The organism is Granulicella aggregans (genome assembly GCF_014203275.1).
Lineage (GTDB): Bacteria > Acidobacteriota > Terriglobia > Terriglobales > Acidobacteriaceae > Edaphobacter.
The window spans coordinates 1-230,686 of the sequence record NZ_JACHIP010000004.1 but is presented as its reverse complement, the minus strand read 5'-3'; the positions used below and the strand labels follow the sequence as shown (position 1 = coordinate 230,686).

Annotated in this window: 180 protein-coding genes (1 of these 180 cut by a window edge); 72 read left to right on the top strand and 108 right to left on the bottom strand. The window is 60.5% G+C overall.

The features are described from left to right. The 3 genes in view from HDF16_RS14690 to HDF16_RS14680 are tightly spaced (at most 58 nt apart) and all read right to left on the bottom strand, a layout consistent with a single transcriptional unit that may run on beyond the window. Nucleotides 1-1,101, bottom strand: the 5' portion of a protein-coding gene (locus tag HDF16_RS14690) for a D-alanine--D-alanine ligase family protein (protein ID WP_184217902.1). Its footprint begins 129 nt before the window's first position; the window shows 1,101 of its 1,230 coding nt (coding positions 1-1,101); the start codon lies at nt 1,099-1,101; its stop codon lies beyond the left edge, outside the window. Further along, the gene (asnS, locus tag HDF16_RS14685; RefSeq protein WP_184217900.1) at nt 1,101-2,447 is read right to left on the bottom strand and encodes an asparagine--tRNA ligase; all 1,347 of its coding nucleotides are present in this window, start codon (nt 2,445-2,447) and stop codon (nt 1,101-1,103) included. The genes HDF16_RS14690 and asnS overlap by 1 nt, the downstream gene beginning before the upstream one ends. A gap of 58 nt (nt 2,448-2,505) precedes the next feature. Next, nucleotides 2,506-3,357, bottom strand: a complete 852-nt coding sequence (locus tag HDF16_RS14680; protein ID WP_184217898.1) for a sugar phosphate isomerase/epimerase family protein — start codon at nt 3,355-3,357, stop codon at nt 2,506-2,508. 228 nt (nt 3,358-3,585) lie between these two features. Between HDF16_RS14680 and HDF16_RS14675 the strand changes: the two genes are divergently transcribed. Beyond that, the gene (locus tag HDF16_RS14675) at nt 3,586-5,508 is read left to right on the top strand and encodes a PP2C family protein-serine/threonine phosphatase (RefSeq protein ID WP_184217896.1); all 1,923 of its coding nucleotides are present in this window, start codon (nt 3,586-3,588) and stop codon (nt 5,506-5,508) included. A gap of 270 nt (nt 5,509-5,778) precedes the next feature. Here HDF16_RS14675 and HDF16_RS14670 read toward each other — a convergent pair whose 3' ends face one another. Continuing rightward, the gene (locus tag HDF16_RS14670) at nt 5,779-6,159 is read right to left on the bottom strand and encodes a VOC family protein (RefSeq protein ID WP_184217894.1); all 381 of its coding nucleotides are present in this window, start codon (nt 6,157-6,159) and stop codon (nt 5,779-5,781) included. A gap of 17 nt (nt 6,160-6,176) precedes the next feature. Continuing rightward, entirely contained in the window at nt 6,177-7,940 is a 1,764-nt protein-coding gene (ggt, locus tag HDF16_RS14665; protein WP_246409119.1) for a gamma-glutamyltransferase, read from the bottom strand. A gap of 124 nt (nt 7,941-8,064) precedes the next feature. Between ggt and purL the strand changes: the two genes are divergently transcribed. Both purL and purF read left to right on the top strand, forming a co-directional pair. Then, on the top strand, nt 8,065-10,533 hold the full coding sequence (gene purL, locus HDF16_RS14660) for a phosphoribosylformylglycinamidine synthase subunit PurL (RefSeq protein WP_184217892.1): 2,469 nt from the start codon (nt 8,065-8,067) through the stop codon (nt 10,531-10,533). Nucleotides 10,534-10,589: 56 nt separating this feature from the next. After that, entirely contained in the window at nt 10,590-12,071 is a 1,482-nt protein-coding gene (gene purF / locus HDF16_RS14655) for an amidophosphoribosyltransferase (RefSeq protein WP_184217890.1), read from the top strand. A gap of 124 nt (nt 12,072-12,195) precedes the next feature. Here purF and HDF16_RS14650 read toward each other — a convergent pair whose 3' ends face one another. The 6 genes from HDF16_RS14650 to HDF16_RS14625 all read right to left on the bottom strand — a co-directional run bounded on the left by HDF16_RS14650 (nt 12,196) and on the right by HDF16_RS14625 (nt 18,182). Next, nucleotides 12,196-13,074 carry a sugar phosphate isomerase/epimerase family protein gene (locus tag HDF16_RS14650; protein ID WP_184217888.1) on the bottom strand — a complete coding sequence of 293 codons (879 nt, stop codon included), beginning with the start codon at nt 13,072-13,074 and terminating at the stop codon, nt 12,196-12,198. Between the two features lie 255 nt (nt 13,075-13,329). After that, nucleotides 13,330-14,574 (bottom strand): GGDEF domain-containing protein, encoded by a 1,245-nt coding sequence (locus HDF16_RS14645; RefSeq protein ID WP_184217887.1) that lies wholly within the window; start codon nt 14,572-14,574, stop codon nt 13,330-13,332. A gap of 180 nt (nt 14,575-14,754) precedes the next feature. Further along, nucleotides 14,755-15,051 carry an HU family DNA-binding protein gene (locus HDF16_RS14640; RefSeq protein ID WP_184217885.1) on the bottom strand — a complete coding sequence of 99 codons (297 nt, stop codon included), beginning with the start codon at nt 15,049-15,051 and terminating at the stop codon, nt 14,755-14,757. Nucleotides 15,052-15,313: 262 nt separating this feature from the next. Beyond that, the gene (locus tag HDF16_RS14635) at nt 15,314-16,096 is read right to left on the bottom strand and encodes a DUF2461 domain-containing protein (RefSeq protein ID WP_184217883.1); all 783 of its coding nucleotides are present in this window, start codon (nt 16,094-16,096) and stop codon (nt 15,314-15,316) included. Between the two features lie 18 nt (nt 16,097-16,114). After that, a complete protein-coding gene (locus tag HDF16_RS14630; RefSeq protein ID WP_246409117.1) occupies nt 16,115-17,071 on the bottom strand; it encodes a VOC family protein in 957 nt (318 codons plus the stop codon). Nucleotides 17,072-17,357: 286 nt separating this feature from the next. Continuing rightward, complete coding sequence (locus HDF16_RS14625; protein ID WP_184217881.1) at nt 17,358-18,182, bottom strand: rhomboid family intramembrane serine protease; 825 nt, start codon at nt 18,180-18,182, stop codon at nt 17,358-17,360. 325 nt (nt 18,183-18,507) lie between these two features. Between HDF16_RS14625 and HDF16_RS14620 the strand changes: the two genes are divergently transcribed. Then, entirely contained in the window at nt 18,508-19,590 is a 1,083-nt protein-coding gene (locus HDF16_RS14620) for an aromatic ring-hydroxylating oxygenase subunit alpha (protein WP_184217879.1), read from the top strand. Nucleotides 19,591-19,702: 112 nt separating this feature from the next. Further along, nucleotides 19,703-20,194: a protein-tyrosine phosphatase family protein gene (locus HDF16_RS14615; protein ID WP_184217877.1), complete on the top strand. Its 492-nt coding sequence runs from the start codon at nt 19,703-19,705 to the stop codon at nt 20,192-20,194. 74 nt (nt 20,195-20,268) lie between these two features. Here the strand turns inward: HDF16_RS14615 and HDF16_RS14610 are convergent, their stop codons facing one another. Both HDF16_RS14610 and HDF16_RS14605 read right to left on the bottom strand, forming a co-directional pair. After that, nucleotides 20,269-20,727, bottom strand: coding sequence for an antibiotic biosynthesis monooxygenase (locus tag HDF16_RS14610; RefSeq protein WP_221312772.1), 459 nt, complete (start codon nt 20,725-20,727; stop codon nt 20,269-20,271). Between the two features lie 3 nt (nt 20,728-20,730). Then, complete coding sequence (locus tag HDF16_RS14605; protein ID WP_184217875.1) at nt 20,731-22,227, bottom strand: M20/M25/M40 family metallo-hydrolase; 1,497 nt, start codon at nt 22,225-22,227, stop codon at nt 20,731-20,733. A 200-nt stretch (nt 22,228-22,427) separates the two neighbouring features. On the opposite strand from HDF16_RS14605, the gene HDF16_RS14600 reads away from it, so the two are divergent. Further along, nucleotides 22,428-22,628, top strand: coding sequence for a hypothetical protein (locus HDF16_RS14600; protein WP_184217873.1), 201 nt, complete (start codon nt 22,428-22,430; stop codon nt 22,626-22,628). After that, nucleotides 22,588-23,121: a carboxypeptidase-like regulatory domain-containing protein gene (locus tag HDF16_RS14595; RefSeq protein WP_246409115.1), complete on the top strand. Its 534-nt coding sequence runs from the start codon at nt 22,588-22,590 to the stop codon at nt 23,119-23,121. Before HDF16_RS14600 ends, HDF16_RS14595 begins: the two co-directional genes overlap by 41 nt. 231 nt (nt 23,122-23,352) lie before the next feature. Here HDF16_RS14595 and HDF16_RS14590 read toward each other — a convergent pair whose 3' ends face one another. Next, complete coding sequence (locus HDF16_RS14590) at nt 23,353-24,507, bottom strand: cystathionine beta-lyase (protein ID WP_184217870.1); 1,155 nt, start codon at nt 24,505-24,507, stop codon at nt 23,353-23,355. Nucleotides 24,508-25,056: 549 nt separating this feature from the next. Then, nucleotides 25,057-25,323, bottom strand: coding sequence for a UPF0175 family protein (locus HDF16_RS14585; protein ID WP_184217868.1), 267 nt, complete (start codon nt 25,321-25,323; stop codon nt 25,057-25,059). A 72-nt stretch (nt 25,324-25,395) separates the two neighbouring features. Between HDF16_RS14585 and HDF16_RS14580 the strand changes: the two genes are divergently transcribed. The 7 genes from HDF16_RS14580 (at nt 25,396) to HDF16_RS14550 (ending at nt 32,753) form a co-directional block, all read left to right on the top strand. Then, a complete protein-coding gene (locus HDF16_RS14580; protein WP_184217866.1) occupies nt 25,396-26,715 on the top strand; it encodes a Y-family DNA polymerase in 1,320 nt (439 codons plus the stop codon). A 61-nt stretch (nt 26,716-26,776) separates the two neighbouring features. Next, nucleotides 26,777-28,057 (top strand): glycoside hydrolase family 99-like domain-containing protein, encoded by a 1,281-nt coding sequence (locus tag HDF16_RS14575; protein ID WP_184217864.1) that lies wholly within the window; start codon nt 26,777-26,779, stop codon nt 28,055-28,057. 131 nt (nt 28,058-28,188) lie between these two features. After that, nucleotides 28,189-29,139, top strand: coding sequence for an ABC transporter ATP-binding protein (locus HDF16_RS14570; protein ID WP_184217862.1), 951 nt, complete (start codon nt 28,189-28,191; stop codon nt 29,137-29,139). 122 nt (nt 29,140-29,261) lie between these two features. After that, nucleotides 29,262-30,074, top strand: coding sequence for an ABC transporter permease (locus HDF16_RS14565; RefSeq protein ID WP_184217860.1), 813 nt, complete (start codon nt 29,262-29,264; stop codon nt 30,072-30,074). A gap of 111 nt (nt 30,075-30,185) precedes the next feature. Further along, nucleotides 30,186-31,340 (top strand): sensor histidine kinase, encoded by a 1,155-nt coding sequence (locus tag HDF16_RS14560; RefSeq protein ID WP_184217858.1) that lies wholly within the window; start codon nt 30,186-30,188, stop codon nt 31,338-31,340. Next, entirely contained in the window at nt 31,337-31,957 is a 621-nt protein-coding gene (locus tag HDF16_RS14555) for a response regulator transcription factor (RefSeq protein WP_184219141.1), read from the top strand. Before HDF16_RS14560 ends, HDF16_RS14555 begins: the two co-directional genes overlap by 4 nt. 142 nt (nt 31,958-32,099) lie before the next feature. Continuing rightward, nucleotides 32,100-32,753, top strand: coding sequence for a hypothetical protein (locus tag HDF16_RS14550; protein WP_184217856.1), 654 nt, complete (start codon nt 32,100-32,102; stop codon nt 32,751-32,753). Nucleotides 32,754-32,944: 191 nt separating this feature from the next. Here HDF16_RS14550 and HDF16_RS14545 read toward each other — a convergent pair whose 3' ends face one another. From HDF16_RS14545 to HDF16_RS14535, 3 genes are all read right to left on the bottom strand, one after another. Continuing rightward, nucleotides 32,945-35,047: a DPP IV N-terminal domain-containing protein gene (locus HDF16_RS14545; protein WP_432432250.1), complete on the bottom strand. Its 2,103-nt coding sequence runs from the start codon at nt 35,045-35,047 to the stop codon at nt 32,945-32,947. Nucleotides 35,048-35,522: 475 nt separating this feature from the next. Beyond that, nucleotides 35,523-36,281, bottom strand: coding sequence for an RNA methyltransferase (locus HDF16_RS14540; protein ID WP_184217854.1), 759 nt, complete (start codon nt 36,279-36,281; stop codon nt 35,523-35,525). Between the two features lie 191 nt (nt 36,282-36,472). Further along, nucleotides 36,473-37,501, bottom strand: coding sequence for a YXWGXW repeat-containing protein (locus HDF16_RS14535; RefSeq protein WP_184217852.1), 1,029 nt, complete (start codon nt 37,499-37,501; stop codon nt 36,473-36,475). A gap of 187 nt (nt 37,502-37,688) precedes the next feature. On the opposite strand from HDF16_RS14535, the gene dnaG reads away from it, so the two are divergent. The 6 genes from dnaG (at nt 37,689) to HDF16_RS14505 (ending at nt 45,704) form a co-directional block, all read left to right on the top strand. Next, nucleotides 37,689-39,470, top strand: a complete 1,782-nt coding sequence (gene dnaG / locus HDF16_RS14530; protein WP_184217850.1) for a DNA primase — start codon at nt 37,689-37,691, stop codon at nt 39,468-39,470. Nucleotides 39,471-39,769: 299 nt separating this feature from the next. Then, nucleotides 39,770-41,164, top strand: a complete 1,395-nt coding sequence (locus tag HDF16_RS14525; protein ID WP_184217848.1) for a lipopolysaccharide biosynthesis protein — start codon at nt 39,770-39,772, stop codon at nt 41,162-41,164. 284 nt (nt 41,165-41,448) lie between these two features. Next, nucleotides 41,449-41,592 carry an AbrB/MazE/SpoVT family DNA-binding domain-containing protein gene (locus HDF16_RS14520; RefSeq protein WP_184217846.1) on the top strand — a complete coding sequence of 48 codons (144 nt, stop codon included), beginning with the start codon at nt 41,449-41,451 and terminating at the stop codon, nt 41,590-41,592. 589 nt (nt 41,593-42,181) lie between these two features. After that, entirely contained in the window at nt 42,182-43,030 is an 849-nt protein-coding gene (locus HDF16_RS14515) for an energy transducer TonB (protein ID WP_184217844.1), read from the top strand. A gap of 276 nt (nt 43,031-43,306) precedes the next feature. Continuing rightward, complete coding sequence (gene rpoD / locus HDF16_RS14510) at nt 43,307-45,013, top strand: RNA polymerase sigma factor RpoD (RefSeq protein WP_184217841.1); 1,707 nt, start codon at nt 43,307-43,309, stop codon at nt 45,011-45,013. Between the two features lie 247 nt (nt 45,014-45,260). After that, a complete protein-coding gene (locus HDF16_RS14505; RefSeq protein WP_184217840.1) occupies nt 45,261-45,704 on the top strand; it encodes an NINE protein in 444 nt (147 codons plus the stop codon). Nucleotides 45,705-45,832: 128 nt separating this feature from the next. On the opposite strand, the gene HDF16_RS14500 is transcribed toward HDF16_RS14505, so the two are convergent. Beyond that, nucleotides 45,833-46,765, bottom strand: coding sequence for a hypothetical protein (locus HDF16_RS14500; protein ID WP_184217838.1), 933 nt, complete (start codon nt 46,763-46,765; stop codon nt 45,833-45,835). A 374-nt stretch (nt 46,766-47,139) separates the two neighbouring features. After that, the gene (locus HDF16_RS14495; protein WP_184217836.1) at nt 47,140-47,466 is read right to left on the bottom strand and encodes an L-rhamnose mutarotase; all 327 of its coding nucleotides are present in this window, start codon (nt 47,464-47,466) and stop codon (nt 47,140-47,142) included. A gap of 120 nt (nt 47,467-47,586) precedes the next feature. Here HDF16_RS14495 and murQ point away from each other — a divergent pair, with 120 nt between their 5' ends. The 3 genes from murQ (at nt 47,587) to HDF16_RS14480 (ending at nt 50,385) form a co-directional block, all read left to right on the top strand. Continuing rightward, nucleotides 47,587-48,516 (top strand): N-acetylmuramic acid 6-phosphate etherase, encoded by a 930-nt coding sequence (gene murQ, locus HDF16_RS14490; protein WP_184217834.1) that lies wholly within the window; start codon nt 47,587-47,589, stop codon nt 48,514-48,516. A gap of 343 nt (nt 48,517-48,859) precedes the next feature. After that, complete coding sequence (locus HDF16_RS14485) at nt 48,860-49,363, top strand: DUF3592 domain-containing protein (RefSeq protein ID WP_184217832.1); 504 nt, start codon at nt 48,860-48,862, stop codon at nt 49,361-49,363. Between the two features lie 74 nt (nt 49,364-49,437). Then, nucleotides 49,438-50,385, top strand: coding sequence for a cation diffusion facilitator family transporter (locus tag HDF16_RS14480; protein WP_184217831.1), 948 nt, complete (start codon nt 49,438-49,440; stop codon nt 50,383-50,385). Nucleotides 50,386-50,465: 80 nt separating this feature from the next. On the opposite strand, the gene HDF16_RS14475 is transcribed toward HDF16_RS14480, so the two are convergent. Beyond that, nucleotides 50,466-50,891, bottom strand: a complete 426-nt coding sequence (locus HDF16_RS14475; protein ID WP_184217829.1) for an OsmC family protein — start codon at nt 50,889-50,891, stop codon at nt 50,466-50,468. A gap of 225 nt (nt 50,892-51,116) precedes the next feature. Between HDF16_RS14475 and HDF16_RS14470 the strand changes: the two genes are divergently transcribed. The 5 genes from HDF16_RS14470 (at nt 51,117) to lepA (ending at nt 58,056) form a co-directional block, all read left to right on the top strand. Beyond that, entirely contained in the window at nt 51,117-52,217 is a 1,101-nt protein-coding gene (locus HDF16_RS14470; protein ID WP_184217827.1) for a GntR family transcriptional regulator, read from the top strand. Further along, on the top strand, nt 52,141-52,785 hold the full coding sequence (locus HDF16_RS14465) for a hypothetical protein (protein WP_184217825.1): 645 nt from the start codon (nt 52,141-52,143) through the stop codon (nt 52,783-52,785). The genes HDF16_RS14470 and HDF16_RS14465 overlap by 77 nt, the downstream gene beginning before the upstream one ends. Nucleotides 52,786-52,948: 163 nt before the next feature. Continuing rightward, nucleotides 52,949-53,512: a biliverdin-producing heme oxygenase gene (locus tag HDF16_RS14460; protein WP_184217823.1), complete on the top strand. Its 564-nt coding sequence runs from the start codon at nt 52,949-52,951 to the stop codon at nt 53,510-53,512. After that, nucleotides 53,502-56,132, top strand: a complete 2,631-nt coding sequence (locus HDF16_RS14455; RefSeq protein WP_184217821.1) for an ATP-binding protein — start codon at nt 53,502-53,504, stop codon at nt 56,130-56,132. The genes HDF16_RS14460 and HDF16_RS14455 overlap by 11 nt, the downstream gene beginning before the upstream one ends. Before the next feature lie 121 nt (nt 56,133-56,253). Beyond that, nucleotides 56,254-58,056: a translation elongation factor 4 gene (gene lepA, locus HDF16_RS14450; RefSeq protein WP_184217819.1), complete on the top strand. Its 1,803-nt coding sequence runs from the start codon at nt 56,254-56,256 to the stop codon at nt 58,054-58,056. A gap of 518 nt (nt 58,057-58,574) precedes the next feature. On the opposite strand, the gene HDF16_RS14445 is transcribed toward lepA, so the two are convergent. After that, a complete protein-coding gene (locus tag HDF16_RS14445; RefSeq protein WP_184217817.1) occupies nt 58,575-59,255 on the bottom strand; it encodes an OmpH family outer membrane protein in 681 nt (226 codons plus the stop codon). Between the two features lie 1,390 nt (nt 59,256-60,645). Between HDF16_RS14445 and HDF16_RS14440 the strand changes: the two genes are divergently transcribed. Further along, complete coding sequence (locus tag HDF16_RS14440) at nt 60,646-61,818, top strand: response regulator (protein WP_184217815.1); 1,173 nt, start codon at nt 60,646-60,648, stop codon at nt 61,816-61,818. Nucleotides 61,819-62,203: 385 nt separating this feature from the next. On the opposite strand, the gene HDF16_RS14435 is transcribed toward HDF16_RS14440, so the two are convergent. After that, nucleotides 62,204-63,502 (bottom strand): class I SAM-dependent rRNA methyltransferase, encoded by a 1,299-nt coding sequence (locus HDF16_RS14435; RefSeq protein ID WP_184217813.1) that lies wholly within the window; start codon nt 63,500-63,502, stop codon nt 62,204-62,206. Between the two features lie 205 nt (nt 63,503-63,707). Between HDF16_RS14435 and HDF16_RS14430 the strand changes: the two genes are divergently transcribed. Continuing rightward, on the top strand, nt 63,708-64,898 hold the full coding sequence (locus HDF16_RS14430; RefSeq protein WP_184217811.1) for an NAD(P)/FAD-dependent oxidoreductase: 1,191 nt from the start codon (nt 63,708-63,710) through the stop codon (nt 64,896-64,898). A gap of 31 nt (nt 64,899-64,929) precedes the next feature. Here HDF16_RS14430 and HDF16_RS14425 read toward each other — a convergent pair whose 3' ends face one another. The 6 genes from HDF16_RS14425 to HDF16_RS14400 form a co-directional block, all read right to left on the bottom strand. After that, nucleotides 64,930-66,894: a GGDEF domain-containing protein gene (locus HDF16_RS14425; protein ID WP_184217809.1), complete on the bottom strand. Its 1,965-nt coding sequence runs from the start codon at nt 66,892-66,894 to the stop codon at nt 64,930-64,932. A 222-nt stretch (nt 66,895-67,116) separates the two neighbouring features. Then, a complete protein-coding gene (locus HDF16_RS14420) occupies nt 67,117-69,489 on the bottom strand; it encodes a GH92 family glycosyl hydrolase (protein ID WP_184217807.1) in 2,373 nt (790 codons plus the stop codon). A 105-nt stretch (nt 69,490-69,594) separates the two neighbouring features. Then, nucleotides 69,595-70,008 (bottom strand): cupin domain-containing protein, encoded by a 414-nt coding sequence (locus HDF16_RS14415; protein WP_184217804.1) that lies wholly within the window; start codon nt 70,006-70,008, stop codon nt 69,595-69,597. Between the two features lie 138 nt (nt 70,009-70,146). Further along, the gene (locus HDF16_RS14410) at nt 70,147-77,568 is read right to left on the bottom strand and encodes a choice-of-anchor D domain-containing protein (RefSeq protein ID WP_184217803.1); all 7,422 of its coding nucleotides are present in this window, start codon (nt 77,566-77,568) and stop codon (nt 70,147-70,149) included. A gap of 297 nt (nt 77,569-77,865) precedes the next feature. Next, nucleotides 77,866-79,260, bottom strand: a complete 1,395-nt coding sequence (locus HDF16_RS14405) for a nucleotide sugar dehydrogenase (protein WP_221312862.1) — start codon at nt 79,258-79,260, stop codon at nt 77,866-77,868. A 13-nt stretch (nt 79,261-79,273) separates the two neighbouring features. Then, entirely contained in the window at nt 79,274-80,221 is a 948-nt protein-coding gene (locus tag HDF16_RS14400; RefSeq protein ID WP_184217801.1) for an SDR family oxidoreductase, read from the bottom strand. A 293-nt stretch (nt 80,222-80,514) separates the two neighbouring features. Between HDF16_RS14400 and HDF16_RS14395 the strand changes: the two genes are divergently transcribed. After that, the gene (locus HDF16_RS14395) at nt 80,515-81,261 is read left to right on the top strand and encodes a YcbK family protein (RefSeq protein ID WP_246409113.1); all 747 of its coding nucleotides are present in this window, start codon (nt 80,515-80,517) and stop codon (nt 81,259-81,261) included. Nucleotides 81,262-81,372: 111 nt separating this feature from the next. Here HDF16_RS14395 and HDF16_RS14390 read toward each other — a convergent pair whose 3' ends face one another. The 3 genes from HDF16_RS14390 to HDF16_RS14380 all read right to left on the bottom strand — a co-directional run bounded on the left by HDF16_RS14390 (nt 81,373) and on the right by HDF16_RS14380 (nt 82,517). Then, nucleotides 81,373-81,510 (bottom strand): hypothetical protein, encoded by a 138-nt coding sequence (locus HDF16_RS14390; protein WP_184217799.1) that lies wholly within the window; start codon nt 81,508-81,510, stop codon nt 81,373-81,375. A 132-nt stretch (nt 81,511-81,642) separates the two neighbouring features. Continuing rightward, nucleotides 81,643-82,020, bottom strand: coding sequence for a hypothetical protein (locus tag HDF16_RS14385; protein ID WP_184217797.1), 378 nt, complete (start codon nt 82,018-82,020; stop codon nt 81,643-81,645). 140 nt (nt 82,021-82,160) lie between these two features. Continuing rightward, on the bottom strand, nt 82,161-82,517 hold the full coding sequence (locus tag HDF16_RS14380) for a nuclear transport factor 2 family protein (RefSeq protein ID WP_184217795.1): 357 nt from the start codon (nt 82,515-82,517) through the stop codon (nt 82,161-82,163). Nucleotides 82,518-82,617: 100 nt separating this feature from the next. Here HDF16_RS14380 and HDF16_RS14375 point away from each other — a divergent pair, with 100 nt between their 5' ends. The 3 genes from HDF16_RS14375 to HDF16_RS14365 all read left to right on the top strand — a co-directional run bounded on the left by HDF16_RS14375 (nt 82,618) and on the right by HDF16_RS14365 (nt 86,727). Further along, on the top strand, nt 82,618-83,529 hold the full coding sequence (locus tag HDF16_RS14375; RefSeq protein WP_184217793.1) for a cupin domain-containing protein: 912 nt from the start codon (nt 82,618-82,620) through the stop codon (nt 83,527-83,529). A gap of 211 nt (nt 83,530-83,740) precedes the next feature. Then, nucleotides 83,741-84,085, top strand: a complete 345-nt coding sequence (locus HDF16_RS14370; protein WP_184217791.1) for a PadR family transcriptional regulator — start codon at nt 83,741-83,743, stop codon at nt 84,083-84,085. Beyond that, on the top strand, nt 84,082-86,727 hold the full coding sequence (locus HDF16_RS14365) for an ABC transporter permease (protein ID WP_184217788.1): 2,646 nt from the start codon (nt 84,082-84,084) through the stop codon (nt 86,725-86,727). Before HDF16_RS14370 ends, HDF16_RS14365 begins: the two co-directional genes overlap by 4 nt. 473 nt (nt 86,728-87,200) lie before the next feature. Here HDF16_RS14365 and HDF16_RS14360 read toward each other — a convergent pair whose 3' ends face one another. The 4 genes from HDF16_RS14360 to HDF16_RS14345 form a co-directional block, all read right to left on the bottom strand. Beyond that, the gene (locus HDF16_RS14360) at nt 87,201-89,213 is read right to left on the bottom strand and encodes a glycosyltransferase family 39 protein (RefSeq protein ID WP_184217786.1); all 2,013 of its coding nucleotides are present in this window, start codon (nt 89,211-89,213) and stop codon (nt 87,201-87,203) included. A 39-nt stretch (nt 89,214-89,252) separates the two neighbouring features. After that, nucleotides 89,253-91,289, bottom strand: a complete 2,037-nt coding sequence (locus tag HDF16_RS14355) for a PP2C family protein-serine/threonine phosphatase (RefSeq protein WP_184217784.1) — start codon at nt 91,287-91,289, stop codon at nt 89,253-89,255. 233 nt (nt 91,290-91,522) lie between these two features. Continuing rightward, complete coding sequence (locus tag HDF16_RS14350) at nt 91,523-93,844, bottom strand: protein kinase domain-containing protein (RefSeq protein ID WP_184217782.1); 2,322 nt, start codon at nt 93,842-93,844, stop codon at nt 91,523-91,525. 465 nt (nt 93,845-94,309) lie between these two features. Beyond that, nucleotides 94,310-95,731 carry a deoxyribodipyrimidine photo-lyase gene (locus HDF16_RS14345; RefSeq protein ID WP_184217780.1) on the bottom strand — a complete coding sequence of 474 codons (1,422 nt, stop codon included), beginning with the start codon at nt 95,729-95,731 and terminating at the stop codon, nt 94,310-94,312. A gap of 289 nt (nt 95,732-96,020) precedes the next feature. Here HDF16_RS14345 and HDF16_RS14340 point away from each other — a divergent pair, with 289 nt between their 5' ends. Continuing rightward, entirely contained in the window at nt 96,021-96,551 is a 531-nt protein-coding gene (locus HDF16_RS14340; protein ID WP_184217778.1) for a GNAT family N-acetyltransferase, read from the top strand. Nucleotides 96,552-96,703: 152 nt separating this feature from the next. On the opposite strand, the gene HDF16_RS14335 is transcribed toward HDF16_RS14340, so the two are convergent. The 12 genes from HDF16_RS14335 to HDF16_RS14280 all read right to left on the bottom strand — a co-directional run bounded on the left by HDF16_RS14335 (nt 96,704) and on the right by HDF16_RS14280 (nt 110,601). Next, nucleotides 96,704-97,048: a cytochrome C oxidase subunit IV family protein gene (locus tag HDF16_RS14335; protein WP_184217776.1), complete on the bottom strand. Its 345-nt coding sequence runs from the start codon at nt 97,046-97,048 to the stop codon at nt 96,704-96,706. 27 nt (nt 97,049-97,075) lie between these two features. Then, on the bottom strand, nt 97,076-97,837 hold the full coding sequence (locus tag HDF16_RS14330) for a cytochrome c oxidase subunit 3 family protein (RefSeq protein ID WP_184217773.1): 762 nt from the start codon (nt 97,835-97,837) through the stop codon (nt 97,076-97,078). Further along, entirely contained in the window at nt 97,830-99,506 is a 1,677-nt protein-coding gene (gene ctaD, locus HDF16_RS14325; protein WP_184217771.1) for a cytochrome c oxidase subunit I, read from the bottom strand. Before ctaD ends, HDF16_RS14330 begins: the two co-directional genes overlap by 8 nt. Further along, nucleotides 99,503-100,585 (bottom strand): cytochrome c oxidase subunit II, encoded by a 1,083-nt coding sequence (coxB, locus tag HDF16_RS14320; protein WP_184217769.1) that lies wholly within the window; start codon nt 100,583-100,585, stop codon nt 99,503-99,505. The genes ctaD and coxB overlap by 4 nt, the downstream gene beginning before the upstream one ends. Nucleotides 100,586-100,587: 2 nt before the next feature. Further along, entirely contained in the window at nt 100,588-101,517 is a 930-nt protein-coding gene (locus HDF16_RS14315) for an SCO family protein (RefSeq protein WP_246409111.1), read from the bottom strand. A gap of 106 nt (nt 101,518-101,623) precedes the next feature. Next, the gene (locus HDF16_RS14310; protein ID WP_184217767.1) at nt 101,624-102,271 is read right to left on the bottom strand and encodes a hypothetical protein; all 648 of its coding nucleotides are present in this window, start codon (nt 102,269-102,271) and stop codon (nt 101,624-101,626) included. Further along, entirely contained in the window at nt 102,261-103,601 is a 1,341-nt protein-coding gene (locus HDF16_RS14305; RefSeq protein ID WP_184217765.1) for a hypothetical protein, read from the bottom strand. The genes HDF16_RS14310 and HDF16_RS14305 overlap by 11 nt, the downstream gene beginning before the upstream one ends. Nucleotides 103,602-103,678: 77 nt before the next feature. Then, nucleotides 103,679-104,371: a c-type cytochrome gene (locus tag HDF16_RS14300; RefSeq protein ID WP_246409109.1), complete on the bottom strand. Its 693-nt coding sequence runs from the start codon at nt 104,369-104,371 to the stop codon at nt 103,679-103,681. A gap of 94 nt (nt 104,372-104,465) precedes the next feature. Next, the gene (locus HDF16_RS14295) at nt 104,466-105,008 is read right to left on the bottom strand and encodes a DUF3341 domain-containing protein (protein ID WP_184217761.1); all 543 of its coding nucleotides are present in this window, start codon (nt 105,006-105,008) and stop codon (nt 104,466-104,468) included. Continuing rightward, nucleotides 105,008-106,438, bottom strand: coding sequence for an NrfD/PsrC family molybdoenzyme membrane anchor subunit (gene nrfD, locus HDF16_RS14290; RefSeq protein WP_184217759.1), 1,431 nt, complete (start codon nt 106,436-106,438; stop codon nt 105,008-105,010). The genes HDF16_RS14295 and nrfD overlap by 1 nt, the downstream gene beginning before the upstream one ends. Further along, on the bottom strand, nt 106,439-109,705 hold the full coding sequence (locus HDF16_RS14285) for a TAT-variant-translocated molybdopterin oxidoreductase (RefSeq protein WP_432432249.1): 3,267 nt from the start codon (nt 109,703-109,705) through the stop codon (nt 106,439-106,441). Then, nucleotides 109,702-110,601, bottom strand: a complete 900-nt coding sequence (locus HDF16_RS14280) for a cytochrome c3 family protein (protein ID WP_184217757.1) — start codon at nt 110,599-110,601, stop codon at nt 109,702-109,704. Before HDF16_RS14280 ends, HDF16_RS14285 begins: the two co-directional genes overlap by 4 nt. A gap of 756 nt (nt 110,602-111,357) precedes the next feature. Between HDF16_RS14280 and HDF16_RS14275 the strand changes: the two genes are divergently transcribed. From HDF16_RS14275 to HDF16_RS14260, 4 genes are all read left to right on the top strand, one after another. Then, on the top strand, nt 111,358-112,431 hold the full coding sequence (locus HDF16_RS14275) for an acyltransferase family protein (protein ID WP_184217755.1): 1,074 nt from the start codon (nt 111,358-111,360) through the stop codon (nt 112,429-112,431). Nucleotides 112,432-112,521: 90 nt separating this feature from the next. Next, a complete protein-coding gene (locus HDF16_RS14270) occupies nt 112,522-113,229 on the top strand; it encodes a DNA-3-methyladenine glycosylase family protein (RefSeq protein WP_184217753.1) in 708 nt (235 codons plus the stop codon). 458 nt (nt 113,230-113,687) lie between these two features. Next, nucleotides 113,688-116,435, top strand: a complete 2,748-nt coding sequence (locus HDF16_RS14265; protein ID WP_184217751.1) for a DUF3536 domain-containing protein — start codon at nt 113,688-113,690, stop codon at nt 116,433-116,435. Nucleotides 116,436-116,834: 399 nt separating this feature from the next. Continuing rightward, a complete protein-coding gene (locus HDF16_RS14260; protein ID WP_184217749.1) occupies nt 116,835-117,281 on the top strand; it encodes a hypothetical protein in 447 nt (148 codons plus the stop codon). Between the two features lie 191 nt (nt 117,282-117,472). Here the strand turns inward: HDF16_RS14260 and HDF16_RS14255 are convergent, their stop codons facing one another. The 9 genes from HDF16_RS14255 to yajC all read right to left on the bottom strand — a co-directional run bounded on the left by HDF16_RS14255 (nt 117,473) and on the right by yajC (nt 126,369). Continuing rightward, nucleotides 117,473-118,222: a YIP1 family protein gene (locus HDF16_RS14255; RefSeq protein WP_184217747.1), complete on the bottom strand. Its 750-nt coding sequence runs from the start codon at nt 118,220-118,222 to the stop codon at nt 117,473-117,475. A 473-nt stretch (nt 118,223-118,695) separates the two neighbouring features. Then, nucleotides 118,696-119,517: a hypothetical protein gene (locus tag HDF16_RS14250; protein ID WP_184217745.1), complete on the bottom strand. Its 822-nt coding sequence runs from the start codon at nt 119,515-119,517 to the stop codon at nt 118,696-118,698. 503 nt (nt 119,518-120,020) lie between these two features. Further along, nucleotides 120,021-120,455, bottom strand: a complete 435-nt coding sequence (locus tag HDF16_RS14245) for an ExbD/TolR family protein (RefSeq protein ID WP_184217743.1) — start codon at nt 120,453-120,455, stop codon at nt 120,021-120,023. Between the two features lie 82 nt (nt 120,456-120,537). Further along, entirely contained in the window at nt 120,538-120,966 is a 429-nt protein-coding gene (locus HDF16_RS14240) for an ExbD/TolR family protein (protein WP_184217741.1), read from the bottom strand. 113 nt (nt 120,967-121,079) lie between these two features. After that, nucleotides 121,080-121,823 (bottom strand): MotA/TolQ/ExbB proton channel family protein, encoded by a 744-nt coding sequence (locus HDF16_RS14235; RefSeq protein ID WP_184217739.1) that lies wholly within the window; start codon nt 121,821-121,823, stop codon nt 121,080-121,082. A gap of 131 nt (nt 121,824-121,954) precedes the next feature. Beyond that, nucleotides 121,955-122,686: an energy transducer TonB gene (locus tag HDF16_RS14230; RefSeq protein WP_184217737.1), complete on the bottom strand. Its 732-nt coding sequence runs from the start codon at nt 122,684-122,686 to the stop codon at nt 121,955-121,957. Nucleotides 122,687-123,045: 359 nt separating this feature from the next. Further along, nucleotides 123,046-124,005: a protein translocase subunit SecF gene (gene secF, locus HDF16_RS14225; protein ID WP_184217735.1), complete on the bottom strand. Its 960-nt coding sequence runs from the start codon at nt 124,003-124,005 to the stop codon at nt 123,046-123,048. A 228-nt stretch (nt 124,006-124,233) separates the two neighbouring features. Then, nucleotides 124,234-125,829, bottom strand: a complete 1,596-nt coding sequence (gene secD, locus HDF16_RS14220; RefSeq protein WP_184219131.1) for a protein translocase subunit SecD — start codon at nt 125,827-125,829, stop codon at nt 124,234-124,236. A 228-nt stretch (nt 125,830-126,057) separates the two neighbouring features. Further along, a complete protein-coding gene (gene yajC / locus HDF16_RS14215; protein WP_184217733.1) occupies nt 126,058-126,369 on the bottom strand; it encodes a preprotein translocase subunit YajC in 312 nt (103 codons plus the stop codon). Between the two features lie 319 nt (nt 126,370-126,688). On the opposite strand from yajC, the gene HDF16_RS14210 reads away from it, so the two are divergent. After that, nucleotides 126,689-127,189, top strand: coding sequence for a heme-degrading domain-containing protein (locus HDF16_RS14210; protein ID WP_184217731.1), 501 nt, complete (start codon nt 126,689-126,691; stop codon nt 127,187-127,189). A 272-nt stretch (nt 127,190-127,461) separates the two neighbouring features. Here the strand turns inward: HDF16_RS14210 and tgt are convergent, their stop codons facing one another. From tgt to HDF16_RS14180, 6 genes are all read right to left on the bottom strand, one after another. Further along, nucleotides 127,462-128,592, bottom strand: a complete 1,131-nt coding sequence (gene tgt, locus HDF16_RS14205; RefSeq protein WP_184217729.1) for a tRNA guanosine(34) transglycosylase Tgt — start codon at nt 128,590-128,592, stop codon at nt 127,462-127,464. A gap of 36 nt (nt 128,593-128,628) precedes the next feature. Then, on the bottom strand, nt 128,629-129,567 hold the full coding sequence (locus HDF16_RS14200; RefSeq protein ID WP_184217727.1) for a GlxA family transcriptional regulator: 939 nt from the start codon (nt 129,565-129,567) through the stop codon (nt 128,629-128,631). A 61-nt stretch (nt 129,568-129,628) separates the two neighbouring features. Continuing rightward, complete coding sequence (locus HDF16_RS14195) at nt 129,629-130,297, bottom strand: HD domain-containing protein (RefSeq protein ID WP_184217725.1); 669 nt, start codon at nt 130,295-130,297, stop codon at nt 129,629-129,631. A gap of 209 nt (nt 130,298-130,506) precedes the next feature. Continuing rightward, nucleotides 130,507-130,890, bottom strand: coding sequence for a nuclear transport factor 2 family protein (locus tag HDF16_RS14190; RefSeq protein ID WP_184217723.1), 384 nt, complete (start codon nt 130,888-130,890; stop codon nt 130,507-130,509). 3 nt (nt 130,891-130,893) lie between these two features. After that, nucleotides 130,894-131,301 carry a hypothetical protein gene (locus tag HDF16_RS14185; protein WP_184217721.1) on the bottom strand — a complete coding sequence of 136 codons (408 nt, stop codon included), beginning with the start codon at nt 131,299-131,301 and terminating at the stop codon, nt 130,894-130,896. Between the two features lie 295 nt (nt 131,302-131,596). Further along, complete coding sequence (locus HDF16_RS14180; protein ID WP_184217719.1) at nt 131,597-133,201, bottom strand: methyl-accepting chemotaxis protein; 1,605 nt, start codon at nt 133,199-133,201, stop codon at nt 131,597-131,599. A 373-nt stretch (nt 133,202-133,574) separates the two neighbouring features. On the opposite strand from HDF16_RS14180, the gene mltG reads away from it, so the two are divergent. From mltG to HDF16_RS14165, 3 genes are all read left to right on the top strand, one after another. Next, complete coding sequence (gene mltG, locus HDF16_RS14175; RefSeq protein ID WP_184217717.1) at nt 133,575-134,546, top strand: endolytic transglycosylase MltG; 972 nt, start codon at nt 133,575-133,577, stop codon at nt 134,544-134,546. 596 nt (nt 134,547-135,142) lie between these two features. Next, entirely contained in the window at nt 135,143-135,847 is a 705-nt protein-coding gene (locus HDF16_RS14170; RefSeq protein WP_184217715.1) for a hypothetical protein, read from the top strand. A gap of 5 nt (nt 135,848-135,852) precedes the next feature. Further along, complete coding sequence (locus tag HDF16_RS14165) at nt 135,853-137,829, top strand: putative bifunctional diguanylate cyclase/phosphodiesterase (RefSeq protein ID WP_184219128.1); 1,977 nt, start codon at nt 135,853-135,855, stop codon at nt 137,827-137,829. 310 nt (nt 137,830-138,139) lie between these two features. On the opposite strand, the gene HDF16_RS14160 is transcribed toward HDF16_RS14165, so the two are convergent. Further along, nucleotides 138,140-138,619 carry a DinB family protein gene (locus HDF16_RS14160; RefSeq protein ID WP_184217714.1) on the bottom strand — a complete coding sequence of 160 codons (480 nt, stop codon included), beginning with the start codon at nt 138,617-138,619 and terminating at the stop codon, nt 138,140-138,142. A 156-nt stretch (nt 138,620-138,775) separates the two neighbouring features. On the opposite strand from HDF16_RS14160, the gene HDF16_RS14155 reads away from it, so the two are divergent. Continuing rightward, on the top strand, nt 138,776-139,741 hold the full coding sequence (locus HDF16_RS14155; protein WP_184217712.1) for a helix-turn-helix transcriptional regulator: 966 nt from the start codon (nt 138,776-138,778) through the stop codon (nt 139,739-139,741). A gap of 226 nt (nt 139,742-139,967) precedes the next feature. Here HDF16_RS14155 and HDF16_RS14150 read toward each other — a convergent pair whose 3' ends face one another. From HDF16_RS14150 to HDF16_RS14135, 4 genes are all read right to left on the bottom strand, one after another. Then, nucleotides 139,968-141,707 carry a coagulation factor 5/8 type domain-containing protein gene (locus HDF16_RS14150; protein WP_184217710.1) on the bottom strand — a complete coding sequence of 580 codons (1,740 nt, stop codon included), beginning with the start codon at nt 141,705-141,707 and terminating at the stop codon, nt 139,968-139,970. A gap of 229 nt (nt 141,708-141,936) precedes the next feature. After that, complete coding sequence (locus HDF16_RS14145; RefSeq protein WP_246409107.1) at nt 141,937-143,628, bottom strand: CRTAC1 family protein; 1,692 nt, start codon at nt 143,626-143,628, stop codon at nt 141,937-141,939. Next, nucleotides 143,612-144,859 carry a tetratricopeptide repeat protein gene (locus HDF16_RS14140; protein WP_184217708.1) on the bottom strand — a complete coding sequence of 416 codons (1,248 nt, stop codon included), beginning with the start codon at nt 144,857-144,859 and terminating at the stop codon, nt 143,612-143,614. Before HDF16_RS14140 ends, HDF16_RS14145 begins: the two co-directional genes overlap by 17 nt. Nucleotides 144,860-144,970: 111 nt before the next feature. After that, a complete protein-coding gene (locus HDF16_RS14135) occupies nt 144,971-148,414 on the bottom strand; it encodes a TonB-dependent receptor (protein WP_184219122.1) in 3,444 nt (1,147 codons plus the stop codon). Between the two features lie 324 nt (nt 148,415-148,738). On the opposite strand from HDF16_RS14135, the gene HDF16_RS14130 reads away from it, so the two are divergent. Both HDF16_RS14130 and HDF16_RS14125 read left to right on the top strand, forming a co-directional pair. After that, a complete protein-coding gene (locus HDF16_RS14130) occupies nt 148,739-150,154 on the top strand; it encodes a glycoside hydrolase family 30 protein (RefSeq protein ID WP_184217706.1) in 1,416 nt (471 codons plus the stop codon). Between the two features lie 245 nt (nt 150,155-150,399). Beyond that, nucleotides 150,400-151,455, top strand: coding sequence for a LacI family DNA-binding transcriptional regulator (locus HDF16_RS14125; protein WP_246409106.1), 1,056 nt, complete (start codon nt 150,400-150,402; stop codon nt 151,453-151,455). A 182-nt stretch (nt 151,456-151,637) separates the two neighbouring features. Here HDF16_RS14125 and bglX read toward each other — a convergent pair whose 3' ends face one another. Next, entirely contained in the window at nt 151,638-153,935 is a 2,298-nt protein-coding gene (bglX, locus tag HDF16_RS14120) for a beta-glucosidase BglX (RefSeq protein WP_184217704.1), read from the bottom strand. Nucleotides 153,936-154,020: 85 nt separating this feature from the next. Between bglX and HDF16_RS14115 the strand changes: the two genes are divergently transcribed. Beyond that, nucleotides 154,021-155,913 carry a CRTAC1 family protein gene (locus HDF16_RS14115; protein ID WP_246409105.1) on the top strand — a complete coding sequence of 631 codons (1,893 nt, stop codon included), beginning with the start codon at nt 154,021-154,023 and terminating at the stop codon, nt 155,911-155,913. Nucleotides 155,914-156,362: 449 nt separating this feature from the next. On the opposite strand, the gene HDF16_RS14110 is transcribed toward HDF16_RS14115, so the two are convergent. The 5 genes from HDF16_RS14110 to dnaN all read right to left on the bottom strand — a co-directional run bounded on the left by HDF16_RS14110 (nt 156,363) and on the right by dnaN (nt 161,995). After that, nucleotides 156,363-158,066 carry a tetratricopeptide repeat protein gene (locus HDF16_RS14110; RefSeq protein WP_221312769.1) on the bottom strand — a complete coding sequence of 568 codons (1,704 nt, stop codon included), beginning with the start codon at nt 158,064-158,066 and terminating at the stop codon, nt 156,363-156,365. A 139-nt stretch (nt 158,067-158,205) separates the two neighbouring features. Then, on the bottom strand, nt 158,206-159,195 hold the full coding sequence (hemB, locus tag HDF16_RS14105) for a porphobilinogen synthase (protein ID WP_184217700.1): 990 nt from the start codon (nt 159,193-159,195) through the stop codon (nt 158,206-158,208). A 101-nt stretch (nt 159,196-159,296) separates the two neighbouring features. Beyond that, entirely contained in the window at nt 159,297-159,485 is a 189-nt protein-coding gene (locus tag HDF16_RS14100; RefSeq protein WP_184217698.1) for a hypothetical protein, read from the bottom strand. A 98-nt stretch (nt 159,486-159,583) separates the two neighbouring features. Continuing rightward, complete coding sequence (locus tag HDF16_RS14095; RefSeq protein WP_221312767.1) at nt 159,584-160,570, bottom strand: hypothetical protein; 987 nt, start codon at nt 160,568-160,570, stop codon at nt 159,584-159,586. 255 nt (nt 160,571-160,825) lie between these two features. After that, entirely contained in the window at nt 160,826-161,995 is a 1,170-nt protein-coding gene (gene dnaN / locus HDF16_RS14090; RefSeq protein ID WP_184217694.1) for a DNA polymerase III subunit beta, read from the bottom strand. A gap of 774 nt (nt 161,996-162,769) precedes the next feature. Here dnaN and HDF16_RS14085 point away from each other — a divergent pair. Beyond that, complete coding sequence (locus tag HDF16_RS14085) at nt 162,770-163,411, top strand: NAD(P)-dependent oxidoreductase (RefSeq protein WP_184217692.1); 642 nt, start codon at nt 162,770-162,772, stop codon at nt 163,409-163,411. Nucleotides 163,412-163,626: 215 nt separating this feature from the next. On the opposite strand, the gene HDF16_RS30670 is transcribed toward HDF16_RS14085, so the two are convergent. Next, the gene (locus HDF16_RS30670; protein WP_246409104.1) at nt 163,627-163,791 is read right to left on the bottom strand and encodes a hypothetical protein; all 165 of its coding nucleotides are present in this window, start codon (nt 163,789-163,791) and stop codon (nt 163,627-163,629) included. A 20-nt stretch (nt 163,792-163,811) separates the two neighbouring features. Continuing rightward, entirely contained in the window at nt 163,812-164,663 is an 852-nt protein-coding gene (locus tag HDF16_RS14080) for an LLM class flavin-dependent oxidoreductase (RefSeq protein WP_246409103.1), read from the bottom strand. 231 nt (nt 164,664-164,894) lie between these two features. Between HDF16_RS14080 and HDF16_RS14075 the strand changes: the two genes are divergently transcribed. Next, nucleotides 164,895-166,490: an amidase gene (locus HDF16_RS14075; protein WP_184217690.1), complete on the top strand. Its 1,596-nt coding sequence runs from the start codon at nt 164,895-164,897 to the stop codon at nt 166,488-166,490. Nucleotides 166,491-166,661: 171 nt separating this feature from the next. Here HDF16_RS14075 and HDF16_RS14070 read toward each other — a convergent pair whose 3' ends face one another. From HDF16_RS14070 to HDF16_RS14055, 4 genes are all read right to left on the bottom strand, one after another. Beyond that, a complete protein-coding gene (locus HDF16_RS14070; RefSeq protein ID WP_184217688.1) occupies nt 166,662-168,962 on the bottom strand; it encodes an Ig-like domain repeat protein in 2,301 nt (766 codons plus the stop codon). Nucleotides 168,963-169,020: 58 nt separating this feature from the next. Then, the gene (locus HDF16_RS14065; protein ID WP_184217687.1) at nt 169,021-169,590 is read right to left on the bottom strand and encodes a hypothetical protein; all 570 of its coding nucleotides are present in this window, start codon (nt 169,588-169,590) and stop codon (nt 169,021-169,023) included. Nucleotides 169,591-169,834: 244 nt separating this feature from the next. After that, nucleotides 169,835-170,617 (bottom strand): methyltransferase family protein, encoded by a 783-nt coding sequence (locus tag HDF16_RS14060; RefSeq protein WP_184217685.1) that lies wholly within the window; start codon nt 170,615-170,617, stop codon nt 169,835-169,837. A gap of 159 nt (nt 170,618-170,776) precedes the next feature. Then, nucleotides 170,777-171,376, bottom strand: coding sequence for a TetR/AcrR family transcriptional regulator (locus tag HDF16_RS14055; RefSeq protein ID WP_246409102.1), 600 nt, complete (start codon nt 171,374-171,376; stop codon nt 170,777-170,779). A 100-nt stretch (nt 171,377-171,476) separates the two neighbouring features. On the opposite strand from HDF16_RS14055, the gene HDF16_RS14050 reads away from it, so the two are divergent. Then, entirely contained in the window at nt 171,477-172,115 is a 639-nt protein-coding gene (locus HDF16_RS14050) for an FMN-dependent NADH-azoreductase (protein WP_184217681.1), read from the top strand. 23 nt (nt 172,116-172,138) lie between these two features. Continuing rightward, nucleotides 172,139-172,516, top strand: a complete 378-nt coding sequence (locus tag HDF16_RS14045; RefSeq protein ID WP_184217679.1) for a DoxX family membrane protein — start codon at nt 172,139-172,141, stop codon at nt 172,514-172,516. Nucleotides 172,517-172,902: 386 nt separating this feature from the next. Here the strand turns inward: HDF16_RS14045 and HDF16_RS14040 are convergent, their stop codons facing one another. From HDF16_RS14040 to HDF16_RS14005, 8 genes are all read right to left on the bottom strand, one after another. Continuing rightward, nucleotides 172,903-173,988: a hypothetical protein gene (locus HDF16_RS14040; protein ID WP_184217677.1), complete on the bottom strand. Its 1,086-nt coding sequence runs from the start codon at nt 173,986-173,988 to the stop codon at nt 172,903-172,905. 250 nt (nt 173,989-174,238) lie between these two features. Then, the gene (locus HDF16_RS14035) at nt 174,239-175,549 is read right to left on the bottom strand and encodes a metal-dependent hydrolase family protein (RefSeq protein WP_184217675.1); all 1,311 of its coding nucleotides are present in this window, start codon (nt 175,547-175,549) and stop codon (nt 174,239-174,241) included. Between the two features lie 163 nt (nt 175,550-175,712). Further along, nucleotides 175,713-176,645 carry a ParB/RepB/Spo0J family partition protein gene (locus HDF16_RS14030; protein ID WP_184217673.1) on the bottom strand — a complete coding sequence of 311 codons (933 nt, stop codon included), beginning with the start codon at nt 176,643-176,645 and terminating at the stop codon, nt 175,713-175,715. 78 nt (nt 176,646-176,723) lie between these two features. Further along, nucleotides 176,724-177,650: a ParA family protein gene (locus HDF16_RS14025; RefSeq protein WP_184217671.1), complete on the bottom strand. Its 927-nt coding sequence runs from the start codon at nt 177,648-177,650 to the stop codon at nt 176,724-176,726. A 739-nt stretch (nt 177,651-178,389) separates the two neighbouring features. Then, nucleotides 178,390-179,019 (bottom strand): 16S rRNA (guanine(527)-N(7))-methyltransferase RsmG, encoded by a 630-nt coding sequence (gene rsmG, locus HDF16_RS14020; RefSeq protein WP_184217669.1) that lies wholly within the window; start codon nt 179,017-179,019, stop codon nt 178,390-178,392. Between the two features lie 608 nt (nt 179,020-179,627). Beyond that, on the bottom strand, nt 179,628-180,410 hold the full coding sequence (locus HDF16_RS14015; RefSeq protein WP_184217667.1) for a gamma-glutamyl-gamma-aminobutyrate hydrolase family protein: 783 nt from the start codon (nt 180,408-180,410) through the stop codon (nt 179,628-179,630). A gap of 95 nt (nt 180,411-180,505) precedes the next feature. After that, nucleotides 180,506-181,258 carry a 1-acyl-sn-glycerol-3-phosphate acyltransferase gene (locus HDF16_RS14010; protein WP_184217665.1) on the bottom strand — a complete coding sequence of 251 codons (753 nt, stop codon included), beginning with the start codon at nt 181,256-181,258 and terminating at the stop codon, nt 180,506-180,508. After that, complete coding sequence (locus HDF16_RS14005; protein ID WP_184217663.1) at nt 181,255-182,967, bottom strand: bifunctional folylpolyglutamate synthase/dihydrofolate synthase; 1,713 nt, start codon at nt 182,965-182,967, stop codon at nt 181,255-181,257. Before HDF16_RS14005 ends, HDF16_RS14010 begins: the two co-directional genes overlap by 4 nt. A 260-nt stretch (nt 182,968-183,227) precedes the next feature. On the opposite strand from HDF16_RS14005, the gene HDF16_RS14000 reads away from it, so the two are divergent. Further along, a complete protein-coding gene (locus HDF16_RS14000; RefSeq protein ID WP_184217662.1) occupies nt 183,228-183,449 on the top strand; it encodes a DUF3185 domain-containing protein in 222 nt (73 codons plus the stop codon). A 98-nt stretch (nt 183,450-183,547) separates the two neighbouring features. Continuing rightward, a complete protein-coding gene (locus tag HDF16_RS13995; RefSeq protein WP_184217660.1) occupies nt 183,548-184,750 on the top strand; it encodes a DUF2252 family protein in 1,203 nt (400 codons plus the stop codon). A 111-nt stretch (nt 184,751-184,861) separates the two neighbouring features. Here HDF16_RS13995 and HDF16_RS13990 read toward each other — a convergent pair whose 3' ends face one another. From HDF16_RS13990 to HDF16_RS31855, 3 genes are all read right to left on the bottom strand, one after another. Continuing rightward, complete coding sequence (locus HDF16_RS13990) at nt 184,862-186,322, bottom strand: AAA family ATPase (protein WP_184217658.1); 1,461 nt, start codon at nt 186,320-186,322, stop codon at nt 184,862-184,864. Nucleotides 186,323-186,614: 292 nt separating this feature from the next. After that, nucleotides 186,615-189,170, bottom strand: coding sequence for an ABC transporter permease (locus HDF16_RS13985; RefSeq protein WP_184217656.1), 2,556 nt, complete (start codon nt 189,168-189,170; stop codon nt 186,615-186,617). 275 nt (nt 189,171-189,445) lie between these two features. Then, complete coding sequence (locus HDF16_RS31855; RefSeq protein ID WP_432432247.1) at nt 189,446-190,084, bottom strand: CGNR zinc finger domain-containing protein; 639 nt, start codon at nt 190,082-190,084, stop codon at nt 189,446-189,448. A gap of 241 nt (nt 190,085-190,325) precedes the next feature. Between HDF16_RS31855 and HDF16_RS13975 the strand changes: the two genes are divergently transcribed. Continuing rightward, nucleotides 190,326-191,225, top strand: a complete 900-nt coding sequence (locus HDF16_RS13975; RefSeq protein WP_184217652.1) for an alpha/beta fold hydrolase — start codon at nt 190,326-190,328, stop codon at nt 191,223-191,225. A gap of 123 nt (nt 191,226-191,348) precedes the next feature. Next, the gene (locus HDF16_RS13970; RefSeq protein WP_184217650.1) at nt 191,349-191,780 is read left to right on the top strand and encodes a DUF4437 domain-containing protein; all 432 of its coding nucleotides are present in this window, start codon (nt 191,349-191,351) and stop codon (nt 191,778-191,780) included. A 362-nt stretch (nt 191,781-192,142) separates the two neighbouring features. Here the strand turns inward: HDF16_RS13970 and HDF16_RS13965 are convergent, their stop codons facing one another. The 3 genes from HDF16_RS13965 to HDF16_RS13955 form a co-directional block, all read right to left on the bottom strand. Next, the gene (locus tag HDF16_RS13965; protein WP_184217649.1) at nt 192,143-193,342 is read right to left on the bottom strand and encodes an acyltransferase family protein; all 1,200 of its coding nucleotides are present in this window, start codon (nt 193,340-193,342) and stop codon (nt 192,143-192,145) included. Nucleotides 193,343-193,593: 251 nt separating this feature from the next. Next, nucleotides 193,594-194,259 carry a hypothetical protein gene (locus HDF16_RS13960; RefSeq protein ID WP_184217647.1) on the bottom strand — a complete coding sequence of 222 codons (666 nt, stop codon included), beginning with the start codon at nt 194,257-194,259 and terminating at the stop codon, nt 193,594-193,596. Between the two features lie 174 nt (nt 194,260-194,433). Further along, nucleotides 194,434-195,306 carry an alpha/beta fold hydrolase gene (locus tag HDF16_RS13955; RefSeq protein ID WP_184217645.1) on the bottom strand — a complete coding sequence of 291 codons (873 nt, stop codon included), beginning with the start codon at nt 195,304-195,306 and terminating at the stop codon, nt 194,434-194,436. A gap of 316 nt (nt 195,307-195,622) precedes the next feature. Here HDF16_RS13955 and HDF16_RS13950 point away from each other — a divergent pair, with 316 nt between their 5' ends. Continuing rightward, complete coding sequence (locus HDF16_RS13950) at nt 195,623-196,051, top strand: pyridoxamine 5'-phosphate oxidase family protein (RefSeq protein ID WP_221312765.1); 429 nt, start codon at nt 195,623-195,625, stop codon at nt 196,049-196,051. Nucleotides 196,052-196,156: 105 nt separating this feature from the next. Here HDF16_RS13950 and HDF16_RS13945 read toward each other — a convergent pair whose 3' ends face one another. Beyond that, complete coding sequence (locus tag HDF16_RS13945; RefSeq protein ID WP_184217643.1) at nt 196,157-197,317, bottom strand: SGNH/GDSL hydrolase family protein; 1,161 nt, start codon at nt 197,315-197,317, stop codon at nt 196,157-196,159. A gap of 94 nt (nt 197,318-197,411) precedes the next feature. Between HDF16_RS13945 and HDF16_RS13940 the strand changes: the two genes are divergently transcribed. Next, a complete protein-coding gene (locus HDF16_RS13940; protein ID WP_184217641.1) occupies nt 197,412-198,788 on the top strand; it encodes a M24 family metallopeptidase in 1,377 nt (458 codons plus the stop codon). Nucleotides 198,789-198,843: 55 nt separating this feature from the next. Here the strand turns inward: HDF16_RS13940 and HDF16_RS13935 are convergent, their stop codons facing one another. Then, on the bottom strand, nt 198,844-199,179 hold the full coding sequence (locus HDF16_RS13935) for a cupin domain-containing protein (RefSeq protein ID WP_184217639.1): 336 nt from the start codon (nt 199,177-199,179) through the stop codon (nt 198,844-198,846). Between the two features lie 294 nt (nt 199,180-199,473). On the opposite strand from HDF16_RS13935, the gene HDF16_RS13930 reads away from it, so the two are divergent. The 9 genes from HDF16_RS13930 to HDF16_RS13890 all read left to right on the top strand — a co-directional run bounded on the left by HDF16_RS13930 (nt 199,474) and on the right by HDF16_RS13890 (nt 210,071). Then, nucleotides 199,474-199,821 (top strand): PadR family transcriptional regulator, encoded by a 348-nt coding sequence (locus tag HDF16_RS13930; protein WP_184217637.1) that lies wholly within the window; start codon nt 199,474-199,476, stop codon nt 199,819-199,821. Between the two features lie 256 nt (nt 199,822-200,077). Next, complete coding sequence (locus HDF16_RS13925) at nt 200,078-202,726, top strand: ABC transporter permease (protein WP_184217635.1); 2,649 nt, start codon at nt 200,078-200,080, stop codon at nt 202,724-202,726. A 408-nt stretch (nt 202,727-203,134) separates the two neighbouring features. Beyond that, complete coding sequence (locus HDF16_RS13920; RefSeq protein ID WP_221312763.1) at nt 203,135-203,731, top strand: helix-turn-helix domain-containing protein; 597 nt, start codon at nt 203,135-203,137, stop codon at nt 203,729-203,731. Beyond that, nucleotides 203,728-204,282, top strand: coding sequence for a hypothetical protein (locus tag HDF16_RS13915; RefSeq protein WP_184217633.1), 555 nt, complete (start codon nt 203,728-203,730; stop codon nt 204,280-204,282). The genes HDF16_RS13920 and HDF16_RS13915 overlap by 4 nt, the downstream gene beginning before the upstream one ends. A gap of 75 nt (nt 204,283-204,357) precedes the next feature. Next, the gene (locus HDF16_RS13910; RefSeq protein ID WP_184217631.1) at nt 204,358-204,558 is read left to right on the top strand and encodes a hypothetical protein; all 201 of its coding nucleotides are present in this window, start codon (nt 204,358-204,360) and stop codon (nt 204,556-204,558) included. A 221-nt stretch (nt 204,559-204,779) separates the two neighbouring features. Then, on the top strand, nt 204,780-206,216 hold the full coding sequence (locus HDF16_RS13905) for a flotillin family protein (protein WP_184217629.1): 1,437 nt from the start codon (nt 204,780-204,782) through the stop codon (nt 206,214-206,216). A gap of 295 nt (nt 206,217-206,511) precedes the next feature. Continuing rightward, the gene (locus tag HDF16_RS13900) at nt 206,512-207,183 is read left to right on the top strand and encodes a PspA/IM30 family protein (protein ID WP_184217627.1); all 672 of its coding nucleotides are present in this window, start codon (nt 206,512-206,514) and stop codon (nt 207,181-207,183) included. Nucleotides 207,184-207,500: 317 nt separating this feature from the next. Next, a complete protein-coding gene (locus HDF16_RS13895; protein WP_184217625.1) occupies nt 207,501-208,751 on the top strand; it encodes a PP2C family protein-serine/threonine phosphatase in 1,251 nt (416 codons plus the stop codon). 372 nt (nt 208,752-209,123) lie between these two features. Next, complete coding sequence (locus HDF16_RS13890) at nt 209,124-210,071, top strand: DUF4292 domain-containing protein (protein WP_221312762.1); 948 nt, start codon at nt 209,124-209,126, stop codon at nt 210,069-210,071. Between the two features lie 85 nt (nt 210,072-210,156). Here the strand turns inward: HDF16_RS13890 and HDF16_RS13885 are convergent, their stop codons facing one another. From HDF16_RS13885 to HDF16_RS13875, 3 genes are all read right to left on the bottom strand, one after another. Continuing rightward, on the bottom strand, nt 210,157-211,140 hold the full coding sequence (locus HDF16_RS13885; RefSeq protein WP_184217620.1) for an NADPH:quinone reductase: 984 nt from the start codon (nt 211,138-211,140) through the stop codon (nt 210,157-210,159). A gap of 206 nt (nt 211,141-211,346) precedes the next feature. Next, nucleotides 211,347-212,402 (bottom strand): Gfo/Idh/MocA family oxidoreductase, encoded by a 1,056-nt coding sequence (locus HDF16_RS13880; protein WP_184217618.1) that lies wholly within the window; start codon nt 212,400-212,402, stop codon nt 211,347-211,349. A 186-nt stretch (nt 212,403-212,588) separates the two neighbouring features. Beyond that, nucleotides 212,589-212,801, bottom strand: coding sequence for a hypothetical protein (locus HDF16_RS13875; RefSeq protein ID WP_184217616.1), 213 nt, complete (start codon nt 212,799-212,801; stop codon nt 212,589-212,591). Nucleotides 212,802-213,064: 263 nt separating this feature from the next. Here HDF16_RS13875 and HDF16_RS13870 point away from each other — a divergent pair, with 263 nt between their 5' ends. Then, nucleotides 213,065-214,618: a two-component system sensor histidine kinase NtrB gene (locus HDF16_RS13870; RefSeq protein WP_246409100.1), complete on the top strand. Its 1,554-nt coding sequence runs from the start codon at nt 213,065-213,067 to the stop codon at nt 214,616-214,618. A 120-nt stretch (nt 214,619-214,738) separates the two neighbouring features. On the opposite strand, the gene HDF16_RS31580 is transcribed toward HDF16_RS13870, so the two are convergent. Next, complete coding sequence (locus HDF16_RS31580; RefSeq protein ID WP_184217614.1) at nt 214,739-215,959, bottom strand: alanine racemase; 1,221 nt, start codon at nt 215,957-215,959, stop codon at nt 214,739-214,741. 752 nt (nt 215,960-216,711) lie between these two features. Between HDF16_RS31580 and HDF16_RS13860 the strand changes: the two genes are divergently transcribed. Continuing rightward, a complete protein-coding gene (locus HDF16_RS13860; RefSeq protein ID WP_184217612.1) occupies nt 216,712-217,926 on the top strand; it encodes an SGNH/GDSL hydrolase family protein in 1,215 nt (404 codons plus the stop codon). Between the two features lie 283 nt (nt 217,927-218,209). Here HDF16_RS13860 and HDF16_RS13855 read toward each other — a convergent pair whose 3' ends face one another. From HDF16_RS13855 to dnaA, 3 genes are all read right to left on the bottom strand, one after another. Then, a complete protein-coding gene (locus HDF16_RS13855; RefSeq protein ID WP_221312760.1) occupies nt 218,210-219,325 on the bottom strand; it encodes a carboxypeptidase-like regulatory domain-containing protein in 1,116 nt (371 codons plus the stop codon). Between the two features lie 118 nt (nt 219,326-219,443). Continuing rightward, nucleotides 219,444-219,644, bottom strand: a complete 201-nt coding sequence (locus HDF16_RS30215; protein WP_221312758.1) for a hypothetical protein — start codon at nt 219,642-219,644, stop codon at nt 219,444-219,446. A 142-nt stretch (nt 219,645-219,786) separates the two neighbouring features. Continuing rightward, the gene (gene dnaA, locus HDF16_RS13845) at nt 219,787-221,241 is read right to left on the bottom strand and encodes a chromosomal replication initiator protein DnaA (protein ID WP_184217606.1); all 1,455 of its coding nucleotides are present in this window, start codon (nt 221,239-221,241) and stop codon (nt 219,787-219,789) included. A gap of 548 nt (nt 221,242-221,789) precedes the next feature. Between dnaA and HDF16_RS13840 the strand changes: the two genes are divergently transcribed. From HDF16_RS13840 to HDF16_RS13830, 3 genes are all read left to right on the top strand, one after another. Further along, the gene (locus HDF16_RS13840) at nt 221,790-222,182 is read left to right on the top strand and encodes a VOC family protein (protein WP_184217603.1); all 393 of its coding nucleotides are present in this window, start codon (nt 221,790-221,792) and stop codon (nt 222,180-222,182) included. A 250-nt stretch (nt 222,183-222,432) separates the two neighbouring features. After that, the gene (gene rpmH, locus HDF16_RS13835) at nt 222,433-222,588 is read left to right on the top strand and encodes a 50S ribosomal protein L34 (protein ID WP_089836647.1); all 156 of its coding nucleotides are present in this window, start codon (nt 222,433-222,435) and stop codon (nt 222,586-222,588) included. A 212-nt stretch (nt 222,589-222,800) separates the two neighbouring features. Further along, nucleotides 222,801-223,709, top strand: coding sequence for an NADP-dependent oxidoreductase (locus HDF16_RS13830; protein WP_184217602.1), 909 nt, complete (start codon nt 222,801-222,803; stop codon nt 223,707-223,709). A gap of 339 nt (nt 223,710-224,048) precedes the next feature. Here the strand turns inward: HDF16_RS13830 and HDF16_RS13825 are convergent, their stop codons facing one another. The 4 genes from HDF16_RS13825 to HDF16_RS13810 form a co-directional block, all read right to left on the bottom strand. Next, on the bottom strand, nt 224,049-225,617 hold the full coding sequence (locus tag HDF16_RS13825; RefSeq protein WP_184217600.1) for a phosphatase PAP2 family protein: 1,569 nt from the start codon (nt 225,615-225,617) through the stop codon (nt 224,049-224,051). After that, nucleotides 225,614-226,579: a hypothetical protein gene (locus HDF16_RS13820; RefSeq protein ID WP_184217598.1), complete on the bottom strand. Its 966-nt coding sequence runs from the start codon at nt 226,577-226,579 to the stop codon at nt 225,614-225,616. The genes HDF16_RS13825 and HDF16_RS13820 overlap by 4 nt, the downstream gene beginning before the upstream one ends. 449 nt (nt 226,580-227,028) lie before the next feature. Beyond that, nucleotides 227,029-227,589: a DUF1697 domain-containing protein gene (locus HDF16_RS13815; RefSeq protein ID WP_184217596.1), complete on the bottom strand. Its 561-nt coding sequence runs from the start codon at nt 227,587-227,589 to the stop codon at nt 227,029-227,031. Then, the gene (locus HDF16_RS13810; protein WP_184217594.1) at nt 227,586-228,833 is read right to left on the bottom strand and encodes a cation:proton antiporter; all 1,248 of its coding nucleotides are present in this window, start codon (nt 228,831-228,833) and stop codon (nt 227,586-227,588) included. The genes HDF16_RS13815 and HDF16_RS13810 overlap by 4 nt, the downstream gene beginning before the upstream one ends. Before the next feature lie 470 nt (nt 228,834-229,303). Here HDF16_RS13810 and HDF16_RS13805 point away from each other — a divergent pair, with 470 nt between their 5' ends. Further along, complete coding sequence (locus tag HDF16_RS13805; RefSeq protein WP_184217592.1) at nt 229,304-229,735, top strand: hypothetical protein; 432 nt, start codon at nt 229,304-229,306, stop codon at nt 229,733-229,735. A gap of 7 nt (nt 229,736-229,742) precedes the next feature. On the opposite strand, the gene HDF16_RS13800 is transcribed toward HDF16_RS13805, so the two are convergent. Further along, the gene (locus tag HDF16_RS13800; RefSeq protein WP_184219104.1) at nt 229,743-230,303 is read right to left on the bottom strand and encodes an RNA polymerase sigma factor; all 561 of its coding nucleotides are present in this window, start codon (nt 230,301-230,303) and stop codon (nt 229,743-229,745) included. Between the last annotated feature and the right edge of the window lie 383 nt (nt 230,304-230,686).

Here is a 230,686-nt window from a genome sequence, read left to right as displayed (position 1 = left end):
CGTGAAGCCCGGCATGGTGTTGATCTCATTCAGGAAGATCCGCGCCGGCTGTCCCTTGCGCTTCGGCTCCATCAGGAAATCAACACGAGCGAGCCCAGCGCAGTCGCACGCGCGGAAGGCCGCAATAGCCATCTCACGAATCTGCTTCACTTCAGCTTTGGAGAGTTCAGCCGGAATAATCGGCACCGAAGCATCCGAGTGGTACTTCGCGTTGTAATCGTAAAACTCCGCCCCCGGCACGATCTCGCCCACCACCGAAGCCTCCGGCGCATCGTTGCCCAGCACCGCCACCTCAAGCTCCCGAGGCTTCGCTCCCGGCCCACCCACGCCCTGCTCGATCACCAGCTTGCGGTCGAAGCTGGCAGCCAAATCCATCGCTGCCGCAAGCTCGCTGCGATCATGCACCTTGCTGATTCCGACCGAAGAGCCAAGGTTCGCCGGCTTCACAAACACCGGATACTCGAGAGACTTCTCAATCAACTTCGTACAGCGCTTCGCATCAGCTTTCCACTCGCTGCGAAGGAGAGCGATATGCGGCGTCTGCGGCAGGCCGGCAGCCACGAACAGCCGCTTCATCACATCCTTGTCCATCCCAGCGGACGAACCAAGCACGCCCGACCCAACGTAAGCCACATCGGCAAGCTCCAGCAATCCCTGGATGGTGCCGTCCTCGCCAAACGTCCCATGAAGCACGGGAAAGATCAGGTCCACACCGAGAGCATTCGTCTCTGCCGGTGAGGTCGCAAGGGCAGCATCCGCACTGGCTACAAGATCGATGGTCTGGAAGCTCGTCGCGACATGCGGCTTAGGCTCAGGAATACTCAATGCCTCCCCGCTGCGAATGACCGCCTTCACGCTGGCGAACTCAGGATCGTCCGCAGTAGGCAGATTGAGAGCAGGTGCCGCAGGCCCGCCAGTCAGCAGATGCTGCGCCTCAAGGTCGCGCACCCATTGCCCTTGCTTCGTTATGCCAAGCGGAACGATCTCGTACTTCTTGCGATCGATCGCCTTGAGTATGGACGCAGCGGAGAGCAGCGATACCTCGTGCTCGCCGGAGCGCCCACCAAAGAGAATGCCGATGCGGAGTTTTTTCTTTGCCATTAGGGATAAATCCTATTCAACGTCCGCGCAAACGGAATGGTCTCCCGCACATGATCCAACCCACAGATCCAAGCCACCGCTCGCTCGATCCCCATACCAAAACCGGCATGAGGAACCGACCCGTATCGCCGCAGATCGAGATACCACTGAAACGCATCGAGCGGCAGATGATGCTCCTCAATGCGACTCTTCAGCAGGTCATAGCTGTCGATGCGCTGGCTGCCACCGATGATCTCCCCGTAGCCCTCCGGCGCAAGCACGTCCACGCAAAGCGCCTTGGTCGGATCGAGAGGATCAGGCTGCATGTAGAACGCTTTGAACGCCGCCGGATAGCGATGCACCATCACCGGCCGGTCGAACTGGCTGGAGATGTAGGTCTCATCAGGCGATCCAAAATCGTTGCCGTAAACAAACTCGTTCTCGATCTTGCCTTCCTTGAAGGCCTCGGCAAGCATCGCCGCCGCCTCGTCGTAGCTGATCTTCGGGAACGGCGCCTTGATCGTCTCAAGCTTCGTCACGTCGCGGCCAATCACCTTCAGGTCGGCCCGATGCCCTTCAAGCACGCGAGCAACAATGTGCGAGATGAAGTTCTCCGCCAGCTCCATCAAACCATCGAGCTCGATGTAAGCGACCTCCGGCTCAATCATCCAGAACTCCGTCAGGTGCCGCCGCGTCTTCGACTTCTCCGCGCGGAAGGTCGGCCCGAAGCTATAGACCTTACCCAGCGCCAACGCCGTCGCCTCGATGTAGAGCTGGCCGGACTGCGTCAGGTAAGCCTTGCCGTCATCGAAGTAGTCCATCTCGAAGAGTTCGCTCGTGCCTTCACAAGCGTTCGGCGTCAGGATCGGCGGATCGGTGCGCGTGAAGCCGTTCGTATCGAAGTACTCCGCCGCAGCCCGCATAATGGTCGCGCGAACCCGCAGAATCGCCGACTGCCTTGGCGTACGCACCCAAAGGTGCCGATGCTCCATCAAGAAATCAACGCCGTGCTCCTTCAGCGAGATCGGGAAAGGCGTCTCGGCGGAGACCTGCTGGACGATCTCGAGATCCTGCACATCAAGCTCGAAGCCGCTGGGAGCGCGACTATCAGCGCGCACTTTCCCCGTCACGATGACGCTCGACTCCAGCGTAAGCCCCTTGATGCGGTCGAAGACCTCCGGCGCTACAGCAGCCTTGGGCACGATCCCCTGGATCGTCCCCGTACCGTCACGGAAGATGGGGAAGAGCAGCTTGCCACTTTCGCGCAGGTTATATAGCCAGCCGCGAAGGATGATCGTCTCGCCTTCATGCTCGGACAGCGTGGCGATTGTCGGATATGTTACTTTTTCGGTTACAGATTCTGACATGTGCATCTCTTTCAGTTACAAATTGCGGTTGCTCTTTGTTTGGCCCATTTTTTGTTTGTCATTCCCGAAGGGAATCTGCTTCTGCATTTTTCTCAAACAGATCGTACGCCGTCCGCGCCTTTGCGGACACCGATTCAGCAGTCTCTTCAAGCTCGTGGGAGATTTCAAGAATGCCGGGAACACCGGCTGGTAGTTCCGCAGCGATACGTGAAAACGCAGCCCAGTCAATCCCGCCAGCACCGGGCCAAAGGTGCTCATCGCGCACACCGTTGTTGTCATGCACATGAAGCTCGCCAATGCGGTGCTTCAGCAGCGCAAACGAGCCCTCAAGCCCGATCTCCGAAAGCTGCGCGTGTCCCGTATCGAAGCAGACGCCGACGTTGTCGAAGTGCCCCACCTTCAGCACCTCGAGAATGTGTTCCGGCGTAGCCACTTCGTTGTGCAGGTTCTCCACAAGGCACTTCACTCCCAGCGGATGCGCAAACGCCTTTAGGTGCTCAATCGCCGTAAGCGAGTTCTCCAGCGACCGCGCGCTCCAGTGGTCCTCGCGTACGCCGAGATGCAGCACCACCGCACCGAACGGTATCTGTTCCGCCGACTCAATCGCCCGCTTCACCTCGTCCATTGCATCGATCCGTCGCGACTTCTCCACATCGATCAGGTTCAGCGTGGGCGCAACATGCCGGCTCCACTGCGCATCCGCATACAACGGCTGGTGAAGCGTAGCCGTGACCTCGTTTGACCGGAACCACTGCGCAATCTCGCGCACCACGGAGCGATCGGCGTAATCGAAGTGGTGGCGCGCGGCGAAGATCTCAATCGTCCTCGCCCCGCCGCGAACCATGGCGTCCAGCAAGCCCGGGTGCAGGCGCTGCTGTAGAAATACGTGGGTAGAGATTCCAGGCTGCATCACCTTCTAGGCTAACAGCCTGCTCTTTCAACGGCACGATCCCGCAACGCTCGGATAAGGCCTTTCTGCATAAACCGCTACACCACGAACCCGTCCCAGACCACAGTGGGGCACCCCATATACTTCAGCTTCACCGAGATGAGCTGGAACGCCCTAACGCTCCGCGCTAGACTGGAGCATTCCAGCAGCATCCCCACCGGCCCCTTTCAAAGCAATCGCGGAGCAGCCTTGCGAAACGTTCTCCTGATCCTCCTTGCCCTGACAGTGGTCGCCGTCCCCGCAAGAGCCCAGTCCGAGTCCCAGTCCGAGTCCCAGTCCGAACTCAACACCCAAATCCTCGTCCCCGAAGACGACGGTTGGCGCGTACACCTTGGCGATGACCCTGCCTACGCCGCTCCGAACTTCGACGACTCGACCTGGCAGCAGATTACCTTCGGCAACGATCCACCCGAGTACCTCTTAAGGGGGCACTCCCGTTGGTTTCGCAAGCGCATCGCACTCCCCGCACAAGCTGGTCCCATCGATCTCCTTCTGATCGGCACGCAAGGGTCCTTCGAGATCTACATCGACGGCGAACGAATCGGCGGTCCCATCCTCTCCTCACTTCGCTGGCGCAAGGGTCAGGAACTCATCTTTCCGCTTCGCACAGCAAGCGGCTCCGGCCGGAACAGTGTTGAAGTGGCTGTCCGCTCTCATAACTATGATTCGGAGTTCAGCGACATCCTTGATTTCAAGGCCACCATCGGCAGTCCCGCAGCCATTGAAGTTGCGGCCCGCGCTCATGAGGGAATCCGCGTTGGGAAGATGGTTGTTCTCATTGGCATTCTCGTCGCGATGAGCGTTGCGGCGCTCCTTGTCCTCGCTCTCTTCTATCAGCAGCCCGCGCACCGGGAGTATCTCTGGCTTGGGCTTACGCTCCTGTTCTTTGCCCTGACGACTGGTATACCGGCAGTCGACATCTATGGTGGCGCACCGTTTTCATGGAACGTCTTCCTTGGAGATCCCTGCACCTACTTCTTTATTGCGAGCCAACTCGAGTTCATCTACAGCTTTATCGGACGTAGGCCAGGCCGGCTTGTTCGCCTCTACCAAGCCGTTCTCGTCCTGCTTCCTCTTCCCTTCAACACCCTCCTATTTCTGGGCATGTTTCCGAGCGGCACGCTTGAATGGGTCGAGAACACGCTCACGCTGCCTGCCATGGTCCTCGTTTTGGTGATCCTGGTTCGCGCTTATCGCAACGGTAACCGGGAAGCTGGGCTGCTTGTAATCCCTACCATCTTCGCCAACGCGTCTGGATTCTTTTTCGGGGTTGAGATCATCGCGCAAACGCACGATCCCAGCTTTGCATTTCCATCGTTGAACCTCGGTCTGGTCCGGTTCAGCTTCGTAGCGGTCTTCACCGTGCCGTACCTGCTCTCGATTGGTCTGCTCATCTTTCTCCGCTACAACCAGGTCTCGCGCGACCAGGCGCAGACCCAGGCGGAACTTGAATCTGCCCGCACCGTTCAGCAGATCCTCATCCCTGATGAACTGCCGAATATACCCGGGTTTCGCATTGAATCCGTCTACCACCCCGCCCAGCAGGTCGGCGGAGATTTCTTCCAGATCCTGCCCATCGAAAGCGGCGGCGTTCTCGCGGTGCTCGGCGACGTCTCCGGCAAGGGCCTTCCCGCCGCCATGAACGTGGCGCTGCTCGTCGGAACCCTCTGCACCCTCGCCGAAACCACCACCGACCCAGCGGAGATCCTCACCGGCCTCAATCGCCGCCTGCTTGGACGCTCGAAAGGTTTCACCACAGCGATCGCCGTCCACATCGGGTCCAATGGAGAAGCCGACATCGCCATCGCCGGCCATCTCAATCCCTATCTCAACGGCCGTGAACTTGTGCTCGAAGCAGCGTTGCCGCTCGGCCTGACCGCCGAAGCCGTGTATGAAAAGACCGCGCTAACGCTTGCACCCGACGACACCCTCACCCTCCTCACGGACGGCGTCCTCGAAGCCCGCGACGCGACGACTCAGGAGCTCTTCGGTTTCGACCGGACCCTCGCCATCAGCGCTCTACCCGCTGCGGAGATCGCCGCCACCGCCCAGCGCTTCGGTCAGGACGACGACATCGCCGTCCTCACGCTCACTCGCGTGGTGGGCGTCTGAGATCCTGACCGGCCATAACAGGTCGGGTGCCCCAGCAGCTAACCCGTCCCTGGATCGACCACCGGGTGCCGAAATCCGGGTGCCCCATCCATGCAGTCCCATCGCATGGGTGGGACGTAGGACGCTCAAAGAACGGTTGCGACCGGTTCGAAATCTATTTCGCGAATCCGGTGTTGCTCCTACCCTCTAGAATCGGCGTCCTGAACGGCGCGATTCACGGGCTCATAGTGACCGTAAAGTCGAAGAGTCCTACATCTCACCCAGGGCCATTTACTCGGGACGAAGATAGAACTCAACCCGCAGGCCATCTGGATCATCGAGCCATATGAATTCCTTCAGTCCATACTCATCAATTTTGATACCGCTGTTCTCTATCCCGGAGCTATCCCGTTGAGCCTGCATTGCTTCAAGCTCTGCGAGGCTCCGGACACCGAAGGCTATGTGGTTTAGCCCGATGCTCTCTTTGTCGTATGTTCCAAGCTCCGACTCAACGGCAAGCGTAAAGAAGATGCGAGTTCCACCGACGATGTACATGAGACTCTCTTCATCACGGTATGTGGGTGGCCCAAGAAGCGCGTTGTAGAAACGCTCGGTCTTATCGAACGACGAGATTCGAAAGACCAGGTGATCGATAGATACAGGGCCAATCATGCAGGTTTCCTCATACCTTAGTACCCAGCCGCCTTACCAAAGTGATGCCGCTGGTCATCCGCCCCCAGCAACTCTCCCGTCTTCGGGTCGACCGCGATCATCTCGCTATCTCCCCACACGCCGGGGTTCTTCTCGTCGAACTGGCCGGCGCGGTTCACTGTGTAGCCTATCTTCGTCAGCTCATCGATCAGCGGAAGCGGAAAGTTCTTCTCCACGTCGATCCTGTCCGGCAGAAACTGGTTATGGAAGCGCGGAGCATCCGCAGCCTGCTGAATATTCAATCCGTTATCCACCACGCTCACAATGTCGCTAATAACCGTGGTGATGATCGTCGACCCACCCGGCGAGCCCAGCACCAGCGCGATCTTTCCCTTCTTCAACAGCATCGTCGGCGTCATGCTGCTCAGCGGCCGCTTGCCCGGAACAATCCCGTTCGCCACGCCCTGCACCAGCCCCATCATGTTCGGCGTACCCGGCTTCGAAGCGAAGTCGTCCATCTCGTTATTCATCACAAACCCGAGCCCCGGCACCACCACGCCCGACCCAAAGAGCCCATTCAGCGTGTAGGTACTCGAGACCGCATTCCCATCCTTGTCGACAACAGAAAAATGCGTCGTCTCCGTCGACTCATGCCCGGTAGCAACCGTCGGCACCGGCGGCAGGAAACCCGCAGGCCGCACCAGTTCCTTCGACGGCGTAGGCTTCAGCGGATCGATCGTCTTCCGCCACGCCTCCGCGTAAGCCGGGTCGGCCATCTGCTTCAGCGGCATCGAGACATACGCTGGATCGCCCAGATAATCGTTGCGGTCCATGTACGTCCGCCGAAACGCCTCGATGAGCAGATGGACCTGCTGCGGCGACCGGTCGCCCATCTTCGAAAGGTCATAGCCCGAAAGAATATTCAGCGTCTCCAGCAGCACGATTCCGCCCGAAGAAGGCGGCGGCGCGGTCACAATGTCGTATCCGCGATAGCTTCCCGTCAACGGCTTGCGGTCCTCCACCTTGTAGGCGGCAAGATCCTTCCGCGTGATCAGGCCGCCATTCTGCTGAAAGTAATCGGCGAGCTTCCCCGCGATCTCTCCCTTATAAAAATCGTCAGGATCAGCCACGATCCGCGCCAGCGTCTTCGCAAGCTCCGGCTGAACGAACCGGTCGCCCTCCTTGTACAGGTTGCCATCGCGCTGAAAGATCCGCTTCGCCTCCGGAAGCCGCCCCGCCGCCTTGTTCACAACGAAGTTGTTCGCCTCTTCCGCAGTCAGAACATATCCCTCGCTCGCCAGCGTGATCGCCGGAGCCATCACCTGCTTGAGCGTCAGCTTGCCATAGGTCTTCTCCGCATACACCAGCCCAGCCACCGAGCCCGGAACCCCACTAGCCTTGATCCCCTGCGTCGACAGCCCCGGCACAACGTTCTTCTGCGCGTCGAGATACATGTCCGCAGTCGCCGCCTCCGGAGCCCGCTCCCGGTAATCGAGAAAGTGCGCCTGCCCCGACTTATCGCGGATCAGCATGAACCCTCCGCCGCCCAGATTTCCAGCCTGCGGAAACGTCACAGCCAGCGCGAATCCGACGGCTACCGCCGCGTCCACAGCATTGCCACCAGCCTTCAGCATCGCCACCCCGGCGTCAGCAGCATCATGCTGAATGCTGACCACCATGGCATGTTTCGCGCGCACCGGCTCCTCGGCCTTCTGCGCAACGGCAGCCGAAGCGCAGATCGTCATCATCGGCACAAGAAACAATGCGGTCGGTCTCTGAAAACGGTGCCGTGGCTGGGACATGCGCCCTCCGGAGCGAAAATTGTCTGGTATCCGATCAGCATATCCTCTCCACCCGGAGAAGGAAGGTTCCTATCTTCTGATCACCGCGGTTTATTACAGCCATGCGACAATCTATTAGCGACCCATGGCCAATCTGGACGTTCAGCAAGCAATCGCACTCCCCTCGCCCGCCACCATCACCCCGGCGCTGCTAAAGACTCACAGCATCACCCCGGACGAGTACGCCCGCATCGAAAAAGCGCTGGGCCGCACGCCCTCGCTCACCGAGCTCGGCATCTTCTCCGTCATGTGGTCGGAGCACTGCTCCTACAAGTCCTCCCGCGTCCACCTGAAGCGCCTCCCGACCAAGGGAACCCGCACCAGCGGCCCCGGCAGCGTCGTCCAGGGCCCCGGCGAGAACGCCGGCATCATCGACGTCGGCGACGGCTGGGCCTGCGCCTTCAAGATCGAGAGCCACAACCACCCCAGCTACATCGAGCCCTACCAGGGCGCGGCCACCGGTGTCGGCGGCATCCTCCGCGACATCTTCACCATGAACGCCCGCCCGCTCGCCGTCATGGACTCACTCCGCTTCGGCCCGCTCGAAGGAAAGACCGAAGGCATCGACTACGCCCGCAACCGCCAGACCATGTCCGGCGTCGTCCACGGCGTGGGCGGATACGGCAACTGCTTCGGCGTCCCCAACCTCGGCGGCGAAACGCGCTTCGAGGAGTGTTACTCCGGCAACCCGCTCCTGAACGCCTTCGCTCTCGGCCTGGTCAAGATCGACGAGATCTTCTACGCCAAGGCCACCGGCGTCGGCAACCCGGTCATCTACGTCGGGGCTAAAACGGGTAGAGACGGAATTCATGGCGCGACGATGGCCTCCGAAGAATTCACCGAAGGCTCCGAACAGAAGCGCCCCAACGTCCAGATGGGCGACCCGTTCCTCGAGAAGCTGCTGCTCGAGGCCTGCCTCGAAGCGATGGCGACGGGTGCGGTTCTAGGAATTCAGGACATGGGCGCAGCCGGCCTCACCTGCTCCACCTGCGAGATGGGCGCGCGCGGCGAACTCGGCCTCACCATCGAGCTCGATCTCGTCCCCCAGCGCGAGACCGGCATGTCCAGCTACGAAATCATGCTGTCGGAGTCGCAGGAGCGCATGCTCCTCGTCGCCGACAAGGGCCGCGAAGGCGAAGTCCTGCGCGTCTTCGAAAAGTGGGGCCTCGACGCTTCCATCGTCGGCATCGTCACCGCCGACGACACCATGCGCGTCACCCACCATGGCGAACTGGTCTGCGAGATCCCCAACAAGGCACTCACCGACGACGCCCCGGTCTACCACCGGCCTGTAGGCGCCTGGAAGGCCCCCGTTCCCCTCGACCCTCCGGCATGGGTACTCGAAGAGCTGAAGAAACCCCGCGACTACACCGCCGACCTGAAGAAGCTCCTCGCCAGCGCGAACATCTGCAGCAAGCATTGGATCTTCGAGCAGTACGACTCCATGGTCCAGACCAACACCGTGCAGGGCCCCGGCGGCGAAGCCGGCGTGATGCGCATCAAGGGTACCGGCGGTGCGCAGAAGCACAGCTTCCTCGAGAAGGTAGCCGAGCTCATCGCAGAGTCCACCCCAGAAGGCGAAGCCGCCATGGAAGCCGACCCCGCAGGCGCTTCTGAGGCGTGGGCAGCCAAGCCGGAGCGCGGCCTGGCAATGGCCCTAGCAGGCAACGGCCGCTGGACCTACCTCGACCCCAAACTCGGCGCGATGCACGCCGTCGCCGAAGCCGCACGCAAGGTCGCCTGCACCGGAGCAACTCCGGTCGCCGCCACGAACTGCCTGAACTTCGGCAATCCCGAAAAGCCGGAGATTATGGCGCAGCTCTCCGCCGCCATCGACGGTATCGCCGAAGCTTGCACAGCGCTTGGTACGCCGATCACCGGCGGCAACGTCTCCCTCTACAACGAGACCAAGGGCGAAGGAATCTATCCCACCCCAGTCCTAGGCGTAGTCGGCATTCTGGACGACGTGACCAAGGCTGTGCCGAGCGGGTTTCAGAACGTCGGCGATCGCATCATCGTCGCTCAATTCAATCAGCAGAGCGATTTGTGGCGTCGGGAATTTGGAAGCTCCGAATTTGCAAAAGAAGTTCTCGGAGTGATGTACGGCACTCCTCCCTTGCTCAATGTGAATGCAGCCGCTTACTGCAACCAACTCCTACAGGACCTTTCGCAGAGTGGCCTAGTCCACTCGCTGGCTGACATCGGCAGTGGCGGACTTGCAACAGCCATTGCGAAAGCAGCCTTCGATAACCAAATCGGTGCGGAAGTTTGGCTTCACTCAGATGGAGGAGACGAGAGCGCCACCGAAGCTCTCTTCATCGAACACGCAGGTTCGATTCTCATCACGTGCTCGCCAGAGAATGCTGATGAGGTTACCAAGCGCATCGAGCAAAACTCTTCCTTCTATGTGGCGCTCCCGATCGGGGAGACAGTTTCAGGTCGTGTTGAGATTCGCTGGGAACGCGAGACCGCCATCAGTACGGCTCTTTCGGATTTGGGCGAAAGCTTTTCGAATGCGCTTGAATCCCAGCTTGCAGCGGAGGTGCTCGCTTGAGCGAACTTATAGAATTAGCACTGCAAGAAAAGATCAGATCCTCCGCAACACAAAGCATGACAAGTCCAGACCTCGATCTCGACGACGACGAAACCCCTTTCGACAAATTAAAAGAAGAGTGCGGCGTTATGGCCGTCTACAACCATCCCGACGCCGCCCGCCTCACCTACTGGGGCCTCTACGCCCTCCAGCATCGCGGCCAGGAGTCCGCCGGCATCGCCAGCGCCGACGGCCAGAACGTCAACGACATCAAGGGCATGGGCCTCGTCTCCGAGATCTTCAAGGACGACGTCCTCCTCCAGCTCCCCGGCCACATGGCCATCGGCCACTCGCGCTATTCGACAACTGGCGATTCAGCGCTGCTCAACGCCCAGCCCATCTCCGTCGAGTCCACCAAGGGCCTCATCGCCATCGCCCACAACGGCAACCTGACCAACCTCGGCAACTCGAAGGAACGTCTCGAGCGCGACGGCGCAATCTTCCAGACCACCTCGGACTCCGAGATCATCATCCAGCTCATCGCTCACTCGAAAGAGACCACGCTGGTCGACTGCATCGCCGACTCTCTCTCGCAGGTCGATGGCGCCTTCTCCATCGTCATGATGACCCGCAATCGCATCTTTGCCGCACGCGATCCCCACGGCTTCCGCCCGCTCTCCATGGGTCGCATCGCCGGCGTCGATGGGGCTCCCGACACCTTCGTCTTCGCCTCCGAGACCTGCGCCTTCGATCTGCTCCACGCCAAGTACGAGCGCGACGTAAAGCCCGGCGAGCTCGTCATGGTCTCCGAAGACGGCGTCACCAGCCGCTACTTCAACACCGACGAGAAGCAGGCAAGCTGCGTCTTCGAGCACGTATACTTCGCCCGCCCCGACAGCCGCATCTACGGCCGCTGGGTGCAGCAGAGCCGCGAAGAGATGGGCCGGACCTTGTCACGTGAGTCAGGCGTCCCCGCCGACCTCATCGTCCCCGTCCCCGACTCCGGCGTGACCGCCGCCATCGGCTATGCCAGCGAGTCCGGCATCCCCTTCAACCTCGGCCTCATCCGCAACCACTACGTCGGCCGCACCTTCATCCAGCCCGAACAGCGCGTCCGCGACTTCGGCGTCCGCATGAAGCTGAACCCGGTCCGCAGCCTGCTCGAAGGCAAGCGCGTCATCCTGGTCGACGACTCCATCATCCGCGGGACGACAAGTCGCAAAATCGTCCGTATGGTGCGCGCCGCAGGAGCGACCGAGGTGCACATGCGCATCTCTTGTCCGCCCACCATCTCACCCTGCTTTTACGGTGTCGACACCCCGAGCACGAAAGACCTCATCGCCGCCAACAATACGGTCGCCCAGATCTGCGCTTTCATCGAAGCCGACTCGCTAGCTTACCTCTCCCACGATGGCCTCTTGCACAGCTGTACATTAGGCGAAAAAGAGGGTGGCCTCACAAAGGACAGCTTCTGCACCGCCTGCTACACCGGCATCTATCCTAGCCAGGTAGTCGATGTCACAGAGATTCTGCCAGCCCCCCAGGCCGTCGCCGTCTAGGAGACGTTCGCACCCAGAACGCAACAAGACGAGCAAACGAAGCAGGAGCAAGCTTTAGCCCCGGAACCGGCTGGGTGCACCACCCATGGCTCGCACTTGGCCATGGGTGGGTGTCACCAGACCCTCAAACATTCAGCTTCTTCAAATAGTCAAAACTCTCCTTCATGCTCTCGAACACCGGCGGCTTCGTCTTATCCTGATCCAGAAACGCATACTTCACTCCCTGCCGCTTGGCCTGCTTCAGCAGCTCCGGCCAGGCGATGGAGCCGGTCCCAAGTTCCGTGAAGTGCTCCGCCACAGCACCCATGGCAAAGCCAGTCGGCGCTCCAACGGTCCGGTCTTTCATATGGAAGAGGACCAACCGATCCGCATACCGCTTCAGCATCGCAGCGGGGTCCTGTCCTGCCTGAGTCAGCCAGTAAACATCGAACTCCAACTTCACCAGATGCGGGTCAGTCTTCGACATCAGCGTGTTCCAGCCCGTCACGCCACCATCCAGCGGCTTGAACTCATAGCAGTGGTTGTGGAAGGCGAAGGTCATGCCAGCGTCCTTCGCAAGCTTGCCCCAGCGGTTGAAGTCCCCAGCAGCTTTGGTAAACCCGGCAGTGGAACTCCACTGCTCCTGCGGAATCATGGGGCAGACCATGTACTCGATGCCGAGGTCGTGCGCATAGGCTATCTTTTCTTCCAACCCCGCGTAGTCGAAGTGGGCCGAGACCAGCCCGAGGCCTGAGTCCGCAACGATCTTCTTCAGCTCACCTGCCGGTTGGTTATAGACGACCGGATAGAGCTCGATCTGCGTGAAACCCACTTGGTGAATCGTCTTCAGGACGCCCGCAAGGTCCTTCGGTGCCTGTTCGCGCACCATGAAGAGTTGGACGCCATAGGTCAAATGCTCAACTGGGGCAGCAAGGGCAAAGCGGGGCAGGCTGACCGTACATCCGGCAGCAGCAGCAAGAGCGGAGAGGCGGAGCAGTTCACGACGGGAAGGATTGGGCTGCATCACTTGCTGGAGGCTCCTGTTTGGGAAGTGTCTGGCTCGTCAAAGCCGAGTGCAAATCACGATACTCCTCGACCATGAAGACAAGCCAGCAACGAGACTCATCCCAAAACGAAAAAATGCCCCGGACATCTTGGTCCGGGGCACTTCCTTGGAGCATCCGCTTGTTTGGTCGGAGCGCTCCGGGTCGTTTCTGGGGAGAGAAACCAGGTCTCGAGTTTTTTTGAGGAGACCTGGACATCCGCGAGTTCTGCACTGTTAGCGGATGAGCTTGGCGACTCGGCTCCTGTTAGCGATCCGGTCAGGATGTGGGATCACGACGTCTTCGTGATTTGGGAGCTTCAGATACGCGCCATTGCGCCCCTGGCGGCGAGCCTCCAGCAGGGCAAGCTCGGCACGCGCAAAGACCTCGCCAGCGGGCTCCTTGAACGCGCACTGCGTGACTCCGATGCTCAGCGTAATGGCCGGCTGATCGTGCGGCAGGCTCGGGCTCTTCAGCGCCTCACGGAAGCGCCCCGCGATTACCATCGCATGTTCGGCGGCGTTCTCCGGAAGCAGCAGAAAGAACCTGTCTTCAGCAACGCGGCCACACTTGTCGTAGAAGCGCAGGATCGACGAAACCGTCTTAACGACCGTCTTCAGCGCCTCGACACTGCGGGCGGCACCGTGCGTATCCGCGATCGACTTGAAGTGGTCCACCTCAATCAGCATCACTGAGACCGGGCTATGTGTCCGGCTGCTACGCGCTACCTCTGAGTCCAGCGCGTCTTCAATGCCGTAGCGGTTCAGCGTACCCGTAACTGGATCGAGCTGCCCTTGCTGCTTGATAGCCTGTGCGACCTCAGCCAGGAACATCAGCACTGCGAACAGTCCCGAGGAGCAGAGAAAGGCAAGATCGCCCAGCGCGGAGAGGGTCTCCAGCGCCATATGTACGGAGGCAATCTGGTCTGCTCCATCCTGCATCAAGATCACCGGCCAAGTCACTCCCACAGCGAAGCACAGCGGCACCAGGGCGGAGAAGCACAGCACGCCTGCCAGGACCTGCAACAGGAAACTACGGTTCGACCGGCGGTAGAACTCGACGGCCATCATCCCCCGTATGAGAGAGACAAAGGCCGCCATCGCGACCAGGCGCGGAACAGCAAGATCGTAGACAGCCGTGAAGTAGAGCACGACTGCAGCCGTGACCGCAGCGGCATCATAGACCAGCGAAAGTGCTCCCTTGCTCTCAAAGAAGCTGATCGTGCCCCGGTACATCATGATGTACGCGCAGATGTAGATCAGGCTCGGAATCACCACCGACGCAAACGGGCGAAGCCCTCCCTGTCCCAACAGCAACATCGTCGCCGGAACCCAGAGCAGGAAGCCATACGCATGCGCGTTCGAACCGCGAGGGTTCGGATACGTCCGGCGAATCGCAAGCAGCACCAGGGCAAACGCCGCGGCCAGCGGCAGTTGCGATGCGAGCAGCGTTCGCGGGTCCAACCAGGAAAGGATATGCATAAACCTGCCTTCTCGAAAAAAGTCTATCGAGTGAGCATGTTGCCGCGTATCCCCCAATCATGGGAGTAAGTGTGAGTTTCGGGTGGTTGGATCAGAGGGAAGGTGAGAAGGTGGCAACGCCCACCCTCGCCTGAGACCTTGTCTCAAGCCAGGATGGGCCTCGCCGATCGTTCGATTTAGTTACTTCTTGACAGGAGCGATCGTGTCCTTCGCGACCTTCGCGATGCGGAACTTGACCACGGTCTTGGCCTTGATCTTCAGCGGCTCGCCGGTCTGAGGGTTGCGGCCGAGGCGGGCCTTGCGGTCTGCCTTGACGAGCTTGCCGATACCGGGGATGGTGAACTCGCCGTTCTTCTTGGTCTCTTTGACGGCGGTCTCGGCCAGCAGCTCGAGGAAGCCTGCGGTCTGCTTGTTGGTGAGTTCGAGCTTCTCCGCGAGGTGGCGGACGAGTGCTGTCTTGGTCATTCCCTTTGCCATGTTTTCGTGCTCCTTAAAAATGAATTGAAACGATGTGTCTGACCGGCCCGAACAGCCTTCGCAAGGCTTATGCCGCCGGGCGGCGCGTGAGGCAAAATTCTCGATCTGTCGCTGAAATCCCCAATGTTTACAAGGGTTCCGAGAACTGTACCGGTATTCACCTTCGGCCTTTGCAGGCTATTTGTCAACCATCTTTGTTGGGTTTCCACAGGAATTTGCGGGTTTTTTAGGTATTTGTGCTCTTTAAGCCTACTTTTACCGCTTATCTGACACTTGGGAGACCAAATAATGCCTTATTCACTGACGATTGTGACCCCGTCTGTGGACCCTTCGCAGAATCGCTCAATGTGCCCACCAGGGGCGCATTCAGCAGCTCCACCAAAGGCGTCGCACGCTCAAACCGCGATACGATCTGCTTCAACAGTGTAGGCTTCAGCGCCTCTTCAGCCGGAAGCGTCGCCGACACACCCCACTGCCGATGCAGCAGCAGATCGACCGCCGCATCATCAGGAGAGAATCCCTTCGGCGCACGCGTCAGCTTCAGCCCATCGAACGGAGTCAGCACGGAGGTAAGCTTCTTGTCGGCCAGCATCGCGCGGAGCTTAGCGTGATGATTCCCACCCTCCGCGGAAAGATACTGCCGAATCGCAAAGAGCTGTTCGCGCTCCGGCATATAAACACCTGCAGCGATCGTGATCGAGGTCGGGTTTAACTCAAAGTAGTACCCTCCACCCGATGTCTTCTCAAGCCCCGCCCGCGCCCACCACGCCGCGACGTTGGTCTTATAAGGCATCTTATTCGCGCTGAAGCGAATGTCGCGATAGATACGCATCATCGCTTTCTGCGGAGGCCTGACATGGTGCGGCGCGAAGCCCTCAAACGCATGGTTGATCGCTTCGATCAGAGCCAGCATCGGCGCTTTCAACTCACGCTCATAGATCGGCTTGCGTGCGTCGAACCAGACGCGATCGTTGTTGCGCTTCAGGCTGCGAAGAAACTTGATGGATTCAGAACGGAACACAGGGGAAGGAGACCGGCTAGGCATACTTCATTTTAGAAGCCGCTACTTCGTAGGACTCGTCGCCGTAAACTCCGAGCAACACGGCTTCATCACTGGCTGAAACTCCATCAACTCCACCCGCGTGCCGTCGGGGTCATACCAGTTTGCCTGCCACTTCCCATCACGCCCCATCTGCGGCCCGTCATGCCGCGGACTAAGACGGTCTTCCGCATAGAGCGTAGTCACCGCCTTCTCCATGTTCGGAACGCCAATCGAGAAGTGGTTGAGCACACCCAGCTCGCGAGCATCGACGTGATCGACCGGCGTAGTCGAGCCATCGCCCACCATCATGTACTCGATCCAGTCCTTGCCATCTGGCACCTGCATCGAGATCCAGTCAGTATGCTCCGGCTTCATCGCCCCGAACCAGTAAGGCTTGAAGCCAAGCAGTTCAATGTAGAACTTGTCTTCTGCAGCCTTGCTGTGGACCATGTAACCGACGTGAATGATCCGTGTCCCAATAGGCTTCGCCGAGGCTGGAACAGCGTGCGGATGGCCGCCCTGCACGAACTCCACAAGATTGCCCTCAGGATCATGCGACTTGAACCACACGGTCCCGTCTTTCGCGGTCTCTACCGCGCCGAGAGCTTCAGTGTGGTGCGCCTCCATGTAGCTATGCAGCCCCTTCGCATCCACCGTGCTGAAGGCCACGCAGCTGATGCGGCTCAGCGTGTGCTCCGCCGGCAACGGCAGCACCTCAACAAACTGCTCCGGGCCGAAGTAATACCGGACTCCCGAACCATCCTGAGGGTCAGCTCCCTTGGCCGCGCCAAGGATGTGCCCATAGAAGTTATCGCTAGCCTCCGCATCGCTCGCGTAGACGCACATATGCGAGATGCCCGTAATGGCAGGACGGGTCTGAGCTTGTGAGTAGAATGGCATCGCCAGCAGAGCGATCATCGCAAGAAAGAGTGAAGCGACACGAACATAGGAGGGCGAAGGAAGGCGGCTGGGAACCATGGCTAACCAAGATACGGTTGTCACCGCAAGAAAGTCTAGCTGTCCAAGATTTCGGGATGCATCAGTTTGAAATCCTTGGCCTGATTTGCTTCGCCCAGGCAAATGACGCAAGGGCCAAACAGCCAAAGATAATTCGTGTCGTCATCGGCAATTTCGAATAGATCGCGAAGCCTAAACACCACAGCGCAAGGATCACAAGAAGAATTCTCACACTCCATGCTCTCAATGCCCTCGACGAAGGGCAATAGGAAAGCTATCCGAAGAGACGTGAATCAAGCTCAGACTTCTAATTCATCCAGCTCTTGTCCTTCGGATTGCGCTTGTCATCCGGATCGACATACCGCCCGTCCTTATCGAAATGGACCTCGCGGTTCTGCCCGCGCATGTACACCTCGAACTTCCGCGCCGCCCGCCGCCGCTTCCACCGGTAGTACCCGTTCCGCATCCCGAAGTACCGCTCCGTAACTCCAAACGCCAAGCCCCGCGTCGGAGCGAACCGGACGAACAGATACCCGCACAGCGCGCCCGAAAGCTGTAGAAGCGCCCCAAACTTGTCGCCACCCTTCAGCAGCACAGCAACGGCGATCAAGATGTAGATCGTCACCATGTACTTCGCCTTCAGCCGCAGCACGAAGAACAGCAAAAACTCCTGCTCCCCGAAGATCATCCCAATCGCAACCAGCAGCCCAAAGACACCCGCCCACGCGCCAACTGCAGGGTACCGAGGATCGAGCCCGAAGACATGCGTCAGCGTAATCGCCGAGGCAAGCACCGCTCCTCCAATCGACGAGGAGAAGAACAGCTCGTACAGCCAGCGGCTACCGTACGCTCCCTCAAGCAGCGACCCGGTAAACCACAGCGTCAGCATCCCGAACAGAATATCCGTGATGCCCATGTGGACGAAAGCGTAGGTCACTGGCTGCCAAAGCATCCCGGTTAGAAACCGGGCCGGTTCCAGCGCCAGTCCCGCCGTCAAAAGCTGCCCCAGTCCTGGAGCGATCCATGCCAGCAAAGCGAGTGTGAAGAAGACAGCGACGTTCACCAGCACCAGCTTGCGCGTGGCTCCGGCGAAGGGAGGGAAGGTCATCGTGATGGGGCCGGAGCGGGGCATGGCACCTCTTATTCCATCATAGGCCGTCGCTCTTCGGGTGAACGCGTCAGCCACGCACGACCGGAACGGAACTGTGTACGTAATAGGTTGTAGGTCCCTAAGTTCCCGAATAGAAATTCCGTCATCCTGAGCGAAGGCGCTTGCAGCTCCATCCCAAGCGCCGCAGTCGAAGGACCCCGAGCGATAGAACACCACCCATACCGCTCGAACCTTTCACTCCATCTCCTACTTCCTGTAATCAATCGACTGAATTACCTGATAAATCCAGCACTTCGCGCAAAATTTGCCGATTGCCTTGACCTCCCAGCTCGGCTCATAATTATTCATGGCGACATCTTCTGCGTTCGTTCCGAGCTCGACGCTCCTGTCTCCGGCTGCGCCCGCGCCGATGGAACTCCCCCGCGACTGCACCTTCTCCGAGCCCGACTGGCGCGCCCTCGCCCCGTTCTGGTATCCCGTCGCCTTCTCGCACGAGGTCACCAACAAGCCCCACGCCGCCCGCCTGCTCGACGAACGCGTCGTCGTCTACCGCATCGCCGACGGAACCATCCACGCCGCCCGCGACATCTGCTTCCACCGCGGCGTTCCCTTGAGCATGGGCCACGTCGAAGGCGACGAGATCATCTGCCGCTACCACGGCCTCCGCTACGCGCCCGACGGCCGCTGCGTCTGCATCCCGGCCCACCCCAAGGGAGCGATCTCGCCCCGCCTCCACCTGCAGGTCTTCCAGGCCCAGGAACGTTACGGCCTCGTCTGGGTACGCATGGTCGACGACGGCCCCAGAGACCTGCCCGAGATGGCCGAATGGGAAGACCCCGACTACATCCAGGTCCTGCCCGAAAGCGTCGACATCGCCGCCGCCGCAGGCCGCCAGATCGAAGGCTTCCTCGACGTCAGCCACTTCGCCTTCGTCCACAAAGACAGCTTCGGCGAACCCGACAACCCCGTCGTCCCCGACTACGCCGTCACCAAAACCAACTCCGGCTTCATCGCCGACTACATCAGCTCCGTCAGCAACTACGCCCACGGCTTCAAGCACCTCGGCCCGGCCGACTTCATGTGGCATCGCCGCTTCGAGACCTTCCTGCCCTTCACCGCCAAGCTCACGGTCACCTTTCCCGGCGGCGGCAAGCTGCACATCATGAACGCCGCATCTCCGGTCTCGGCACGCAAGACCCGCCTCTTCGTGCCTATCTGCCGCAACTTCGACAAGGACGCCGACCTGCAACCCACGCTCGACTTCAACTATCAGGTCTTCGCCGAAGACATCGCCATCGTCGAACGCCAGTTCCCCGAAGATCTCCCACTCGATCTCCACGCCGAAGCCCACTTCCCCGCCGACCGCAGCTCCATCACCTACCGCAAGGGCCTGGCCGGGCTGGGGTTGGGGCGGAGTTATACGGCGTAAGTTGGGTGACGTACATCTCACACTTAAGATTTGGGATAATCGGCACTGATTGAGCGAAGTTGGCCATAACACCGTTTTTCGCCAACAACCCAGTAACGACTAGCATTACAGCATGAATCCCTTTTGGGTTGAGACAGGTACCGCCATCCGGCTGGCCATCGTTCCGCGTCCTCGCGGTAATGATTGGTTGGAGGATGAAGTGACCCAGATGAAGCGGGCGGGAGTAGATGTCCTCGTCTCGATGCTCCAGCCTGATGAGGCTGCTGAACTCGGCCTCTCAGAAGAGGCAGCGTTGTGTGCAGCAGGAGGCATCCAGTTCCGGTCCTTCCCTATTCCAGATCGAGAGACGCCGCCGTCCATTGCGGCCTTCGCGAAGTTCGTGGAGGAGTTGCGGGTCGAAGCCCATGCCGGGAGAAGTGTCGCTGTCCACTGTAGGGCTTCAATCGGGCGCTCATCTTTACTCTTAGCGGCCTTGCTGACTGCCGAAGGGTATACACCCGATGACGCTTTCAGGCGGCTCACGACGGCGAGAGGTCTACAGGTTCCAGATACTCCCGATCAGATTCGCTGGGTCGAACGCTTCGCAACCCTTCAGACTCCCTAGAAGTCGGTGTTATCGGCAACGTCGGCTCCGATAAAGTGCCGTCCCTGAGTCCAGCGAACCGGCGGCCGAACCGCCTAAGGGTGCTGACGATCGAAGAATCGTAAGCTGCGAATCTGCACGCCGAGCCGCTCCACGCCCGCCGCAAACTCCTTGTAGTGAGGCATCAACTTGTGGGCCTCGAAAGCCGCTGCGTCGTCATACACCTCGTACAGCACGACCTGGTCGGGTGATTCGCCCGTGGTGTTCACGTCGAACTGCCGACACCCCGGTTCATCCGCCACGGAACGGGTTCCATCGAAACGGCAGAGCTCCAGAAATTCGTCCCGGTGCGCCAGTGGGTACTCGAATTCCGCGATAACAACGAAGGCGGTCTTGGTCGTATTCATCTGCTTCCATTGTCGCAGAGGCGGAACATAACGCAGCCTGTGCGCCTGAATCTCGGCATGGCCGAGCCCTGCCCCAAAGTCACTTTTATAGAAGAACCTGAATGGAGCGATGTACGTCCCCCATCTCGGAATCGAGATGGGTGGCACCCGTTACTTTCTAGCGGGGATAGGCAGGACGGCGAAGCTGCGGTGCCCTGCCGGGTCGACCGAACGCACGCCGAAGATGACATTGTCCTTGGAGATGGGCAACTTGATCGTCGTCGCGGAACCGGCCGAAGCGGCGGTCGTCCAATTGGGAAGTTCCGTTGCCCGCCACACCACTTCATAAGACGTAGAAGCTGGAGCGCCCACGGGAGCATCCCAGGCCAACTCCGTGTTGTTATCCAACGCCGCCGTAAGAATGTGTACGTTCTGCGGAACCCCCGGAGCCGAAGCAAGCGTTGCAAGAGTAGCCGCGTTCAATCGCGCCACGTTCGCCACATAGTTGAAGTCCACATACTTCAGCAGATCGCCATACTGCGTACCGTTCTCGAGGCGAATGTTCTGGTGCTGATGGTCGAAGTTCTCACGCCACTCCGTAATGCGAACAGCCGTAAACCCTTCAAGATTGAAGCTCGTATGATCGCCGCCGCGCAGATAGCGGTCCGCACGAAAGATCATCACCGGATGAAACGGCTCCTTCGTCGTGACGGTCGCCGTAAAGTGCTTCGTGTGGATGCCAGACTCCGGAAAGTAACTGTGATCCACGTCCACCATCGCCCGCGCAAGCTCCCGCGAAGGCGCATCCGAGTCCGACCCAAGCCCATGAATCAGCCGCAGCGTATCGGCCGACTTATCCGCTGAGCCCTCGAAGATCCCCGGACTAGGCACGCCCTCCGAAAACACGCGCACAGCGGACTTGTCCTCAACCTCCGCCTGCCCCGGCGTCGTGTCCCCGCCCACAATATCGTTGTTCAACACCGCCTCAAGCTGCCATCCCTCTGCCTTCGCGAGCTTCGCAAGATGTCGGCTGCCGTTCAGCCCCTGCTCCTCGCCAGCCACAGCCACAAAGACGATCGTCGAAGGAAACTTCAGCTTCGAAAGCACCCGCGCGCACTCAATCGACACCGCCACGCCGCTGGCGTCATCATTCGCTCCCGGAGCCGCATCATGTGTATTGAAGTTGTCGGAGTTCCGCGAGTCATAGTGCCCCGTCACCAGCATCCGCCGCGCCGCCTGCGCCGGGTCCGTCCCTTTCAACACCGCATACACATTCGTCAACGTCGTAGGTTTGCGAATCCGCGAGTTCGGCGCATCGCTCCCAGCCTCTGTGAACGTATCCCGCTTCACCTCCAGGCACCCCCCGCAATCAGAGGAGATGCGGCCAAACTCCGCCGCAATCCACTCTGCCGCAGCGGTCACGCCCGTCCCCGGCGCCAGATCAGTTTCCATGCTCGAAAGCGTGCTGCGATTGTTGAAGGATACGAGCTTTTCGATGGTCGCGTGAACATGCTCGGCCGAGACCTGCTTCAACGCACCCGCAATCGCGGGATCAACCGCCGCAGGCCGGATCGGCGCACCGTAACTTCCCGTCTGCGCCTGGGTTTGCTGAAGTGAGAGAGTGAGAGCAGCCGAGACGAGGGCGATGCGACGAAGAGAAGAGGCCATGGACCGAGGCTCCTGTGGAAACCGGAAATGGAAGTTGCGCGTACTCTGACTTCTGAGTCTGTCGCCACCGGGCTTGACGTGGCGGCAGGGTATCGCTAGAAAGAAGTACGGGGTGCGGGGCGATGGGTGATTCTAAACCTTCATCCTAACGGGCCTGGCGTGGTTGCGGGCCGGAGCAGCAAAAATTCTGGAGGTTCGACATGGCCGTAGTTTGCCCTGAGTGCGATAACCCGTTGACCATCGACGCGGAAGAAGTTGAAGAAGGCGAGACTGTACAGTGCGACGAGTGTGGGGCGGATCTTGAAGTCGTCTCCGTCGATCCTCTGGAGATTGCAGTAGTGGACGAGGCGGGATACGACGATGAAGATGCAACCCATCACGACGATGAAGACGACGAATAGGCCCGGCCCGGATTCTGGACCGGCACAGGCGAGCCGTATACTTGGAAGCATGACGCAGCCTGCCCCCGGTACTCCTTCCCCTCTGTCTTGCCGTCTCGTGTCCAGCCGTCGTTTCACTCGCAGCTTCCGTATCTCGGCACTTTCGCTCGCCCTCGTCTTCAGCGCGGCGGCAGGCGTTTTCGTAAGCGGCGCGGCGACTCCTCTGGTGGCGCAAAAGCCGGGAGTCCTGCGTGTCGTCTCCGGCAAGGTGACCGACAAGGGCGACAAACCCCTCAAAGGCTGCGTCGTCTACCTCAAGGATGACAAATCCCTCTCGGTAAAGAGCTTCATCGCCGACGATTCGGGCGGCTTCCGCTTCGGCCAGCTCTCTCAGAACTCCGACTACGAACTCTGGGCCGAGCTCGACGGAAAGAAGAGCAACACCCGGACCATCAGCTCCTTCGATAACAAGAACGAGTTCGTGATGAACCTGAAGATCGATACCGGCAAGTAGCTCCTCTCCAAGTGAAACGTCATCTCGACCGGAGCCGTGCGGCTGTATCGCGCGGCGTAGTGGAGAGACCCCCGCATTGCGCCTTGGCTCTTGCCATTGCCTTTCGCTTTTGCCGTCATCCTGAGCGTAGGCGTGTGCGGCTTCATCGCACGCGCCGGAGCCGAAGGACCCCGAGCGATTCGACCCATCCAAAACCGCTCGCACCTCTCGGCCACGATCCAAACCATCCACCTACACGAGCGCGAGGACCATTGCTGCACGAAGGTCCTCAATCAAATCCACCGGCTCTTCCAGCCCCACATTCAAACGCACGATCCTCCCGGCGTAGTCGCCAGTCGGCCGTTCCAACCCCGGATACGCCATCGCCAGCGAATGCGTCCCGCCCCAGCTCCAGCCAATCCCAAACATCTTCAACGAATCCACAAACCTGTTCACCTGCTCCGGCGAATACCGTCGATCGAAGACCATCGAGAAGATGCTCGACGACCCCGTGAAATCTCTCTTCCAGAACTCATGCCCAGGGCACGATTCCATTGCCGGATGCAGCACCGTCTCGATCTCCGCCTGCTCCGCGCACCACCGCGCAATCTCAAGCGTCGAAGCCTCCAGCTTCTCCAGCCTTACCGCAAGCGTCTGCAGCCCGCGCAACGCCAGACTGCAGTCGTCAGGCGAGACCGCCATGCCAATCTGCTGATGCGTCGAACCCACCGCCCTGTAAGCCGCTTCCGTGTTCACCGAGACGCTCCCAAGCAGCAGATCGCTGTGCCCGCCAATGTACTTCGTCAGAGCCTGCATGCTGACGTCCACACCCATCGCAAACGCATCGAGCAGAACCCCCGCCGCATACGTGTTATCGAGTGCCACAGTCACGCCCCGCTCATGGGCAGCGACCACAATGGCCGTCACATCCTGGATCTCCATCGTCACCGACCCCGGACTCTCACACCAGATCAGCGAAGTATTCGGCCGGACCAGCGACGCAATCTCAGACCCAATCATGGGATCGTAAGCTTCCACCTCAATCCCCAACCCACGCAGCAAATCGCCCGCAAGATGCCGGTTCGGCCCATAGGCATTGAACGGCACCAGCGCATGGCTCCCGCTCTTGCAGAACGAAAGATAGATCAGCGAGATCGCCGCCTGTCCTCCCGGCGCAAGAAACGTATGCCGCGCGCCCTCCATCGCCGCAATCCGTGCGCCAAGCTCCAGCGCGGTAGGCGTGCCATAAAGCCCATAGTTCCAGCCACGTTCCATGTGCCACTCATCATGAGCGTTCGCCATGCTGCCCAGCAGAATGGTTGAGCCGCGATACACCGGCGTTGCAAACGAATTAAAGCCTGTCGGAACAGTCGGAGTGGAGTGAAGGATGCGGGATTTCCAGTGCAATCGAGGAGGCTCCTGAGAAATGCTCATTCAATACCTGTCTTATTCTTACGCCCTACCCTTTTTACCTACCGACCATCTCCGTCGAGAGTGTTTAGGGTTTCCAAGAAGTTTTGTCGCAGCGCAGATGTTGAGCGGAACGTTGTAACTCTTATAAGGCGATCAAACATGTCACGCGCATTGATAAGACCCGCTTTGTGACCAGCAATCAGCACGCCGATTGTTCCGGTGGTAGTGAGTCCTCTCGAGGAGGCTTCATGCCTTCCCTTCTGTTCGTCGATCAAGATTGTAAGAATGCCTAATTCCAGAGCAAGTTGAACGCATCACGCTCTCCCAAACCCAGGAATGAAAGTTTGGCGTCTGGCGCACTCATGGGAGGTAGAACTTCTATCCAAGGCGGCAGCGCTGCAACCCATTGGGAGACGAGCGGAGGTGCCCCGCTATGACTAAGCTCTGCTACGACTGTGGGTGGGATAATCACTCGTCTGTAAAGCAGCGGGATTAGGAATTCGCAGTTGATCTGTACGAGATAGTTGAGAGGGGAGGTATCTGCTACGACGATTTTCGTTGAAATGGTGGCATCGCGGAAATGCTCATCAGGTCGCATGCCAAATCATCTACCCCGTATGCAAATTCCTCCACTTCATGTTTCTTTAAAAACCCATCCGTTTCAAAACGGGAAAGGCCCAGCAACTTGCTTAGCTGGAAGTGGGAAAGAGCGCCAGACCGATAGCTCTCAATGGCAAGAGCCTCAAGGGCGGTACGTTCCGCGTTTGGTTGAAGCATTAGGTCATCAGGCAATTGGACCGTAATTTCCATGTCAAAAGGCTATCATGTAGACGAAACACGCGGGCGAATAAAAAGCGAATATTATCGAGTGAGGATTTCAATTTGGCATTCCCGACCCTCCCAGACCGCTTCGGCTTCCTCCACATCGACCTAAACAGCTTCTTCGCCTCGGTCGAGCAGCAGCTCCACCCGGAGTACCGAAACCGCCCCCTCGCCGTCGTCCCCACGCTCGGCGACACCACCTGCTGCATAGCCGCCAGCTACGAGGCCAAAGCCCTCGGCATCAAGACCGGCACCCAGGTCGGCGAAGCCAAAAAGCTCTGCCCCGAGATCATCCTCATCGCCGGCAACCACGATCACTACGCCGAATACTCCCACAACATCGCCAAAGCCGTAGAACGCTGCTGCCCCGTCGCCCACACCCCCTCCATCGACGAGATGGTCTGCCAGCTCATCGGCCGCGAGCAGGAGCCGCCCACCGCCCGCAAGATCTCTCTCGCCATCAAGCAGGCCATCAAAGATGACGTCGGCGAAACCCTCCGCTGCTCCATCGGCATGGCGCCCAACCGCTACCTCGCCAAGATCGCCAGCGACATGCAGAAGCCCGACGGCCTCATCGGATTACTGCCCTCGCAATTGCCTCGGGCGATAGCACATCTAGAACTCCGCGACCTTCCCGGCGTCGGCGCCAAGACCGAGATCCGCCTCAACGCAAAGGGCATCACCACCATGGAGCAGCTCCTCGCCCTCGACCGCAACGGCATGCATGGGCTTTGGGACAGCGTCTGGGGCGACCGCCTCTTCCACTGGCTGCGCGGCACGGACAGCGGCGACGACGGCGCTCCCGTCCCCACCGACATCCAGAAGTCCCTTGGCCACTCGCACGTCCTCGGCCCCGACTTCCGCTCCGCCGAAGGCGCATGGTCCGTCGCCCACAAGCTCCTGCACAAGGCCGCCATGCGCCTGCGCATGGAGAAGTTCTACACCAGCTCCATGGCCGTCACCATCCGCTATCAACTCACCCGCGAGCAGGCCGAGCGCATGAAGTCGAAGAAGCACTTCAGCGGCATCAAGCACACCGGCTGGGGCATGGAAGCGAAGTTCGCCGACTGCCAGGACACCCTCACCCTCCTCGAAGTCCTGCGCGGCATCTGGCAGCACGCACCGCAGGGGCCGGATTTCGCCCGCCCCTTCTTCGTCGGCGTTACCCTCAAGAACCTCATCCCCGAGAGCGAGCATCAGGAGACCCTCTTCGGCGACGTCGACCATCGCAACGAGCTCTCCGTAACCATGGACAAACTCAACCTCAAGTACGGCCATACCACCCTACACTTCGCCGGGATGCTCAAGGCACGCGAGGCCGCGCCCACCCGCATCGCCTTCACCCAGATCCCCGTGCAATACGGCGTCGATTACATGTAAGCGAGCGACTCGCGATGCCCGTCTTTCGTGCTGTAGAGTCGTTCTGAGTTTTGAGAGGCCTATGAAGCGACGTTCCTTTATCACCTCCGCCTTGGGCGCGGGTCTTGCCAGCGGAATTCCCGATTCTCTCGCTGCACAGACCTTAGCCAGCAACCACATCGCAAAGCCAGTCTTCGCAAGCCTTCCAAATGCGCTCGTAGGCGAGGCCGCTGTCGACGGATACTTCACCGATCAGAAGCTGCATGAAGCTCTCGGCACCTCCACGCTCGCCAAGCCAAAGGACGTCCAGGTCGTCGTCTACAACTTCCCAAGCTGGCACCCATCGCCGTTCATGGAAGCGCGCTTCGGCAAGGGCTGGACGGAGTTCGACGCCCTGCGCAACGCGCGTCCGCTCTTCCCCGGCCACACCATGCCGCACTATCCCCTGTGGGGCTACTACGACGAGTCCGACCCCGTATGGGCAGCGAAAGAAGTGGACCTCGCCGCCGATCACGGAGTCGATGCCTGGCTCATCGACTGGTACTGGCACGAAGGCACCCAGTTCTACGAGGAGCAGCTAGAGCAAGGCCTACTGAAGGCCCCCAATCGCGACCGCCTTAAGTTCGCCGTCATGTGGGCCAATCACGACTGGAAGAACGTCTACCCCGCTCGCTCGCCCGACCTCGCCGCTCCGCTGCTGCCGCAGGTGCATACACTGGCCGACTTCGAACGCGTCGCCGATTACTGCGCCGAACACTACTTCAGCCAATCGAACTATCTCCACATCGACGGCGCTCCGCTCTTCGCCATCTTCGATGCCGGCAAGGTGATCCAGCAACTCGGCAAAGACGGCCTTAAGCGCGCCCTCGAAACCATGCGTCAACGCGGAGCAGCCCTCGGCTTCCCCAGGCTTCACCTGCAGCTATGCAGCGGCTACGACTCCATCGCCGGCGACCTTGCCGCATTTGGCGTCGACAGCGCAACCCAGTACGGCACCTTCGGATGGACCTACGGAGCGAAGCCGCCAGGCTCGCGCATCCCTTACGGAGTAGGCGCGTCCGAAGGCATCGCATCCTGGAAAGCGATGCGCGAGAAAGTTAGCGTGCCGTTCTATCCCTGCTGTCAGGTCGGTTGGGACGACAGTCCACGCTTCGAGGAGTTCGCCTCCATCGCCATCAACCGCTCGCCCGACCAGTTTGAGCGCGTAGTCCGAGCCGCCCGCCACATCGTCGCATCCGACAAGCACTCGAAATTCATCTACGTCGCCGCCTGGAATGAGTGGACCGAGGACCATGTCCTCCTTCCTGACACGACCTGGGGATACAGCTACCTCGAAGCCCTGAAACGAGCCATAAAGGACTAGCCGCAGCGCGTATGACAACTGTCACTTCGCCCTCGTGACGTTCCGCACTGTGGCCATCGCCCATTCAGGCGCATTCTTGTCTTCGTAGTCGAGAAATTCTTCGACAGAGATCCAGACAAGGAGAGCACACGATGAGCGCCACCGCACCCACATATGACAAGACTGAAACAGCGACTTCCGCATCCACACATCGCGCCTTACCCGGACAAAAGATCGCGACGCTGCAAGCTGTCGCGAAGAAGTACGGCGCGACGACAGCGCTCGACGGCCTCAACCTCTCGCTCCAAGCCGGCGAGGTCGTCGCGCTATTAGGCCCAAACGGCGCGGGCAAATCCACCGCCGTCCGCTTGATGCTCGGCCTCGCGTCACCCACCAGCGGCACAGTCCGCATCTTCGGTGCCGACCCGCGAGACGCCGCCTCAAGAACCCGCGTAGGCGCGATGCTCCAGGTAGCCCGCGTCACTGACACCATCAAGGTCCGCGAGCACATTGACCTCTTTCGCAGCTACTACCCAAAGCCGTTGCCTGTCGCCGAAGTAGTTCGGATCGCGCAGCTCGAAGGCATCGAGAATAAGTTCTTCGGAGAGCTCAGCGGAGGCCAGAAGCAGCGCCTCCTCTTCGCCCTCGCAGTCTGCGGCGACCCCGACCTCGTCTTTCTCGACGAGCCCACTGTCGGCATGGACATCGAAGCCCGTCGCGGTCTCTGGCAGCAGATCCGCTCCTTGAAGGAGCAGGGCAAGACCGTGCTGCTCACAACGCACTATCTCGAAGAAGCCGACGCGCTCGCCGACCGCGTCATCGTGATCAACAAGGGACACGTCGTCAGCGAAGGCACCCCAGCAGAGATCAAGAACTTCAGCGGCGGCCGCAAAATCAAGTGCTCAACCATCCTTACGGTGGACTATCTCAAAGCTCTCAGCGGCGTGACCGGTGTCGAGCGCAGCGGTAAATTTATAACCGTAACCGCTACAAATGCAGAGACAGTCGTCCGCATCATGCTGCTGAACGATGAAGCTCTCAGTGGCCTCGAAATAGCCAGCCCCGCGCTCGAAGACGCATTCCTCGAACTAACCAAAAAGTAGACCGGGTGCCCCACATCTCGATTCTGAGATGTGGGACGTAAACCGCCCACCTCGTTCTTCCGCGTCATTCGCGCAAGTCCGCTCACACCTTCCTCAAGAGAATCAAAGAACAGGAGACAGCCATGTCGACCACATCCACCGCCCTCAACGTTGGCGCAAGCTCCACCATCAACTCCGCGCAGTCGTTCAAGACCTATCGTCTTGAGACGAAGTACGAGTTCCTGCATCTACTGCGGGCGAAGTCCTTTTCGCTCGCGGTCATCGGCTTCCCCTTGATGTTCTATGTACTCTTCGGGCTCCCGAACAAGCACGTAGTTGAGGGAGGCGTGAACATCACCAAGTACATGTTGGGCGGATACGCATGCTTCGGCCTGATTGGCGCGGCACTCTTCGGCATTGGCGTCGGCCTGGCGTCGGAGCTGAACTCCGGTTGGCTGGAGTTGAAGCGCGCAAGCCCCATGCCCGTAATGGCCTATCTCTTCGCGAAGTGCGCTTCGGCCATGGCCTTCGGCGTCATCATCGTCAGCATACTTACCGGAATCGGCGTGGCCTTTGGCGGAGTCTCCATCACCGCCATCGAGCTGGCGAAGATGCTCGGCGTCACCCTCGCGGGCTCGGTCAGCTTCGCCAGCATGGGCTTACTGCTGGCCTTGCTGATGCCGGCGAACGCGGCCCCTGGGCTCGTGAATCTGATCTATCTGCCCATGTCTTACCTCAGCGGACTCTGGATGCCGATCAAGTACATGCCGCACTGGCTCCAGCATCTCGCCCCGGTCATGCCCATGTATCATCTCGCCCAGTTGATGCTCAGCGTCTATGGATACCAGCAGCCAGGAAGCTCTTTGATGACTCACTGGAACTCACTGGCCGGGTTTACGCTGGTGATGCTGGGCCTCTTCTGGCTGGTCTTCCAACGCAAGGAACGCAACGCATAAGAGCTTGTCGAACAACCCTGGTCTCGCTTTCTGGCAGTAACTTGGGGCTTTAGCCCCGGACCCTCTGGACACTTAGAGCACCACCGCACGCTACACTTTTGGGACAAGAAGATGAGCTGGACAGGATGCAAGATCGAACCCGCGAAACGCCAGGGCTGGCGCAGATTCCTTCCGCCACTCTCCCGCCCTTCGCCCGGCATTTACATCTGGCTCGCCTACTCCATCTTCTTCTTCTTCGAGCCCGTCTTTCGCCACAACCTGCGCTACTGGCTTCAGAACCTCGCGATCTACGCGTTCTTTCTCTTCCTCTACGTCTGCCTCGACGTCATCGAAGTCACCTCCATCAGTCTCGGCATCCTCGGCATCTTCGTCCTTCTCGGCATGGCCACTCTGCCCTTCAATAGCGGCGGATCGACCTTCTTCCTTTACGCCTCCTGCATACTTCCCTTTGTCCTTCCGAATAGCCGCCTCGTGGGCGCGCTCATCGCCCTCGACTTTGCGCTGCTCGTGGGCGAAGGATACCTGCTCGAAAATAACGTCCTGAACTACGCCATCCCGGCGCTCTTCCTCGTCGTCGGCGGCGTCTCGAATATGTGGATGGCGCGACAGAAGTTCATGAACGTCAAGCTCGCCATGGCGCAGGAAGAGATTCAGCAGCTCGCCGCAGTCGCCGAACGCGAACGCATCGCACGCGACCTGCATGATGTCCTCGGCCACACGCTGTCCGTAATCGTGTTGAAGGCAGAGCTTGCAGGGAGGCTTATAGAACGTGACCCGGAGCGAGCCGCACGAGAGATCGCCGACGTCGAGAGCACCGCGCGCACAGCACTCGCCGAGGTCCGCGAGACCATCGGCGGCTACCGCGCCCGTGGCCTCGCCGCCGAGCTCGCAGCCGCCAAGCGCACCCTCGAATCAGCCGGCGTCGCTCTCGCCTGCGAAGCCGTGCCAGACGCGGAGAGCAACCTCCGCGCCACCGAAGAGACCGTGCTCTCACTCGCCATCCGCGAAGCCGTAACCAACATCGTGCGCCATGCCGAAGCCACCAAGTGCCTCATGCGCTTCGAACAGACCACCGACGGCTTTCACGCCCTGCTCGTCGAAGACGATGGAGCCCATAGCGTAAGGCACGAAGGCAACGGCCTGCGCGGAATGCGAGAGCGAGTGCAAGCACTCGGCGGCAGGTTCAGCATCCAAAGCGAGCACGGCACGCGCCTCCTGATCGAGCTGCCCATCACCGTTCCCACCGCCGTTGTGAAGGAGGCCTGACCTTGGCAAACGCAATTCGAGTAGTCCTGGCCGAAGACCAGGCGATGGTCCTCGGCGCGCTCGCCGCTCTGCTCGAGATGGAAGAAGATCTCCGCGTCATGGCCTGCGCCGCCAATGGTCGCGAAGCCCTCGACGCCGTCATCAAACTCAAGCCCGACATCCTCGTCACCGACATCGAGATGCCCATCATGACCGGCCTCGAGCTCGCGAAAGAGCTTCAGTCTAATCACCCGGCCACGAAGACGGTCATCCTCACCACCTTCGCTCGACCCGGCTACCTTCGCCGCGCTCTCGACTCCGGTGCCCGCGCCTATCTACTCAAAGATCGCCCCGCCAAAGAGCTCGCCGAGGCCGTACGCAAGGTTCATCGCGGTCAGCGCGTCGTCGACCCGGCCCTCGCCACCGAAGCCTGGGGAGCGGAGATGGACCCACTCTCCGAACGCGAACGCCAGATCCTTCAACGCGCCGGCGACGGCAAGACCAGCACCGAGATCGCCGGCGAACTCCATCTCTCCGACGGCACCGTGAGGAACTACCTCTCCGAAGCAATCGCCAAGCTGGGCGCGGCCAATCGCGTCGACGCCGCAAGAATCGCAAGAGCCAAAGGCTGGCTTTAACCGGGTGCCCCACATCACGACTCTGAGATGTGGACGTAAAACGCCAACCCTATTCCGCAACTTTCAACATCAATTTCAGGCAGACGATCATACCCTTCTGCCTTCCGCTGCATCCGAGAGGAGTGACAGGAGAAGCCTCACCATGAACTCTCGCACTCTCACCTCCCTACGCACCGCCGCACTCTGCGGCGCAACCCTGGCCATCGCCATCGGGTGCAACAAGAAGGCCGACAACTCGATCAACTACACCAGCGCCATCAACACTTACTACAGCGCCCATCCATCCTGCCTCTTCTCACAGTCGCAGCAGTTTCCCACCCAGGTCACCACCTCCGACACCAGCAAGACCGCGCCCTTCGACGCGCTCGTCGACCAGGGCCTGCTGGCACGCACCACCGCCGAGAAGAAGGTCCTCATCATTGCCTCGAAGCAGGTCACGAACTATGACCTCTCAGACAAAGGCCGCTCCTCCTGGACCGCAGACACCACGCAGCCCGGCTTCGGAAACTTCTGCTATGGCCAGCGCAAGGTTAGCACGATCGATAGCTCATCCCCGACCACATCGGACGTAGGCGCAACCACCCAGATCGCCTATCACTACACCTTCTCGGATGCCCCCACATGGGCCAGCGCCGCGGAGACCAAGACCGCGTTCCCCCAGGTCGCGACTGATCTCTCAGGCCCGCAAGCCGCCACCGCAACCCTTACCAACACCGCCAACGGATGGCAGGTAACCAGCACGCCCGACGCAAAGGCTGCGCCCGTAAAAGCCGCCGACGGAAAGATCGTAGAGTAACAATCGTTCCACCGACAAAAATGTACGTCAGGTATAGAAGTACGTCGGGTGCCCCACCCATGGCTCGCCTTTGGCCATGGGTGGGATCAAGCCGCCAACGAAGCGTCGTCTCGACCAAATCATTGCAGCCTCATCGCAATGCGCTGTGAAAAGCCCCCGCATTAGCATTTGCTCTTGAATTCCCTTACAAACTACTCCGTCGCTTCCTCATCCTCTGAAGGCCCCGAGTTCAGCGAAGACATGGCCGCCGCATACGGCTTCAACTCGTACTCCTTCGGCGGAACATCCCCCGCCAGATACCGCACAAAATAGTCCCACCGCCGCCGCGTCATGTACTGCGAAGCCGCGCCATATCCATGCGCAGCATTCGGAATCATCAGCAGATCGAAGTCCTTATTCGCCTTGATCAGCGCATCCACCAGCACCAGCGTGTTGTTCGGCGGAACGTTGTCGTCCATCGTTCCATGCGCCAGCAGCAGATGTCCCTTCAGGTTCTTCGCAATGTACTGGTTCGCCTGCGAGTCATAATTGGTCGTGCCATCGGCGTTCTTCACCAGCAGTCCGGCCCACTTCTCCGCCCAGTCATCTTCATAATCCCGCTGGTCGTGATTGCCGCTCTCCGCAATCCCCACCTTGAAGAAGTCGGGATAGTTGAACATCGCCGCCGCCGTCGCATTCCCTCCGCCCGAGTGCCCATACATCCCCGCGCGATCAAGATCGATCCACGGATACTTCGCCGCCAACTCTTTCATCCCCGCAACCTGGTCAGGAATCGTATTGTCGCCAAGGTTCCCGTAGTAGGCCTCGTGAAAGCTCTTCGACCGTAGATTCGTCCCCATGCCATCGATGCAGACAACGATGAACCCAAGCTCCGCAAGCGCCTGGTTATCACGATGCGCAGCCGCAAACGCGCGTGATCCGCAAGATCCCGTCTGCGGCCCCGGATATACATTGTTCACGATGGGATACTTCTTCGTCGCATCGAAGCTGGTCGGCTTGAACATAAAGCCATAAAGGTCCGTTTTGCCATCCCGAGCCTTCACCGTAATCGGCACGGGAGGCACCCATCCCGCAGCCGTCAACGCAGAGATGTCCTGCTTCGCAACCTCCATCTCGACCGCACCAGTCAACGTCCGCACCACCGTAGTCGCAGGCGTCACAGGCGTCGAAGCAATGTCCGTAAAGAAGTCGAACTTCGGCGAGAACGCGATCTCGTGGTTCGCATCCTCCGGCGTCAGAAGCTTCTGATCGCTCCCATCAAATCGAACGCTGTACAGATGTACGAAGTACGGATCGCGCCCTGCCTCCTTACCCACGCCGAGGAAATAAATCACGCGATTCTTCTCGTCCACATGCAGCACCTGCGTCACGTTGCCATCGCCATGCGTGATCTGATTCTTCAGCTTGCCCGTGCTCAGGTCATAGAGATAAAGCTGGCCCCAGTTGTCGCGTTCGCTGAACCACAACACCTCGTTCGACCCCGGCAGATAATGCCAGTTCACCATCCCGTCGCCGCTCTCGTAGAACTTCGGCGCAGTCTCCTGCATCACCTCGCGAACCTCTCCGTTCGTTGCGTCCGCGACGCGAAGCCACTCCTGCTTATGGTCCCGCGACGTCGACACAAACGCCATGTGCTTCGCGTCCGGCGACCACTCGACATCCTCCCAGGTGCTGTTGCCTCCCCTGCACGTGACGTCGTCACAGATCGTACCGCGATGCTGATCCGGCGGCATCTTCAGCCGCACGATCTTCCTCGTATCCAGGCTGATGATGACGCGCTCGATCATCGTCACATTCACATCGCCCACCAGCGGAGACTTCCACGTCTTCAACACCGGATGCCCGTTGGTCACAGAGACCAGGTACATCTCGCCATCCCTGCGCTGGTCCTGCTGAAACGTCGCGATCTTCTTCGAATCCGGTGACCATAGCAGGATCGCAGCATCACTCTGCTTCCATCCCGCGTTGTCCGTCGCGTACCCAAAGTCCTTCACGCCATCGGTCGTAAGCTGGGTCTCCGTTCCGCTCGCAATGTCCCGCACCCACAAGTTCCAGTCGCGAATAAACGCTCCCTTCGTCTTATCGGGAGAAAGATTCATGGACGGCTGCTTCGCCGTCGAAGGCTTATCAAGCCCCGTGCAGGTGTAGCTCGCGGCAAGAGAACAATCGAAGTTGCTCGAGCCGACTGTGACGCGAAGCTTCCGCCCAGCATCCGAGAACGCAAGCTCCGTAGGCTTTAGCCGAACAGCATCAGTCTTGAGCTTCGGCGAAGCCGCGTTGAGAGCATCGACCAACTTAGAGCTATCGAAGGCAACGCCATTCGTCTTCTTCGCAGGATCGACGATACGGAAGGTCGTCTCGTGCCCATCAACGGCGCGGTACCAAAACCGCCCATCGGCCATCCAGTGCGGCGCAACCACGCCCTTCCACGCCAGCGGATTCACGTTGTACGAGAGAAACTTCTCCGCCTGCGCGTAGTCCGCCGCGGTGTAGACACGCGGCTGCTGCGCCACTCCCGATGCAGTCACAAGCCCGGCAACGATAAGCGCGGAACCAATCTTCAAAGACAGATTCACAGTATGTTCTCCTGAAAGTTACAAATCGAAACTCTTGGGCAGCCTGTAAGAGATACTGACCGGCCTCGACAGCTCGGGTGCCCCATCCATACTCGCGTCTTTTGCGAGGATGGGTGGGATGTATACGGCTCTGCATGATTCACCCTGGCAAGACTTCGAGTCCGGATCAGTCATGGACGCTACAGCGCCACGATCAGTTTCTCAGCTTCCAAAGTATCTGCCGCAGCATCCCCATCCACACCGGCGCATCGACGCGACTCATCTTCATCCGCAGGATCAGCCGCCGAAGGTCCGCAGGCGCGCTCCGTGCCGGATGATGCCGCAGATAATCCGCCGCCTCAAGCACCTCGGAGAGAAGTCCCAGCACCCGCTCCTGCTCCGCGCTCGAAGCGGCATCAGCAGCCTCCGGTGCCCGCGTCAACGGACGCTCCCGCACCAACTCATACAGGCACACCGCCACCGCCTGCCCAAGGTTCATCGAGAGATGCCTTTGCTCCGCATGTTGAAACATCGGAATCGTTGTCAGCCAGTTGCAGTGGCTCAACTCTTCGTTCGATAGTCCCGTCTTCTCCGACCCAAACAGAATCGCCACCTTAGATTCGGAACCCTCAACCGGGACCTGCTCAAGAGCCTCGATCATCCGTGGCGGAGCATCGTTGATCGCAAACAGCGGATGCTCCAACACGCGCTCGCCCACCGCCGTCGTCCCCGCAACCAGCACGCAGTCGGCGACCGCTTCAGCCACCGTCGCATAGGTCGTCGCCGCATGCAGCACCGACGACGCATCGACCGCCGACCTTGCTCCCTCAAGCGGCATCACAAACTCATTCACAATCCGCAGATCGGAGAATCCAAAGTCGTGCATCGCCCGAGCGACCGCACCAATATTCTTTGGGTTCCGTGCCCGCACCAGCACCACGGCTACCCGCGCAAGATGTTCGCTACTCAGCATGAGTCTTTTATTCTATTGCGCGAGCCCAAAGAAGCCCGGGTCCCGGGTGCCCCATCCATGGCTCGCCTTTGGCCATGGGTGGGACGTAAACCGCTCGCATCATCCCATCTACGCGAGCCCCAGACACCCAGACAAGAGAAAAGCCGGCGCGCTGTGCACCGGCCTTTCTACTTATCAGGTTCTGGGGAGCATTACCGGTGAGGCTTCTCCGCCGGACGCGCCTGTTGCCGAGGCGCCGCCTTAGGCTGGGTAGCCGCATTGTGCTTGTCCTGGTTGATCGACCGGCTCACGTTGTTCTGCCGCTGGTTGACCTGCTGGTGCTCCTGCGGAGTCAGCCGACCGCCATTGGCCGCGCGATCATTAGCCGTCTGGCGATTAATGCTCGCCTCGCGGCCTTCCACGTTACGCGTCTCACGAGCGTTCATCTGGCCCGACTGCAACCCCTGGCCAACCCGTTGCTGCTGATTCGCAGCCCGCTGGTTGACGGTAGCTCCACGCGCCGGAACCGCAGTATTCATCGCTCCCGGCCGCTGGATTGCCGCCATCTGCGGGTGGCCGCCGTTGGCCTTCGCAAAGTTCCCGGGCTCAGCATGCGCCGCCTGCACATGGCTCATCTGCGCCGAGGTCGGAGCCACATGGTTCTCGTGCTCAAACTGTGCCTCCTGCGCCGTAGGGCGCGCCGAGATACCACCGTTTCCACCATTGAAGCTGGTGTGCGAGTTGTTGATCGTCGTGTTATTGATCGTCGTCCGGTTGATATAGGTGTTGTGGATAACGGTCGTATTCACATTGGTGTAGGCCGTGTTGTAGGCGAAGCGTCCGCCGCGCCACTCCCCGCCTGAGAAGCCAACGCCGCCGAATCCGAAGCCATAGCTAATGCCGCCATAGAAGCCGACGTGCGGTCCCCAATAGCCTTCATGAAAGATGAATGCGCTGCCGCCCCATCCCCAGTAGCCGGGGGTCCAAAGAACACCGACCGAAGGTGGCTGCACCCACACTCCGGGAACCCAGTAGTAGCCCTCCGGCCCGTAAGCCCAGTAGCCCGGATTCCACAGATAGCCGTCTCCGGGGCAAATCGGCTGCGTATAAACAGGAAGCGCAGGCGGCGCGAAGCCTACAGAGATAAAGACTCCAGCGTTTGCAGCAACCGGCGCGACGGCGACAGCGAGGCCGAGTGCTGCGCCCAATGCAAATTTACGAATGAGATTCATGGACTTCATAGCTTTCTCCTGAAAACTTCGATGCGACTACAGGCAACGGTGCCGGCCACCGGCTGCACTTACTGTCTGCCTCTGTGTGAACACAGATAGACCGGGATAGTTTTGCTGCTCAGGGAGAGCAATCAAAGGAGCGAATCGGTGGGCTCGTGGAATGAGAGAGTTGCAGGAGGTCTTAGACTGGTAAGGAGTGGCCGATAACTTCGCACAGACCGTAAAGCAACAGGCAGACATCGTAAAGATCGTCGGCGACTACGTGAAGCTCCGCAAGACCGGCGCACAGAACTACACCGGCCTCTGCCCCTTCCACAAAGAAAAGACCGGCTCCTTCTCCGTCAACGCCGCCCACAACTACTTCTACTGCTTCGGCTGCCACGAAAAGGGTGATGTCTTCACCTTCGTCATGAAGCTCGAAAACGTCAGCTTCCCCGAGGCCGTTCGCGCCGTCGCGACCAAGTGCGGCATCCCTCTTCCCAAGCGCGAGTTCAACTCCCCCGAAGAGGCCCGCGACGCCGGCATCCGCCGCCAGTTGATCGACCTCCACGAAGCCGCCACCCAGTACTTCGAGGCCCAGCTCAAATCCCCCGAAGCCGCCCGCGCCCGCGAGTACCTCACCGGCCGCGGCGTCACCCCGGAGACCATCGCCAAGTTCCGCATCGGCTACGCCCCCGACGACTTCAACCACATGCGCGAGACCATGCGAAAGCACTTCGCCGAAGACGCGTTACGGGCCAGTGGGTTGTTTTCGGCAAAGGAGCAGGAGGACGGCAGCCAGGGCACGATGTACGCCCGTTTCCGCAAACGCATCACCTTCCCCATCGCCAACGAGCAGGGCAAGACCATCGCCTTCACCGCCCGCGCCCTCGAAGACGTCGACGACAAGGGCCGCCCCATCGCCAAGTACATGAACTCCCCCGAGACGCCGCTCTATACGAAGGGCCAGGTCCTCTTCAACCTCGACAAGGCGAAGGCTCCCATCCGCGAGCTCGATTTCGCCCTCCTCGTAGAAGGCCAGATGGACTGCATCTCCGTCTACATGGCCGGCGTAAAGAACGTCCTTGCCACCTCCGGCACCGCCTTCACCGAGATGCAGATCCGCCTCCTCAGCCGCTTTACGAAACGGGTGGTGGTGAACTTCGACCCCGACGCCGCCGGCTCGAACGCCGCCGAAAAATCCATCGCCATGCTCACCGAAGAGGAGTTCGACGTCCGCGTCGTCACCCTCGAAGGCGGCCTCGACCCCGACCGCTACGTCCGCGAGCACGGCGTCCAGGAGTACATGGCCGCCCTGCGCGGAGCCAAGCGCCACTCCGAATACCTCATCGACCGTGCCCGCCTCCAGTTCCCCGCCCGCACCGCCGACGCCAAGGTGAAGGCGATGAATTTTCTCCTCCCCCACATCCGCCGGATGCCCAACCGCATCCAGCGCGACGAGTTCGCCGCCGACGCCGCCCAGAAGCTAGGCATCGACTCCGCCCTCCTTCGCCAGGAGTTGAAACAAGCAGCCGCCGCACGCCTTGAGAGCGTCCCCCAGTTCCGCCAGGAGCCCATCAGCGAGAACGAAAAGATCCTCCTCCGCGCCCTAGTCCTATCTGAAGATGACCCCGCCCGCCAGCTCGCCGCCGACCAACTCTCCATGCATCCCGAGTGGTTCGCCGAGCTCCCCATGGCCGACATCCTCGAATCGCTCTCGCAAGCCCCGGCACCCGAAAATCCCCTCGACGCCGCTCCCACAAACGAATCGCGCGCGCAGTTAGCCGTAGCCCTTCAACACTCTACGGGCGATAAGGAAGCACCTCTGTTGGAACAGGTTCGCGACGCCCTCGAAGCCCTCGACACCCGCCGCATGCAGCGCCGCCAACGCGAACTCCGCTCCCAGATAGCCGAAGCCGACCGCCGCGGCGACAGTGCGATGCTGGACCAGTTCATGATGGAAAAGATGGCCATCGACAAAGCCCTGCGGGAGCGCTAGCGTGAACCCAGACGCCCACATCTCAGACCGCGAACAAATCCGTCATCCTGAGCGAAGGCGCGCAGCGCGGAAGTCGAAGGACCCCGAGCGATCTCACCTCACCCAAACCGCTCGGACCTTTCAGCCAATATCCGCCCACAAGCCGGGTGCCCCACCCATGGCTCGCCTTTGGCCATGGGTGGGATCTCAACCATCCCTCACCCAAAGCACCCCCATGAAAGACGCGTCATCTCGACCGAGCAACGCGAGCGGAGAGACTCCCGCATTTCGCCGTTGCCTCCGCCCTCACGAGGCGCTCTATGGATAGCAACACCACCAAGCGCCTGGCTCTCGGCTTCCTCTCGAACTGGGTCAGCAAACTAGCGTCCACCGTCATCCAGCTCATCCAGGTGCCGGTCTTCCTGCACTTCTGGTCCGTCCCGCTCTACGGCGAGTGGATGATCGTCACCTCCATCCCCGCCTATCTCAGCTTCAGCAACATCGGCTTCGGCAACGTCGCCGGCAACGAGATGACCATGCTCGTCGCTGCTGATGACCGCAGCGCCGCCCTGCGCGTCTTCCAAAGCTGCTGGTGGCTCATCGCCATCGTCTGCGGAGCCACCATCCTCCTGCTCAGCGGAGCCCTCTATCTCTTTCCCGTAGCCCACCTGCTGAAGCTCTCCGCCATGTCCGAGTCCGACACCAAGTGGATCATCTTCTACCTCGGCGTCTCCGTCCTCCTCGGCCAGCTCGAACAGCTCCTCCAGTCCGCCTACCGCTGCATCGGCCGCTACCCCTACGGCTCCTTCATCAAGAGCGTCTTCTCGCTCATCGCCTTCCTCGCCATGATCGTCCCCGTAGCGATGGGTGGCGGAGCCCGAACGACCGCCCTGGTCTTCGCCGCCGCCAACATCGCCGGAACGATCCTCCTCGCCATCATGGTCCGCCGCGACATCCCCTGGATCCGCTACGGCTGGTCCCACGCCCGCCTCTCCGAGATTAAACGCCTCACCCGCCCCGCCTTCGCCTTCATGGGTTTCCCCATCGGCAACGCGCTGAACCTGCAGGGGACGCTCATGGCGGTCGGCTACGCGCTCGGCCCCACCGACGTCGTCATCTTCGGCACCGCCCGCACCGTCTCCCGCGTCGCCCTCCAGATGATCCAGATGGTCAACAACACCTTCTGGCCCGAGATGTCGATCGCCTTCGGCCAGAAGAACGCCGCCCTCACCCGCACCCTCCACCGCCGAGCCTGCCAGATGGCCCTCATCCTCGCCGCCACAGTAGTCCTCGGCATGCTGACGGTCGGCCCCTGGTTCCTCAGCCACTGGACCGGCGGCCACGTCCCCCCCAGCCGAGGCCTCCTCAGCATTCTTCTCCTCGTCGTCGTCTTCTACTCTCTCTGGTCGACCAGCTCCACCCTCCTCCAAGCCATCAACCAGCACGAACGCCTCGCCGCCATCTACACCTTCGCCACCGCCATCACTTGCGGAATCTGCTACTTAGCCGCCCGCCGCTTCGGCCTTTACGGAGCCGCCGCGTCCCTCCTCGTCTCCGAAGCCGTAATGAACCTCTACGTCCTACCCGCCTCCCTGAAAATCGCCGACGACACATTTGGCCCATTTCTGGCCAGCATGGCGCACTGGCCAAAGTCGCTCAACTGGGAAGCAATGGCAAGCAGGCTCCGCCGTTCCAAGCCGGAACTGGAGAGCTAGCCGCCTAAGCTCCTTGTCCCATCAACTTGCCGATCAAACAATAAAATCCGTCATCCTGAGCGAAGGTTGGCGCGCTCTTACGCCAACCGGAGTCGAAGGACCCCGAGTGAACTCACGCCGCCCAGAAAGCCCGCCCCCTTCGGCCAACGAGTTCTCAAGCGAACTCCATTTCGGGAAGAATCGACGGGGACAAGCGAACCGGCTCAATTACCGCCCCTCAGCTCGGTAAACTGAATTCAGAGGCAGCATCATGTCATTTACCGCGAAAGTCGAACAGCACGGCGATGACCTCTTTAATCAGCCTTCCAGAAGAAGCTCTCGCACACCTGAAAGCGAAGATCGGCGATTCGGTGGAGCTTGTCAGAACGCCAGATGGTCTTTTACTGAAGCCCTATGACACCTATTTCGAGGAGAAGATGGCGGCATGAGGCACGTCATGGACGAACACAGCGATGTGTTACGCAGACTGGCTGAGTAGTCGGCGAAGTCACCTAAGCGCAGAAGACCGATTGGTTTGAACGATGTATCGCCCCCACTCAGCCCACGATAAAATCAGCAGCCATGAAGAAAATCTTTGCCGTTTTGGCTCTATGCGTCTTTATATGCGTAATTTCCTCTGCTCAGGCTCCGGCATGGCACACGGGTAATCCTGGTTTCCACCCTCTTGCAATTACTTCCAGGGGTGACTCGTTTTGGATATGCGGCCCGAACGAATCGATTGCTTCGTCCCTAAATGGGAGCGAGTGGACGATCCATCACCGCGCGCCAAGTGCGGGTGCAATGCTCTTTGGCATTGAGTTCTTCTCCGCGAGTTTTGGCTATGCCTACGGCACCGGAGGAACGGTTCTCTTCACGAATGACGGGGGAGACTCCTGGGAGACAAAGCACTTTGGATCGGACACCATTCTGCTTGCCTCGTTCTCTGATCCGACCCACGGCTTAGTCCGTACCGCAGCAGCTCTGTCTTACCTGGATGGCGGCAATGAGCTGCATCCAATCGCACAGCCGGAAGACACGTTGAAACGTTTTCCGTTCACGCCATTTCTTGTTGCACTTTCACCCTCCAAAATGACGGTGGTTCTGAGTGAAGGCCCATACTCCGAGAGCGGATTCCTCGCCACAGTCGACGGCGGTAAGTCCTGGAGCTTTTACGACCCGCCAAGCACTGGGATCAAGGACTTACTGCGCGTTGATGGCAAGTACTGGGCTACAGGCCATGAGGTCGTCGGAAAAGACAAGCCCGGCGGCGGTTATGGTGTGCCGATGGCGACTTTTTCAGAAGATGGAGCGCACTGGACGCGCACAACCAACGAGATTCATCCCTGCCATTGGGAAAATTGTGGGATTTGCAACACTGAGGGCTGCTTAGCATCCGGAACCTTGCTCATCGATTTCTTCCATCAAGCGACAAAATACTCTGCCATCCCAGAAGGCGCCCTGACCGCGAAATGGGCTTCTATTGGACAAACCATCTGCACGCTAAATCAGAGCATTACTTGTGCCTCGCTCGGAACTGCGGCCAATGTCGAAGCATCGCCGGATGTCTCTATGCCCAAAGTACAAACATCTCCTCCAATGGGAACGAAACCCGCAACGGGCACTTTACGTTGCGTCTCGTGTTCTCTTGAGCCAGTCTTTGTCGACCAAAAAGCGCAAGGCCGTGTAACTGTACACATCACTCTTCAGGTAGGAACAGATGGAACGGTCGAAGCGGCAACCGTAGAAAAGTCTCCAAGCGATACCCTCACGAAGACCATTCACGATCAAATGGTGTCTTGGCTTTTCGAACCGCCGTCGAAGGACGGTCATCCGATCCGCGTCAAGAACGAGTCGGACATCACGGTCAACGTTATTCGGTCGAAGTAGACCCTCCGATTGAGAAAGGGCGCACTCGTCTCCCCCCGAATCCTTTTCTCCCCCACTCACGTCTAACAAATGTGGTATTCTGTGATTCGCTGGGGACGTGCGCCTTTGAATGCCCTGACCTTCCTAAAGGTCCTCGGGTTTGCCACCGCGGTCTACACCGCAATAAAAATCCCCGCCCATTACGAAACAAACGAGATCTTCGTTCGTTCAGGTGCGCCTATTTGCCTGCGAACGAGCCTCTAATCTGAAATTATTTTCGCAGGAGTGCGTGTGCCCGTGGCCGAAGACATAGATAAGTACGAAGACGATATCGATAAGCTGATCGATACAGGTAAAGAAAAGGGATATCTCACCTACGGCGAGGTCAATGACCTCCTGCCCGGAGACATCACCTCCCCCGATGAGCTCGACGACCTGATGACCACCATCAACACTCAGGGCATCGATGTGTTGTCTGGCGAAGGCCGTGGCGATCGCGACAAGTACGAGCCCGAGGCAGGCGAGGAGTCCGACGATGTCGAACTCGACCTCTCCCCCGGCATGCTCGAGAAGACCAACGACCCCGTCCGCATGTACCTCCGCGAGATGGGTACCGTCCCACTGCTCACGCGCGAAGGCGAAGTCGAAATCGCCAAGCGCATCGAGCGTGGACAGATCCGCGTCATGAAGGCGATCTCGCGTTCGCCCATCGTGATCCGCGAGATCGTCGGCCTGGGTGAAGACCTCCGCCGCGGCGTCCGCAACATCAAGGAAGTCGTCACCTTCGACGAAGAAGAGCTCACCGAAGAGATCCTGCAGGCCCGCGTCCGCGCCACCGTCGGTCGCATCGACGTCATCGTCAAGCACCAGAAGAAGATCGTCGTTCTCGAAGAGAAGATCGCCGCTCCCGTTGGCAAGGACGCGAAAGCGAAAGCAAAAGACACGCGCAAGACCCAGTGGCTCATCGGTCGCGAGCACGTCTACATCAACCGCGTCGTCCGCGAGTTGAAGTACACCAACGGCGAAAAGAAGCGCCTGCTCGACAAGGTCAACAAGACCGTCGACTCCATGCGCACCCTCGAGCGCCAGATCAAGTCGCTCGACGCCAAGTACGAAGCCTCCCGCTCGGAAGAGCTGAAGAAGGAGTACAAGCGCCAGCAGAAGAACTGCCGCACCGACCTCGAGCGCGTGGAAGTCGATGCCGGCATCTCGCTCGTCGACCTCAAGCGCACCCAGCGCGAGATGGTCCAGGGCGACATGGACGCCGAGCGCGCCAAGCGCGAACTCATCGAGGCCAACCTTCGCCTCGTCGTCTCCATCGCGAAGAAGTACACCAACCGCGGTCTCCAGTTCCTCGACCTCATCCAGGAAGGCAACATCGGCCTGATGAAGGCCGTCGACAAGTTCGAGTACCGTCGCGGCTACAAGTTCTCGACCTACGCAACGTGGTGGATTCGTCAGGCCATCACCCGCGCCATCGCGGACCAGGCACGTACCATCCGTATCCCGGTCCACATGATCGAGACCATCAACAAGCTCATCCGCACCAGCCGTCAGCTTGTGCAGGAATTGGGTCGCGAAGCGTCTTCAGAGGAAATAGCTCGCCGCATGGACATCCCTGTCGCGAAGGTCCGCAAGGTCCTCAAGATCGCGCAGGAGCCCATCTCGCTCGAGACCCCCATCGGAGAAGAGGAAGACTCGCACCTTGGCGACTTCATCGAAGACCGCATGGCCGTCAGCCCGTCCGACGCCGTGATCTCGGTCAACCTGAAGGAGTACACCTCCCAAGTCCTCCGCACCCTGACACCGCGTGAAGAACGCGTCATCAAGATGCGCTTCGGCCTCGAAGACGGCTCCGAGCACACCCTCGAAGAAGTCGGCCAGAGCTTCCAGGTCACCCGCGAGCGCATCCGCCAGATAGAGGCGAAGGCACTCCGCAAGCTCCGTCACCCCAGCCGCAGCCGCAAGCTGAAGGCCTTCGTCGACGGCGTCAAGGACATGTAATCCGCACCAGAATCAAAGGGAAAGGCCGCGAGCGATCGCGGCCTTTTCATTTGCCCAGCTAAACTTCGTGGAGTGGGCAAACTCTGTGCCCCATTCATCGCAGTCTTATCGCGATGAGTGGGTCCGCCACAGCTCTATCCACTCACCCAGGTAATTCGCAAGGGCCGCGACATCCCAGCCCGTCGTTTCTTCTGAACGAATCAAGCCCGTCTGCCGTATTCTTCTTGGAAACCTAACGGAGACATCCATGATCGTCAACCCCATGTACAACGCCAGCCTGACCGAGCAGCAACGCACCTGGTTCTTCGCCGAGTACCAGGCAGCCGCGAAGGACGAAGTAGTCGGCGTCCTACTCGCGCTCTTCCTCGGCAGCTTTGGCATCCACAAGTTCTACATGGGCGAAACCGGCTGGGGCGTCCTCTACATCGTCTTCTCGTGGACCGGCATTCCGGCCTTCCTCGGCTTCATTGAGTGCTTCCTCATGCCCGGCCGCGTCCGCGCCTACAACGCCGTGCAAGCGCAGATCATCACCAACGGCATCCTCGCCACAAACATTCCCGCCTACGCCGCCAGTGCCCCGCCACCCCAGGCGAACCTCACGCCTGCGATGTGCCCATCCTGCGGCGGATCGGTAGCCTCCGGCGCAGCCTTCTGCGCCAAGTGCGGGTCAGGCATGGCCGCGACGGCTTAGCGAAGGAACGAACGGGTGCCCCACCCATGGCAAGCCTTTGGCCATGGGTGGGTGAAGCGCCGACCCTTAAACAGAAAGGCCCATGCCACTAATCCGGCACAGGCCTTTTCAATTCGTAACCAAACCAATTACATATTCGTATGTCCGCCGCGCATGTCTTCATTGAAGCTCGGCTTGATGAACGTAAGCGCCTGCTGCACTTCGAGATCGTACTCCGCCTTATGCCCCATCAGCGCATCAGTCGGCGTAGCAAACTCCATGTCCGCGCTCAGCAGAATCAGCCCATCGGCAGCAAGATCTTCGGCAGTCTTCTTCAACTCATCGACCGTCGTGTTCAGATACTGTGCATCCCGAGGATCGGTCAACCAAACCGGCTTCCGCTCACCCAGAACACCCGATAGCCAGTAAGCCTTCGCCGCCAGGTAGTTATGCCGCTGCTCAGAGCTCGTGTCGTTGAACGTGAACTTCTTCTGCCAGCGGCTGTAGTAACGCGTCGTCACCGGCACCGGCTGGCGGTTGCCGCTCTTCACCAGCTCAAGCTGCCCCTGGTCCATCGTCTTACGCACGGCGTTGTAGATAAACGCTTCGGCAAACGGCTGCTCAGGCGCGGGAACGATCTCCGCAAACGTAACCGTCATCGAAGCAGAGATCTTCGCATGCAGCACGCTGTCCGTACCGTCTTCAAGCTTGATCTCGCCATGCACCAGCAAGGTATCGGCACCCGATGTCGACGAGTGGAAAGGCCAGTTGAACTTGCCGAACGTAAGCGGCAGTCCATGCAGCGTCACATAAACGTCGGGGCGCGGATTGCGCAACCGCTTCGCCGTCTCCGCAAGATAAACCTGCAGGTCGCTGATCAGATCAGCGCGGCTCAGGTCGAGGTTCTCCGACAGCTCCAGCAGCTCGGTCTTGCTCGGATCAGAGGCAAGCGCGAGGATGAACTTCGTAGTGGCTGCGCCGGAGGAGGCAAGCGCGGATTCGGAAGACGCGATGGTAAGGCCGGCCACTGCGGCGGCGTCGGCAACCTGGCCTGAAAGTGCTGTCTGAAGCGTTGTGCTCATGCGGAGATCAATTCCCTTCGATGTCCCTCTATTCTACCGGGACGAAGGACGATTTTGGCGCAATTCGGCCGCGATTCTAAGAGCACCACACACGCATACCTTGTCATCCTTCGCCGCACAAACGCTTGTCATCCTTCGACGAAGTCGGAGGATCTGCTTCTGCCTTTGCTGTTGCCGGGTGCCCCATCCATGGCTCGCACTTGGCCATGGATGGGTCCGCCATGAAACCTGAACCCGGAGTAACAGCCGGAGTCGGGTGCCGGGTGCCCCACATCTGGCGGCTTCATCGCCAGATGTGGGAATGCCTCCACAAACCCCGCCCTCAACCGGAGTAGAAGCCAGCTTCAGCCCGGGCCGCATTCACCCTTCCACACCTACCCCTCAAAATGAAACATCTCCTCCATCGGCATCCACCACTCACCCTCCGGCGTTCCCGGGATCCGCTGCTGAAACGGCATCATGATCGCCCACCACCGCTGCGTATCTGGGTCAGCCGCCATCAGAGCCATATCGGCCCTGAAGTCCACACCGTGGTACTCAAAGCTCGCGAACAAAATCCCGTCGTGGTGGAAGATGGTGTAGTTGCGTATGTTGCAGCGGGCAATGGTGTCGAGCACCTCGGGCCATACCGCCGCGTGATAACGCTTGTACTCGTCGTAGGCTTCAGGCCGAAGGCCGACCTGCATTCCGTATCGTTTCAAAATGGGCCTCCTGATGTTTTGCGACCGTGACCATGCTACCGCGCGCATGCTACGTTGGCGTTGGAATGGCTAACCGCGCCGATGTACCGGTGTAACAGAGATTTAGCAGGAGTCAGGAAGATGATCGACGGAATCATGAAAGCTGAAGACAAGGAAGTACTCGCAACCGCCCCCACAGAGGCCCGCAACCCGAACTCATTGCAGATCGACAAGGTCTCCACCCTGGAGATGCTGTCCATCATCAACCGCGAAGACCAGACGGTCGCCGCAGCGGTCGAACGAGTCATCCCCCACATCGCCCAGGCCGTCGACGCCATCGCCGAACGCCTCTCCCAGGGTGGACGACTCTTCTACGTCGGCGCAGGCACCAGCGGCCGCCTCGGCGTCCTCGATGCCTCCGAGTGCCCACCAACCTTCTCCATCGATCCCGAGATCGTCCAGGGCCTCATCGCCGGTGGTGATGGCGCTCTCCGCCGCTCCAGCGAAGTCTCCGAAGACTCCCCCGAACTCGGCGCAGCCGACCTCCGCGCCCGCAACTTCGCCTCTGGCCACCCCGATGTCCTCGTAGGCATCGCCGCCAGCGGCCGCACACCTTACGTCCTCGGCGCAATGGCCTACGCCAAGAGCCTCGGAGCCCTGACCATCGCCGTCACCTGCGTCCCCGTCTCTGCCATGACGCGCTTCGCGGAGATCTCCATCGCCGTCCAGACCGGCGCGGAGGTCATCACCGGTTCCACCCGCATGAAAGCCGGCACCGCCACCAAGCTCGTCCTCAACATGCTCAGCACCGGCGTCATGGTCCGCACCGGAGCGGTCTACGGCAACCTGATGGTGAACCTCAAACCCACCAACTCCAAGCTGGTCGACCGCGCCCAGCGCATCATCATGACCGCAACCGGCTGCACCCACGACCGCGCCGTAGAACTTCTGCTCGAAGGCGGCACCGTAAAGACCGCCATCGTTATCGAAAAGCTCGAAGTTGACCGCACCACAGCCGAAGCCAGACTCTCAGCAGCCAATGGTCGCCTCTCCGCCGCTCTAGGCGAGTAGGTGTCAAAGCCAAGATCCACTCTTTGCCATCACTCTGTGCCCCATTCATCGCGGCATTATCGCGATGAGTGGGACCGCCACCGAGCCGGGTGCCCCACCCATGGCTCGCACTTGGCCATGGGTGGGATTGCTAACTCAAATCCGTCGTCCTGAGCGAAGTCTCTCGCAGCCTTATCGCGAGAGACGGAGTCGAAGGACCCGACACCGCTTACATCACCGAAACCGTTCGACCCTTTCAGCCACGAACCGGCGTGCCCACCGATCAGCCCTCAATCCCCCACCCCACCCCAAACAACTTCTTGCTCCATTTCGGAAGCGATCGACTATCCTGATCTTCAGAACCGTGCCCCACCTTCCCTCAGCGCTGCACATACGTCCCGACCAGATTGGCGCGGTCGCCTTTGGCGTGGTCGCCACCGTCGGCGTCGTCACCTACATCTTCTGGAACCGCCGCCCCAGCGCCGAAGAGGTCGAACGCCAGCGCCGCGAGTTCCTAGCCACCCGCGGCCGCATCACCGACGCCATGTTGATCGACACCGGCCTAGACCGCCGCGTCGAGACCGAACCCACCGGCCTCAACCTCGAAGACTCCACCCCGGATGTCCTTCGCTATCAGTACAAAGTCGGCGGCGTAGGCTACGAGAGTCTTCAGGACGTAGCCCGCCTCCCCGAGCACGTCCGCCATCTCCGCGTCGACCTCCCCATCCAGGTCCGCTACGACCCCAAAAACCCCGGCAACAGCATCGTCGTAGCCGAATCGTGGAGTGGCCTGCGAGTCGGCCTAGGCTCCGGGGTCAGCGCCACCAAAGGCAAAGGCCTCCAGGAACGCCTTCACCCCCGCGATTAGTTTCGGGAATCCTGCCCCATTCGTCACATGGCAGGAATAGGTCGAAATACCCCCCAGAGGTATAGAATCTCCCTATGCACATGGTCGCAAAGCCGTCGGGCGGAATGCAGCAAGTCCTCAAGCTCTCGCTCGCCGCGACCTTCTGCTACGTCGTCGCCACGTTCTACTTCGGCCTTCGCGCCCACTCACTCGCGCTCATCTCGGAAGCCGGTCACAACGTCTCCGACATGCTCGCTATCGTGCTCTCTTACGTGGCCGTCTACTTCCAGACCCGCCCCGCGACCGAAGAAAAGACCTTCGGCTACCAGCGCGCGGGAGTCCTCGCCGCCTTCGTCAACGCCCTCACCCTGATCGTCCTCGCCGGATGGATCGCCTTCGCCGCCCTACACCGCCTCGCCACGCCCGAACCCGTCCAGCCGAAGCTGATGATGTACGTAGCCGCCGCCGGCGTCATCATGAACGGCGTCATCGCCGGCCTGCTCTGGCGCTTCTCCGGCGACGTCAACATCCGCAGCGTCTTCCTCCACATGCTCGGCGACACCCTATCCACCGCCGCCGTCATCCTCGGTGGCCTCGCCATCCTGTTCACCGGTATGACCTGGATCGACCCGGTACTCTCGATGATCATCGCCGGCATGATCCTCTACAGCTCCTACGGCATCGTCCGCGAGACCCTGCACATCCTTCTCGAAGGCACCCCGAAGAACTTGCAACTGCACGAGATCCGCGCCTCCATGCAGTCGGTCGAAGGTGTCCTGAACGTCCACGACCTCCACGTCTGGAGCCTCGGCTCAAGCAGCCACGCGCTCGCCAGCCACGTCACTATCGCCGAGATGCCCTTATCGGACTGCAGCGCGATCCTCGAAGGCATCAACTGTGCCCTCCGCGATCGCTTCCACATCCACCACACCACCCTGCAGTTCGAGACCAGGGGCTGCGAGACCACCCACGGCTGCGCCGCCCCACCTGAACTTGAAGTCGCAGGCGGCCACGCCCACCATCACCACGGCCATTCGCATTAGCCCATCGCGAGCAACGCGAGCCCAATACAAGTCACGAAGTGACCGCCCCGCGCGCAGCGGGCCTCTAGCTCTTTGCCTTACTAAACCAACTGAGCATCCAGAGTAATCTCCGCCGCCTTCAGCAGCCTTGAGATCGGGCAACCTTCCTTAGCCTTCTTCGCCAGCTCACAAAACTTCTCCTTCTCAATTCCCGGAACCTTCGCCCGCGTCACCAGGTGAATCTTCGTCACCGTCGGCCCGTCATCGGTCTTCTCCATCGTCACCGTCGCCGTCGTCTCAAGCGAATCCGGCGGCAACTCCACCGACGTCAACTGTCCGCTCAGCGCCATCGTGAAACACCCTGCATGAGCCGCCGCGATCAACTCCTCGGGATTTGTCCCCACCCCATTCTCAAACCGCGTCCCGAAGCTATACTGCGCCTCGTGCAGCGTGCCGCTCTGCGTGGAGAGAGTGCCGTTACCCTCTTTCAAATTGCCATGCCAGACTGCCGATGCGGTGCGATCCATGTTTTTCTCCTGCTGCGTTCAGATGCCGATTTCTCTACCCGCGCGTCGGAGTAGACTGTCCGTGAGTCTACCCGGTAGACGTTACCGCCGTGGGATAAGCTGCCGTCGATAGCCAGAATCCCGGCCCCTTTGCCCAACAACCGAGTCACAATGCAACTTTCCCGGCAGTGCCAACCCCCGGAAGGATCAGGCAGGATGAGAACGAACTCTTCATCAGGCGGGCGCATGAGATTCTGGTTCGTCCATTCGGGAGACGTCTCCCTTCATAATCAAATCGTCACCCAGGTCTCGCTCGGCATCCTCTCCGGCGACCTCGCAGCCGGCGAGCGCCTGCCCAGCATCCGCTCCCTCGCGCAACGCTTCAACATCCACCCCAACACCGTCAGCGCCGGCTACCGCCAGCTCGAGCGCGAAAGCTGGGTCGAATTCCGCCGAGGCAGCGGCGTCTTCGTCCGCGACACCGCCCCCAGGAACATCGCCGGCATCCGCCCCACCCTTCACCTCGACAAGCTCATCGCCAACCTCATCCAGGCCGCCAGTGCCGCCGACATGACCCGCGACGAACTCCGCGCCCGCATCCTCGGCCACCTCGACGCCGCCCCACCCGCCCGCCTTCTCCTCATCGAGTCCGACGTCGAACTCCGCCGCATCGTCCTGCAGGAGCTCCACGAGTCCATCAAGCTCCCCTCCGGCTTCACCATCGGCTTCACCGACCTCCCCCGCCCCGGCGACACAAAAGCGATCGTCGCGATGACCGCCCAACTCCCGGGCTCCCTCGTCCTCGTCCTCCCCAGCAAAGCGGAAGCCCTCCGCTCCGTCCTCCCACCCGAAGTAGCGATGCTGATCTTGCAAGTTCGCTCCATCCCACAGCTCCTCGCACCCTGGCTCCCCGCACCCCACAACGCCCTCGTCGGAGTAGCCTCCCGCTGGCCGCCCTTCCTGTCCTTCGCGAAGATCATGCTCGTAGCCGCAGGCTTCGAAGCCGACGCCCTCCTCCTCCGCGATGCCTCGCTCTACGGCTGGACCTCCGGCCTCAACCAGGCCCGCACCGTCATCTGCGACTCCCACACCGCAACGGTCCTTCCCGCATCCATCCCGCGCATCCGCTTCAACCTGTTGGCCGAACAGTCCGTCACTGAACTCCAGCAGATGGTCCGCGCCAGTCTTGATGGAAAGCTCGACTGTGACACTCCAGAAACCGTCACAACCAAGGACTCAGGCCAGCGTGCCGCAGTTCAGACTCAGCAGCATGAGACGAACTCCGGTCATCAAAACTCCTGGCTGCGCCCTTCTGCTGCTAACTCTGGCCTGGCTTACCGCAACTAGCTGCCGAGCCCAGTTCTACCCGCCGATCTTCTATCCGCCCTTCGGCTACCCGCGTCCTCACCAGCCTCCACCCGACCCAAGAGACGCGCCCGTAGAGATCGGCACCTACGGCATGCTCGGCGGAGCCATCGAAGACACGCCCCCTCCCCACTCCGGATATACCGTCGGCGCAATTGGCCTCTACGCCCAGTGGAACCGCTACGGCCTCTGCCCCCGCGTCGACCTTCGCATCCAGGGCAATGGAAACCAACTCCACGGATATCTCGTCGGCCCCCGCGTAGCCTACCAGCCCAGAAGAGAAAGTATGCGGCCGCTCCGCCTCTACGTGGAAGCGCTCTTCGGAAAGAACGAGGTAAGCTACTCTCCCGACACCAGCGGCATATATACGCCCAGCGCCGTACCCAAGGAATATGTTGGCGTCACCCGGTCCATCGTCATCGGCCTCGACCTCCACCTCGCCGCCCCCATCGACTGGCGCGTGGTCGAGTTCTCCAAAGGAGACTTCACCGGCTTGCACGGCTCCTACCCACAAACACTCCAGACAGGAATCCTCTTCCACTTCCCGTAGGCCAGCCGTGGTTCGATTTTGGAATGCAGTTACGGAGAGTACAACTTTGCAGAAGCGACCATGTTGAACAACGTTCGCACTGTCGGCAATAAGAGTATAAGTAGACCACCTGCACAAAGCCTATGTTCATGAACCTATGTCCGAGGAGCGACATAACTTGAACATGCAGACACTCAGGCAGCAAACGGAAGAAGAGCATCGCGGCGCAGAAGCCGCTCTGCCGCTGATGCAGTCGGATCTCGATCAGGCAGCGTACGTCGACTGCCTGCGAAGATGGTACGGTGTGATCGCCGCCTGGGAAGAACAGGCCTGTCTATCCGCTCCAGTATGGTTGCAGCCGCTTCTTATCGCTAGGAGCAGGAGACCTCTGCTTGCCCTCGACCTGGCGTGGTTTGGTGTCCAGGCACCGCAAGTTAGAGTGACGCTCCCGCCCCTCCGGGACCTGCCGAGTCTCCTCGGTGCCATGTATGTGCTCGAAGGCTCCACGCTGGGCGGCCAGATCATTGCACGCCATGTCGAGACTGCACTGCCTCTCACTCCGGGTCACGGCGACTCCTTCTTCCGTGGTCATGGTTCACAGACCGGCCCACTCTGGAAGGAGTTCTGCGAGATGCTCACGACCCATGTTCCTGACGATCAGCAAGACAACGTAATCGCCTCGGCCAAGCGCATGTTCACGACCGTTAGCTTCTGGATGCAGGAGAAATCGGTCGTAGATGGAAGCTAAGCACCTCGAAGCCTCTCCCGCACTTAGCGCCGTCGCACCTCTGCGAACTCAACTTCAACGCTGCGAAGACGAGCCCATCCGTATTCCAGGAAGCATCCAGCAACACGGATTCCTTCTCTTGCTGAATGCCTTCGAGAGTCACATCGTCGGGGCCAGCGAGAACGTCGAAGAGTTCCTCAAAGTGCCTCTGCAACTGGTGCTTGGCGCGGAGATTGACTCTATCTTCGAGCGTGAAGTTCTGGGTGCGCTTCGCGCTTTGGCGTATCTGGGCGAGCGCCCTGCCCTGGTCACGTATCTTGGAGCATTTCAGATGCGTGGAAGACTCTACTCCGTCGTCACCCACCAGGTTGAAAGCCAGCGGATCGTTGAATTTGAACTGCTCGATCGACTTGTCAGCCCCGACATGACCAATCAGGTCTTTACCAACTTTGTCGGCATGTTGAGCCAGCTTCCTTCCGAGCAGGAACTGTGTGTGGCACTGACGCGCAAGGTCCGGGATCTGACCCAATTCGAACGGGTCATGCTTTATCGGTTCGATGAGTTCGGTCACGGCACGGTATTAGCTGAAGAAAACGATGGATCTCTTCCGAGCTACCTGGGACTTCGGTTCCCAGCTTCGGACATTCCCCAACAGGCGCGGGATCTTTACATTCTCAATACGGTTCGAATCATTCCGGACGCGACCTACATCCCCTCACCGCTCTGCGCAACCCACAAGCTATCTGTCCCCGCATCGAGATTTCCGGAAGATAAGATCGCCAAAATCGATCTCTCCAACTCCATGCTGCGAAGCGTGTCGCCGGTCCACGTCGAGTACATGCGCAACATGGGCACGCTCTCCTCCATGTCGATCTCGATCGTCTGCGAAGGCAAACTCTGGGGGCTCATCAGCGGCCATCATTCAACTCCACATACCGTGCCCTATCTTGTCCGCAGCGCATGCGATCTCCTTACCAAGCTCGTCTGCACCCAGCTGATGAGCCTGCGCTCCGATGCCAGCCTCAAAAAGATGGTCCATTTCCACGGTGTGCAGCGCCGGGTGCTAGCGCACATGGCGGCGGAGAACAACTACCTCAACGCGATGGCTGACCAGATGAATGAACTCGTCCAGATAGCCGACGCTGGCGGAGTCGCTCTGGTAGCCGGTGGCCATTGCCGGATGTTTGGCAACACTCCGGACGAGAAAGAGATCCACAGGCTCGCGGAGTGGATGGATGAAACCCGCGACATGGAAGTGTTCGAGAGCCGTTCCCTTTCAAGGCGAATCGGCTGGGCAACAGAGTTCAGCGGAGTTGCGAGTGGCCTGCTCGCCATTCGGATCTCCAACGTATCCCAGAGCTATCTCATGTGGTTCCGGCCGGAAGCCCTGCGGACAGTAGAGTGGGCTGGAGAGCCTGCCTCAGCGGAAGACAAGGCGCGGTCACTTCATCCCAGAACGTCGTTCGCGACCTGGAAAGAGGAGGTCAGCGGGACCAGTTCTCCATGGACGAAGATGGAGGTCGAATCAGCGAAAGACTTTCGCGGCGCCGTGATGACCATCAGCCTCAAGAGAGCGGAAGAAGCGATCGAACTGGGCGAAGCTCGATTCCTCCAGCTTACGCACGCTCTCCCTCATCCCGTATGGACCGCCGATGATGACGGCAGACTGACCTACGTCAATCAGCGCTGGCTCGACCAGGGCCTGCGGAGTCACGGTCGGTGGTACGAGCAGGAAGCTATCCCGGCAGAGGATCAACTGCGGTGCGACCAGTCATGGAGAGATGCGGTCGCGGAAGGACTCGCATTCGAGCTCGAAGTCCGGCTTTTTTCAGAGACCCATAAGGCAGGACGTTGGAATCTCGTTCGGGCTATCCCTTTTCAGGCCAACGGAGCTCGCGCTGGATGGGTGGGGACCTGCACTGACCTCACCGACCGCCGTCAGCGCGAAGCAGCTCTTCGTATGACAGAAAAACTCGCTCTCACGGGACGGATGACGAGTGTGATCGCCCACGAGATTAACAATCCACTCGAAGCTCTCACAAATCTCCTCTATCTGCTCTCCGGCCATGTCGCAGGCGATGACGAAGCCCGGAATTACATTGGTCTGGCGGAAGGCGAACTTCAACGCATCTCTGGCATCACCAAGCAGACCCTCCGGTGGGCTCGCGAAGACCTGCTGCATCCCGAACATGGCTCTGCACGCGATCTTATCCAGGATGTTCTTCGCCTCTACGCGGGACAGATCAGGAACAAGGAAGTTAAAGTGATTCTCGAGAGCGGGCCGGATATCCCCGTATACGGAACGCTGGGGCAGATCAGTCAGGTACTTGCAAATCTGCTCTCCAATGCAGTGCAAGCTGTTCCGGTCGGCGGACGCATCTCGCTCGCTTGTACTGCGAACTCAGACACAACAGAATTTACGGTGCGCGATAACGGTCACGGCATGAGCGAGGAGACGCTCCGCAATCTTTTTCAGCCTTTTTACAGCACCAAAGGAGATCTTGGTAACGGCTTAGGCCTCTACATCTCTCATGAAATAGTCCAGCGCCACGGTGGGAGCATCACCGTTCAAAGCGCCATCGGCGAAGGAACCTCTTTCCGAGTCTGTCTGCCCGGAAATCCGGTCTTGACCCTCAATTAGGTGCCGTACATGCAGCATTACGGGAAGAAAGCAGTAGACGGACACCTGCTTCGGACTGGCCCGAACAGGAACCCCACTCAACCACGGGTGTTAACATAGTCCCTGAGGCTGTCCCCCTTTCATGGATCCATCGCACATACGCAACTTCGCGATCATCGCGCATATCGACCACGGCAAATCCACGCTCTCCGACCGCCTCCTCGAGCTCACCGGCTCGCTGACCTCGCGCGAGATGCAGGCCCAGGTCCTCGACGCCATGGACCTCGAACGCGAGCGCGGCATCACCATCAAGGCCCACACCGTCCGCATGGTCTATAAGGCCAAGGACGGCGACACCTACCAGCTCAACCTCATCGACACCCCCGGCCACGTCGACTTTTCCTACGAAGTCTCGCGCTCGCTCGCCTCCTGCGAAGGCGCGCTTCTTGTCGTCGACGCGACCCAAGGCGTCGAGGCGCAAACCCTCGCCAACGCCTATCTCGCCGTCTCGAACGGCCTGGAAATCCTTCCCATCATCAACAAGATCGACCTTCCCAGCGCCGACATCGAGCGCACCAAGGAGATGATCGAAAAAACGGTCGGACTTCCCGCCACCGATGCCATCGCCGTCTCCGCCAAGACCGGCCTCAACGTAGAGGCCATCCTCGAAGCCGTCGTCAACCTGCTCCCCCCGCCGCAGGGCAACCCCGAAGCCCCTCTTCAGGCCCTCATCTTCGACTCCTGGTTCGATCCCTACAGAGGCGTCATCGTCCTCGCCCGCATCATCAACGGCAAGATGCGCAAGGGCATGAAGATCAAGCTGCTCTCGAATGGCAAGACCTTCGACGTCGAGAGCATGGGCGTCATGACCCCCAAGCCCGTCGAGATCCAGGAGTTGACCGCTGGCGAAGTAGGCTTCTTCGTGGCTACGATTAAAAATGTGGCCGACACCAAGGTGGGCGACACCATCACCTCGGTCGAAAACCCCTGCGACGAGATGCTTCCCGGCTTCGAAGACATCAAATCGATGGTCTTCGCCGGCCTCTACACCGTTGACTCGCACGAGCACGCCATGCTCCGCGACGCTCTCGAGAAGCTCCGCCTCAACGACGCCAGCTTCTCCTTCGAGCCAGAGTCCTCCGTCGCCCTCGGCTTCGGCTTCCGCTGCGGCTTCCTCGGCCTTCTGCATCTTGAAATCATTCAGGAGCGCCTCGAGCGCGAGTTCTCGCTCGACCTCATCACCACCGCCCCCGGCGTCCGCTACAAGATCACCATGACCGACGGCACCGTGCTCGAAGTCGACAACCCCTCACGCTGGCCCGATCCCACCGAGATCGTGAGCATCGAAGAGCCGGTCATCATCGCGAAGATCCTGACCAACGAAGAGTACGTCGGCGGAATCCTCAAGCTCGTCGAAGACAAGCGCGGCAAGCAGAAGAACTTCGAATACGTCTCCGAAACCCGCGTCCTCATCACCTACGAACTTCCGCTCAACGAAATCGTCCTGGATTTCTACGACAAGCTGAAAAGTGTCTCCCGCGGCTACGCTTCGCTCGACTACGTCCTCGCCGGAACCTGGATCTCGCCCATGGTCAAGATGGACATCCTCATCGGCGGCGACCCCGTTGACGCGCTCGGCATCATCGTCCATCGCGACTTCGCCTACGATCGCGGCCGCGCCCTCGTCTCGAAGATGCGCGAACTCATCCCCCGCCAGATGTTCGAGGTCGCCATCCAGGCCGCCATCGGCGCCAAGGTCATCGCCCGCGAAACCGTAACCGCCATCCGCAAGAACGTCATCGCCAAATGCTACGGCGGCGACATCAGCCGCAAAAAGAAGCTCCTCGACAAGCAAAAAGAGGGCAAAAAGCGCATGAAACGGATTGGCAAGGTCGACATCCCGCAAGAGGCGTTCCTGGCCGTCTTGAAGGTCGGCGAAGAATAACCCAGCAACCCCAGAAACATTGCCCGGAGTAGATGGCCGGGGTGTCCTACCCATGGCTCGCACTTGGCCATGGGTGGGACGTAAACCTCATCCTCGCTTTGCTCTCTAGGCCGAATGCGCCCAGAACCTTCGCAGGAAACAATAGAGCGGCACGACGCAGCAAACCCCATCGCACGCGCAATTTCGCCGAAAGGTTGTCACAGCAAATTAACCCTGATCTGTGGAAACCGTTGACAGGGGACGAGTTAGCGATCTCCCGCCAAACTCTGGGGCAAATCTGTCTCGCATCGCCACATACTAAACAAAATAAAAGGGATGCAAGCCGCCACTTAAAATATAGACGGCAGCCATGTAGTCTTTAGCAGTCAGAGACGCTTTCCCTCGACGGGAAAATCCACATTAGTTTCCACAGCCCGAGATGCTAATCCGCCTTGGCGAAACCGCATTCCTGCTATCTCCGTCGGCCACGACGAGGGGAGCATAAGGCTTCCCTCGTCGTCGCTTCCGAAAGTGAAGAACTACTGCTTCTTAGGAGCAGCGGCCGGAGCCTTCGCGGCGCCAGCAGCGGGACGCGGACGCGTCGCCGAAGGTGCAGCCGGCGGCGGTGCAGCTACGCCCGAGGCGGTGTTGTAGGCATTGATGACAGCCTCGGTGACATCGGTCGTCGGAAGCGCCCACAGAACCGGGTTCTGCTGTCCGCTCACATCCAGCAGCAACGTGTAGCCGTTGTCCTGAACGTACTTGCGCATGGTGGCGTTCACCTTCTGCGCCATCTTGCCGTAAGCTTCCTGCAGGTCCGCGTTGTAAGCGGTCTGGGCATCTTCAGCATCGCGGTTCAGCTGCTTTTCTTTGGTGTCGATGTTCTTCAGACGCGACGCACGATCTTCATCGGTGGTCGTCGCGGGAAGAGCCTGGAGCTGCTTCTTCAGCGAGTCAACTTCCTGGGCCAGAGTGTCGATCTGCGACTTCTTCGGCTCATACTTCTTCTGAACGCCTTGGACTGCAACCTGGCCTTCATTGGTGGCGAACACCGACTGCTCGAAAGCGATCAAAGCGATCTTTGCCGGAATGGCCTGGGGAACGACCGGTGCCGGTGCGGTAGGAGCAGCAGCAGGAGCAGCAGCGGGGGTCTGAGCAGGAGCGGAGACAGCGAGTAGCCCAGCGCCGAGCGCGGAGACGATTGCGAGAGTGCGATTCATGCGGTTTGAGGCTCCTTATAGGTCAAAGCGGAATGGTGATGAAGATAAACTTGTGGGCGTTGATCCAAAGCCTCTGCGAGCGGGAACGCATCGCGGCTAGAAGGTATCCGGAAACATAGCCCGGTCAGCTGGGATCAGTTAGTTGGGATCATTCGCGGTGCCGGCTGGACAGGTCGTGGGTACTCGATTCGTCGATTATTTTCGCGGCGCATTCTGCCTGCTGCCGCGCATTCCGCTCCATCTCGAGAAACCTAGCTGCGTACCTCCGAATGACAGACCAGCCCTTTCAGGCCGATTCCATCTTCAGGTACGTAGCGACCGGGCGATTCATGGGAGCAAGCCAGGGCGAGAGCGGTACCGGAACACGTCGATTATAGGGTTGCCGCGTTACAGGGTCAAATCTTCGGAAGCCCAGGCATGCTACGAAAAAACGGATATAGTCTTCAGGGTTTCTCCATATTCCTGTCTTCCCAAACCAAATCAAAGTGAAGAAAGCCGATTTTGTCGCGCCTTTTCGTTTGGCTTCACAATTGCTCTCACTATATTCGACCGCGACATAGAGTTGCGATTGTTTCGCCCCGGACCAGGAAGAGCTCGCGCCCATGTAGTCGCGGTTTACCGGAAAGGGAGAGGCTACCAGAACATACGGGAGCCGTTTTCAGGAGGCCGTGACTGGCCATTGCACCAAAGTTGGACGCCTTGTCTTCTCCCAAGGTCGGAATATCAGGGCCCAGTACAAAAGGTCGGAATTCCAGACCGAACGCGTTGTTGATCGATACCCGCTCGCAGGGTGACCCGGCTGGAGTTTTCGGGGCCCTGAAGCAGATTCTGACGGGAATCCGTAATCCAAACGCCGAATCTCCCGCAGTATTCCCCACTCCCCCAAAATTCGATTTGCCAAGATCAGGCGGTCAGCGTATTATCAGGCTTGCGTTAAGAGATGGCGTGGGTGCCGATCCCTTCTGTGCCTTCCATGTATCAATTTAGGCAGGCTTAGCCGCCTTCATACATGGGGTTTCAAGCAGACAAAACGCGGTGTTCCTGCCTCGATTGAAGATCGATAATCGAAGGTTCGAACCAATCGAAATCAGCTCATCGAAATCGAGAAGACGGTACAAATTAGGGTTGCGGTCGCAGTATCGGCAGGCCGGGTTTGCGCGCACGCGCTCCACAGACTCCGTGGAGGCAAAACACGCTACCAGCAGGTAGAGATAAACGTTACGTTACGTTCAGAGCAAAACTTGAGAACTGTTTCTTCCGACGCCCGATCTCCGCATCATTCCGTCAGTTGGATCACACGCAGCGCCTTTTCCAGGGGCTTCGTGGTTCTTGCATCGTTCGTTTCACCATGGTTTCAAGATTCAGCACCTAGGCAACAGGAAGTGGAAGCATGACTTCAGATCAGAACGTATCCGACGTGCAGATGCACTCGGATCAGCCACCTCCGATCGCTCACCAGGGCGATTCGGGGCAGGATGCCGGGCAGAATGTACAGCACGGCATGGGACAGTCAAAGAGCAGCCGTCGCCGTCGCCGCAAGCGTAAAGGCAAGGGCCCCGAAGATGTGGCCCTTAACGGAGCGGCACAGGGTGGCGACAGCAGCGGCGACGCTGTCTCGGCACCTCAGTCCGCTGCTCCCCAGGGACAGCCGTCGCGGCAGCAGAACTCCCAGGCCTCCAGCCAGCAAAACGGTCAGCAGAACGTTCAGAGCGCCGGCACAAACGCGAACGGCACCAAGCGCTGGAAGAAGAAGTTCCGCGACCGTGATCGCCCACGCGAAGGCCGTTCCGAGAATCCCGGCAACCAGGCCAGCGGCAGCAGCAACGGCCACAGCGGTGGCCACTCCAATAACGGTGGCGGAGCGCGCAACAACGGCGAGACCCACCAGTTCGGCAACAACGCCTTCAAGGGGCGCAAGAGCGGTGGCGGCGGCAAGCAGCAGTCGCGCGGTCCTCGCAGCTTCGTCGGCCCCATGGACCACAGCTATCGCGTGGTTAACGGAAACTTCGCCGACACACCTCCATCGACCATCGAGTCCTCCTTTGGCAACCACCAGTCCCGCGGCAACGGCCATAGCCGCGGCGGCGGTGGCGGCTACAACGGCGACTCCCAGCCCATCGACTACTCGCAAGGCCGCACGATTCCGATCCCGGAAGACGCGCAGACCAAGATCTTCTTCTTCATCGACGACCTCTTCTTTGTCGCCAAGATCCAGGAGACCGCCCGCAAGCTCGGAGTCAAGATCGAGTTCGTCAAGAACGACAAGGAATCGCTCGCGAAGCTCACCGGAGTCGAAGAGGCAGATCGTCCCGCCCTCATCGTCTTCGACCTGAACAACGCCAGCGCCAAGCCGATGACGCTCATCCCGAAGCTGAAGACGAAGTTCAAGAAGAGTACCTCGATCGTCGGCTTCCTATCGCATCTCCAGGGCGATCTGAAGGCCAAGGCAGTAGAAGCCGGATGCGACTCGGTCATGCCGCGCGCCGCCTTCAGCCAAAACCTGCCCAACCTCCTTCGCCGCTACGGCATCGTCGAAGAAGAGGAAGCAAACTACAACATGTAACTTAGAAAGTTACATGTACAAATACAACGGCCCGGAGATCACTCTCCGGGCCGTTGTACATGCAAGTGATTTCGGTCTCGGCATGAAGCCCACAAGAATGCGGCCAGCCAAAAGATCACGGCATACAGCAGCACGGTGATAGCGATTGAGGCTGTCGCGGCCAGAAGGAACGATTTGACGGTATGGCCGGACGACTTTACGACACTCCGAATGAGCATCCCCGCGGGCCATGCCAATTTGTTACTTATTCCGATGAGTATTGGGACACCACTCAAGCCTGCCGCGACCATGATCGCATTGACGATGAGCGAACCCCAGAGTGCATGTCTGTAACGCCATCGAGCCATCACAACCTCAATCAGAGATGCTACGCATCACAAAGTACTCATCCCACCCGGCAAATCAGACACTTCAAATAGTCCGTCTCCGGCAGCGTCATCACCGAAGGATGATCCGGTGCCGCCCCGCGCGTCTCCATCACCTGCACCCGCCTCTTCGCATCACTCGCCGCCGACCCCACGGCCTCCACAAACTCCGCCAGCGGCACATGGTGCGAGCACGAACACGTCACCAGCGTCCCTCCCGGCCGCAGCATCTTCATCGCCCGCAGGTTCAGCTCCTTATATCCACGCATCGCTCCCTCAGCCGCGCGCTTCGTCTTCGCAAACGCCGGTGGGTCGAGCACGATCGTATCGAACCTCTCCCCCGCCGCCTCGAACTCCCGCAGCAGCTCAAAAGCGTCCGCCTCAATCCACTCGACCGTCGCCTTCAACTGCGGATTCAGCTGCAGATTCCGATCCGCCACCTGCAACGCCGACCGGCTCGCATCCACCCCCGTCACCTCGTCGCACACCTGCGCCATATGCAACGCAAACCCGCCCTGGTACGTACACACATCGAGCGCCCGCCCTCGCGCATATTTTGCCGCAGCAGCATAGTTCAGCCGCTGATCCAGAAACGCCCCAGTCTTCTGCCCCGCCTCAGCATTAAAGTGAAACTTCATCCCATTGATCGTGAACACGGTCTCCAACACGGGAGCCTCCGCATTCTTCGCAAACAAAGCCCCAGCCGGAGGCAGCTCCAACTTCTCCAGCTCACGCACCCGCCCATCAGGCCGCTCCACAATCGTCTCTAACTCAAGCTCCTCCGCCAGCACATCCCGCAGCACCTCGCGAACGTCATCCTGCGCCGTCCCCTGCGTCAGCAACTGCAGCACCACCAGCCCGCTGTACTTATCCGCCACGATCCCCGGCAGCCCATCCGCCTCGCTGAAGATCAACCGGCAAGCATCATCCGCACTCGTATCTGCATTGAGATGGAAGGCCTCCGGCGCAACCTCCCGCCGCAACGCCACCGCCGCCGCAACGCGTTCGCGCACATCCTCCAGATACTCCGCCCGCGTCAGCGCCGTCTTCTCCGACACCACCCTCAGCGCGATCTGCGAAGCATCGCTATAGATCGCCGACCCCAGCGGAAACCCACGCCCATCCAGAACCGAGACAATCGCCCCGGTCTCGATCCCAGTCTCACCCGCAGCTGGATAAACCTCGTCCACATCCGACCGATACACCCAAAGATGCCCCGCCCGCAGCCTATCCGCAGCCCGCCGCGAAACCTTCGCCGCCGCGCCGGCCTCACGCGGCAATCCCACCCGCAGAGCCCGTTCCTTCAACTCACTCTTCATCCCTCTATCGTCGCACGCATGCCCCCCACTTCGTCATCCTGAGCGAAGGCGCGCAGCGCCGCAGTCGAAGGACCCCGACACCGCACACATTGCAACAACCGCCCGGACCTTTCACCCAACGGAGGGGCGCGGGTGCCCCACCCATGGCTCGCCTTTGGCCATGGGTGGGTCCGCCACAACCGTCGCCACCCCATAAACTAAATACTTGCCCACCTCCACCCACTTCGACGTCCTCATCCTCGGCGCAGGCGCCGCCGGCCTCATGTGCGCCTTTGAGGCGGGCCGCCGAGGCCGCACCGTAGCCGTGCTCGACCACGCCGAGCGCGCCGGCAAGAAGATCCTCATCTCCGGCGGAGGCCGCTGCAACTTCACCAACCTCAACACCCGCCCCGAAAACTTCCTCTCCGAAAACCCGCACTTCGCCAAGTCCGCGCTCTCCCGCTTCACCCCGGAAGACATGATCGCGCTGGTCGAAAAGCACAACATCCGCTACCACGAGAAGACCCTCGGCCAGCTCTTCTGCGACCGCTCCGCACAGGAGATCGTCGCCCTGCTCGAACGCGAGTGTAATGAAGCAGGCGTCCGCATCCTCACGGGCACCACCATCGAATCCGTAACAAAATCTGAAGCCCAGCACTTCGCCGTTGCCACCTCACGAGGCCTCTTCACCTCCGACTCCCTCGTCGTCGCCACCGGCGGACTCAGCATCCCCAAGATGGGCGCAACCGGCCTCGGCTACGAGATCGCCCGCCAATTCGGCCTCAACATCATCCCGACACGCCCCGGCCTCGTCCCATTTACTCTGTCCACAGACGATCTACAAAACTGGGCCGACCTCTCCGGCCTATCTGCCGAAGTTATCGCGGCAGACTCCACAAAGAAACCCCGCGCCACCTTCCGCGAGAAGATGCTCATCACCCATCGCGGCCTCAGCGGACCAGCCATCCTGCAGATCTCCTCTTACTGGAACCCCGGCGACCCCATCCAACTCGACCTCGCACCTAACCAACAGGTCTTTTCGCATTTACTAGCCCCCACCGCCCGCCGCGACACCACCGCCGCGACCAACGCCCTTCGCTCCATCCTCCCCGCACGCATGGCCGAGCGCTGGGTCGCCCTGAACTCCCCCGAGCGATGGACGAACTCCGCCCTCGAATCCCTCGAAGCCACCCTCCACGCCTGGCCCCTCCGCCCCGCCGGCACCGAAGGCTACGCCAAGGCCGAAGTCACCGCTGGCGGCGTCGACACCTGCGAACTCGACGCCAAAACCATGCAATCCCGCAAACTACCCGGCCTCTACTTCATCGGCGAAGTCGTCGACGTCACCGGCTGGCTAGGCGGCTACAACTTCCAATGGGCATGGGCCTCCGCAGTCAGCGCCGCCCAATCTGCCTGACCGCCTCACCATCCCATCCTCATGCGCGACGTTACGTGACTACGACAGCCTGCGCCGGTGCATCGGCGAGGCTCCGGCGGCCCATCTTCTGTTCGTACATAAGCTCATCGGCATGGGCAAGCAGGTCCTCAACGCCTGAACCGCTCATCGACGAATCGCAGAGCAGGATGCCAATGCTCAGCGAAAGCTCAAATGCACCGCCGAACTCGCGGTTGCTCTGGGCAACCAGCTGCCGCAGCCGATGTTCCAGCTCAACCGTCGACGAAACCGCAGCGTCGCACGTCATGACTGCGAACTCGTCGCCACCCATGCGCCCGATGATGTCCGACTTCCGGAAACAATTGCGCAGAATATTTGCCACTCTTTGCAGAGCAATATCGCCTTGTTTATGTCCAAGGCTGTCATTGATCTCCTTGAACTTGTCCAGGTCGATATAGAAGACGAGAAGTGACGTCTTCCTGCGCAAAACCAACTGCCACTGCTGCTCGGCTAATAACGTAAAGCCTCTCCGATTGTGGACGCCGGTGAGCGGATCGCTCAGTGACAGTTGACGCAACGTCGCCTCGCGCTGATAGAGAACCAGCACTAGAAACATCACTGCCAGCGCGACCGCCATGATCATGACAATCTCTTTGGCGTGCTCTGCGCTCCACCACGGAGCGCCACGCAAGACAGTTATGTCCGATACGGAACGGAGAAGCACACGGAAGCCGCGAGGATCGTGAGCGCTATCGACCCTTGTCCCGCATATGCCGGTAACTTCTATCAGACTTCCAATCTCCGGGATGCGGCGCTTCGCCACGGAGCTTGCCATCCTCGCGGTGAATACGGTCGTTCCATCCTGGAGAAACAGGACCTCATCGTCGCTTCCGTGAATCACCTGCCGCAGGAAGCCGCTTACGCGAACAAGCGAAGAGTCGTAAGGAGAGGAAGGGAATCCATCGCGATCAACAATAAAGTCGGATGCCCTGACCGATGGCGGATTCACCACCTGCCGGGCGGCGCTCATGGGGCGAAGGACTGCTGCCTCAAGGTACGGCGAGTAGTCGCCGTCGCGAGGATAACCTACGACCTCGACTCCCTCTCCCTCGGTCAATGCAGCTTCGTGGTTTGTCTGGACTAGGACGCCTTCGGAGCCGCTTTGCAGATAGACCTTGCCATCGCCCTGCAGATAAGTGACAGTGCCACGAATCCGAATCAGATTGGAGTCGCCCCCTCCGGGACGAAAGCTGCCAATCTTGCTGAGTTCGGTAAGCGGTCGGTCGAAGAGGTCCATTGGCCCAGGAGTCAGGACCTTGATCTCGTCGAGCGCGGGGACGAAGAATCGCAACGCGATGAACTGTCTCTTGTCGTTGAACACCGTGCCACAAACGCCCCGCAAAGAGATCGTCGACGCCGGTAGATGTTGCCAGCCATCTTTCGCAAAATCCCGGATGCGGACGTTGGCCAGCGTACTTCCGCCGATATCCAACTCCAGGGCGAGTACGTCACGACCCCAGACTTTCTTTACCTCAGCTCGGTGCACGACGCCTTGAATCTTGACCCATTGGCTGTCGAGCGCGCCTCCCGCAAGTTCTCCCAATCCAGCCAGTTTCGCCGTCGGCATCGTGCCCATGCCGAGCACCTTCACAGATCTCGCCTTCACCACCGGCGCGAACTTGCCCTGCTCCGACACCCCGACCAGTTCCACGAGCTGCCCCGCCTTAAGCTCTGGATTGCTGTCAGGGCGATCCACCGAGATTCCCGAGGTATTGTCCTGGAAGAAGAAGGATGATTTCCAGCCCGATACCGCTGTCACAACGCCTTGTAGTCGCACGGGACGCTCAGCCGCAGCCCGTTCCGGAGACAGATCACGTATCTGACGCACGGTGGTCAGGTCCGGGTAGGGTTGAGCAAAGGCTGCGGGAACTCCCGCCTGGACGAGAGCTATGCCAAGGAAGAGTCCCAGGGCGATCTTCCGAATGCGGGCGCCCAGCTCAAGAGAATACAAATGCATCTGCCTCATCGATTTCGTCCGAACAACGTCTATCGTGAGACTAGAAATATCCACACTCTTTAGTAATCACCTGACCTCGCCATGCGCATAACACTTTCGACTCTCGCGCTTCCGCAAGACGGCTGTTTTCGATCTACCCGCCAACAGAATTCTTGAACTTTCATCCACACTCTTGAACCATAAAAAGGCGAAGTGGATTGCCGAAAACACTTAGGCCAGCCATCACTGCTTCGAGATGGAAAACGGCAGCTCCAGGTGCTCTCGCGACCACTTCGCTTCTGCCTTCGGCCCCATCACGAAACGCAACTCGCCTCCAGCCATCAACTCCTCGTGACGAAGGTACATTCGGGTCAAAGGCTTGCCGTTGAGCGTGAGAGACGTGACGTAGGCATTCTGATCGCTCATGCCCGTAGCGACTACATGAAAGCTCTTCCCGTTTGGAAGATGCATCGTGGCTTCATCTACAAAAGGCCGCCCAATCACATACTCGTTTGAACCCGGTGCAACCGGATAAAAGCCCAATGAGGTAAAGATGAGCCAAGCGGACATCTGGCCAAGATCGTCATTTCCTACAAGGCCGTCAGGAGCAGGCCGGTACTGCGTCTGCACAATATTGCGCAGCCTCTCCTGCGTACGGAGCGGCTCACCGGCATAGTCGTACAAATACGCCAGATGATGGCTAGGTTCGTTCCCATGGATATACTGCCCGATCATGCCGCTGATGTCCTCGACTGCGGCATAGTCCTTCGTATCGATCTTCGCGTCGAACATGGCGTCGAGCTTCGACACCAGCTTCTGCTTGCCTCCAAGCAGATTGATCAGACCCTGCACGTCCTGCGGCTGATACCAGGAGTACTGCCACGCGTTCCCTTCGGTAAAGCCGCTCCCGGCCCCTGCCTTCGCTGGATCAAACGGCACCCGGTACTCTCCATTGGCAAGACGCGGCTCCACAAAGCCGTCCTTCACATTGAAGTTGTTCCGCCAGTTTGCGGCGCGATGCCCGAACTCAGCCGCTACCTCCTTGTTCTTCGTCGCAGACGCCATCCGCGAGATGGTCCAGTCATCGAAGGCATACTCCATCGTCTTCGAGGCGGCCTCGTCGTCATGATCCACAGGAACATAGCCAAGCTTCATATAGTCGCCGAGGCTTCCATACGGAGCATAGGTTGCGCTGGTCACCATCGCCTTCAGCGCGAGGTCCGCATCGAAGCCGCGAATGCCTTTCATATAGGCGTCCGCAATCTCCGGCACCGCGTGATAGCCGATCATGCACCATGTCTCGATCCCCTGCTCCTGCCAGATGGGCAAGATGCCAAAGGGACTGTAGTTTTGCGAAGCCAGCATCGAGTTCACAAGATCACTGGTGCGCTCCTGCGGCTCCAGCAGCGTCATCAGCGGCTGCTCCGCACGATAGGTATCCCATAGGCTCAGATTCGATACAAAGTGGAAGCCCTTGGCACGGTGGACCTGGTTATCCGGCCCGCGATAGCTGCCATCCACATCCATGCTGAGATTCGGCGACATCATCGCGTGATAGAGCGCCGTATAGAGATTCTTGCGAACGTCCTCGCCAGCGGAGATATCCAAAACGCCCAGCTTCAACGCCCACGTTGACTTCGCGGCGGCATGAACAGCGTCGAAGTCAAACCCTGGCACCTCGGCATCCATGTTGGCGACAGCGCCCTCTTCGCTCACCGAAGACAACGCGACCTTGACGATCAGCGGTGAACTCGTAGGCGTAAAGTCGAATACGGCAACCAACCCGCGCCCTTCCATCGCCTGCGTGTCCTCGGGCGTCGTCCCCGGAGTCTTGAAGCCCTTGTACTCCACCGCGAGCGGCTCGCGATCGTACAGACTGTGCCGCATCAAAGGCTGCGAGAAGCGCATGGCAAAGTAGAGCTGCCTGCCCGGTGCCCATCCCCGGGTCTCACGCATTCCAGTCACGGTTCCGTCTTCACGGATACGGAGCCGAGACCACAAAACCTTGCCGGCGTAGTTATAGATCGACGACCGCAAGTCCATCAGAAGATGCTCGGGCTTCCCCGACGGGAAGCTATAGCGATGAACTCCAACGCGCGCAGTCGCCGTAAGCTCGGCATGAACACCGTAGTCCTGCAGGTCGACGGAGTAGTAACCCGGCTCGGCGTGCTCCTGCTTGTGGCTGAAGCGCGAGCCATATCCGGAGAGTGGCTTCTCCACATCGCCCGGCTCAAGCCGCACCTCGCCGGAGATCGGCTGGACGAGAAAGTCGCCCAGATCAGAGTGCCCGCTGCCAGAGAAGTGAGTATGCGAGAAGCCCAGTATCGTCGAGTCCTCGTAGCGATACCCCGACGCCCATTTGTAGCTCTGTTTGAAGGCCCGAATCTGCGTGTCGGGCGAGAGCTGAACCATCCCAAAAGGAAGCGTCGCGCCCGGAAAGGTGTGGCCTTCAGGACCTGTGCCGATGAACGGATTCACCTCCGCAAGCCGGTCCTGCGGCACCGTGGCGGTCTGCGAACTGACGAACTGCGGACACCATGCCAGCTCAAGCAGGATAGCGGCCAGGCAAAGACGACGTGTGCAAACCAGAACGGTAGAGGACTGCAGGATCTTCATCCCTCTATTATGTCCGCTCACAGTAGGAATCAGCAGGTTCGGCGCTCTCCTGCATACTACTCAGCAGCACTTACCTCGCCGCCTTCTTCATTGAATTGCCGTCCGTTAACGATTCTCCGTGTCCTTGGCGCGCACCAGCAACGGCTTGCCCTTTTCGACGACATACGTCGCGAGCTCCACGCCCCGAACCGTTCCCGGATTGCGCGCCATATGCACCTTCCCTGCGGGAACGAAGAAGACATCGCCAACCTTCAGCGTGACCGGCTTCTCCCCCTCCAACTGAACCTCCAGCTCGCCTTCGGGAACATAGATCAATTCCTCCCCTGGATGGCTATGCCATGGCGCGACAGCACCCGGCGCGAAGTCCACCCGCGTCTGGATCGCCTCGTGACCCTCGATGGAGATGTCATGCCGTTGAAGATCGGTTCGCGTCAGACCCACCGGCGGCGATATCGAAAACGCCGCAGCTCCAACAGCGAAAGGAACTAACGCACAAAGAGTAGCAACAGTCCGATTCATAAAGCTCCTCGCTTTCGTTTGCTCAACAGCATGCTAACCCCTGCGTCTGGCGTGTCCCACATCTCGATTTAGAGACCTGTGATTTAGGGTGCCCCACCCATGGCTCGCCTTTGGCCAGGGGTCGGTCCTCCACAAACCTCACTGCACCACCAGCGTCAAAGTCACCGACCGCGTCAACCCCGCACTCGTCGCCGACACCACAATCGAATACGTCCCGTTCGGCGTCACCGGCGACCCTCCTCCACCGCTTCCTCCACCACCCGGCGGAATTGTCCGCCCCGACCCACATCCAGCCAGCGCGATCAGCCCCACAAACATCAACAAGCCCCGGAAACGAAGCCGACGCCGAAACGGCAACACCACCGGCAAAATCATCACCCACCACACTCCCGATGGCCGCACAACCGAAGCCACCGTAGCCACCGTCACCCCCGTATCCACCGTCGCCGAGATCGTCGTCGCTGTCCCCAGCCCCGCGCTCCCCGGCGTCACCACACACGTCGCATTCGCCGGAGCTCCCGTACACCCGAGCGTCGCCGTCCCCGGAATCCCCGCAGCCGAACTCAGCAGCAGCGGATACACCGCCGCCTTGCCGCTGCTCACCGTCACGCTCGTCGCCCCATTCGTCGTCAGCGAAAAATCCACCCCCATTCCCGCCAGCGGCAGCACCGTCGGCGGCCCAGGAGCATTTGTCATCGCCGAAACCGTCCCCGTCCTCGCTCCTCCCACCACCGGCGCAAACACCACCTGGAACATACACGACCCTCCCAACGCAACCGTCCCCGTGCAGGCATTCGTTACCGCAGGAACGCTAAAGTCCCCCGTCAACTCAATTCCCGCCACATTCAGCGGCTCCCCACCATTGTTCGACAACGTCATCACCTGCGGCGCGGAGAGCGTAGCCACCCCCGTCGCCCCAAACGTCAGCCCCGCCAGGGGCGACAGCGTCACCCCCGGCGGAGCCACGCCCGTGCCCAACAGCGCCACCGTCTGCGTCTTGAGCTGGTCGGACACAGTCAGAGTCCCACTCCCCACCCCCACGCTCTTCGGCACCGACACCACCGAGATTGCACAGCTCGCATGTCCAATCAGCGAGCTCCCACACGCACTCGTAGCCGCAAAGTCCCCGCTCGTCACCTGCGCCGAGATCAGCGTAAGCGCATTGTCCCCCGTATTCGTCAGCGTCACCATCAGCGCCGAACTCCGCGTATTCAACTGCTGCGGCGCAAACGTTAGAGCCAGCGGACTCAGCCCATCCGTCGCAGTGTTCGCGCCAACACCCGTAAGCGCCGCCGTCTGCATCCCCACCGAATCCGTCACCGTCAACATCCCCGCCCGCGTCCCCGAAGCCGTCGGCGTGAACACAATCCCCACCGTGCAGCCCGTCTGCGTCGCCAGCGCTCCCCCACACGTATTCGCGCTCAGCACATAATCTCCACTAATCGACACCCCCTGCAGCGTCGCCCCCACCCCTCCCGTATTCGAAATGGTCAGATACTGCACCGCACTCGAACTCCCCAGCGTGACCGTCCCAAGGTTCATGCTCGTGGGATCAAGTACGATCGCCGCCGGCGTAGCTCCCGTCCCCGTCAACATCGCTGTCGCCACCTGCCCGGCAGCCGCTCCCGTCACCGTTAGAACTCCCTGCCGCGTCCCAGACGCCGTCGGATCAAACACCACCGCCACACCACAGCTCGCGTTCCCGCTCAACACCTTCCCCGCACACCCATCCGTCTCCACAAACTCCCCGGTCACCGAAACCTTCCCCACCGTGATCTGCCCTTCGCCGGAGTTCGAGATCATCACCGTCTGCGCCGCCGAACTCCCTCCAACCACCGTCGCCGCAAACGTCACCATCCCCGGCGTCAAAGCCACCGTCGGCGGCTCATATCCCGTCCCGTTCAGCGCCACCGCCTGCGACCGAAACTGATCGGAGACCGTCAGCGTCGCCGTCACCGCCCCATCCGCCACCGGCGTCAACGTCACCTGGATCGCGCAACTCGAATGCCCCACCAGCCTCGCCCCGCACTGATTCATCGCCGTGAAATTCGCATTCGACACCGTCGTCGCAATCAGCGTCAGCGTCTCATCGCCAGCATTCGTCAGCGTCACCGCCTGCGCCGCGCTCGCCAACCCCACCGTAACCGTCCCAAAGCTCAACGTCGGCGGCGACAGCGCATCGGTCGCCGGAGAAGCTCCCGTCCCCGTCAGACTCGCCGTCTGCACCCCCACCGAGTCCGTCACCGACAACGTCCCAGTCCGCGCTCCCCCAGCCTTCGGCGTAAACACCACCGACACCGTGCATCCCGTCTGTGGAGCCAGCGACTGCCCACACGTCTCCACTGGCGTGCTGAAATCCCCCGTAACCGTGATCGTCGTCAGCGCCGCCCCGATGCCGCCCGTATTCGAGATTGTGACGTTCTGCACCGCGCTCGTCGCTCCCAGCGTCACCGAACCAAAACTCAGCGCCGTCGGCACAAGCACAATCTGCGCCGGCGTAGCTCCCGTCCCCGTCAGCCCGACCGTGGCCGTCGCAGCGTTTGACGGCTGCCCCGTTACATTCCCCGTCCCGTTCACCGTCAATGTCCCCTGCAACACGCCCGCCGAGAGCGGCGAGAACCGCACCTGTATTGAGCACGTCGCCGCCCCACTCAATGCCGCGCCAAGGCAGTTGTCCGTCTCCGCAAACGTCCCCGGCCCCGCAGTCCCCGGCCCAGCCACCCCCGACCCGATCACCACTGACCCAATCACCAGCGTCCCGCCACCCGGGTTCGACACAGTCACCGTCTGCGCCGCCGACGTCTGTCCGATCACCGTCAACGGAAACACCACCGGCCCCGCTGGCACCCCCACCGCCGGTGGCGAATAGGCACTTCCTGAAAGCGCGATCGTCTGTGACCGCAGCGCGTCTGAGACCACCAGCGTTCCGGTCGCCACCCCTGCCACGGTCGGCGAAAACACCACCTGCATCGTGCACGAAGAGTGCCCATTCAACACCGCCAAGCACCCGCTCGTCACCGAGAACGGCCCGCTCGCGATCTTCGCCGACACCAGTGTCAACGGCTCGTCCCCAGCATTCGCCAGCGTCACACTCTGCGCCGCGCTGGAAGTCCCTGCAAGGATCGGCACAAAGCTCAGTGACTGCGCCGACAGCGAGTCCGTCGGTGCAGTCGCCCCTGTGCCGGTCAGAGAAGCCTGCTGCCCCCCCACCGAATCCAGCACATTCAACACCCCGCCCCTCGTGCCCCGACCCGTCGGCGCAAACACGATCGACACCGTACATCCCACACCCGGCCCAAGCGACGGCCCACACGTATTCGCCGTGAGCTGGTAGTCCCCGGAGACCACAGGCACCTCGAGTGTCGCTGCCACCCCTCCGGTATTCGAGATCGACACACTCTGCGCCGCGCTCGTCTTCCCCACCTCCAGCGTCCCAAAGTCCACGCTCCCCGGCGTCAGCGCAATCGCGGCAGCAGCCACCGCCGTCCCAGTCACCATCGCCGTCGCCTGCTGCCCCGCCTGCGTCCCATTCACCGTGATCACGCCCGTCCGCGTCCCCGGCGCGCTCGGCGCAAACGTCACCTGGATCGTGCAACTGAACGGCCCTGTCACTGTCCGGTTGCCGCAGTTGTCCGTCTCCGTAATGTCCCCGGTAGCCGAGACCGTTCCCAACGTAAGCTGCCCGGCGCCCGCGTTCGTCACCACCACCTGTTGCGACGTGCTCCGCTGCCCCACAGTCGTCAAAGGAAACGTGAGCGAACTCGGCGTCAGCGCCACCGTTGGCACCGCGACCGCAGTCCCCGTCAACGCCACCGTCTGCGACCCATACTCGTCCGTCACCACCAGAGTCCCTGTACGAGTCCCTGCCGCCGTAGGCGCAAACGCTACCTGCATATTGCACGCCGCATGTCCGCTCAAGGCCGTGCCGCAGCTGTTCACCAACTGAAAATCCGCTGACCCGATCGCAACCGAGATCCCGGTCAGCGCCGTATCTCCCGCGTTCGTCAGGAATACCGTCTGATACGCACTCGTCGTCCCCACCATCTGCGCCCCAAACGTCAGCGCCATTGGCGAAAGCGTATCCGTCGCCTTCAAAGCCGCCACCCCGGTCAGCGAAGCAAGCTGCGTCCCCGCCGAGTCCGCGACCGCCAAACTTCCATTCCGTGTCCCCGCCAACGTCGGCGCGAAGATCAGCCCCACCGTGCAGCTCCCTCCCGCCGCCAGCGAGCCTCCGCACCCGTTGCTCACAATCTGAAAGTCTCCCGTCACACTCTCAGAAAACAGCGCCACCGCCACCCCACCCGTGTTCGCGATCACCACGTTCTGCGCCGCCGACGTCCCTCCCACCGTCACCGTCCCAAAGCTCACCGAAGGCGGAGTCAGCACCACCGCTCCCGCAGCCGCTCCTGTCCCACTCAGAGCCGCCGTCGCCCGCCCTCCAGCCACGTTCGCCGAGATCGTCAATACCCCCGTCGCCGCCCCCGCCGCCGTCGGAGCAAACACCACCTGCACTGCGCAGCTTCCGCCCGCAGCAACCGGTGACCCCACGCAGTTATCCGTCTCCGTGAACTCTCCCGTCGCCGTCATACCCGACACCACCAGCGCCGCACTCCCGCTGTTCGTCACCGTAATCGTCTGCGCCCCACTCGCCGCTCCCACCGCCACCGTCCCAAACGCGAGCGCCACCGGCGTCAGCGTAATCGCCGCGTTCGTACCCGGCCCCGCCGTAAGCAGCGGAATCTGCCATATCCCTCGCCCATACGTTCCCGCCCGCAACTCGCCATTCGACCCACCACCCGCAGGCGTCGTCGCCGAAGCCACCAGCTGCACCACCGGAGCATTCGGCAACCCGCTGCCGTAAACACTCCAGCAATTCGCGCTCGCACAACTTGTAACGTTTGTAGCTACATAAACTCCCGTATCCGTCGCCACATAAACCGTGCCCGCATCGTTGGGATCGACCACGATGCTGTTCGCAGGCGCATCCGGCAGATTGCTCCCGATGTTCGTCCAGTGCGCCCCGCCATCGGTCGAGCGATACGCATGCACCGCCGTCACTCCATTGCCCGCAAACCCCATCACCGTCGCATACACCGTCATTCCCGTCGTGTCGTGCGGATCGACCGCCACGGAGGAAATATCGAACCCCGCCGCGTTGAACACCCCGCCATTCACCCCATCGTTCGTAACCGGCGAGCCCGCAAGATCCGTCCACGCCGTCCCCGAACTAGCCGCGTTCGCCGCCGCCGTCGCAAATACATGCCCACCCACGCTCCCTCCGCCGTCGAGCACCCCCGCCATCCCCGAATACAGCACCGTCGACCCACTCCCCGCCGCCGTGCTCGCGGTCGTCCCCGGTCCTCCCGCAGCGAGCGACCTTACAAAGTTGTTCGTCCCATCGCATGCCGAGTTCTGCGGGCCGCCAAACTCGCTGCTCAAAACATTCGTCGACGGCCACGCTGTACTCTGCGCCGCCGGCCCACGCCACACCCGGCACGTCCCAATCAGCACATTCGAGCTCAACGCCGGGTCCAGCAGCCACGGCGGATCGATCAGCGAAACATCCCGCGTCACCTGCGGCGCTCCAATCGTCGGCAGCGTATCGAAGTTCGACGCAGCGCACGAGCTTCCCTTGCTGCAATACGTAATGCTCACCCCCGCCGCCGTCGACGCATACCACTTCGTCGGACTCACCGGGTCGATCGCCGAATAACCTCCCTCCCCATCCGCCAGTTGTCCCCACGCCGAAAGATCCGAAGCCGTCGAAGTCGCCGCCGTCCCATTCGCTCCCAGCCCCGCCAGCAGCATGTTCGAGTCCGTCGGATGCTGCGAGAACTGCACCACCTCCGCCAGCGACCCGAGCCCTCCATTCAAATTGTCGAAGTGGCTCGCATCGTCCACCGCGCAGGGACTCCCGTCCTCCGCCACGCCATCGAGCGACCTCCACAACCCGCCATCATTGCCCACAAACACCAGCGGCAGCGACCCGCCAACCAGCCCCGCCAGCGCATGCTGCCCCGGAGCCACCATCGCCGGAGCCGCGCACCCATCGTCCACATGCGTCGTATTCCGGAACGCACACCCACCCGCCCCCGTAGCCGCAGTAGTCAAACTGCACCGATAAAGATCAAGCGCCCCCGCAAACAGCAGCGTACTGCTCCCCGAAGCCATCGCCGTCAGCGAAAGGTCATAGTCCCCTTGGGGAATCGCCCCTCCCGTCTCCAGCGGCCCCGCATTCAGCTTTGTCGCAAACGAGATCGCACTGGCACAACTCCCGCCCACCACCGCGCAACTGTCACGCCATATCCCCTGGTCGCCATTCGACGCGTCCACCGTGAACGCGAACGTGTCGCCGCTCTCCGGCTGCACCGCCAGCGCTCCGCGAAAGATGGGGCAGCCGGTACTTCCCGTCGTCCCCGAATTCGTCGGACACGCCGCCGCCGTCAGCCCCGCTCCGGGCTGCGCTGCCAGCCGCGTCCACACCGTCCCATCCACCGACTCGTAGTATCCGTGGAACCGCACCGCTGCATAAAACCTCTGCCGCACCGGATTCCAAACCACCGCCGTCGCCGCATTTCCGCCCAGATTCGCCCCGTATAACAGCGGCTGCTGCACAATCTGGCTTCCGTCTTTGATCACGGCCATCTGCCAGCTCACGCCCGCGTCCTCCGAAAAGTACAGCCCGCGAACGCTGTATCCCGACTCCCCGGCGTTCACAAACTCCCCCTCCGCTGCGTCCCCCACCGCCGCCACCCAGACCCCCGGCAAAGCCGAACCTGTAGATCCAGTCGAAGCCGCCAGCCCCGCAAACCCCAGCCCCACAAAGCTGTGTATCCCGTTCACCCCGTCATCCGACTCCTGCGCCAACGTCCACGTCGCTCCTCCATCGACGCTCCGCAACACCCCGCTCCCGTAAAACGAGTCCAGCGCGTCATTCGTGTCTCCCGTCCCAGCCAGGATCACACTCCCGCCCAGCCCGTTCGCCACACCCATCGCCCCGATACTCAGTGACGCCACCGCCGTATGCCCGCTATCGAGCGAGAAAACTGGCAACGTATCCGTCAGCGGAACAAACTTCACCGCCGCCGCTGCTCCAGCCGCGTTCGTCGACTTCCAAACCCCGCCGCCGGTCGTCCCCACATAAACCGTATTGCCCGTCGCGTCAGCCGGATCGATGGCAATCGCCGTAACCCGCCCGGTCACATTGCCATACGCCAGGCTCGCCACCTGCATCGGCCCCACCGGCTGCCATGGAGCCGCCAACGAAACCGTCGACGAAGCCGCCCGCGGTTCAGCGAGCATCGCCGCTTGCCGTCGCCGCGCCATCTCCATCGCCGCCGCAGCACGCCCTCGCCCAGCCATAAACCGCCGCGCCCGCAACCCGTGCCCCGTTCTCCCGTAGTTTGTGCCCCATTCATGCGGCCCTATCGCATGAGTGGAACCCGGCGATCCACCATCAGGAAGCGGGACACCAAGCGGCAAATCCTGCCCCAATCCCAACCCACAAGCAAGCACAACAAGCCCCACCGATCCGCACCACAAACCGGCGCGGCGGTGCATTCTTCCGCGGCACAGTCGCCGCCATCTGGGAAGAGTCGGAAGGCCCATGCTCCTGCTCCGGACCACCTGCGGCATCTTCAACGATGCTGCAAGCCAGTTCGCAGTCAGTCAACGCAGAACCTGGAAAAGTAAGAGAGGAGTTAGTTCACAAATCTCAAAACGGGAATGGCAGAAAACGTACATCCAGGGGCGGCTCTAAAGGCCACGTCCTGTCCTCTCAACCCAGTCACACTCGACAGGGTGCCCCACATCTCGCTCCTGAGATGTGGGAACGTAAACATCCAACCGCACAAGAATCTAACAACGCACGATCTTAGCCGACTTGATCGCCCGCGTTGCGTTCCTAGAATCTACCACCAGCCGCGCCTCACTTACGATCTTTTCGTAGTCGTAGTCCGAGTGATCCGTAGCAATCAAAACGCAGTCAAAATCACTCACCTGCTCCAACGGAGTCGAAGCCAGATTCAGGTCATACTTCCGCCCACGACCCACCGTCGGGAAGAACGGATCGTTATAAGCCACCGTCGCTCCAGCCTTCTGCAGCAACTCGATAATCGTCAGCGAAGGCGACTCCCGAAGATCATCGACATCCTTCTTGTACGCAACTCCAAGCACCAGCACCCGGGCTTGGCCAAGATGGACGCCGTTCTTCTCCATCGCCCGTGCCGCCGTCTCCACCACATGCAGCGGCATCGACTCGTTCACCTCGCCCGCAAGCTCGATAAACCGCGTCTGCAGCCCATACTGTTCCGCCTTCCACGTGAGATAAAACGGATCGACCGGAATGCAGTGCCCACCCACCCCCGGCCCCGGATAAAACGCCTGGAACCCGAACGGCTTCGTCGCCGCCGCGTCGATCACCTCCCAGACATCGATCCCCATCTTCTCGCACAGCTGCTTCATCTCGTTCACCAGCGCAATGTTCACGCACCGGTAGATGTTCTCCAGCAGCTTCGTCATCTCCGCTGCCGCCGGCGACGACATCAGCACTGTCCGGTTGAACACCGTCCCATAGAGCGCCTCCGCAGCCTTCGCCGCCCGCTCATCCACTCCGCCAATCACCTTCGGAATGTCCCGCCGCGGCGTGACGACGTTGCCCGGATCTTCCCGCTCCGGCGAAAACGCCACCATCACGCCATCAAGATCGTCCTGCCCCTTGCGCAGCACCTTCAACCCGCGCGAAGCCCCATACCGGTTGATCGTCTCCACCACGATCTCTTCCGTCGTCCCCGGATACGTCGTACTCTCCAACACCACCAGCTGCCCCGCGCGCAGATGCGGCGCAATCGCCTCCATCGTCGACACCACGTAGCTCATATCCGGCGTATGGTTCTCGTGTAGCGGAGTCGGCACGCAGATCAACACCGCGTCCATATCCGCAATCTCTGAGAAATCAGAGGTCGCCGAGAACCCGGCCTCCTGCGCCCCGCGAATATGCTCCGCCTCGATCCGGTGGATATACGACTCACCGGCGTTCAGCAGCTCCACCTTCCCGTAGTCGATATCGAAGCCGGTAACGCGGAACTTCTCCTCGCTGAAGAGCAGCGTCAGCGGAAGTCCAACGTACCCCAGGCCAACGATGCCCACCCGGGCCGTACGGTTCTCAATGCGTTGAAGCCAGTCGGACAAAGAACCGGGGAGAGAAGTTGTAGCAATTCTGGTAGTGGCCTGATCCAGCGTAGATGTCGTCAATTTGTAGTGAGCCTTACTGCCCCAGAGTGTCCTGATACCAGGCAACCGTCCGGCGCAGCCCTTCCTCGAACCCGACCAGGGGCTTATAACCAAACGCTTCCTGGGCAGCTGTGATATCGGCCAGTGAGTCGCGAACATCGCCCGCACGCACTTCCGTATACATTGGAAGGCCGTCGAACCCTAAAAGTTGCGCAAGAATGCGATACGTCTCATTCAGCGTATGTCGTTCACCGCACGCAACATTGAACACGCGCCCCGCAACTTTCTCCGCCGGAGCCGCCATCGCCAGTAAATTCGCGCTCACCGCGTTGTCGATGTACGTAAAATCACGCCCCTGCTCCCCGTCTCCGAAGATCGTCGGCGTGTCCCCGTGCATCATCTGCAGGATGAACTTCGCCATCACGCCCGAATAGGGCGAGTCCGGCACCTGCCGTGGCCCGAAGATGTTGAAGTACCGCAAACACACCGTCTCCAGCCCATAAACCTGCCAGTACGACTGCATGTAAAGCTCGCCCGCCAGCTTCTGCACCGGGTAGGGAGCGATCGGTTGCGGCTTCATCCCCTCATGTCGCGGAAACCCCGGCTGGTTGCCATACGCCGACGAAGAAGCGGCGTACACCACCCGCTTCACCCCGTTCGCCCGAGCCCCCTCCAGCACATTGAACGTCCCATTCAGGTTCGACTCATGGCTCGTCCGCGGATCCTTCACACTACGAGGCACCGATGGCAGCGCCCCCTGGTGCAGGATGTAATCCACACCCTCGCACGCCCGGTTCACCGCATCCGCGTCCCGCAGGTCGCCCTCATGAAACTCGATCCGGTTCAGGATGCGCGAAAGGTTCCGCCGGCTACCGGTAGAAAAATTGTCGAACGCACGCACCTTGTCCCCGCGGGTCACAAGCGTATGCGTCAAATGAGAGCCAATAAATCCGGCTGCGCCGGTAATAAGATAGGTCGCCAAGTCCCAAGTTTACCGTACCGAGCACGCCGATCCTGTCGGCAGCCCACTACCCGGGTGCCCCATCCATGACGCGCTTTGGGTCATGGGTGGGACGTAAACCGCTACCAGCCTCGTTCCAGGCAGCAGAATCCCGCCATTTCGCCCCCCTCACAATAGATGTAGCGACACGAGACACCCGCCTCCGGTAGAATTTCCACATAACTGCGATGTGGCAAAGACTACCTCGCGTACCTGGGCCCTTAGTCCCCCACGCAGGGTAAGACGTTGCGAATTCAATTCAGGAGTCTGCCGTTTTGCCATTGCATCTTGCCGCGCCCTTTCGCCGCCTCGCGGCGCATCGCCAAGTTCTAACGCTAGCTGCTGTTACCGCCGTCCTTCTAGCCGTTGCACCCACGGCGAGCGCACGCACCATCCCGCGCCACAAGCACCCTCGCATCCACGCCGTCAGGAACATACTCCTGAACGTCGGCCTGCCCGGCATCGGTCTCCTTCTCGACGACGACGATGTACCCGCCGAAGATGGCCAGAAGTACGAACTCAAGCTCGTCCGCCAGGGCGGCGAGATCATCGACGTCGTCTACCGCGTAGGGGACACCTACATTCCCGACGCTCTCAACCAGCTCAGCGAGTTCCTGCACGATACCCACAACGAAGAGGTCAAGGACTACGATCCACGCACCTTCGACGTGCTGCATACCATGCTCGCAAAGCTGGGACGATCAACCAGCGCGATTGAAATTCTCAGCGCCTACAGAACGCAGGAGACGAACGACGCTCTCCGTGCCAGCGGAACCACCAACGCTGCCGAACACTCGCAACACATTGAAGCCAAGGCCATCGATATCCGCGTTCCCGGCGTTCCCGCCGCACAACTGAGAGACGCAGCCCTCTCACTGAATGCCGGAGGCGTCGGCTACTACCCCAAGAGCCAGTTCATCCACGTAGATACAGGCCCAGTCAGGGAATGGACTTTCGCACCCCACAAGGTGAGAGCGAGATCTAAAGCGAGAGCGAAACACTCCCGCCACCGCCGCGCATAAAAGGCAAAGCAAAAGTAAAGCGCACCACCACTCCGCCTCTTCCTCCGGCATCTTGATGCCCGAAGAAGGGGCGGATTTTAGTTGGTAACGCCCTTAGGTTTGATCGTGATCTTAGCTCTCGCTCATCGTCTGCATGCGGTAGTCCTCGCAGCCCTGCCCACGAACCGCAGCCACAAATCGGTCGATTCCAATTCTTCTCAGGAGTCGGGCAGCAGCCTCGAGAGCCGGGTTCGTCTGGGTCTGTTCCATGGGGACCTCCTCAAGTACCTTCCCCTATTGGACTCCATTCGGAGGCCTCTTGGGATCGGAAGATATTTCCCATCAAATCAGCACAAAACTCCATGTACCCGTCGTTCAGAGGCGGCCGTTGCGATGCCGCCGTTAAAATCCGCTCGGCGATTGTGCGGCATCCTTCGAAAACCACACGATGCTCTCGATCTTGCCCTCCGCAGACAGACGGATCGAGTCATACCCTATCGCATCCGCCGTTCCATCCGGAAGTATAAGTTGCCACTCAATCAGCGCAACGTCATGGTGGGCATATGCGCTGCGTGCCACAAACTTACCTCCCGGCACCTTCGCCTGGATGCCCTCGATATCCTTGATCACGCCCTCGTGCCCCGCAGAGACCCCGGTTGGGCCTGAATAGGCCAGGTTTGCAGTCAGCACGCGGTCAAGGATCTGACGCCGCTCCTGATCCGACACGTTCGTCCACGCGGTTGCATATTCGTTCCACACCTTCACAGCGTTTGAAGCCATTTTGTTCTCCTTGAATGATCTGCTGATTTATTTGCCGGTTTCACCACGTCTCTGTTTGGAGCCGTCTGCATCACCACGCCTTTTGTTTGTCTTTGTTTGTCATTCCCGAAGGGAATCTGCTTGTGTCCTTGGTTTTTCCGCTAGGTCTTCCAAAAGCCAGCCAGATGCACCAGCAGCCCCTGCTCATTGAACCGCGCATAACTATGCGCCGTCAGAAACTCCGACCCGTCCCTGTTGAACATCGTCCACTCCGCCAACAACTGCCCATGCTGGACCAGCAGCTTGTTCGTCCTGAAGTGCGCCCCCGGAAACTGCACCTGAAACCCTCCAACATGCTTTACCAGATTCCCTAGCCCCTGCCCTTCGTTGAGCGGATTCGTATAGACCACATCCGCAGCCACGCTAGCCGCCAGCAACCGCTCGCGCTCCCCCACTGGTACGTCCGCCCACGCATCCTGATAGGTGTTCCAAATCCCTAGAAGCTGTTCATCCGTCATAGTCGATCCTTCCTTTCCTCGTGCTTTTCCAAGGTAGGCCGAACCGTTCGCACGGTCGATAATCTAAACACCTAATATGTTCATCAGGAGTCCAATAATCGTGGATCCATTTCTGGACCTCATTCGCCTCCTCCGCCCTCAAGCCATGCTCTGGTCGCGAATCGACGCCGCAGGCTCGTGGGGACTCGGATTTCGCAAGCGCGACGACCTGCTCTTCTGCTGGGTCGAACAGGGAGAGTGTCTGCTGACCCGCCCCTCCGTCGCCCCGGTCCATCTGCATAAGGACGACTTCGTAGTTGTTCGCACCTCCGAACCCTTCGCCCTCGTCACCAGCCTCGACATAGAACCCCTCGACAGCGAGACCGTAGTCGCCGCCACCGGCAGCGTCTCCTTCGCCCTCGGAACCGGCACCGACTCTCCAGTCATCCTCCGCGGCGGCAAGCTTGTCTTCGACTCCGCCAACGAACTCCTGCTCTCCGGCCTCCTTCCGTCGCTGATCCACGTCGCAGCCGACGACACCTCTTCGGAACGCGTGCGTTCCCTGCTCAAGATGAATGAGACCGAGACCCGCCAGCCCGGCCACGGCAGCGAGTTCATCGTCATGCGCCTCATGGAGCTCCTCTTCGTAGAGATCCTTCGCAACAAAGCCTTCCAGGTAGCTCCGCAGCAGACCGGTCTGCTCGCCGGCCTCGCCGACCCGGTCACCGCACGCGCCCTCTCAGCCATGCACAAAGACGTCGCCCATCACTGGACCGTCGCATCCCTCGCCCGCCTCTGCAACGTCTCGCGCTCAACCTTCGCCACCCGCTTCCGCGCGATCGTCGGCACCGGCCCAATCGAATACCTCGCCCACTGGCGCATCGCCCTCGCCAAAGACGAGCTCCGCCGAAGCACACGAAGCATCGGCGAGATCGCGCTCGCCATCGGCTTCCAGTCCTCCAGCGCCTTCAGCACCGCCTTCACCCGAGCGGTCGGCTCCTCACCAAAACGCTTCGCCGCCCGCCCCAGATGATGGCGCATTCAACCGAAAGCCAAGCAGCCTGCCCGCTCTCCAAAGCGGAGAGCCCCGCAGTGGCTTTCACTCATTCCGCCACTAAAGCCCGGGTGCCCCATCCATGACGCGCTTTTGGTCATGGGTGGGACGTAAACCTTCCCCTTGACATCCGACAAGAAGCGTACGATCATCATCTCGAACCGCTCTTGTCGAACATCAAGGGGAATAAATGCCGCCATCCACTGACCTACTTCAAGGCACTCTCGACGTCCTCATTCTCAAGACCCTCGCCCTCGAACCCATGCACGGCTGGGGCATCGCCTTCCGCATCCAGCAGATCTCGAAAGACGTCCTCCAGGTCGGCCAGGGCTCGCTCTACCCCGCCCTTCACCGCCTCGAGTACAAGGGCTGGATCGCCGCCCACTGGGGCACGTCCGAGAACAATCGCAAGGCCAAGTTCTATGCCCTCACCCCAACCGGCAAGAAGCAGCTCGACACCGAACTAGCCACCTGGGATCGCCTCAGCTCCGCCATCGCGCTCGTTCTCAACGCCACCCCGGAGCTTTCCTCATGACCGGTGAACTCGCCTCCCGCCTCCGCTTCTTCTTCCGCCCAAAGCCCATCGCCGCAGTCAATGAAGAGCTCCGCGCCCACATCGACGCCGCCATCGACGCCAACCTCGCCTCCGGCATGTCCCCCGCCGAAGCCCGCCGCAAAGCCATCATCGACTTCGGCGCCTTCGAGTCCGCCCGCGAAAGTGCCTTCGATCAGCGACCCTCCGCCGCCTTCGACCGCCTTCGCCAGGACATCCGCTACTGCCTCCGCACCCTCCGCCGCGACCGTGGCTTCACCGCCATCGCCGTCGTCATCCTCGCCCTCGGCATCGCCGCCAACGTCGTCGTCTTCTCGCTCGTCGACACCATCCTCCTCCGCCCGCTCCCGTTCGCCGAGCCCGACCGCCTCGCCTGGATCGCCCCCGCCGACACCTCCGGCGGCCTCTCCGGAGCCACCTACTCCTCCGACGCCTACGACGACTTCCGCGCCATCAACCACTCCTTCACCGACATCACCGGCTACTTCGCCTTCTCCTCCCCCGACAACATCAAGATCACGGGCACCAACTCCGCCATTCCGCAGCCCATTACCGGCATCGGCGTCCTCGGCAACTTCCTCAACGTCCTCGGCGTCACCCCCGTCCTCGGCCGCAACTTCACCCCCGCCGAGGCCCAGTCCCACGCCGCCCCCGTCGTCCTGCTCTCCTATCCCTTCTGGAAGCAGCACTTCCACTCCGACGCCAGCATCATCGGCAAAGCCATCTCGCTTGACAACCACCCCACCACCGTCGTCGGCGTCCTTCCCTCCGGCTTCGACTTCGGTGCCGTCTTCTCTCCCGGTACCCGCGTCGATGTCCTCACCCCCACCGCCCTCGACGACATCCGCACTTACGGCAATACCCTCACGCTCATTGGCCGCATGAAGCCCGGCATCACCCTCGCCCAGGCCTCCGCGGATGCCCGTCTCGTCGCCCCGCAGCTCTACTGGGGCAAAAGGGATCCAACCTCAAAGGGTGCCTACGGCCCCATGGAAGCCACCGGCCTCAAAGAGCACGTCGCCGGACAGCTTCGCCGTTCGCTTAATCTCCTCTGGGTCGCCGTCGGTCTCATCCTGCTCATCGTCTGCGTCAATCTCTCGAACCTCCTCATCGCCCGCGCCGCCACTCGCTCGAAAGAGTTCGCACTCCGCGTAGCCCTCGGTGCCAACCGAGCCCGCCTGGTCCGCCAGCTTCTCACCGAAAGCGCCATCCTCTCGATCGGCGGCGCAGCTCTCGGCCTCCTTATCGCCTTCGGGGTCACCACCTGGCTCGCCCATCAAGGCTCACTCGCGCTTCCCCTGCTCGCCACCCTCCACATCGACACCACCGTCCTCCTCTGGACCCTCCTCATCGCCCTCGTCACCACGCTCCTTCTCGGCCTGGCTCCCGGCATCAAGATGTCCACCGGCAACCTTCACGAAACCCTCAAAGACTCCGGCACCAACGCCAGCGACGGCCGCAAGAACGAGACCCTCCGCACCGCTCTCGTTATCTCCGAGGTCGCCCTCGCCTGCGTCCTGCTCGTCGGCGCAGGCCTGCTCCTGCGCAGCTTCCTCCACGTCCTCGACATCGATCTAGGCTTCCGCCCCGCCCAGGGCTACAGCATCCAGATCGAACAGAGCCCCAGCCGCAACGTCGAAGTCCGCAGCGCCTTCTACCAGACCGTCCTCAGCGACGTCTCCAGCATCACCGGCATCGAAGCCGCCGGCCTCTCCGACAACTTGCCCCTCACCCGTAATCGCAGCTGGGGCCCTCCCGGCGTCAAAGGCGTGGACTACCCGAGGAACGCCCGCCCCGGGACCCTCGTCTACGTCGTCTCCCCCGGATACCTGCCCGCCATGGGCATGAAGATCAACGGCCGCGACTTCTCCTGGCACGACACCGCCAAGACCGAACTCGGCATCATCCTCAACAAGAAGGCCACCGACTTCCTCTTCCCCGGCCAGGACCCCATAGGCCGCATGGTCGAGTTCGGCGGCAAGAGCGACCGCATCGTCGGCGTCGTCCCCGACGTCCACGCCGACGGCGTCGAGTCCGACACCGGCTGGCAAGTCTATCTCGACATCTCGCAGGACTGGGGCGAAGACGGCACCCAGCTAGTCGTCCGTAGCCGCCTACCCGCCGATGCCCTTGCCCCCGTCATTATGGCCAAGCTCCGCGCCCTCAACCCCGGCCAGCCCGCAGCCACTCTCCAACCCCTCCAGCAGATCGTCGACCACGCCACCTCCCCGCGCCGCTTCTTCGCTGTCCTGGTCGCCATCTTCGCGGCCCTTGGACTTGTCCTCGCCTCGCTCGGCATCTACGGCGTGATCAGCTACACCGTCACCCGCCAGACCCAGGAGATCGGCATCCGCATGGCCCTCGGAGCCAGCCAGGCCAGCGTCCAGCGCCGCATCCTCAAAGCCACCCTGCGCATGACCGCCATCGGAGTAGCCATCGGCGCAATCGCCTCGCTCACCATGGGCAAGCTCATCGCCTCGCTCCTCTTCGCCACCGAAGCCACCGACCCCACCACCTTCGCCGCCACGGTAGCCATCCTCATCGGGGTAGCCCTCATAGCCGCCTACCTACCCGCCCGCCGAGCCTCACGCATCAATCCCATGACCGCCCTCCGCAACAGCTAACGAGCGTCAACCCGGGTGCCCCATCTTCGTGACAGCTTCATCGTCGCTAAGGTGGGACATTCGTGCAATGCACGAACCGCCTTCCCACCCCAAAAAAGCGTCACCTCGACCAGAGAGACGAACAGCTTCCCCGCCGTACCTTTCAGCCACATGAACCGGGTGCCCCATACCTGGCAGCCTCATAACCAGATGTGGGATTGCCGCCACAACTTCGGGTGCCCCACCCAAGGCGGGCACCTGGCCATGGGTGGGTCCGCCACATCCATCTCCGGTGGCAAGAGCCCCACATCCGCTCCTCAAATACCAGCCACAAGCGTCGGTTGCCCCATATTTGGCGGTCTCATCGCCAGATGTGGGATTGCCGAAACAACTGCGGGTGCCCCACCCATGGCAAGCCTTTGGCCATGGGTGGGTCCGCCACATCCATCTCCGGTGGCAAGCCCCACATCCGCTCTCTCAAGTCCCAGCGAATCTCACCGACCACCCCCACCCGTCTTCTTCTGAAGCTCTTCCACCATCGCTTTCCCAAACACCGGATCCAACTCCCCCGCTCCCAACGCGCTCCGATAAGCCGTCTGCGCCTCAGCCGGACGCTTCAACGCCTCCAGTGCATCCCCGGCTGCCTTCCACGCCACCGCACTCTCCGGGTCAAGCGTCCGTGCCTCCGTCGCCTCGCCCAACGCCGCCTGAAAGTTACCGGTCTGCTGAAGCCTTCCTGCCGCCTCGACATGCTCCAGCGCCGCAGCCGGCCCCAGCCTGAAACTTCCCTCGTACACATTCACCGCCCGGTCGATCACAGCCGAAGGCGTCACCTCGCGAAACGAAGCATACGGATTCATCTTCCCCGGTATGTCCGTACCCGCCAGGATGCCGTCGCTCACCAGCACCAGCCCGGAGACATTCGGATCATTCCCGAAGTGCATCGCCCCAATCCCCGTCCAGGCACCCGCGCCCGTCGGCAATACCTGGCACTGAATCCCGTAGTCGCGAAAGTCAGCCGCCCCCTGCTCGTAGTACGCAAAGTAGCAAGGCCTCCCCGGATGCTCATCCAGGTACCGCTTCACATACCTCAACTGCTGGCCAAAATCCGTATTCGAGTCCGAAAGATACAGGTGCGTCTTCGACGGCCCTCCCCACGCCTCGTTGGCATAAGCCAGCAGCCCCGGCCTCGCCGCAAACGACCCCACCACCTGCCACACCAGCAACACCCCAAACGCATACGCGAGCTTCTTATCGCGACTCACGAAGTAAGACACACACCCGGCGATCAGGATGTAGCACAGCGGAATGATTGGAAGCAGATGCCTGTATCCGATGCCGATATCCGAAGCGCAGGCGATCGAAAACAGCACCACCGTCGGCACTGCAAGAAAGATCACCTCGCGCTGAACCCTCCACCGCCGGCTCACCAGAGCGATCACCGTCGCCACCAGCAGAATCAGAAACGGCAGCGTGGACTTGATCGCCAGCGCCCCAGGGTAGTACCACCGCGAAGCCCCGTGAGTCAGGTGCCCAAAGAAGTAGCTCGGCAACGACGCAGCCGAGATCTTGGTATCCGCCAGCCCATACAGATAACCCTCCGGCAGCAGATGAATCCGCGCCGCAAACACCATCGCCCCACGGCTCAGCGGCGACGTTAGTTGCTGCAGATAGGCCCCCGTCAGCGGGTTCAGCGCCAACCCATCCGGCCGTGCCGCATACCGAAACCGATAGATCGCCCAAACGCACACAAACCCAATCGCCGAAGCGACGACAAGCGCCACCGCCATCTGCCGCCCCGAAGCAGCCTCGCCCTCATCACGCCGACGCCATAGCTCCAGCAGCGAGATCACCGCCAAAATCGGCACAATGAAGATCCCCGTGAACTTCGCCGTAAGCGCCAGCCCCACCGCCAAGCCGAGCACAACCATCCGCGCCATTGATGGCCGCTTCACCACGCGGTAGTACGCATACACCGCCAGCAGCGTCATCAGGCTCGCTCCAATGTCTGTCGTCACATAACTGCCATGCGCCAGGAAGTTTGGATCGAACGTAAATAGCGCCAGCGCAAAGATCGCAGCCAGATCGCCAAACATCTCCCGCGCCGCGAGAAAGATCGTGATCGCCAACAACGCGCTCAGGATTGCAGCCATCGTACGCGCCGGAATCAGCGTCCGGTCGATGCCATTGGCCGCGAGAAATCGCTGCCCAAGCACGAACCCTTCTTTCTTGAACTCGTCGCCGGTATAAGGCGGCTGCTGGATATCCCGGTGCAGCAGCGGGATAGCGTCCCACATCTTCACCAGCGGCGGTACCTCCGGATTGAACCCAAAGTCCGCATGTGTCCACGAGAGCCATCCGGAGTAGAGATGCTGCGATTCATCCCAGCTCACCGAATCCATCTTCGCCGTGCGCACGCACTGCGCAAAGAACAGACACACCAACGCAATCGCAGCCAGCGACCATACTCCGACCCGCTTCAAACTCCCACCCGACACCTCGGACATCACGCAATCCCCCGGGCCAGCTTACGACGAGTCACCACATCACCCCACCGCCACCGTCCTCAAATCCACCGACATCCGCTCCCGCACGTCCTCCGCATGCACCCGGATGATCTTCACCACGGTGATATCGTCCATCTGCCCAAACGCCTTGGCCGCCTCCGCAATCGCCCGCACCGTCGGCCGAGGCCGCATGATCTCCGCAGCCCGCTCGAACCCATAAAGCTCCCCGCTCTTGCTCTGCGCCTCCAGCACCCCGTCCGTATAGATCGTCACGTCATCGCCTTCACGCAAAGCGAACCGGCTCTCCTCGAACTCCGCGTCATACGCCAGACCCAACGGCAACGACCCCGTAGCCGCCATCTCCTCGCCGTTCACAAACGGCGCAAGATGCCCCGCGTTCCCCATGGTCACTTGCCCATCAGCGCTCACATGCATCACCACGCACGTAGCGAACCCGCCATCTGTCCGCCCCATCAGCCGCCGATTCAGCCCCTGCAAAATCTCGACCGGGCTAGTCGTATACTCGGCCAGCGTCCGTACGGCGCCCACCATCACCGACACCGTCATCGCCGCCTTCAACCCTTTGCCGCTCACATCCGCCAGCACCACCAACACATCGCCGTCTTTCCCCGGCAGCACCTGGAACAGATCCCCACCCACCTCCTCCGCGGGCCAGTACAGCGTGCTGATCGCGAACCCTGCCACCGGCTCCATCGCCTCCGGAACCAGAACGCTCTGCACCTCCTTCGCGGACTTCACCTCGGCCTCCAGCACATGCTGCCGCCGCCGTTCGATCGTCTGCTGCCGCACCACCGTCCACACCATCACCACCAGCATCACTGCAACGATCTGCCCCCGCAGCGTCAGCCGGTAGTCCGGCCCGAAGTGCAGCGCTGCCTTCAGAATGAATGCCTGAAAGTCGATGTGGGTAAACCGCTTCCCTTGCCCCAGCGCGCCGTTGATCAAACCAAACGTATTCAGTGCAATGCACGCCAGCGCGAGCGGCAGCAGCGTCACGTCACGTCTCCGTCGCAGCCCCGCAGCCAGCAGTACGAACAGGTAGACCGGCAGCAGCGAATAGATCGCCGTCGTGATCCCATCCGTCAATTGGATACCCGGCCCGGCAACCGACCAGAAGGCAAGCACCGACGTATCCACAAGCTGCGCCCCCACATAGATCCCCATGAGAAGGAAGGTAGCCCGCCTCCACCATCTCACCTGATCCAGTCCAAACAGGGTCATGACCAGCATCCAGATCGCCAGGTCCTCCGTGGCGCCAATCATCTGGAGATAGAACTGATACCAGCCCAGCGTCGCAATTCGCTGGAATGCGGGAAACAAAAATGCGATACGTCCACTGTCGGGCAGCAGGAACAGGCCCAGCCACAGATAGAGCCGCTTGCGGCTGTCCCGCGCCCACATCCCGATGGCGAAGCATCCGATCACCAGAAGGAACGTGCCCTCCAGAATCTGGAGCAGGTTGCTCTGCAGGGTCTTTGCCATCTTCAGGTTCAAACGTTCGCTAAGAACCCGGCTCGCCCCAATCGACGGCGGACCATTCAGTCCGCCCATGTCATTGCCGGAGAGCGAGTCGAGCGGCACCTTCCAGACCCGGATCGCCAGCACCCCCTTCAGCGTCCGGCTGGCCTCCGCCTTCGGAAGCGCGATCACATCCGGCTGCGGCACCGCGTTCCACGTCGCATCCGGCGGCATGATTCCCCGCCCGCCAATCGCCACTCCATTCCAATAGAGCTCGTAGACGTCATCCACCGGCGGCATGGCGATCGACAGCGGCCCATCCACTCCATCGACCTCAATCGCCCGCCGGTACCATGCGAAGCCCACGTATCCGGGGTGCGTCTGCGACCCCCACGGCGAGTCTGCCGTGATCGTCTCCCACCCGCTATCGTCCAGCTTCGGATCGGCCCAGCGCAGGTCGTCGCTGGTATGAAACCGCCACGCCCCCGTCATCGTCACCGAGCCGCCGCCCGGATACGCTGCCTTGAACTCCTGCGCCTTAGCGTCCGTCACTCCCAGAAAGCAGAACACCAGCAGGCAGCCAAAGAAACGCTTCATTCAAAGCCTCAAGGAAAGGAACTCGCAAAGATGGCCCGGGGACGAATCTAGAATAGCTGCCAAGAGAATAAGCGCCAGCGACATCCGCCTCCAAACTATTTCGCGGGAAGCGCAGTGAAGCGCACACTTTGTGCCCCATTCATTCGCAGCCGTATCGCGAATGAGTGGGACGCCACAACGCAAGAGGCAAGCCGCACCTACGCACTCACCGAATCAGAACAGCTCCGGCCCGTCTACCCTTCCAGCCCAAACTCGTCCCGGATCGAATCATGCTCCCGCCGCAGATTCGTCATCAGCTCCTGGAAGCCAGCCTCACCCCGCAGCCCCCGAAGATAAGGATCGGTCTCGAACAGCCGGTAACTTGGCAGCCCCATCGCCGCACATCGTTCCAGCTCGTGGATCGCCTTCTCCGGCCTTCCACTCAACGTGTAAGCAGCCGCGCACGAGTGCCACGTATGGTGCGTGTGCGTCAGGCTACGCACGCTGTGCGCCGCCTCATCGGCAAGCTTTTCGGCGCGCCGCGGATCGCCTTCGACCCCCGCAACAATCGCCTCCAACCCTAAAGTGAACGACTCCGCCGGAAACATCTGCCGGGCCTTGCCGATCGCCACCTTGGCTTCTTCCAGCCGGCCACCGTACAACACCGCAATCGGCGCCATCAGGTGATTTAGAACGCCGTTCGGCTCCAACTCCAGCGCGCGAGCATAGTACTCCGCGCTCAAATCGAACTTGCCACGCTGCAGCGCAATCGCACCCTGGTGCATCATGCCCAACGCCGGGTTCGCCAGCTTTACCTCTTCCGCATCCCGCTCCGCGGCGTCAAAGAATCCGAGATGCCACAGAATCGCCGCCCGCTGATGACGCGCCGTAGGCCTTGCCGGATCGATCTTGATCGCCGCATTCAAAGCCCGCAGCGCAGCACGATTCTGAAAGCTCCGCGCAGGCGACCACAGGATCACGCTTCTCGCGCACAAAGCCGTGCACTGCACCGGGTCCAGTTCCAGTGTCCGCGCAATCGCTCGTTCGCCCAGCTCGAACCACTTCGGATCGGGATCAAGATGCGCCCCCATCTGCACATAGGCCTGCGCCAGCAGCCCCCATGCGTCGGCAAACGAGGGGTCCAGCTCCGTGGCACGATTCAGAAGCTCGATCGCCGAAGCCATCTCGAACTTGTCTACATGCACCTGACGATCCACCGCGCGAAGATAAAGCTCAAACGCGCCCGGATGCTTCGTCGGCGGCGTCTGCGTCCCCGTCCCGCCCTTCTGGCGCGGAACGAAGACCTCGCTCACCGTGTCCGCAAGCCGGTCCTGCAACGCGAAGAGATCGTTCGCGTCGCCATCCTGCTTCAAAGATGCAATCGTCGTCGCATCGCTCGCCCGATGAACCCCCACCAGCACCCGAATCTTCGGGCCGGCGATCTGGATCGTTCCTTCGACCACCATGTCGACGTTCAGCTCCCTCGCCACCCTCGCCCAGTCCACCTCTTCGCCCGCATACCGCATCACGCTTGCAATGGGCCGGGTCAGCAGCTTCCCCGTCGACGAGAGCCGGTGAATCAAAGCCTCCGCCAGCGACACTGCCAGATATTGTTCGCTGGCAGGCCCTCGCACCTTCAGCGGCAGCACCGCCACCGAAGCGCGCTTCTCCCGAACGTGAATCTCTTGCCGCAACGGAAAGGCAAGCGACCTCAACTCCGTAGCCAGTTCAATCGCGGACTCCGGCCGCTGGCTCCGCTCCTTCGCCAGGCACCGCATCACCAGCCGAACAAACTCCGGCTGCAGCTCCGGACGGTACACGCTCGGCGGCTCCGGATCCGTCGTCGCAATCTCATGCATCAGCCCAAGAAGGCTCGAAGCCTTGAACGGCGGCTCGCCAACCGCCGCCTCGTAAAGCACGCACCCCAGCGAAAAGATGTCCGACCGGAAGTCCGTCTCTTCCCCACGCGTCTGCTCCGGCGACATATACGCCACCGTTCCCACGATCTGGCCCACTCCGGTCAGCCGCGTAGCCCCATCGCTTCGCGTCACCTTCGCAATCCCGAAGTCCAACACCTTCACCTGCTGCGCCTTCGTGACCATGATGTTTGCCGGCTTGATGTCCCGATGAACGATGCCCGCTCCATGGGCCGCGCCCAGCGCCAGCGCCATCTGCGATCCCAGCGCAGCCAATTGCTCGAAGCTCAACGGCGCTTCGGCAACCATCTCCGTCAGCGTCCGTCCGTCGACAAACTCCATCACCAGAAAGTCGACATCCCCGCCCGTAGAGGTTCTGTCCGTGCAGATGTCATACAGCGCCACAATGTTGGGATGATTCAGCGCGGACGCAGCTCGCGCCTCGTTCAACAGACGGCTCCGTCCAGTATCGTTGGCCGTCTCGCGCGGCAGTATCTTGATCGCAACCGTGCGCTCCAGCCGCGTGTCCCGAGCGCAATAGACCTCACCCATGCCACCAGCGCCAATCGGCTTCTGGATCACATACCGCCCCAGGTAGGTCGTTGCTGGAGCGAGTTTGACCGCTGTCTCCGCGGACTGCGAATACGAACGATCAGACACGGGGCCTTCCCTCCACCGGCATCTCCACGATCAGCCGGGTCATTGCTCAAAACAAACAATCAAGCGAGGTGAAAGTCCTCGATGGAACAAATAAGCAGTGTCGCAAGGGCTCGATTCGTTTCGCCACCCAAGGTCGAGGTTCTTTCCCTCGAAGTCTAACACCCGCGCATTCAGCTCGAACTTCACTGAAACCCGGGTGCCCCATCCATCGCGTCTTTATCTTTCGCGATGGTTGGGACGTAGACCCTGACTCAGCCAGATGCCCCATCTTTGCGACAGCACCATCGTCGCGAAGATGGGGTATTCGTGTGAAGCACGAACCGCCTTCTTCCCAACCCTCAAATACTCCGTCATCCTGAGCGAAGGCGCTTGCAGTCTCACCGCAAGCGCCGGAGTCGAAGGACCCCGATACAGCTCACATCACCCAAACCGCTCGTACCTTTCCGCCCAAATTCCACCCACATCTCACCTCAACCGAAGCTCCTCCACGGCCCCACCGGGCAAGGCATTCATCTGCCGTATGTACCCCTTCGAATTAAACTTCTTCCCCGTAGAGGCCCCTGACATATACCGGATCTTCCCAAAGATAGGCCGATCGAACCACGGCCGGTCGAACTTGCCCACGATCGCCCAGGCGATCCCCGCATACCCGCCGGGGTCACGCCCATCCAGCTCATACTTGTCGTTCAGATAAACGCAGTACTTCACCGCCGTAGCCGCATCCGGAGTCCACTCCAAAATCTTCTTCGCCCAATACATCCGCAGATAGTTATGCATCCACCCAAATCGCGTCATCTGGATCTGCGCCGCATTCCAAAGTTCGTCATACGTCTCCGCATGCTCAAGCTGCTTCAGCGTGTAGAGCTGCTCCCGCTCATCCCGATCATGCTCCGCAATCGACTTTTGCGCCCAGTTCTCGGCACAATCCGCAGTGTCATAGTTATCCGAGAATCGGACAAAGTTCACCGCCAGCTCCCGCCACGCAATCAGCTCATTAAAGAAGCTCTCCTTCGCCGGAGCCAATGAAGGATTCTTCTTTGCAGCAGCCTCAAGCGCCAGCGCAATCGTCTGCCCACCGATGTGCCCATAGTGCTGATACGGAGACAGCATCGACGTTCCGTCCACATCCGGCTGGTTCCGCGTCGTGTCGTAATGGGGGAAGATCTTGTCGACAAAGTGCTTCAGCCGCTTTACCGCGGCGTGATTCCCACCATGCCATGCCTCTACCGGCGGCACGCTGCGGTCAAGATGCTCCCACCCTTTCGTCATGTCTTCCGTCAACGAGTCGGCATGAAACCCCTTCGGCCTTTTCCACTCATGCTTTGCATGAGGATTCTCATAAGCCACCAGGAACTCCGGCAGCATCCGATAAAGCCGAGGCCGAATCGTATAAGCCCCGTACTGCGCCTTCTCGATCAGCTTGCCCGGAACGATCAACTCCGTATCCACCGTCCAGAACGGAATCCTGATCTTCTCCGCCAGATGCTTCCGCCACTTCTCAGGCTCGCGCATCGGATTCTCATCGCCAATCAGAAACGCCGCATCCACATCCGCCAGCAACTTCTCATGCGACTCATGCGGAGCCCGCCGCATGACAAAAGAGATGTTCCGCTTCGCCAGATCTTCCTCAATATCCGGTAGCCCCTGCTGAAGAAAGGCATAATGCCGGAGATTCGCACTGGGAAAATTCGAGATCCCCGCAAAGTAAACCACCAACGGCAGCCCCAGCAGATTCGCAACCTCCACCGCGATGTTCACTGCATGGTTGTCCACACCACGCTGCGCCCGCTGCATCCAGTACACAACGCACTTCCCATCCGCCTTAGCCGCCCCGTCCCGCCGCACCGTAATCCGCGGATTGTTCTTCAACGCCTCGAACTCATCCATCCAAAATCCCTCTCATCGAGCCCACTAAGGCCCAACCCGCTAAAGTCCGACCCACTAGAGTATGGGTGCCGGGTGCCCCATCCATGACGTGCTGTTGGTCATGGGTGGGACGTAAACCGTCCCCCAGCTCCTCTTCAACCCACAACAAAACCACGTCATCTCGACCGAAGCGAAGCGCAGTGGAGAGCCCCCCGCATTCGCCTTCGGCTCACACCGCAACTACAACGCCGCACTACCACCCTAACAATCCCCTCCGCGATAAACTGTCCTTACCCCAGGTAACCCCCAAATGCCTTTTGATGAGATTTCACTCCGCCGCGCCACCGTTGATGACGCACCCGCACTCTCCATCGTAGGAGCCGGCACCACGCTCGAAACCTTCGCCGGCCTCGTCGACGGCCAGTCTCTCCTCCAGCACTGCGAGAAGAACCACTCCGTCGCCGCCTACAACAACTACCTCACCACCCCAGACACGCAAGCGTGGCTAGCCGTCATGCAGCCCGGCAACGCCCCCATCGGATACATCCTCGTCACCCCACCCGACCTGCCCCTGGACGACATCACCCCCGACGACATCGAGCTCAAGCGCATCTACCTCTTCGCCCGCTTCCAGGGCACCGGCACCGGCCGACTGCTGATGAACAAGGCCGTAGAGATCGCCCGCGAATCCCGCAAAAAGCGCCTCCTCTTAGGCGTGAACGCCGAGAACGAGCAGGCCCTCAGCTTCTACTACCGCAACGGCTTCACCAAAGCCGGCGTCCGCAAGTTCCAGGTCGGCGACACCCTCTGCGACGACTTCATCCTCGCCCACCCTCTCTAACCCCGCCCCACAAACCGGGTGCCCCATCCATCGCGCCTTTGTTCTAAGCGATGGGTGGGACATCGAGCGAAGCTCGACCCCTCCCGCCCAAATCCCCCAAACGCAAAACGGCGCGACCTAGAGGCCGCGCCGTCTCACTCCACAAAAAACTCCTACCAAAGTCCCCACGACCGGCTGATGTAATCACTCAGCGTCATCGTAATCAGCACCAAAAACGTGAAGAACCCCGCGCCCACGGTCATCTTGATCAGCTTCGACTGCCACTTCACGTGCATGAAGAACAGGATCACCACGACAGCCTTGAACGAAGCGATGCCCAGCGCGATGATCGGGTTGAACACACCCATGTCCACATCGGCAGCCAGCACCGTAATGAGCGTACCCAGCAGCAACGTGCCGAAGACAGCGATATAAGTAATCGGCTGAACCACGTGATGCTCAGCATGCTCCGGATTGATTACGTTTGACGGGTCGTGGTACTGATCGTGTTCAGACACAGCGTGCTCCTTGAAAGGTGTGCTTCGTTACTTGAGCGGGTGGCGATTGATGAGATACAGCAAGGGGAACAGGAACAGCCACACGATATCGACAAAGTGCCAGTAAAGCCCGAAGTTCTCAATCGGCGCCACATACCCTGCGGAAAATTCCCCTCGGTTCGCCCGCCAGATCAGCCAGAACAGTATCCCAAGGCCAAGAATCATGTGAAACGCGTGCATGCCGGTCATCGCAAAGTACAGGAAGAAGAAGAGCTGCGTCTTCTGCGCCATGTCCGGCGACATCGGCTTCTGGTCAGGTTGGCCCGTCTTCGCATCGATCGGAGGATTTACAAACTCGCGGATATCGAAGCTTGCGCCCGGAATATGGTGCTTCTCGTACTTCTCGTGGTATTCGTCGGCCTTCACGCCAAGGAAGGCGAAGCCAAAGATCGTCGTCAGCACCAGGAAGATCACCAGCAGCTTCTGCTTGCGAACCTCTGCGGCCCACACGCCCAGCGCCATGAAGAATCCCGAAGCAATCAGGATGACCGTATTGATCGCGCCTTCTTTAACATTCAGCTGGTTTGAAGCGGCAACGAACGCCGGGTTATACCAGTTGCGATACAGCAGGTACGCGAAGAACATGCCGCCGAAGAACATGATCTCGGTCAGCAGGAACAGCCACATCCCGAAGCTTCCCGCCTCGCGCTGCTGTTGCTCCGTCTCAAAGTGATGACGATGCTGCGGCAGCGCCACGTGTTCGTGGTGCTCGGCATGCTCGTGCGGGTGCGTGGCGATGGCGTTATCCAACGGTCGTTACCTCGTTTGCTGTCTTGTGTTCCAGCCACTCGTAGTCATACGCTTCGTGGTCGACGATCGGAACTTCAATGAAGTTCTCCGTCAATGGAGGAGACTGAATCTGCCACTCAAGTCCGGTAGCCTGCCACGGATTGTTGCCCGCGATCGCCCCATACTTCAGCGACCACGCCAGGTAGATCAGCGGCATCAGGAACCCGACACCAAGCACCGTAGCACCGGCCGTCGAAAGCACGTTCAGCACCTGGTACTCAGCCGGATACGCATGATACCGGCGCGGCATGCCCAGATAGCCCAGGATAAACTGCGGCATAAACGTCAGGTTGAACCCGATAAAGCTCACCACAGCCGACAGCTTCGAAACCGACTCCGGATACATCCGACCCGTCATCTTCGGCCACCAGAAGTGGATGCCCGCCAGGAACGCCATCAACATGCCGCCCACCATTACGTAGTGGAAGTGCGCCACGATGAAATACGTCTCCGTCAGGTGGATGTCCATGCCGAGCGAACCAAGAAAGACGCCCGTCAGTCCGCCAATCGTGAACAGCCCGATGAACGCGAACGCATACAGCATCGGCGTCTCGAACGTGATCGAACCCTTCTGTAGCGTGAACGCCCAGTTGAAGACCTTGATCGCCGAAGGCACCGCGACCAGCATCGTCAGCAGCGAGAACACCAGCGCCGAGTAGTTCGAGACACCCATGATGAACATGTGGTGCGCCCAGACGAAGAATCCGAACAGCGCAATCGCAACCGAGGAGAAGGCAACAGCCGTATAACCGAAGACGCGCTTGCGGCTGAACGTGCTGATGACTTCAGAGATCACACCCATGCCCGGCAGAATCATGATGTACACAGCCGGGTGCGAGTAGAACCAGAAGAGATGCTGGAAGAGGAGTGGATCGCCGCCCTTGGTCGGATCAAATACGCCGATACCCAGAGTGCGCTCGAGAGCCACCAGAACGATCGTGATCGCCAACACCGGAGTTCCCAGAACCATCAGGATCGAAGCCGCATAGTTCGACCAAACGAACAGCGGCATCCGGAACCACGTCATGCCCGGCGCGCGCATCCGGTGGATGGTCACGATGAAGTTCAGACCGGTAAAGATCGACGAGAACCCGACGATAAACACACCCGTCGCTGCCGTGATCACATGCGTATTCAGGTAGTGCGTCGAGAGCGGCGTCGTAAACGTCCAGCCCGTATCCACTCCACCCTGCACCAGAGCGATCAGCGTAAACAATGCGCCGCCAAGGTACAGGTACCAGCTCAGCAGGTTGATCTTCGGAAACGCCAGGTCCTTCGCGCCAATCATGATCGGGATCAGGAAGTTCCCAATCGTCGCCGGAACCGACGGCACCAGGAACAGGAAGATCATGATCAACCCGTGCATGGTGAAGAATTTGTTGTACGTGTCGGAGGCCACCAAGTCAGGCTGTGGCGTCAACAGCTCCAGCCGGATCAGGCCTGCGAACGCTCCACCCAGAAAGAAGAAGAACGTGATCGAGATCAGATACAGGATGCCGATACGCTTATGGTCGCCCGTCAGCAGCCAGCTCAACAAGCCGTGCTCATTGTTCAGATAGTTGCGCTTCGGCAGTTCGGCCGTGCTCTGGTCAGGCAAATTGACAATCGTGTGATGTGTTGTGGCGCTCATTGCTTCACCATCCCCGTGTTTGCTCCCGGGCCTTGTTGCGGTGCGATTGGCTGCGGCGTGCTCGGTGCTGCCTGGTCGGACTCTGCTGTGACCAGCGTCTGTTTGACGCGGTAGTTGGAATCAAGGTTCTTGATGAACTCCACCAGGTCGATCAGACCCTCTTCGCTGATCTGTCCCTGGTACGTCGGCATAATCGGCGCATATCCCGCCGTAATATGTTGCGACGGATTAAGAATAGCGTCTCTCAGGTACGCATCGTTTACAAGAACCTGCGATCCGTTCGTGAGCTGCAACTTCGACCCATATACGCCCGCAAGATTCGGTCCCCGCGCTGCCGCCGATCCGTTATGGCAGGCATTGCAGCCCATAGCCGCATACAGCCGTTCGCCGTTCTGCGCCAGCGACATACCGCTCGTCGACTGCTGCGTCCACTTCGTATAGTCCTCAGGGCTCATCGCCGTGATCTCGCCAATCATCGCCGAGTGCGCCGTCCCGCAATACTGCGTGCAGAACAGGTGATACGTTCCCGCCTCCGTCGCCTGGAACCACACCGTCGAATACCGCCCTGGAATCACCTCACGCTTCACGCGGAAGTCCGGAATCGAGAAGCTGTGAAAGACGTCCTGCGAGATCATCGTCAACTGCACCGGCCGTCCAATCGGAACGTGCAGCGCATTGATCTCGTGCTGCCCGCCCGGATGCTCCGCCTTCCACATCCACTGCTTGCCGACGATGTAGATGTTCATCGCATTCGTCGGCGGGTTGTAGATACGGAAGTACAGCAACGCGCCCCACACAAACGTCACCAGGAAGATCGCCAGCGGAATGATCGTCCACGTCGCCTCAAGCAGCGTCGAGCCCTCGATCTGCGTCGCGACCGGGCTCTTCTCCTTGCGGTACATAACGGAGAAGCCAAAGATCAGCGCGCCCACCAGCACCAGGCCGACCACCGTCATCGCCAGCAAAAAGAAGTACAGCGCATCGGTCCAAGGCGCAATCGTCGACGCCTCAGCCGGGAACAACGCCGAGGAGTGGAGCCACTTCACTAAAAACTGCCACATTACTGGACTGATATGCATCGTTACCCTTTATCCGTTCTCGATCTATTTCGACCCGTCAGGTCATGCTCGCGCCCCAACTTCAAGTCCCGCCGGAACATAAGAAAAATAAAGCCGCCCAGACCCGCCATCGTCACCATCCCGCCAAACTGCACCACCCGCGCCACGATCAACGAGTGCTTATTCGTCTGCGGATCGTAGTGATAGCAGTAGGTCAGAATATTCGCTACCGGCGATCCAATCTTGTTACCCGAGGCATCGATCAACCCCAGCAGCATGTCCTTCGGCGAATACTCCACGCCAAGGTAATACTGTGCCAACTTGCCCTGCGAGGTCACCAGCTCAATCGAACTCGCATGCGCGAACTGAGTCAGTCGTCCATCCGGCCCCGGAACCTGGACATACCCAAATCCCACCGCATCCGTCACCGCATCGATCGCCGGCTTCTTGCCTGTCAGGAAGTGCCATCCGTCCGCCGTCTCTGGCCGCCCGTAGCGCTTCAGATAGAAAGCCTTCTTCTTCGCCGCGTCTGCCGGGGTATCGCTCGGATCGATGCTCATGATCACGACCTGGAAGTCCTTGCCCGGCGTCAGGTGCACCATCTCGAGCGAACTCGTCAGCCCGTCCAATTCTTCAGAGCAAAGCAGCGGGCAGCTAAAGTAAACCAGCGAGATCACTGCCGGCGTCTTGCCGCCGAAGTAGTCACCGAGATGAACCGTCTTGCCCGTCTCATCGACAAACTCGGCCCCAAGCGGCAACTGCTGGTTCAGGTGCTGACTGACGGCAACCTTCTGCAGCACCGTCGGCAACTGGTCTCCGGTATTCTCGCCAGCCTGCTTATCGCCATAGCTCGAGACTTGCGCCGATGCCGTCGCGACCAGCAAGGGTAGCGCCAGAAGCCCGGCGCAAACAACTGCCGCCGCCCCCTTCCACCCTCGCATTGTCGCCGTCATCCGCATCGCAATCACCCTAAACTCTCAACCCTTGTCATCCTTCGCCGAAGGCGGAGGACCTGCTTCTCTACTCCCTAAACCCTATCGCCTACACCCTGCGCTGCGCCTACTCTTTGCCCTCAGCCTTCGCGAAGCTCATCTTCTGCTTCCGCGCTTCCATCGCATCAAGTTCGTACCCGGTCCTTGCAAATCCTGCGGTCAGCGGAGCCTTCGGCATCGGCTGAGCGTCACCCGCCATCAGCGTCGTCGGTGCGGCGCCCTGCGCCACCACCGGCAGCTTCCCGGCAACCAACTCCATCGCCCGCTCAATCGGAATCCGTACCGTGCCATTGTTCGAACTGTAGTGAGTCAGCAGGAGGTCCTCGCGCGCATGAAGGTCAGCCGTAGCCTGGTTGCCGTCGTCCGTATCCAGCCGCGGCGTCGGAAACGACTGCGTCATCTGCGCCAGCTCTTTCTGCTGCATTACGGCGTTGCTGGTCAGGTCTTCGCGCTTTCCACCACCGGCCAAGGTCGACTTCGAATGCCACTTATCGGTTGGGCCATATTCATCGGCAAGCTCGTTGTTGATCAGCTTTCCAATGCCGAAGCAGACGACGAAGAAGATCACCAGGAAGCCCATCAGGCCGCCAAGAAACACCACCACGCCACTGACGTTTACGTCAGTCGTCTCATAGCCAGGATGCTCGCCGTCAAGCGCGGGCTTCGGGTCCACATGACTTATCGCTTTTCCGAGGTCTCCATCATTAGTGGGCATGTTCAGGCTCCAACATCTCTTCAAGGTGAGGATCGTTGACCACGATCAACGGACGCGAGTTCAGCAGCGTCAGGTAATAGGTGCCCCACAGTCCAAGCATCGCGATCGGGACAGTAAGGTAAGCGAGAATTCCGTAGTTTCCAGCGAGGTGCAGATTGCCCGCGGCATCCGGGAAGTTCGGCTCGATGATCCAGAACAGGTCGATCGCGCGCGCGAGGATCATGAAGGTGCACAGCGCCTTCATCCGCGACTTGCTGCGCTTCAAATCACGCGACAGCAGCAGGCAGAAGGGAATCAGCCAATGACAAACAAAGTCCAGAGAGCAGATCGTCCACCAGCCGCCATGAATGCGCGCCAAATACCACGGAATCTCGTCCGGCACGTTGCCTGACCAGAGGATCAGGAACTCCGCAAAGGTCAGGTAGATGTTCAGCATGACGAAGGCGAAGAGGAACTTGCCCAGGTCGTGCTGTTCGGTCGCGCGCAGCAGCGTCTTGATCGGCTCAGCCTTCGAGAGGCAGATGACGGTGAGAATACCAAGGGCAAGAACACCGTAACCCTGGCCCACCATGAACTTCAAACCCCAGACCGAGCTGTACCAGCTCACATCGAGCGACATCACCCAGACGATAATGATGTCTGTCATCAGGATCACGTAGATCAGGATGCCGGGACCCGAGAGGTTCTCAAACTTCGTCCGCCAGCGCTCGAAGCTACCCTCGGTGCCACGCGCCTCATCGGCGTCGCGCTGCATCGACCAGCGCCGCAGCGTGAATGCGAAGAACAGAAATACTGCGAAGGCAAAGCAGCTCTGCGCGACCGCAGCCCAGGGATTCAACATCGCCCGCTTCGAGATCAGCGTCAGCGCATCTTCAAGCCCGAGTTGGTGGTCCTTCACCGCCTGAAGCGCCTTGGCCACCGTGTTGAAAGTCGCCCACACGTACATACTCTTCCCGGTAAAGAGGGAGACCCCAAGTGGGATGAGCGCCAGAGCCATCAACGGCAGCGTCCCCGCCATCGCCTCCAGCGGCCTCCGCAACAACAGGCCCCACTTACCACCGGTGACATACTGCAGCATCAGCATGATCAGGCCGCCGCCGGCAAAGCCGAAGCAGAGCACCCAGCCGTGAAGGTAAGCACGCATCAGATGCTCAGCTCCGCCCGGAACCGCCAGAAAGACGAGCGAGAGCACCGTGAAGGCGACGCCGATGATCAGCGAACGCGTCCGCCACGCAGAGAGCACCTCAGGCGAGCCAAGCGTCGATGGCAGCACGCGCGGGCCATGCGCCGCCAGGTGGTGTGAGCCGTGTTGTTCGTGTCCAGATGCCATTCGTTTCAAGCCTTCTTGTTCGATCTCAAGTCGATCCAAACCTTGTTACATCAGCCGCATCTGCGCGGCCGCTAGAATTACTTGGCCGGTGCCGCAGGTGCAGCCTTTGGTGCGGCCGGTGCAGCCTTGCTCTCCGGAGCGCCGTTCGAAGGAGCCGAACCGTTACCCGGCAGTACAAATCCCTGCTTGTCCGGAGTGCCGTAGTTCGCGGTGCCCGGAAGCGACCAGTCCTCGGCAAATCCCTCGTTGAACCCTTCAGCCTTTTCGATATCGCTCAGCGGCTGTACATGCTCTCCGCTGGCGACATCCGCCTGCTTCGCATTCTGGCTCAACTGCAGTGCCCGAATGTAAGCCGCAATCGCCCAGCGATCTTCCACGCTCACCTGTGCCGCATACTCCGGCATCGCGCCATATCCGTTCGTGATCACGTTGAAGAAGTGTCCAAGCGGAGCCGCAACCAGCCGGGCAGTATGGAAGTTCCCAGCCGGATGGTAGCCACGGTCGACGATCATGCCCGCGCCGTTACCCACGCGCGAGTGGCAAGGCGTGCAGTACACGTTGTACCGCTCCTGGCCTTTTTCAAGAACCTGCATCGTTGCCGGGAAGGGAAGCGCATCGCCCTCCTTGCCGTTCTGCATGCCGGTATAGAAGTAGGCGTTCTCATGGAGCTGAGTACGGGCGACCGTGTTCTCCACCTGCGGACGCGCGGAGCGGCCATCGGCGTAGAAGTCGGTGCCGCGCTGCGGAACGAACTTGGGCTGGTCGTGCATGTCCTGGCGGCAGCCGGCTAGGAACATCGTAGCCAGAGCAGCCGTCAGAATGCCAGCGCGTTGAATTTGAAGACGCGTAGCTGGAAGTCGAGTGCTAATGGTCCACCTCCACCACGGAGACCGCGGGGAACGTTTCAAGGAAGGCCCGCGTCTCGCCCAGCGAGAACTTCGGGTCGGAGGCTTCAAGGCAAAGGAAGAACTTGTCGGTCGTCGCTCCATTGCGGAAGTTCGGAGCGTTGAACACAGGATGGTAGAGCTGCGGCAGCCCATTCAGCGCCAGCATCCCGAACGCCGTCGAAAGCCCGGCAAACAGAATCGTCCACTCATACGCGGGGATAATAAACGCCGGCCACGAGAACAGCGGCCTTCCCGCAATGTTCAGCGGATACGCATACACGTTGATCCACGTCTCCATCAGGAAGCAGGTGGTCACGCCCATCAGCCCGCCCAGCAGGCAGACCAGCGGGACGCGTGTCTTATGAAAGTGCAAAGCCTCGGCGGCTTCCTCAACCGGGTACGGCGTGTAGCACTCCATCCGGCGATATCCAGCTTCGCGCGCCTGTTCGGTCGCGTAGACCAGCTCGCTCGGCGTATTGAACTCGGCAATCAGTCCGTAGATTCCTTCACGAGGTGGCATTAGACGGTCTCCTCAATTACGGTCTCGGAATCGGCCCCGCCCTTGTGTACCTTCGTCTGCGGCAGCATCATCCGGATCTCGGACATCGGGATCATCGGAAGGAAGCGCACGAAGAGGAAGAACAGGAACGTAAACAGGCCCATCGTTCCGATGTAGATCATGTAGTCCCAACGCGTCGCCCGGTAGGTTCCCCAGCTCGACGGCAGGTAGTCGCGATAAAGGCTGGTCACGACGATGACGAAGCGCTCAAACCACATGCCCGTATTGATCACGAAGCTCAGCAGGAAAAGGTACGTCACGTTGACCCGCAGCTTGCGGCTCCAGAGAGTCGTCAGCGGAATCGCGATATTCGTCAGGATCAGTATCCAGTAGCCCCAGCCCATCGGCCCGAACATACGGTTCCACATCATGAAGTACTCCCAGTGGCTGGCCGAGTAGTACGCCATGAAGACTTCCATGCCGTAGCCGTAAGCCACGATCAAGCCGGTCCCGAGCATGACCTTCGCCATGTTGTCGAGGTGTCGCAGCGTGACCAGATCTTCCAGGTGGTAGAACTTCCGGATCGGAATCGCCAGCGTGATGACCATGGCAAAGCCGGAATAGATAGCGCCCGCAACGAAGTACGGCGGGAAGATCGTCGTGTGCCATCCAGCCAGCGACGCCACCGCGAAGTCGAAGCTGATGACCGTGTGTACCGAGAGCACCAGGGGAGTCGAAAGTCCCGCCAGCAGCAGGGAAGCGGACTCATACCGAATCCAGTGGCGAGTCGATCCGCGCCAGCCCAATGACAGCGTTCCGTAGAAGAACTTGGCCGCCGGCAGAACAGCCCGGTCGCGCATTGTGCCGAAGTCTGGAATCATGCCGACGTACCAGAACACGATCGAGATCGTCGCGTACGTCGATACCGCAAACACGTCCCACGCGAGCGGCGAACGGAACTGAGGCCAGACGTTCATCGTGTTCGGGTACGGGAAGAGCCAGTAAGCCAGCCACGGACGCCCAACGTGAATCAGCGGGAACGTTCCGGCGCAGACGACCGCAAAGATCGTCATCGCTTCGGCAAACCGGTTGATCGAGTTTCGCCAGGTCTGCTTGAACAGCAGCAGGATTGCCGAGATCAGCGTGCCCGCGTGGCCAATACCGATCCACCACACGAAGTTGATGATCGCGAAGCCCCAGGCACCCGGAATCGTAACGCCCCAGATGCCGACGCCCTTCAGGAATAGCCACGTGCATCCGATCACCACGCCGTTCGCCACCGCAGCGCCCACAATCAGGCCGAAGAACCAGCCCAGCGGCGTGTTCGACGTCAGCACGATTCCGGCGATCTTCTGCGTCACCGACTTGAAGTTGTGACCCGGAGCGATGACCGCGTACTCACCGGTACGCGGGTCAATCATAGGATCGACAATTGGATTCTTGGTAGCCATTTATGCCAGCTCCGGGTTCGGGTTGATGACGCCCGCCATATAGGTCGTACGCGGACGGAAGTTCAGGTCGGCGAGCACGGGATAATCGCGCTCCTCGGCCTTCAGTTTAGCGACCTTGCTGTTCGGGTCGTTGATGTTGCCGAAGGTAATCGCGGAGGTCGGGCAGGCCTGCTGGCAAGCCGTCACCACATCGCCATCGCGAATCTCGCGGTTTTCCTTGTCGGCCGTAATCTTCGCCTCTTCGATGCGCTGGATGCAGTAGCTGCACTTCTCCATCACGCCGCGCGAACGGACCGAAACGTCCGGGTTGCGCATGAACTTCAAGCTCTCCTGGTCGTAGTCCGAGTACAGCAGGAAGTTGAACCTACGAACCTTATACGGGCAGTTGTTCGAGCAGTAACGCGTTCCAACGCAACGGTTATAAACCATCGTGTTGATGCCTTCCGGCGTATGCACCGTCGCGCCCACCGGGCAAACCTGTTCGCAGCCCGCGTTCTCGCAGTGCTGGCAGGCCATCGGCTGGAAGTGCGCCTTCGGAGCATGAAGATCGCCCTCGAAGTACGTGTCGATGCGGATCCACTGCATGTTGCGCCCGACCTTTACCTGCTCGCGGCCCACAACAGCGATGTTGTTCTCCGCGTAGCAGCTCACTACGCAGGCGTTGCAGCCCACGCAGCTGTTCAGGTCGATCGCCATGCCCCACGCGTTCTGAATCTTCATCGTCGCGGGATCGGTCTTCTTGTAGTTCCACGCGTCCGGGAAGAAGCTCTCTTCGTGCTTCGGGTTCTCACCCTCGGGCGAGTACCCAACCTTGCCGATCAACGCGCCAGGGATCGACTTGCCAACCTCTTCCTGCTCATGCGCGAAGTTCGGATTCTTCTTTACTTCCTCAAGCGTTGCGTAGCGAATAATCGCCCGCTCCATCGCCTCATGCCCAGCCAGCGAGTACGTTCCCGTCTTGTCCGAAAGCGGCTTCTCGAGATCGCGCTGAGCAAACGCGCCGCGGTGCTCGATATTGTGGACCTTGGTCACGCACAGGTCATAGCCGGTGTCGACCTTCTTCGCCGTCGCACCCGGAGCGTAGAGCGCTCCATCTGCGGTCCGCAGAGCGTAGGCATCGAAGCCAACCTTTGCAGCCGAACGTCCCGCCTCCGGCCCGCGGCCAAATCCAAGATGAACGGTAATTACGCCATCGGGATGTCCCGGAACCATGAACACCGGCGCCTTGACCTTGCGGCCATTCAGCTCCAGTTCGATGACGTCGGTCTCTTCGACCTTCAGATCGGCCATCGTCGCCATGCTCATCATCGCGGCGTTGTCCCAGCTGATGCTGGTGATCTGCTTCGAAAGCTCCTGCAGCCATCCAATGTTCGCGTAGCGTCCGTCGTAAAGCGACGTGTCCGGCTTGAACGAGATCTCGTAACCGCTCGTCGAGGTCGCAACCGGAGCAGCCGTCAGACCATCCTTTGGCGACCCGCCCTTAGCCGTAAACGCCGTGCCCTCGACCCATCCATCGTGCAGCGCCTTGCGCCAGCCTTCGGCGAAGTCGCCCTTCACATAAGTCTTCGCGTTCGCTGAGACAACATCAAAAGCCGAAGCCTGCGGATTGTCCAGCAGCGACTGGAAGACATCATGTGCCGTCTTGCCGTCGTACATCGGAGCGATCATCGGCTGAATGATCGTAATCGTTCCGTCATACGCCCGCGCATCCGACCAGATCTCCAGGAAGTGCGCCTGGTTGACGTGATACGTCGACAGAACGCCGGTCTCATCCCGATACATCCCGAGATGCACCGTCGTCGGAACCTTCTCGAACGCGTCCTTGAAGTTCAGGTCAGCCGGAGCGGAGTAGAACGGATTCACACCCAGCATCACCAGCCAGGAGACCTTACCCGCGTTCATGTCCGCAACCAGCGCCTTCAGATCGGCCGTCTGCTCAGACGGAATAGGGTTCACCGTCTCGGTGTAGATCACCGTCTTGCCAATCGCTCCCAACGAGGCATTCAGCGCATACGCAGCAGCATGAACCGCAGCCGGAGCCTGCTCACCCGGAATCACCACAACCTTGCCCGAATTCGCCTTCAGGTCTTTTACGAGCGCGTTCACGAAGCGAACCGAGTCGGGAGTGGAGAAGCTTGTACCAGCGACGCCGCCTACCCCGCCTGATGCACCCACGAGCGTTGCAAGTGTCTGCGCCAACTCAACAATCTGGCTAGGCTTCAGCCCCAAACGATGCTCGGCCTTCATGCCCGTAACCGTAGGCATGGTCTCGACGACGTACAGCCGGTTCATCGGCTCGCCAAGTTCGTAGCGATGACGTTTAGCGTAAGCAGCGGCCAGCGGAAGGAAGCCAGGATGAGCGATACCACCCAGGAAGTCCGCGTCCAGCGAAAGAATTACGTCCGCCTCTTCGAGCTTGTACTGCGCGTCCACGTACTCGCCAAACGCCGCCTTCGAAGCCGCGCGTGAGCTATCCGAGTTCACCGGGTCGTACTGCACCAGCTTCGCCTGAGGATACTTCGCCTGCAGCTGCTTCCACTGCACCGCCAGCGTCGGCGAGGTGATGGTCTCCGAGAGGAAGTAAACTCCCTGCCCGCCGTTCGTAGCCTTTACCGCAGTCGCAAAATCCTGCTGGAACTTTCCAAAGCTCGAAGTCTCACCCTTGTAGATCACGTGCTGCGAGCGGTCCGGGTCATACATTCCCAGCAAAGTCGCCTGCGTCAGCGCGTCAGACTTGCCCTTGACTACAGGATGCTCCGGATTTCCTTCCAGCTTGATCGGGCGGAACGCATCGGACTTCACCAGCAGCGGAAGCGCACCGGTAGGGAAGGGGTGTGCCGTCGCGAAGAACATCGACGTGCCGAGAACGAGGTCCTCAGGCTGCTTCACATACGGATAAATCGGCTCATCGGGCTGCTTGGTGCATCCGGCCAATCCAGCCAGGGCGAACGAAGCGCCCATCACCTTCATGAAGCCGCGACGCGAGACCGGATCGACCCATTCGTTCGTATTCCCAGCCTGCCGCGGAAACTCCTCCGCCATCAGATTCTGAAACGACTCCGTCTCGGCCAGCGAGTCAAGGTCTTTCCAGAACCGGCGGCCGGTCTTGCCCTCGAGCTTGGCCTGAACCTCGGCCAGCGTCAGCTTGGCCGGCGCGATGCGCGTTACCACTACCGGAGCTTCGTTCGTGTTGGTCTTTTCCATCGCCTCTTCCATCTGCTCTTCCGCTGGTGTAGTGCTCTTAGCTGCCTCTCGCTGATCTCTCATCGATGGCACGTCTCGCAGCTTGAAAGCTGTTCCGGCGTTCGTATGTGGTACTGGCCCGTAAGGTACTTGCCCAATTCAGCTTGGCTGTAATACGGCTTGAAGTTTGCCCGCATCGCCAATCCGCCCGTAGGAGCATCGCTCACCGTCTGGCCTTCGCCGTTCGCCGGATGCGGCTGTAGCGGCGTACCGGAATCGCTCTTGCCCGTGCCCATCTGCAGGAAGGCGACTTCAGGATTGCTGTTCGACGGGTCCTTCGTGGTGCAGACCACATTCTGCGCCGTCGGGCCGCTTACGCCCTTGTCCGCGCACCACACCGGCTTGTCCGCCGAAGGTCCAGCCCAAGCCATGTTGTAGATCTCGCTCGTCGGCCGCAGGTTCACGCCAGGATTGCGATGGCAGTTCAGGCACCACTCCATCTGTAGCGTGTTCTGCTGATACATCAAAGGCATCTCGTCCACGCGGCCATGACAGCTTGCGCAGCCAATGCCTTTATTCACGTGGATCGAGTGATTGAAATAAACGTAATCCGGAAGGTCATGCACCTTGATCCACTGGATCGAGGCTCCCGTCGCCCAGCTCTGCCGAACAGGTTCAAGCAGTTGCGCGTTGGTCCAGATCTGCGAATGGCAGTTGATACAGGTCTTCGTCGGAGGGATACCCGCGTAGCTCGACTTCTCCACCGACGTGTGACAGTACTGGCACTGCAGCCCCAGGCCCACAACGTGGTGCTTATGGCTGAACGGTACCGGCTGGTCGGGACGCTGACCCTGGCGCGTCACCCACGGGGAGCGCTGCAGGTTATCCAGCGTGACGCCGAGCGCGATCACGATGACCCCGGCCAGGACCAGGCTGAACCGCGCCAGAGCGTTCGAACTACGATCAAAAACTTGCGCCATGAGAGCTTTTCCTGCTTCCTCTGCTTTTCCAGTAACCGCTACGGAACTTCGAAAAAAAGAACCTCTACTGCGAAACACTTCTGTCGCCGCCCGGTCTAACTGCTCGACCATCGACGGAAATAACGTCACCGCCTCAACTCAGACGGTGGTGAAACGGAACCTGCGCCTCCGGACCAACGTAACTAACTGCGACGGAAGCAACGTAGGGACTGCAAACTGCACAAAAATCGATGCCTCAGGACCCTTGTCGAATGGCCTCAAACCCTACCGGCAACACATCTTCCATGTCAACCGGTAACCAAAATAGGGATTACTGTCCTGATTTGCACTGCTAAGAGAACAAGTTATAGCACTGGGGAAAAAAATCCAACCCGCTGAAATTCGGACGTAAGTAGTCTTATATCTTGGATTTCCGTGGGCTGAAACGCATTCCGCACTACATCTCGTGCAAAAATCCCCGCAGTGGCATCATTCTCCACAAGTAATCCCTTTTTGGCACCCGTTCCCACTCTTGGTTCGGCCCTAAATTAATTTCCGCGCCCCGTTCGATGTTCGACCAGTTTAGCTTCGTCTTGCTGCGGTTTCGCGTTCTGGGCGGAAGGAGGAACGCAACGATTCGGAGACTCCATCCCTCGTCTTTGTACGTGCGAAGATAGACCTGGACTCAAGCCAAGACCCCGCAGTCGCTTATTCTTCGTCCCACCGGGAACCAGCGGCGCATCAGCATGCTGAATAGAATCAACACAGGGCGGCCCAATGAAGAATAAACATCTACCTCAACTGGATGGGCTGCGCGGCGTCGCGTTGCTCATCGTGGTCCTGGGCCACATCATCGTCTTCAGCTTCGGCTTCCACAATTTACGGTTAGGCTTCGTGCCACCCGTCGGCGTCGATCTCTTCTTTGTCCTCTCCGGCTTCCTGATCACAACGATCCTGGTCCGCTCCAAAGGCCAGATGCACTTCTACCGCAACTTTTACGCCCGCCGGTCGCTGCGCATCTGGCCGCTCTATTTCTTCCTGCTCCTCTTCGAGTTCGGATTTGCGAACCACCGCCTCCCCGATGTCGCCATTGCGTCCACTGCCCACTGGCCCATCTTCGCCCTGTATCTCCAAAACATCATCTACCCCGGACCCCAGCCCAACCCGGGAGTTTTAGTGCTGGCAATTACCTGGTCGCTCGCCGTCGAAGAGCAGTTTTACCTCATCTGGCCCTTGCTGGTCGCCAGGCTCTCGATCCGCCATATGGTCGCTGTCCTTGGCGTGATCATCGCGTTCGCTCCCTTCGCCCGGTACCTCGTCGAGGCAGCCGGTCGCGACTCCTATACCTTTCCCCTATGCCGCATCGACGCCATGGCCATGGGCGGTCTGCTGGCAATCTGGCTGATCATCAAAGAGCCCGTCGGTGCCATCATCTCGAAGAATGGCGTTCTGATGATCGCCGCAGCGCTCGCCGGACAGGTGATCTGCCACTTCGCCCACATCAGCCACTACGTAGATAAGAGCTTCGCCGCCCTCGCATTCACCGGATTGCTGGCCATCGCCCTCCATCAATCCCTGGTTATCCGGATACTCAGCATCGCGCCGCTCCGCTTTACCGGAAAGATCAGTTATTGCATGTACCTTTCCCACGCCGTGATCGGGCCACTTATCTTTCACTACTTACCGGGAACATCGTTCTCGCGTGCGGCGACCCGCTCCGTCCTGGTTCTCGCTGCTACCTACGGATACTCGACCCTCTCCTGGTTCTTCTTCGAGCAGCCAATTCTTCGCTTCAAGAGGTTTTTCCCGGAGAGAGCCTCTGCCATTGCAACCTCCCATCAAGTCGCCTGACCGAAGTGCATGCAATCGGGGAAGACAGGATGGAATCACGTGCCGTCCTGAGCCGAGCGATATCAGTCTTTTAGCTGGAGTAGTGTTTCGATGCCCTACGAACGAAAAAGCCCGCGCCCACCCCGCTACGACCACGCCCAGGCCGTAGCCGACCTCTCCTCCGCCGACCCCAAACTCGGCAAACTCATCACCCGCGTCGGCCCCTTCACCATGAAGCTCGCCAGCACCCAGTCTCCGTTCGAGGCCCTGCTCGAGTCCATTGTCTACCAACAGCTTCACGGCAAAGCCGCCGCCACGATCCATCGCCGTCTCATCGAAGGCTTCTACCCTCTCATCGGCGAAGGCATCCACCCCAGCCCGCAGCATCTACTCGACTGCCCCAACGAGCAGCTCCGCGCCGCCGGTCTCTCCCACAACAAGGCCCTCGCCGTCCGCGACCTCGCCGCCAAGACCCTCGACGGGACCGTCCCCACCCTCGCCCGCATCCGCCGCATGTCCGACGAAGCCATCATTGAGCACCTCACCCAGGTCCGCGGCATCGGCAAATGGACCGTTGAGATGATGTTGATCTTCCGCCTCGGCCGCCCCAACGTCCTCCCCGTCGACGACTACGGCGTTCGCAAAGGCTTCGCCCTCACCTTCGGCAAGCTCAAACCCACCGACAAAGTCACCCCCGCCGACCTCCCCAAAGCAGACGTCATGCACAAGCGCGCCAAACGCTGGCAACCCTGGTGCTCAGTCGCAACGTGGTACCTCTACCGCGCTTGCGACCTCGCCGCCACCGACAAATCTCATTAGCAGGCCACGAACTAGGTGACCCATCCATGACAAGCCTTTGGTCATGGGTGGAACATTCGTGCGAAGCACGAACCGTTCTCCTTCACCGTGGCGCCTCATTGAAATAGAAAAGAAAACGTCATCTCGACCGAAGCGACGGGCAGGACCATCGTCCGGCGCGCAGTGGAGAGACCCCACATTTCGCCTTTCTCTCAAACCTCATGCCCAGATAGCAATAGGGGGGCCATCTTCGGCGCAGCTTCATCGCGACTGAAGGTGGGCAATCTTCGCCGCAAGCGAAGATCCATCTCCACTCCCTGATCCCCATGCAACCCTTTTCCGCCTCAGATCCCCTCAGAACAAAACTCCCTTTCGGAATCCACCCATCCGCAAAAATTCCCCGCCCCGATACCCTGTAAGCTGTTGGCTGTGCCAAACTGCCACACGCACTTCGGCACAACGAATTCAGGAGACCGGCAATGCCCAAGGCGACATCCACACTCAAGCCGCAAAAGGCTGCTCAGAGCGCCTCCCGCGCCTCCACCGCGCAATCGGCCGAAAAGCCCCTCCGCTACGTCTGCGTCCACGGCCACTTCTACCAGCCGCCCCGCGAGAACCCCTGGCTTGAAACGGTCGAGGTCCAGGACTCCGCCGCCCCGTACCACGACTGGAACGACCGCATCACCGCCGAGTGCTACGCCCCCAACGGCGCCTCCCGCATCACCGACATCGAAAACCGCATCATCCGCATCGTCAACAACTACAGCCGCATGAGCTTCAACTTCGGCCCAACCCTGCTCAGCTGGCTGGCCGATAACGCCCCCCGCGCCTACCGCATGATCCTCGACGCCGACACCGCCTCCGCCGCCAGCTTCAGCGGCCACGGATCGGCCATGGCCCAGGTCTACAACCACATCATCATGCCGCTCGCCAGCCGCCGCGACGCCCTCACCCAGATCCGCTGGGGCATCGCCGACTTCGAATCCCGCTTCGGCCGCAAGCCCGAAGGCATGTGGCTCGCCGAGACCGCCGTCAACCGCAGCGTCCTCGATCTCATGGCCTCCGAGGGCATCAAGTTCACCGTCCTCGCCCCTATCCAATGCGCCCGCGTCCGCCGCCTAACTCCTGTGCCCAATTCATCGCAGGATGTGCCCCATTCATCGCAGTCTCATCGCGATGAGTGGGACGAGGCGGCGACAGAATCCTCCGAAGCCGCGGCCACCCTTGATCCCACCACCCCAAGCTGGATCGGCACCCCCGACGCCACCACCGACCCCACCCAGGCCTACCGCGTCCAGCTCGACGAAGGCCGCAGTATCGCCGTCTTCTTCTACAACGGCCCCGGCTCCCGAGCCATCGCCTTCGAAGGCCTCCTCAACTCCGGCGAAACCTTCGGCCACCGCCTCCTCGACGGCTTCCACCCCGGCCCCACCGACGCCCCCCAGCTCTCCCACGTCGCCACCGATGGCGAAAGCTACGGCCACCACCACAAGCACGGCGAGATGGCCCTCTCCTACGCCCTCCACTGGCTCGAAGCCGACAATCACGCCCGCCTCACCAACTACGGTGAGTTCCTCGACAAATACCCGCCCACCTGGGAGGCCGAAGTCGCCGAAGACACCTCCTGGAGCTGCATTCACGGCGTCGAGCGCTGGCGCTCCGACTGCGGCTGCAACGGCGGCAAGCCCGGCTGGAACCAGGCCTGGCGCGGCCCTCTCCGCGCCGCCCTCGACTACCTCCGCGACGCCACCGCTCCGCTCGCCGAAAGCCTAGCCGCAGGCCTCCTCATCGATGTCTGGGCCGCCCGCGACGCCTACATCCAGGTCGTCCTCGATCGCTCCCCCGCAGCCATCAGCCTCTTCTTAGCGCAACACGCCGCCCGCCCGCTCACCGAAGAAGAACGCACCACCATCCTCGAACTCATGGAGCTCGAGCGCCACACCCAACTCATGTACACCTCCTGCGGCTGGTTCTTCGACGAGATCTCCGGCATCGAGACCGTCCAGATCATCGCCTACGCCGGCCGCGTCCTCCAGCTAGCCAGCGAACTCTTCGGCGAACCCGCAACCCTCCTCGAAGAGCGCTTCCTCGAGATCCTCGCAGAAGCCAAAAGCAACGTCCCCGACATCGGCGACGGTGCCGAAGTCTACCGCCGCTACGTCACCGGCATGAAGCTCGGCCTCGAGCAGGTCGGCGCGCACTACGCCATCAGCTCCGTCTTCCGCAGCTATCCCGAAGACGGCGAGCTCTTCTGCTTCGACGTCCACCGCCACTCGCACGAGGTCTTCGCCTCCGGCCGCGGAAAGGTCGCCCTCGGCCGCGCCCTCATCCGCTCCCGCATCACCGAAGAGTCCGAAGAGATCTGCTTCGCCGTCCTCCATCTCGGCGACCAGAACCTCTCCGCCGCCGTCCGCCGCTACACCTCGAGCGAAGAAGCAGCCTTCGTCAAGTTCTCCGACGACGTCCGCAGCTCCATCCGCCGCGCCAACCTCCCCGACGTCATCCGCCACATCGATCATTTCTTCGAACCTCAGCGCCCCGCCGGCCTCTTCCCCGACGGCACCGGCGACCACGCCTCCCGCACCTCCTACTCGCTCACGTCCCTCTTCGCCGACGAGCAGCACCGCATCCTCCGCACCATCCTCAACCAGACCCTCTCCGAGATGGAAGACTCCCTCCGCAACATCTACGAGGACCACGCGTCTCTCCTCCACTACCTCACCGAATCCGGCATGGCCCCGCCGCCCGCTCTAGCCCTGGCCGCCAGCTTCGCCCTCAACGCCAGCCTGCGCCGCGCCCTCGAAGCCGAAGACTTCGACGCCACCGAAGTCCAGTCCCTCCTAAGCCGCGCCGAAGGCGACCAGGTCACCCTCGACGTCACCCTGCTCGGCTTCACCGCCAGCCAGCGCATGAAGCGCGCCATGGTCAAGCTGGAGGTCGCCACGGCGTCCCTTGTGACCTCAGCCGTAACGCCAGCCCATCCCGCCGCTCTACACGCCCTGCAGACGGCTCTGACGATCGCCCACACCATCTCCGCCATGCCCTTCGAGGTCAATCTCTGGCAGGCACAGAACATCTGGCACGACCTCCTCCGTCGCACCCGCGACTCCGCCGGCGTCACCGAGTCCAGCCTCGAATGGAAGGAAGGCTTCAAGCGCCTCGGCCTGGGTCTCAACATCGCAGTCGAACGCCTGATGCTCGAAGAAGCAGTCACGCAGGAAGCCTAACCACCCGCGACTCGGCGCCCCAACACAACTCTGTGCCCCATTCATCGCAGCAACATCACGATGAGCGGGCCGCCACGAATACTCCTCCCAGGAAGCCGTCATCTCGACCGAAGCGACGGACAGCTTCATCGTCGTCGAGATGGGCAGTTCGTGCAAAGCACGAACCGCTCTCCTCCCCCATCCACAAATCCGTCATCCTGAGCGAAGCATCTTGCAGCTTCGTCGCAAGATGCGCAGTCGAAGGACCTGCTTCTCCGCTCGCGCAGCCACAACCGCCCGAACCTTTCAACCGGAACCGGGTGCCCCATATCGCTTTGAGATGTGGGACTCACACGAGCCACCCTTTACACCCCACCCCACCCTTGCTACCCTCTCTCCATCTTCTCGCCGGAGTCGGCCATGAAACTATCCCTCCCTGCAATTCTCTTAGCTACAACCCTCGCCGTATCCGCACAGAGCACCGTCAAGCCCTTCCCAAAGCCCGCCCTCGCCGCAAAGACCGTAGCCATCGTCAACAACACGCATCAGGAAGGCGTCACCGAAGGCGCAACTGACGCCATCAAACGCTGGGGACACCTCACCCTCATCGACGATGCCGACGCCGCCGACATCACCCTCGTCTTCGACAAGAAGAGTGAGCACGAGAAGTCCACCACCCAGAAGACCGGCGAAGACGGCAAGCCCGAATCCACCTTCTCGATGAGCTTCTCGTCCGCCATCCACATGCACGCCTCGCTCAAGGGCGCACCCACGGCCTTCTACTCAACCACCAGCAGCGACTCCAAAAAGAAGGCCGGCGAAGCCTGCATCCTAGACCTCCAGCACGCCTACCTCGACAACCACTAACCAGTTGTGTCCCACATCTCGATTCTGAGATGTGGGAGATTCGTGCGCAGCACGATCCGCATTCCATCCCACCCACAAACCTGTCATCCTGCACGAAGTCCCTCGCAGCACTTCACCGCGAGGGACGTAGTCGAAGGACCTGCTTTTCCTCACCCAGGCCACAACCGCCCGAATCATTCAGCAAGGAAACCTCACCCAAACGCAGCCGCCGTCACCTTGAACAGCAGCACATACACCAGCCACCACCCCAGCACGATCGCCCACGCCGCACCACGCTTGATCCCCGCCACCGTCGAAATCCCGATCGCAAGCAGCGCCACCGTCCAGATCGAAAAGATATCGATCGACGAAAGCAGCGCGATCAACGTCTTTGGCAGCTCGCTATCCGTGAGATAGAACCCCGGATTCGTTCCAATCGCGTTATTGATGTTGAACGGATCGCTCGCGGCCCCCGTATAAACCCCCGCGATGATGAGCAGCGTGTACACCGTTATCGGGAGCGACGCGTAGAACCACACTCCGAGCATCTGCGCGTACGTCGATCGACCGCCCGCTCCGAAGTTCGCCGTCGCCAGGAAGATCCCCGCACACATTAACCCCGCCAGTAGGCTGATCACCGGCGCGACATAAGCGAACTTGAAGTTGAACTCAATTTGGTGCCGGATCTTTGCCGCGGCTTCCGGTGTTGCCGACGCCATCTGCGACTCCAGCCGCGACGACTGATGGATCGCCTGGTCGACCAGTGTGGCCAACCCGACCCCATGCAGCAGGACGTACGCATAGATCAGCCCCACCACCGACGCCAGCACGAACGGGGCCCACCACCCGGGGCTCTTCTTCACATCAGCAAACGCTTTGGACGGCGAGATGATAACCGTCACGATGCGGGCAAACGGGTTCGATACGCTCGTTTCATCCACGGCTGTGCTCAGCTCCGACATACACACCTCTAGCCTGAATTTTTCTTCCGATGATGCGAGGATTCTAGCTCCCACCCACCATCCCATGGCAAACGAATTCTAACCTCATCCTCGCCATCCCGTCATTCTGAGCCGAAGGCGAAGAATCACCGCATTCCAACCGCTATAAACCTGCAGGTAGCCGGACCGCCACAACCGCCGGGTGCCCCATCCATGGCTCGCCTTTGGCCATGGGTGGGACATTTGGGCGCAGCACAAACCGTCTCCCTTCCATCACCCACAAACCCGTCATCCTGAGCGAAGCTTTCCGGAGCACCATCGCGAGACGCTCGGCCGAAGGACCCGCATCGCCCCCACCACCGCTCGACCCCTTCAGCCCCATACCGATGGCCGCAAGTTTGCAGGGTGCCCATCCATTCAGCCAACCACTCGTCCCCAAAAGCAAAACGGCCTCCCGCAAGGGAGGCCGTTCACATCATCCATCAGCAAAGCGACTACTGCATCGAGACGCCGCCGCCAGCCTTCTGTTCCTTCTTCAATTCGTTCGCCTTGCGGGCGCCCATGCTCTTCTGAGTCCACTCATCGGCCTTCGCCAGGTCGTCCTTGCGAGCAGCGTCGTTACCACACTCGAGGTCAGCCTTGCGACGGCTCATCAGGTTCAGGTACGTCATCGCGTCTTCGTAGTTCGGGTTGATCGACACTGCTTTCTGCAGCACCTCGATACCTTCCGTTACAGAGGGCGTATTGGCATCCACCAGCTTCTGGCAGGCGCCCTTGCTCTTCTTCACATTGCCGTTGCCATCGTCCGTCAGGCCATCGGCCGCAAGAATCGATACAGCATTCTTGTACGCCAGCACCCAGTCAACGAAACCAATCGTATAGTAAGCCTCAGCATCGTTCGGATCGATCGCGATGACCTTACGCTCATACAGCTTCGCGTCGTCCATCTTCTTGATGTTTCGGCTGATCGATGCAATCTGCTTCAATGCGGTCAGATCGTTTGGCTTCGTCGCCAGAACGGCCTGGAATCCGTCAAGCGCCTTGTGCGCCATCTCCAGGTTTTCAGGGGAGTCCAGGTTCGGTACTACCTGGTTCGCGTAAGCGGTCGCCAGATAGAGCTTCGCGTCGTTGTAGTTCGGGTCATCATTGATCGCGTTCTGAAAATGATTGACGGCCTCTTCGTACTTCGCGTTCTTGAAGGCCTGGACACCCTTGTTCAGCTGGTCGCGCGCCTGGAGTTGTTTGCAACCGGTGGCACCACATAGCAGCATCGCCATAAAGGCGGCCGTGACCGGAACTCGTGCATTCAATTTCATCGGGCGGGTGTTCTCCTTAGGGGGCGCAATCATTGGCATGGCACGCTTTTCTATTGTTTTGGATTTGCTGCGTGGACTGAGTGTACTGGCACATAGTATCAAATGACCAGCCTGCGAAGATAACCTTTCGTCAAGAGCCGCAAGCGGCTGCTCAACTTGCTGCCTTACCTTTACTTCTCTTACCCGCCTATGAACCGAGGCCAACTGCGACTCGCATACATTACATCCGGAAATGCGAACGGCGCAAGCAATTGCTTCCCCTGTTATGTAGTTTGACGCAGATTTCGATTGCGACGTCAGGGCTGTAGTCAATCAGCCTCAGCCATGCCCTTCGGTCTTTCGGGGCACTCCGGGGAAGCCTTTACCAGGCTCGGTAGAAGTCTGAATTCCGCGGAGAGCTCCGCATGCGGAAAGCAAACCTCAGTCAAAATTCTGTTCTTGATACCAATAAGCAGGGCGACAGACCTTTGGTCGTGTCGCCCTCCTTGCTGGATATATCTAACCTATTGGCCTGCTTCGACCCGAGGCGTGATCAGACCGATGTTGTCCACGCCGGCCTGGTGTCCGAAGTCAATCACTTCTGCGATCTTGCTGAAGTCCAGCGCGGGATCGCCCTTCACGAACATCACCTTGTTCTGGCGTGTCGAGAAGATCGACAGCAGCTGCGGCTCGAGATCAGCCTTCGCGAACGAAGTCTCATTGATCTTGTAAGCCGTATTCGCGCCGGCCGCCTGGATCTGCACCACGATCGTATTCGGATCGGGCAGGTCGTTCGCGCTCTTATTCTTGGGTGGCTGCGGGATCAACGTGTCCAGACCCTTGGGGGTCACAGGCACAATCACCATGAAAATAATCAACAGCACAAGCAGAACGTCGATCAGCGGCGTTACGTTGATCTCCGATACTGAACCACCACCACCACCACCGCCCATTCCCATAGCAAATTCTCCTTATTCCACCGGGTTCCCGGCTCACATCTTTTCAACGAAGAACGAACAACGCAGAACGGACAACGCGTCTTTACTGATCTTTCTTCTCGGTCAACATGGCCAGCTGGCTCACGCCCGCTGAACGGATCGCGTCCACCGTATCCATCACCTTGCCGTAGTTCGACCGCGAGTCCGCGCGCAGGAAGACGGTCTTGCTGCCCTGCTTGTTCGCGTCCATGCGAGCCGTAATCTTCGCGCCGAGATCGTCAACCTGTACCTGGTCGCCGCCGAGGAAGGTCTTTCCATCGCGCGTGACCGCAACTACGGTCGAGTCTTCCTTGTTCGCGTCTTCCATCACCACCGCGGCAGCGGCAATCGGAAGGTCCACGTTCACCTTGTTATTCAACATGGGCGTGATCACCATGAAGATGATCAGCAGTACCAGCATCACGTCCACCATAGGCGTAACGTTGATCGCCGAACTTACCTTTTTGCCCTCATCGCGCTTCGAGATTCCCATTATGTACTCCGTGCAATCAAGCGATCTTGTACTTCAATCCTGACTTCCGCCGACTCTGCTCTCCGGGCCCAAACCTCGCGCCCGGAGAGACGCCCCTGCAAGATACTTCAGGATTAGTGGCCGCTCTGCTTGATGAAGTAGTCCACCAGCTCGGACGAGCTGTTGTCCATCTCGACGTCGAACGCTTCAACCTTGTTGGTGAAGTAGTTGAACGTCATAACGGCCGGGATCGCAACCAGCAGACCGAAAGCGGTCGTAACCAGAGCTTCCGAGATACCGCCGGCAACCGCGCCGATACCCGAGGTCTTCGACGATGCGATCGACTGGAACGCCTGGAGAATACCAAGCACCGTGCCGAGCAGGCCGACGAACGGAGCCGTCGATCCAACCGTTGCAAGACCACCAAGACCACGCTTCAGCTTTGCGTGAACGATCGCTTCCGAGCGCTCAAGGGCGCGCTTCGAGCTCTCAATCTGGGCCTCGGTGATGCTTCCACCCGAACCGAAGCTGCGGAACTCCTGCAGGCCAGCGGTGACAACTTCTGCGAGGTGCGACTTCTTGCTGCGATCGGCAACCTTGATCGCCTCGTCCAGACGGCCATCCTTCAGCGCGCCGGCAACCTTCGGAGCAAACTCACGCGACTGCTTGCGTGCTGCCGAGTAGTAGAGGTAGCGATCGATGATCACAGCCAGCGAGTAGATCGACATAATGAAGAGGATGACGACGATCGAAAGAGCGTCCCACTTCATGTGCGAGATCATGCCTACGAGGCTGAAGCTCGGAGCTTCGGCTTCCTGGAAGAAGGCGGCGAGGACGTGGGGAGCGTGTGCGAAGTTTGCGAGATGAGCGAGAATCACTGGAATCTTTCCTCCGGATTTGGACCCTGACCTGCCAGGGTGTTGCTAAATCAAGTTCAATGCGTACTCCCCGCTTCAAAGGCGACAGGAAGCCCAACAAAATCTGCTCCGCCTGCGAGGGCGGTTAGGTTCTAGCCGCCACCAAAGTTGAAGTTCACCGTAATCTGCGTGTCCACCTCGGTCGGCTCGCCGTTCAACAGATACGGCTTGTACCGCCAGGTGCGAACCGCGTCGAGAGCGCTGGCGCGCAGCATCTCAGGTCCGCTGATTACCTGCAGGTTGTCGATCGTGCCACCCTTCGAGATCACAGCGTGAAGGACGACGGCACCCGATACGTGGGCAGCCTTGGCGATCGGAGGATAGACGGGAGTCGAGCCGGAGAGCTTGTTACCGGCGATCACACCACCCGATACGCGGGTCGGTCCCTTGGGGGGGGCAACCTTGACGACCGGAGCAGGAGCCGTTCCAATGCCGCCCATCACGCCGCCGAAAGCTCCGGCGGGCGATCCCATACCGCTGCCCATACCGGCAACGCTGCTGGTCGGCGGAGGCGCAGCCTCAACGACTTTGTTGATGTCCTTCGGAATCTTGGTGGGGGCATGGAAGCCGGTATCCACCTGCACCTTGACCACCATCGGCTTGATCACAGCAGCCGGCGGCGGGGGCGGAGGAGGCGGTGGTGGCGGAGGAGGCGCGGACAACATCGCCGTCATCGTGCCCTTCGGCAGGGCGTCAGGGTATAGCAGCGGGATCAGGATAATGACGCCAACGATAGCGGCATTGAATCCAAACGTCGCAATCATCCAATACTTGGACTTTGACTTGATCTTTCCGCCGGACTCCATCAATGAATCTTCAAACATGGGCGACCTCTTCCGGTGTTGAGAGCTTTTTCAGCTATCTCTTACTTGGACACCGAGGGTGCAAAAATTGTTCCCGCAGTGGGAAAGTCGATGAAATTGTGGAAAACTTTACAATCCCACCGAAGGGTCAGCTCTGCAGAAATCGTCGCCCGACAAAAAAGGGCACAGCCGAAGCCATGCCCTTATCTTTGTGCCGCTACATCTACCTTTTCCTCCTTCGACGGAGTTGAAGGTTCTGCTTCTCAGTGGACGACCATTCGCCGGAACCCGCAAGGAAGCAGCAGGGAGTAGTAGCTTCACCCCGCAGTTCCCGACTCTGCCACCAAAAGGGGCTTTAGCCCCCGGGGCTCTTCCGTCCCTTAAGCCTTAACCCGCTTAGCCGGCAAAACCGCCTGCTTACCCTGCTTCAGTCGCCAATCCTGGTAAGCCACCAGCATCGGAGCAGCCACCGCAATCGATGAGTACGTTCCAATCAAAATTCCCACCACCAGCGCGAACGAGAACCCATGCAGCACCTCGCCGCCAAACAGATACAGCGACAGCACCGTCAGGAACGTCAGCCCCGAAGCAATAACAGTTCGCGAAAGCGTCTGGTTGATGCTCCGGTTCACCACATCGGCAAGATTCTCCCGCCGCGTCGTCGCCAGGTTCTCGCGAATCCGATCGAACACCACGATCGTGTCGTTCATCGAGTAACCGATCAGCGTCAGGATCGCCGCAATCACCGTCAGCGTAATCTCCTGGTTGATCAGACTGAACGCGCCAACCGTGATCAGCGTGTCATGGAACACCGCTGCCACCGCCGCCACACCATAGATCAGCTCAAACCGGAACCACAGGTACACCAGCATTCCCAGCAGCGAGTAGCCCGTCGCAAACCACGCCTGACTCTGCAACTGCTTGCCCGCCGTCGGCCCGACAATCTCCACCTGCTGCACAGAAAACCCGGAGTCGTGATAGTTCGAGCTCAGCGCCGCCAGCACCTGCTCGCGCCCGGCATCGTGGTTCGCGTCCAGGCTCGCCGACTCCGGCAGACCGATCACTTCTTCGTTGCCGGACTTACCCTGAATGTCGCTGATCTGTGTAATCTTCGTTCCACGAATTCCAGCAGCGTCCATCGCCGCCCGGATGTGGTCCTCATTCGGCGTCGTGTCGAACTTCACATACACAAGCGTCCCGCCCTTGAAGTCCACGCCCTTCGGAATCCCATGCCAGAACAGCATGCTCAGCACGCCCGCCACGGAGAAGATCAGCGAGAATCCCAGGAAGTACCACTTCTTGCCCAGCCAGTCGATATTTGCGTCGCGAAACAGTTCCACAGTCCTAAACCTCGTCGGAGCCTCAGCCCCGCAATCTTTCTCACTATCTACAGAAGAACCGTCATCCTGAGCGGAGTCCGTCGCGCTCTTTGCGACGGACGGAGTCGAAGGACCCCGACGCTTCCAACCCCGCCAAAATCGCCCGGAGCTTTCTCCCAACAAAATCCAGCTAAAGCCGTGTGCCCCATTCATCGCAGCCTTATCGCGATGGGTGGGTCCGCCACAAACCTAAATCGAAAGCACCGCGTTCCGATCCTTGTTCTTCAACTCCGAATCAAAGATCACCCGCGACACCAGCACCGCAGTAAAGATATTCGCCAGCAAACCAATGGTCAGCGTCACGGCAAACCCCTTCACCGGCCCGGTTCCGAACAGGAACAGAATCGCCGCCGAAACGATCGTCGTCACGTGGGTATCCACAATCGTCACCCACGCATGCTTGAACCCTTCCTGCACCGCCATCGCCGCCGTCTTGCCGTTGCGCAGTTCTTCGCGAATGCGCTCGAAGATCAACACGTTCGAGTCGACGCCCATACCAATGGTCAGGATCACGCCAGCAATTCCCGGCAGAGTCAGGGTCGCATGGCTGTAGCCGAGGAATCCTAGGAGGATGACCAGGTTCAGAACCAGAGCCAGGTCTGCGTTGATGCCGGCGCCACGGTAGTACACCAGCATGAACGCCATCACTACCAGCATCCCGATAATCGCGGCCATCACGCCCTGCCGGATCGACGCCGCGCCCAGACTTGCCCCAACCGTCCGTGTCTCAAGATAGGTGATCGACGCCGGTAGCGATCCCGTCCGCAGCAACATGGAAAGGTCTTTCGCCTGGTCCGAGGTAAAGCCTCCGGTGATCCGACCGGTATCCCGAATCGCAGACTGGATCGTCGCTACCTCTTTCACCTTGTTGTCCAGAATGATCGCCATCTGGCCAGTGCCCTTGTGCTCGTCCGTAAACTTGTAGAATCGGTCGCCCGCTGCGGTTGTCAGGTTGAAGGTAATGTCGGGCCGCGCATTCTCATCCTGCGAGGGCTGCGCGTCACGGAAGTCCGTACCTGCCACCACGCTCACCCGCTTCAGCATCCACACCTGGTCTCCCGTTCCCGGCGCGCCAATGCCATGCACCAGCATCGAGTCCGGAGGCAACCCAGTAGGATTTGCGGTCATGGCCTCCTGATCGGTCGGATACGGGCCGCCCGTCACCTCGTGAATCTCGAGCCGCGCCGTCGACTGAATAATGTCCTGTACGTGCCCTGGATCTTCAACGCCAGGCAGCTCGACCAGAATCTCATTGTCGCCCAGGCCGTACTTCTCGATCACCGGCTCGCTCACACCCAGCTTGTCGATACGGTCCCGGATCGTCTCAATCGACTGGTCCAGCGCCCGCGTCTCAAGATCGCGAATCGCGCCGACCTTCATCGTTAGGCTCTGCGAACCGTCCGCGTTGTTCGTCACGTCATAGGTCGCATAGTTTCCGTTATTAAAGACGCCACGAGCATCGCCCTGCTTGGCTGGCGCAATCCCCGACACATGGATCGTCTCCGGATGCGCCGGATCAAGCTTAGTCACCATCGCACCGGTCACTCCAGCCTTGGTCAGGTCATCCTGCAGCTGCGCCACAGCCTTGTCCGTATCGTGCGACAGGGCCTCGGCCACCTGTACCTGCAGCACCAGGTGTGTTCCGCCCTGCAGGTCCAGCCCAAGGTGAATGTTGCGCGCCAGTGCCGCCTTCAGCCCGCCCTTCGGAATCCCAATGATCCCGTAAACCGACACCAGCAGCACTGCAACGATGAAGATAATCCGATTGCGAAGACTCTTACCCATGATCTCGAATGCCACACTCTCTAAAGAAGTACTGCCCTGCGATTCTTCTAAACCTTGTCATCCTTCGCCGAAGGCGGAGGATCTGCTTCTCAAACTCTGTGCCCCATTCATCGCGCCTTTGTCTCACGCGATGAGTGGGTCTCGCCACAACTACCGGGTGCCCCACCCATGGCTCGCCTTTGGCCATGGGTGGGTCCGCCACAAACCCGCCTTACTCACAACAAAATCCTAAGCAGCCTCATCCGTAGTAACCGCCGCAATCGCGCTCTTCACAAACTCGAGCTTCACACCATCCGGCTGCACGCGAACGATGACGACGTCATCTTTAACCGTCAGAACCTTACCCCGGATCCCACCGTTGGTGGTCACCGTATCGCCGCTCTTCAACTGGCCCAGCATCTCCTGCCACTTCTTCTGCTTCTTCTGGTTCGGCACGATCATCAAAAAGTACATCACGCCGAAGAACAGGATTGGCAAAGCCAACCCGCCCAGATTTCCCAAACCAAAACCGCCCAATCCATCAAGCCACATCGCCAACATCAAAGAGAACTCCAGTCCTGCCCAAAACAGGGAACGCTAAAAAGCCGCCGCCCGGCGCGCTTCCCGAAGAAAGCTCGAAGAGGCGGTCAGCGGCTAGCGGAACACATAATGATCGCACCTGAAGGCCATCAGTGCCAAGCCTAAGCTGCGCCACAAAGTCGGGTGCCCCATCTTCGCGACGGCTTCATCGTCGATAAGGTGGGCCTTCGTGCGAGGCGCGCCACGAACCTGGGTGCCCCACCCATGGCTCGCCTTTGGCCATGGGTGGGTCTGCCACCACACCCTCCCGTCACCCTCATGCGCTAAACTCTCCCACACCATGTCCATAGCATCCGACCGCGCCCAGATTGCCCTCCAGGAAAAAGAACTCGTCTTCCCCAGCTTCGACAATGAAACCGCCTGGGCCCTCGGCAACTCCCTCCGCGCCCTCGCCGAAACCCGTAAGCACCCTGTAGTCATCGACATCCGCAAGTTCGGCGACCCCGACCAGCAGATCTTCTTCACCTCCCTGCCCGGCACCACCCCGGACAACGCCCGCTGGGTCCTCCGCAAATCCCGCATCGTCGCCCGCTTCCACCGCAGCTCCTACGCCGCCGGCCTCTATTTAGAGGAGCAGGGAACCACCTTCGCCGCCAAATACTCGCTCCCCGACGAGGACTACGCCACCCACGGAGGCGCCTTCCCCATCACCATCTCCGGAACCGGTGTCATCGGCGCCGTCACCGTCTCCGGCCTCCCCCAGCGTCAGGACCACGAGCTGGTCATCGAAGCCCTCTGCACCCACCTGAACCTAGACCACGCCACCTACAAACTGCCCTAGCAACATTCGCGCGAACCACGAAGCGCGAAGTACGAACGCTCTCTTATCCCTACCCAAAAACTCCGTCATCCTGAGCGAAGGCACTCGCAGTATCACCGCGAGTGCCGCAGTCGAAGGACCTGCATCACCCCCAAACACCGCCACAACCGCTCGAACCTTTCTACCGACGCTGCCCTCGTTCCCCCTCACCCAACCCCGCAGCCCCGCCTGCAAATCCGTTCCCCATTCATCGCGCCGTTGTCTCACGCGATGAGTGGGTCCGCCACAGAACCTCACCCCGCCAACTCCCCCCGAACCCTCTCCATCGTGTCCAGATAAAACGCCAAGTTATGAATTGAATTCAACACCGCACTCAACGCCTCCCCACTCGAATAAAGGTGCCTCAAATAAGCCCGTGTATACCGCGCACACACTCTGCACGTACACGACTCATCGATAGGCCGCTGATCTTCCGCATACTCCTTCTTCTTGATATTCATCCGCACGACCGTTGAAGACCCCGGCTCCCGCATAAACAACAATCCATGCCGAGCCGCCCGAGTAGGCAACACGCAGTCCATCATGTCCACGCCCATCTTCCCGTACTCTTCAATCTCGTCCGGATACCCGACACCCATCACATACACCGGCTTGTCTTTGGGAAGGACTTCAAGCGTCCGCGCAATCATCTCCCGAGTCACCTCCCTCGGCTCGCCCACCGCCAGCCCGCCAATCGCATACCCGGGAAACTCCATCTCCACCAGCCGCTCGGCAGACTCCTTACGCAGGTCCGCATACATCCCACCCTGCACAATCCCAAACAAATTCTGCGTCTGCCCCCCACGCTCCTCAAACCAAGGCACACGATGCTTCTCCGCCTCGAACCTCTCCTTCGACCGCGCCGCCCACGCATGAGTCAGCCCCATCGACTGCTTCGTCCGCTCCCACGTAGCCGGCGTCTCCACACACTCATCGAAGACCATCGCAACATCCGCCCCCAGCGCAATCTGCACGTCCATCGAGTGCTCCGGCGAGAAGAAGTGCTTGCTCCCATCGAGATGCGACCGAAACTCCACGCCCTCATCAGAGATCTTCCTCAGCTTGCTCAGACTGAACACCTGGAACCCGCCCGAATCAGTCAGCATAGGGCGGTCCCAGCCCATAAACTTGTGCACCCCACCCATCCGTCTTACAAGTTCATGACCGGGGCGGAGGTAAAGGTGATACGTATTCGCCAGAATAATCCGCGCCCCCACACCACTAGCGCCATTCGTCTCCAGCACATCCTGCGGCACGGCCTTCACCGTAGCCGCCGTCCCCACCGGCATAAACACCGGCGTCTGCACATCCCCATGCGGCAGCGACAACACCCCACGCCGCCCACCACCATCACTCGTCTTCAAAACCTCGAACTTCAAACCCATCTCTAAAGTGTACGAGGCGCACCTGAGCGGCATCGACTACCGCTTGAACCGCTTCGTGTACTCCCCGGGCGTAATCCCGATCACCCGCTGAAACACGCGCCGCATGGAATCGGGCGACCCGAATCCGCACGCATCCGCAATCTCTTTCAGCCCCATGGCGGAACTGTCGATCATCTGCTGCGCAGCCTCGACGCGTGCCCGGTCAACCAACTGTCCCGGATTCAGCTTCGTCTCGCGCAGGCATACCCTCGAGAAGTTGCGGGCACTCATCCCCATCCTTTCCGCCAGCGTCTCCACAGAAAGGTCCGCCTTCAGATTCTCCAGCATATAAACCTGCAACTCGCGCAAGGGATCAGAGCGGACCGCCTGATGCGAAAGCATGTGGCTATACTGCGACTGCCCGCCCGGTCGGACCAGGAACATCACCAACTGCCGAGCCACCGCCAAGGCCGTCTGGTGCCCGTGGTCTTCCTCGACCAGCGCAAGACTCAGGTCGATTCCCGCAGTGATCCCCGCTGAGGTATAGATCTGCCCATCCCTCAGAAATATGGGATCGCGATGCACGTCGACCTTAGGAAACTCTCGCGCAAGCTGATCGCAATGCTTCCAGTGCGTCACAGCCTTCTTGCCATCGAGCAGACCAGCAGCCGCAAGCAGAAACGCACCCGTGCAGATGGCCGCAACCCGCCGCGATCGCGCCGCCGCGTCGGCGATCCAATCCAGATAGGCGTCGTCGTACTCGCCACTCTCCGCTCCCGGCCCGCCCGCTATGACCAGCGTATCGATCCTGCCAGTGATGTCACTATGTGGCACAGCGCCCGCAAGACTGAGTCCCCGGCTCGTCAACAGTCCGTGTGAGCCATCGAAGCTCACCAGGTCTACCTGATAGTCCGGGACGTTCGAGAACACTTCAATCGGCCCGGCCACATCGAGAATCTGGACCGGAGCCGGACCGCTGACAACCACCCTTCGCATGCTGCCATTCTAGGCGTGGCCGTCTTCAACGTTCCGGGAAGATCCAGCTCCGATCACCCCATCAAGCCTTCCAGCGAGATCCCCGGATAACATCGCAGAAGTTACCGCGCGAAAACTGCGGGTCCTTGTCCGCGAGCACATCGGCTTTAACATTCCCAAACGTCGTCTCGGGCTTCTTGTGGATTCCGTCGTAGAACGCCTGGAGGATGTCCTCCTTGAAATGCTCCGAGCGCGGATAGGCCGCAACAACAGCCTCTCGAACCTCGTCGGTGAATTGGGAGTAGGTCAGACCCAGCACATCCATCTCCACCCCTGCGGTCACCAGGGCCACCACCGGCTGCATATATTGCGGAATTCCCGGAGTCGTGTGAAGCGCGATCGCGGTCCACACCGTATCGAGGTTCTCCTTCGCGATGCCTCTCGTCTTCAGAAACTCCCGCGCAGCGTTTGCGCCATCCACCTCGAAGCGGTCCGTGCTGCTGCTGTGACTTGGCATCAGGCCCACATCGTGGAACATCGCCCCCGCGTAAAGCAGCTCCGCATCGAACTTCAGCCCGCGCTGCTTGCCCGCAATGGCTCCGAAGTAATACACCCGGCTGGAGTGGTTGAAGAGAAGCTCATTCTCTGTGTCGCGAATAAACTCTGTGATCTCGCGCGCCAGCTTCGTCTCGGGAATCTGGACATCGGCGATCGACTTCCCTGAAATCTCTGCTACTGATGGAACCGTCATACCCTACCTCCTGTGAGGTCTCTCACAAGATCCACCCTAGGCCGGCGCAAACGGAATCGCCATGACAGAACTCCGTCAAATTCGGACATTGCCCTGGGCGGATACATACAGATACAGCCGGGTGCCCCACCCATGACTCGCCCTTGGTCATGGGTGGGTCTTCGAAGCGGAACGCTCTCTACCGATCCAGACCCACTCTGCCTCAGTGATTACCCCATCCTCCCCACCCACTCCCGCCGCCACTCCGGAGCCTCAAACCCCTCCGCAAAGTACTGCGTCTCATGCACCACCTTACCGTCGCGAAACTCCATGATGCTCACCGTATAAGCCGGCTTGCCCTGGTAGACGATGGTGTACTCCGTAACCCAAACGTCGCCTCGCCCAACGATCCGCCTCACCTCGAACCCCGACGGCTTCCCCGGATGATGTCCCCGCAACGCCTGCAAATTTTTACGCCCGAAGATCCGCTCGCCCGACTGCGGATAATCGCACACCGCATCGTCAGCATAGATCGCATGCTCCGCCTCTAGATCCCCACTCGCCGAAGCCCGCCAATGCGCCTCCAGAGCCGCCCGTATCTCTTCCTCGCCCATACGTCACTCCCCGTTCCTGATTCCGTTTCTGCATAGCGCCCCGCCCGCCAAAGCCGCAGGAACACTCAGAACCGCAGTCAGTGTCCATTGCACCCGCGAAGCATGGTTCCCCTCCGGCGAAAACATCGCCGCAACCGTAAGCCCCGCCTGAATCACCCCCAGCACCGCCGCATGCGTCATCGGAGATCGCCGCGCAATCCGCGCCGCAACATACCCTCCGGCAGCCACGCAGACAAAGCCATATGCAAACATCACAGCCCGTGCCCACAGGTTCGTCCGCAGCGCCTCCGCATTCGGCAGGGCATGGGGAAACGCCCGGAGCAGCAGGAGATTCAGCACCGCCTCGATCGCAAACGACGCCACCGTCAACACGACGGTTCCAGCAAGGATCGACAACACGCTGCGAACCATAGAAGGACCTCGAGCCTGAAAGTCTTGAGCGGAGCCTGATCTTTTCCCGCCCATTTTATCCCGCAGACACGTCTTGGCCGCAACGGCTCAGACCGCGCTCGCGCTTCATTTTCCACCTGAATGGTTGCCGCTTCGTGAAGGAACAAGGGCAGCGCTGCAAAGGTTCCTTCTCAATGGAGAATGCGATGCTTCGTCTAACCCCATTCCTGCTCTTCAACGGAGACTGTGCGGAAGGAGTGCTTCGGTAGTTCCCGGAAACACTCCTTCCGCCAGATCGGTAAGCCAGTTCGAAAAGCTAGAAACTGCTAAAGCTGTCCTCCATCGGAAAGCTCGCTTCGGCCGAAGCCTGCGACTTCGATCCGCCCTGGTGAAGCTTGCCGGAGAACGATGCAGCGACACGCTTTGCCGGTTTCGCCCTGCTTACATTCGAGCGAATGAGGCTCGGACGAGCCGATCGACTTGAGCCCAGGCTCGAGTCCAACGTAGCCCCGACCATCTCATTCAGGCGTGCCGTCAGCTCCTTCATGGACTCCGACTGCGCGTTCAACTCCTCCGCCGCAGCCGCGCTCTCTTCCGCGCTCGCTGCCGTAGTCTGGGTCACGTTTTCCATCTGGGAGAGCGCCCTGCCAATCTGTGCGATACCGGCGGATTGCTCCTGGCTTCCGTGACTCACCTCGTCGACGAGCGTGCTCAGGCTGGTGAACTCTCCCGAGATACGGTGTATGGAAGTCACCACTCCAACCAGCTTCGTCTTCCCAGCCTGCGACTTCACAACGGAGTCCTCAATCAGGCTCGCCGTGTCCTTGGCGGCCTGCGCACTGCGTTGTGCGAGGCTGCGTACCTCGTCGGCAACCACCGCGAAACCCATACCCGCTTCGCCCGCGCGGGCCGCCTCAACAGCGGCATTCAAAGCCAGGATGTTTGTCTGGAAGGCGATCTCATCGATGATCTTGATGATCTTTGCGATCTTGCCGCTTGAGTCGTTGATCCCGTCCATGGCAGCCATCATCTCGGCAAGCTCACGGTTTGTGTTGACGAACTCGACCTTGGACTCGCCTACCAGCGTGGCCATGGCACCTGCATTCTCATTGTTCTTATGCGCCATCGAATTGATCTCCTCAGCGGAGGCAGAAGTCTCTTCGAGGCTTGCTGCCTGCTGCGACGATCCCTGCGCCAGCGACTGGCTCGAGGACGACACCTGCGACGATGCCGATGCGATCTGCTCCGCTCCCTCCGAAAGTTCGATCACAGTTCGCGTGAGAGCGTCATTGATGCCGCGCACGATGTAGATGACCACTGCGCCCATGCCAAGCGACAGAAGCACCATGATCCCGACCAGCCACACGCTGAACGTCACAGTAGAAGCGCTTGCCGCAGCCGCCTCCTCTACCTGCTCGGTCGCGACCTTCCGTAAGGCATCAACCGACGCCTGGGACGCCTTCGACATGGGCAATAGCGTGCCGCCTTGCAGGGCTGCGGCGGCAGCCCCGTCGCCCGAACGCGCCAGCGCATAGAGCTTGTCGTGGGCCTCGATTCTCTGCGCGTACTGCGCCGTCATCTCGTCGATGATCTGTCTGTCTTTGTCACTCGTCGCCAGTTCCTTCTCCGCTTTCAGCAGGTCCTGGCGGTGGCTCGCATCCTCAAGGAAATCGGCATGGTACTGGTCAACCTTGGCTGCGTCCTTTAAAAGTGTCCGGACGATGATGCCGCGCTCGGAAGAGAGCATCTCGCTGCTGAGTGTTCCCATCTCGCCCGCAATCTCAAGCCGGCGTGTACTGGCGGCGCTGACCTTGACCTGGTCGCCGATACGTGTGATCGAGACCCAGGCGGTAACGCCCAGGATCAGTGTGAATACAAGTGCCGCGCCGAAGGCGGCATAAAGCTTCCTGCTAAGAGTCATGACTTCGCCTTCCATCCAAATGGACGATTTTTTGTGATATCGATATCTAAATTGCGAACCGCAAGCCTGTAGATCCGGCTTGTGACGTCTGCGGAAAGTTACTCGGTTCGCAGTCACGGAGGAGGGCTCAGGTTGGATGTCCCGCGTTGTCAGTAAGGACAAGATACCTGCAAATCCCAGTAAGATGATGAATAGGAACAGCTTAGCGTCTGCAACTTCCTGGTTAGACCAGTGCCCGGCCTACGCAAAATCGCAATCGTGACGATTTTTTCGACGTCATCAGATAGCGTCGCGAGTCCTGGCCCCATAGCAGGAGGTGAAGAGTCGTAGGCACGCTCCGCTCTAAAATAGGCGAGACGGAGGCCATCCACCTTTGAAGTTCCTAGCCACGCTCTTCCTCCTCGCCGTCATCGCCGCTGCCGCCTTCGCGTATCTCTTCTATCTCCCCTTCGGTCCCTCCACCGAAACCTTCATCGACATCGCCACGGGCACCTCCGGCACCGCCATCGGACAGCAGCTTGCCCGCTCCGGCGTCATCCGCAGCCCCTACGCCTTCGACCTCATGCGCGCCCAGAAGGGGGGCACCCTCAAGGCCGGCGAGTATCGCTTTGACCACCCCGCCCCGCTCGCCGAGGTCTACGCCCGCCTCATCAAGGGCGACGTCTACACCCGCACCGTTACCATCCCCGAAGGCTTCAACCTCTTCGACATCTCCCAGGCCGTCGAAACCGCGGGCCTTGGCACCAGGGCCGACTTCCTCGCCGCCGCCCGCCAGCACACTGAGCTGATCTCTAGCTACGATCCCAAAGCAAGGTCCCTCGAAGGCTATCTCTTCCCCGACACCTACCACTTCTCCCGCCGCGCTACGCCCCTGCAAATGCTCTCCACTATGGTCCGCCGCTTCCGGCAGCAGGCCGCCCTGCTAGGCCTCAACCCCGCCCACGCCGCCACCACCGTCATCCTCGCCTCACTCGTCGAGAAAGAAGTCAGCCAGCCCTCCGAGCGTCCACTCGTCGCCAGCGTCTTCCTCAACCGCCTCGCAAAGTCCATGCCGCTCCAGACCGACCCCACTGTCATCTACGCCGCCCTGCTTGAAAACCGCTACCGAGGCACCATCTACGCCTCCGACCTGCAATCGCAATCCCCCTACAACACCTATCGCCACTCCGGCCTGCCTCCCGGCCCCATCTGCAGCCCCGGCGTAGCCGCCCTCCGCGCCGCCATCTCCCCCGCAAAGTCCGACTTCCTCTACTTCGTCTCCGACGCCAACGGCCACAGCCGATTCGCCACCACCCTCAAAGACCACGCCGCCAACGTCACGCAGTACCGCGCCGCAAAGCACTAGCGGCACCGCAGTCCGGTCCCATCCCTCGCGCAATACCCGTCGCCCACACCGAACGCCGGGTGCCCACCCATGGCTCGCACTTGGCCATGGGTGGGTCCGCCACAAACCTCCCGGGACCCTATGAGCCACCTCCCTAACTCGGGCCCGACACCCGGAGTAGCAGCGGTCTTCACCCCGCGGTAATCACAGCCCTCAACGGAACGGGGCTTCAGCCCCGGAGCACCCCGCCACAGCTCCCTCCAGACACACGTCACCTCGACCAAAGCATTGCCGAGACACCGCATTTTTCATCGAGTAAACATCCCCCTCTACCACCTCCCCCAATCCGTTGTCTCCTTGCAACTTGCGCGGGATATCCCTCCGGCCCGTTTCCAGAAAAAGTAGTGTCAGTTACATGACGGTGCCGCTGCCTTGGGAAAAGAGTCCTACGCTCCCGAAGTGTGTCCGGCGGGGCATCTCTCATGAGAACAAATTGTTTGCCGATGGAATGAGACAAGAGAAGGCAAGCTGCGCGATGTTGCGCTGACACAGCTCTCTATCCGCAGTGGCGAACCTGACCTCTAAAGCGTTTGCGAAAGCTCCGCAGGAGATAGGAAATGTTCGACCAAGACCGCCTACGGGCCGACAGTATCCGGGCACACACCCAGCGCTTCCTGCCGCTGATACTCGCCCTGTGGCTCCTCGCCCTGGTGCCAGCCGGCAGAAAGCTTATGGCCTTTGAGTGGACCACCGGCGCAACCGGCCTTACTCCCACGCACTTGACCGGCCCCATCTCCAACGGTCTCTCTCAAAACGAGGGCCACTCCGCGCTCCTCGTCGTCGCCATCCATCCCCTCTGCAGCTGCACCCGCGCCACCCTCAAGGAACTCGAAGACGCCGCTCCCAACTGGAAGCAGCCCTATCGGACCACCTTCCTCATCTACAAGTCGAAACCCCAGCCAGACACCATCACACCAGCGTCAGATTTCGACTGGCACCACGCCGCCTATATCCGCGATGCCCAGAAAGCCTTGAACGCCGAAGTCGTCGACGACCTCAACGGCGAACAGGCCGCAAAGCTCGGCGCTCTCACCTCCGGCGAAGTCCTCCTCTACTCCGCGCCCGACCAGCACGGCTCCCGCCACCTCGTCTTCTCAGGCGGAGTCACCGCAGGTCGCGGCATGGAAGGCGAAAACACCGGCATCGCCACGCTCTCCCAGGCCCTCAACGCCGCCTTCACCCAGCCCGGAGCCCACGCTCCCGTATACGGCTGCGGCCTCGCGGCACTCTCAAATTCAACCCCACGAGGTCTCGCCAAGTGAGCTCCATGATGCCGCCGGAAGGTAATCCTTCCACCGACGAGCAGATCATCTTCCAGCAGGAGTACCAGCGCGTCTGCCAGCGCACCGATCGCCTCATCGCACTCGCCATGTGCCTGCAGTGGCCCGCCGTCGTCCTCGCCGCCTTCTTCATCAGCCCGCGCACCTGGAACGGAAACGTTGGCGTGCTCCATCCTCACATCACCGCGGCTATATGGCTCGGCGGCCTGATCACCGTTCTCCCTGTCCTCCTGTCCTATCTCCACCCGGGCAAGCGCTCCACCCGTCACGCCATCGCCGCCTGTCAGATGCTGATGTCCGCCCTCATCATCCACATCACCGGCGGCCGCATCGAAAGCCACTTCCACGTCTTCGGCTCACTCGCCTTCCTCGCCTTCTATCTCGATTGGCAGATCATCATCACCGCCACCGTCGTCACCCTGCTCGATCACCTCCTCATGGGCCTCTACGCCCCCGAGCTCATCTTCGGCTCGTCCATCGGCAGCGAATGGCGCCTCCTCGAGCACGTTCTCTGGGTCGTCTTCTGCGATGCCTTCCTCATCACCTCCTGCATTCAGAGCCTCCGCGGCCTCAGGGAAGCAGCCCATCGCGACGCCGAGCAGAAGGTCCTTATCCACCACGCCTATCACGATGCCCTCACCGGCATGGGCAACCGCCTGCTCGCCCACCAGGAACTCACAACCCTTCTCGAGACTCCCTCCAGCAGGACCGGCTTCGCTCTCCTCGCCATCGACCTCGACCGATTCAAGGAAGTCAACGACAGCTTCGGCCACAAGGTCGGCGACGACCTCCTCATCCAGGTAGGCGAGCGCCTCCGGCCCCTCATTCGTAGGAAGGACACCCTCGTCCGCATGGGCGGCGACGAGTTCGTCGTCATCCTCGAGAACTGTCCCGATGAGGCCGAAGCTGCCGCCATCGCCGGTCGCATCCTCGAAAGCGTCAACATGCCCTTCTACATCGGCAGCCACGTCGTCGGCGTCGGTGCCAGCATCGGCATCTGCCTCTATCCCACCGGCGCAGGCGACGTCAGCGAACTCTTCCACCACGCCGACCTGGCCCTGTACAAGGTCAAAGAGCGCGGCCGCAACGACTACTTCTTCTTCGACGAAGAGATGCGCGCCGAAGTCATGCGCCAGCTCCAGTTCGAGGACCGTGTTCGCCTCGCCGTGCATGACGGCCTCTTCACCGTTCACTACCAGCCCATCGTCAACTCGGAGGGCACCCTCATCGGCTTCGAAGCCCTACTGCGCTGGACCGATCCCGTCCTCGGCGTGGTCCCGCCAAACGCCTTCATCCCCGTCGCGGAGCGTTGTGGCCTCATCGTTCCCCTTGGCAAATGGGTGCTCGAACAGGCATGTCTCGAAGCCGCGGGCTGGCAGTCCTCTGCGGGCGGCGGCGTAAAGATCTCCGTCAACGTCTCGCCCGTTCAACTCACCAGCCCGGACTTCGTCACCATCGTCACCGAGACCCTTGCGAACACCGGCCTTCGTCCCGAGCTCCTCGACCTCGAACTCACGGAGTCCGTCCTCGTCGAACACGGAGGCCGTTCCGCCGAGGCCATGCAACAGCTTCGCGCGCTCGGCGTCCGCCTCTCCATCGACGACTTCGGCACCGGCTACAGCTCCCTCAGCTACCTCCGCGACCTTCCCGTCCACCGCCTCAAGATAGATCGCTCCTTCGTCCGCGACATCGTCCACTCTGAAGCCGGCCGCGCGCTCATCGAGAGCATGATCGAGATGGGCCGAACCCTCAAGCTCCAGGTCCTCGCCGAAGGTGTCGAGACCGCTGAACAGTTCGAGATCCTCCGCGCCGCCGGCTGCGACGAGATCCAGGGCTTCATCACCTCGAAGGCAATCCCCGCAGCCCAGGCTCAAGGCATGGTCGACCACCGCAGGCTGCTTTCATCCGGACAGCGCGCAGTAGCAGCCAAATCCGCCGGCGAAAAAGAAGTCGTCGCAGCCTAAACCAAACACATCATCGCCACCGAACCGGGTGCCCCATCCATGACAAGCCGTTGGTCATGGGTGGGACATTCGTGCGAAGCACGAACCGCTCTCCTCCCACCCTCAACAACCGTCATCCTGAGCGAAGCGTCGTGCAGTTTCATCGCACGATGCTTAGTCGAAGGACCTGCATCTCCGCTCGCCCCGCCACAGCCGCCCGAGGCTTTCAGCCACCGATACGAACGAACGTCATCTCGGCCGAAGCGACGGACAGCTTCACCGTCCGTCGCACAATCGATAGACCCCGCACTTCGCCCTCTAGAACAACCCACTACCGCTCCCAAAAATGCGGTGGCTCAATCCCCAACGCCCGCAGATAAACATACCCCTCCCCGCGATGGTGGATCTCGTTATCAATCGCATACTGAATGACTGCCAACCCCGACATCTCCCACTGCCCAAACGCCTTATCCACCGCCTGAAACCGCTCCTCCGGAATCGTCGGAAACTTCTCGTTCAGCCCCACGGTCTGAGCATCCCAGAGCTCCAATAGCTCGCTCTTCGAAGCCGGCTTCCCCGCATGAAACGAAGCCCACTTACCCGTGGCCACGCCCTCAACCGTAGGCACTGCCATTCCAATGATCTCGAGCGCCATCTGCCCGAAGCTCCGCATTCCACCCAACGAAAACTCAAACAACTTGTCCTCAGGAAACGCCTCGATCGTCTTGCGCGTAAGCCGTCTATGGCCCTGCCAGTTTTCGAGCAGGACTTCCGCTGTGATCACATTCGTCACCGTCATTTCGCTTGTCATTTGTTCTTCTCCGTAGCCGTTCTGGCTTACTGTCAGAGTACGAACCATTCCCGACAGCCTATGTCGTAGATCGCAAGCAAAATAGCTATTGTCTTTGTTTGTCATTTCCGAAGGGAATCTGCTTTTCCATCACTCGCCGCCTCATAAGGACACCCGATGCACGACCCCATCACACGCGTCTTCACCGTCCTCGAGATCATGCAGGGCCGCGACCGCGTCAGTGGAGCCGAGCTAGCCCAGCGCCTCAACGTCGATCTCCGCACCGTCCAGCGCGACATCGTCCGCCTGAAGGACCTCAACATTCCCATCGACTCCTCCCCCGGAGTAGGCGGTGCCTATCGCCTGCGTCCCGGCTTCCGGCTCCCGCCTCTCGTCTTCACCAACGAAGAAGCCTTCGCCCTGGCCCTCGGCCTCCGAGCCCTCCATCAGGTCGGCCTGGCCGCCTTCGCTCCCGCCACCGAGGGCGCTCTCGCCAAACTAGGTCGCGTCCTCCCCGAAGCCCTTCGTGAGAGCATCCGCGCCATCGAAGAAGTAGTCGCCATCGAACCCGGCCCCTGGGTCGTCCCCACCTCCGTCGAATCGCTCATCGCGACCGCCTCCGCCATCCGCACCTGCCACCGCCTTAGCTTCATCTATGAAGCCCACAGCAAGACCATCTCCACCCGCGAGATCGAACCCTACGGCCTCATGCACGGCGACGGCCGCTGGTACCTCATCGGCCACTGCACCGAGCGCCAGGCCATGCGCACCTTCCGCCTCGACCGCGCCACCCAGCTAAAGATCTGCCCCGACACCTTCCATCCCCCAGCCGGCTTCAACGCCCGCGAATACCTCGCAAAGAACATGCCCTTCGCTCAATCCGACTATCAGATCGACGTCTGGATCGACATGCCCCCCGAAGAAGCCGTTCGCACCTTCTCCGTCTGGCGCATCGCCACCGAACCCCACAACGGCGGCACCCGCCTACGCTGTGGCCGCGACCGCCTGGAGATGTTCGCAGCCATGCTGCTAAGCACCGGCCGCCGAATCATCGTCGACACGCCCCCCGAACTCCGCGACACCTTCCGCCAGCTAGCCCTACAAGCCACCCAAGCCGCCAACACCCCCGGCCCAACGCAATAGATCCAACCACCAAACCGGGTGCCCCATCCATGACAAGCCTTTGGTCATGGGTGGGACATTCGTGCGCAGCACGAACCGCTCTCCTTCCCACACCCAACAAACCGTCATCCTGAGCGAAGCATCGTGCAGCTTCATCGCACGATGCGCAGTCGAAGGACCTGCATCTCCGCCCACCCACCCCAACCGCCTGAAGCTCTCAGCCGCGAAACCACAAACCCGAACGCCACTACCTCACCGGATACTCCCCCAACCGCGGATCAACCCGAGGCTTCCTCGTAGTAGCCGCATCCCCAGTCCCATTGATGATGTGCGTGATCTCCCCCTTATCATCCAGAGCCACCGTCACCATGTGATGGAACCGCACCCCATCACGCTCCGGCGCCTCAAACGCCCGGCTCAACATCACATCAGGATGCCGAAACACGCTATAAGCCCCCAGCCCCCAGGCCTCATGCTCCTTCACGCCATCCGCTACCTTGTACGAAGCCCACCCATCCACACCCTTTCCACTCGTCCACGCAGCCTGCGTAGGCGGATCATAAGGAATCTCCGACTGATAAAAGTAAGTCCGCCCCCGCTCCCCATTCCAAAGCACCTGATACTTCTGGTGATGCTCCACAAACAATCCATAGATCGTCACATCATCGCCATCCACAGTCAGCCCGTTGTCGCTAAGGTTCTTATCCCAGCCAACACCCGCGCCATGGTCCGCCCGCCAGATCCACGTATGGTCCACCAGCACTTCGTTGCTCTCGATCACCAGGTTCGACTTCGTCCTCCCAACCCCCGCCCCGCCATCCCGAAAGAAGATATCGCTCAACGAGGTCGGATCCTCACGATGCGACCTTGATCCATGCCCCTCACCCACCCGCAGCAGCGAAGGCGAAATCATCTCGCCCGCATCGAACAGCAAACCGCTCACGATGATCCCATCCTCATCCCCAAGCACCAGCGCCTCGGTCCCACGCGTAGGCCGCAGCGTAGCAAACCCCAGCCCCAGCACCACCGTATCCTTGCGCTCCACCCGGAGCGGCTCGCTCAAGTCATATGTCCCCGGCGTCAACAGCAGATGCTTCCCGGCATGTAGCGCCGCATTCATCGTCGCCGCCGTGTCACTCTCCGGCTTCGCAATATAGAAGCTCGCAAGCGGCACATCCCGCCCCGCCGTCGCTCCACCCTTCCAACTCACACCGCTCGAGTTCCGCGCCACCGCCGGCACCCGCACCGCCCATCGCCCATGCCCGTCGCTCATCAGGAACGGCTTCTCCCGCGCCACCGGCGTCTCCGCGATCTTCGTATACGCAGGCTTAGGCCACTCTCCCGCCGGAGCCTCCGGCACGCCCACAAACACCATGTTCCAGTTCGATCCCGTCCAACTCTTCCACTCAGAGTTTCTCGAGATCCACTGCTGCTGCGGCCCCGAATCCACAACCCCATCCACGACCGTGTCCGACATCCAACCGCCGCTAGCCCATCCGTTCTGATGCAGCGCCATATCCCCGCTCACATGCATCCGCCGAAACGACACCGCCTGCGACACCGCCCACCGCAGCTTCCCACTCTCCGGCGTCACATGAATCCCCTCCGCCGACCGCCAGAAAGTAGTCGTCGCATTGTTATGCTCCGACGCCGCATCGGAGTACAGACTCCCCGTAATATGCACCGCATCTGGCGTCCCCCCAACCCCCGCCACCTGCGTATAGAACCCCACCGGCACATTCAACTTGTACTCACCCGGCATCAGCAGAAACGCATACCGCCCCTTACCGAACTCGCTATGCTGCTGCTCCGCATACACCGCATCAATCTTCGCCTGCATCTCCGCCACAGCCATCCCCGGCTTGAAAACATACACATGCGGCCCAAAGTCCGGGGCCTTCTGCGCTTGAACTCCATGGACGAGTCCCACCGCAAGTACAGCGACAGCGACAGAACGAGAGAACGAAACAAACTGGAAGCGAAGCATCAATGTATACCCCTGTGATAACTAAAACTTGGATTAGAACTCGTCATCTCAACCGAAGCCACGCAGTCTTATCGCGTGGCGTAATGGAGAGACCCCGCATTTGCCTTTCATCGGAGTAGCGCGGGCTTTAGCCCGCGGTAAGCACCCCCTCCAACCACACAGGGCTTTAGCCCCGGCGGGTGCCCCACCCATGGCTCGCCTTTGGCCATGGGTGGGTCCGCCACGAACCTCACCGCAACCCCTCACCCTCCTTCAACCGATAAAACCGATCCGCCACTACACCCACAAACCTCTGCTCCAAACCATCCGGCCACTTCACCACCACACCATCTATCAAAAAAGAATCCCCCAACCCAAAGTGCAGCCTCAGATCGCTCTGCGACAAGTAACTCCCCCCGCTCAAAACCTCTGCCATCTGCTGCGTTTTACCGATCCGAACCGTCACCGTCGCATTCAAAGCGAGCCGGTTCGACTTCGTCCCTTCAAGCTGAAAGCTCACCCAATGGTTCCCCTTAGGGGGATTCGTCTGCAACACCATCGGCTCCCCGGTAAGGTTCTCGACCACGACATTCAACCGTCCTGTGTTGAACAAATCCCCCACCGCCAACCCGCGGCTAACCTGCCGCACCTGTAGCGCAGGAAAGCTCACATCCCGAAACGTCCCATCCCCGTTGTTCCAAAACAACAGCTTCGGCTCCTTGTAAGAGGTCGCCAGCTTCGCGTTATCCACCTGCGGATACACATGTCCATTCACCACCATCAAATCCAGCAGCCCCCGATTCGCCGTATCCAGAAACGCATCTCCCCATCCCACATAGGGCAGCGTCGACTTCGCAATCCCCGCGCCATGCGCCACGTCGGTGAAGTTCATCCCACCCTCATTGCGATACAGCACCGCATAGTCCTCGCTGAAGTGCGTGATCGCAATGCTCTGCCGCCCCGTCCGCATGTAGTCCCCAATCGCGACGCCCATGTTGGCCTGCTCCTGGCCGTTCTCACTCAAAGCAATCCCCGCGTCCGCCCCAATCTCCTTGAACTTGCCTGCACCTTCGTTCCGATAGAGAAAGTTCGGCTCGCCATCATTCGCCACAAACAGATCTAGCTTCCCATCGCCATCAAAGTCCGACCACACCGCCTGCATCCCGAAGAACTTCTGCGGGTCATTCACCCCCGCCACCACACTCACCTCGGTAAACGTCCCATCACCATTGTTCCGATACAACGTATCCGGAGCGCCCTTCAACCCACGCGGTCCGCACTGCACTGGCACCTCGTGATACATGCAGGTCTTCTGCGACCCAGGTGCCGGCAGATGTTCGAGATCGAGATCGACATAGTGCGGCACGAACAGGTCGACAAACCCATCACCGTCATAGTCCCCAAACGCGACCCCCGTAGCCCAGCCCTTATCGATATCTAGCCCAGCCTTCTTCGTCACATCCGTGAACGTCCCATCACGGTTGTTCCGATACAGCACCACGCCACCAAAGCAGCTCACCGCCAGGTCCGGCCAGCCATCGTTGTCGATGTCCCCCACCGCCGCGCCCATGGCCCAGCAAGGATTCGCCACACCCGCCTTTTCGCTCACATCCGTAAACGTCCCATCGTGATTGTTGCGATACAGCGAGCTTCGAGCTTTCGTACCCGCCTGCGCCATCGCCACACTAGGAGCATTGGTGAAGTAGATATCCAGCCACCCATCGCCATCGAAGTCCAGCAGAGCCACGCCCCCGCTCATCGACTCCACAATGAACTTCTGGTCCGGGCTCGCAAGATGATTGAAGTGAATCCCCGTCGACGCCGTAATATCCGTCATCGCCGCCGCATCAAGCGTCTTAGTCTGCGCGAACCCGCACCGCATCGCCGATGCCGTAAGCACCATCGCCACACAGATCCGCATGAACTCAGTTCTTTGCGTCATCGCTCTTCATGCCGCCCGGCGAGTTCCTCAGCGAGTCATACACCCCGCGCAGCTTCTCTCGAGTAGCCTTCAGCTTCTCGTACTCCGCCACCTCACGCTTCGCATCCTCGGGCCTATGCAGCCGCCGATAAAGCGCACTCAGCCGATAGTGCGCCAGCACATTCGTCGGATCGGCCTTGATCACTCCCAGCAACAACGGCAGCGCCGCATCCGTCTTTCCCGTCTCCACCAACTCATGCGCCATCCCGATCGCCGCATCCGCACTCTCCGGCTGCAACGCCAGCGCGTCTTGATACCGCTTCATCGCCGCCGCATGATCGCCCTTGTCCGCCGCCAAATCCCCCAGCCGAGTCAGCGCCTTGTCATCGCGCGGATTGTCCTTCAACGCCAGCTCATACTGCCCCTGCGCCTCGGCCTTCTCCGCCGGTGCAGTCGACGCCACCAGCAGCTCCGCCAGCTCAAAGTGCGCCCCCGGCAGATGCGGATCAGCCGCCACCGCCGCCCGCAGATTCGTCAACGCCGCCGCATTGTCCCTCGCCTTCACCAGCTCATGCGCAATCGCCTGGTGCATCTGCGCGCTCTCCGGTCCCGCCAGCGACAGGTCCAGCAACGCCTCCCCCGCCAGGTCCGTGTACACGCGATAAGCCGCATACAGCACCTCCGCATCCGCAGGCATAGTCGCCTTCAACTGAGCTACGGCACTGGCGGCGGCAGGCAGATCATTCGCCGCCGTATCCATCTCCACCAGCTCCAACCCCGCCTGCTTGCGAACCTTGTCCTCGGTCAATCCCGGCAGCGCCGCCGCCAGGTCACTTCGAGCCGCAGCCACATCCCCCGCCCGACGCTCGCTGAATCCCAGCAACGCCTGCAGCTTCGCCTGCTGCGGAGCCAGCGCCACCGCCGCCTTCAAATGCGGTATCGCCTCTTGATACTGTCCATCGAAGTAAAGCAGCACCCCCAGGTTCGCCTGAGCATCCAGGTTCCCCGGCTCTGCCTCCGCCACAATGGCGAACTCCTTCCGAGCCAGCTCCGGCTGCCGCTGCTGCAGATACTCCCGAGCCCTCCGCTCATGTTCCGCAACGCCAGCACCCCGTGCCGAATCCTGTGCCCCATTCATCGCGGCCGTATCGCGATGAGTGGGTCCACCCGAACCGACCTGTCCGGACAAAGCACACGAAGGCACCATCCAGAAACACCCAGCTAAAGCGAGATAGCCACAGACACCGTTCATAACAAGCTTCACTATAGAGCTCAGCCACAAAGGCTGTCCTGCAGTTTCAAAGGAGCAAAAAAAATGCAATCGGCGACCGAAGCCGCCGATTGCAGGTTGGGATACTACGCCTTAGAAATCCAGATGCGCCGACAGTTGCATCGTACGGGGACCGCTCGATACTCCCGTGATCTGGTTCTGATTTTCGCTTATCCGGTAGGCCTGCCCCGGCAGCTGTCCCGTGTAGGAGGAAAGGCCGTAGACGCCTCCGCCAGGCAAGCTGAAGTTCGCGATGTTCAGAACGTTGGTTGCGTCTGCTTTGAATTGAAGCGTGACCCCTTCGCGGACATCGAAGGTCTTCCCAAGCGACAGGTTGACGAGCTTGGTCGGAGGGCCATAAACCGCGTTACGCCGTACGTTGCCAAGCGTGCCTGGTGCGGGAAGACTGAACGCAGCGGGGTTGAACCACACCGTGTGATTCTTTCCAGTGACGTAAAGAGGAGCTCCGGTGTAGTTGGGGAACTGCGAACCAGCCTGCTGATACGTCGTTCCATTGTTCACCGTGACGCTGAACGGATTGCCAGTCTGAAGGATGTTCGTCGTGGTGATCTGCCAGCCACCAAGCGCCTCATCCAGTGCCCAGCTCTTGTTCATATACTTCCGGCCGTGTCCGAACGGAAGCTGGTAGACCAGCCGGTTCTTGAACGCGTTGTGTACGTCGAAGTTCGAGTTGCTGTAGTTGGCCGACGCGTTGTTGGCGATCTGGTAGTTCTGATTGCCGGAGCGGTTGCCCCAACCCGACGAGTCCTGCGAATCGGTGAAGTGCGCCCAGGTATAGTTCGCGTCGAAGCTGAGACCACCTACAAGACGACGGTTGATCGAAGCCTGGAACGAGTTGTAGTTGGAGATGCCGTCATTCGTGCTCGCACTAATGCCTTGGAACAGTGGATACGGGCGGAACGCCGTGTCGTTCGAGCTGAGGTGATTCAGAGGCACCGCGTTGATGTCAGTCGGGTAGTTCAGGTTTTGTGCATGGCTTCCGACATAAGCAAGCTCGAACACCATGTTGTTACCAACCGCATTCTGCATCGCAAGGTTGTACTGGAAGATTCGTGGTGTCGGCGTGTGATAAGGATTCTCGCTGACTCCCTGGCCATTGAACCGGGTTGGGTCCGACGAGGCAGCCGAGTAGGGAAGTGCCGCTCCCGTCTGCGCATTCGTTCCCGTTCCACCAAAGTACGTAATCGGCGTAATCCCGTTGGTCTGGTCTGCAATTCCTCCGGAAGAGCTTACCTCTGCGCCCATGCCTGAACCGTATGTGTCGAGACTCAAGTTATAGGCGTACATTCCAAAACCGCCGCGAATCGTAGTCGTCGGATGAGGCAGCCATGAGAACCCAACACGCGGCAGGAAGGTCTTGTACTCGTTCGCCTGCAGTTGCGTTCTTCCGTTCGCATGAGTCGTTCCGAACCAGTAAGCGCCCTTGGATCCGTCTGCCGGATTGGTGACGGTCGGATCGAACGTCGCCTCGTTCCCGCGAGCTTCGCTCCAGCCGCGCCTGATCTGGTAGCGGAGACCGACGTTGATCGTCAGGTTCGGACGAACCTTGTAGTCGTCCTGAATAAAGACCTGAGGACTCTTCAGACGGCCCGCATATTCAGGTGAAACACTTGCGGACCAGTTGTCCGCCGCGCCCAGCAGGAAGTCAGCGTAGTCAAGACCGGTCGTTGAGTCCGGGCTAGCCACGCCCGCCGCGTTGAGGCTCCAGTTACGTGTGTAGGAGCCGTTGAATTGCAGCGTGCCCGCGTTGGTGTTACCCCATGCGGTCGAGTTGTCCTCGTAGATCAGGAACTCCCCACCGAAGTGCAATACATGCTTGCCTTCAATCATCGTCACAACGTCAGAAGGATCGAAAGCGTGCTCCTTATAAACAGCGTTGGAACTTGGATTGATCCACGCGTAAGGATAGGAGCCGTTGAACTGCACCGCCGGCAGGCTGTCCGCCTTGGCAAACTGCCAACCGAGCTGTGCGGGATAACCCTTCCCAAGCGTCGCGTCTTGGTAGAAGTTGCCCTGGTACGTATAGCCGAAACGCACTTCGTTTACGATCTTGGGGCTGATTGTCCAGACCTCGGTGATCTGCGACGTGTTGCTGTCTACGTCGCCGGTCTGGCACCCGACCGGGCAGACCGAGACCGAATTTGGATAGAAGTCGGGGGTATCACGCTGTTGATCGGTCATCGAGAGACGATGCGACGCATTGATGTTGTAGTCAAAGCGGCCGAAATAGCGCTTGTATGGGTACGATTGCGGAGTGATCGAGTACCAGTTGTTCTGCAGCAGCCCCGCACCATTCAGCTGACCGTCAAGGAATTTACCAGCCGACAGGTGGCTCGTGGGCGTCGGATAGAACTTCTGGAAAGCAGCGGAGACCTTGTCGAACAGTGCCGCCGGAACCGCGTTCGTACCGTTCTCCTCCTGGAAGCTCTTGCGGATCGGATACGGGTTGCCCGCGCTGTCGGTGCCAATCGTCTGGGTGGTCGGGTCGTAAATCAAGTGCTGACCGCTAAAGTCGCCGCCCAGCACAGCAGTCGTCGGGACCGTCTGCGTCGAGTTCGATCCAGCTCCGTTATAGATGATCTGGTCGTAGTTGAAGTAGAAGAACGCCTTATCGCGACCATTGAAGAAATGCGGGATCAAGACGGGACCGCCGAGCGATCCACCAAAGTCGTTGTAGTGCAGCGGAGCCACACTTGTATGTGCGTTGAAACCGTAGCTAGCCGCATTCAGCGCGGCATTCTGAAAGTAGTCGTAGGCCGTGCCATGGAACTTGTTCGTTCCACCCTTGCTGATCTGGTTGAACACCACGCCGCCGATGCCGTACTGTGCGGAGAATGCCGAGGTGTTTACCTGCAGTTCGCCAACAGTTTCAAAGGTGTTTACGTCCGAATTTGAACTGTGCGACAGAGTCGTCGAAACGCCATCGGCCAGCACATTGTTGTACGGCAGGTTGCCGTTGATTGCGGCGACCTGTCCAGGATTCGATCCGCCATTTGACTGCTGAGGCGTTCCCGCGCTGCCCGGTAGCAGGATCACGAAGCTCTGCCAGTCTGGACCAGTGGTGCCGCCCACATTGGGCAACTGCGACATATCCTTGGACTCAAACGTGGTCGACTGTTCGCCGTTCTCGGTCTTCAGCAGTGGGATGTCGGTCGTGACCACAACCTCCTGGTTCACCGATCCAACCTTCATCGTCGCGTTGATCGTCGAGAACCCGACAAGGATCGTAACATTGCTGCGTTCGTAGCTCTGGAAGCCCTGCTTCTCGAACCGGAGACTGTAGCTGCCCGCCACAATGGAGGACGTGTCGTAGAGGCCGTCCTTGTTGGTGACCAGCGTCCGGACCACGCCGGTTGCCAGGTTCGTCACCGTAACCGTCACACCCTGGACTAGCGCGCCGCTTTCATCGACTGCGGTTCCGCGAATGTCTCCTGCGTTCACTGACTGGCCGTGGGCCATGTAATTCGATATCGATAAGGGCGCGCACAACACTGCTGCCAGTGCGATTCGCCTCATGAAATACGTCATCTTGAATCCTCCCCGAAGTGGTTCTTTACCGGTGATGCCCCACTCTGCGGGGCCACCTGGCGAAACAAACGTTTATCTTGTGAGCTGCGAGACACATTCAAGCGGATTCGAGATACAACTGTCAAGCTCCACCTTTTGGTGGAGTCACAACTAAGCCACCCTTGAATCTCCCCTAGACAAAGGTTTATCTTTGCGCTGCCTACAAAATCGTTTGCGCCCGTCGCTTGACACCCGCGACGGCAGTCCAACCTGAACTCCGAGCCGTCCGAATTCCCTCAGTCCGCTCGCAAAATTCGCTGAAAAAGGCCCACCATGCGACTTCGCCCTGCCATCCGCCTCGCCCTCTCGCTCGCCCTATCCCCGATCACGTTGCACGCCCAGCACGTAGACGTCTGGCGCACCAACGCCGACCGCTCCGAGCTCCTCACTCACCAGCGCCTCGCGAAGACGGTCGCCCCGGATGCAGCCGCCACCACCATTACCGTAGACGACTCCAAAGCCATGCAGCCCATCGAAGGCTTCGGCTTCGCCATGACCGGCGGCAGCGCCCAACTCATCCACCACATGTCCCCCGCCGCCCGCCACAAGCTCCTGAAGGAGCTCTTCGGCACTGGCAAAGATGACATGGGCGTCAGCTACCTCCGCCTCAGCATCGGTGCCTCCGACATGAACGACCACGTCTACACCTACGATGACCTTCAGCCCGGCCAGACCGATCCCGATCTCGCCCACTTCTCGCTCGGCGAAGACGAGAAAGACGTCGTCCCCGTCATGAAGGAGGTCCTCGCCATCTCCCCGCACCTCCACATCCTCGCCTCACCCTGGACCGCACCCGCCTGGATGAAGACCAACGACGCCGTCAAAGGTGGCACCCTCAAGCCCGAGTTCGCCACCACCTACGCCGCCTATCTCGTCCGCTACCTCAAAGCGATGCAGGCCCACGGCATCCCCATCGACGCCATCACCATGCAGAACGAGCCCCTCAACCCCAAGAACACCCCCAGCCTCGTCTTTGAAGCAGACCAGGAAGGCACCTTCCTCCGCGACGCCTTCGGCCCCGCATTGAAGCAGGCCGGCCTCAAGACCAAAGTCGTCCTCTTCGACCACAACTGCAACCACCCCGACTACCCCATCACCATCCTCAAAGACCCCAAGGCCGCCCAATACGCCGCCGGCTCCGGCTTCCATCTCTACGAAGGCGAGATCTCTGCCCTCACCGAGGTCCACGAAGCCTTCCCCGATAAAGCCCTCTACTTTACCGAACAGATGGTCATCGAAGAGATCCACGACGGCAAGCAACGCCCGGTCTCGGACCCCACCGCCCGCGTCGTCATCGGAGCCATGCGCAACTGGAGCAAGACCGTCCTCCTCTGGAACCTCGCAGCCGACGAGCACCTCGGCCCACACACAGACAACGGCGGCTGCCCCGTCTGCCAGGGAGCCATCACCATCGAGGGCGACAAGGTCAGCCGCAACATCGCCCTTTACACCATCGCCCACGCCTCGAAGTTCGTCCCCGCCGGCTCCACCCGCATCGCCTCCACGGAAGACGACACGACCAAGCACGAGTCCAGCCTCAGCAACGTAGCCTGGCGCCGCCCCGACGGCAAACACGTCCTCCTGGTAGCCAACAACACAAAGGAATCGAAGCCCATAAAAGTTGAAGCCGGCCCCAACACCTTCTCCACCACGATCACCGCCGGAGAGACCGCCACCTTCCTCTGGTAGCCCTCTTTCGGCCACAAATTCGGGTGCACCATCCATGGCTCGCACTTGGCCATGGGTGGGTCCGCCACAAACTCTCACATCGCACCGAACCTCTTCCGAGAAGAACCGTCATCTCGACCGAAGTGTCGCGGCCTTATTGCGATGCGTAGCGGAGAGACCCCCGCATTTCGCCGTTGTCTTTGCCGGCACAAACTCCCTCCCATTAGCCCCCACGCCCCAAACCCTATAAAGTGTCATCAACCACCATGCCCCGAACCCCACAAGGCCAAAGCAAGCCCGTAAGCCTCAAAATGCTTGCCGAGCACCTCAACCTGTCGCCCGCGACCGTCTCCTTCGTGCTCAACAACGCGCCCAACCGGTCCATCCCGGAGGTCACCCGCGAGCGCGTCCGCGAAGCCGCCCGCCACTTCAAGTACGAGCCCAGCATGGTCGCCCGCCTCCTTCAGGGCAAGCGCTCCCAGACCATCGGCATCCTCCTCCCCGAGCTCGGCGAGGGCTACCACGCCCAGGTCCTCAACGGCGCAGCCGACGTCCTCATGCGCGAGGGCTACTTCTTCTTCACCGCCCACCATCGCCATCGCAAAGACCTAGTCGAGGAGTATCCCCGCCTCCTGCGCCAGCGCGGCGTCGAAGGCATCCTCACCATCGACACCCACCTCGAAGACGCCTTCGACATCCCCACCGTCACCGTCGCCAGCCACAAGGTCATCCCCGGCACCACCAACATCCTGCTCGACCACGACCGCGCCGCCGAACTCGCCCTCGGCCACCTCGTCCGCAACGGCCATCGCAAGATCCTCTACATGCGCGGCGCAGCCTTCAGCTCAGACTCCAACAGCCGCTGGCGCGCGACTGTCCGCGTAGCCAAGTTGTTAGGTTTGAAGATCCCCGAGAGCCACATCATCCGCCTCGAACGCGACGTCAACACCCCCGAGCTAGGCTACCCCGCCGTAGCCCAGGTCCTCATGCGCCAGCGCGACTTCACCGCCGTCCTCTGCTTCAACGACGTCTCCGCCATCGGCTGCATCCGCGCCCTCCACGACGCCGGCCTAAGCGTCCCCCAGCAAGTCTCAGTCGTAGGCTTCGACGACATCCAGAGCGCCTCCTTCTACGTCCCCTCGCTCACCACCATCCGCCAGCCCCTCGCCCAGATGGGCCACCAGGCCGCCACCCTGTTACTCAAGAAACTCCGCGGCGAACACACCGAAAGCCTCGTAAAGATCGAACCCGAACTCATAGTCCGCGAATCCACCTCCAAAGCCGCAGGCACAACCACCCGCAAAAAATCCCCCAAGTCCTAACCTTTCAGCCACGAAGACGGGTGCCCCACCCATGGCAAGCCTTTGGCCATGGGTGGGTCCGCCACAAACTCACAGGCAGCAGCGATCCCAACGCCCCACGAACAAAAGGAGTAGCAGCGGGCTTCAGCCCGCGGTAAACCGCATCCCCCAAAAAGGGGCTTTAGCCCGGGATAGATCCGCTCCTACCTCACCGAAAACTCCCCATGCAGCCCCGCGCTCGAATCCACTCCAACCCAAACATCAAACGCCCCCGGCTCCAGCGCTCTCTTATGAGTCGAAGGACTCCAGAACGAAAGCTCCTCCGCCTTCACCGCAAGCTCCACAGTCTTCGTCTCATTCGCCCCCAGCGCGATCTTGGTGAACGCCTTCAACTCCCGAACCGGCCGCGAAGCACTCCCCGCCCGCTGGTGCGTATAAAGCTGCACCACCTCAGCCCCAGCCACGTCGGATAAGTTCTTCAAAGTAACACTAACCTTCAGCGTCCCATCGCCAGCAACCGTCCCCGAAACCAGCTTCAGATCGCTCACTTCAAACTTCGAATAACTCAACCCATACCCAAACACATACAGCGGAGTGCTAGGCATATCCCAGTACCTCCCCGCAACATCATCCGGAATCTGCGTCAGATAGCGGTTGTAGAACAGCGGCTCCTGCCCCGCCGCACGGGGCCAGCTCACCGTCAGGTGCCCACTAGGGTTCGCCTTCCCAAACAGAAGATTCGCCACAGCATGGCCACCCTCCGACCCCGGGTACCACACGTTCAGAATCGCCGGCACATGCGTCGAAGCCCAGTTCAAATCCAGCGGCCTTCCCGTCATCAGCACCAGCACCACCGGCTTGCCCGTCGCCACCACAGCCTCGAGCAACCGCTGCTGCTCCCCCGGCAGCGTAAGGCTCGCCCGCGAAGCCCGCTCGCCATTCATCGTCTGAGCCTCACCCAACACCATCACCGCAACGTCCGCGCTCTTCGCCGCAGCAATCGCTCGTTGAAACTCAGCCTCCTTCGCCTCAGGAGTCGTCAACGTCACCGGCGTAGGTGGCACCTGCTCATCGAAGATCGTCGCCGACCCACGCTCGATCTCGACACCCTTCACCGCCGTCACCGTAGCTCCCGGCAAAGCCTCACGAATCCCCTGAGCAACGGTGACTACATTCTCACGATCGCCATGAATCGCCCACGACCCCAGCGTATCCAGCTTGCTATCGCCCAGCGGGCCTATGACTGCAACGGACTTCAACGCAGCGGAAAGCGGCAACGCATTCCCTTCATTCCGCAGCAACACTGCGGTCTGCTCCGCAGCCTCACGCACAGCCGTCCTCTGTTCAGCCGATCCCGTCACCGCCTTGAAGTGATCCATGCCCGCATAAGGATGTTCGAACAATCCCAGCCTGTACTTCATCGCAAGAATCGGCTTCACCAGCGCATCGATCTGCGCTTCCTTAACCAGCCCCTTCTTCACCGCGTCCGCCAGGTTGTCGCGATAGTTCGAGGTCGTCATCTCCATGTTCACGCCGGCATTCGCCGCCCGCACCGCCGCATCCTCTGCGTCCGCTGCGAACCCATGCGTCTTCAGGCTCTCCACGCTCGCCCAGTCGCTCACCACGAAGCCCTTGAACTTCCACTCTTTGCGCAGCACATCGTCCAGCAACCACTTATTACCCGTCGCCGGAACCCCGTTCAAATCCATGTACGCCGACATCACCGTAGCCGCGCCCGCATCTACCGCCGCCTTGTAAGGCCGCAGGTACGTATTCTGCAACTGCTCTTCAGAGAGATCGACGCTGTCATAGTCGCGTCCGCCCACTCCGCCGCCATACCCCGCAAAGTGCTTCACCGAAACCAGAATGTGCTCCGGCGTCCCCACATACTCGCCCTGAAACCCCTTCACCTGCGCCGCCGCAATCGCCTCGCCCAGCACCGGGTCCTCGCCCGCGCCTTCCATGATCCGTCCCCACCGCGCATCCCGCGCAATGTCCACCATCGGCGCGAACGCCCACTCCACGCCCGCCGCCCGAGCCTCCTGCGCTGCCATGCCCTGCGTCCGCGTCACCAGCGCCGGGTCCCACGAAGAGGCCATCGCCAGCGGGATCGGCGCAATCGTCCTGAACCCATGAATCACGTCATACCCGAAGATCAACGGGATATGCAGCCGCGACTCCGTCACCGCAATCTTCTGCAGCTCATTGATCCGCACCGGGTCCGTGAAAAATAGAAAGCTCCCCGTCCCTCCCGTCCGCACCAGCTCTTCAGCCTTCGCCGCAGGCGTATACATCGGCTGCCCAGCCGTCTGTTCCATCTGCCCGATCTTCTCGCCCAGCGTCATCTTCTTCATCAGCGAATCGACAAAACGATTCACCTCAACCTCGCTAGGAGCCTTCGAGCTCTGGGCATAAAGCCCCGCAGTGTTCACGGCACAAGCCGCCGCAAGAAGCGATACGCCACAAGAAAACACGGAGAACAAACGTTTGATTCGATACATTCTGGCTGTCCTTTTGGTCTTCAACACTCTACCGGCTAGCCTGCAACCTTGGCAAAACAATCCTCGTTGAACTCCCACAAAAGGCATGTATCTTTACCTTGGCAAGATGAAGGCCGTACCGCCCATGACTCCGAACCGAAATAAAACCGTCATCCTGAGCGAAGGCGCAAAGCGCCGCAGTCGAAGGACCCCGAGCGATTCTCCTGCACCCATACCGCCCGAACCTTTCAGCCACGAACCCGGGTGCCCCACCCATGGCTCGCACCTGGCCATGGGTGGGCGAATCGCCACCGCAATCACCCTGGCCACAACCCTCCTCTCAGCCCAATCCAAACCCACACCCACCATCACCTTCACCAACACCGCCCCCGAATCCCACCTAGCCTTCACCCTCCACAGCAGCACCAGCCCGCACCGCTACTCCATCGAGACCATGACCGGAGGCGTAGCCGCCTTCGACTACGACAACGACGGCCTCCTCGACCTCTTCTTCACCAACGGCGCCGAGATCCCCTCCCTCGAAAAGTCCAACCCCGCCTTCCTCAACCGCCTCTTCCACAACAACGGCAACGGAACCTTCACCGACGTCACCGAAAAAGCCGGCGTCGGAGGCATCGGCTACTCCATGGGCGTCGCCGCCGCCGACTTCGATAACGACGGCTTCACCGACCTCTACATCACCGGGGTCAACCACAACCAGCTCCTCCGCAACAACGGCAACGGCACCTTCACCGACATCACCGCCAAAGCCGGCGTCACCGGCATCATCCCCGGCATCGGCAAAGCCTGGTCCGTCACCGCCGGCTGGATCGACTACAACCACGACGGCCTGCTCGACCTCTTCGTCGTCAACTACCTCAACTACGACCTCAAAACCGCCGCCAGCTGCAGCACCCACAAGATCGTCACCTACTGCTCACCCGACGACTTCGCCGGCCTCCCCAACATCCTCTACCGCAACAACGGCGACGGCACCTTCACCGACGTCTCGAAAGAATCGAAGATCGGCAGCTACATCGGCAAAGGCATGGGCGTAGCCTTCGCCGACTACGACAACGACGGCTTCACCGACATCTTCGTCTCCAACGACACCTTCCCCAACCTCCTCCTCCACAACAACGGTGACGGCACCTTCACCGACCAGGCCACCTCCGCCGGCGTCGCCTACAACCAGATGGGTAAGACCGTCGCCGGCATGGGCGCCGACTTCCGCGACCTCGACAACGACGGCCGCCCCGACATCTTCCACACCGCCATGTTTGGCGACGCCTTCCCCCTCTATCGCAACCTCGGCGACGGCCAGTTCGAAGACGTCACCAGCCCCTCCGGCATTAGCCTCTCAACGGTCAAACTCACCGGCTGGGGCACCGGTGCCTTCGACTTCGACAACGACGGCCTCAAGGACATCTTCACCGCCAACGCCGCCATCCTCGACAACGCCGAGATCGCAGAACACCAGCCCTACCCACTCCCCAACGCCATCTTCCGCAACGCAGGCCGCATGACCTTCAAAGACGTAAGCCCCACCGCCGGCCCATCCTTCAAACTCTCCGCTCCCCACCGCGGCGCAGCCTTCGGCGACTTCAACAACGATGGCAGGATCGACATAGCCGTAACCGTCCTAAACGGCCCCGCCGAACTCCTAATGAACCGCACTGGCGACGACAGCAAGAACACCCACAACCACTGGATCATCCTCAAGCTCGTAGGCGTCAGAAACAGCAAGGGCGGCGACAACCACGACGGCCTGGGCACCCAAATCAAAATCACCACATCAAAGGGCAGCCAATACAACGAAGCCACCACCGCCACCAGCTACAACTCCTCCAGCGACAAGCGCGTCCACTTCGGCCTCGGCGACTCCACCGTCATCGACACCATCGAACTACGCTGGCCCACCGGCATCCACCAGACCCTCCACAACATCAAGCCCGACCAGATCCTGACCATCACCGAACACCCCGACCCCAAGCCCTAGACAAGTCGCGACTGCAAGACTGGGTGCCCCACCCATGGCTCGCCCCTGGCCATGGGTGGGTCCACCACCAAACACCAAGCAAGCGTCACTCGACTCGAACCCACGAGTCCCCAACCAAAGACCCGTCATCTCGACCGAAGCCGTGCAGCTTAATCGCACGGCGCAGTGGAGAGACCCCCGCATTGGCAGTCGCCCTTGCTTTTGCCGTTGCTCTTGCTTTTGCCGTTGCCCCTGCGCTTGCTGTTGTTCTTGCTCTTGTCTTTGCCGTCATCCTGAGCGAAGCGAAGGACCCGCCACACCGCTCACACCCCCTTACACCGCTCGGAGCTTTCAACCACCAAACCGGGTGCCCCATATCTGGCAGCTTCACCGCCAGATGCGGGGATGCCACCACCACTCTGTGCCCCATGCATCGCAGCCCTATCGCGATGCGTGGGTCCACCACAAACTCACCGCTTGACCACCAAACGTTCCGCCAACGAAGCCGCCCCATTCCGCCTCAACAACCCATCCAGAGCCCGCCCCACAGCCTCATTCCCTTTCCCATAAGCCGCCACCGCCTCCGCCACTAACACCGCCTTCTCCCTCAAACCCAACCGAAACAGCGAATCACACTCCAGATAAAGCAGCGTCGCATCGGTAGTCTTCGAGCGCCCAATCAAATCCGCAGCCTCCGACCACTTCCCCTGCCGATACCGCACCCACCCCAACCCCGCCGTAGCAAAAACATGGTTCGCGTCCCGCTCCCGCTCTGCGTTGAAGTACCCCTCAGCCCGCGATAAATCCCCCGCTTCCAGAGCCATATTCCCCAGATAAGCATTCGCATCCGGAGTCTTCGCATCCACCGTCAGCGCCTTCATAAAGCACCGAGACGCATCCTCGACCCGCCCCATCGACAGATACACCGACCCCACCAGCACCCAGGGACTTCCAGCCGTCCCCACCGCACCGCGTGCATCGTCTTTGAACAAACGAAAAGCCCCAGCCTCATCCCCGTTCTCAATCAATCCCCGAGTCTGTCCCAACAAAGCATCATTCCGCTTAGCCTCCGCTGCCCCCGGAGCAAACGCCAGATGCTGCTGCAGCTCGCGATACACCGCGATCTCGTGCTCGCTTTCGTCCTTCTTACCAACCCCCGCATAAGCCCGCGACAAAAAGAAGTGGCTCAAAGTCTGCGTAGGATCGACCTGCAACGCCCGCCCCAGCGTATCGATCGCAGCCGGAAACTCCTTCAACTCCACCTCACAATGCCCCAGCGCCACCAACGCCGCCGCATCGTTCGGCCGCGCACTCACCACGCCCTGCAACACATCGCGAGCCGCCGCAGACTCCCCCAGCTTGATCCGCACCGTCGCCAGCAGCATCAAGTTCTCAAGGTCCTGAGGCTGCACCCGAGCCTCTTCATCTGCAGCGGCCTCAGCCTCCTTCAGATTCTGTAAGCCAAACTGAGCCACCGCCAGGTCGAACGGGATTCGCGCCAGCGAAGCATCACGCTTCTGCGCCTTTACCAACCAAATCAGCGCCTCGTCATACTGCCCCGCGCTGCACAGCAACTCCCCCAGCTTCTGCCACGTCGCAGGATGACCCGCGCCCTTCTTCAGCGCCGCCTTCAGCACCGCGACCCCACCGTCATTGTCGCCTTCAAGGTGCAGCGCCTGCGCCAGATAGTAGCTGGCATCCTCATCACCCGGCAGCAGCCTTAACCGTCGCTTCAACAACTCCGCCGCCCGCGGGACCTTGCCCGCCACCAGATCCATCGACCCAGCCTTCAGCAGCAACTCCGAATCATTCGGCGACAGCGTCAGCGCCGCCTCATAGGCCTTCGCAGCCTCACCCGCTTGGCCCTGATCCTCAAGCAGCATCCCCTCCAGCTTCAGCCCCGGCCCAAACCGAGGCCGCTGCTCCACCAGCGCCCGCACAATCTCAATCGCCCGAGCCTCATCCCCACCCTGCGCTGCCGCAATCGCATCATGCATCTGCTTCGCCGCATAGGGGTCAGCCGAGGCCCCACGTGGCGCACCCTGTCCCAGCATCAACTCCGCACTCAGAAGCGAGCCCGACACCACCGCGCAAAGCCATCTGTAAGAAATCGTCATCTCGACCGGAGCGAAGCGGAGTGTAAAGACCCCCGCATTTCGCTTTTGCCATTGCATTTGTTCTTGCCGTCATCCTGAGCGAAGCGAAGGACCCCGAGCGATTTCACATCACCCATACCGCCCGTACCTTTCACCCCATAAATCGGGTGCCCCACCCATGGCTCGCCTTTAGCCATGGGTGGGCCGCCACGGAACCTCACCCCAACACCCGCGCCGCATCCTTAGCAAAGTAAGTCACAATAAAGTCCGCCCCGGCCCTCCGTATACTCAGCAGCGACTCCATCATCGCCCGCTCCGGCTCAAGCCACCCGCGTTCAAACGCAGCATGCAGCATCGAGTACTCCCCCGACACCTGATAAGCCCCCATTGGCAAATCAAACCTCTCCCGAGTCGCCCGAATCACATCCAGGTAAGGCCCTGCCGGCTTCATCAGCACCATGTCCGCCCCCTCGGCCACATCCTGGTCGATCTCGCGCATCGCCTCGCGCAGATTCGCCCCATCCATCTGATACGTCTTGCGATCCCCGAACTGCGGCGCAGAATCCGCCGCCTCGCGAAACGGCCCATAGAATGCCGAAGCGAACTTCGCCGCATAGCTCATGATGGGCGTGTCCTGCTTCCCGGCAGCATCAAGCGCCGTCCGAATCGCCTCCACCCGCCCATCCATCATGTCGGAAGGCGCAACGATGTCGGCGCCGGCGACGGCCAGCGAAGCCGCCGCCTTCGCAATCAGCGCCACACTCGAATCATTCTCAATCGCGTAATGCTCACCATCGCGCGCGATCAACCCGCAATGCCCATGCGACGTGTACTCACACAAACAGACATCCGCAATCAGCACCAGCGAGTCCAGCATCTTGTCCGCCTTCATCGCCCTCAGAGCCCGCTGCGTGATCCCATCCGCATCCCACGCGCCCGAACCCTGCTCGTCCTTTGCCTCTGGCAGCCCGAATAGCAGCACCCCGCCAATCCCCAGCGCCGCACACTCCGCCGCCTCCTTCACCGCCTCGTCCACCGAGAGATTGAACACCCCCGGCATCGACAAGATCTGCTTCCGCACACCCTCACCCGGGCAGATAAACAGCGGATAGATCAACATCTCCGGCCGCAGATGCGTCTCCCTCACCAGCGACCGCATCGCCTCCGTCTTCCTCAACCGCCTCAACCGCGTAACTGGAAAATTCATCCCTCCAGTCTATCGCCGCCTTCCCCCCACAACTCCGTCATCCTGAGCGAAGTCTGGCGCGCACTTCGCGCCAGACGCAGTCGAAGGACCCGCGAGCCCGATCATCCCGCCCCGATATCCCAGATCTTTCGGCTCGGAATCGTCACAGGCGTGCCCTCCGGATGCCGTCTACCCCCGAAATCGTCCTCGATACCCACCCCGGTATCCGCCACCAAATCCGCCGTAGTACCCGATCCCGATCCCATATCCATACGGATACCCAAAGCCGTAGTACCCGGGATAATAGCCATCCGGATAGCCGTATCCACCCGCCGGGTGCCGGGTGCCCCACCCATGGCTCGCTTTTGGCCATGGGTGGGACATTCGTGCGAAGCACGAACCGCTTTATCTACCGCCGAAACCCGCCGCGATACCCACCCCGGTATCCACCGCCAAATCCGCCGTAGTACCCAATCCCAATACCGTATCCATACGGATAGCCGAACCCGTAGTAGCCCGGGTAGTACCCATAAGGATATCCACCCCCATAACCATACCCATAGGGCCCATCCTCCCCGGAGACGTTCGCATACTGCCGCCCATCCCCTCCAGCCGGCAGCAAATCCGTCGCCAACTCATACGGATAAGCCTCCACCGACTTGATCCGCTCCGCTCCTGGAACCGTCGACATCACGAACGAGAGCTGATGGTCCTCCTTCACCTTGATCCCCTTATCGCGAGAGTCACGCCCGCCCTTGCCATCGGCAGAGACCGGAGTCGCTTCAGGATGACCGTTCAGGGCAGGAAACGCCGCAGCCTCTCCACGCAGCACCCGCACCGTATTCGTATCCGCGTTGAACGTATACAGCCCATCCTTCAGCAGGGAAGTCTGTCCTCCCGGCAGGTCGACCAGTATCGCAATGTGCTGCGACGGCTGGTGCACGCTCACATTCAGCACACCCTTCTCCACCCGAATCTCCGTCCCCTGCGGCGTAGCCGAGATCGTCCTCACCACGCTCGTCGACCGCGACCGCAGCCAAACTCCAGCCACCGGCTGCGAGTCCTGAATCGGTGCCGGCCGCTGCATCGCCTCCTGCCCATCATCCTGCCGATACCGTCCCCGCCTTACCATCGGCCCACGGCTGTCCCACTGCCCCTGATTCGGACCCTGTCCCGACTGTGAATAGGGCCCCTGGTTCGCATCCGGAGCCACGGGCGGCGTTGGAGGAGCAGGAGGCTGAGGAGGTGCAGGTGGCGCAGGGTTAGCCTGATACGCCCGAACAACAGGGGCTGGCGATTGCGTCGCCGCGGATCCAGTCAAATCAGCAGTCTGTGCAGACATCACGCCCGCAGCTGTAACAAGTAGGGAGGAAGCAATTGCCAGCGACTTAAACATAAAAACCTCTGCATAAGTAGACGCTTTCAGCATTCGAAAGGGAGCATCCGTAAGCATCCCGGCTCCTCCGAACCCTGCTATAGGTCAATCCCGGAGTAGTAGCGGGCTTCAGCCGGCGGTGACCATCGCAATCCCCGTGCGCCCGCTTCGCGCGAAGCGCGACCCGGATTTTTTTGCACAGCTTATCCTCTGACCTCACACAAACAGAAGAGGCGGCCCACAAGGGGCCGCCTCTTTAACTTCGACGTAGAAAAATCAAATCCGCATCGGCATCAAGATATACCGATATTTCACATCCTCATTGCCATCTTCCGGCCGCATCTGCCCCGCACTCTGCGCGTCCTTGAACTCCAGCCGAACCTCGCCCTGCGTCCCAATCGCCTTCAAAAAGTCGATCAGATACTGGCTGTTGAAACCCACCACGAGCGGGTCATAGTTATAAGGCGTCTCGATCGTATCTTCCGACTCACCCGCATCCGTAGAAGATGAAGACAGCTTCAACTCGTTCTGCTCCAGCCGGATCTTGATCGCACCCGAGCGCTCATCCGCAAACTGCGCCACACGCTGAATCGCGGCCATCAGGTCTTCCGACCGAACGATGACGAATTTGGTGTTTTCGCGAGGAAGAACCGCCTCATAGTTCGGGAACTGTCCTGTCAGCTTGCGGCTCGTAAGCACCCGCCCGCCAATCTTGAAGAACAGCGTCTGGTCATCATCCGCAAAGTCCAGCGTCTCCGCATCGGTCGAACCCAGCAGGGAAGCGATCTCCGCCAGCGCCTTCCTCGGGATCAGCGTCTTCTTCTCGCCCGAGATCCCCTCAAGCGTCTCGCCCGTCTTCTCGATATGCGCCAGCCGGTGGCCATCCGTCGCCACCATCGCCATCGACTCCGCCTTCAGCACCAGCAGCGCGCCGTTCAGCGTGTACCGGCTCTCCTCGTTCGAAATGGCGAAGATCGTCTTCGACACCATGTTCTTCAGCGAAGGCACCGCGATCTTGTACGCTCCAGAAGCAGGGAACTCGGGCACCTGCGGGAAGTTCGCGCGCGCCATGCCGACCATCTTCGTATTCGACCGACCCGCCCGAATCTGCACCCAGTGGTTGTCCATCAGCTTGATCGAGATCTCGCCCTCGGGCAGCAGCTTGATGTAGTCGTAAAGCTTGCGCGCCGGAATCGTGCACGCGCCCGGCTTCTTCACCTTCGCCGCGCAACTCGTCCGCAGGCTCTGGTCCAGATCGGTCGCGGTAATCGTCAGCCGCCCGGCCGTCTCTCCCTCGCCCACCGTCGCCTCGAACAGAAAGTTCGAAAGGATCGGGATCGTCGTCTTCCGCTCCACAACACTCTGCGCCGCCGTCAACTCCCGCAGCAACTCCGCCCGCGAAACGGTGATCTCAAGGTTGCCGGTTGGTGCCGCGGCGGTCGTCATCCCAGTCTCCTTACCAGAATCCTTGGCAACATCCTCGGTAGCATCTATCACGGTCTCTGTCTCCAATTCCATCAATCGCGTAACTCGTTCGTACTGTGGCCGCTTGCAAAAACTCTACACCGAAGAGGCCAAACCGTGCACTCTCTTTGATGCATCGCATCGTCAGTTGCCTATCCTCCTGATTCTAGGGTTTACCTCCCTCACAAGCGACAACAAACTTTGTGCAAATCCCATGCAGCTCTGTGAACCCCGCGTCCGTCGCGCCCTGCTCGCCACAAACACGAGAGGGATCAGGCACGAAGTCGGGTGCCCCACCCATGGCTCGCACTTGGCCATGGGTGGGCTGCCACAAATACCCGCCACGGTGGCTTCTCGAACCTCTACAAACTCCACCCCGGCGACTGCTTCTAAGAAACTAGATAAAAGAGAGACAAATACTAGTAGCAGTAGTCGTTCACGCTGGAAATGTGGAAACTCAGCCAACGCCCAACTGATTCAACGACATCCGCCTCTGTCCCGTTTTACAAATCCGGTTGATCCCAATCGCAAGCATCGGATTACCCGGCTGCCAATCCCCCATCCGTCCTCCCTTATCCCACTTCCGCACAATGGCTTTCGCACAGCCGCGAAGAAGAAACGTTCGTATCGTGGGAATATTTCCCAAGTATTCAAAGAATGAACACCTTACCAAGCCTCTTTTTTGAACAGCCGGCCTTGTGCCCAGTGGATAATCGGCATCGAACCCAGCAGCACCCCAGTCTCAGGAGTCCTCCCATGCACATCGCCATCTTCGGAGCCAATGGCCGCACCGGCTCACTTCTCACCGGCCGCGCCCTGGCCGCCGGTCACACCGTCTCCGCCCTGGTCCGAGAACCCAAAAAGTTCCCCTACGCCGCCCGCTGTCGCGTCGTCGAAGGCAGCGTCTTCGATCCGGCCGCCATCTCCGCGACTCTCCGCGATACCGACGCCGTCTTCTCCGCCCTCGGCGCTCACTCGCCGTTCAAAAAAGAGGACGTCCTCGAACGCGCCATGCCCCTCATCACCGCCGCCATGGAGCAGTACGGCCCCAGTCGTCTCATCGCCCTCGGCTCCGCGGGAGCTCTCCCCAACTCACTCGACAAGCAGGCTTCCTGGCGTCGCTGGATCGTCCAGAAGATCGTCTACAACGTCTTCCTCAAGTATCCGGTAGCCTCCCAGATCTTCCAGTACGCCATCCTCTCCCACAGCAATCTCGATTGGACCATGGTCATGCCCCCCATGCTCACCGGCGGCCCCGCCAAGGGCCACTACCGCATCGACCCCGACGCTCTCCCCCATAACGGTTCAAGCATCTCCCGCTCCGACGTAGCCGACTTCATGATGCTCCAGCTAACCAACTCGCAATGGATCAAGAAGGGCGTCTACATCACCTGGTAGCTTCGCCGCGAGAGTCCCCTCGTCTGCCGGTAGCCTTTCGCCACAAGTCTTTGCCGTCATCCGGAACGGAGTGAGGACCCCGACGAACTTTTTACTGAACCCAGACCGTTCGCCCCTTTCGGCCAAGGTACTTTTCCTGGACAACGCCCGGGTGCCCCATCCATGACACGCCTTTGGTCATGGGTGGGACGTAAACCCTATCCCAGCGGTCTTTTTCAAACCGAAACACCCAGAGCCTTCCTCACCATAGGAGCCACCTTCGTCCCCAGCATCTCAATCGACTTCAACATCTGCTTATGCTCCAACGCCACATTCGTCATCTGGAACGTAATCCTCGCCAGCCCACCCAGAGCCTCATTCTCCCGCAGAATCTTCTCCACAATCTCCTCCGCAGTCCCAATCAGGTAAGCCCCGGTCTCCCCCGCGTAGCCTCAAAGTTCTCCCGAGTAGTCGGCGGCCACCCACGCTCCTTGCCGATGTGCGTGAACATCCGCTCATGCCCGGGCCAAAACTCATCCGAAGCTCCTTGAGATGTTTCTCCAACAAACCCGAACTGATGCAGCCCCACCTTCAACTCACCAGCCGGAACCCCAGCCCGACGCCCCGCTTCGCGATAAAGCTCAATCAGCGGCGCGAAGCGATGCGGCTCCCCGCCAATAATCGCCACCATCAGCGGCAGCCCCAACGCCCCGGCGCGAGCAAACGAAGCCGGCGTCCCACCCACTCCAACCCAGATCGGTAGCTTCTCCTGAATGGGCCGCGGATACACTCCCTGCCCGGTTAACGCCGCCCGATGCTTGCCCGCCCATTCCACATGCACGTTGTCGCGCACCTCCAGCAGCAGCTCCAGCTTCTCCTCAAACAACGAGTCATAGTCCTCGAACTTCATCCCAAAAAGCGGATAAGCCTCGCCAAACGACCCCCGCCCCACCACCATCTCCGCCCGCCCCTTCGACACCAGGTCGAGCGTCGCAAACTCCTGAAACACCCTCACCGGGTCAGCCGCGCTCAACACCGTCACAGCACTCGTCAGCGTAATCCGCTTAGTCCGCGCCGCCGCCGCCAGCAGCACCACCGGAGCCGAGTCCAGAAACTCCTCCCGATGATGTTCCCCAATCCCAAACGTATCCAACCCCACCTGATCGGCCATCTCAATCTCTTCCAGCAGATTCGCAATCCTCTGCCCCGCCGACATCGCCACCCCACCCGGCTCCGAGATCACCGCCGCAAAACTATCAATCCCAATCTGCATAAAGAATCCTCCCCACTAGTTTGTCATCCTTACTTCTTTTTATTTGTCATCCCCGAAGGGGATCTGCGTTTGCCTTTAAGCGTTGCCATCGCCACGAGGAATCGGGTGCCCCATCCATGACGCGCCTTTGGTCATGGGTGGGATCGTAAAACGCACACCTCACCAGCATTCCCCCTTGCGTCACGCTCCCGAAGCAGAGACTCTAAGTCATCACAAACTCAAAGGCGGTCCATGAAAAAGCTCTCTCGACGCGACTTCACCACCCTGTGCGGCAGCACCCTCGCCATCGGAGGCCTATTCTCCGCCTCACCTAACCCGCTATCCGCGTCTGAAGCCCTAAGCGACGACCTAACCAGCCTCACCCTACTCGAAGCATCGACCCGCATCCGCAATCGCACCGTCACCTCGACGCAGTTAACCAAAGCGCTTCTCGCCCGCATCGCCATCTACGACCCCAAGGTGAACTCCTACGTCACCCTCATGGCCACGGAAGCCCTGAAGCAGGCCGCGCAGCTGGACGAAGAGGCGAAAGCGGGAAAGTTTCGCAGCCCGCTCCACGGCATCCCCATCGCCCTCAAGGACAACATCGACACCGCTGGCACCCGCACCACTGCCGCCAGCCCGATGTTCCGCACCCGCGTCCCCACCGAAGACGCAGAAGTAGTGACGAAGCTCGTAGCCTCCGGCGCAGTCATCCTCGGCAAGGTCAACCTTCACGAGTTCGCCCTCGGCTGCACCGGCGACGTATCCTACTTCGGCCCCTCGCGCAATCCCTGGAACCTCGAGCTCGTCACCGGCGGCAGCTCCGCTGGCTCAGGCGCCGCCGTCGCCGCCGACCTCTGCTACGGCGCCCTCGGCACCGACACTGGAGGCAGCATCCGCGTGCCCTCCTCCTGGTGCGGCATCGTCGGCATCAAGCCCACCACCGGCCTGGTCTCCATTCGCGGCATCATCCCCTGCCTGGCCTCGCTTGACCACTGCGGCCCCATGGCCCGCACCGTCGAAGACGTAGCCCTCATGCTGACCGAGCTAGCAGGCTACGACAATCAGGACCCCTTCAGCGTCCAAGCCCCGAAGCAGGACTACTTCAAGCTCATGAACCAGCCCGTTTCCAGCTTCCGTCTAGGCGCACCGGTCGAGTACTACGATCACCTAGAACCCGAAGTAGCAGAAATCGTAGCCGCCGCGGTCCTAGTTCTCAGCAAGCTCACCCGCGGCATCACCTCTCACGCTCCGCTCCCTGCCATGCCCGAGGGCGAAAACTTCTTCAACGCCATCGGCGACACCGCCGCCTATCACGAGCCGCTCATCAAGCAATCCGGCATGAACTACATGCCTCCCACCCTCGGCGACATGAAGTCCATCCTCACGCCCGCGACCGCCTCCGACAGCTCGAACGCTCACTACACGCTCGCCATGATCCGCCGCCACGTCGACGCCGCTTTCAAAGAGATCGACCTGGTCGTCATGCCCACCACCACCAGCCTGCCTAAGTCCCTCAAAGACTCATTGAAGGTAGAGATGAGCGATCGCAAGCCCAAGAAGGCCTATGACTTCTTCGATCCCACATCAGGCTGCTACAACACCGCACCCTTCGATGTCTACGGAGTTCCCGCGCTGACGCTCCCCTGCGGCTTCTCGAAGAGCGGCCTTCCCGTTGGCCTGATGATCGCCGGTCCTCACTTCTCCGAAGGCAAGGTCCTCGCACTCGCCTATGCCTTCCAGCAAGCCACAGACTGGCACAAACGCAAGCCCGCCCTGACCCCCGAAACTCCAGTCCCACCCCTCATCGAAGCAGACGCAGAGCCCAAGCCAGCAAACTCCTGACTTCAGCCGACGCGGCTTATTCCCAAAGGAACGTCATCTCGACCGAAGCGACGGACGCCCCACCCATGGCTCGCAGCTGGCCATGGGTGGGAATAGAGCCACCGCACCACCATCAGCCATATCCGCGGCGCTTCCTTCACTCCGGGTCCGATATACAAACCATCAACGTCTTCACTCTCCCACCCGCACCGTCATCCCCACTGAGTGCGACAGGCCGCTTGCTCCATCGCTCGCCGTCACCGTCACCGGGTAGCTCCCCGGCGGCGTAGACCCCGGCAGCTTCCCGCTGCACCCCTGCAGCCCAAACAGTCCAACCACCGCAATCAAGCTCAGCAGCTTCCACTTCCGTCTCCCCAGCAACGCCAGCACCGGGAAGAACATCATCGCCAGCACCGGCCCACTCCGCCCAGCAATCGTTCCCACTTGCGTCCCCGACTCAAACAACTGGCTTGTGTCGAAGACCATCTTTTCGCCCACCGCTCCAGCAGCCAAAGATACCGTCGCCCCCGGCTGAAAGACACACTGTGCGTTCACCGGAACTCCCGAGCAGCTCAGCGTCACCGTCCCTTTGTACCCTCCAATCGGCGACACCGACACGCTCATTACCGCGTAGTCACCCGAAGGAATCGTCACCGTATTCGGCGTCACGCTCACCGAAAAGTCGTAGCTCTGAATCACCTCGGCCACAGCCGCCGAGACCGCGCCCGCATACTCCGCTCCCCCCACATAACTTGCCGTGATGCTGTGCGTGCCAATGCTCAGCGAACTCGTCGTAAACGTAGCCGTCCCGGCCACAATCGCCGTGCTCCCTAACACGCCACCCTGGTCCGCAAAGACCACGTTCCCCGAAGCCGCCGCAACTCCACTGACGCCCGTCAGGACACTCGCCGTCAGCGTCACCGTCTGCCCAAAGTTCGCCGGATTCGGTGTCACTGACAACGCAACGCTCGTCCCCACCGGCGTCACCACCTGCATCACCGTGTTCGAAGTGCTCGTGTCGAAATTCCCCGAGCCGCCATACACCGCCGTCACCGTATGACTCCCCAGCGCCAGCGAACTCGTGCTGAAGCTCGCATTGCCAGCAGCCGAGACCGTCACCGTCCCCAGCACTGCCGTCCCATCGAGAAAGTTCACCGTCCCCGCAGGCGACCCCGTCGAACTCGTCGCCGCAACCTTGGTCGTAAACGTCACACTCTGCCCGAACGCCGAAGGATTCAGGGAAGAGGTCAGCACCGGCGTCGTCGGCGCTCCATTCACCACCTCAACCACCACCGGCGATCGGCTCGAAGCGAAGTTCGTCGTCGCCTGGTACACCGCCGAGATGTTGTAGCTCCCAGCCCCCAGCGTGTTGATCGTCGCCGTCGCCAACCCGCTGCTGTTCACCGTGGCATTCGCCAGCAGCGTCGTCCCGGCAAAGAACGCCACCGTCCCCGTCGGCGACCCGAATTGCGACGATACGTCAGAGCTCAGCGTGATTGTTTGAAACGCCGCCGCCGGGTTCGGCGATACCGTCAGCGTCGTCGCGGTCGGATACCCGGTCACCACCTGCACCACCAGTTTTGAGGTGCTGGCATCGAAGTTGAAGTCGCCCGCATAGGTCGCGGTGATGTTGTGGCTTCCCACCGTCAGCGCCGACGTGACGTAAGTCGCCACCGCGCTACCGTTCAGGGCGCCTGTGCCAAGCACGGTCGTTCCATCCAGAAACGTCACCACACCCGTTGGCACATTGCAGTTACCGGTCAGCGTCGCCGTAAAGGTCACATCGCTCCCGCCCACCGAAGGGTTCGGAGAGGAAGTTAGCGCAATCGGCGGATGCGGGCGCACTTCATACACCCCCATATCAATGGTCCCGCACACCGTCCGCGCCTTCGCATCGAGGTCCGCAGGAGGAACTTGCGGAGCGTTGATGTCTCCTGCAGCAACAACGGGCGACGTTGGCTGCGTATGGAAGTCGTCCAACGAGGCGTCTACGAACTGAGGATCAACAGAAATACTCCCTGGGCCTAATGTGCATGGATAACCTTGGGTGCCTTGAGGGAGATAAATATCGTTATGATCTACAGTCACCGGTCCGGTCACACCGTTACACGCGAGAGCACTCCCGTCACCGAAAAAAATATTGTTCGTGATCGTTGATACGCCAAATGTGAAACTTATGACTTCTCCAAGGCCATAGATGGTGTTGTTTGTCTCGATGACAGTTGTGGGGACATTCTGGAAATACGACCCGTCTAACTGCGCATTTCCCCCTGCATTCCCGTAAAAGAGATTCTGCACCATGGTAAGACTCATCCCATTGTCGAGGAGCAAATCTAGGCCGGTGTTGCCATCTCCAGAGTAGTTGGGTTCCCCAAACTGATTGTTTCGAACGATATTGCTTTGGAAGAGAACCGATTTGCCAGATACGAGCAACACTCCCGAACCCGTGCTGATGGATGAATTTTCTTCGATCACATTACCGATGATCTGCACATTTCCAGCATTGATCGTGCTCAGACCGCCGCCTGGAACCGATAAAGTGACTGTCGAACTAGTACCTGACAGAACGGTGCATCCCCCCCCCACCGGAGAGGGTGGCTGGATTCTGGCGAATATCGTTGTTCTCGATGAGCGGGCTGCTCTGATTTACTACGATGATGCCGCAGCCGTTCTTTTGAACAATGTTGTTCGTGACCGTAGGCGAAGCGCCGTTGGTTTCGACACCCGCACCTCCATAATTCACGCCAGAATCAACATGCCCGTTCTGAATCGTGAACCCGTTTAGAACTGAGTTCAATCCCTCTCCAGACCCAAAATTAACCGCAGATCCGCCGGCGACGCTGTTGATGATCGTGGCTGACGCCCCCGCGTAGCTGGTCGCTCCACTGGTCACAGTGATCGCCTTGCCTCCAAAGTCGATACTTTCGTTGTAAATTCCGGGCGCGACCAGCACCGTGTCCCCATTGCTCGCCGCGTTGATCCCCGCCTGGATCGTCGGGTGATCCGCAGGCACATGAATGGTCACCTGCGCCCACGCCCCTGGCGCACCCGCAGCCAGCAACACCAGGCCCCACCGTAACCCATCAACCCATGAGCGAACTAACTCCGCCCTACTGGCCATAAGCCAATATCCGGATAGCTCCTGCAAGTTTCAAAGAAATAAAAAGAAGTTCGAAATCAGCGACTAGAACTCGACAAAAATGTATTCGCATGAGGGGATAAAGCACAGCTCCCAGTGAGATGAGCAGAGAATACTACGTCCCACAGCAATCGGCGAAGCTGACTTGCTTCCAACTTAGCCGCCATCCTGTGCCCCATTCATCGCGCCTTTGTTTTACGCGATGAGTGGGTCCGCCACAAATTCCTCAAGCCGCAACCACCCGCGGCACAAACGCTCTCGCCACCAGCGAAGCCCCGAACGCCACCACCACTCCCTGGATCACCAGCAGAGCGTTATACCGCATCCCCACACTCGCGAACGCCACCGCCACTCCCCAGAAGTAAACCTCGCCCAGCACCGCCATCCCCCACGACGGCCGTACCCCCGAACCCATCACCCGAGCCCTCAACGAAGGCACAATCCGAGGCACCAGCCGCTTGTACTCGAGATACCGCTCCCCCAGATTCCCCTCAAGAAACGCTTCTTCCCCACCAATCAATCGCATCTGTTCGATAGCAATCGCCACGACGACAAATACCGCCCCACTAAGCGGCATCAACAGAGTCACCGCCAGCGTATGCAGCATCGTCCCCACATAAAGCGGGTTCCGCATATACCGGTAGGGCCCATCCGCCACCACGCCCGCAGCAGTAGTCTGGTCAGCGTTAAGGGCGGAAGCATCATGCATCCCGCCATCCTTCACCACCGCTGACCCGATGTACGCCGCTCCCCACGTCCGAAGCGCCGCGCCCGCCAGCGCAAAGAAGATCCCCAGCGCCAGCAGCAGATTTGCCGCGCCCGTCAGCGAAGTCCATCCCGCCCGCTCAATCGCCAGCGCCGCCGGCAGCCAGATAGCCTTCCCCGACCAGAACCCCGCCGCCACCCCACCCTTGTTCAACAGATAATTCCATGGCGCAGTAAACCCCAGCACATAGATCACCCCATGCACCAAAAACCGCAGCCGAAACTCCAAAGCACTAGCTTTCATATCCCTAGACTACTTGCATTCGCTTCCACATCTTCCGAGCGAACCTCGGTCTGTGATCGCTTCCATTTGGTTTGTCATTCCCGAAGGGAATCTGCCTTTACCGCCAAGGTCGCCGGGTGCTCCACATCCCGCTTCTGAGATGTTGGATTCAAGGAACCTCTAAACCGCCCCACTCATCAAAATCGGCTTCACCATAGCCTCAATCTGACCCGCCATCTCCTCCGCCGACACCCGTCCCGGCGTCTGCAACCATCTCCGAGCCGCCCCAAACATGGCCCAAGCCGCCGCCGTCCCCAGCATCTCCGAATCAACCGCCGGCCGAGCCTCGTGCTTGCTCGCGCCCTCGCGAAACATCCCCTCAACCGCCGGTATGATCGAACCTTCGAGCGGCATCTTCGTCAACTGGCTCGGGCACCCCGTCGTCTCCGAAAGATAGTCGCAAACTCCTAGCGCAATCGCCCTCAGGGCCCCATCACAATCCGTAAACGAAAGCCCGCGCCGCGCAATCAGCTCCCGAAACCGCGCCGCCGTCATCGCCTGAAGCAAGGCATTCTTATCCGGATAGTGCAGATAGAAGGTAGCCCGGTTCAGAGTCGCAGCGTCAGCGATCTCCTGCACCGAGATATCCTCGAACTCCTTCTCATTCAGCAACTTGATCAGCGCATCCATCAACATCCGCCGGCTGCGCAGGATGCGCGGGTCGGTCGCTTCCACTGCCGTGTCGGATTGAATCACCTGAGCCATCGCACCTTCGAGCATAACTCGCTCTGAAGCAATAGATGCTTACGCGACACCTGTCGATTTATTGAATCGACGAATGTCGAATAAGCGTCATATGTCGTATATAGGAGGTTTCACCATGCCCACGCTTCTCCACATCGACTCCAGCCCCCTCTACGGCCACTCCGTCTCCCGCCAGCTCACCTCGGCCTTCGTCGACCAATGGAAGTCCTCGCACCCCGACGGCACCCTCATCGAACGCGACCTCACCTCCACCTTCATCCCTCCCATCAACGCCGCGTGGGTAGGTGCCGTCTACACCCCCGAAGACTCCCGCACCGCCGAGCAGAAAGAGACACTCACCCTCTCCGACTCCCTGCTGGCCGAACTCTTCGACGCCGACGAGTACGTCATCGGTGTGCCCATGCACAACTTCAGCGTCCCCTCCGTCCTCAAGCTCTGGATCGACCAGATCGCCCGCGTCAACAAGACCTTCTCCTACGCCGACGGCACCCCCAAGGGCCTGCTCACCGGCAAGAAGGCGACTCTCGTCATCGCCAGCGGCGGTATCTACGACGCCGGAACCCAATTCGCCTCCTACGACCACGTCGAGCCCTATCTCCGCGCCGTCTTTGGCTTCCTCGGAGTCGCCAAGATCACCGTCATCACCGCCGGGGGTGCAAGCGCCTTGATGCGTGGAGCCGACCGTGCTACATTCCTCGCTCCGCACCTTGAAGCAGTTCAGGCCCACGCCCAGGTTCAAGCCCAGATCGTCTAATCCTGCTTAGGAGTTTCTGCACCATGAAGATTGCCTCACTCGTAGCGCGTTACCTTCTCGGTCTGATGTTCACGGTCTTCGGCGCAAACGGCTTCCTCAACTTCATCCCCCAGCCGCCACCGCCGAACCCGATCGCCGCGCAGTTCTTCACGGCCATCAGCGTCTCGCACTTCGCTGTCTTCCTCTTCGCGGTGCAACTGGTAGCCGGCCTGCTTCTGCTCTCCGGCTACTTCGTTCCTCTAGCCCTCGTCCTGTTAGCAGCCGAGCTCTACAACATCCTCGCCTTCCACCTGACGATCGCCCCCGGCATCGCTCCGGGCCTGGTAGCCTGCCTGCTCTGGATACTGGTCTTCCTCCAGTATCGCGACAGCTTCAAAGGCATCCTCGCCCCAAAGCCCTAGCCAACCCGCCGTATCTATCTGTCCTGTGCCACGACCCTGTGCCCCATTCATCGCAGCCTCACCGCGATGAGTGGGCCCAGCCCATTACGTACCCACTCCCGAACGTCCGTCATCCTGAGCGGAGTCTGGCGCGTACTTGCGCCGGACGCAGTCGAAGGACCCCGAGCGATCACACATCACCTATACCGCCCGTAGCTTTCTGCCACAAATCCCCGCATCTCTTCCGCCACTACCTTAAACCCTTGTCATCCTTCGCGAAGCGGAGGATGTGCTGTGGCAATTGCTCTTAGCCAATTGCTCCGCCTATGACAAGCCTCTGGTCATGGACAGGCCTCAGTCAGTGTCAGGCAATATGTTTTAGGCTTGCCGTGACACTGCTTGCGCTTCTATTTCAATGTTTCTTCTGCTGGACACATGTGTGGGGGTTTGGGGTGGGCGGGATCAAAGCCCAAGTGATAGATCATGCAAAATTGGCTATGAATGTGTTTACCGGGATAAATGGTGTCGTAGTCTATAAAGCCCCGAACGTAGTAGGCGCGGTCTGGCATGGAACGATTGATGAGGAGCATCGTGTTGATGGCCGCATTATCGACATCGAGAGTGGGAAGTTCGCAATGGTCTTCCCCATCCTTAGCAAGAGTGTTATCGGCCGCTCCCATGCAGACTATAAGGTCGTTGGGCCCGGGGTCAGGAGCGATCGTGTTGGAAGAATCTCGCACAAAGCCAGTGATCCTTATATTCAAAGCAGGGGTCTGACCAAAGTTTTTATAGCTGAAGTGGGTGAAGCACCATCTCTTAGGTCCATTATGCGACCCGGTCATTATGGTGCATTCTTTGAGATCATCGACTACGCCAAGATGCGGATATATATAAGCCATGGTGCTAGCCTGCGAGGAAGCTATGGTGGATTCGCTGGCATCATGCGTAGCATTGGCGATATCCTGAGTAGCCTTCAGAGAGAGGGTCGCCTGCGTCGCGGCAGCATCGCTAGCGACCGTGGCATCTCTTCTTGCAAGTTCGTTTTGCCTCTCGGACTCCCTTTCAGCCCTTTGGGACACGATAGACGATCTATCCGAAGCCTCAGCCGATTGCTCGGCGGCAAGTGTTTGTTTTTGGATTTCACCGAATGTATCGTCCATTACTCGCTTTTGCTTCCACGCGATATCGGCGTAGATGCCAGCAGCTATGAAAGCAAGCCATGTCCCAATAGTAAGAACCACTTGTACGCTTATGTTTTGCCTGTGTCGAAGTCTCTGATTGGTGTCATCTTCAGTGCGCTCATTTTGGCGTACATCCTCGCTTATAGGGAGACTTTGAAGTGTTTTTTCTATGGACTTATAGGACTCGTATTGTGCGGTTTTCTGATCGCCTGCGGCTCTGACTACATTTTGGATATCCTGCCGAACTGATGCCATTTCGACGCGCACTGCCTCGATAGACTTACTCAGCGATTTAATTTCAGAAGGACGCATAGTGGATAGTATGAAACAGGAATACCACGAAGGCCCAGGGGCCTAGAAGCACTTCGAGACGGTTGCAAAGGCTGCTTTGAATGCGCCTAAGTCTACCGCTAAAAGGCCAGTTGCTTGAGGCGTACGCCAAAGAAAACCAACAAGGGCTAATGTTCCCGCTTGCCTCGCCTTTGTCGTTTCTTAGTGACGGAGCGCCGGGACCCACCCACGATGAGTACTTGGTCATGCGTGGGTTCCTAGCAACCAACCCTTACTTCGCCCCCGGCACCTTCTCCACCTTGCCACTCACCATCACAAACTTCACATCCTGCAGCACCTTCACATCCTTCAGCGGATCGCCCTCTACCGCGATCACATCGGCCCAGTGCCCCGGCGTTAATTCGCCGACCTTATCGCTCCATCCCATCAGGTCCGCCGCATTGATCGTCCCCGTCTGTATCCCCTGCAGCGGAGTCATCCCAAACTGGTTCACATACACATCGATCTCATGCGCGTTCAGCCCATGCGGATACACCGCCGCGTCCGTCCCCAGAGCCACCTTCACGCCTGCCTTGATCGCCTTGATCGCGTTCTGCTTCTCGACCGCGCTCACGTCCTTCATCTTCTGCTGATAGATCGCCGGCAGCTTCCCATACTGCTGCATCCAGTCGATCAGATAAGCCGTAGGCACCAGGTAAGTCCCATGAGCCTTCATCGCCGTGATCCCCGCATCATCCAGATACGAAGCATGCTCAATCGAATCCACACCCGCCTCGGTTGCCCACAGAATTCCCTGCGCCCCATGCGCATGAGCCGCCACCTTCCGCCCCAGCCGATGCGCGTCGTTCACAATCGCGACCATCTCTTCACGCGTGTACTGGCTCGCCTGCGGGTCGTCGCCCTTCGACAGCACCCCACCCGTCGCGCAGATCTTGATCAGGTCCGCGCCATACTTGATGTTCTGCCGAACTTTTTGCTGGACGGCAGCGATGCCGTCCGCGACTCCATCGCCCACCGCGTGATACTCGAACGGCAGCAGGTTGTCATCGCAGTGCCCGCCGGTAATTCCAAGCGGCGGTCCCGACACCTGCATGTGTGGCCCCGGAATCCTTCCCGCATTGATCTCATCCCTAAGCGCGACATCGGAGTAAGCTCCCGCACCCACATTCCTTACCGTCGTGAACCCGGCCTCCACCGTCACCTTCGCGTTCTCCACGCCGATGATGCCCTCCTTCGCCGGAGTCATCGTCAGCTCCCACACCGGGTCGAAGTTGTTCGCTCCTGTCAGGTGCGTATGCACGTCGATCAGCCCTGGCATCACCGTGTACTTCGTCAGGTCGATCACCGCGTCACTAGCCGCCGGAGTGATCGAAGCCGTATCCGCAATCGCCGTCACCTTGTCGCCGGTAACCACAATCGTCTTACCCGAAGCCTCTGCACCCGTCCTTACATCCAGCAGCTTCCCAGCCCGCACCAGAATCCTTCCCGGCGAAGGAGAAGCCGGCGTCTGAGCAGCCAGCGAACCCATCAAAACAATATGTAACGAAATAAGGAACAAATACTGCAACGAGAAAATCTTCATGATCGACACAGGCGGAACCTCACGGAGCAAGATGGGCGAAGCCGAAGCAACAAGAACCGGATGGCCCAGTCTACTGCGTGTTCATCGATTGCGTAAGCGGGGCTGCCCATCTTTCAATCAAGGCAAGCAAATGTATTTGTAACCAAAATCGGCACAAATCTCACTACCGCTTCACCCCAAGCGCGTCCAGAATCGCATCGAAGTCATGCAACTTCTTGTACTCGATGATCACCCGCCCACGACCCTCGTTATCCTCGATCTTTACCTTCAGCCCAACCGCCTGCTGGATCTGATTCTGGATCTCCTTCACATTCGGATCGAGCTCTGGGATCAGCTTCTGCTGTTTTTCCTTCGACTCCGGATTCAGAATCCCGTGAACATAAGTCTCCGTCTGACGCACCGACATTGACAGCCCAATCACCCGCAGTGCCGCCGACATCAGCCGATCCGGGTCTTCAATCGCGCTCAGAATCTTGGCATGGCCAAAGCTCAACTCGCCAGACTCGATCCTCTGCTGCACCGGCAGCGGCAGCTTGGTCAGCCGGATGTAGTTCGTCACCGTCGTCCGCGGCATACCCGTGCGCGTAGCCATGTCGTTCTGGTTCATCTTGAACTCTTCCGAGAGCCGCTTGTACGCCCGTGCCTGTTCCATCGGGTTCAGGTCGGCGCGCTGCAGGTTCTCGACGATGGTCATCTCCATCGCCTGCTCATCCGAGACTTCGCTCACGATCGCCGGAATCGTCAGCTTCGACGCCTCGAACGATGCCAGCCACCGCCGCTCGCCGGTGATGAGTTGGTACTTGCCCTCGCCCAGCGCCCGCACCACGATCGGCTGCACTACGCCGCTCGCCGCGATCGACGCTGCCAGCTCCTTCAGCTTCTCCGGATCGAAAGTAGTTCGTGTCTGGAAAGGATTCCGCGAGATCTTATCCAGCTCGATCTCGAGCGGCTTCCCGACGGGCGCAACCGCTACTACAGGAGCAGCCGTCTCTTCCGCCGCTTGAATTCTCGGTACCGCTGCAGGCTCGCGTCTCGGCAGCAGAGACTCCAGTCCCTTGCCCAACGCCCTGCGCTTTGGATCATTCACTATCGCCATATCTATCTCTCTCTTCCTCAGCTGATTGGGTGCCCCATCCATGGCTCGCCTTTGGCCATGGCTGGGATCCACCGCGGCCTATTTGTTGTAAGGCCAGAACTTCATCTCTTTTTTCGGAGTCGCATTGGACTTGCGTTCCTTCATCTTCGGGCTTTCGATGCCCTCGCGCGTCAGCACCTCGATGGCAAGCTCCTGGTACGCCTCCGCGCCACGAGACCGAGCGTCGTACATCGCCACCGGCTTGCCGTGGCTCGGAGCTTCGGCCAGCCTGATGTTCCGCGGAATCGTCGTCTTGAACAGCTTGTCGCCGAAGAAGCCCTTCAGGTTCTCGGTCACCTGCTGCGAGAGATTGGTGCGGTCGTCATACATCGTCAGCAGCACGCCTTCGAGCGACAATCCCGGATTGAACGCCTGCGCCACCCGATCCAGCGTGCTCATCAACTCCGAGATACCTTCGAGCGCGAAGTACTCCGCCTGCATCGGCACCAGCAGCCCATCAGCCGCCACCAGCGCATTCAGGGTCAAAAGGTCGAGCGCCGGCGGGCAGTCAAGCAGGATAAACGGATACTTCGTCCGCGCCGCCTCGATCGCATCGCGTAGCCGAAACTCGCGGCGTTCCTGATTGACCAGCTCAATATTGGCCCCGATGAGGTTCTTGCTTCCCGGCACCAGGTCCAGGTTCGGGACCTCCGTCGTCACCTTTACCTCGTCAAGTGGCTGCGCGCCCATCAGCAGATCGTAAATACTTGCCCGCTCCTCATCGCGGCCAAAGCCGAGCCCGCCGGTGGTGTTGGCCTGGGGGTCGCAGTCGATCAGCAGCGTCGGGAGCCCTTCCAGCGCAAAGGCTGCAGCAAGGTTAATCGCGGTGGTCGTCTTGCCCACGCCACCCTTCTGGTTGACGACGGCGATGACGCGCGCCTTGACGGCCGGCGCGTCCGATTTGGCACTGATTTGCTGCGTAGAACTCTCCGCAGGCTTTTCTGGGGTATCCGTAGCGTTCGACATGAATAAGTAAGCGTATCTAGCCGCATTCGGGCTGGCAAACGCTGCGGCTTGTGCAGAAGTGCCTTTGGCTGTGGAGAAGGTGTGGAACGCGGAAATCCCCGCTAAGCACGCCCGTTCCGGGGGAAGCCTGTGTGGAAAAGTATTTGCAGCCGGAGCCGTGCGCAAGGGTGCGTCGGCTGGATTCGAAAGGACTTTAGCATCCGCCTCGAAATTTCTCTCGAGAGGCAGGCCAATGTTCCACGTGGAACATTGAGCGTTCGATCATCCCGGACCCGTCATCCTGAGCGCAGCGGTTTGCGGTTTCATCGCGAACTGCGCAGCAGAAGGACCCTGAAGATGGTGGGTCAGCGATAGCTGATCAGATCTTTCAGCCACATCAAGTTCAATGTTCCACGTGGAACATTGCGACGTTCTCGCCCGAAAGCGTCGAATCGCATGGGCGATCCGGGCAATCTCGGGATCCTTCGACTGCGTCCGGCGCGAACAGCGCGCCAGACTCCGCTCAGGATGACGGGTAATAGGGCGGGTTTTGCGACGCGGGAAGAATGTTCCACGTGGAACATTGAGACGTTCTCGTCTGAAAGCGTCGAATCGCATGGGTGATCCGGGCAATCTTGTGGTTCTTCGACTGCGTCCGGCGCGAACAGCGCGCCAGAATCCGCTCAGGATGACGGGTAATAGGGCGGGTTTTGCGACGTGGGAAGAATGTTCCACGTGGAACATTGCCGTGTTACGACCTTTAGAGAGCGAAATCGCGGGCGATCAGGAGCAGTCGCAGATCCGCTTCACCCGGAAGGATGATCTCTCCTGTGAGCGAAAACTCTTGCAAAGACGGGGCTCCTTGCTTTCCCGAGGCGAGGATTGCCAATCGCCGAGATGCGCGAAGCGATGCCGCAGCGACGGCGGCATCCATGTTGTCGACCGCGCGCAGGGCCACCACGTCGAACGAGCGCGAGATGGGCATTGCCTCTACCCGGTTGGCCCAAACCTCGGTCTTCAAGCCCAGAGTGCGGACGACTTCGCGCAGGAAGGTAGCCTTCTTGTTCTGCGACTCGGCGAGTGTCACCTTGAGCTCGGGTCGGAGGAGTTGGATAGGAAGACCGGGAAAACCAGCGCCGGAGCCGAAGTCGAGCAGGGTGGAGCACTCGCCCAGGTGCTGGGCGGCGAAGAGGCTTTCACCGAAGTGGCGGCGAACGATCTCCTCGGGTTCGCGGATGGCGGTTAGATTAGTTCGGGCGTTCCACTTCAGAAGCAGTTCGAGATAAGTAGCTAGCTGGTCGTAAAGCGGGGCGGGTACTGCTGCATCGGGAGACAGGTAAGTGGCGACGAGTTCGGCGATCTGATTCGAACTGAGGGAGGATGCGGGCATGGACTCTCGAATCTGGTGAATGTTCCACGTGGAACATTGGCTTGCGGTGGGCCGGGAGGCTGGGCTGGGCCGGTTATGAACTGGATTGATTTTAGGGCACGGAGGTGGAGTTCGTTTCGGTTGGCGCCAAGGTGGAGAGGTGAGAAAGGACAATGTTCCACGTGGAACATTAAGCAGTTTTGACGCGAATTCGGATTGTTTTCGTTGATGATAAAGGGCTTAACGTGGAAACTCCGAGAATGTTCCACGTGGAACATCTGGTTTCTTTCCCCGAAATCCAACCATGGCCTTCATCTTGAGCGTAGCGAAAAATCCCGGGGGGAGGATCGAATTGCCATGGGTGCTGGGGAGCCTTTTGCCGCGAAAGTCGCAATGTTCCACGTGGAACATGTGGCATGTAAGGGCTTGCGACCTGGAACTTTGAGGCGAAAGGTTTGAGCGGTATGGCTATTGTGGCACCGTCGGGATCCTTCGCTACGCTCAAAATGAGGGCTTAATCAGAGGGGAAGGAATGGGTAGTTTCGCCGATGTTCCACGTGGAACATCGGCCTGCGGAGGCCAGGTTCCCGTAATGTTCCACGTGGAACATTACGGGCATCTGAGAAGAATTAGGCTACGGAGGTGCGGATGGTACGGGGAGTCCAGGCCGCGGCTTCAGCCACGAAGCGGGAAAAGATGGAGCGAGAGGCAGCGCTGATCTCGGTGCTGCGCTCGGGATGCCACTGCAGGCCGAGAACCCAGTGGGCGGTCGCGCCTTCTGTGGCCTGGCCACCTTCGACCGCCTCAATGACTCCATCCTGTGGGCAACGAGCCACGACGCGAAGGCCATCGCCGGGAATGCCTACGGCCTGATGGTGGCTGGAGTTGATGGGGAGGCGGAGGAAGTCTTCCTGCAAGGGAGCTTCATCCTGTGTGAGCAGGCTGCCGAGCATCGACTCCGGCGCGACCATGGCGGAGTGGGCGATGGCGACCGAACCGCCGGCAGCGTGATTGACTGGCATGACGGTCAGATCCTGAACCAGGGTGCCGCCGCGCCAGACATTCAGGATCTGGACGCCGAAGCAGAGGGCAAGGATGGGCTTATAGAGGTTGTGGGCGTCCTGGATGAGAAGTTCGTCCACATTTTCGCGGGCGTGGTCGGCATCGGCGGTGGCCTCGATGCGCTCGTGGCCGTACTTCTGAGGATTCACGTCGGCGGGGCTGCCGGGAAGGAGGATCGCCTGGCAGGTGTTGATGAGGTCGGCGATCTCGGATGGCGTGAGCGTGAGAGGGACTTCGACGGGCTCACCTCCGGCCTGCTGGACGGCAGCGGCGTACTGCGGCCAGGACTTCTGGTTGTATTCGAGGTCGTTACTGGTCGGTACGGGGATGGCGATGCGGGGCTTTGTCATGCTTGCTCGGGCTTCTTTCGGAGTTGGCGGCGGCGCCAAAAACAGATGCGGGGATTCTTCGCTTCGCTCAGAATGACGGCCTCGGTGAAATGGGGCTACTTCAAGGGCCTTCGATATTGATCGTACATCGTGGCGATGGCTTCGCGGACGCGGGCGGTGAGGGCGGCGGCGTCGCGGGTGGTGAGGCCGGTGGTGGGGATGGGATCGCCGATGACGGCCAGCAGGGGGCGCGGGGTGAGGTGGTAGGTGTGTATGGGAAGGAGCTCGTAGGTGCCGATGAGGGCGATGGGGACTACGGGAACGCCGGCTTTGATGGCCATGAAGGAGCCGCCGGAGAGGAAGTCCTGAATCTGGCCGGTGGCGGCTCGGCCGCCTTCGGGAAAGAGGACGAGAGGAGTGCCGGACTTGAGCGTGGCGACGCCGCGGCCGAGGCTGGCGATCATGGAGCGGTTGTCCTTCGAATCGACGGGCACCTGGCCCGAACGGTTGAGGTACCAGCCGATGAAGGGGACCTTCCAGAGGCCCTGCTTGGCGAGGATGCGGAACTGGAAGGGAAGCGTCGCGAAGAGGACGGGGGTGTCGTAGTAGCTGAGGTGGTTTGAGGCGTAGACGGCGGGACCGGGCTTGAGGCGCTCGAGGCCGACGGCGGTGACGGGCGACAAGGCGATGCGGAGCAGGGAGCGGGCCCAGAGGTGGGCGATGAAGTGTTGCTGGCGGCCGGATTTATCCCATAGGCCGCAGAGGAGCGAGATGCAGCCGAAGAAGGCAGTCGAAAACGCGACGAGGGGCGCGAGGAGGACGTAGGTGATGAGCCGGAAGGCGAGGCTCGCTTGTGGCGGCGAGGTCACGCCGGGACTTCCTCCGCGGTGGGTTCGAGGGCGAGGTCGCGGATGGCGCCTACGAGGTAGACGGAGCCGGTGGCGATGATGAGGCCGCCCGGAGGGGTGATGGCGCGGGCCTGGGCTAGAGCTCCGGCGAGGTGCGGGGCGGCGTGGGCGGGGATGTCGAGAGCGTGGGCGGCGGCCAGGAGGTCTTCGACGTTGGCGGCGCGCGGGTTGGCGATGGGGGCGAGGACGATGTGATCTTTCTCGCGACCCTCGCGGGGGCTGGAGTCGAATAGCGGGAAGAGGATGCGGGACATCTCGGTGAGGTCCTTGTCGCCGAGGCAGCTGAAGAGGAGGGTGCGGGGCTGGTCTTCAGGCAGGCGGGCGATGGCGGCGCGGAGGGTCCATGCGCCGGCGGGGTTGTGGGCTACGTCTAGGAGGAGGTTTGGGGGGAGGAATTCGAGACGGCCGGGCCAGCGGGTGTTGCGGATTCCCGCTTCGATGGCGTGGGTTTCTATTTTGTAACCTTTTAAGTTACTTATTTCGGGATTGTAACTTTTTTGGTTACGTAATGCGTTCGCGGTCGCGATGGCCAGGGCGATGTTGCGTTGCTGGTGGTGACCGGATAGGGGGGAGTCGACTTGTAACGGTTCGTTGTTGAGGGTGAGGATGTATTGGTTGCGGGGGAGAACAGACACAATTTGAGGCTGAAAGGTTCGAGCGTTCGGGGTCGCGTTGAGTCCCTCGGGGTCCTTCGACTCAGCGCTGCGCGCTTCGCTCAGGATGACGGCTTCGTCCAGGCGTGGCATCTGGGGGAGTTGGGAGGGGATGAAGTCGGCGGCGCTGATGGCTTGGAGGTTGAGGAGGGCGGCGGCTTCGCCGATGGCCTGGTTGGCTTCGGGGTGCTGGGGGAGGGTGATGAGAGTGCCGTTGGCGCGGAGGATGCCGGCCTTTTCGCGGGTGATCTCGGCGATGGTGTTGCCGAGGTACTCCTGGTGATCGAGGGCGATGTCGGTGATGACTGAGAGGAGGGGCTCGACGATGTTGGTGGCGTCGAGACGGCCGCCGAGGCCCACTTCGAGAATGGCAATGTCGACTTTTTCTTCGGCGAAGTACAGGAAGGCGAGGGCGGTGAGGACTTCGAAGAAGCTGGGGTGGTGGGGGAGTTTTTCTTCGGAGATTAAGGTGGCGGCGGTGTCGTCTACGCGGGAGAAGAGGCGGGCGAAGGTTTGGTCGGGGATTTCGGTGGGGTTCGTCGAGATGGGGATAGGGTTTACGTCCCACACCTCAGAGGCGAGATGTGGGGCACCCGCACCCGGCTCAAAGGTTTGAGCGGATTTGGTGGAGTCTGGTTCCTCGGGGTCCCTCGCTTCGCTCAGGATTACGGCTTTATTCTCTGTTGCGGCGGGGAGGATCTGCATGCGTTCGTTGACGCGGGAGAGGTGTGGGGAGGTGTAGAGGCCTGTTTTGTAGCCGGCGGCGGAGAGAATGCTCGCTAGCGTGGAGGCGGTGCTGCCCTTGCCATTGGTGCCGGCGATGAGAACGCTGGGGAAGGTGTTTTGGGGGTCGCCGAGAGCGGCTGAGAGGGTGCGCATGTGGGCGAGGTCCCACTTGCGGCGGGGTGCGGGCGTACCGTCGGGGAGCGGAGGCGCGGGGGCTAGTTCCTGACCGAGGGCGTAGAGCTGGTCGATCGCGTGAGTGTAGGCCTGGTCGGGAGTAGCGGTGTGGGACATGGGATTGATTTTATCTTGGCGGGCGGAGGACATGGGCAAGGACAAAAGCGGGTCCTTCAAGTGCGCGGCACGCTCCGCTCAGGATGACAAGGGTTTGGGTGAGTGGGATATAGAGACGGTTCGTGCTTCGCACGAATGTCCCACCCATGACCAAAAGCATGTCATGGATGGGGCACCCGAAGTTGTGGCGGCTGTCGATGTGTCGGGGAATCTGCATCAGAGGAAGTGGTCATTAAATAAGTTTGGGGGAGTGAGTCGCTATGAAGGCAGCAACGCTGGTTGGGATTGTTCTGATTATTTTGGGGATCGCCGGGTTTGCCCTGGGCGGCGTGAGCTTCACGCATGAGAAGAAGGATGTGGACCTGGGTCCGCTGCAGGTGTCGCATAAACAGACGAGCACGCTGCCGATCTCGCCGATTTTGAGTGTGGTGGCGCTGGTCGCGGGAGTTGGGCTAGTGGTCGTGGGTGCCAGAGGAAAGTAGTCTGGGCAGTCCTAATAAGAACTCGGTCTATCGCGACGAGTTCTTCGCGCCTCACAGAAGCAGAACTTTCGCTGAGGAGCGACGACCTACTTGATCGAATGAAATTAAAACAAGTCATGCCTAATGGGCGCCAAGAAATACTTACGGAACGTCGACGTCTGAAGATGGCGCAGTCGGCCCATGCTTACGTGCGGGGAAATACGATCAAGTTCTACGAGTGGCTTGATCGCGCGGGCAAGTCGAAGTCGCTTCCGGAGGGGCCGTCGATCTGGATCTGCGGTGACTGTCATATCGGTAATCTCGGTCCGGTGGCGAGCGCTGAAGGTAAGGTCGAGATTCAGATTCGCGATCTCGATCAGACCGTGATCGGAAACCCGGCGCACGACGTGATCCGGTTGAGCCTTTCGCTGGCCATGGCGGCACGCGGTTCCGACCTGCCGGGCGTGACGACGGCGCTGATGGTGGAGCAGGTCATACAGGGCTATCGGCATGCGCTTCTTGGCCGGGCGTCGAAGGTGAAGGAGTCCGACGTCATGCCGATCAAGCTGGTGATGCGCCAGGCGTTGAATCGAGAGTGGCGACATCTCGCTGAGGAGCGCATCGAGGACGTCAAGCCAACGATACCTTTGGGGGCGCGGTTCTGGGCTCTATCGAAGGCTGAGAGAGAAGAGATCGAGCGGCTGTTTGGTGAAGACGATGTGCGAAAGATGGCGACGTGCCTTAAGAGCCGGGACAACAAAGATAAGGTTGCGGTGCTCGATGCGGCCTATTGGATGAAGGGATGCAGCTCGCTCGGGCGACTGCGATTCGCTGTGCTGGCGGGGATTGGGAAGGGCAAGAGGCGAGACTTTTCTTTGATCGACATCAAGGAGGCGGTTAAGGCTGCGGCTCCTAGAGCGGCGAAGAGCGAGATGCCGCGTGGGAACGCAGAGCGAGTTGTGGCCGGGGCCAAGGCGCTGTCGCCGTTTCTCGGGAATCGTATGCTCGCTTCGCAGTTCATGGACAAGTCGGTCGTGTTGCGTGAGCTGATGCCGCAGGATCTGAAGTTTGAGATGGAGAGTCTTACGCAGGCTGAAGCGATTGCGGCTGCGAACTTGTTTGCCGGGGTGGTGGGACGGGCTCATGCTCGGCAGATGAACAGAGACACGCGTGGGAGATGGGCTGCGGAGTTGATGAAGACGCAGGGGAAGACGATCGATGCTCCTTCGTGGTTGTGGAGCAGTGTGGTGGATCTGGTGTCGGATCATGAGGCTGGATATCTGGAGCACTGCCGTTTGTTTGCTATGAAACGGGCGGGGTAGGTGGGAATTGGTCGGGGGCGGTTCGTGCTTCGCACGAATGTCCCACCCATGACCAAAGGCATGTCATGGATGGGGCACCCAAGTGGTGGCGCTTCGATAGGGTGGGTCTCTTTAGCTGTTGCGGCGGACGCAGAGGTTGTCGATGGCGTAGTCGATGAAGCGCTGTTCGAGGCGGACGGGTTGGCCTAAAAAGCGGCTGGTGGCTACGATCTGGTCGACGATGAAGCGGGGTTGGAAGGCGGCGAGAGGAAGGCCCTTTTCGTCGCGGATCTTGTGGACGACGCAGTGGAATTGCTCGTCGTCGATCTGAATGCCGTGCGGTTCCAGCTGGTTGTCGAAGATGCGGCGGAAGAGCTTGAGGTCGGGTGCGCCGATCTCGATCTTGTAGGGCAGGCGGCGAAGGAAGGCCGGGTCCATGAGGTCTTCGGGCTCGAGGTTGGTCGAGAAGATGACCAGCTCGTCGAAGGGGACGGAGAAGCTTTTGCCGGTGTGGAGCTTGAGGTAGTCGACGGCGCTTTCGAGCGGGACGATCCAGCGGTTGAGCAGCTTAGTGGGGCTGACGAGCTGGCGGCCGAAGTCGTCGATGACGAAGCAGCCGCCTAGCACCTTCATGTGCAGCGGGGCTTCGTAGATGTGGGAGATGTGGTCGTAGCTTAGCTCGAGCATCTCGAGGGTGAGCTCGCCGCCGGCGACGACGAAGGGGCGGCGGCAGGGGATCCAGCGGAGGTCGTAGGCTTCTTTGCGGAGGAGCGATGGGCCGTCGCCAGCGTCGAGGTCGGAGGCGGTTGCGTTGGGCCCGGTGCCGGGGATGTGGGCGTGGATGCTTGGGTCGTAGAAGGTGATGATCTGGCCATCGATGGTGACGGCGTAGGGGACGTAGATGACGTCGTTGAAGAGGCTGGCGAGGCGGAGGGCCGCTGAAGTTTTGCCGTTGCCGGGGGGGCCGTAGAGGAGCATGGCGCGACCGGCGTTGAGGGCAGGGCCGACCTGCTCGACGATGAGGTTGTCGAACTGGAGGTCGCGGAGGGCGTCGCGGACGCGGTCGATGGTGACGGTCTCGTTGGTGAGCTTCTGCAGGTTGACCTGGTAGGTGAAGTCTTCGAGGGAGACGGGAGCGGGGCCCATGTAGCGAAGTTGCTGGAGGGCGTCGAGGGTGTAGCGGCGGCCCTCGTCGGAGAGGGTGTAACTCATCTCCATGGCCGTGTCGGTGGGGCGGAGGCCGCGGGCGAGAAGGAAGCGGCGGTCGACGGCGGTCTTGACGAGCTCTTTGACGAGGGTTGCGGGGAGCTTGATGGCGTCGACGAACTGGCGGACGGACTCGAGCTGATTCTGGTGGATGAGCTTGAGAAGGAGGGTGAGGAGCTCTTTGGAGTCGATGCCGGTGGAGTCGAGGTCGCGGGGCTCGGCGGGCATGCGGTTGAGGAAGGCTTCGAGGGCGGCGTGGGTGACGGCGCCGAGGGCGACGAGGTGGTCGCCGAGACGGCCGCCCTGGCGGGCCTGGAGCTGGAGTGCCTGCGCGATCTGGCTGGAGGTTACCAGCTTCGCGCGGACGAGCAGATCGCCTAGCCTCATTCGAACGCTGATGGTGGCCCCCTTGCGACGAACATAGATGTCAGCCCGCAGCTAGTTGATGGTTGCATGCGTGGGGGTAATCGGAGGGGTGAAGGGATGGGACGGGGGTGGGACGGGGAGTGACGCTTCGGTGGGATGTTGGAGTCTGCTGGGGTGGTGATGTTGGTGGCGGCCCACCCATGGCCAAAGGCTTGCCATGGGTGGGGCACCCGCGTTCGTGCCAGCCACCGGAGTTGGCGGCGGACCCACTCATCGCTTGAGACAGAGGCGCGATGAATGGGGCACAGAATTTCTACTCCGCGCGGAGGGCTTTTACGGGGTTGATGGAGGCTGCTCGTTGGGCGGGGATGATGCTGGCTAAGAAGGCGCAGAGACTTAGGGCGAGGATAGAGCCGCCGAGGACTATGGGGTCCCAGCCTTTGACTTGGTAGAGCTGGGCGGAGATGAGTTTCGCGCAGCCGATCGAGGCGGGGATGCCGATCGCCAGGCCGATGAGGATTTGAAGGAAGACTCCGCGCAGGATGAGGCGGACGATGTTCAGGCGGTTTGCGCCGAGGGCCATGCGGACGCCGATCTCGCTGGTGCGGCGTTCGACCGTGTAGGCGGCTACTCCGTAGAGGCCGACGGCTGCCAGGACTAGGGCCAGGATGCCGAGGAGGCCGGTCATCTGGGCTACGGCTCGCTGCTGATCGAAGTTGGAGTCTACCTGGGCTTCGAGGGACTGCACGCTGAGGAGGGTGAAGTTGGGATCGACGTCGGCGAGGATGCGGCGGATCTGGGGTTCGAGGCCTTCCATGCTGCCGTGGACCTTGAGGATTGCGCCTTCGATGAAGTGGGTGCTGTCATCCATGGCCTGCATGAGCGGATGGTCGTACTGCACTCGCTGCGTGAGCGGGGCGAAGAAGATTGGTCTGACGGGACCGTTGCTGGCGGGGTCCTGGTACTTGGCATCGCGCACTACGCCGACAATCTGGTAGACCGCGTTGTACTTGGGAAGATCCAATCCGAAGAGAGTACCGAGAGGTTCTTCGCCGGGCTTGAAGAAGCGTTTTACGAAGGCTTCGCTCACAACGGCGACCTTCTGGGTCGAGGCGGTATCGTCGACCGTAATCGAACGTCCACGGAGAATCTTTTGACCGAGGGTCTCGAAATAGCCCGGGTTCACGTGGTCCCAGGATGTGCCTACGGGATCGTTCATGTTGGGCATACCGTGACCCTGGCGGATGACGATCTCTCCCCAATTGTCCTGCAGTGGCGTGTACTGGGCCAAGGCCGCACTCTCTACGCCGGGGAGGTGAGAGAGGCGGTCCTGGAGGTCGCGGTACATGGCGTCTAGCTTCGGCTGTGGGTAGGAGTTGTAAGGAGCGCTGAGGCTGATGGTGACGCGATGGTCGGTCTCGTAGCCGAAGTCCTGGTGCTGGAGTTTTTCGAGGCTGCGGGTGAGCAGGCCTGCTCCGGTGAGCAGGACGACGGAGAGCGTGGCCTGCAGGATGACGAGAGACTTCTGCGAGAGTGATGAGGAATCTTTGGTGCTGCGATTTGCGCCGCGCAGAGCTTCGGCGGGGTTGACGTGCGTTGCGAGCCAGGCTGGAGCCGTGCCGAAGAGAGCGCCGGTGAGGAGTGAGAGAAGGAAGGCGAAGCCTAAGACTGGCAGAGAGGGGGTGGCGTCGATGGGTACGTAGTGTGCCCCACGGAAGGCGAGGGCGACGATGATCTTTACGCCGAGGAAGGCTACGGCGAGGCCAAGCAGGCCTCCCATGATGGAGAGGACCAGGCTCTCGGTCAAAGATTGGCGGATGAGGCGTTGGCGTGAGCCTCCTAGGGCGAGGCGGACGGAGGTCTGGGTGCGACGCGATGCTCCGCGTGCGAGCAGGAGGTTGGCGATGTTGGCGCATGCGATGAGGAGAACGAGACTGCAGACGGCCAGCAGGATGTTGAGGCTGGCCGAGTAGTTGGCCTTCATCACGCCGACACCCGCGCCGGCGGGAACGACCTTGATGGTCTGCTTCGGCAGCTGGGACTTTATTCCATCCATCCACTCGGCGGGGAAGCCGCTTTCGTTGACGAGCCAGCCGCGCAGGAGGTTGGTGAGCTTGTCCGGGAGAGCGGCGGGGGAGGCTCCGGGTTTGAGGCGGCCGATGACTCGTACCCATGCGTTGAAGCGGTGCAGCATGGAGTTGCTTCCCGCCATGACGGTCTCCTGGTTGAGAGGGATCCAGATCGCTGGGGGATCGCTACGGAGGGTCTCGCCGAAGAAGCCGGGCGGGGTGATGCCGACGATGGTGAAGGGGTGGCCGTTGAGGATGAAGGTGGAGCCGATGATGTGGGGGTCGGAGCCGTACTCCTGCTGCCAAGTGCGGTAGCTGAGCATGGCTACGGGGGCGGAGTTGGGCTGGTCGTCGGAGGGGATGAGGGTGCGGCCGGTGAAGGCGCTGATGCCGAAGGTGGAGAAGTAGTTTCCGCTGACGTACTCGCCGCCAAGGGGCTTGGCGATGTGGTCGGTCTCGCCGCGGCGGGCGCTGAACCCAGTGCCTCCGGCCTGGAAGGCTGCGAGTTCTTCGAACTCGGGCGTGTTCTGCTGCATGCTGAGGTAGAAGCGGTAGGAGAACATGCCCCAGTTGTCCTGCGGGCTGCCTTCGACGCAGCAGTCCTGGCCGTCGCCGATGCGATAGAGCCGTGCGGGATCGACACCGGGCAGGGACTTCAGCATGACGGTGTGGATGAGCGAGAAGATGGCCGTGGTCGCGCCGATGCCCAGCGCCAGGGTGAGCATGGCGGTGAGGGTGAAGACGGGGGAGAGACGCATTTGGCGGATCGCGTAGGCGATGTCCTGGCGCAGGGTTTGCATGGGTGGCCCTCTGCGAGGGGGTACGGCGGGGCGGCGGGGATTGTTCCCTGAAGGCTTTAAAAACGTTCTGCTTGATTGAGTAGGGTGCGGAGGGGTGCAGGATTGACGGTGCTTAGTTTTCTGGGTGACGAGAAGCGCGTTACCGGGACTAAGCGCTGCTCAATGAGTGCATCGGCCTGCTGTCACCAGTCGTGGTGAATCGGTAAGAATTGCTGAATGCCTCTGAGATCCTCGATGAGCGTTCAGCATTTGTCCAATCTGGTTGCTCCGTCTGACTAGGCCTGGCGTGCGCGTTGCTTTCGCCTATAAGTTGAAACCTTCTCTCGATTCCCACACAGATGCATACTGCACCAGCGTCGAGATCCTTTCTTGCTGATGTCATAGAAATTGACGACGCATCTCTCGCACTTGCGAAGTCGATTCAGGGGTACATCCGTTAGAAGATGAGCTGCGGAATCAGCAAGCTCCCTCCACAGGTCCCTCGGAAAAACTGCCGGGTCGACATATGTCTGCCTCCGCGTGCCGGACCGGTTACTCACCAGGATGTAACGTTGCGGGTAGGCCAGCAGTTTCTTATTGAGTTCCTCTAGGAAGGCTGGCTCGGGATTCTTTCCGGATTCCAGCCGTAGAACCGTGGAACGTAGCTCTTCGCGGAAGACAAGCAGATCTTTCAGAAAGCGTCGGGCCGCCTTTGAATTCTGCCACGTTTGAGCGGTTCGATCTTTTCCAGCGCCCTTGGGCAGGCCTGCGGCTTCGAACCACCGGCTCAGCGATGCTGTATCCGGCAGCAGCTCTACGGGGCCTTCCTCGTTCACCAGGCGCGTGTTCAGGAAATCTAAAGCAAAATAATTCCCTACAAAGAGGAAGCCATCGATCCACTCTTCGGGTTGCTGTGCAGAAGTGCCCACATTCATCTCTCCTAAGCATAGGACGTAGACGCCATCGCTGGGGATTCTTTTGACGGCCAGCAGAGCGGAACCCCAGAACATCTGAAGGCCGTGTGCGAAGCGGCTCGCTGAGAGCACCCTCTTGTTGTCTTACTAAATTATTGACACCGTTATTGTAACTTTTAACGGTGTTGCGGACTCTATATACCTGAACGCAGAGACTTGTCCCCAAAGTTTTCGTCTTGCCACCCTAATCGAGAGAGATCCCATGACCCAGACTTATACCCCAGCCGTCCTCGCCAGCACCGTAACCCATAGCTCCATCACTGTAGATGGTCTCAACATTGCATATCGCGAAGCGGGTGATCCTTCAAGTCCGAAACTTGTCTTACTGCACGGCTGGCCTGCGTCCTCACATCAGTTCCGTGACCTGATTCCGGCGCTTGCCACCCGCTTTCATGTCATCGCACCCGACTACCCGGGATTCGGGAACAGCGACACGCCCGACCCAGCGACCTTCCCCTACACGTTCGACAAGCTGGCAGAGATCACAGAGGGTTTTTTGAAGGCGAAGGGCTTTGAGCGGTTCGGTCTCTACGTACAGGATTACGGCGGTCCCGTCGGCTTTCGCATCGTGACCAAGAATCCGAAGGCTCTGGAATGGCTCATCATCCAGAACACGAATGCTTACGAGGTTGGCTTCAGCGCAGCATGGGGCGGTTTGCGCAACGCTCTTTGGCTCGATCGTAGTGACGAAAATGAGAAGGGTGCCGCAGGTCTGCTGGAATTGGAGACAGTGAAGGCGACCTATCTGGGCGGCTCAACCAACCCGGCCCTGATAAGTCCTGATACCTGGAACATGGATTACTTCCACACGCTGCAGCGGCAGCATGGACGTCAACTCCAGCTGGATCTCTTTTACGACTACCGAAACAACGTCACGCTGTATCCCAAATGGCAGGCATTTCTAAAAGAACAGCAGCCGAAGACGATCATCTTCTGGGGTCAGGGAGACATCTTTTTCACCCCAGTGGGCGGAGAAGCCTACCTGCAGGAGTTGCCAAAAGCCGAGATGCACCGACTGGCTGCAGGCCACTTCGCGACGGAAGATTGTCTCGACTACATCGCGGAACATATTCATACATTCTACGAAAAGTTTATTGGCTAATTCGAATCTGGACCTTTCGATGATTTGTCGAGAGGCCCAGCTTCACGCAACGCTCTTGCAGTAGTACCGAATGTTCGTACCCTTTTGTGCGGATAGATGTTAAAGAACTCATGGAGGATTTGAATGAGCACACCAGAATCGACAGCAGCATCAACAAAGACCAACGTCGTTCACGAAGGCCCATCCGTAAGCATTCCAGCCAACGAGATCAACTTCGTTCAGACCGGTGTGAAAACGGCGAAGGGCGAACTCGAGGCAGGACCAGCCTACGGTGATTTCCAGAATGGTCGCCACGGAACGTTTGTGCGTATGCCGGCTGGTTTCAAGAGTCGGGTACACAGCCATACCGAAGACTATTTTGCTGCAGTTGTTGAAGGCATAGGGTCCAATCATCCGGCCGGTGGTGAAGCGGTGCCGCTGCCTGCCGGCTCTTACTGGTTCCAGCGTGGAGAGGAAGCGCACGTCACCGAGTGCCTTTCAGAGACGGATTGCCTCTTCTTTCTCGTTCAGCCCGGCAAGTTCGATTACGTCATCGAAGGTCCGGAAGAGAAGTAAACCCCACCCGGGAAGGCTGGTCGATAACGATGACAAGACAAGACGCGACGCGTCTTGTGGCGCGCAAACCGGCGAGTTATTGTGGCCCTGGCTACGAAGGTAGTTAGCTAATTCGAGTCTGACCCTCTCGATGAGTGATCGAGAGGGCCAGCTTGATTGATTCGAAATCTTAATCCTCGGTGAGTGCCAGATCGCCAATGCATTCACTGATCCGCCGTCAATGAGTGCATCGGCCTGTTGGCAGAAGTTGAGATATCACGGTCGCAGAAGTCCGTAGACACAATGTGACAGATGAGACCGCATTCGCATGGTCTCGAGGCGCACAGCGGCAAAGCTTGTGCTGCAACATTCCTCGTCCAAAATCAGAAACGCGTTGGGTCGTTTGAAAACGCTGGGTCGGTACCTGAAACCTGGACCGCTGCGGCAGGCCGATTACTTCGCAGGAAGCGTCGGCTCAACCACGCGCGAACGGGTTCGTCGTAAAGCTTGAGGCAAGCGTACCCGATCGCCACAGCTGTAACCCAGAGTAGAACGCCCCATCCCGCGCGCTCACCGAGACTACGCGGACTTTGCGTAATCCAACCGGTATAGATGTAGATCAGCGGATAGTGCGTCAGATAAAGCGGGTAGGAGAGGTCGCCTAACGTGCGGCAGAGCCGATTGGAAGCATCGGTGGCCTTGAGATTCCCAGCACCGACAGCAACGATCACCGGAAAGACAGCAATGATGCAGAAGGCTTCGTAGAGGCCGTTCATCCAAAGGTGGCTGGGCCCACCGAAGCGTGGCAGCGCAAAGCAGATAAGCAGGAGCACGCTGCAAAGATAAAAACCATGGCGTACATGGATGCGCTTGCCTGAGCGCATGAGCAGCATACCTGCGAGAAAAGGAAACAGCAGGCGCGCAAAACCGATGTGTAGTTGCGCACCGTTCAGCGCCCAGCCCCCGATGGCATCGCCCTCTCCGGTGACCAGCATGTGAATGAGCAGAATCGCAGAGAGGCCGGTGAGCACGCTCAGCCAGCGAGTCGAGATCTTACGTAGCCATACTGCATAAAGAATATTGGCGATGTACTCGAAGAAGAGAGACCACGCGGGCCCGTCAAGCGGGTGCATCTCGTCCCAGCCCCGTATGTCGAGTTGCGTAGGCAGCGGAAGAAGCGTGCAGCCAAACAGCATGACGGCGATCATCTTCCACGATGGGATGGCAGCGATCAGCGGAAAGGCCGGCCCTCGCTGGAAGTAAAAGAGCGCGCCACCGATCAAGCTGCCCATCACGATCATCGGCTGCAGACGGATAAGGCGACGTTTGTAGAAATCCCACTGGCTCATGCGGGGCCAGCGGTCGTCGTAGGCGTAAGCCACTACAAAGCCGGAGAGCAGGAAGAAGAAGTCAACCGCAAGATATCCATGATTGATGATCTGGTTGAAACGAATGCCACGGTCGTTCGGTTCCAGGGTGTGGAAGGCAACGACGAGCAGGGCGGCCACCCCGCGCAAGCCGTCCAGAACTTCATAGTGATTTTTCGACTGGGGACTGACGGAAAGACCGGAGGCAGTTGTCATGACGGTGGTACCACTATATTGCGCTTAAGACGGGATTGGCCATCGCGGCCTTTGTGCTGCGAAACCAGAGTGAAGTGAACCAGGTTGGGCTCTTTCGGCCCCGGTCCCAATAGGCCTCTTTGAACAGGTGCGAAATCGCCAATGCACTCACCGTCACCGGATCAGTCCCGGCAAGTGCGGGTTATCTTTACCGAGTCCAACTCCAACTGACGACAAGGCCTAATCACCCGGCGAAGCTAAGTTGCGGGTTTTTATTCTGGATCGGCTGCGGTGTGAGTGCGCTTGCCAAGTAGATCGATCTGGCCGGTCATTACGTGGGCGTGCAGGCGATACTCGCCGCCTGCGTCTTGCTTGTGAAAGTCGCGGAAGAATCCGCCCTTGTTTGCGCCGTAGACCTGAGCGTTTACCTGGCCGATTCCAACGGAGACATCTACTTTCCTGTAGTTCCAGGTGTGAGTCGAGGAGATCGTAATCTGTCCTGCTTTGAGTTCGATGTCCTTGTCGCCTACGACGTCCTCCACGGTCACTTGTCCGGCTGGCATCTGAAGTTCGAGATTCGTTTTGTGTGGGACCTCGATGCGGATCTGCACGCCGTTGTGTTCGAGGCGGACGCCGGTGATGGTGAGCCTGGTGTGAGAGGGCGTGCCGGAGAGTTGGAGATGGGTGCGCATGGCGTAGTCGGTGTCGTGTTCCGCGGAGTCGGGCTTGCAGGTGACGTGGATCGTCTCCTTCTCTGTGGCGGCGTCGGTGGGGACGATCTCGATGCCTGCGGGACGCGAGTCGATGGTCAGGAGTGCGCCTGAGTGGAGGGCGGCGTCGAGCGACTGGCCGCATGGGATGGTCGGCTGGGAGAAGCAGGCGCATGTCGACAGGAACAGGGAAGTTAAGGTGACGATGACCTTGCGCGGGGTTTGCATGGGAGATGGCCTCTGCGAGTGGATACGCTGAGAGGGTGGGGATGGTTCCGGTGTGTCTTTGGGGTTCCGTGGCGGACCCACCCATGGCCAAAAGCTTGCCATGGGTGGGGCACCCGGCACCCGGCACCCGGCTGAGGCTTGAGCTGGTGGCAATGTGAGCGAGGCGAACTTTGATCAAGCCAGCAAGTAGGCTGTCACTTCCCGTGCCAAAAGGTCTGGCGCGGTGTACATAGCGTCGTGCTGTTGGCCGGGGAGTACGGTGACATCTCTGTGAAGGGCTTCGGCTACGGTCCGAACGCTAGTGTCCATGGGTTTGGGGCTGTCGCTCCCAAGGAAAAACCTCATCGGTGTTTTGAGCTGCGCGAAGGAGGCCGGGTCGAAATGATATTGGCGTACGGCCGTTATCTCACGGCAGACCGTTGGAGCCAGCTTGACCCGCTGCGGCCAGGAAGGGTCATTGCGAAACTTCGCGATGACGGTTGGAGACAAGCGTGCGTAATCGGTGAAGAAGGTTACGAGAGCCGCCTCATTGTCTCCAGCGGCAATCGCATCGCAGACAGCTTGCGGCGACCGGCTGACCATGCCCCCGGGTACAGGCATGGGCGGCTCGTAAAGGACAGCCCGCTTAAAACGGTTGCTGCGCTTCAATGCTTCCAGGGTTACGATCCCGCCGAAGGAGTGACCGAGCACGAAGACTGGTTCAGGAAGTTGTGCAGCGACCTGAGCGACATCGTCGGCTTCACGCTCGAGCGAGTAGGCTGCGGCGTCCGTGCTATCTCCATGGCCGCGTCGGTCCATGGCGTAGGTGTGGAACTGGGACTGGAGCAGCGGCGTCACGCGCGCCCACGCCTTGCGAAAACTTCCCGCGCCATGGACGAAGAGCAGGCTTGGGCCGGTCCCTCCCTCTTCTAGGGCAATCGAGGTTCCGTCCGACACCTTCAGCCGGAGGAGTCCAGTGGAAGCGTTGTTGACCGGCCCGGCTGCGGCACGAACGGTTCGGGTGACAGCAAGTGCTGCGAGCCCCGCGAGGAATTGACGCCTGTCCATATTGTGGTCCCTTTCCCTTTCGCCACTCTAGACATCTTCACCAAACTTGCACAGTATAGGCTGAGTTCCTCCGAGTTCAGCGTAATCCGGTCATCGATAGCGTCAGTTTAGGTATCGGCTAATTTTTTGGCGGTCCCACGCATCGCTTGAAACAGAGGCGCGATGCATGGGGCACAGATGAGATTGAACGAGGCGGTTCTCCTGAGTCAGAAGAAGTAGATGGGCCCGCCCATGGCCAAGGGCGGGCCATGAGTCAGGCACCCGGCAGAGCCGACAGCCCGCTATCGATAAGATGAACGGTAAGTTGGGGTGTGCGATGGAGAGGCAAGAACTCTACGAATACATGAGGCGTCAGCGATATGGTGTCCTATCAAGCGTATCTACTGACGGAACTCCGCAGTCCGCGCTTGTTGGAGTAGCGATCACGCCGGAACTGGACATCGTATTCGATACGCTCAAGACCTCACGTAAGTATCCCAATCTGCTTCAAGATCCTCGATGTTCGTTTGTCCTCGGCTGGCATGGAGAACAGACGGTACAGCTCGAAGGCGTCGCAGAGCAACCTATCGGAGACGAGCTTCTACGGTTACAAGCTATCTACTTCGAAACATGGCCTGACGGTGCCGCTCGTGCGCACTGGACGGGGATAGTCTGGCTGGTAGTGCGTACGAGATGGCTGCGTTATAGCGACTACAACTTCGACCCGCCGCGCGTATGGGAATCAAAAATCGGCGATCAAGTCTAAGGCCCTTGCGAATGGGGAACTCACCCGATATGCGTCCTGGGAAGCCGGCTTATCTTTACCGACCCAGCTTCAACTGACGGCAAGCTGGGGCCGCAGGGTGATGGACTACCTGGCTTGCCAGATCGTGGGATGGGCTTCGATGAACTCCACCATCTTGGAGCTGATGGTTTTATCGTCGGCAACGGAGGGGTGAGAGTCGCAGCCGGTGAAGGTGAGTTGGTCGAAGGAGATGAAGGTGATCTTCTGTTCGCCGGAGGACTTCATCTTATCGACGACATGTTGACCCTCGGTGGCGATCTCGCCACGGGCGAGGTTGGTGGCCCAGACGATGAGGTAGGCGTTGGGGTTCTTTGCGCGGAGACTCTGGAGGAACTGCATGTAGGTTTGCTCGAAGTCGGCGTGAAGATCTTCGCGGGTCTTCCACTTTTCGTCAGGCTTGAGGCCGGTCGTGAAGTCGTTGGTGCCGAGGCTGACGACGATCACCTGCGGGTGCCAGTTGGGGTCGCTGTAGGGCTGCTGCTTGTCGAGGAGGAGATACGGATAGGCGACGGGGACGAGGTCTCCGGGATTGCCGTGATAGTTGCGGACGACGCCGCGGCCGGAGATGGCGTTGACCTGGTAGTCGGCGTGGAAGTGGGCGGCGGTGAGGGGGCCGGAGGCCTGGGTGTCATCGGTGGCGGCATAGACACCGCCGGGGAGAGCGTTGCAGTCGTGCTGAGGCGAGGTGTTGCCGTAGCCGACGGTGAAGGAGTCGCCGATGAACTCCATCTGGCGAGAGTGCCTGGCTGGGGGCAGCTCTCTTTCGTCAACGGGGATGGAGAAGCCGCCGAAGTGCTGGGGCATGGAGGCGCTTTCGGTGGCGATGTAGAGGGTGGCGGAGTGGCGGGAGTTCGAGAGGCCGGAGACGCGATAGAGGCCGGGCTGAGGGGTGGCGAGGATTAGCGGCGGCTGATTGTCGATGGCCAGGTGGAGGACCTCTCTCGAGACTCCGACGGTGAAGTAGAGCGTGGTGCCCTGGAAGGCGGTGTTGAAGTAGGCGCCGGGCCACTGGGTGACGTAGTCCGGTGTTGCGCCGGAGGAGATGGAGACGCGGCTGGGGGTGGAGAGAGCGAGGAGCTTGAGGGCTGGCGGCTGGGTGACCTTTTCTATTTGGGAGGAGGTTGTAGGAGGGATGTAGGTGGTTTGAGGAGATGGTGTTTGGGCCGATGCGCTGAGGGAGGTTGCGAGGAGAGCTGCGATGGTTCGCTGGAGTGAGATCGTCACCATGGTAGGAAAAGTGTAGCTGAGGGCAGGTCGGGCCGCAGGTGTAGAAAGCGTGGTGCTATACCTCCTACATAGCTGAATTTCAGGGAGCGATTCGATGATGAAGCGGTTTGGAGTGGTGGCATTGCTGCTGGTGGCGCAGGTGGCGTTCGGACTGGAGTCGGTGCCGAAGGGGGAGTATCACGATCGTCGGGTGAAGCTGGGGGCGATGCTGAAGGGCGGCGCGGCGGTGGTGTTTGCGGCGCATGAGCCGGCGATGGAGTACCAGGACTACAGGCAGGATGAGGACTTCTATTACCTGACGGGATCGAATGAGCCGGCGGGGGCGTTGGTGGTGATTGGCGCGGGGCCGGCTGCGGTGACTCGGCTGGGGACGCCGGTGCCGGCGCATGCTTATCGCGAGATTCTGTTTCTGCCGATGCGCAACCCGGTGCTCGAAAAGTATACGGGTGAGAAGCTGGATGCGGCGAGCCCGGGGGCGGCGGAGAAGCTGGGTGTCGATGCGGTGATGCCGTTGTCGCAATTGCCTGCGGTGTTAGGGGCGTTTGTGCAGGAAGATCCTCGGCGGGTGAGGACGGTGTGGACTCAGGTGGGTAACGACCCGCAGGGCGAGCAGGCGCGCGGGGCGATGCGATTCGCGGCGAATGTGCTGGGGGCGGAGGAATTGCAGGTGTCGCCGCAGGATGTGACCGCGCTGACGACAACGTTGCGGATGGTGAAGTCGGCGGCGGAGATTGAGTTGATCCGAAAGGCTACCGATGCTTCGATCGCGTCGCAACTAGCGGGGATGCGTGCGATCAAGCCCGGCGTGCGGGAGAGGACGGTTGCGGGTGTCGAGGTCGCGAAGATGATGGAGGGCGGATGCGAGCGGGTGAGCTATCCGTCGATTGTGGGATCGGGATTCAATTCGACGGTCCTGCATTACTCGGCGAATGAACGGGTGATGGAGAAGGGCGATGTGGTGGTGATCGATGCTGCCGGTGAGTACTCGATGTATGCGAGTGATTTGACGCGGACGATGCCGGTAGGTGGTAAGTTTACGGCGCGACAGCGGGAGATCTACGACATCGTGCTGGGGGCGCAGAATGCGGCGAGAGCGGCGTTTGTGGCGGGTAAGTCGAAGATGGGGAACGTGAGCCAGAGGGGGGCGGATGCTCCGGCGGACCTGCTGGACAAGGTTGCGTATGACTACATCAATACGCATGGCAAGGACCTCCATGGCGAGCCGCTGGGGAAGTACTTCGTGCATGGGCTTGGGCATGGGGTCGGGATCGATGTGCATGACCCGGCGGATTACAGCAAACCATTTGATGTGGGGTCGGTGTTCACGATCGAGCCGGGGATCTATATCCCGGAGGAGAAGATCGGGGTGCGGATCGAAGATACGTTTTATGTGGATGCTTCGGGGAAGTTGATTGATTTTGCGGAGAAGCTGCCGCATACGGCAGATGAGGTTGAGGCGGCTATGCGGTAGGGTTCGTGGCGGCCCACCCATGGCCAAAGGCTTGCCATGGGTGGGCACCCGAGTCTTACTTTGCGCTGGGCCAGGTGGTGTTGGGTTCGCCTTGGCGGACGGCGTAGGCGATCAGGAATTTTATGGGTTCGGTTTGGCTGGCGTTCCGGCTGACGCGGTGGTGGCTGGCTCGGTCGGAGAAGCTCTGGCCGGCGGTGAAGGTCTCTTCGGGATCGTCGTCGAAGGCAGAGATGATGGCGCCTTCGAGGACCATGCCGACGCCGGGGACGGGATGCGAGTGGTTGCTGGCGTCGGCCCCGGGTGGGTAGGTGATGAGGAAGAGACGCATCTCCCAGCCGGGTAGGCCGTCGATGGGCGTGGTTTGGAGGAGTTCGCGGGTGACTTCGGGCATGGTGGGTATTTTGGCATAACGGGCTTGATTCGGGTGTTTCGTGGGTGAAAGCTTCGGGCGGTTGTGGTGATTCAAGCGGGGTGGCGGGTCCTTCGCTGCGCTCAGGATAACGGCAGAAACTAGCAACGACAAGAGCAACGGCAACGGCAACGGCAACGGCAATGGCAACGGCAACGGCCACAACAGATCCTCCGCCTCCGGCGAAGGATGACAAGTCTTTGCGGGTTGAGGATTCCTATTGCTTTCCCATAGGGAATGTGATTTTATTCCTATGGTTAGGCAATAGGAGACTCTATGGGTGCGAAAGATCGGGCGGATGTATGGCAGGGGACTTTGGCTTTGATGGTGCTGAAGACTATCGAGGCGATGGGGTCGCTGCATGGGTATGGGATCGCTCGGCGGATTGAGCAGACCAGTGGGGACGTGCTGGAGTTGAACTATGGGACGCTCTATCCGGCTCTGCTGAAGCTGGAGCAGGAGGGCGCGATTGCGGCTGAGTGGGGCGTCTCGGAGAATAATCGCAAGGCTAAGTTCTATTCGCTGACTCGGGCGGGGCGGAAGCAGCTGGCGCGCGAGGCGAAGAACTGGGAACAGACTACGGCTATTCTGGCACGGTTTCTTGCTCCGGATGAGGCGGTATGAGAGGGCTGGGGAAGTTTGTACATCCCACCCATGGCCAAAGGCGAGCCATGGATGGGGCACCCGGGTTTTGGGGGAGACCCACTCATCGCGCGAGACAAAGGCGCGATGAATGGGGCACATGGTGGTGGCGCATGGTGAGAGAGTCCCACCCATGGCCGAAGGCTAGCCATGGGTGGGGCACCCGATTTTGTGGCGAATTGATCCCACATCTCAGAGGCGAGATGTGGGGCACCCGGTTTGTCGGGGGTGAGGCGGTATGAGATGGGTGCGGGTTTTGCTGCGGCGGGTGGCGGGGATCGTGCCTAGTGGGCGGCGCGAGTTGGAGATGCGTGCGGAGATTGAGAGCCACCTTGTGATGCATATCGATGACAACGTGCGGGCGGGGATGGATGCGCGTGAGGCTCGGCGGCAGGCGATTTTGAAGTTGGGAGGAGTCGAGATGACGAAGCAGGCTTATCGCGAACAGAGTACGTTGCCGTTTCTTGAGACGCTGATGCAGGACCTGCGATTCGCTGCGCGGCAGTTGCGGCGGAGCCCGGGGTTTGCCGTGACGGCGGTGGCGATGCTGGCGTTGGGGATGGCGGCGAGCGTGGCTATCTTTGCGTTTGTCGATGCGGCGTTGATTCAGCCGCTGCCTTATCGGCAGCCTACGCAGCTGGTCGATGTGACGGAGACGATCGCGATGATGGGGCGGGCGAATCTTTCTTACATGGATTACGTGGACTGGAAGCGGGACAACAAGGTGTTCAGCTCGTTCGCGGCTTATACGGGGACGGGGGCGTTGCTGCCGACCGATAAGGGATCGGAGGTGGTCACGGGGATGAGGGTGACGGATGGGTTCTTTCGGACGCTGGGAGTTGTGCCGGTGGTGGGGCGTGACTTCTATGCGGGAGAAGACCAGCCGGGGGCGGCGAAGAGTGTGATCCTGAGCTATCCGGCTTGGCAGCGGAGGTATGCGGGAAGCAGAGACGTGATTGGAAAGACGGTTGAGCTTAGCGGCGTTCCGATGACGATTGTGGGCGTGCTGCCGGAGAGCTTTCAATTCATTCGCAGGAACAATGCGGAGTTCTGGGAGGTGCTGCAGCAGAGCAAGGGGTGTGAGGACCGACGGAGTTGCCACAACCTGATCGGCGTGGCGCGGGTGAAGGATGGCGTGACGGTTGCGGCGGCGCAGGCGGAGATGGAGACGATTGCCGATCGGCTGGAGGGGCAGTATCCGGACTCGAATCGGGGGCAGAAGGCGAGCGTGATTCCGCTGTCGGAGGCGTTTATTGGGGACATGCGGCCGATCCTGCTGACGTTGCTTGGAGGGGCTGGATTGCTGCTGTTGATTGCTTGCGTGAATGTGTCGAGTTTGTTGCTGGTGCGGTCGGAGAGCCGGCGGCGGGAGATTGCTGTGCGTGGGGCGCTGGGGGCATCGCGAGGGCGGCTGTCGCGGCAGTTCATCACCGAGGCGTTGTTGCTGGTCGGTGCCGGTAGCGTGATTGGGCTGGTTGCGGCGCTGGGGGCGATGAAGCTTTTGTTGCATCTGCTGTCGAAGGACATGCTGGTGCGGATGCCGTACCTGAATGGGCTGGGTGCGAATCTGCATGTGATGTTGTTTGCCGGTGGGGTGGCTCTGATGGCGGCGGTGGTGTTCTCCGTGACGCCGATGTTGCGGCTTGCAGGCGTGAATGTGCGCGAGGGGCTGGCGGAGGGATCGCGCGGATCGGCGGGAGTATTGTGGCGGCGGCTGGGATCGCATTTAGTGGTGGTGGAGCTGGCGATTGCGGTGGTGCTGCTGGTGGGCGCGGGGTTGCTGGCGAAGAGCTTCTACAAGCTGCTGAATGTGGAGATGGGATTTGTGCCGGACCACCTGGCGACGATCTCCGTGGCAATGCCGGACCTGCAGTATGCGGATGGGGTGAAGCAGACGGCGCTGATGAAGCGAGTGGTGGATGAAGTCTCCGCGCAGCCGGGAGTGAAGGCGGCGGGAACGACGAGTGTCCTGCCTTTGAGCGGGAATGGGAATACGGATTGGATTCGGTTTGTGGGGCGGCCGTATGACGGGAAGCATATCGAGGTGAATGAGCGCGAGGTGAGTCCGGGATTCTTCGCGGCGTTGGGAACGCGGCTGTTGCGGGGGCGGCACTTCAACGATGCGGACGATGTTTCGAAGCCGAAGGTGGTGATGGTGAACGAGGCGTTTGCGAAGAAGTACTATCCGGGCGAGGATCCGATTGGGAAGGTGTTTGGCGGCACGGGGCTCGACCCAAAGACGTTGCGGACGATTGTGGGAGTTGTGGAGGATGTGCGGGAGGCGTCGCTCGATACGGAGACGTGGGCTACGGAGTATGAGCCTTTTGCGCAGAGTCCCGATTCTTACTTCAGCCTGGTGGTGCGGACTTCTCAGGATGAGACGGGAATGATGCCTTCGATTGTGGCGGCCATTCACAGGATCGATCCGGCGCTGGGAACGGCGGACGAGGCGACGATGGGGGCGCGGATCAATGACTCGGAGACGGCGTATCTGCACCGGTCGTCGGCGTGGCTGGTGGGTGGATTTGCGGTGCTGGCTCTGGTGCTGAGCGTGGTGGGGCTGTATGGGGTGATTGCTTACTCGGTGAGCCAGAGGACGCGGGAGATTGGGGTGAGGATGGCGCTGGGGGCGCAGCGCGGCAGTGTTTATGGGCTGATTCTGCGCGAGGCTGGGTGGCTTGCGGGTTGGGGGATTGTGGCGGGGCTGGGGTGCGCGGTGGGAGCGGCGATGCTGATGCGATCGTTGTTGTTTGGGACGGCGGCGTGGGATGTGGGGACGCTGGGAAGTGTGGCGACGGTGTTGGGGGTGTCGGCTATGGTGGCTAGTTATCTGCCGGCTAGGCGGGCGGCGATGGTTAACCCGGTGGAGGCTTTGCGGGCGGAGTAAAGGCGGTTCGTGCTTTGCACGAATGTCCCACCCATGGCCAAGTGCGAGCCATGGGTGGGGCACCCGATTGGTGGCGGAAAGGTTCGAGCGGTTGTGCGGGGTGCGGGAGGGGTGGCGGGTCCTTCGCTTCGCTCAGGATGACGGCAAAAACTGCAACTGCAACTGCAATTGCAACGGCACAGCAGGGCAACGGCAACAGCAGGTCCTTCGACTGCGTCCCTCGCGGTGAAGCGCTGCGAGGGACTTCGCTCAGGATGACGGGGTTTGGGGAGTGGAGAAGAGCGGCTCGTGCTTTGCACGAATGTCCCACCCGTGGCCAAAGGCGAGCCACGGATGGGGCACCCGGATTTTCTCGCTGGGTGAGGCCTATAGGCATCTTGCGTCGTATTGCGGATTGCGATATAAATATTGCGATTCGTAATACGAGGGTTAGACGCAGTGAAGCTGGCGGACAAGGTTCGGTATCTGAGAGAGGTTGAGGGGTCGCTGCGCGGGTTGGGGCGGGCGATGACGCAGCAGGAGCTTTTGAAGGCGATTGCGGCGGAGACGAAGGGTAAGGGGTTGTCGCAATCTTATCTTTCGCAGCTGGAGTCGGGCTCGCGGCCGCATTTGACCAACACGACGCGGCTGCTGCTGGCGAAGTTCTTCAAGGTGCATCCGGGATATCTGGTGGAGGACCCGGAGGACTTTCAGGCGGAGCTGCGGACGGCGGAGATCATCGAGGACAAGCTGGATCTTTGGCTGGTCGGCGGGGCGGAGAGGTTTGGGCGGAAAGATCCCGAGCTTTGCAGGGCTTTGCTAGCGGTGTCGCAGCATGCGGATTCGCGGCGGTGCTTGTTGCTGCTGGAGGCGGTGTTGAAGACGCCGGCGCTGGTGGAGAGGCTGGGGGCTGCGCTGGGGCTTGATGGGACTTCGGTTGTGGCCGAGTCCGATAGCAAGAAGGCTGGGAAGAAAGACCGTAAAAAGGGCGGCAAGAAGGACTCACGGAAAGAGGACAAGAAGTGACCACTGTTTATCTGGTGTGTTTTGTGTTGGGGCTGGTGATGAGTGTTCTGGCGATGTTTACCGGGCTGGGACGGGTGCATGTGGGGCATATCCACTTTGGACATGGGCATGTTCCTACCCATACGCATGGTTCGGGGAATATGTCGGTGCTGAATGGGTTTACGCTTCCTGCGTTTCTCTGCTGGTTTGGTGGCGTGGGATACCTGCTGCGGTCGCATACTGGGCTGTTTGGAGTGCTGGTGATGTTGATTGCGGCGGTGTCTGGAATTGGTGGGGCGGCGGTGATCTACGGCGTGCTGTTCAAGGTGCTGCTACCGCGGGAAAGGGTCTTGACGGCGGAGGAGACGCGGATGGATGGCGTGGTAGCTCGGGTGTCGGATGAGATACGCGCGGATGGCGGGCTGGGGGAGATTCTGTTCTCGCAGACGGGAGCGCGGAGGAGTGCTGCGGCCAGGAGTGAGACGGGAGAGGCGATCGAGCGGGGGACCGAGGTGGTGGTGTTGGGGTATGCGAAGGGAGTGGCTACGGTGAGCCGGTTGGATGATGTTTGAGGTTGGTGGCGGACCCACCCATGGCCAGAAGCGAGCCATGGGTGGGGCACCCGGTACACGGCGGAGGAGACGCGGATGGATGGCGTGGTGGCTCGGGTGTCGGATGAGATACGCGCGGATGGCGGGCTGGGGGAGATTCTGTTCTCGCAGACCGGCGCGCGGAGGAGTGCGGCGGCCCGGAGTGAGACGGGAGAGGCGATTGAGCGAGGGGCCGAGGTGGTGGTGTTGGGGTATGCGAAGGGAGTGGCTACGGTGAGCCGGTTGGATGATGTTTGAGGTTGGTGGCGGACCCACCCATGGCCAGAAGCGAGCCATGGGTGGGGCACCCGGTACGAGTTGGTGGCCGGAAAGGTTTGAGCGGGTGTGGTGATGTGAGCGGTCTCGGGGTCCTTCGACTCCGCGCTTTGCGCTCCGCTCAGGATGACGGATTTCTCACGGTTTGAAGAGTAAACAAGGTTTGGAGAGAGGACAAAGGGAGTTTTATGGAGACGTCGGTGATGACAACGGTAATTGTGGGTGGGTTGGTAGTTGCGCTTCTGGCTTTGTTGATTGCGCTGGCTCGGATGTTTCGCAAGGCCGGGCCGAATCAGGCCATTATTGTTTACGGATTTCGTGCGCCTCGGGTGATCAAGTCGGGCGGCGCGGTGATCTTTCCGGTGGTCGAGACGTATCGCGAGTTGACGCTGGAGCTGATGAGCTTCGACGTCGCTCCGCAGCAGGACCTTTATACGAAGCAGGGCGTGGCGGTCACGGTCGAGGCGGTCGCGCAGATCAAGGTGCGGAGCGATAACGAGTCGATTCTGACGGCGGCGGAGCAGTTCCTTTCGAAGACTCCGGACCAGCGCGAGGGGTTGATTCGGCTGGTGATGGAAGGGCATCTGCGCGGGATCATTGGGCAACTCACCGTCGAGCAGATTGTGAAGGAGCCGGAGATGGTCGCCGAACGGATGCGGGCGACTTGCATGGATGACATGTCGAAGATGGGGCTCGAGGTGGTGAGCTTCACGATTCGCGAGGTGCGCGACAAGAACGAGTACATCACCAACATGGGACGGCCGGATGTGGCGCGGATCAAGCGCGACGCGGAGATTGCGGCGGCTGAGGCGGAGCGTGATACGGCGATCCGTCGGGCGAACGCTCTGCGCGAGGCGGCGATTGCGAAGGCGGCTTCGGATCAGGATCGGGTGATCGCGGAGACGGCTTCATTAGGTAAGCAGGCGGAGGCGCAGAGGGACCTTGCGATCCAGAAGGCGCAGTATACGGAGCAGTCGCGGCGGCAGGAGGCGAATGCAGATAAAGCCTATGAGTTGCAGACGAATGTGATGCAGCAGCAGGTTGTGGCCGAGCAGGTGAAGATCCTGCAGATCGAGAAAGAGCAGCAGATCAAGGTGCAGGACGCTGAGATTCTGCGGCATGAGAAGGAGCTGATCTCGACGGTGCTAAAGGGGTCGGAGATTGAGTCGCGGCGGATACAGAATATTGCTGCGGCGGAGAAGGCTCGGTTGACCATTGAGGCTGAGGGTCGGGCGGCTGCTGCCCGGGTACAGGGCGAAGCGCAGGCGGCGATTACCAGGCTGCAGGGTTCGGCTGAGGCGGACATCATCTTCAGCAAGGGTGAGGCCGAGGCGAAGGCGATGAATGTGAAGGCCGAGGCTTACCAGGAGTGGTCGCAGGCTGCGGTTGTGGACAAGATCATCTCGAACATGGCTGAGGTGGTGAGGGCGATGGCGGAGCCGCTGAAGAACGTGGACAAGATCACGATTGTGTCTACGGGCGGAGATGGTGGAGGTACGGGCATGGATAAGGTTACGGGCGATATGACGAAGATCGCGGCGCAGGTGCCGGCTCTGTTTGAGGCGCTGAGCGGGATGAAGATGTCGGAGCTGATGAAGAACGTGAAGCCTATGAAAGAGCGGGAGGAGAAGGAGAAGTAGTGGCGGTCCCACCCATGGCCAAGTGCGAGCCATGGGTGGGGCACCCGGGTTGTGGCTGAAAGGGGCGGGCGGTTGAGGTGATGTTGGCGGTGTGGCGGGTCCTTCGCTTCGCTCAGGATGACGGCTAGGACAGGCAACGGCAACAGCAAGGGCAACAGCAAGGGCAACAGCAAATGCGGGGATTCTTCGCTTCGCTCAGGATGACGGGGCTGGGGCGGTTACCGTGGTGGTCCCACTCATCGCGATAAGGCTGCGATGAATGGGGCACAGAGTGGTTGCGGTAGAGGAGGATGAGATGGCGCTATTGGAACGAGTTTCTACTTTGATGCGGGCGAATCTGAACGATCTGCTGAGTAAGGCGGAGGATCCGGCGAAGCTGGGGAAGCAACTGGTGCTGGATATGGAGAACCAGTTGATGCAGGTGAAGACGCAGGTGGCGATTGCGATTGCCGATCAGCATCTGCTGAAGAAGAAGCGGGCGGAGCAGGAGGAGTTGGAGGCGACGTGGTCGCGGAAGGCGGAGGCGGCGGTGGCGAAGGGGCAGGATGAGATGGCTCGGGCGGCGCTGGAGCGGGCGATCTCGTACCGGAAGATGGCGGTGGGGTTTGGGCAGCAGTATGACGACCAGGCGGCGGAGGCGGAGACGCTGAGGGCGGCTTATGGTCGGCTGGAACGGAAGCTGGTGGAGACTCGGGGACGGGTGGAGCTGCTGGTGGCTCAGCATCGGAGGAATGTGGCGGCGAAGCGGGCGGGGGTGGCGTTGGGTGGGGGTAGCCACGCTACGGCTCGGCTGGGGAGGATCTCGGCGGCGGTGGCTGAGGCTGGAGTGGAGGCGGGCGTGGCTCGGGCGATGGTTGAAGTGGAGGGGATGGAGTCGCTCGACGACCGGTTCGAGGGGATGGAGAGGAATGATGAGGTGGAGGCTTTGTTGTTGGAGTTGAAGGAGCGGCAGTTGAGGCTGGGGTGAAGAGGAAGTGGCGTGGACCCACCCATGACCAAGGGCGAGTCATGGGTGGGGCACCCGGCGGTTGGCTTGGTCCGATTGTGGCTGTCCCACTCATCGCGAAAGACAGAAGCGCGATGAATGGGGCACAGAGCGGTGCCGTGGATATTTCCCGCATCTCTCCCTACCCTTCCTCCCTTCTCCCCATTCCCTACACCTACTTCCGGTGGGCAAGAGCGGGCGGGAGGGGACTTTCGGCGGGAGGTTACCAGAATGTGTAGGCCGCGGGCATCATATCGAAGTATTCTCTGGGTACACGAATACATTGGGCCGAGGTGGGCATGGAGAGCGCGGTTCTTGAGCACGCAAGCGCGGACAAGATTACACGGGCGATCTTCGAGCATGCGACTCGGATCGGGCGGGAGACTCAAACCGACGAGCTGGTGCGTCTGAATGCGGACTTCGCGCGGGACCTGCTTGGTGCCGATCGGTGCAGCCTGTGGCTGATCGACAGGCCGGCGGGCGAGCTTTGGACGAAACTCGCGCATGGGTCCGATGAGATACGGATTCCGCTGGGTAAGGGTGTAGTGGGGGCTTGCGTCGAAGAAGACGCTCCGATGCTGGTGAACGATACGCGGAACGAGCCGCGGCAGCTGCGGAGGGTGGATGAGTCGAGCGGGTATCGGACGGAGTCGATCCTCTGCGTTCCTCTGCGGGCCGAGGGGCGGGTGATTGGGGCCTTCCAGCTGCTGAACAAGCCGGGTGGGTTTCATGATGGCGATATTGGCCTGCTGGGGCTGCTGGCGCACTTTGCGGCGGAGGCGATCGAAGGCGAGCGGCTGCGGCGCGAGGCTCTGGGCGCGAAGCTGATGCGGCATGAGCTGAAGCTGGCGCATGATGTGCAGGACCGGCTGCTGCCGGAGAATCCGAAGGGTATTGAGGGGTTGGAGTGCGTGGGGTGCTGCCGCCCCGCTCGGTTGATCGGCGGGGATTATTACGATCTGCTGCCGCTGCGGCGGGGCGGGTTCGCGGTGACGCTGGGGGATGTTTCGGGCAAGGGAATTCCGGCGGCGGTGATGATGGCGAGTATCCAGACGCTGCTGCGGAGTTTGTTGCAGAGGGAAGAAGATCTTGCCGTGCTGTTGAGCGATTTGAACCGGACGCTCTATATGAGCTCGACGGCGGAACGGTACTCGACTTTATTCTGCGGGGTGATCTCGGAGGACCGCCGGTCGCTGACGTATGTGAACGCGGGGCATGTGCAGCCGCTGCTGCTTCATGCGGATGGCGAGCTAGAGAGGCTGCCAGGGGATGGGTTGCCGATTGCGCTGCTGCCGGAGGCGGTGTACGAGCAGACGACGGTGGCGCTGAGGCCGGGGGATCTGCTGGTGGTGGTGTCGGATGGGATCGTCGAGGCTTGCAATGCCGAGGGTGATTTCTGGGAAGAGGAAGAAGTTGAACGGGTGGTGCTGGCGCATGTGGACTGCGCGGTGCATGGAGTTCCGGGGGCGTTGTGTACGGCGGTCGATGAGTTCGCGGGTGAGGCGGAGCAGTACGACGATATGACGGTGGTGGCGGTGAGGGTGCTGTAAGGGCTGGGTGTAGGGGGTAGGGTGTGGACATGCGGGGGTCTCTCCACTGCGCTCCACTGCGGTCGAGATGATGGACCTTCCCACCTGGCGCCGATGAGTGGTGAGATTTCGTGGCAGACCCACTCATTCGCGATGAGACTGCGAATGAATGGGGCACGAGGTTGAGATACGGAGTTGTGGCGTGTGGTGCGGTCGAGGATCATTTAGAAGCTCAGAGTGGGGTGGGAGCGTCTAAAGGGGGTGTCGATCGCGAGACGAACCTGTTTGCGCGGCGGCTCCAATTTCCGAACGTTGCCGGCCTCATGGCCATACGCTTCAGGCAGGGGTGATTCCCTGGCTGGCGGCAGCGCCTCAAAAGAGGGGCATTTATACTTGTCTAGCGTGTTTTCCTCCCTCAAAAAAGCCGGGTTTCTGTTTTCCGTTCTGCTGCCGATGTCACTGAGTCTTTCGGGTTGCTATAAGACGACCCGCATCGTGGAGAAGAACGTCGCTCCTGCGGTGGTGAAGGACGCGACGGTCGGCGACCTGGTGAAGCAGTTGAACGGCAACTATGAGGCCATCAAGAGCTTCAATGCTTCGGTGACGATTGCGGCGAGCACGGGCGGCGGACGTACCGGGAAGATCACCGACTATACGGCGTTCAAGGGCTACATCCTGATGCGGAAGCCGCGCGACCTGCGGGTGATCCTGCAGGTGCCGGCGTTTGGGTCGGTGGCGATGGATATGGTCTCGGATGGGACGAACTTCAAGCTGATCATCCCGTTCCAGAACAAGGCGAGGGTGGGGACGGACGAGGTGAAGACGCCGTCGAAGAACTCGCTGGAGAATTTGAGGCCGGGGATCTTCTTTGACTCGATCCTGCTGCGGAGCGTGGGAGCGGACGAGTCGGTGACGCTGACGGAGAGCGAACGGACGCTGCCGCCGGACCCGAAGACGCATGCGATTCTGCTGGAGCCGGACTATGACCTGGTGATCCTTGGGCAGCCGAAGAGCGGACATCTAAAAAGCGGGCCGGAGGATGGGACTCTGGCGGCCTCGATCCTGACGACCAGGCGGGTGATTCACTACAGCCGCGAGACGCTGCTGCCGTATAAGCAGGACATCTACGACGAGACCGGGCGCGTGGTGACGTCAGTGAACTACGGCAGGTACCAGAAGTATGGGGAGATCGAGTTTCCCGGCGAGATCGATATAACGCGGCCGTTCGATGAGTATGCGTTGAAGATCACGATTGTGAAGCTGACGCCGAATCCGACGCTGGATGATGAGCAGTTCAAGCTGGAGATTCCGGCGGGGATGACTGTACAGCGGATGGATTGAAGGAACGGGTTGGGTGGGAGCTCGTGCTGGCATGAGCTCCCGCCCGCCTCTTCACCAGCGGGCGAGTGAAGAGGCGATGAAGTCATTACCTGGATGTGTCGACGATAATTTTTGCGTTGGCGCCGGACTCGACGCGTTCATGAGCTTTCGCAACTTCCGATAAAGGAAAGACCTCAACCTGCGGATGTTGCAGCGCACCCCGCTTCAGCAGAGGAGTGAGTGTGTCGATGGCAGCCTTCCTCACCGTAACGGGGAGGTTGTAGACGATAAAGAAGTGCAGGTTGGCGAAGCCCACAATCATCGACCTGAAGGGAACTTCGATCACACCGGCCCCTGACCCATAGATGATTACATCGCCACCGAACTTCAGCAGGTCCCCATACTTGCTGGCATTTGCCGCTGCGTCCACTTCGATGATGACGTCCACGCCTTTGCTGTCCGTGATCTCACGCACCGCAGCGACCACATCTTGCTCATTCCGATTGATAACCCACTCGGCACCGAGCCGGGAAGCGAGTTGGCATTTTTCCTTGCTGCCTGCAACGCCGATGACTCTCGCGCCCGAGAGCGCGGCAAGCTGGGTCGCATAGCCACCTACCGCTCCGGTCGCCCCGTAGACGAGAACTGTCTTCCCGAGAAGACCGCCGCAAGCGTGCACCGCGTACCAAGCCGTCAAGAGCGGAATCCCAAGGGAGGCACCCGTTTCCATGGAAGCGTTTTCCGGGAGAGCCGCTACCTGGTTCTCCGGCAGGGCAATCAGTTCGGCGGCGGTACCGAACGGGCGCTTCCACTGCCCGTTAATCGTCCAGACTCGCTGTCCGACCCTTTGCGGTGAGACCCCCTCACCGACTGCCTCGATGACGCCAGCGCCATCGCTGTGTGGAATGACGCGAGGGAACTCCATTGCAGGATTTGTGCCGCCAGAACGGGATTTGACGTCTGACGGATTTACGCCCGAGTACGCAATGCGTACCAGGACTTCGCCGGATTGTGGAACAGGATCTGGCTGCTCGCCGACGATGAGAACGTCGCGAGCAAGGCCTTTTGCGGAGTAGTAGGCAGCTTTCATAGTCGTCAATCTCCAAGCTAGTCCAGTAAGGATCAACTCTTAACAATGCTTACTGCGCCGGCTGTTGAGCGCCAAGACCTTCTCTGGCTTGCAGTCCATCCGCTTCATGAGTTCGCCTATGGACCATGCCTGGAAGCAGCTTGCGCACGGTATCTACAAATCACCTATGTGATGTGCAGCGACAAGAAACGATCTGCCGAAGCATCCTAGCCGAGGCCGGCGCGCTTTGCGTGGGCTTCGATGGCGCTTGTGATTTCGAGCGCGAGGGAGAGGGCTGCGGTGGCGTCGGCGGCGGAGACTGTGGGTGTCTCGCGGGTGCGGACGCAGTGGAGGAAGGATTCGATCTCCAGGCGGAGGGGTTCGCCCTTGGGGACATCGATGTTGCGGAGACCGAGACCGGGGGAGGGATGATCTCCCGACTTTGCAGCGGCCAGCAGGGCGGCTAGCCGGGTGGGGTTCAGGGCTGCGAGGGCGGAGACGTCGGGGGCGTCGATGATCAGTAGGTCCTGGCGGGCGAAGTCCAGCGAGAGATATTGGCGGGGCTGGAAGAAGCGGAGTTTGCGGACGCGCTCGGTGCTGACACGGCTGGCGGTGAAGTTGGCGATGCAGCCGTTTTCGAACTCGACGCGGACGTTGGCGATGTCGACCTTTTGCGAGAGGACGGGGAGGCCGACGGCGCGGACCTCGCGGACGGGCGAGGCGACGAGCGAGAGAACGATGTCGAGGTCGTGGATCATGAGATCGAGGACTACGTCTACGTCGAGTGAGCGGGGGGTGAAGATGCTGAGCCGGTGGGACTCGAAGAACATGGGGTGGTTGAGGTGGGCGCGGGCGGCGGCGACGGCGGGGTTGAAGCGCTCGAGGTGGCCTACCTGGACGATGCGGTCGAGAGTCGCGGCTAGGTCGACGATGCGGTTGGCTTCGGATTCCGTCGCGGCGATGGGCTTTTCGATGAGGATGTCGATGCCGGCGAGCAGGAGTTCTTCGGAGGCGGCGGCGTGGTGGATGGTGGGGACGCAGACGCTGGCGGCGTCGAGCTTTATGCCGGACGCGAGGGCTTCGGCGATGGTGGTGAAGCCGGGGATGGCGTAGAGCTCGGCCGCGGCGGCGAGGGTTGCGGGGTCGCGGTCGATGACGGCGATGAGCTCGACGTGTCCTGCGGCTTCGAGTTCTTTGTAGACGCGCAGGTGGTTCTTGCCGAAGGCTCCCGCCCCGGCTACCGCTACTCGCAGGGGGCGGGTGCTGGTGTTTGCTTCGGTCACGTTCGTTCCTCGTTTGCCGAGTCAGAGGTTCGCTGGAGGCCCTTTCGATAGAAAGGGCCGAGCGGCATCGGCGGTGCTTGCTCGCTCGGTGTCCTTCGATTGCGTCCGTCGCAAAGGCGCGACGGACTTCGCTCAGGATGACGGGTTTCTTTGGCAGCGAAATTTCCTGCTCACCGTACTCGCTGCTTAATCTTCGAGTGGGGCTTCGACGGCCTGTCGGCACTTGGCGTAGAGCTCGAGGAGGCTGGTGACCTGGTCTTCGGGCTTGGCGGAGCTGGGAATGCCGAAGCCGGTGGTGGAGCCGGTGGACTTGCCGCCGACGTTTGCCGTTGCCGCAACGAACTTGAGGAGGTCGAGGGCGATGTCTTCGGTGCGGCGGGCAGTTTGATTCTGATCCATTAGAGCGTTCCTCGTTTCTGTCTTCCTGTTGATGTTAATGCCTGGGAGGGGAGTGCGCCAGTGAGGGCGGTCCGCGGCAGCCCGTCGAAGTGATCCTGCATCGAAAAAGATAGGCCAGCAAGCTTCCGTCGAAGGCGGAGCGATGGCGGCAGAGGTAAGAGAGTTCTGCAGGTAAGCGACTTTGGGCCCGGTAATCGATCGCGCGGGTGGTAATTCAAGTTCCGAGTCATGCCGGTCGAATACTTTTTAGTGGGGTGCCCGCGATGGCGAGTTCAACGATATTCAAGGCCGAAGTGTTGCCGAACGACGAAGACCTGCCGCAGATGGAGGCGGCAGACAAACCGGTGGCGGTCGGAATTTTGATTCAGGATGCGATGAACTGGCGCCTGATTGAGACGGCGGCGACTCAGCTTGAACTTCGCGCTGTCAAATTGCAAGTCGACAGGCTGGACTTCGCGGAGTTGGCGTCGTTCGAGATGATTATTGCGGAGGAGCCGTACGCTCGGCAGATCCAGGGGATGCTGGGGGAGCGGGAGAGGCAGGCTGAGGGGATCAACCCGGCGATCATTGCTGTATACATCGGCGACCGGCCGATCGGGCCGGCGGGGTACCAGGTAGACGGCGTTCTGACGTTGCCGCTGGAGCCTGCGCCGCTGGTCGCGCAGTTGAGCCTGATGCTCTATGCGCATCGGGCGTTCGCGCGAAAGTATCACTCGGCCCTAGAGGAGTTACACCTTAATCGAAGGATCTTCCGGTCGGTGACGAGCGGGATCTCCGTGGCGAATGCGTTCGAGCCCGATCTGCCGCTGGTGTACGTCAATCCGGCCTTTGAGGTGATGACAGGGTATTGCCTTGAAGATGTCGTGGGAAAGAACTGTCGTTTCCTGCAACGGGACGAGTCGAGCCAGCCGGGTCTGGATGTGATTCGCGAAGCGATCCGCGAGGGGCGCGAGGCGCTGGTGGTGTTGAAGAACTACCGGAAGGATGGGACGTTCTTCTGGAATGAGCTTTCGCTGTCGCCGATCCGGAACCGTCATGGCGTGGTGACTCACTTCGTGGGTATCCAGACGGACGTGACGGCGCGGGTTGAGTTCGAAGCGGCGCTGCGGGAGAGCGAGAAGTTGGCGGCGGTGGGACGGCTGGCGTCGTCGATTGCACATGAGATCAACAATCCGCTGGAGTCGGTGATGAACCTTCTCTACCTAGCGCAGCAGACGGACGACCCGGCTGAGGTTCGGCGTTATCTGCAGTCTGCGGATGGGGAGTTGAAACGGGTCTCGCTGATTACGTCTCAGTCGCTGCGGTTTTATAAGCAGTCAACGCGGCCTACGGCCATCGATCCGGAGGAGATGCTTGATTCGGTGAGCAGCATGTATGCGGGGTTGATGGAGAACTCGAACGTGTTGCTGCGGCGGCGATACCGGACCGAGCGGACCATTGTGTGCCTGGAGAGCGAGATCCGGCAGGTGTTGAACAACCTGGTGCGGAACGCGATCGACGCGATGCGGGTGCGGGGCGGAACGCTGGTGTTGCGCAGCCGGGAGGCTGTGGAGTGGCGTACCGGAGCTCGGGGAGTGGCGTTTACGGTGGCCGATACGGGTAGCGGCATGAGCGCGGAGACGATACGGAGCATCTATACCGCGTTCTTTACTACGAAGGGGATTGGCGGGACGGGACTGGGGCTTTGGATCAGTAGCGAGATCGTGGGCAGGCATAAGGGCAGGTTGCTGGTGAGGAGTAGTCAGCGGGACGGGAGGCGCGGGACGGTGTTCGTGCTTTGGCTGCCGTTTGAGGCGGGGGTAGTGGGACGGGAGTAGGTGGTTTACGTCCCACCCATGGCCAAGTGCGAGCCATGGGTGGGGCACCCGGGCATTGGTGCCGGGTAGAACCAATGCTGGGTTTCTCTCCACTTCGCTGCGGTCGGGTCGAGATGACGTCTACTTTGGGGAAGCGCGGATGCCGCAGAGGATCTCGTAGGGGATGGTGTGGGCGAGGCGGGCGTGATCCTCGGCGGAGATGCCTTCGCCTAGAAGGGTGACTTCGTCGCCTTCGGCGACGTTGGGGATGGCGGTGATGTCGACCGAGGTGAGGTTCATGGAGATGCGGCCGATGATGGGGGCGCGTTGGCCGTGGATCATGACCCAGCCGCCGGGGCGGTCGTTGGTGGAGGAGAGTTCGCGGCGGAGGCCGTCGGCGTATCCGGCAGGGAGCAAGGCGAGGCGCATGGGATGTGTGGCGCGCCAGGTGCCGTTGTAGCCGACGAGGTGGCAGTTGGGGACATCGTTGATCGCGAGGACGCGGGTCTTCCAGGTTAGGACGGGGCGGACGAGCGAGTGGATGGCCGGGCGGGATGCGCCTTCGATGGGCAGGAGGTGGCCGTAAAGCGCTAGGCCGGAACGGACCATGGGGCGGGCTCCGGCGCGGTGGGCGAGGGCGGCGAGCCAGAGCAGCCAGCCTTCCTTGTTCTCGTTGCTTTCGCTGGTGCCGTTGCTTTCGCGGTCGTCGTTGTCGATGTAGGAGGAGTTGCCTACGTGGATCCAGTCGGGGCGGAGGCCTCGGGCGGTGACGGTGGCGACTGCCTGCTCGAATGCGATGCGCTGGAAGGCGGTCTGGACGGAGTGGGCGACTTCGGTGTCGGCGAAGTGGGTCATGATGCCGGAGAGGCGAAGGTGGGGGCTTGCGGCGATGAGGTTTAGGAAAGCGTTGAGGTTGTCGCCGAGACTGATGCCCTGGCGGGACATGCCGGTGTCGATCTCGAGGTGGATGGGGAGGGGTTCAGATGCTGAGGCGGCGGCCTCGCGGAGATGGGCTAGCTGGTTGAGGGACGAGACGACGGGGGTGAGACGGTTGTGGATGATGGCTTCGGCTTCGTGCGGGAGGGCGGCGGTGGCGCTCATGACGAGGATGTCGGGTTGGGTGGCGTCGGGGATGCCGGCTTCGCGGAGAACGGAGCGGACGCGGGCGCCTTCGGTGGCGTCTGTGACGCCTAGCCATTGGGCGCCGGCGGAGGCGAGGATAGGGGCGCACGGGGAGATGCCGTGGCCGTAGGCGTTGGCTTTGACGACGGCAAGGAGGGTGGTTTCAGCTGTGATGACTGCGCTAATGGCGGCGAAGTTCGCTGCCAGATGTTCCGCCGAGATCTCCGTCCAAATCTTCACTTACACCTGTTTTCTTGTGTGCTGGGTCTATCGTAAATGGCGAAGCGGCCGTGAAAAAGCTGGGCTGAAGTCGCTGCCACTCCGCGTGCGCTGACGGTTTGCGGACGAGGGTAGTGCGAAGGCGGTTCGTGCTTCGCACGAATATCCCACCCATGACCAAAGGCGAGTCATGGATGGGGCACCCGGGTTCGGTGGCTGGGTGGTTTGGGGCTGAAAGGTTCGGGCGGTTGCGGGGAGCGAGCTTCTTCGGGGTCCTTCGCTGCGCTCAGGATGACGGCAAGGACAAGGACAAGGACAAGGGCAAGGGCAAGGGCAAGGGCACAAGCAGGTCCTTCAACTGCGCATCGTGCGATGAAGCTGCACGGTGCTTCGCTCAGGATGACAGTTTGTTGGGGTGTGGGAGGAAGACTGTTCGTGCTTCGCACGAATGTCCCACCCATGACCAAAGGCGAGTCATGGTTGGGGCACCCGGCGGTTGGTGGTGGGGATGTGGAATTGGGTGTTTCCTATGGTGGGATGCGTGTGGTACAAAGCATCGTTCTTGTAGGGAGACGACGTCCTATCTGCAACGGCGTGTGTCTAGGCGGGAGTCCGCGATGAAAATGAATGATGGTTCACCTGTGAGGTTGTGTGTGTCCTCGCGAATGGTGCGGAGTGCTCTTCCGCTGAGCTTGCTGACGGCTTCGGTTTTCCTGTTGGGGAGTTGTTCTAGTGGGAGTTCTTCTTCGAGCGCGTCGGGCGGGAGTACGAGCATGCCGATTGCGGGCGGGAACTTCACGACTACGGTGTTTCTTGGCGACTCGCTGACGGCGGGGTACCAGAGTAGTTCGCTGCTGGATACGGCGGAGGTGCATGGGTGGGCTCCGCTGGTGGCGGGGCAGGCGGGGTTCGGGATTACGCAGGCGCTGATTGCGGCACCGGGGGCACCAAGTACGCTGGTGTTGAAGTCGGTTAGTCCGCTGACGATTGCGACGGCGAGTGGGACGACGACGGGGCGGGATAATCCTTCGACGCAGGTGACGGACCTGGCGGTGCCGGGGGCGGAGTTGAACGACATTTTGAACACGGTGCCGGTGGCTTCGCCGGCGACTGGGCAGGAGCAGATTACGCAGCTGGTGCTGGGGTTTCCGGGGCTGGGACTGGGGCAGGCTTACTCGCAGGCCACGTATGCCGTGAAGGCGAACCCGACGACGATCTTTCTATGGGCGGGGAGCAACAACGCGTTGGACGCGGACACCTCGGGGATGCCTTCGAGCTTGACGAGCGTGGCGGACTTTACGACACAGTACACGGCTCTGATGAAAGAGTTGACGACCAAGACGACGGCGCATTTGGTGATCGCGAATATTCCGGATGTGACGCAGGTGCCTTATATGCAGGCGGCGGCGACGATTCTGGCGGAGTACTCGCAGGGAACGGGCTATCCGGTGTCGGTGCTGAGCGGGTTGTTTGGGATCTCGGCGGGGGACCTGCTGAATCCGGAGGGGCTGGCGGAGGTGGCGGCGATCGTTGCGGGGACGCAGACTACGCCGGTGAGCGATGCGGGTGTGCTGACGGCGGCTGAGGTGATAACAGTGCAGCAGCGGGTGACGGACTACAACACGGTGATTGCGGCGCAGGCGAAGTCGGCGGGAGCGACGCTGGTGGATATTCATGCGCTGTTTGCGAGTGTGGGAGCGAGTGGACTAACGATTGGCGGCTATACGGGAACGAGTGGGTTTCTGGGCGGGTTCTTTTCGCTGGATGGGATTCATCCGACGAATACGGGGTACGCGCTGGTGGCGAACGCGTTTATCGATGCGATGAATGCCGGGTTTGGGTCGAAGATCGCGGATGTGGATGTGGCGACGGTGGCGGCTAGCGATCCGTTGTGGCCGCCGAATCTGGGTGCTACTGTGAGTGCTTCGGCCAGGGTGCCGGTGGGGGCGGTTCGGGGCATGAACGCGGTGTTGGGGCATGGGCGGTAGTGGCTGCATTCCCACCCATGGCCAAGTGCGAGCCATGGGTGGGGTACCCGGTTTCGATGGCTGAAAGGTTCGGGCTGCATCGGAGACGTGAGCGTTGTCGGGGTCCCCTCGCTTCGCTCAGGATGACGGCAAGAACAAACAACGGCAACTGCAAATGCGGGCATTCTTTGCCTTCGGCTCAGGATGACGACGGGAACAAGCAACGACACAGACAAATACAACCGCAACGGCAGAAGCAGATCCTCCGCCTTCGGCGAAGGATGACAAGGGTAGTGGACGGGGATTACTGGGGCTTGGTGGGTGATGCGGGTTTTGCGGATGGGTCGGGTTGGCCGTTGGCGTAGTCGGGGACGTTGGGGGTGATCTCGCGGAGGATGAACTCGCGGATGAGATTGTTGACGGCGTTGCCGGCGGTGTCGATGAGGCCGTTGGTGATGGTGAGGCCGACGCCGCGGTCGGCGTGGGGGTGGTAGGCGTTTGAGATCGCTCCGCCGAGAAAGGCACCGCCGATGTGGGAGTAGTTGGGTTCGTGTTTTCCGTCGTCGCCGCGGGTGATGAAGGCGCGGGAGATGGCGTAGAGTGCGCGGGATTTCTTCGTGCCTGAGCCTTTGTAGAAGTAACGCGGGTCTTGATGCAGGACCGACGGCAGGATGCCGCTGCCGATGACGCGGGCGAAGGCACCGTCTCCGTAGGCGGCGGCGAAGCGCTTGGAGTAGCCGGAGAAGCCGTAGCCATAGCCGGCGTACTGGCCGGCGTTGTACTGGGCTGCGCCTTGGACGGCTGCGCCGAGGAACTCGACCGGGTCGGTTGCGGACTTGAAGGCGAGGTGCATCTTCTGGCCCTTGGTAAGGGGCGCGGCGTTCCAGATGTAGCTGGTGTAGAAGTTCGGGAGGACGCCGAAGGCACGTTGTTTTTCTTCGGCGCGGATCTGCTCCTGGGCGAGCTCGACCTGGGTGACGGTGACCTGGACATCGATGTTTGTGGAGGCGATGGGGAGATCGACCTGCGGGGCCTCGCGGGACTCGCCGGGCTTGAGCAGGATGTCCCCCGAGACGAAGGTCTGGAGGCCCTGAGCGGTGATGGTGAACTTGAAGCGTCCGGCGGGAAGTTTGTCGAAGACGAAGCGTCCGGCAGTGTCGGAGGTGACGACGAGTCCGGCACCGGGGCTGACGCCGGCGGGAAGGCCGGCTTCGACAAGGGTGACGGTGGCTCCGGCGACGAGGCCGCCGTTGATGTCGAGGACGGTGCCGGAGATGCGCGCGGTGCCGCTGCGGGTCTCCGAGCTTTGGGCCTGCGCTGCGGCCAGGACGAAGCTAGGGGCGTCGGGGAGGGCTTCGTGATGCCCGAGGGCGGCGATGTTCTGTGCGATTGCGGAAGCGCTGACGAGAGACAGGCTCAAAAAGACGCAAGAAAATCTGGACATGCGTTAGAAGATACGCGGGAAGTGTTAAGGGAAGCTGAGGAATGCCCCGGGATGACAGGATCGTCATGCGCGAAAGGGAGTGATTTTGGTTGGGTCACAAAGTGTGGCAACGTTCCCACATCTGACGATGACGCCGCCAGATATGGCGCACCCGAGTGATGTGGGTCACCTGCGGTGACTCATTCGCTGGTTGAAAGGTTCGGACGGTCGCGGTGGTGTGAGCTGATGGCGGGTCCTTCGCTTCGCTCAGGATGACGGCGAGAACAAACAACAGCAACAGCAAAAACAACAGCAAATGCGGGGATTCCTGCCCTTCGCGTTGCTCAAGGTCAGAATGCCGGTTGCCGCGGTGAGAAGCTCGCTCCCTGGCGGCCCCATTCATCGCGATGATGCTGCGATGAATGGGGCATAGAGTGTCGATGGGCACTCAGCAGCGATTAGCCGAGGGTCTCCATGAGCTTCGAGAGGGTGCGGGAGAGGTCGTTGTCGGTGCGCTTGAGTTCGTCGATCTTGGAGATGGAGTGCATGACGGTGGTGTGGTGCTTGCCGCCGAATTGACGACCGATCTCGGGGAGCGAGGCCTCGGTGAGCTGCTTGGCGAGGTACATGGCGATCTGACGCGGGACGACGATCTGGCGGGAGTTGTTCTTCTGCTTGAGCTCGGCGACGCGCATGCCGAAGTTCTCGGCTACGGTGCGCTGGATGGTCTCGATGGAGATCTTGCGGATCTGGGTGTCGATGAACTGCTTGAGGCACTGCTGGGCGACGGCGAGCGAGATGTCGACGCCGTGCATGGAGGACCAGGCGATGAGGCGGACGAGGGCGCCTTCGAGTTCGCGGACGTTCGTCCGAACGTTGGAGGCGATGAAGAGGGCCACGTCCGTTGGGAGCTGGGTGTGCTCGGACTCGGCCTTCTTCTGCAGGATGGCCACCTTGGTCTCTAGGTCTGGTGGCTGGATGTCGGCGGTGAGGCCCCACTCGAAGCGCGAACGGAGACGGTCTTCAAAGTCGGCAAGCTCTTTTGGGGGGCGGTCGGAGGCGATGACGATCTGCTTCATGCTCTCGTGGAGAGCGTTGAAGGTGTGGAAGAACTCTTCCTGGGTGCGCTCCTTGCCGGCGAGGAACTGGATGTCGTCGATGAGGAGGACGTCCGTGGTGCGGTACTTGTCGCGGAAGGTGGTCATCTTGTCGTAGCGGACGGAGTTGATCATCTCGTTAGTGAACTTCTCACCGGAGAGGTAGCTGATCGACGCGTGGGGCTGGCGACGTTTGACGTCGTGACCGATGGCCTGCATGAGGTGGGTCTTGCCCATGCCGGAGCCGCCGTAGAGGAAGAGCGGGTTGTAGGCCTTGGACGGGCGCTCGGCGACGGCCTGGGCGGCGGCCATGGCGAACTGATTGCCGCTGCCGGTGACGAAGCCTTCGAAGACGTAACGGGGGTTGAGCTGGGAGGCGGCGTTCCAGTCGAAGCGGGCCTGCTCGGTCTGAGGCTGCGGGGGCGCGGGGTTGCGGTTGAGCTTGCTGGAGGAACCTGCCGCGCCGTTGCCGTTGTTGACCGGGGCGTTGACGCTGTGGCTGGGCAGAGGAGCGAAGCCGCCGTCCTCGCGCATCTTGGGCGCGGCGGGGTCCTGGGCGGGGGTCTGGAAGGTGACGGTCTCGACTTCGAGGTTGAGGTTGTCGATGGCTTCCTGGATGAGGTCAGCGTAACGATCGCCGATGTGTTCGAACTCTGCCGAGGGGATGCGGACGTAGAGTGTCTTGCCTGTGATGTGCGAGAAGCGCGTGGGCTTCAGCCAGGTGTCGAAGGACTGACGATTGATCTTTTTTTCGAGCGCCGCGAGGATGCGGACCCAGTGGTTCAACGCGGCGGCTGCCGTAGGCGCAAATGACATTCTGTGAACTTCCTTTTGACTTTTTTAGAGACCCAACTCTGGTGGGCACGGGGAAAACGCAGTACTGCAATTACGTTCACTGCGAAACCGGCAAACAGTGATCCCCTCCCGCCTTTAGGGGCAGGTAAACATGGACCAAAGGTGACGGAAAAGTCTCCAGACAGACTGCAGGAAAATACCTAACAGACACATGACGTGGAGAAAAAGTTGGGGCAAAGAAACAAAGTGCGAAACAGCCAGAGCGCGGTGCGAAACATCTACATGAGCGGGTTCGATAGTAGCACGATGTGAAGGACGATTTTCGCGTGAATGCAGCATTAAAATGAAGTTGCACCATTCCTTGTGAAGGGAGTGGGAGGCGAGCCGTGCAGGGCAAATGAGCGAGCGTAAAAACGGGAAAAATCTTCCCTTGAAGGGTTGAGCCAAGGCACATTTTTCGCGCGCTCTGTGATATGCGTCGATGTTGTTTTGCCTTGTCTCATGCGTTGTATCGGCGAGACGATTAAGCTTGCGCGAGAGAGGTTTGTGAGACTCGGAGGTCATTGCTGATGGCGGAAGCGATGCTGGGAAAGATGAGCCCCTTCTTCATCGTGAGCAGCGTTGATCAGAGCGTTGCGTTCTATCGGGACAAGCTTGGATTTGAGCGGTGGTATCAGGAGCCGGAGAGTGAGCCGTTCTTCGCTATCGTTGGCCGCGATGGGGCGATGTTGTTGCTGAAGTCGGGAGAGGCTGGGCCGCTGCCGAATTCGAAGCGCGACCCGGAGATGCGGTGGGATGCGTATGTCTCCGTGAGCGACCCGGATGCGCTGGCTGGGGAGCTTGAGGGGCGTGGGGCGGCGTTCAGTATGCCGCTGCAGGATACTCATGAAGGATTGCGTGGGTTTGAGGTTACGGATCCGGATGGGTATGTCTTGTTCTTTGGAAAGCCGAGGTTGGGGTAGTGCGCGGGTGGGCAGGGAAAACGCAGATTCCCTTCGGGAATGACAAAGTGCGAAGAGGGAGTTGTTGTGAAACGGGCGGGTCTGGGATATACTTTGAATCTGCGGCTAACGCCCACAGTTTCGAGCAGGTAGCGTCCTTCCGGACAGCCGGTGTCGACCATCACGCCAGCATCGATCAAGTCCAATCATCAAGACTTCGTTCATGATTTGATCTGTTTCAGGAAGACCCTGCACAGGAGTAGAGAGTTCCATGCCAAAGCGTACTTTTCAGCCTAACCGCCGCCACCGCGCCAAGACCCACGGCTTCCTTACCCGCATGAAGACGAAGGCCGGAGCCGCTGTGCTCAGCCGCCGCCGCGCGAAGGGCCGTCATAAGATCGCCGTCAGCGCTGGCTTCCGCGACTAGTTTTTCGGTTCAGTAAGAAGATCTCCGCGTTTGCAGTAACAGCGGCCACCGCTCTTGTATAGAGCGGTGGCCTTTCTGCGTTGGTGGTCTGCTCGGGCTAAATCCCTAAACGGCAAGGGCCTTCGCTCAGGATGACGGTTTGATAGGCGGTGCCCTCCTCAGGCCGCTCGCCAGGGTCGGTGGCGCATCTCAAGGGGGGAGAGGTGTTTGCTATGAAGGCTGTCGTTCTGCATGAGTATGGTGGTCCGTCGAAGCTGAAGTATGAGGACTTTGAAGATCCGAAACCGGGGCCGGGTGAGGTGCTGGTCCGGGTGGCCGCTACGAGCGTGAATCCGGTGGACTACAAGATGCGGACGGGAGCGGCGAAGGAACGGTTTCCGGTGAACTTTCCCGGGATACTGGGTCGCGATGTGTCGGGCCTGGTACGTGAGGTGGGCGAAGGGGTGACGGGATTCGCTCCGGCGCAGAGGGTGATGGCGCTGGCTCACGCGACCTATGCGGAGTTGACGGTCGTGAAGGCTGACGAGCTAACGCTGGTGCCGGAGGGGCTGGATCTGGTGGAGGCAGCGGCGCTTCCGCTGGTTTCGCTGACTGGGGAGCAGCTTATCTCGCGAGGGACGGGCATCAAGCAGGGCGAGACGGTGCTGATCTCTGGAGCGATGGGAAGCGTGGGCAGGGCAGCGATCTTTACGGCGAAGAAGGCCGGGGCGACGGTGATTGCGGGAGTGAAGAAGGCTCAGCTGGATGCGGCGAAGGAGTTGAGTGCGGACGAGGTGGTCGCTCTCGACGACAAGGAGGCGATGTCTAAGGTGGGATTTATGGATGCGGTCGCCGATACGGTTGGGGGCGAGACGGGGGAGATGTTGCTCTCGAAGGTGAAGCAGGGTGGCGTGTTCGCTTCGGTGGTCGGGCCGCCGCCGGGAGCGAAGCTGCACCCGACGGTGAAGATCGTTCCGGTGATGGCGGTGCCTGATCCGGCGAAGCTGGGAGAGATGGCGGCGGAGGTTGTGGCGGGTAGATACAAGATTCCGATCGACCGGATGCTGCCGCTGGCGGAGGCTGCCGATGGGCAAATCGCGGCGGAGAAGGGTGGAATTGGGAAGGTACTTTTGCTGACTTAGAAGTGGGAACCCCACTCATCCGTGATGAGACTGCGAATGAATGGGGCACACGGCCGTAGCGACACCGCCATATCTGGCGATGGAGCCGCCAGATATGAGGAACCCCGCAATTGGTGCTCGGCCAAGGCGAAATAAGGGGTCTCTCCACTCCCGCTGGTCGGTCGAGATTACGTTTCTTGGAGGGTTGAGGAGTGCGGATCGTGCCCTCGCACGAAGGCCCACCTTAGCAACGATGAAGCCGTCGCGAAGGTGGGCCACCCGGTTTGTTACGTCCCACCCATGACGATGAAGCTGTCATGGATGGGGCACCCAGATGGGGTGGGTTGGGGTGACGGATTGCTACTGGGCTCCGTCGGTTTTGGCGAAGTTGACCGTGAAGTCGCCGATCTTTTTGCCGTGCTGCATGCCTACCTCAATGTCTGAGCGGTAGTGGATGCCGGCGTAGAGGCGGGACATGGCGGCTTCCTGCTGCTGGGAGTCGAAGTAGCTGGCGCCGTCAGGGAAGAGGTACTCGAGGACGTCGGCGGCAGCGGCGGAGAAGTCCGAGTGGCCGGAGACGTAGGAGGGGAAGTTGGGTAGGCCAGTCTGGACCTTGATGTCTGGCGACAGTTGGGAAGGGCGGGGATTGAAGTAGTGATACTTGGCTTCCCAACAGCCGACAGCGGCGTCGTGGAGTGCCATGTTGAGAAGAGCGAAGGTGCGGGCGGTGCGGACTTCGCTCATCTGAGCCTTCTCGATATAGGGGAAGGCAATGGCGTTCCAATGTCCGGGGGGAGTGACGGTGCTGACTCCGTCAGCCCACTTATAGACGGTAGCGAGCTGGTCGCGGGTGAGATTGTTGACGGTGTTGCGGACCTCGGTGGTCTCGGTGCCCATCTGGGAGGATGAGGTGGATGGGGGTGGGCCGGGACGGGCGGTGACGAAGTCGGATGGGGACATCATCCAGCCTTTGACCTGGCCGAAGAGAGGAAGCATGGGCGGACGCGCGGGCGTCTCCTGGCTGAGCCAGGGGATCTCGCCGCGTGCGGTGGTGGAGTCGATAAGTCCCTGCCACTCGGCAGCATTGCCAGCGGCAGCCTTCATGCCGTCGGAGCCGGCGCGGGTGGTGAAGATGGCGGCTACGGCCTGGCCGAGGGCGACGCCGGCGGCGATGTCGCTGGAGCTGGCGCGACCGGCGAGCATGGCGGCCTGCTGTTGATCCGCGGCTTTGGCGGTGATCTCGTCGACGTTGGTGGGGAAGAGGAGCTTGAGCAGGGCGAGGTTGACGCCTGCTTCGACGGCGTCTTCAGAGGGGTAGGAGGGGATGCCGGTGGCGGGCAACAGTGACTGGATGCTGCTATCTACCTTGGAGGGCGAAGGGCGGTTGTAGAGATACTTGTAGTACCAGGCAGCCTTGAGGGCCTCGAACTGAGCGACGGAGACGTAGCTGTAGGCGCGGGCGGCGTAGGGCGGGTTGCTGAAGGGATAGGTGGGATAGGCGAAGGGGTTGGTGGGGCTGGGGCTGGGGTAGGTGCCGCCGTCGGTGGGCGCGGGCGGGAGGTCGGCGCGGGCGACAAGTTCGCGAAGGTACTCGTTCCAGCGGAGGACGCCACCGGCGCTCCAGTAAGTGATGGATGTCTTCTGGGCGTCGGTGAGGCTGGCCTGGCCGGTCTTGATGGCGGCGAGCTCCGACAGGTATCCGGCGTCGGTGACGGCTACTGGAGCGGCGACGGGAACCTGGGTGGGGCCGGAGAGGACGATCATCTTCCAGGAGCCGGCGTTGCTATCGGGCGCGGAGGGGGTGATGGGCGATAGCTGCTCGGAGGAGGGAATGCTCTTGCCGCAGCCTGCGCCGAGGAGGGTGATGCCGAGGCTGAGGGTCGATACGATGATGCGCGACGTCTTGTGGAGATGAGTGTTCTTAATCATGGCCTTGCCTTCTTCTCAAAGTTGAATGTGTAGAGGAAACCGGTGGTGTAGGTGCTGGACTGGCCGACGTTGCGGCCGTCGAAGGTGTTGTCGTAGATGAGCCAGTACTGGAGGTCACGCACACGGGGCAGGGGATAGGTAAGCGTGAAGCCGGCCTTCGAGAAGTTGACGCGATTGGAGATGAAGGGCGAGTCCTGTCGCCGGATATCGCCGCCGCCGCGGGTCTGTTGCTGGCTGAAATGGCCGGTGAGCGTGGTGTCGTTGCGGCGGTAGCCGGCAGCGACGGTGTACTCGAACTGGTTGGGCATCGCGACCTGGTTGCTGAGGTAGAGCTGGCCATTGGTGTAGTAGGAGGAGCGGTCGAGGGTGACGTTGCTGCGCAGGACGTAGGCTGTCCCGGCGTTGAGGTAGAGGCCGCGCTTGCCGAGGAAGTTGACGGTCAGGCGACCGTTGAGGGTCTTGCTGTGGTTGCCGAGCGAGAGCGGCTGGAGATCAGGGGTGTAGTTGGTCATGGGCACGCTGCCGCCGAGGACGCCGATGAGGCGGATGGCTCCGAACTGCTTGACGGGGATGCTGAGCGCCTTGTACTTGACGGCAAGGGAGAAGTCCTGGAAGCCGCGCTGGCCGTGCAGAACGCCCTGGGTGGCGTCGGTCCAGATATACGGGACGGTGCCGAGGATGTTGATCTTGTCGGTGAGGGCGTAGTTGCCGGTGTAGCTGACGGTGCGGGTGATGACGGTGCCGAGGTTTCCATTGGTGCGATTGAGGGAGCCTTCCCAGTAGTGGTCCCAGGAGTCGTACCCGAAGAAGACGCCGGTGCAGTACTTCTGGCGTGAGAGCATGATGCCGTCGTCGGAGGTCTGCGCGTGAAGTGGTATAGATGCTGTGGCGAAGAACGCGAGCCCGATTGCTATGCGCGGGATTGAGATTAAGGCGGCGCGCAACTTGTGTTGAATCTTCAAAAGACGATCTCCGTTCGGTTCCGGACCTTGCAGGCGCGACAACATGCGACCGCAGAACGACACGGCCTGACGTGCTGACACAGGGAAGGCTCTTAGGAACAAGACGGAGTGTAGGCCGCTGGTTCACGGTGGGAACCAGCCGATGGGTTGATTCTTGCTCGTACTTTGGGTGGAGGTGGCGGAGGCAAGGAAGGCCAATGCGGGGATTTTTCGCTTCGCTCAGAATGACGAGCTTGCGGCCTGGAAGAAAGATGCTCCAGAAGCTCGTTGGAAGAGCCTAAGACAGAACGAAACGGTACCCCAGCGGCTAAGCCGCATTGCAAAGAGATCGATTACGGCACGGCTGAAGGCGTGCCCCTAAACAAGACAGGGCATTTCTGCGAGCTCCCGGGTATGCTAGCTTTGCTGAAAATGTTCTACGGAAGATGCTCTGCTGAAACCCTCTGACGCTACGAGTTCTGCTGCGCTGGGGGGAGACCCAGCATGGTGGCGAGGGTGAGGACGGTGCGCCAGTTGCGCTGGGTGCCGGTGGTCTTGAGGGTGGCGTCGAAGTAGGCGGTAGTGAGTTTGGTCCGGGCGGCACCGTTGGGGAGATGGAGATAGAGGTCGCGACCGATGAGGGCGAACTCGTCGGGTGAGGAATGAGAGGGGTCGAGCTTCGCGATCAGTTCGGGGGATGACTGGTCGGCAAGGAACATGACGTGAAGCAGGGAGGGGTCGATGCCGGATTGCAGGAAGGGATTGGCGGCGACGGTGGTGGCGAGCTCGGCGGCTGAGCGCGTTATGACGGGGACTTTGAAGCTGAAGTCGGTGAGAATTTTCGCGCGGACTTTTGTTGCGATCTTGTCTGGATGGGCTGCGCGAAAGACTACGTTGCCGCTCTGGATATAGGTCTTGATGTCTTCTGCGCCGGCCTGGTGGAAGAGTTCGGTGAGGGACTTCATGGGGAGGATGTTCTTGCCTCCTACGTTGATGCCTCGGAGGAGAGCTACGGCGGGTGGGTGGCTCATGCGGCTTCCTTACGTTTGATCTTCAACTTGCCGAGGACGAGGTCCATCGAGCCGCCCTGGACGACGATCGAGAAGAGGACGACGGAGTAGGTGGCGACGAGAATCCAGTTGCGTCCCTGCTGAAGGGGGACAGCGAGAGCGAGGGCGAGCGAGAGGCCGCCGCGCAGGCCGCCCCAGCTTAAGGTGCGGATGGAGCTTAGGTAGCCGGGCTCGATGGTGCGCATGATGCCGACGATGAAGGCGATGACGGCGAAGCGGACGAGGGTGACGGTGACGATGGCCACGCCGCCAGAGCGGAGGGCGAGGCCGCTGAAGGGGATGGCCAAGATCATTAGACCAAGCAGGACGAAGAGGACGGCGTTCTGGACCTCGTCGATGACCTCCCAGAAGCGGTCGAGGCTTTCGTGGGCGATCTCGGCGTGGCGGTGGGTGAGGTTGAAGCGGCGAAGGGCGATGCCTGCGGCTACGGCTTCGAGCGGAGCAGAGATAGACAGGCGTTCGGCTACGGCGTAACCGCCCAGGGCGAGGGCGATGGTCATGAGGATTTCGACTTGATAGGCGTCGACGGCGCGCATGAGAGAGGAGGCGATCCAGGCTAGAGCGATACCTAAGAGAAGGCCGCCGCCGGCCTTGAGGATGAGGAAGCCGGCGACGTCGACGAAGGTGGGCTGGGTGCCTCGGGAGGCTTCGAGGAGGGCGATGAAGAGGACGGCGCCGACGCCATCGTTGAAGAGGGACTCGCCGGCGAGCTGGGCCTGGATGTTGCGGGGGACGCCGACGCGGCGGAGGAGTTCGAGGACGGCGATGGGGTCGGTGGGAGAGATGAGGGCGCCGAAGAAGAGGCAGGCGAGCCAGGTGGTGTGAAGGCCGATGGCGGGGAGAAGAAGCCACATGAGGCCGGCGCTGGCTGCGGCGGCGAGGAGGGTTCCGGGGAGTGACAGCAGGGTGACGAGGAGCTTTTCGCGGCTGAGGGCTTCGAGGTCGAGCAGGAACGATCCGGCGAAGAGAAGCAGAGGCAGCATGCCGTGGAGGATGAGGTTTTCGAAGTCGATGGCTCCGACGAGGCCCATGGCCCAGGTGTGGACGGCGGGATGGCGGGCGCTGACGGCGAGCAGGATGAGCGAGGTGATGACGGTGAGGAGCATGGTCCCGATGGTGATGGGGAGCCGGAGCCAACGGCGGCTGACCCAGCCGAAGAGGGCGGCGGTGGTGACCATGAGGCTGATGAGTTCTAGCTTCGACATTGGGTGGGTTCAGTGTATCGGGGTGGGTGCGATGAGCACGTGCGGCCGGTGGGTGAAAGCTTCGCGCGGTCGCGGGGATATGAGCGGTCTGGCGGGTCCTTCGCTGCGCTCAGGATGACGGCAAGAACAAAGACAAGAACAGGAACAGGAACAAGAGCAAGAGCAAGAGCAAAAGCAAGAGCAAAAGCAAAGGCAAGAGCAAGAGCAAGAGCAAGAGCAAGAGCAAAAGCAAAAGCAAAAGCGAAATGCGGGGGTCTCTCCACTGCGCATTGCGATAGCGCCGCAATGCTCGGTCGAGATGAGGTTTTTTGGGGGATGTGTCGCTTGCGGAGGGATGCCCATGACGCCGTGTGACGGAGACCTTCGAGTGTGTTCAGAGTGGTGACCAGTAACCGCGCAAATGCGCGGTGGTGACTGGTCTACATCTCTTGTGTGATTCGCGGGAGGGTGGGTGCGTTTAGCATCGGGGTATGGAAGAGGATCTTCGCCAACATCTCGAGAAGCTCGAACGTACGGTGGCCGAGCTGGAACGCGTGTCGAAGCGCGCGCTGGGCTTTATTAATACGGTCGAGTACCGGGGCATCGCGTTCAATGTAGGCAAGCGTTTTGTGATTGCGGACCTGACTCCGCTGTCGTTCTTCCACCTGGTGGAGCATATCCAGGAGGACGGGATCGAAGCGGCGGTGGTGCGTCTGTATGACCGGCTGGGGCCGCTGCTATCGTGCCGTCATGACTGGACTCCGCTGAAGCGCGAGGAAGATGAGCGGATGCGCGCGATTGTGGGGATCGAGAAGCAGCCGGGAGCGCCGGGGCCATATATCTGCAAGAGCTGCACGGCGTATGCGCTGGGGGCTCCGCTGCCGCTGGTGGGACGGACTCGGTATGGGGTGGACGCGCAGTAGGTAGTTTCTAAAGAGAGCCGGCGGCAGGTGGGTGCTTCTTGCAGGTGCAGTCGAGGCAGGCGTGTTCCGCGCAGCTTGCACAGGTCTGAATCAGCTGCTTCCGCAGGGCCGCACGCGCACGGTGGAGACGTACACCTGCGTTTGACGCAGAGAGATTGTGCTGCTTTGCGAAGTCCTGCACACGCTGCTCTCCTAGATCGACAGCCAAGAGCGCTTCGGAGTATTCAGGCTTGAGATCCTTGATGATGCCGTGAAGACAGGCGCAGGCCTCGTTGTGAAGCCCGGGCGATGGATGGGCCGATGTCTCGAGTTCGCGGGCCAACGACTCGAGCGCCTTTTCCTGAGACTTGTTCCGACGGTATCGGTCGATGACAGCATTGCGGAGCAGGCGGTAGAACCAGGCGATCGCCGATTCGTCCTGAGCGAATTCGCCCTGGTGCTCGAAGGCGCGAAGGTAGCAGCTTTGGAGGATGTCTTCAGCGAGCGCGGCGTCGGGCACCCGGCGCCGGAGAAAGGCAAGGAAGAGCTTTCGTTGAGTCAGAAGTTCGTTCAGTGGCGTGTTGATCATGTTGCTCATAGGAGTGATGGGGCAGGAGGATAGGCCTCCTGCCCGGTTCGGTAGGTGAGACTAGCTGCGTGTCTTACAGACGCAGATCACGCATTCACAGTTGTTACCACAGGGGCAGTTTGGACACTTCATGGATGTTCTCCTTGGGGACGTCATCGACGTCTGCTTGAGTAAACGCGCGAGGTACATCTTTATTACACTTGGCCATTGTGAAGGCGCTGGAACGGTGGGATGTCTCGCGAGCGACGGTGCGGACTCGGTCGTCGATTGACACTGTTTCCGCTAACACCGGCGGTCTCAACCGGTCGATGCAACACTGGCATGGAGTTTACTAGCTGGAGTTTCAAAATCCAACGTCTTGCGTGGGCGTTGATTGAGGCGCA

Coding starts and splice junctions, on each gene's coding strand:
- asnS (WP_184217900.1), bottom strand. CDS start 2,447: ATGTCAGAATCTGTAACCGAAAAAGTAACATATCCGACAATCGCCACG.
- HDF16_RS14680 (WP_184217898.1), bottom strand. CDS start 3,357: ATGCAGCCTGGAATCTCTACCCACGTATTTCTACAGCAGCGCCTGCAC.
- HDF16_RS14670 (WP_184217894.1), bottom strand. CDS start 6,159: ATGATTGGCCCTGTATCTATCGATCACCTGGTCTTTCGAATCTCGTCG.
- ggt (WP_246409119.1), bottom strand. CDS start 7,940: ATGTCCCAGCCACGGCACCGTTTTCAGAGACCGACCGCATTGTTTCTT.
- purL (WP_184217892.1), top strand. CDS start 8,065: ATGGCCAATCTGGACGTTCAGCAAGCAATCGCACTCCCCTCGCCCGCC.
- purF (WP_184217890.1), top strand. CDS start 10,590: ATGACAAGTCCAGACCTCGATCTCGACGACGACGAAACCCCTTTCGAC.
- HDF16_RS14650 (WP_184217888.1), bottom strand. CDS start 13,074: ATGCAGCCCAATCCTTCCCGTCGTGAACTGCTCCGCCTCTCCGCTCTT.
- HDF16_RS14645 (WP_184217887.1), bottom strand. CDS start 14,574: ATGCATATCCTTTCCTGGTTGGACCCGCGAACGCTGCTCGCATCGCAA.
- HDF16_RS14640 (WP_184217885.1), bottom strand. CDS start 15,051: ATGGCAAAGGGAATGACCAAGACAGCACTCGTCCGCCACCTCGCGGAG.
- HDF16_RS14635 (WP_184217883.1), bottom strand. CDS start 16,096: ATGCCTAGCCGGTCTCCTTCCCCTGTGTTCCGTTCTGAATCCATCAAG.
- HDF16_RS14630 (WP_246409117.1), bottom strand. CDS start 17,071: ATGGTTCCCAGCCGCCTTCCTTCGCCCTCCTATGTTCGTGTCGCTTCA.
- HDF16_RS14625 (WP_184217881.1), bottom strand. CDS start 18,182: ATGCCCCGCTCCGGCCCCATCACGATGACCTTCCCTCCCTTCGCCGGA.
- HDF16_RS14620 (WP_184217879.1), top strand. CDS start 18,508: ATGGCGACATCTTCTGCGTTCGTTCCGAGCTCGACGCTCCTGTCTCCG.
- HDF16_RS14615 (WP_184217877.1), top strand. CDS start 19,703: ATGAATCCCTTTTGGGTTGAGACAGGTACCGCCATCCGGCTGGCCATC.
- HDF16_RS14605 (WP_184217875.1), bottom strand. CDS start 22,227: ATGGCCTCTTCTCTTCGTCGCATCGCCCTCGTCTCGGCTGCTCTCACT.
- HDF16_RS14600 (WP_184217873.1), top strand. CDS start 22,428: ATGGCCGTAGTTTGCCCTGAGTGCGATAACCCGTTGACCATCGACGCG.
- HDF16_RS14595 (WP_246409115.1), top strand. CDS start 22,588: ATGAAGATGCAACCCATCACGACGATGAAGACGACGAATAGGCCCGGC.
- HDF16_RS14585 (WP_184217868.1), bottom strand. CDS start 25,323: ATGGAAATTACGGTCCAATTGCCTGATGACCTAATGCTTCAACCAAAC.
- HDF16_RS14575 (WP_184217864.1), top strand. CDS start 26,777: ATGAAGCGACGTTCCTTTATCACCTCCGCCTTGGGCGCGGGTCTTGCC.
- HDF16_RS14570 (WP_184217862.1), top strand. CDS start 28,189: ATGAGCGCCACCGCACCCACATATGACAAGACTGAAACAGCGACTTCC.
- HDF16_RS14565 (WP_184217860.1), top strand. CDS start 29,262: ATGTCGACCACATCCACCGCCCTCAACGTTGGCGCAAGCTCCACCATC.
- HDF16_RS14560 (WP_184217858.1), top strand. CDS start 30,186: ATGAGCTGGACAGGATGCAAGATCGAACCCGCGAAACGCCAGGGCTGG.
- HDF16_RS14550 (WP_184217856.1), top strand. CDS start 32,100: ATGAACTCTCGCACTCTCACCTCCCTACGCACCGCCGCACTCTGCGGC.
- HDF16_RS14540 (WP_184217854.1), bottom strand. CDS start 36,281: ATGCTGAGTAGCGAACATCTTGCGCGGGTAGCCGTGGTGCTGGTGCGG.
- HDF16_RS14535 (WP_184217852.1), bottom strand. CDS start 37,501: ATGAAGTCCATGAATCTCATTCGTAAATTTGCATTGGGCGCAGCACTC.
- HDF16_RS14525 (WP_184217848.1), top strand. CDS start 39,770: ATGGATAGCAACACCACCAAGCGCCTGGCTCTCGGCTTCCTCTCGAAC.
- HDF16_RS14520 (WP_184217846.1), top strand. CDS start 41,449: ATGACCTCTTTAATCAGCCTTCCAGAAGAAGCTCTCGCACACCTGAAA.
- HDF16_RS14505 (WP_184217840.1), top strand. CDS start 45,261: ATGATCGTCAACCCCATGTACAACGCCAGCCTGACCGAGCAGCAACGC.
- HDF16_RS14500 (WP_184217838.1), bottom strand. CDS start 46,765: ATGAGCACAACGCTTCAGACAGCACTTTCAGGCCAGGTTGCCGACGCC.
- murQ (WP_184217834.1), top strand. CDS start 47,587: ATGATCGACGGAATCATGAAAGCTGAAGACAAGGAAGTACTCGCAACC.
- HDF16_RS14480 (WP_184217831.1), top strand. CDS start 49,438: ATGCACATGGTCGCAAAGCCGTCGGGCGGAATGCAGCAAGTCCTCAAG.
- HDF16_RS14475 (WP_184217829.1), bottom strand. CDS start 50,891: ATGGATCGCACCGCATCGGCAGTCTGGCATGGCAATTTGAAAGAGGGT.
- HDF16_RS14470 (WP_184217827.1), top strand. CDS start 51,117: ATGAGATTCTGGTTCGTCCATTCGGGAGACGTCTCCCTTCATAATCAA.
- HDF16_RS14465 (WP_184217825.1), top strand. CDS start 52,141: ATGAGACGAACTCCGGTCATCAAAACTCCTGGCTGCGCCCTTCTGCTG.
- HDF16_RS14460 (WP_184217823.1), top strand. CDS start 52,949: ATGCAGACACTCAGGCAGCAAACGGAAGAAGAGCATCGCGGCGCAGAA.
- HDF16_RS14455 (WP_184217821.1), top strand. CDS start 53,502: ATGGAAGCTAAGCACCTCGAAGCCTCTCCCGCACTTAGCGCCGTCGCA.
- lepA (WP_184217819.1), top strand. CDS start 56,254: ATGGATCCATCGCACATACGCAACTTCGCGATCATCGCGCATATCGAC.
- HDF16_RS14445 (WP_184217817.1), bottom strand. CDS start 59,255: ATGAATCGCACTCTCGCAATCGTCTCCGCGCTCGGCGCTGGGCTACTC.
- HDF16_RS14440 (WP_184217815.1), top strand. CDS start 60,646: ATGACTTCAGATCAGAACGTATCCGACGTGCAGATGCACTCGGATCAG.
- HDF16_RS14435 (WP_184217813.1), bottom strand. CDS start 63,502: ATGAAGAGTGAGTTGAAGGAACGGGCTCTGCGGGTGGGATTGCCGCGT.
- HDF16_RS14425 (WP_184217809.1), bottom strand. CDS start 66,894: ATGCATTTGTATTCTCTTGAGCTGGGCGCCCGCATTCGGAAGATCGCC.
- HDF16_RS14420 (WP_184217807.1), bottom strand. CDS start 69,489: ATGAAGATCCTGCAGTCCTCTACCGTTCTGGTTTGCACACGTCGTCTT.
- HDF16_RS14415 (WP_184217804.1), bottom strand. CDS start 70,008: ATGAATCGGACTGTTGCTACTCTTTGTGCGTTAGTTCCTTTCGCTGTT.
- HDF16_RS14410 (WP_184217803.1), bottom strand. CDS start 77,568: ATGCACCGCCGCGCCGGTTTGTGGTGCGGATCGGTGGGGCTTGTTGTG.
- HDF16_RS14390 (WP_184217799.1), bottom strand. CDS start 81,510: ATGGAACAGACCCAGACGAACCCGGCTCTCGAGGCTGCTGCCCGACTC.
- HDF16_RS14385 (WP_184217797.1), bottom strand. CDS start 82,020: ATGGCTTCAAACGCTGTGAAGGTGTGGAACGAATATGCAACCGCGTGG.
- HDF16_RS14380 (WP_184217795.1), bottom strand. CDS start 82,517: ATGACGGATGAACAGCTTCTAGGGATTTGGAACACCTATCAGGATGCG.
- HDF16_RS14370 (WP_184217791.1), top strand. CDS start 83,741: ATGCCGCCATCCACTGACCTACTTCAAGGCACTCTCGACGTCCTCATT.
- HDF16_RS14365 (WP_184217788.1), top strand. CDS start 84,082: ATGACCGGTGAACTCGCCTCCCGCCTCCGCTTCTTCTTCCGCCCAAAG.
- HDF16_RS14360 (WP_184217786.1), bottom strand. CDS start 89,213: ATGTCCGAGGTGTCGGGTGGGAGTTTGAAGCGGGTCGGAGTATGGTCG.
- HDF16_RS14355 (WP_184217784.1), bottom strand. CDS start 91,289: ATGAAGCGTTTCTTTGGCTGCCTGCTGGTGTTCTGCTTTCTGGGAGTG.
- HDF16_RS14345 (WP_184217780.1), bottom strand. CDS start 95,731: ATGGATGAGTTCGAGGCGTTGAAGAACAATCCGCGGATTACGGTGCGG.
- HDF16_RS14340 (WP_184217778.1), top strand. CDS start 96,021: ATGCCTTTTGATGAGATTTCACTCCGCCGCGCCACCGTTGATGACGCA.
- ctaD (WP_184217771.1), bottom strand. CDS start 99,506: ATGAGCGCCACAACACATCACACGATTGTCAATTTGCCTGACCAGAGC.
- coxB (WP_184217769.1), bottom strand. CDS start 100,585: ATGCATATCAGTCCAGTAATGTGGCAGTTTTTAGTGAAGTGGCTCCAC.
- HDF16_RS14315 (WP_246409111.1), bottom strand. CDS start 101,517: ATGACGGCGACAATGCGAGGGTGGAAGGGGGCGGCGGCAGTTGTTTGC.
- HDF16_RS14310 (WP_184217767.1), bottom strand. CDS start 102,271: ATGCCCACTAATGATGGAGACCTCGGAAAAGCGATAAGTCATGTGGAC.
- HDF16_RS14305 (WP_184217765.1), bottom strand. CDS start 103,601: ATGGCATCTGGACACGAACAACACGGCTCACACCACCTGGCGGCGCAT.
- HDF16_RS14300 (WP_246409109.1), bottom strand. CDS start 104,371: ATGCACGACCAGCCCAAGTTCGTTCCGCAGCGCGGCACCGACTTCTAC.
- HDF16_RS14295 (WP_184217761.1), bottom strand. CDS start 105,008: ATGCCACCTCGTGAAGGAATCTACGGACTGATTGCCGAGTTCAATACG.
- nrfD (WP_184217759.1), bottom strand. CDS start 106,438: ATGGCTACCAAGAATCCAATTGTCGATCCTATGATTGACCCGCGTACC.
- HDF16_RS14285 (WP_432432249.1), bottom strand. CDS start 109,705: ATGAGAGATCAGCGAGAGGCAGCTAAGAGCACTACACCAGCGGAAGAG.
- HDF16_RS14280 (WP_184217757.1), bottom strand. CDS start 110,601: ATGGCGCAAGTTTTTGATCGTAGTTCGAACGCTCTGGCGCGGTTCAGC.
- HDF16_RS14275 (WP_184217755.1), top strand. CDS start 111,358: ATGAAGAATAAACATCTACCTCAACTGGATGGGCTGCGCGGCGTCGCG.
- HDF16_RS14270 (WP_184217753.1), top strand. CDS start 112,522: ATGCCCTACGAACGAAAAAGCCCGCGCCCACCCCGCTACGACCACGCC.
- HDF16_RS14265 (WP_184217751.1), top strand. CDS start 113,688: ATGCCCAAGGCGACATCCACACTCAAGCCGCAAAAGGCTGCTCAGAGC.
- HDF16_RS14260 (WP_184217749.1), top strand. CDS start 116,835: ATGAAACTATCCCTCCCTGCAATTCTCTTAGCTACAACCCTCGCCGTA.
- HDF16_RS14255 (WP_184217747.1), bottom strand. CDS start 118,222: ATGTCGGAGCTGAGCACAGCCGTGGATGAAACGAGCGTATCGAACCCG.
- HDF16_RS14250 (WP_184217745.1), bottom strand. CDS start 119,517: ATGAAATTGAATGCACGAGTTCCGGTCACGGCCGCCTTTATGGCGATG.
- HDF16_RS14245 (WP_184217743.1), bottom strand. CDS start 120,455: ATGGGAATGGGCGGTGGTGGTGGTGGTGGTTCAGTATCGGAGATCAAC.
- HDF16_RS14240 (WP_184217741.1), bottom strand. CDS start 120,966: ATGGGAATCTCGAAGCGCGATGAGGGCAAAAAGGTAAGTTCGGCGATC.
- HDF16_RS14230 (WP_184217737.1), bottom strand. CDS start 122,686: ATGTTTGAAGATTCATTGATGGAGTCCGGCGGAAAGATCAAGTCAAAG.
- secD (WP_184219131.1), bottom strand. CDS start 125,829: ATGGGTAAGAGTCTTCGCAATCGGATTATCTTCATCGTTGCAGTGCTG.
- yajC (WP_184217733.1), bottom strand. CDS start 126,369: ATGTTGGCGATGTGGCTTGATGGATTGGGCGGTTTTGGTTTGGGAAAT.
- HDF16_RS14210 (WP_184217731.1), top strand. CDS start 126,689: ATGTCCATAGCATCCGACCGCGCCCAGATTGCCCTCCAGGAAAAAGAA.
- tgt (WP_184217729.1), bottom strand. CDS start 128,592: ATGGGTTTGAAGTTCGAGGTTTTGAAGACGAGTGATGGTGGTGGGCGG.
- HDF16_RS14200 (WP_184217727.1), bottom strand. CDS start 129,567: ATGCGAAGGGTGGTTGTCAGCGGTCCGGCTCCGGTCCAGATTCTCGAT.
- HDF16_RS14195 (WP_184217725.1), bottom strand. CDS start 130,297: ATGACGGTTCCATCAGTAGCAGAGATTTCAGGGAAGTCGATCGCCGAT.
- HDF16_RS14190 (WP_184217723.1), bottom strand. CDS start 130,890: ATGGGCGAGGAAGAGATACGGGCGGCTCTGGAGGCGCATTGGCGGGCT.
- HDF16_RS14185 (WP_184217721.1), bottom strand. CDS start 131,301: ATGGTTCGCAGCGTGTTGTCGATCCTTGCTGGAACCGTCGTGTTGACG.
- HDF16_RS14180 (WP_184217719.1), bottom strand. CDS start 133,201: ATGACTCTTAGCAGGAAGCTTTATGCCGCCTTCGGCGCGGCACTTGTA.
- HDF16_RS14170 (WP_184217715.1), top strand. CDS start 135,143: ATGTTCGACCAAGACCGCCTACGGGCCGACAGTATCCGGGCACACACC.
- HDF16_RS14165 (WP_184219128.1), top strand. CDS start 135,853: ATGATGCCGCCGGAAGGTAATCCTTCCACCGACGAGCAGATCATCTTC.
- HDF16_RS14160 (WP_184217714.1), bottom strand. CDS start 138,619: ATGACAAGCGAAATGACGGTGACGAATGTGATCACAGCGGAAGTCCTG.
- HDF16_RS14155 (WP_184217712.1), top strand. CDS start 138,776: ATGCACGACCCCATCACACGCGTCTTCACCGTCCTCGAGATCATGCAG.
- HDF16_RS14150 (WP_184217710.1), bottom strand. CDS start 141,707: ATGCTTCGCTTCCAGTTTGTTTCGTTCTCTCGTTCTGTCGCTGTCGCT.
- HDF16_RS14145 (WP_246409107.1), bottom strand. CDS start 143,628: ATGACGCAAAGAACTGAGTTCATGCGGATCTGTGTGGCGATGGTGCTT.
- HDF16_RS14140 (WP_184217708.1), bottom strand. CDS start 144,859: ATGAACGGTGTCTGTGGCTATCTCGCTTTAGCTGGGTGTTTCTGGATG.
- HDF16_RS14135 (WP_184219122.1), bottom strand. CDS start 148,414: ATGAGGCGAATCGCACTGGCAGCAGTGTTGTGCGCGCCCTTATCGATA.
- HDF16_RS14130 (WP_184217706.1), top strand. CDS start 148,739: ATGCGACTTCGCCCTGCCATCCGCCTCGCCCTCTCGCTCGCCCTATCC.
- HDF16_RS14125 (WP_246409106.1), top strand. CDS start 150,400: ATGCCCCGAACCCCACAAGGCCAAAGCAAGCCCGTAAGCCTCAAAATG.
- bglX (WP_184217704.1), bottom strand. CDS start 153,935: ATGTATCGAATCAAACGTTTGTTCTCCGTGTTTTCTTGTGGCGTATCG.
- HDF16_RS14115 (WP_246409105.1), top strand. CDS start 154,021: ATGTATCTTTACCTTGGCAAGATGAAGGCCGTACCGCCCATGACTCCG.
- HDF16_RS14110 (WP_221312769.1), bottom strand. CDS start 158,066: ATGCAATGGCAAAAGCGAAATGCGGGGGTCTTTACACTCCGCTTCGCT.
- hemB (WP_184217700.1), bottom strand. CDS start 159,195: ATGAATTTTCCAGTTACGCGGTTGAGGCGGTTGAGGAAGACGGAGGCG.
- HDF16_RS14100 (WP_184217698.1), bottom strand. CDS start 159,485: ATGGCTATTATCCCGGGTACTACGGCTTTGGGTATCCGTATGGATATG.
- HDF16_RS14095 (WP_221312767.1), bottom strand. CDS start 160,570: ATGTTTAAGTCGCTGGCAATTGCTTCCTCCCTACTTGTTACAGCTGCG.
- dnaN (WP_184217694.1), bottom strand. CDS start 161,995: ATGACGACCGCCGCGGCACCAACCGGCAACCTTGAGATCACCGTTTCG.
- HDF16_RS14085 (WP_184217692.1), top strand. CDS start 162,770: ATGCACATCGCCATCTTCGGAGCCAATGGCCGCACCGGCTCACTTCTC.
- HDF16_RS14080 (WP_246409103.1), bottom strand. CDS start 164,663: ATGCAGATTGGGATTGATAGTTTTGCGGCGGTGATCTCGGAGCCGGGT.
- HDF16_RS14075 (WP_184217690.1), top strand. CDS start 164,895: ATGAAAAAGCTCTCTCGACGCGACTTCACCACCCTGTGCGGCAGCACC.
- HDF16_RS14065 (WP_184217687.1), bottom strand. CDS start 169,590: ATGGCCAGTAGGGCGGAGTTAGTTCGCTCATGGGTTGATGGGTTACGG.
- HDF16_RS14060 (WP_184217685.1), bottom strand. CDS start 170,617: ATGAAAGCTAGTGCTTTGGAGTTTCGGCTGCGGTTTTTGGTGCATGGG.
- HDF16_RS14055 (WP_246409102.1), bottom strand. CDS start 171,376: ATGCTCGAAGGTGCGATGGCTCAGGTGATTCAATCCGACACGGCAGTG.
- HDF16_RS14050 (WP_184217681.1), top strand. CDS start 171,477: ATGCCCACGCTTCTCCACATCGACTCCAGCCCCCTCTACGGCCACTCC.
- HDF16_RS14045 (WP_184217679.1), top strand. CDS start 172,139: ATGAAGATTGCCTCACTCGTAGCGCGTTACCTTCTCGGTCTGATGTTC.
- HDF16_RS14040 (WP_184217677.1), bottom strand. CDS start 173,988: ATGCGTCCTTCTGAAATTAAATCGCTGAGTAAGTCTATCGAGGCAGTG.
- HDF16_RS14035 (WP_184217675.1), bottom strand. CDS start 175,549: ATGAAGATTTTCTCGTTGCAGTATTTGTTCCTTATTTCGTTACATATT.
- HDF16_RS14030 (WP_184217673.1), bottom strand. CDS start 176,645: ATGGCGATAGTGAATGATCCAAAGCGCAGGGCGTTGGGCAAGGGACTG.
- HDF16_RS14025 (WP_184217671.1), bottom strand. CDS start 177,650: ATGTCGAACGCTACGGATACCCCAGAAAAGCCTGCGGAGAGTTCTACG.
- rsmG (WP_184217669.1), bottom strand. CDS start 179,019: ATGCCCGCATCCTCCCTCAGTTCGAATCAGATCGCCGAACTCGTCGCC.
- HDF16_RS14015 (WP_184217667.1), bottom strand. CDS start 180,410: ATGACAAAGCCCCGCATCGCCATCCCCGTACCGACCAGTAACGACCTC.
- HDF16_RS14005 (WP_184217663.1), bottom strand. CDS start 182,967: ATGTCCCACACCGCTACTCCCGACCAGGCCTACACTCACGCGATCGAC.
- HDF16_RS14000 (WP_184217662.1), top strand. CDS start 183,228: ATGAAGGCAGCAACGCTGGTTGGGATTGTTCTGATTATTTTGGGGATC.
- HDF16_RS13995 (WP_184217660.1), top strand. CDS start 183,548: ATGAAATTAAAACAAGTCATGCCTAATGGGCGCCAAGAAATACTTACG.
- HDF16_RS13990 (WP_184217658.1), bottom strand. CDS start 186,322: ATGAGGCTAGGCGATCTGCTCGTCCGCGCGAAGCTGGTAACCTCCAGC.
- HDF16_RS13985 (WP_184217656.1), bottom strand. CDS start 189,170: ATGCAAACCCTGCGCCAGGACATCGCCTACGCGATCCGCCAAATGCGT.
- HDF16_RS31855 (WP_432432247.1), bottom strand. CDS start 190,084: ATGAATGTGGGCACTTCTGCACAGCAACCCGAAGAGTGGATCGATGGC.
- HDF16_RS13975 (WP_184217652.1), top strand. CDS start 190,326: ATGACCCAGACTTATACCCCAGCCGTCCTCGCCAGCACCGTAACCCAT.
- HDF16_RS13970 (WP_184217650.1), top strand. CDS start 191,349: ATGAGCACACCAGAATCGACAGCAGCATCAACAAAGACCAACGTCGTT.
- HDF16_RS13965 (WP_184217649.1), bottom strand. CDS start 193,342: ATGACAACTGCCTCCGGTCTTTCCGTCAGTCCCCAGTCGAAAAATCAC.
- HDF16_RS13960 (WP_184217647.1), bottom strand. CDS start 194,259: ATGCAAACCCCGCGCAAGGTCATCGTCACCTTAACTTCCCTGTTCCTG.
- HDF16_RS13955 (WP_184217645.1), bottom strand. CDS start 195,306: ATGGACAGGCGTCAATTCCTCGCGGGGCTCGCAGCACTTGCTGTCACC.
- HDF16_RS13950 (WP_221312765.1), top strand. CDS start 195,623: ATGGAGAGGCAAGAACTCTACGAATACATGAGGCGTCAGCGATATGGT.
- HDF16_RS13945 (WP_184217643.1), bottom strand. CDS start 197,317: ATGGTGACGATCTCACTCCAGCGAACCATCGCAGCTCTCCTCGCAACC.
- HDF16_RS13940 (WP_184217641.1), top strand. CDS start 197,412: ATGATGAAGCGGTTTGGAGTGGTGGCATTGCTGCTGGTGGCGCAGGTG.
- HDF16_RS13935 (WP_184217639.1), bottom strand. CDS start 199,179: ATGCCCGAAGTCACCCGCGAACTCCTCCAAACCACGCCCATCGACGGC.
- HDF16_RS13930 (WP_184217637.1), top strand. CDS start 199,474: ATGGGTGCGAAAGATCGGGCGGATGTATGGCAGGGGACTTTGGCTTTG.
- HDF16_RS13925 (WP_184217635.1), top strand. CDS start 200,078: ATGAGATGGGTGCGGGTTTTGCTGCGGCGGGTGGCGGGGATCGTGCCT.
- HDF16_RS13910 (WP_184217631.1), top strand. CDS start 204,358: ATGGATGGCGTGGTGGCTCGGGTGTCGGATGAGATACGCGCGGATGGC.
- HDF16_RS13905 (WP_184217629.1), top strand. CDS start 204,780: ATGACAACGGTAATTGTGGGTGGGTTGGTAGTTGCGCTTCTGGCTTTG.
- HDF16_RS13900 (WP_184217627.1), top strand. CDS start 206,512: ATGGCGCTATTGGAACGAGTTTCTACTTTGATGCGGGCGAATCTGAAC.
- HDF16_RS13895 (WP_184217625.1), top strand. CDS start 207,501: ATGGAGAGCGCGGTTCTTGAGCACGCAAGCGCGGACAAGATTACACGG.
- HDF16_RS13885 (WP_184217620.1), bottom strand. CDS start 211,140: ATGAAAGCTGCCTACTACTCCGCAAAAGGCCTTGCTCGCGACGTTCTC.
- HDF16_RS13875 (WP_184217616.1), bottom strand. CDS start 212,801: ATGGATCAGAATCAAACTGCCCGCCGCACCGAAGACATCGCCCTCGAC.
- HDF16_RS13870 (WP_246409100.1), top strand. CDS start 213,065: ATGGCGAGTTCAACGATATTCAAGGCCGAAGTGTTGCCGAACGACGAA.
- HDF16_RS13860 (WP_184217612.1), top strand. CDS start 216,712: ATGCCGATTGCGGGCGGGAACTTCACGACTACGGTGTTTCTTGGCGAC.
- dnaA (WP_184217606.1), bottom strand. CDS start 221,241: ATGTCATTTGCGCCTACGGCAGCCGCCGCGTTGAACCACTGGGTCCGC.
- HDF16_RS13840 (WP_184217603.1), top strand. CDS start 221,790: ATGGCGGAAGCGATGCTGGGAAAGATGAGCCCCTTCTTCATCGTGAGC.
- rpmH (WP_089836647.1), top strand. CDS start 222,433: ATGCCAAAGCGTACTTTTCAGCCTAACCGCCGCCACCGCGCCAAGACC.
- HDF16_RS13830 (WP_184217602.1), top strand. CDS start 222,801: ATGAAGGCTGTCGTTCTGCATGAGTATGGTGGTCCGTCGAAGCTGAAG.
- HDF16_RS13825 (WP_184217600.1), bottom strand. CDS start 225,617: ATGATTAAGAACACTCATCTCCACAAGACGTCGCGCATCATCGTATCG.
- HDF16_RS13815 (WP_184217596.1), bottom strand. CDS start 227,589: ATGAGCCACCCACCCGCCGTAGCTCTCCTCCGAGGCATCAACGTAGGA.
- HDF16_RS13810 (WP_184217594.1), bottom strand. CDS start 228,833: ATGTCGAAGCTAGAACTCATCAGCCTCATGGTCACCACCGCCGCCCTC.
- HDF16_RS13805 (WP_184217592.1), top strand. CDS start 229,304: ATGGAAGAGGATCTTCGCCAACATCTCGAGAAGCTCGAACGTACGGTG.
- HDF16_RS13800 (WP_184219104.1), bottom strand. CDS start 230,303: ATGATCAACACGCCACTGAACGAACTTCTGACTCAACGAAAGCTCTTC.